The 224316-nt window shown below is 61.4% G+C and carries 211 protein-coding genes and 1 CRISPR repeat array (2 of these 212 running past the window's edge); of the genes, 110 read left to right on the top strand and 101 right to left on the bottom strand.

Translation table 11 applies throughout. The features are described 5' to 3' along the window. The 5 genes in view from B9Z31_RS03480 to B9Z31_RS03460 are tightly spaced (at most 34 nt apart) and all read left to right on the top strand, a layout consistent with a single transcriptional unit that may run on beyond the window. Positions 1-640: the 3' portion of a chalcone isomerase family protein gene (locus B9Z31_RS03480; protein WP_233200687.1), read on the top strand. It extends 11 nt beyond the left edge of the window; only the last 640 of its 651 coding nucleotides appear in the window; the start codon falls outside the window, past its left edge; its stop codon occupies positions 638-640. Further along, positions 637-1971, top strand: a complete 1335-nt coding sequence (locus B9Z31_RS03475; RefSeq protein WP_100118166.1) for an MFS transporter — start codon at positions 637-639, stop codon at positions 1969-1971. Before B9Z31_RS03480 ends, B9Z31_RS03475 begins: the two co-directional genes overlap by 4 nt. 34 nt (positions 1972-2005) lie before the next feature. Next, positions 2006-2599, top strand: a complete 594-nt coding sequence (locus B9Z31_RS03470) for a DUF3833 domain-containing protein (RefSeq protein WP_100118165.1) — start codon at positions 2006-2008, stop codon at positions 2597-2599. 5 nt (positions 2600-2604) lie between these two features. Next, positions 2605-3375: an SDR family oxidoreductase gene (locus tag B9Z31_RS03465; protein WP_100118164.1), complete on the top strand. Its 771-nt coding sequence runs from the start codon at positions 2605-2607 to the stop codon at positions 3373-3375. A gap of 20 nt (positions 3376-3395) precedes the next feature. Beyond that, entirely contained in the window at positions 3396-3830 is a 435-nt protein-coding gene (locus B9Z31_RS03460) for a nuclear transport factor 2 family protein (RefSeq protein WP_100118163.1), read from the top strand. Between the two features lie 23 nt (positions 3831-3853). Here B9Z31_RS03460 and B9Z31_RS03455 read toward each other — a convergent pair whose 3' ends face one another. Beyond that, positions 3854-4468 (bottom strand): glutathione S-transferase N-terminal domain-containing protein, encoded by a 615-nt coding sequence (locus B9Z31_RS03455; protein ID WP_100118162.1) that lies wholly within the window; start codon positions 4466-4468, stop codon positions 3854-3856. Between the two features lie 123 nt (positions 4469-4591). On the opposite strand from B9Z31_RS03455, the gene purB reads away from it, so the two are divergent. Then, entirely contained in the window at positions 4592-5992 is a 1401-nt protein-coding gene (gene purB, locus B9Z31_RS03450) for an adenylosuccinate lyase (protein WP_100118161.1), read from the top strand. Positions 5993-6074: 82 nt separating this feature from the next. Continuing rightward, positions 6075-6635 (top strand): YaeQ family protein, encoded by a 561-nt coding sequence (locus tag B9Z31_RS03445; protein WP_100118160.1) that lies wholly within the window; start codon positions 6075-6077, stop codon positions 6633-6635. A gap of 4 nt (positions 6636-6639) precedes the next feature. Here B9Z31_RS03445 and B9Z31_RS03440 read toward each other — a convergent pair whose 3' ends face one another. Both B9Z31_RS03440 and B9Z31_RS03435 read right to left on the bottom strand, forming a co-directional pair. Then, entirely contained in the window at positions 6640-7107 is a 468-nt protein-coding gene (locus B9Z31_RS03440) for a DUF3717 domain-containing protein (protein WP_100118159.1), read from the bottom strand. Between the two features lie 49 nt (positions 7108-7156). Next, entirely contained in the window at positions 7157-8698 is a 1542-nt protein-coding gene (locus B9Z31_RS03435) for a M48 family metalloprotease (protein ID WP_100118158.1), read from the bottom strand. A 98-nt stretch (positions 8699-8796) separates the two neighbouring features. Here B9Z31_RS03435 and moaC point away from each other — a divergent pair, with 98 nt between their 5' ends. Then, a complete protein-coding gene (gene moaC / locus B9Z31_RS03430) occupies positions 8797-9288 on the top strand; it encodes a cyclic pyranopterin monophosphate synthase MoaC (protein WP_100118157.1) in 492 nt (163 codons plus the stop codon). A 342-nt stretch (positions 9289-9630) separates the two neighbouring features. After that, positions 9631-10167, top strand: a complete 537-nt coding sequence (locus B9Z31_RS03425; protein ID WP_100118156.1) for a porin family protein — start codon at positions 9631-9633, stop codon at positions 10165-10167. A gap of 204 nt (positions 10168-10371) precedes the next feature. Here B9Z31_RS03425 and B9Z31_RS03420 read toward each other — a convergent pair whose 3' ends face one another. The 5 genes from B9Z31_RS03420 to sucC form a co-directional block, all read right to left on the bottom strand. Then, positions 10372-11856: a PglL family O-oligosaccharyltransferase gene (locus B9Z31_RS03420; RefSeq protein WP_100118155.1), complete on the bottom strand. Its 1485-nt coding sequence runs from the start codon at positions 11854-11856 to the stop codon at positions 10372-10374. 60 nt (positions 11857-11916) lie between these two features. Next, positions 11917-12399, bottom strand: a complete 483-nt coding sequence (locus B9Z31_RS03415; protein WP_100118154.1) for a pilin — start codon at positions 12397-12399, stop codon at positions 11917-11919. A 66-nt stretch (positions 12400-12465) separates the two neighbouring features. Further along, complete coding sequence (locus B9Z31_RS03410; protein WP_100118153.1) at positions 12466-13182, bottom strand: TerC family protein; 717 nt, start codon at positions 13180-13182, stop codon at positions 12466-12468. A 149-nt stretch (positions 13183-13331) separates the two neighbouring features. After that, entirely contained in the window at positions 13332-14228 is an 897-nt protein-coding gene (gene sucD, locus B9Z31_RS03405) for a succinate--CoA ligase subunit alpha (RefSeq protein WP_100118152.1), read from the bottom strand. A 53-nt stretch (positions 14229-14281) separates the two neighbouring features. Next, a complete protein-coding gene (gene sucC, locus B9Z31_RS03400) occupies positions 14282-15442 on the bottom strand; it encodes an ADP-forming succinate--CoA ligase subunit beta (RefSeq protein ID WP_100118151.1) in 1161 nt (386 codons plus the stop codon). 174 nt (positions 15443-15616) lie between these two features. Between sucC and argC the strand changes: the two genes are divergently transcribed. Continuing rightward, complete coding sequence (gene argC / locus B9Z31_RS03395; RefSeq protein WP_100118150.1) at positions 15617-16540, top strand: N-acetyl-gamma-glutamyl-phosphate reductase; 924 nt, start codon at positions 15617-15619, stop codon at positions 16538-16540. A gap of 529 nt (positions 16541-17069) precedes the next feature. Here argC and recX read toward each other — a convergent pair. Both recX and recA read right to left on the bottom strand, forming a co-directional pair. Then, positions 17070-17528 (bottom strand): recombination regulator RecX, encoded by a 459-nt coding sequence (gene recX / locus B9Z31_RS03390; RefSeq protein WP_100118149.1) that lies wholly within the window; start codon positions 17526-17528, stop codon positions 17070-17072. A 24-nt stretch (positions 17529-17552) separates the two neighbouring features. Continuing rightward, positions 17553-18590: a recombinase RecA gene (gene recA / locus B9Z31_RS03385; protein ID WP_090044113.1), complete on the bottom strand. Its 1038-nt coding sequence runs from the start codon at positions 18588-18590 to the stop codon at positions 17553-17555. Between the two features lie 144 nt (positions 18591-18734). Here recA and B9Z31_RS03380 point away from each other — a divergent pair, with 144 nt between their 5' ends. The 3 genes from B9Z31_RS03380 (at position 18735) to B9Z31_RS03370 (ending at position 21527) form a co-directional block, all read left to right on the top strand. Beyond that, a complete protein-coding gene (locus B9Z31_RS03380) occupies positions 18735-19235 on the top strand; it encodes a MarR family winged helix-turn-helix transcriptional regulator (RefSeq protein ID WP_100118148.1) in 501 nt (166 codons plus the stop codon). 103 nt (positions 19236-19338) lie between these two features. After that, positions 19339-20013, top strand: coding sequence for a response regulator transcription factor (locus tag B9Z31_RS03375; RefSeq protein ID WP_100118147.1), 675 nt, complete (start codon positions 19339-19341; stop codon positions 20011-20013). Positions 20014-20063: 50 nt separating this feature from the next. Beyond that, positions 20064-21527 carry a sensor histidine kinase gene (locus B9Z31_RS03370; protein ID WP_233200685.1) on the top strand — a complete coding sequence of 488 codons (1464 nt, stop codon included), beginning with the start codon at positions 20064-20066 and terminating at the stop codon, positions 21525-21527. 6 nt (positions 21528-21533) lie between these two features. Here the strand turns inward: B9Z31_RS03370 and B9Z31_RS03365 are convergent, their stop codons facing one another. The 4 genes from B9Z31_RS03365 to B9Z31_RS03350 all read right to left on the bottom strand — a co-directional run bounded on the left by B9Z31_RS03365 (position 21534) and on the right by B9Z31_RS03350 (position 23992). Further along, positions 21534-22193, bottom strand: a complete 660-nt coding sequence (locus B9Z31_RS03365) for a glutathione S-transferase family protein (protein WP_100118146.1) — start codon at positions 22191-22193, stop codon at positions 21534-21536. Positions 22194-22218: 25 nt separating this feature from the next. Continuing rightward, positions 22219-22419 (bottom strand): hypothetical protein, encoded by a 201-nt coding sequence (locus tag B9Z31_RS03360; protein WP_100118145.1) that lies wholly within the window; start codon positions 22417-22419, stop codon positions 22219-22221. Then, entirely contained in the window at positions 22416-23195 is a 780-nt protein-coding gene (locus tag B9Z31_RS03355) for a biotin--[acetyl-CoA-carboxylase] ligase (protein WP_100118343.1), read from the bottom strand. The genes B9Z31_RS03360 and B9Z31_RS03355 overlap by 4 nt, the downstream gene beginning before the upstream one ends. 146 nt (positions 23196-23341) lie before the next feature. Further along, a complete protein-coding gene (locus B9Z31_RS03350) occupies positions 23342-23992 on the bottom strand; it encodes an SET domain-containing protein (protein ID WP_100118144.1) in 651 nt (216 codons plus the stop codon). A gap of 95 nt (positions 23993-24087) precedes the next feature. Between B9Z31_RS03350 and B9Z31_RS03345 the strand changes: the two genes are divergently transcribed. Continuing rightward, positions 24088-27018 (top strand): DNA topoisomerase III, encoded by a 2931-nt coding sequence (locus B9Z31_RS03345; RefSeq protein ID WP_100118143.1) that lies wholly within the window; start codon positions 24088-24090, stop codon positions 27016-27018. Between the two features lie 63 nt (positions 27019-27081). Here B9Z31_RS03345 and B9Z31_RS03340 read toward each other — a convergent pair whose 3' ends face one another. Beyond that, positions 27082-28971 carry an acyl-CoA synthetase gene (locus B9Z31_RS03340; protein WP_100118142.1) on the bottom strand — a complete coding sequence of 630 codons (1890 nt, stop codon included), beginning with the start codon at positions 28969-28971 and terminating at the stop codon, positions 27082-27084. Between the two features lie 108 nt (positions 28972-29079). Here B9Z31_RS03340 and B9Z31_RS03335 point away from each other — a divergent pair, with 108 nt between their 5' ends. After that, complete coding sequence (locus B9Z31_RS03335) at positions 29080-29973, top strand: NAD(P)-dependent oxidoreductase (RefSeq protein ID WP_100118141.1); 894 nt, start codon at positions 29080-29082, stop codon at positions 29971-29973. 73 nt (positions 29974-30046) lie between these two features. On the opposite strand, the gene gap (B9Z31_RS03330) is transcribed toward B9Z31_RS03335, so the two are convergent. Beyond that, on the bottom strand, positions 30047-31048 hold the full coding sequence (gap, locus tag B9Z31_RS03330; RefSeq protein ID WP_100118140.1) for a type I glyceraldehyde-3-phosphate dehydrogenase: 1002 nt from the start codon (positions 31046-31048) through the stop codon (positions 30047-30049). 323 nt (positions 31049-31371) lie between these two features. Next, a complete protein-coding gene (locus tag B9Z31_RS03325; RefSeq protein ID WP_100118139.1) occupies positions 31372-32523 on the bottom strand; it encodes an alkane 1-monooxygenase in 1152 nt (383 codons plus the stop codon). A gap of 178 nt (positions 32524-32701) precedes the next feature. On the opposite strand from B9Z31_RS03325, the gene B9Z31_RS03320 reads away from it, so the two are divergent. Continuing rightward, complete coding sequence (locus B9Z31_RS03320; protein ID WP_100118138.1) at positions 32702-34303, top strand: GMC family oxidoreductase; 1602 nt, start codon at positions 32702-32704, stop codon at positions 34301-34303. 273 nt (positions 34304-34576) lie between these two features. Here the strand turns inward: B9Z31_RS03320 and gap (B9Z31_RS03315) are convergent, their stop codons facing one another. The 3 genes from gap (B9Z31_RS03315) to B9Z31_RS03305 form a co-directional block, all read right to left on the bottom strand. Beyond that, entirely contained in the window at positions 34577-35584 is a 1008-nt protein-coding gene (gene gap / locus B9Z31_RS03315; RefSeq protein WP_100118137.1) for a type I glyceraldehyde-3-phosphate dehydrogenase, read from the bottom strand. Between the two features lie 178 nt (positions 35585-35762). Beyond that, positions 35763-37814, bottom strand: a complete 2052-nt coding sequence (gene tkt / locus B9Z31_RS03310) for a transketolase (RefSeq protein ID WP_100118136.1) — start codon at positions 37812-37814, stop codon at positions 35763-35765. Between the two features lie 108 nt (positions 37815-37922). After that, on the bottom strand, positions 37923-39017 hold the full coding sequence (locus B9Z31_RS03305) for an aromatic ring-hydroxylating dioxygenase subunit alpha (protein WP_100118135.1): 1095 nt from the start codon (positions 39015-39017) through the stop codon (positions 37923-37925). 153 nt (positions 39018-39170) lie between these two features. Here B9Z31_RS03305 and B9Z31_RS03300 point away from each other — a divergent pair, with 153 nt between their 5' ends. The 6 genes from B9Z31_RS03300 (at position 39171) to B9Z31_RS03275 (ending at position 45515) form a co-directional block, all read left to right on the top strand. Further along, positions 39171-39884: a nucleotidyltransferase family protein gene (locus B9Z31_RS03300; protein ID WP_100118134.1), complete on the top strand. Its 714-nt coding sequence runs from the start codon at positions 39171-39173 to the stop codon at positions 39882-39884. A gap of 104 nt (positions 39885-39988) precedes the next feature. Then, the gene (locus tag B9Z31_RS03295) at positions 39989-41377 is read left to right on the top strand and encodes an aminopeptidase P N-terminal domain-containing protein (protein WP_100118342.1); all 1389 of its coding nucleotides are present in this window, start codon (positions 39989-39991) and stop codon (positions 41375-41377) included. A 7-nt stretch (positions 41378-41384) separates the two neighbouring features. Further along, on the top strand, positions 41385-41990 hold the full coding sequence (locus B9Z31_RS03290) for an MOSC domain-containing protein (protein ID WP_100118133.1): 606 nt from the start codon (positions 41385-41387) through the stop codon (positions 41988-41990). 199 nt (positions 41991-42189) lie between these two features. Further along, positions 42190-44493, top strand: coding sequence for an NADP-dependent malic enzyme (locus B9Z31_RS03285; protein WP_100118132.1), 2304 nt, complete (start codon positions 42190-42192; stop codon positions 44491-44493). 154 nt (positions 44494-44647) lie between these two features. Continuing rightward, positions 44648-45061, top strand: coding sequence for a ribonuclease domain-containing protein (locus tag B9Z31_RS03280; protein ID WP_100118131.1), 414 nt, complete (start codon positions 44648-44650; stop codon positions 45059-45061). A gap of 28 nt (positions 45062-45089) precedes the next feature. Then, complete coding sequence (locus B9Z31_RS03275; protein WP_100118130.1) at positions 45090-45515, top strand: barstar family protein; 426 nt, start codon at positions 45090-45092, stop codon at positions 45513-45515. A 280-nt stretch (positions 45516-45795) separates the two neighbouring features. Here the strand turns inward: B9Z31_RS03275 and rsmA are convergent, their stop codons facing one another. From rsmA to B9Z31_RS03260, 3 genes are read right to left on the bottom strand one after another with little or no spacing between them, the layout of a single operon-like run. Then, the gene (gene rsmA / locus B9Z31_RS03270) at positions 45796-46581 is read right to left on the bottom strand and encodes a 16S rRNA (adenine(1518)-N(6)/adenine(1519)-N(6))-dimethyltransferase RsmA (protein ID WP_100118129.1); all 786 of its coding nucleotides are present in this window, start codon (positions 46579-46581) and stop codon (positions 45796-45798) included. Continuing rightward, a complete protein-coding gene (locus B9Z31_RS03265) occupies positions 46578-47933 on the bottom strand; it encodes a peptidylprolyl isomerase (protein ID WP_100118128.1) in 1356 nt (451 codons plus the stop codon). The genes rsmA and B9Z31_RS03265 overlap by 4 nt, the downstream gene beginning before the upstream one ends. Next, entirely contained in the window at positions 47926-50340 is a 2415-nt protein-coding gene (locus B9Z31_RS03260) for an LPS-assembly protein LptD (protein WP_233200679.1), read from the bottom strand. The genes B9Z31_RS03265 and B9Z31_RS03260 overlap by 8 nt, the downstream gene beginning before the upstream one ends. A 107-nt stretch (positions 50341-50447) precedes the next feature. Between B9Z31_RS03260 and B9Z31_RS03255 the strand changes: the two genes are divergently transcribed. From B9Z31_RS03255 to B9Z31_RS03245, 3 genes are all read left to right on the top strand, one after another. Continuing rightward, on the top strand, positions 50448-51581 hold the full coding sequence (locus B9Z31_RS03255; protein ID WP_100118127.1) for an aminoglycoside phosphotransferase family protein: 1134 nt from the start codon (positions 50448-50450) through the stop codon (positions 51579-51581). 7 nt (positions 51582-51588) lie between these two features. Then, complete coding sequence (locus B9Z31_RS03250) at positions 51589-52290, top strand: 16S rRNA (uracil(1498)-N(3))-methyltransferase (protein WP_100118126.1); 702 nt, start codon at positions 51589-51591, stop codon at positions 52288-52290. 187 nt (positions 52291-52477) lie between these two features. Further along, on the top strand, positions 52478-53656 hold the full coding sequence (locus B9Z31_RS03245; RefSeq protein WP_100118125.1) for an MFS transporter: 1179 nt from the start codon (positions 52478-52480) through the stop codon (positions 53654-53656). Here B9Z31_RS03245 and B9Z31_RS03240 read toward each other — a convergent pair. Both B9Z31_RS03240 and B9Z31_RS03235 read right to left on the bottom strand, forming a co-directional pair. Next, positions 53622-54488, bottom strand: a complete 867-nt coding sequence (locus B9Z31_RS03240; RefSeq protein WP_100118124.1) for an alpha/beta hydrolase — start codon at positions 54486-54488, stop codon at positions 53622-53624. The genes B9Z31_RS03245 and B9Z31_RS03240 overlap by 35 nt on opposite strands. Next, positions 54488-55969 carry a M20 family metallopeptidase gene (locus tag B9Z31_RS03235; protein ID WP_100118123.1) on the bottom strand — a complete coding sequence of 494 codons (1482 nt, stop codon included), beginning with the start codon at positions 55967-55969 and terminating at the stop codon, positions 54488-54490. The genes B9Z31_RS03240 and B9Z31_RS03235 overlap by 1 nt, the downstream gene beginning before the upstream one ends. A gap of 156 nt (positions 55970-56125) precedes the next feature. Here B9Z31_RS03235 and B9Z31_RS03230 point away from each other — a divergent pair, with 156 nt between their 5' ends. The 4 genes from B9Z31_RS03230 to B9Z31_RS03215 all read left to right on the top strand — a co-directional run bounded on the left by B9Z31_RS03230 (position 56126) and on the right by B9Z31_RS03215 (position 60646). After that, positions 56126-56806: an NTP transferase domain-containing protein gene (locus tag B9Z31_RS03230; protein ID WP_233200677.1), complete on the top strand. Its 681-nt coding sequence runs from the start codon at positions 56126-56128 to the stop codon at positions 56804-56806. A 14-nt stretch (positions 56807-56820) separates the two neighbouring features. Further along, on the top strand, positions 56821-57825 hold the full coding sequence (locus B9Z31_RS03225) for an XdhC family protein (RefSeq protein ID WP_100118121.1): 1005 nt from the start codon (positions 56821-56823) through the stop codon (positions 57823-57825). Positions 57826-57998: 173 nt separating this feature from the next. Beyond that, complete coding sequence (locus tag B9Z31_RS03220) at positions 57999-58472, top strand: (2Fe-2S)-binding protein (protein WP_100118120.1); 474 nt, start codon at positions 57999-58001, stop codon at positions 58470-58472. After that, on the top strand, positions 58469-60646 hold the full coding sequence (locus tag B9Z31_RS03215; RefSeq protein ID WP_100118119.1) for a xanthine dehydrogenase family protein molybdopterin-binding subunit: 2178 nt from the start codon (positions 58469-58471) through the stop codon (positions 60644-60646). The genes B9Z31_RS03220 and B9Z31_RS03215 overlap by 4 nt, the downstream gene beginning before the upstream one ends. Before the next feature lie 52 nt (positions 60647-60698). Here B9Z31_RS03215 and B9Z31_RS03210 read toward each other — a convergent pair whose 3' ends face one another. From B9Z31_RS03210 to B9Z31_RS03180, 7 genes are all read right to left on the bottom strand, one after another. Then, positions 60699-61442: a sulfite exporter TauE/SafE family protein gene (locus tag B9Z31_RS03210; RefSeq protein ID WP_233200675.1), complete on the bottom strand. Its 744-nt coding sequence runs from the start codon at positions 61440-61442 to the stop codon at positions 60699-60701. A gap of 29 nt (positions 61443-61471) precedes the next feature. Beyond that, complete coding sequence (otnI, locus tag B9Z31_RS03205) at positions 61472-62305, bottom strand: 2-oxo-tetronate isomerase (RefSeq protein ID WP_100118118.1); 834 nt, start codon at positions 62303-62305, stop codon at positions 61472-61474. Between the two features lie 16 nt (positions 62306-62321). After that, on the bottom strand, positions 62322-62987 hold the full coding sequence (locus B9Z31_RS03200; protein WP_100118117.1) for an aldolase: 666 nt from the start codon (positions 62985-62987) through the stop codon (positions 62322-62324). Beyond that, positions 62984-64255: a 3-oxo-tetronate kinase gene (gene otnK / locus B9Z31_RS03195; RefSeq protein WP_100118339.1), complete on the bottom strand. Its 1272-nt coding sequence runs from the start codon at positions 64253-64255 to the stop codon at positions 62984-62986. Before otnK ends, B9Z31_RS03200 begins: the two co-directional genes overlap by 4 nt. A gap of 84 nt (positions 64256-64339) precedes the next feature. Beyond that, positions 64340-65242: an L-threonate dehydrogenase gene (ltnD, locus tag B9Z31_RS03190; RefSeq protein WP_199174423.1), complete on the bottom strand. Its 903-nt coding sequence runs from the start codon at positions 65240-65242 to the stop codon at positions 64340-64342. 10 nt (positions 65243-65252) lie between these two features. Next, a complete protein-coding gene (locus tag B9Z31_RS03185; RefSeq protein ID WP_100118116.1) occupies positions 65253-66227 on the bottom strand; it encodes a tripartite tricarboxylate transporter substrate binding protein in 975 nt (324 codons plus the stop codon). Between the two features lie 133 nt (positions 66228-66360). After that, positions 66361-66678 carry an NIPSNAP family protein gene (locus B9Z31_RS03180; protein ID WP_100118115.1) on the bottom strand — a complete coding sequence of 106 codons (318 nt, stop codon included), beginning with the start codon at positions 66676-66678 and terminating at the stop codon, positions 66361-66363. Between the two features lie 142 nt (positions 66679-66820). Here B9Z31_RS03180 and argE point away from each other — a divergent pair, with 142 nt between their 5' ends. Both argE and B9Z31_RS03170 read left to right on the top strand, forming a co-directional pair. Next, positions 66821-68053: an acetylornithine deacetylase gene (argE, locus tag B9Z31_RS03175; RefSeq protein ID WP_100118114.1), complete on the top strand. Its 1233-nt coding sequence runs from the start codon at positions 66821-66823 to the stop codon at positions 68051-68053. Positions 68054-68102: 49 nt separating this feature from the next. Further along, positions 68103-69071, top strand: a complete 969-nt coding sequence (locus tag B9Z31_RS03170; RefSeq protein WP_100118113.1) for a tripartite tricarboxylate transporter substrate binding protein — start codon at positions 68103-68105, stop codon at positions 69069-69071. 24 nt (positions 69072-69095) lie between these two features. Here B9Z31_RS03170 and B9Z31_RS03165 read toward each other — a convergent pair whose 3' ends face one another. Then, complete coding sequence (locus tag B9Z31_RS03165) at positions 69096-69896, bottom strand: dioxygenase (protein ID WP_100118112.1); 801 nt, start codon at positions 69894-69896, stop codon at positions 69096-69098. Positions 69897-69912: 16 nt separating this feature from the next. Next, on the bottom strand, positions 69913-70797 hold the full coding sequence (locus B9Z31_RS03160; protein ID WP_100118111.1) for an NAD(P)-dependent oxidoreductase: 885 nt from the start codon (positions 70795-70797) through the stop codon (positions 69913-69915). 154 nt (positions 70798-70951) lie between these two features. Here B9Z31_RS03160 and B9Z31_RS03155 point away from each other — a divergent pair, with 154 nt between their 5' ends. Continuing rightward, positions 70952-72388: an NAD-dependent succinate-semialdehyde dehydrogenase gene (locus tag B9Z31_RS03155; RefSeq protein WP_100118110.1), complete on the top strand. Its 1437-nt coding sequence runs from the start codon at positions 70952-70954 to the stop codon at positions 72386-72388. Positions 72389-72633: 245 nt separating this feature from the next. Here the strand turns inward: B9Z31_RS03155 and B9Z31_RS03150 are convergent, their stop codons facing one another. Beyond that, a complete protein-coding gene (locus tag B9Z31_RS03150; RefSeq protein WP_100118109.1) occupies positions 72634-73602 on the bottom strand; it encodes an oxygenase MpaB family protein in 969 nt (322 codons plus the stop codon). A gap of 183 nt (positions 73603-73785) precedes the next feature. Between B9Z31_RS03150 and B9Z31_RS03145 the strand changes: the two genes are divergently transcribed. Next, positions 73786-74403, top strand: a complete 618-nt coding sequence (locus B9Z31_RS03145; protein WP_100118108.1) for a hypothetical protein — start codon at positions 73786-73788, stop codon at positions 74401-74403. Between the two features lie 51 nt (positions 74404-74454). Here the strand turns inward: B9Z31_RS03145 and B9Z31_RS03140 are convergent, their stop codons facing one another. Together B9Z31_RS03140 and B9Z31_RS03135 are read right to left on the bottom strand one after the other, a co-directional pair. After that, complete coding sequence (locus B9Z31_RS03140; RefSeq protein WP_233200673.1) at positions 74455-75006, bottom strand: lipocalin family protein; 552 nt, start codon at positions 75004-75006, stop codon at positions 74455-74457. Next, positions 75003-75797, bottom strand: a complete 795-nt coding sequence (locus B9Z31_RS03135) for an SDR family oxidoreductase (RefSeq protein ID WP_100118107.1) — start codon at positions 75795-75797, stop codon at positions 75003-75005. The genes B9Z31_RS03140 and B9Z31_RS03135 overlap by 4 nt, the downstream gene beginning before the upstream one ends. 70 nt (positions 75798-75867) lie before the next feature. Here B9Z31_RS03135 and B9Z31_RS03130 point away from each other — a divergent pair, with 70 nt between their 5' ends. Then, positions 75868-76740 carry an oxaloacetate decarboxylase gene (locus tag B9Z31_RS03130; protein WP_100118106.1) on the top strand — a complete coding sequence of 291 codons (873 nt, stop codon included), beginning with the start codon at positions 75868-75870 and terminating at the stop codon, positions 76738-76740. 28 nt (positions 76741-76768) lie between these two features. After that, positions 76769-77788 (top strand): Bug family tripartite tricarboxylate transporter substrate binding protein, encoded by a 1020-nt coding sequence (locus tag B9Z31_RS03125; protein ID WP_369804627.1) that lies wholly within the window; start codon positions 76769-76771, stop codon positions 77786-77788. A gap of 15 nt (positions 77789-77803) precedes the next feature. On the opposite strand, the gene B9Z31_RS03120 is transcribed toward B9Z31_RS03125, so the two are convergent. Next, a complete protein-coding gene (locus B9Z31_RS03120) occupies positions 77804-78577 on the bottom strand; it encodes a FadR/GntR family transcriptional regulator (RefSeq protein WP_100118104.1) in 774 nt (257 codons plus the stop codon). Between the two features lie 191 nt (positions 78578-78768). Here B9Z31_RS03120 and B9Z31_RS03115 point away from each other — a divergent pair, with 191 nt between their 5' ends. Both B9Z31_RS03115 and B9Z31_RS03110 read left to right on the top strand, forming a co-directional pair. Further along, positions 78769-80469 (top strand): FAD-dependent oxidoreductase, encoded by a 1701-nt coding sequence (locus B9Z31_RS03115; protein ID WP_100118103.1) that lies wholly within the window; start codon positions 78769-78771, stop codon positions 80467-80469. An 18-nt stretch (positions 80470-80487) separates the two neighbouring features. Next, positions 80488-80718 carry a DUF2783 domain-containing protein gene (locus B9Z31_RS03110; protein ID WP_100118102.1) on the top strand — a complete coding sequence of 77 codons (231 nt, stop codon included), beginning with the start codon at positions 80488-80490 and terminating at the stop codon, positions 80716-80718. A gap of 34 nt (positions 80719-80752) precedes the next feature. On the opposite strand, the gene B9Z31_RS03105 is transcribed toward B9Z31_RS03110, so the two are convergent. The 4 genes from B9Z31_RS03105 to B9Z31_RS03090 all read right to left on the bottom strand — a co-directional run bounded on the left by B9Z31_RS03105 (position 80753) and on the right by B9Z31_RS03090 (position 84389). Then, positions 80753-81952: a Bcr/CflA family efflux MFS transporter gene (locus tag B9Z31_RS03105; RefSeq protein WP_100118101.1), complete on the bottom strand. Its 1200-nt coding sequence runs from the start codon at positions 81950-81952 to the stop codon at positions 80753-80755. A 1-nt stretch (position 81953) separates the two neighbouring features. Then, entirely contained in the window at positions 81954-82538 is a 585-nt protein-coding gene (gene metW / locus B9Z31_RS03100) for a methionine biosynthesis protein MetW (RefSeq protein WP_100118100.1), read from the bottom strand. Further along, positions 82535-83692, bottom strand: a complete 1158-nt coding sequence (locus tag B9Z31_RS03095; RefSeq protein ID WP_100118099.1) for a homoserine O-acetyltransferase — start codon at positions 83690-83692, stop codon at positions 82535-82537. Before B9Z31_RS03095 ends, metW begins: the two co-directional genes overlap by 4 nt. 133 nt (positions 83693-83825) lie before the next feature. After that, positions 83826-84389 (bottom strand): TMEM165/GDT1 family protein, encoded by a 564-nt coding sequence (locus B9Z31_RS03090; protein WP_100118098.1) that lies wholly within the window; start codon positions 84387-84389, stop codon positions 83826-83828. A 184-nt stretch (positions 84390-84573) separates the two neighbouring features. Between B9Z31_RS03090 and B9Z31_RS03085 the strand changes: the two genes are divergently transcribed. Next, complete coding sequence (locus B9Z31_RS03085) at positions 84574-85776, top strand: ammonium transporter (RefSeq protein ID WP_100118337.1); 1203 nt, start codon at positions 84574-84576, stop codon at positions 85774-85776. 230 nt (positions 85777-86006) lie between these two features. Then, a complete protein-coding gene (locus tag B9Z31_RS03080; RefSeq protein WP_100118097.1) occupies positions 86007-86615 on the top strand; it encodes an RNA-binding protein in 609 nt (202 codons plus the stop codon). Positions 86616-86709: 94 nt separating this feature from the next. On the opposite strand, the gene lptC is transcribed toward B9Z31_RS03080, so the two are convergent. The 3 genes from lptC to B9Z31_RS03065 are packed head-to-tail and all read right to left on the bottom strand — an operon-like array spanning position 86710 to position 88863. Continuing rightward, the gene (gene lptC, locus B9Z31_RS03075) at positions 86710-87309 is read right to left on the bottom strand and encodes an LPS export ABC transporter periplasmic protein LptC (protein ID WP_100118096.1); all 600 of its coding nucleotides are present in this window, start codon (positions 87307-87309) and stop codon (positions 86710-86712) included. Further along, positions 87306-87884 carry an HAD family hydrolase gene (locus B9Z31_RS03070; protein WP_100118095.1) on the bottom strand — a complete coding sequence of 193 codons (579 nt, stop codon included), beginning with the start codon at positions 87882-87884 and terminating at the stop codon, positions 87306-87308. The genes lptC and B9Z31_RS03070 overlap by 4 nt, the downstream gene beginning before the upstream one ends. Before the next feature lies 1 nt (position 87885). Continuing rightward, a complete protein-coding gene (locus B9Z31_RS03065) occupies positions 87886-88863 on the bottom strand; it encodes an SIS domain-containing protein (RefSeq protein WP_100118094.1) in 978 nt (325 codons plus the stop codon). A gap of 100 nt (positions 88864-88963) precedes the next feature. On the opposite strand from B9Z31_RS03065, the gene B9Z31_RS03060 reads away from it, so the two are divergent. The 3 genes from B9Z31_RS03060 to B9Z31_RS03050 all read left to right on the top strand — a co-directional run bounded on the left by B9Z31_RS03060 (position 88964) and on the right by B9Z31_RS03050 (position 92229). After that, positions 88964-90949, top strand: a complete 1986-nt coding sequence (locus tag B9Z31_RS03060; protein WP_100118093.1) for a monovalent cation:proton antiporter family protein — start codon at positions 88964-88966, stop codon at positions 90947-90949. Between the two features lie 4 nt (positions 90950-90953). After that, positions 90954-91508, top strand: a complete 555-nt coding sequence (locus B9Z31_RS03055; RefSeq protein WP_100118092.1) for an adenine phosphoribosyltransferase — start codon at positions 90954-90956, stop codon at positions 91506-91508. A gap of 205 nt (positions 91509-91713) precedes the next feature. Further along, on the top strand, positions 91714-92229 hold the full coding sequence (locus tag B9Z31_RS03050) for a 2,4'-dihydroxyacetophenone dioxygenase family protein (protein WP_100118091.1): 516 nt from the start codon (positions 91714-91716) through the stop codon (positions 92227-92229). Between the two features lie 78 nt (positions 92230-92307). Here B9Z31_RS03050 and B9Z31_RS03045 read toward each other — a convergent pair whose 3' ends face one another. The 12 genes from B9Z31_RS03045 to rpmH all read right to left on the bottom strand — a co-directional run bounded on the left by B9Z31_RS03045 (position 92308) and on the right by rpmH (position 103108). Further along, complete coding sequence (locus B9Z31_RS03045) at positions 92308-93267, bottom strand: branched-chain amino acid ABC transporter permease (protein ID WP_100118090.1); 960 nt, start codon at positions 93265-93267, stop codon at positions 92308-92310. A gap of 4 nt (positions 93268-93271) precedes the next feature. After that, positions 93272-94159, bottom strand: coding sequence for a branched-chain amino acid ABC transporter permease (locus B9Z31_RS03040; protein ID WP_199174432.1), 888 nt, complete (start codon positions 94157-94159; stop codon positions 93272-93274). A 30-nt stretch (positions 94160-94189) separates the two neighbouring features. Continuing rightward, on the bottom strand, positions 94190-95404 hold the full coding sequence (locus B9Z31_RS03035; RefSeq protein ID WP_100118088.1) for an ABC transporter substrate-binding protein: 1215 nt from the start codon (positions 95402-95404) through the stop codon (positions 94190-94192). Between the two features lie 24 nt (positions 95405-95428). Continuing rightward, positions 95429-96139, bottom strand: coding sequence for an ABC transporter ATP-binding protein (locus B9Z31_RS03030; protein ID WP_100118087.1), 711 nt, complete (start codon positions 96137-96139; stop codon positions 95429-95431). Then, a complete protein-coding gene (locus B9Z31_RS03025) occupies positions 96132-96908 on the bottom strand; it encodes an ABC transporter ATP-binding protein (RefSeq protein ID WP_100118086.1) in 777 nt (258 codons plus the stop codon). Before B9Z31_RS03025 ends, B9Z31_RS03030 begins: the two co-directional genes overlap by 8 nt. Positions 96909-97118: 210 nt before the next feature. After that, positions 97119-97901, bottom strand: a complete 783-nt coding sequence (locus B9Z31_RS03020) for an SDR family NAD(P)-dependent oxidoreductase (protein ID WP_100118085.1) — start codon at positions 97899-97901, stop codon at positions 97119-97121. Positions 97902-97919: 18 nt separating this feature from the next. Further along, the gene (locus B9Z31_RS03015) at positions 97920-98900 is read right to left on the bottom strand and encodes a fatty acid desaturase family protein (protein WP_100118084.1); all 981 of its coding nucleotides are present in this window, start codon (positions 98898-98900) and stop codon (positions 97920-97922) included. 109 nt (positions 98901-99009) lie between these two features. Continuing rightward, positions 99010-100422 (bottom strand): tRNA uridine-5-carboxymethylaminomethyl(34) synthesis GTPase MnmE, encoded by a 1413-nt coding sequence (gene mnmE / locus B9Z31_RS03010; RefSeq protein ID WP_100118336.1) that lies wholly within the window; start codon positions 100420-100422, stop codon positions 99010-99012. 80 nt (positions 100423-100502) lie between these two features. After that, positions 100503-102191, bottom strand: a complete 1689-nt coding sequence (gene yidC / locus B9Z31_RS03005; protein ID WP_100118083.1) for a membrane protein insertase YidC — start codon at positions 102189-102191, stop codon at positions 100503-100505. Further along, on the bottom strand, positions 102188-102460 hold the full coding sequence (gene yidD / locus B9Z31_RS03000) for a membrane protein insertion efficiency factor YidD (RefSeq protein ID WP_199174431.1): 273 nt from the start codon (positions 102458-102460) through the stop codon (positions 102188-102190). The genes yidC and yidD overlap by 4 nt, the downstream gene beginning before the upstream one ends. Beyond that, positions 102460-102906: a ribonuclease P protein component gene (locus B9Z31_RS02995; RefSeq protein WP_100118335.1), complete on the bottom strand. Its 447-nt coding sequence runs from the start codon at positions 102904-102906 to the stop codon at positions 102460-102462. Before B9Z31_RS02995 ends, yidD begins: the two co-directional genes overlap by 1 nt. 67 nt (positions 102907-102973) lie before the next feature. After that, entirely contained in the window at positions 102974-103108 is a 135-nt protein-coding gene (gene rpmH, locus B9Z31_RS02990; protein WP_005798102.1) for a 50S ribosomal protein L34, read from the bottom strand. 239 nt (positions 103109-103347) lie between these two features. Between rpmH and dnaA the strand changes: the two genes are divergently transcribed. From dnaA to B9Z31_RS02965, 4 genes are all read left to right on the top strand, one after another. Next, on the top strand, positions 103348-104748 hold the full coding sequence (dnaA, locus tag B9Z31_RS02980; RefSeq protein WP_199174422.1) for a chromosomal replication initiator protein DnaA: 1401 nt from the start codon (positions 103348-103350) through the stop codon (positions 104746-104748). 284 nt (positions 104749-105032) lie between these two features. After that, a complete protein-coding gene (gene dnaN, locus B9Z31_RS02975) occupies positions 105033-106142 on the top strand; it encodes a DNA polymerase III subunit beta (protein WP_100118079.1) in 1110 nt (369 codons plus the stop codon). A gap of 84 nt (positions 106143-106226) precedes the next feature. Beyond that, complete coding sequence (gene gyrB / locus B9Z31_RS02970) at positions 106227-108830, top strand: DNA topoisomerase (ATP-hydrolyzing) subunit B (RefSeq protein WP_100118078.1); 2604 nt, start codon at positions 106227-106229, stop codon at positions 108828-108830. Positions 108831-108975: 145 nt separating this feature from the next. Then, a complete protein-coding gene (locus B9Z31_RS02965; RefSeq protein WP_100118077.1) occupies positions 108976-109737 on the top strand; it encodes a DUF3800 domain-containing protein in 762 nt (253 codons plus the stop codon). A gap of 174 nt (positions 109738-109911) precedes the next feature. Here B9Z31_RS02965 and B9Z31_RS02960 read toward each other — a convergent pair whose 3' ends face one another. The 3 genes from B9Z31_RS02960 to B9Z31_RS02950 form a co-directional block, all read right to left on the bottom strand. Beyond that, positions 109912-113790, bottom strand: coding sequence for a DUF3427 domain-containing protein (locus tag B9Z31_RS02960; protein WP_100118076.1), 3879 nt, complete (start codon positions 113788-113790; stop codon positions 109912-109914). Between the two features lie 91 nt (positions 113791-113881). Next, the gene (locus tag B9Z31_RS02955; protein ID WP_100118075.1) at positions 113882-114658 is read right to left on the bottom strand and encodes an HNH endonuclease; all 777 of its coding nucleotides are present in this window, start codon (positions 114656-114658) and stop codon (positions 113882-113884) included. 25 nt (positions 114659-114683) lie between these two features. Further along, the gene (locus B9Z31_RS02950) at positions 114684-115106 is read right to left on the bottom strand and encodes a hypothetical protein (RefSeq protein WP_100118074.1); all 423 of its coding nucleotides are present in this window, start codon (positions 115104-115106) and stop codon (positions 114684-114686) included. A 163-nt stretch (positions 115107-115269) separates the two neighbouring features. Here B9Z31_RS02950 and B9Z31_RS02945 point away from each other — a divergent pair, with 163 nt between their 5' ends. Then, complete coding sequence (locus tag B9Z31_RS02945) at positions 115270-115524, top strand: hypothetical protein (RefSeq protein WP_199174421.1); 255 nt, start codon at positions 115270-115272, stop codon at positions 115522-115524. Here B9Z31_RS02945 and B9Z31_RS02940 read toward each other — a convergent pair. From B9Z31_RS02940 to B9Z31_RS02925, 4 genes are read right to left on the bottom strand one after another with little or no spacing between them, the layout of a single operon-like run. Next, positions 115499-115795: a PIN domain-containing protein gene (locus B9Z31_RS02940; RefSeq protein WP_100118073.1), complete on the bottom strand. Its 297-nt coding sequence runs from the start codon at positions 115793-115795 to the stop codon at positions 115499-115501. The two genes, B9Z31_RS02945 and B9Z31_RS02940, sit on opposite strands and share 26 nt — an antisense overlap. Further along, entirely contained in the window at positions 115792-116031 is a 240-nt protein-coding gene (locus tag B9Z31_RS02935) for an Arc family DNA-binding protein (protein WP_100118072.1), read from the bottom strand. The genes B9Z31_RS02940 and B9Z31_RS02935 overlap by 4 nt, the downstream gene beginning before the upstream one ends. Positions 116032-116087: 56 nt before the next feature. Further along, positions 116088-116759: a metallophosphoesterase gene (locus B9Z31_RS02930; protein WP_100118071.1), complete on the bottom strand. Its 672-nt coding sequence runs from the start codon at positions 116757-116759 to the stop codon at positions 116088-116090. A gap of 7 nt (positions 116760-116766) precedes the next feature. Then, a complete protein-coding gene (locus tag B9Z31_RS02925; protein ID WP_100118070.1) occupies positions 116767-117912 on the bottom strand; it encodes a Fic family protein in 1146 nt (381 codons plus the stop codon). Between the two features lie 120 nt (positions 117913-118032). Here B9Z31_RS02925 and B9Z31_RS02920 point away from each other — a divergent pair, with 120 nt between their 5' ends. Further along, a complete protein-coding gene (locus B9Z31_RS02920) occupies positions 118033-118644 on the top strand; it encodes a PolC-type DNA polymerase III (RefSeq protein WP_199174420.1) in 612 nt (203 codons plus the stop codon). An 8-nt stretch (positions 118645-118652) separates the two neighbouring features. On the opposite strand, the gene B9Z31_RS02915 is transcribed toward B9Z31_RS02920, so the two are convergent. Next, complete coding sequence (locus B9Z31_RS02915; protein WP_100118068.1) at positions 118653-119120, bottom strand: Lrp/AsnC family transcriptional regulator; 468 nt, start codon at positions 119118-119120, stop codon at positions 118653-118655. A 102-nt stretch (positions 119121-119222) separates the two neighbouring features. Here B9Z31_RS02915 and mdeB point away from each other — a divergent pair, with 102 nt between their 5' ends. After that, positions 119223-121832, top strand: coding sequence for an alpha-ketoglutarate dehydrogenase (gene mdeB, locus B9Z31_RS02910; RefSeq protein WP_100118067.1), 2610 nt, complete (start codon positions 119223-119225; stop codon positions 121830-121832). A 26-nt stretch (positions 121833-121858) separates the two neighbouring features. Here mdeB and B9Z31_RS02905 read toward each other — a convergent pair whose 3' ends face one another. Further along, positions 121859-122458, bottom strand: a complete 600-nt coding sequence (locus B9Z31_RS02905) for a hypothetical protein (RefSeq protein WP_100118066.1) — start codon at positions 122456-122458, stop codon at positions 121859-121861. Positions 122459-122625: 167 nt separating this feature from the next. Between B9Z31_RS02905 and phaP the strand changes: the two genes are divergently transcribed. The 3 genes from phaP to B9Z31_RS02890 all read left to right on the top strand — a co-directional run bounded on the left by phaP (position 122626) and on the right by B9Z31_RS02890 (position 125330). Continuing rightward, positions 122626-123183: a TIGR01841 family phasin gene (gene phaP, locus B9Z31_RS02900; RefSeq protein WP_100118334.1), complete on the top strand. Its 558-nt coding sequence runs from the start codon at positions 122626-122628 to the stop codon at positions 123181-123183. 88 nt (positions 123184-123271) lie between these two features. Beyond that, the gene (locus B9Z31_RS02895; protein WP_100118065.1) at positions 123272-124060 is read left to right on the top strand and encodes an enoyl-CoA hydratase/isomerase family protein; all 789 of its coding nucleotides are present in this window, start codon (positions 123272-123274) and stop codon (positions 124058-124060) included. Positions 124061-124106: 46 nt separating this feature from the next. Continuing rightward, positions 124107-125330: a hypothetical protein gene (locus tag B9Z31_RS02890; RefSeq protein ID WP_143473806.1), complete on the top strand. Its 1224-nt coding sequence runs from the start codon at positions 124107-124109 to the stop codon at positions 125328-125330. 28 nt (positions 125331-125358) lie between these two features. Here B9Z31_RS02890 and B9Z31_RS02885 read toward each other — a convergent pair whose 3' ends face one another. From B9Z31_RS02885 to nthA, 4 genes are read right to left on the bottom strand one after another with little or no spacing between them, the layout of a single operon-like run. Further along, complete coding sequence (locus B9Z31_RS02885; RefSeq protein WP_100118063.1) at positions 125359-126201, bottom strand: DMT family transporter; 843 nt, start codon at positions 126199-126201, stop codon at positions 125359-125361. Between the two features lie 17 nt (positions 126202-126218). Further along, positions 126219-126611: a nitrile hydratase accessory protein gene (locus B9Z31_RS02880; protein ID WP_233200671.1), complete on the bottom strand. Its 393-nt coding sequence runs from the start codon at positions 126609-126611 to the stop codon at positions 126219-126221. Continuing rightward, positions 126608-127297 (bottom strand): nitrile hydratase subunit beta, encoded by a 690-nt coding sequence (gene nthB, locus B9Z31_RS02875; RefSeq protein ID WP_100118062.1) that lies wholly within the window; start codon positions 127295-127297, stop codon positions 126608-126610. Before nthB ends, B9Z31_RS02880 begins: the two co-directional genes overlap by 4 nt. Beyond that, entirely contained in the window at positions 127294-127965 is a 672-nt protein-coding gene (gene nthA, locus B9Z31_RS02870) for a nitrile hydratase subunit alpha (RefSeq protein ID WP_100118061.1), read from the bottom strand. Before nthA ends, nthB begins: the two co-directional genes overlap by 4 nt. 198 nt (positions 127966-128163) lie before the next feature. Here nthA and yajC point away from each other — a divergent pair, with 198 nt between their 5' ends. From yajC to secF, 3 genes are read left to right on the top strand one after another with little or no spacing between them, the layout of a single operon-like run. Further along, entirely contained in the window at positions 128164-128496 is a 333-nt protein-coding gene (yajC, locus tag B9Z31_RS02865; RefSeq protein ID WP_100118060.1) for a preprotein translocase subunit YajC, read from the top strand. Between the two features lie 45 nt (positions 128497-128541). Next, on the top strand, positions 128542-130422 hold the full coding sequence (gene secD / locus B9Z31_RS02860; RefSeq protein WP_100118059.1) for a protein translocase subunit SecD: 1881 nt from the start codon (positions 128542-128544) through the stop codon (positions 130420-130422). A 12-nt stretch (positions 130423-130434) separates the two neighbouring features. Next, entirely contained in the window at positions 130435-131385 is a 951-nt protein-coding gene (gene secF, locus B9Z31_RS02855; RefSeq protein ID WP_100118058.1) for a protein translocase subunit SecF, read from the top strand. A 304-nt stretch (positions 131386-131689) separates the two neighbouring features. Here the strand turns inward: secF and dprA are convergent, their stop codons facing one another. Both dprA and B9Z31_RS02840 read right to left on the bottom strand, forming a co-directional pair. Further along, positions 131690-132847 carry a DNA-processing protein DprA gene (gene dprA / locus B9Z31_RS02845; RefSeq protein ID WP_100118056.1) on the bottom strand — a complete coding sequence of 386 codons (1158 nt, stop codon included), beginning with the start codon at positions 132845-132847 and terminating at the stop codon, positions 131690-131692. Between the two features lie 106 nt (positions 132848-132953). Next, complete coding sequence (locus tag B9Z31_RS02840; RefSeq protein WP_100118055.1) at positions 132954-133682, bottom strand: phosphatase PAP2 family protein; 729 nt, start codon at positions 133680-133682, stop codon at positions 132954-132956. A 219-nt stretch (positions 133683-133901) separates the two neighbouring features. Here B9Z31_RS02840 and B9Z31_RS02835 point away from each other — a divergent pair, with 219 nt between their 5' ends. From B9Z31_RS02835 to B9Z31_RS02810, 6 genes are all read left to right on the top strand, one after another. Continuing rightward, a complete protein-coding gene (locus B9Z31_RS02835; RefSeq protein ID WP_233200669.1) occupies positions 133902-135554 on the top strand; it encodes a phosphoethanolamine transferase in 1653 nt (550 codons plus the stop codon). Between the two features lie 91 nt (positions 135555-135645). Next, positions 135646-136152 (top strand): peptide deformylase, encoded by a 507-nt coding sequence (def, locus tag B9Z31_RS02830; RefSeq protein WP_100118054.1) that lies wholly within the window; start codon positions 135646-135648, stop codon positions 136150-136152. Between the two features lie 5 nt (positions 136153-136157). Then, entirely contained in the window at positions 136158-137132 is a 975-nt protein-coding gene (gene fmt, locus B9Z31_RS02825) for a methionyl-tRNA formyltransferase (protein ID WP_100118053.1), read from the top strand. Further along, a complete protein-coding gene (locus tag B9Z31_RS02820; protein WP_100118052.1) occupies positions 137132-137863 on the top strand; it encodes an AzlC family ABC transporter permease in 732 nt (243 codons plus the stop codon). The genes fmt and B9Z31_RS02820 overlap by 1 nt, the downstream gene beginning before the upstream one ends. After that, complete coding sequence (locus B9Z31_RS02815; protein WP_100118051.1) at positions 137860-138195, top strand: AzlD domain-containing protein; 336 nt, start codon at positions 137860-137862, stop codon at positions 138193-138195. The genes B9Z31_RS02820 and B9Z31_RS02815 overlap by 4 nt, the downstream gene beginning before the upstream one ends. Positions 138196-138498: 303 nt before the next feature. After that, entirely contained in the window at positions 138499-139692 is a 1194-nt protein-coding gene (locus B9Z31_RS02810; RefSeq protein WP_100118050.1) for a phosphoglycerate kinase, read from the top strand. 155 nt (positions 139693-139847) lie between these two features. On the opposite strand, the gene B9Z31_RS02805 is transcribed toward B9Z31_RS02810, so the two are convergent. Beyond that, complete coding sequence (locus B9Z31_RS02805; RefSeq protein WP_100118049.1) at positions 139848-140963, bottom strand: fatty acid desaturase; 1116 nt, start codon at positions 140961-140963, stop codon at positions 139848-139850. Between the two features lie 232 nt (positions 140964-141195). Here B9Z31_RS02805 and pyk point away from each other — a divergent pair, with 232 nt between their 5' ends. The 4 genes from pyk to B9Z31_RS02785 all read left to right on the top strand — a co-directional run bounded on the left by pyk (position 141196) and on the right by B9Z31_RS02785 (position 145541). After that, positions 141196-142629, top strand: coding sequence for a pyruvate kinase (gene pyk / locus B9Z31_RS02800; protein WP_100118048.1), 1434 nt, complete (start codon positions 141196-141198; stop codon positions 142627-142629). A 225-nt stretch (positions 142630-142854) separates the two neighbouring features. Further along, the gene (fba, locus tag B9Z31_RS02795) at positions 142855-143919 is read left to right on the top strand and encodes a class II fructose-bisphosphate aldolase (protein WP_100118047.1); all 1065 of its coding nucleotides are present in this window, start codon (positions 142855-142857) and stop codon (positions 143917-143919) included. A gap of 76 nt (positions 143920-143995) precedes the next feature. Then, positions 143996-144904, top strand: a complete 909-nt coding sequence (locus B9Z31_RS02790) for a phosphoribosylaminoimidazolesuccinocarboxamide synthase (RefSeq protein ID WP_100118331.1) — start codon at positions 143996-143998, stop codon at positions 144902-144904. Positions 144905-145019: 115 nt separating this feature from the next. Then, the gene (locus B9Z31_RS02785) at positions 145020-145541 is read left to right on the top strand and encodes a DUF962 domain-containing protein (RefSeq protein ID WP_100118046.1); all 522 of its coding nucleotides are present in this window, start codon (positions 145020-145022) and stop codon (positions 145539-145541) included. Positions 145542-145628: 87 nt separating this feature from the next. Here the strand turns inward: B9Z31_RS02785 and trxA are convergent, their stop codons facing one another. After that, positions 145629-146582, bottom strand: a complete 954-nt coding sequence (gene trxA, locus B9Z31_RS02780; RefSeq protein ID WP_100118045.1) for a thioredoxin — start codon at positions 146580-146582, stop codon at positions 145629-145631. A gap of 81 nt (positions 146583-146663) precedes the next feature. Here trxA and purE point away from each other — a divergent pair, with 81 nt between their 5' ends. Genes purE through B9Z31_RS02765 form a run of 3 tightly spaced genes read left to right on the top strand, consistent with a single transcriptional unit; the run spans position 146664 to position 149376 of the window. Further along, positions 146664-147164, top strand: coding sequence for a 5-(carboxyamino)imidazole ribonucleotide mutase (gene purE / locus B9Z31_RS02775; protein ID WP_100118044.1), 501 nt, complete (start codon positions 146664-146666; stop codon positions 147162-147164). After that, complete coding sequence (locus B9Z31_RS02770; protein ID WP_100118043.1) at positions 147161-148351, top strand: 5-(carboxyamino)imidazole ribonucleotide synthase; 1191 nt, start codon at positions 147161-147163, stop codon at positions 148349-148351. Before purE ends, B9Z31_RS02770 begins: the two co-directional genes overlap by 4 nt. A gap of 8 nt (positions 148352-148359) precedes the next feature. After that, complete coding sequence (locus B9Z31_RS02765) at positions 148360-149376, top strand: L-threonylcarbamoyladenylate synthase (protein WP_100118042.1); 1017 nt, start codon at positions 148360-148362, stop codon at positions 149374-149376. A gap of 57 nt (positions 149377-149433) precedes the next feature. Here B9Z31_RS02765 and B9Z31_RS02760 read toward each other — a convergent pair whose 3' ends face one another. From B9Z31_RS02760 to dacB, 4 genes are all read right to left on the bottom strand, one after another. Beyond that, positions 149434-150102 carry an OmpW family protein gene (locus B9Z31_RS02760; RefSeq protein ID WP_100118041.1) on the bottom strand — a complete coding sequence of 223 codons (669 nt, stop codon included), beginning with the start codon at positions 150100-150102 and terminating at the stop codon, positions 149434-149436. Positions 150103-150127: 25 nt separating this feature from the next. Further along, the gene (locus B9Z31_RS02755; protein WP_158235650.1) at positions 150128-151447 is read right to left on the bottom strand and encodes an SGNH/GDSL hydrolase family protein; all 1320 of its coding nucleotides are present in this window, start codon (positions 151445-151447) and stop codon (positions 150128-150130) included. Positions 151448-151597: 150 nt separating this feature from the next. Beyond that, complete coding sequence (locus B9Z31_RS02750) at positions 151598-151852, bottom strand: SemiSWEET transporter (protein WP_100118329.1); 255 nt, start codon at positions 151850-151852, stop codon at positions 151598-151600. After that, entirely contained in the window at positions 151849-153459 is a 1611-nt protein-coding gene (gene dacB, locus B9Z31_RS02745) for a D-alanyl-D-alanine carboxypeptidase/D-alanyl-D-alanine-endopeptidase (RefSeq protein ID WP_233200667.1), read from the bottom strand. Before dacB ends, B9Z31_RS02750 begins: the two co-directional genes overlap by 4 nt. A gap of 78 nt (positions 153460-153537) precedes the next feature. On the opposite strand from dacB, the gene B9Z31_RS02740 reads away from it, so the two are divergent. The 6 genes from B9Z31_RS02740 to B9Z31_RS02715 all read left to right on the top strand — a co-directional run bounded on the left by B9Z31_RS02740 (position 153538) and on the right by B9Z31_RS02715 (position 158984). Continuing rightward, positions 153538-154506: a DMT family transporter gene (locus tag B9Z31_RS02740; RefSeq protein ID WP_100118328.1), complete on the top strand. Its 969-nt coding sequence runs from the start codon at positions 153538-153540 to the stop codon at positions 154504-154506. Continuing rightward, entirely contained in the window at positions 154503-155288 is a 786-nt protein-coding gene (gene tsaB, locus B9Z31_RS02735; RefSeq protein WP_100118039.1) for a tRNA (adenosine(37)-N6)-threonylcarbamoyltransferase complex dimerization subunit type 1 TsaB, read from the top strand. The genes B9Z31_RS02740 and tsaB overlap by 4 nt, the downstream gene beginning before the upstream one ends. Further along, positions 155285-155794, top strand: coding sequence for a ribosomal protein S18-alanine N-acetyltransferase (gene rimI / locus B9Z31_RS02730; RefSeq protein ID WP_143473805.1), 510 nt, complete (start codon positions 155285-155287; stop codon positions 155792-155794). The genes tsaB and rimI overlap by 4 nt, the downstream gene beginning before the upstream one ends. Positions 155795-155802: 8 nt before the next feature. Then, positions 155803-156669: a uracil-DNA glycosylase gene (locus B9Z31_RS02725; RefSeq protein ID WP_100118038.1), complete on the top strand. Its 867-nt coding sequence runs from the start codon at positions 155803-155805 to the stop codon at positions 156667-156669. A gap of 80 nt (positions 156670-156749) precedes the next feature. Further along, positions 156750-157658 (top strand): DMT family transporter, encoded by a 909-nt coding sequence (locus tag B9Z31_RS02720; protein WP_100118326.1) that lies wholly within the window; start codon positions 156750-156752, stop codon positions 157656-157658. 6 nt (positions 157659-157664) lie between these two features. Beyond that, positions 157665-158984 carry an amidase gene (locus B9Z31_RS02715; protein ID WP_100118037.1) on the top strand — a complete coding sequence of 440 codons (1320 nt, stop codon included), beginning with the start codon at positions 157665-157667 and terminating at the stop codon, positions 158982-158984. Here the strand turns inward: B9Z31_RS02715 and B9Z31_RS02710 are convergent. From B9Z31_RS02710 to B9Z31_RS02665, 10 genes are all read right to left on the bottom strand, one after another. Next, a complete protein-coding gene (locus B9Z31_RS02710; protein ID WP_100118036.1) occupies positions 158930-160351 on the bottom strand; it encodes an MmgE/PrpD family protein in 1422 nt (473 codons plus the stop codon). The two genes, B9Z31_RS02715 and B9Z31_RS02710, sit on opposite strands and share 55 nt — an antisense overlap. After that, a complete protein-coding gene (locus tag B9Z31_RS02705; protein ID WP_233200665.1) occupies positions 160351-161151 on the bottom strand; it encodes an enoyl-CoA hydratase/isomerase family protein in 801 nt (266 codons plus the stop codon). The genes B9Z31_RS02710 and B9Z31_RS02705 overlap by 1 nt, the downstream gene beginning before the upstream one ends. A 14-nt stretch (positions 161152-161165) precedes the next feature. After that, on the bottom strand, positions 161166-162323 hold the full coding sequence (locus B9Z31_RS02700; RefSeq protein ID WP_100118034.1) for an acyl-CoA dehydrogenase family protein: 1158 nt from the start codon (positions 162321-162323) through the stop codon (positions 161166-161168). A gap of 7 nt (positions 162324-162330) precedes the next feature. Continuing rightward, positions 162331-163107: a short-chain dehydrogenase/reductase gene (locus B9Z31_RS02695; protein ID WP_100118325.1), complete on the bottom strand. Its 777-nt coding sequence runs from the start codon at positions 163105-163107 to the stop codon at positions 162331-162333. A gap of 80 nt (positions 163108-163187) precedes the next feature. Beyond that, positions 163188-164072, bottom strand: coding sequence for a polysaccharide deacetylase family protein (locus tag B9Z31_RS02690; protein ID WP_100118033.1), 885 nt, complete (start codon positions 164070-164072; stop codon positions 163188-163190). A gap of 1 nt (position 164073) precedes the next feature. After that, a complete protein-coding gene (locus B9Z31_RS02685; RefSeq protein WP_100118032.1) occupies positions 164074-164823 on the bottom strand; it encodes an ABC transporter ATP-binding protein in 750 nt (249 codons plus the stop codon). A 7-nt stretch (positions 164824-164830) separates the two neighbouring features. After that, entirely contained in the window at positions 164831-165592 is a 762-nt protein-coding gene (locus B9Z31_RS02680; protein ID WP_233200658.1) for an ABC transporter permease, read from the bottom strand. Between the two features lie 60 nt (positions 165593-165652). Next, a complete protein-coding gene (locus B9Z31_RS02675; RefSeq protein ID WP_100118030.1) occupies positions 165653-166630 on the bottom strand; it encodes an ABC transporter substrate-binding protein in 978 nt (325 codons plus the stop codon). A 22-nt stretch (positions 166631-166652) separates the two neighbouring features. Continuing rightward, on the bottom strand, positions 166653-167429 hold the full coding sequence (locus B9Z31_RS02670) for an enoyl-CoA hydratase (protein WP_100118029.1): 777 nt from the start codon (positions 167427-167429) through the stop codon (positions 166653-166655). Next, complete coding sequence (locus B9Z31_RS02665; protein WP_100118028.1) at positions 167426-168622, bottom strand: CaiB/BaiF CoA-transferase family protein; 1197 nt, start codon at positions 168620-168622, stop codon at positions 167426-167428. The genes B9Z31_RS02670 and B9Z31_RS02665 overlap by 4 nt, the downstream gene beginning before the upstream one ends. A gap of 117 nt (positions 168623-168739) precedes the next feature. Between B9Z31_RS02665 and B9Z31_RS02660 the strand changes: the two genes are divergently transcribed. Together B9Z31_RS02660 and pyrF are read left to right on the top strand one after the other, a co-directional pair. Next, positions 168740-169405 (top strand): GntR family transcriptional regulator, encoded by a 666-nt coding sequence (locus B9Z31_RS02660; protein WP_100118027.1) that lies wholly within the window; start codon positions 168740-168742, stop codon positions 169403-169405. Positions 169406-169442: 37 nt separating this feature from the next. Then, entirely contained in the window at positions 169443-170288 is an 846-nt protein-coding gene (gene pyrF, locus B9Z31_RS02655; protein WP_199174419.1) for an orotidine-5'-phosphate decarboxylase, read from the top strand. 2 nt (positions 170289-170290) lie between these two features. Here the strand turns inward: pyrF and B9Z31_RS02650 are convergent, their stop codons facing one another. Next, positions 170291-170590: a BrnA antitoxin family protein gene (locus tag B9Z31_RS02650; protein ID WP_100118026.1), complete on the bottom strand. Its 300-nt coding sequence runs from the start codon at positions 170588-170590 to the stop codon at positions 170291-170293. After that, a complete protein-coding gene (locus B9Z31_RS02645) occupies positions 170550-170849 on the bottom strand; it encodes a BrnT family toxin (protein ID WP_100118025.1) in 300 nt (99 codons plus the stop codon). Before B9Z31_RS02645 ends, B9Z31_RS02650 begins: the two co-directional genes overlap by 41 nt. 112 nt (positions 170850-170961) lie before the next feature. Between B9Z31_RS02645 and B9Z31_RS15710 the strand changes: the two genes are divergently transcribed. The 7 genes from B9Z31_RS15710 (at position 170962) to cas6f (ending at position 179977) form a co-directional block, all read left to right on the top strand. Further along, positions 170962-171108: a hypothetical protein gene (locus tag B9Z31_RS15710; protein ID WP_369804624.1), complete on the top strand. Its 147-nt coding sequence runs from the start codon at positions 170962-170964 to the stop codon at positions 171106-171108. 65 nt (positions 171109-171173) lie between these two features. Further along, complete coding sequence (gene cas1f, locus B9Z31_RS02640) at positions 171174-172169, top strand: type I-F CRISPR-associated endonuclease Cas1f (protein WP_233200657.1); 996 nt, start codon at positions 171174-171176, stop codon at positions 172167-172169. Next, a complete protein-coding gene (gene cas3f, locus B9Z31_RS02635; RefSeq protein WP_100118023.1) occupies positions 172166-175651 on the top strand; it encodes a type I-F CRISPR-associated helicase Cas3f in 3486 nt (1161 codons plus the stop codon). The genes cas1f and cas3f overlap by 4 nt, the downstream gene beginning before the upstream one ends. Positions 175652-175664: 13 nt before the next feature. Further along, complete coding sequence (gene csy1, locus B9Z31_RS02630; RefSeq protein ID WP_158235648.1) at positions 175665-177179, top strand: type I-F CRISPR-associated protein Csy1; 1515 nt, start codon at positions 175665-175667, stop codon at positions 177177-177179. Further along, on the top strand, positions 177172-178269 hold the full coding sequence (gene csy2, locus B9Z31_RS02625; protein ID WP_100118021.1) for a type I-F CRISPR-associated protein Csy2: 1098 nt from the start codon (positions 177172-177174) through the stop codon (positions 178267-178269). Before csy1 ends, csy2 begins: the two co-directional genes overlap by 8 nt. Before the next feature lie 20 nt (positions 178270-178289). Next, positions 178290-179399 (top strand): type I-F CRISPR-associated protein Csy3, encoded by a 1110-nt coding sequence (gene csy3 / locus B9Z31_RS02620; protein WP_100118020.1) that lies wholly within the window; start codon positions 178290-178292, stop codon positions 179397-179399. A gap of 5 nt (positions 179400-179404) precedes the next feature. Continuing rightward, on the top strand, positions 179405-179977 hold the full coding sequence (gene cas6f / locus B9Z31_RS02615) for a type I-F CRISPR-associated endoribonuclease Cas6/Csy4 (protein ID WP_100118019.1): 573 nt from the start codon (positions 179405-179407) through the stop codon (positions 179975-179977). Between the two features lie 129 nt (positions 179978-180106). Continuing rightward, a CRISPR array of direct repeats spans positions 180107-182897; the repeat unit is 28 nt; unit sequence GTTCACTGCCGTGTAGGCAGCTCAGAAA. A gap of 16 nt (positions 182898-182913) precedes the next feature. Here cas6f and B9Z31_RS02610 read toward each other — a convergent pair. Continuing rightward, the gene (locus B9Z31_RS02610; RefSeq protein ID WP_100118018.1) at positions 182914-184104 is read right to left on the bottom strand and encodes an acyl-CoA dehydrogenase family protein; all 1191 of its coding nucleotides are present in this window, start codon (positions 184102-184104) and stop codon (positions 182914-182916) included. Between the two features lie 164 nt (positions 184105-184268). On the opposite strand from B9Z31_RS02610, the gene B9Z31_RS02605 reads away from it, so the two are divergent. After that, positions 184269-184889, top strand: a complete 621-nt coding sequence (locus tag B9Z31_RS02605) for a glutathione S-transferase family protein (RefSeq protein ID WP_100118017.1) — start codon at positions 184269-184271, stop codon at positions 184887-184889. 466 nt (positions 184890-185355) lie between these two features. Here B9Z31_RS02605 and B9Z31_RS02600 read toward each other — a convergent pair whose 3' ends face one another. Next, positions 185356-186978, bottom strand: coding sequence for a long-chain-fatty-acid--CoA ligase (locus B9Z31_RS02600; protein WP_100118323.1), 1623 nt, complete (start codon positions 186976-186978; stop codon positions 185356-185358). A gap of 136 nt (positions 186979-187114) precedes the next feature. Then, positions 187115-188290: a serine hydrolase gene (locus B9Z31_RS02595; RefSeq protein WP_100118016.1), complete on the bottom strand. Its 1176-nt coding sequence runs from the start codon at positions 188288-188290 to the stop codon at positions 187115-187117. Between the two features lie 142 nt (positions 188291-188432). Between B9Z31_RS02595 and B9Z31_RS02590 the strand changes: the two genes are divergently transcribed. Next, positions 188433-188552: a MerR family DNA-binding transcriptional regulator gene (locus tag B9Z31_RS02590; protein ID WP_233200656.1), complete on the top strand. Its 120-nt coding sequence runs from the start codon at positions 188433-188435 to the stop codon at positions 188550-188552. A 1-nt stretch (position 188553) separates the two neighbouring features. Further along, positions 188554-188964 carry a PaaI family thioesterase gene (locus tag B9Z31_RS02585; protein WP_100118015.1) on the top strand — a complete coding sequence of 137 codons (411 nt, stop codon included), beginning with the start codon at positions 188554-188556 and terminating at the stop codon, positions 188962-188964. A 24-nt stretch (positions 188965-188988) separates the two neighbouring features. Here B9Z31_RS02585 and B9Z31_RS02580 read toward each other — a convergent pair whose 3' ends face one another. Both B9Z31_RS02580 and uvrA read right to left on the bottom strand, forming a co-directional pair. Continuing rightward, the gene (locus B9Z31_RS02580; RefSeq protein WP_100118014.1) at positions 188989-189387 is read right to left on the bottom strand and encodes a glutaredoxin; all 399 of its coding nucleotides are present in this window, start codon (positions 189385-189387) and stop codon (positions 188989-188991) included. A gap of 107 nt (positions 189388-189494) precedes the next feature. After that, the gene (gene uvrA, locus B9Z31_RS02575) at positions 189495-192437 is read right to left on the bottom strand and encodes an excinuclease ABC subunit UvrA (RefSeq protein WP_233200654.1); all 2943 of its coding nucleotides are present in this window, start codon (positions 192435-192437) and stop codon (positions 189495-189497) included. 163 nt (positions 192438-192600) lie between these two features. Between uvrA and B9Z31_RS02570 the strand changes: the two genes are divergently transcribed. The 3 genes from B9Z31_RS02570 to B9Z31_RS02560 all read left to right on the top strand — a co-directional run bounded on the left by B9Z31_RS02570 (position 192601) and on the right by B9Z31_RS02560 (position 195787). Then, the gene (locus tag B9Z31_RS02570; protein WP_100118322.1) at positions 192601-193788 is read left to right on the top strand and encodes an MFS transporter; all 1188 of its coding nucleotides are present in this window, start codon (positions 192601-192603) and stop codon (positions 193786-193788) included. 80 nt (positions 193789-193868) lie between these two features. Beyond that, positions 193869-194369 carry a single-stranded DNA-binding protein gene (ssb, locus tag B9Z31_RS02565; RefSeq protein ID WP_100118012.1) on the top strand — a complete coding sequence of 167 codons (501 nt, stop codon included), beginning with the start codon at positions 193869-193871 and terminating at the stop codon, positions 194367-194369. 83 nt (positions 194370-194452) lie between these two features. Next, entirely contained in the window at positions 194453-195787 is a 1335-nt protein-coding gene (locus B9Z31_RS02560) for a DUF3422 family protein (protein WP_100118011.1), read from the top strand. 2 nt (positions 195788-195789) lie between these two features. Here the strand turns inward: B9Z31_RS02560 and mnmA are convergent, their stop codons facing one another. Next, the gene (gene mnmA, locus B9Z31_RS02555) at positions 195790-196962 is read right to left on the bottom strand and encodes a tRNA 2-thiouridine(34) synthase MnmA (protein WP_100118010.1); all 1173 of its coding nucleotides are present in this window, start codon (positions 196960-196962) and stop codon (positions 195790-195792) included. Between the two features lie 74 nt (positions 196963-197036). Here mnmA and B9Z31_RS02550 point away from each other — a divergent pair, with 74 nt between their 5' ends. Then, positions 197037-197765 carry a transglycosylase SLT domain-containing protein gene (locus B9Z31_RS02550; protein ID WP_100118009.1) on the top strand — a complete coding sequence of 243 codons (729 nt, stop codon included), beginning with the start codon at positions 197037-197039 and terminating at the stop codon, positions 197763-197765. A gap of 15 nt (positions 197766-197780) precedes the next feature. On the opposite strand, the gene B9Z31_RS02545 is transcribed toward B9Z31_RS02550, so the two are convergent. Both B9Z31_RS02545 and B9Z31_RS02540 read right to left on the bottom strand, forming a co-directional pair. Beyond that, on the bottom strand, positions 197781-198539 hold the full coding sequence (locus B9Z31_RS02545; protein ID WP_100118008.1) for a sulfite exporter TauE/SafE family protein: 759 nt from the start codon (positions 198537-198539) through the stop codon (positions 197781-197783). Further along, on the bottom strand, positions 198536-199030 hold the full coding sequence (locus tag B9Z31_RS02540; protein WP_100118007.1) for an NUDIX hydrolase: 495 nt from the start codon (positions 199028-199030) through the stop codon (positions 198536-198538). The genes B9Z31_RS02545 and B9Z31_RS02540 overlap by 4 nt, the downstream gene beginning before the upstream one ends. A gap of 215 nt (positions 199031-199245) precedes the next feature. Here B9Z31_RS02540 and B9Z31_RS02535 point away from each other — a divergent pair, with 215 nt between their 5' ends. From B9Z31_RS02535 to B9Z31_RS02520, 4 genes are all read left to right on the top strand, one after another. Next, positions 199246-200847 carry a Re/Si-specific NAD(P)(+) transhydrogenase subunit alpha gene (locus tag B9Z31_RS02535; protein ID WP_100118006.1) on the top strand — a complete coding sequence of 534 codons (1602 nt, stop codon included), beginning with the start codon at positions 199246-199248 and terminating at the stop codon, positions 200845-200847. A gap of 53 nt (positions 200848-200900) precedes the next feature. Further along, entirely contained in the window at positions 200901-202319 is a 1419-nt protein-coding gene (gene pntB, locus B9Z31_RS02530) for a Re/Si-specific NAD(P)(+) transhydrogenase subunit beta (RefSeq protein ID WP_100118005.1), read from the top strand. Between the two features lie 131 nt (positions 202320-202450). Further along, the gene (locus B9Z31_RS02525; protein ID WP_100118004.1) at positions 202451-204133 is read left to right on the top strand and encodes a long-chain-fatty-acid--CoA ligase; all 1683 of its coding nucleotides are present in this window, start codon (positions 202451-202453) and stop codon (positions 204131-204133) included. Between the two features lie 107 nt (positions 204134-204240). Next, positions 204241-205002: a 5'-methylthioadenosine/adenosylhomocysteine nucleosidase gene (locus tag B9Z31_RS02520; protein ID WP_100118003.1), complete on the top strand. Its 762-nt coding sequence runs from the start codon at positions 204241-204243 to the stop codon at positions 205000-205002. Between the two features lie 7 nt (positions 205003-205009). On the opposite strand, the gene corA is transcribed toward B9Z31_RS02520, so the two are convergent. Beyond that, the gene (gene corA / locus B9Z31_RS02515; RefSeq protein WP_100118002.1) at positions 205010-205996 is read right to left on the bottom strand and encodes a magnesium/cobalt transporter CorA; all 987 of its coding nucleotides are present in this window, start codon (positions 205994-205996) and stop codon (positions 205010-205012) included. Positions 205997-206251: 255 nt separating this feature from the next. Here corA and B9Z31_RS02510 point away from each other — a divergent pair, with 255 nt between their 5' ends. The 4 genes from B9Z31_RS02510 (at position 206252) to hprK (ending at position 209608) form a co-directional block, all read left to right on the top strand. Then, positions 206252-207469 (top strand): MFS transporter, encoded by a 1218-nt coding sequence (locus B9Z31_RS02510; protein ID WP_100118001.1) that lies wholly within the window; start codon positions 206252-206254, stop codon positions 207467-207469. 208 nt (positions 207470-207677) lie between these two features. Continuing rightward, positions 207678-208007: a ribosome hibernation-promoting factor, HPF/YfiA family gene (gene hpf / locus B9Z31_RS02505; protein ID WP_100118000.1), complete on the top strand. Its 330-nt coding sequence runs from the start codon at positions 207678-207680 to the stop codon at positions 208005-208007. A gap of 167 nt (positions 208008-208174) precedes the next feature. Next, positions 208175-208642 carry a PTS sugar transporter subunit IIA gene (locus B9Z31_RS02500; RefSeq protein ID WP_100117999.1) on the top strand — a complete coding sequence of 156 codons (468 nt, stop codon included), beginning with the start codon at positions 208175-208177 and terminating at the stop codon, positions 208640-208642. A gap of 24 nt (positions 208643-208666) precedes the next feature. Then, the gene (gene hprK, locus B9Z31_RS02495) at positions 208667-209608 is read left to right on the top strand and encodes an HPr(Ser) kinase/phosphatase (protein WP_100117998.1); all 942 of its coding nucleotides are present in this window, start codon (positions 208667-208669) and stop codon (positions 209606-209608) included. A gap of 12 nt (positions 209609-209620) precedes the next feature. On the opposite strand, the gene fur is transcribed toward hprK, so the two are convergent. Continuing rightward, positions 209621-210049: a ferric iron uptake transcriptional regulator gene (fur, locus tag B9Z31_RS02490; protein WP_100117997.1), complete on the bottom strand. Its 429-nt coding sequence runs from the start codon at positions 210047-210049 to the stop codon at positions 209621-209623. An 85-nt stretch (positions 210050-210134) separates the two neighbouring features. On the opposite strand from fur, the gene B9Z31_RS02485 reads away from it, so the two are divergent. From B9Z31_RS02485 to B9Z31_RS02440, 10 genes are all read left to right on the top strand, one after another. Further along, the gene (locus tag B9Z31_RS02485) at positions 210135-210674 is read left to right on the top strand and encodes an outer membrane protein assembly factor BamE (protein WP_100118321.1); all 540 of its coding nucleotides are present in this window, start codon (positions 210135-210137) and stop codon (positions 210672-210674) included. 57 nt (positions 210675-210731) lie between these two features. Then, entirely contained in the window at positions 210732-211547 is an 816-nt protein-coding gene (gene dapB / locus B9Z31_RS02480; RefSeq protein ID WP_100117996.1) for a 4-hydroxy-tetrahydrodipicolinate reductase, read from the top strand. A 10-nt stretch (positions 211548-211557) separates the two neighbouring features. Then, positions 211558-212202 carry a MotA/TolQ/ExbB proton channel family protein gene (locus B9Z31_RS02475; RefSeq protein ID WP_100117995.1) on the top strand — a complete coding sequence of 215 codons (645 nt, stop codon included), beginning with the start codon at positions 211558-211560 and terminating at the stop codon, positions 212200-212202. A gap of 3 nt (positions 212203-212205) precedes the next feature. Next, positions 212206-212634: a biopolymer transporter ExbD gene (locus B9Z31_RS02470; protein WP_100117994.1), complete on the top strand. Its 429-nt coding sequence runs from the start codon at positions 212206-212208 to the stop codon at positions 212632-212634. A 257-nt stretch (positions 212635-212891) separates the two neighbouring features. Then, a complete protein-coding gene (gene leuS, locus B9Z31_RS02465) occupies positions 212892-215687 on the top strand; it encodes a leucine--tRNA ligase (protein WP_100117993.1) in 2796 nt (931 codons plus the stop codon). Positions 215688-215694: 7 nt separating this feature from the next. Continuing rightward, complete coding sequence (gene lptE, locus B9Z31_RS02460; RefSeq protein ID WP_100117992.1) at positions 215695-216234, top strand: LPS assembly lipoprotein LptE; 540 nt, start codon at positions 215695-215697, stop codon at positions 216232-216234. A gap of 22 nt (positions 216235-216256) precedes the next feature. Next, complete coding sequence (gene holA / locus B9Z31_RS02455) at positions 216257-217309, top strand: DNA polymerase III subunit delta (protein ID WP_100117991.1); 1053 nt, start codon at positions 216257-216259, stop codon at positions 217307-217309. Positions 217310-217442: 133 nt separating this feature from the next. Next, complete coding sequence (locus B9Z31_RS02450) at positions 217443-218726, top strand: glutamate-5-semialdehyde dehydrogenase (RefSeq protein WP_100117990.1); 1284 nt, start codon at positions 217443-217445, stop codon at positions 218724-218726. 114 nt (positions 218727-218840) lie between these two features. Further along, a complete protein-coding gene (gene gshA / locus B9Z31_RS02445) occupies positions 218841-220136 on the top strand; it encodes a glutamate--cysteine ligase (RefSeq protein ID WP_100117989.1) in 1296 nt (431 codons plus the stop codon). 112 nt (positions 220137-220248) lie between these two features. Further along, positions 220249-222117: a potassium transporter Kup gene (locus tag B9Z31_RS02440; protein WP_199174418.1), complete on the top strand. Its 1869-nt coding sequence runs from the start codon at positions 220249-220251 to the stop codon at positions 222115-222117. Between the two features lie 31 nt (positions 222118-222148). Here B9Z31_RS02440 and asd read toward each other — a convergent pair whose 3' ends face one another. Continuing rightward, complete coding sequence (gene asd / locus B9Z31_RS02435; RefSeq protein WP_100118319.1) at positions 222149-223006, bottom strand: archaetidylserine decarboxylase; 858 nt, start codon at positions 223004-223006, stop codon at positions 222149-222151. A gap of 369 nt (positions 223007-223375) precedes the next feature. Between asd and B9Z31_RS02430 the strand changes: the two genes are divergently transcribed. Beyond that, positions 223376-224305 carry an ATP-binding cassette domain-containing protein gene (locus tag B9Z31_RS02430; RefSeq protein WP_100117988.1) on the top strand — a complete coding sequence of 310 codons (930 nt, stop codon included), beginning with the start codon at positions 223376-223378 and terminating at the stop codon, positions 224303-224305. Between the two features lie 3 nt (positions 224306-224308). Next, positions 224309-224316: the 5' portion of an ABC transporter permease gene (locus B9Z31_RS02425; protein ID WP_100117987.1), read on the top strand. The gene runs 799 nt beyond the window's last position; 8 of the gene's 807 nt are visible here — the first part of the coding sequence; its start codon is at positions 224309-224311; its stop codon lies beyond the right edge, outside the window.

Below are 224316 nucleotides of genomic sequence, written 5' to 3'. Positions count from 1 at the left end.
TCTGAAAACGATGCAAGCCATGCGCAGCCGGCCGTTTGCGCACCCAGCCTCTTGTGTGGCGCTCATCGTCAGTGCTTGGCTGGTGCTCGCTCTTTTCAGCCCTGCACAAGCGCAGACGCAGACGCAGACGCAGACCCAGGCTGGGGGTCACCCTCTTACCGCGCAGTTCAGTCGACCCGAAGTGGCGGCGCTCAAGGGCGTCGTGCCCACCCCGCCCGTGCGCTTGCGGGTCTGGGGTTTTGAGGTGTATGACGCCCGACTCTGGACGCCGGTTGGCTTTCGCTACGGGCAAGCGGTTCAGTTCCCCTTCGCGCTGGAGTTGCAGTACCTGCGCAAGCTCGAAGGCGCTGCGATTGCCAGCCGCTCGATCGACGAAATGCGGCGTGTGGGCAGCCTCAGCGAGGCGCAAGTGCAAAACTGGCAATCAGCCATGCGAGACCTGTTCCCCAATGTGTCTGCAGGCGAGCGCATCACCGGCGTGAACCTGCCAGGCATAGGTGCCGAGTTTTGGGTCAACGGCCAGCGCGCAGGGGCCATCCAGGATGTGGCCTTTGCGCGCTTGTTTTTTGGCATCTGGCTGGACGAGCGCACCTCCGAGCCGCAAATGCGCGCCCAGCTCTTGCAAGGCTTGCAGCCATGAGCGCTGTGACCCCAGACGTCGGCAGCACCACCGCACCCAGCCCTGCCTTCGCGTCGTATGGCTTGCTGGGTTTGCCGCTGGCCTTTGTGGCGCTGCCTGTCTATGTGCATTTGCCCAATGTGTATGCCCAGCAGTACGGTGTGCCCTTGGCCGCACTGGGGGGGGTGTTGCTGATCAGCCGAACCGTCGACGCGGTGGTGGATCCGTGGCTGGGGCGTTGGGGCGACCGCCTCTACCGTCACTCCTGGCAGGCTGTGTGGCTGGCGGCGGTGTTGTTGGCGCTGGCCGTGGCGCTGGGTTTTGCGGCCTTGTTTTTTCCGCCGGCCACAGCCTTGTCCGCTGCGGGCTTGTGGGTGTGGGTGGGCGCCGCGCTCACACTCAGCCACTTGGCCTACAGCGGCTTGGGCATCTTGCACCAGGCCTGGGCGGCGCGGCAGGGCGGTGGCGCCCTGGTGCAAAGTCGCTGGGTCGCTTGGCGTGAGGGCTTTGCGCTGGTGGGCGTGTTGTTGGCATCGGCTTTGCCTGCGCTGTGGGGTTGGCCACTGACCACGGGGCTGCTGGTGGCGATGCTGGCGCTGGGCCTGTTCACTTGGCAGCGCCTTGCACGCCGCGCCTTGACATCTGCTGTGACGGTGCCGCAAAGCCATGCCCAAGATGGCAGCCTTTGGCAGCCTTGGCAGCACGCTGGTTTTCGCCGCCTTCTGATGGTGTTCATGCTCAACGGCCTGGCCAGCGCCGTGCCCGCCACCTTGGTGCTGTTTTTTGTGCAAGACCTTTTGCAAGCGCCCAAGGCCATGGAGCCCTTGTTTTTGGGTTTGTACTTTGCCGCCGGGGCCCTGTCGTTTCCACTGTGGTTGAAGGTGATTGACCGCATGGGTCTGCTGCGCACTTGGGCCACAGGCATGGCTTTGTCGGTGCTGGCCTTTGTGAGCGTGGTCACACTGGGCGCGGGCGACACCACAGGATTTTTGTGGGTGTGCGCCTTGTCGGGCATGGCGCTGGGCGCGGATTTGACCGTGCCCAGCGCCCTGCTCAACCAATTGATTGACCGCTGTGGTGAGCGTGGCCGCACAGACGGCGCTTTCATGGGCTGGTGGAATCTGGCGACCAAGCTCAATCTGGCCTTGGCGGCCGGACTGTCCCTGCCCTTGCTGGGACTGTGGGGCTACGCACCGGGTCAGCAGGGCGCCGATGCCGTGCTGGCTTTGAGTCTGGCTTATGGCTTGCTGCCCTGCGTGCTCAAGCTTCTGGCCGGATGGGCTTTGTACGCCGGCCTGATGCGCCGCCCCGATTTGATGGCGGGCCCCGCCACGGCCCACCCCTCAGCTTGAAGCCGTTTTGAACCCCCACAAGGAAAGCCCCACCATGCGCCAGCCAACCCGCCTCATCCACCGCCGCACCGCTTTGACCCGATTGGCCGTGTTGCCCGTGGCAGCGGCCACACCTTTTCTGGCCAGTTGCGCGGGGCCCCAGGTGCAAAGCTACGCACAAGAAAAACCGCTCTTGGATTTGCGCACCTACTTCAACGGCACCCTCGATGCTTGGGGTGTTTTCACGGACCGCAGCGGCCAAGTGGTCAAACGCTTCACCGTGGTGATGGATTGCAGCTGGAATGGCGATGCAGGCGTGCTGGACGAAGCCTTTGTGTACTCGGACGGTACGAAGCAGCGCCGCATCTGGAAACTCCAGGCCGGAGCGAACGGCAGCTACACGGGCCGCGCCGACGACGTGGTGGGCGAGGCCAGGGGCCAAGTCAGCGGCAACGCATTCCGCTGGGGCTACACAATGGCCTTGCCGGTGGATGGCCGGGTTTGGCACGTTGACTTTGACGACTGGATGTACCTGATGGACGAGCGCGTCATGCTCAACAAGGCCACCATGAGCAAATGGGGCGTGAAGTTGGGCGAGGTCACCTTGTCCTTCACACGCCGCACGCCTTTGACGGCCAAGCCAGGTTGAGCCGCATGAGCTTGAACCCGCAGATCTCCGATTGGCATGGCCGCCGCGTTTGGCTGGTGGGCGCATCGACCGGCATTGGCCTGGCCTGTGCGCAGGCACTGCGTGCGGCAGGCGCCCAGGTGGTGGTCTCGGCCCGCAACCCGCAAGGCGTGCTCGACTGGGCCGCGCAAGATGCTGGCGTGCAGTGGCGCGTGCTCGATGTGTGCGACGCCCCCCAAGTGCAGGCCACGGCCCGGGCCCTGCTGGCCGAAGGCCCGCTCGACATGGTGGTCTATGCCGCAGGTTATTACCAAGCCCAACGCGCCCACGCGATGGATCTGGCGCAGATGCTGCAGCACGACAAAGTCAACTATCAAGGCGCGCTGCAGGTCATCGATGCGGTGCTGCCCGACATGCTCGCGCGAGGTCGCGGCCACATCACGTTGGTCAGCAGTGTGGCGGGCTGGCGCGGTTTGCCCAATGGCCTGGCCTATGGCCCGACCAAGGCCGCGCTCACCCACTTGGCCGAAACGCTTTATGTGGACTTGCAGGACCGGGGCATCGGCGTGAGCGTGGTCAACCCTGGCTTTGTGGCCACGCCGCTGACCGCACAAAACCAGTTCACCATGCCCGCCCTGATCAGCCCCGAAGAGGCCGCGCGCGAAATGCTCAAGGGCTGGGCCCAGGGCCAGTTTGACATCCATTTCCCCAAGCGCTTCACGCTTTGGCTCAAGCTGTTGCGCGTGCTGCCGTACCGCATCTACTTCCCCTTGGTGCGCTGGTTCACAGGCTTGTAAGCCTGCAATGAAAGCCGATCATGGACACACGACAAGCCACACAAAATCTGGCCACGTTTTTTGAGACCCTGTCGCCGCAAAGCGTGGCGCAGTTGCGCACGGTCTATGACGCGCAAGCCACGTTCAAGGACCCGTTCAACGAAGTGCAGGGCCTGCCTGAGATCGAACGCATTTTTCGGCACATGTACGTGGCGCTGGAGCAACCGCACTTTGTCGTGACCGCGCAGGTGGTGGACGGCGCCCAAGCCTTCTTGACTTGGGAGTTCCGCTTTCGCTTCAAGCGTTTTGACACCACCACCCTGCAAGCGGTGCGCGGCGCCAGCCATGTGGTGTTCAACGCACAGGGCTTGGTGACGATGCACCGTGACTATTGGGATGCGGCGGAAGAGCTCTACGAGAAACTGCCGGTGTTGGGTGGCGTGATGCGTTGGCTGAAAAAACGCGCCAACACCTGATTGCGCGCAAGCGCTGCCCAATGTCAGCTGGGCAAGCTGTCCACGAAGCTTGGGCGCTGCGCCAATTTGTCGTACAGCTTGTGCAGATTCGGATGCGGCGTGCGCCAGTCGATGTGCGGGAAGCGGAAGTCCAGGTAACCCACAGCGCAGCCCACCGCGATGTCCGACAGCGTCAGGTGGATGCCCGAGCAAAAGGGTTTTTCCCCCAGGCCGTGGCTCATGGCACGCAGGGCGTGTTGGATTTTGTCCAGCTGACGGTCGATCCAGGCTTGGCTGCGCTGGCTGTCTTGGCGCTCGGTCCAGACCGCCTCCATGCGGGCCAACAAAGCCGCATCCAGCAGGCCGTCTGCCAAGGCTTCCCAGGTTTTGACTTCGGCGCGTTCACGGCCAGCGGTAGGAATCAGTTTGCCCACGGGTGACAAGGTGTCCAGGTACTCCACGATCACGCGCGAATCGAACACCGCTTCACCCCCCTCCATGACCAAGCAAGGCACCTTGCCCAAGGGGTTGGTGGCGTGAATGCTGGTCTGTGCGGACCACACATCTTCGGTGACAAACTGGTAGTCCAGTTTTTTCTCGGCCATGACGATGCGCACCTTGCGAACATAGGGACTGGTGACGGAGCCGATGAGTTTCATAGAGGGTGCGGGTAATGCCGTTGAACGATGGCCGATTCTAGGTGAAACACCGTGCCAATTTCTGGTCCTATCGCCATTTGACGGGGCGCCGAACGCGAAGGTGGTGGGAATTACAATCAAAGCATGAATTTCACCCCCATTGCCGCTCTGTCCCCGCTGGATGGCCGTTACGCCAGCAAACTCAATGCCTTGCGCCCGCTCATGAGCGAGCAAGGTTATATGCACCGCCGTGTGCAGGTGGAAATCGCTTGGTTCATCGCTTTGTCCGATGCGGGTTTTGACGAGTTCAAGCCACTGACGCCTGGCGCACGCAGTTACTTGACCGGTTTGGTGAAGCACTTTTCGGAAGCGGATGCCTTGGCCATCAAAGAGTTCGAGAAAACCACCAACCACGACGTCAAGGCGGTGGAGTACTGGATCAAATCCAAATTCAAGGACCGGCCAGAGCTCGAAAAAGCCGCGGAGTTTGTCCACTTTGCATGCACCAGTGAAGACATCAACAACACCAGCCACGCCTTGCAACTCAAGGGGGCCCGAGCGCAGGTGATCTTGCCGGGGCTCGACGGCCTGATCGGCAAATTGCGCGAGATGGCGCACCAATTCGCCGAGGTGCCCATGCTCAGCCGCACACACGGGCAGACGGCCAGCCCCACCACCGTCGGCAAGGAGATGGCCAATGTGGTGATGCGCCTGAACAGCTGCCGCAGCAAAATTGCGGCGGTGCAGCTGATGGGCAAGATGAACGGCGCTGTGGGCAATTACAACGCCCACTTTTCGGCCTGGCCAGACTTTGACTGGGAAGCCTTCGCTCGCCAAGTGGTCGAGACGCCTGAGATCAGCGACACGCAGTCCACCCACTGGGGCTTGGGCCTCACGTTCCAGCCTTACAGCATCCAGATCGAGCCGCACGACTACATGGCCGAGTTGTTTGACGCGGTGGCGCGCACCAACACCATCTTGATTGATTTGTCGCGCGACATTTGGGGCTATGTGAGCTTGGGCTATTTCAAGCAGCGCTTGAAGGCCGGCGAGATCGGTTCGTCCACCATGCCGCACAAGGTCAACCCGATCGACTTTGAAAACGCCGAAGGCAACTTGGGCCTGGCCAATGCCGTGCTCAAACACCTGAGTGAAAAGCTGCCCATCAGCCGTTGGCAGCGGGACCTGACCGACTCCACCGTGCTGCGCAACATGGGCGTGGGCCTGGGCTATACCGCGCTGGCCTATGCCTCGCTCATGACCGGTTTGAACAAACTGGAGCTGAACGAAGAAGCACTGGCGCAGGACCTGGATGCCGCTTGGGAAGTACTGGCCGAGCCGATCCAGACCGTCATGCGCCGCTATGGCGTGCAAGGCGCATACGAAAAGCTCAAAGAAGTGACCCGCGGCAAGAGCGTCACGGCGGCGGATCTGCATGGCCTGATTCAGGCCTTGGAGATCCCACAAGCCGACAAAGACCGCCTGCTGGCCATGACGCCGGGCAGCTACATCGGCAAAGCCGCCGAGTTGGCCCGTCGCGTCTGACGCATCTCTTGTTGGAGGCCGCCCCTGCGGCCGAATTTGCCAGACGCATTCGCGCGCAGGGGCGCGCTCCCACAAAGAAACCATGGCCCTCAAATCCACCATCTACAAAGCCAACCTGTCGATCGCTGACATCGATCACAGCTATTACGAAGACCACCAGCTCACGCTCGCGCGCCACCCCAGCGAGACCGACGAGCGCATGATGATCCGCCTGCTGGCGCTGGCCATCAATGCCTACAAGTTGCAGGCCGTGTGCAACGGGGACGGCAAACTCGCTTTTGGGGCCGGTTTGTCAGACCCGGATGACCCGGATTGCAGCCTGCGCGATTTCACGGGCCAAACGCGGATGTGGATCGAAGTCGGCCAGCCCGAAGACAAGCCCATCATGAAAGCCTGTCAAAAAGCCGATGAAGTCTTGCTGTACTGCTTCAACCATGCGGCCGAAGTGTGGTGGAAGGGCATCGAGACCAAACTCACGCGTTTGGACAAGCTGCAGGTCTGGCGTGTCCCGACCGAAGGCTCACAAGAGCTGGCCCAACTGGCCGAACGCAGCATGCAACTGCAAGCCACCGTTCAAGAAGGCAGCGTGACCTTCAGCAGCGACAAGGGCAGCGTGCACATCGAGCTGATTCGCTGGAAGTGACTTTTTAATCGGCGGGTTTGAGGTCGAGCGCGGTTTGCGCCTCGGCCGCCGCGCGCGCCCAGTGGCGATCTTCGGCGGCGCGTTCCGCGTATTTGTTGAAGCGCCACGACGTGCCGTCGGCAGTGATGCGTTGCCAGATGCCACGCTTCTCGCCGGGCGTCATTTCGATCCACAACTGCACCTCTTCAAAGCTGCGCCCGCAGCCCTTGCACACCTCATCGCCTTGGCTGGTGGAGCAAATGGCGATGCAAGGCGTATCGGGCGTGCTGGCGTACCAGTCCTGCCAAGCTTCGGCCGCCGCCAAGGGCAAGGTGAACTCGTCCGCCAAGTCCTGTTTGTGATAAACCATCAAGGCATACACCTCGGCCAGTGCCCGCAACTCGCGCGGCAGTGTCACCCCATCGGGCGAGGGGTTCTTGGTGCGCCAATGGTTGATGGCGGCTTCGATGTCGGTGATGTGGATGCCGGCCATGTTCTGTCTCCAATCGGAGCGCGATCATAGCGCCATCCCGCATGCAAATTCAACGCTCAGTTTGGATCGCCCTGATTTGGGCTTGAGCCTGTCGCAAGCGCGTATCCACAATCGATGCCTCGATGTGGTCACCTGCTTGAAGTCGGTTGTTCCGTGCCCAATCTTGCGCCGCACGAAATCGGTCCACCGCACCTGGCCAGTCCATGCGGGCCATTTGGGCTTCGCCTTCGGCGCGCAGCGATGACAGTGCTTGGCCCTGCAAGTTCAGCATGCTGGCCAATGTGTTCCAAGCTTGTGCATCGTTCGGCGCTTGGGTGACCCATTCGCGCAGTTGAAGCGTGATGGCGGCCCGCTCAGGGCGCGGTGGCAATCGCAGCAAGGCCTGTGCCGCGATCATCAACTCAGGTCGCTTGAAAGGTTTGCTGCTGGCCGCATCCAAGGTTTGAAGGGCGGATGCAAAGCGTTCTTGCCGGATGGCCAGTTCTGCTTGCAGCAAGGTGACCAAGCGATGGGCTTGCGGGTTTGCGGCCGCCAAGGGCACCAGACTTTGCAAAGCGCTTTCGGCAGCGCGCCCCTCTCTGAGCTGCAAATGCGCCAATGTGGCGGCATAAAGTGCGCCCGCTTTTTGGGCGGGTGTGGCTTGTGCTGATGCGGCTTTGCTGTCTTGAGTCCAAGCTTTCAAAGCTTCCACGTCATTTTGTGACATCACCTTGGCCCGGGCGCTCAGCATCGCTTGCACCATGTCGCTGGGGGGGCTCTTGACCGGCCCGGTCAGCTGCAAACGCGCCTGCATGTCGGCGATGCGCTCGGTGGTCAAAGGGTGGCTGCGAAGGTAGGGGTACGCGCCGTTGTCATTCACGCCAGCCGACTGCTGCAGTTTGTTGAACATGCCGACAAAGCCTTGCGGGTCATAGCCGGCCTCGCTCAGCACGCCAAAACCCACCCGGTCGGCTTCACGCTCCATGTCGCGCGAGTAGCTGAGCTGAGACTGAATCGCCGCTGCTTGGCCCCCCACGATCAGGCCTTGAGCGGCTTGAGGATTTTTGCTCACCGCAATCGCCCCCAAAATCATCGAGCCGATCACCCAAGGCGTCATTTTGGACTGCTCATCCATGGAGCGGGCGATGTGGCGTTGCGTGACGTGGCTCAATTCGTGCGCCAAGACCGAAGCCAGTTCGGCGTCCGAGCTGACCACGGCGATCAGCCCCAAATGCACGCCCAGATAGCCGCCAGGCAAAGCAAACGCGTTCACCGACCGGTCGCGCCCGAGCAAGATGCGCCAAGCAAAACGCTCTTGCAATTCGGGCGACAACTCACCCCGTGCAGCAGCGGCTTTGACCAAGGGCGTCCACAGGCGCTGGATGTACTCGTCCAAAACAGGGTCTTCCAGATAGTCCGGATCGCGGTAAAGTTCGCGGGCAATCCGGTCGCCCAATTGGCGCTCGGCCCCCAGCGAAATCCCCTCGCCATTGCCCAAAGAGGGCAAGTTGTTGTTTTGCGCCCAGGCCGGCGGCATGGCCAAAGCGCCGACCAGCAAGGCCGAGAGCCAACGGGAAGAACGAAAGAAAGGTTTCAAGGTCTTGGTGGTCATGAATCAAGAGAGAGCAGGCGCCGTCATTTCCCCGGGTGTTCCCCGTATGATGCGCCATTCTGATCCACCCTTTGTAACTGGTTTTTACCCACTCAGCCATGACCCAGTCGACCGATGCCTTGACCCACTTTGACGCCCAAGGCCAAGCCCACATGGTGGATGTAGGCAGCAAGTCCAGCACCCGCCGCATCGCGGTCGCCACGGGGCGCATCGAGATGCTGCCCGCCACGCTGGCGCTGGTCACTTCAGGCACCGCCAAAAAAGGCGATGTGCTGGCCATTGCCCGCATCGCCGGCATCATGGGCGCCAAGAAAACCAGCGAGCTGATCCCCTTGTGCCACCCGATTGGCCTGACCCGTGTGGCGGTCGAGTTTGAAGTGCTGCCCGCGGACAACGCGATCGTCTGCACCGCCACCGCCGAAACCATCGGCCAGACGGGCGTCGAGATGGAAGCCCTGACCGCGGTGAATGTCGCCTTGCTCACCATTTACGACATGTGCAAAGCCGTGGACCGCGGCATGACCATGAACGGCGTGACCTTGCTGGAAAAGCATGGGGGCAAGTCGGGGAGTTTTGTGGCGGGGAAGTAAACGCTAACAAATCAATGATGGTGCCTCTCTCAGATTGAGGTTTTGTCCCATTTCTGTCCCACGCATGGGCAGGCATGGCGTCTGAGACAGCATGGATCTGCTTGGCCGTCACGGGTCGGGCGAAAAGGCCAAGTGCCCAGGGAATGCCCGCTTTGTCTGGGAGAAAAGCGGTCGATGTTCCCCGTCATCTCAGCGGGCGGCTTGCTAACCGGTTGAGAAAGCATTGATTCCCAAAACGTTCTTGTTGGTCAAACAGGCTCTTTTATTGACCCGATGTAAGTATTTATATTTATAAATGTGCAATACAATGTGCTCCTTTTTCATTTTTTAAAGGAGCTTTGTATGAAAAAGTTTGCAATCACCGCAGCCATTGCTTTGGCCTCTGTTGCTGCGCAAGCACAGATTTACGGCGAAGTGGGCTACACCACCACAAGGGCCAAAATTACCGGCGACGGTGAAGTCGGCAAGGCCTCACCTTCGGCATTGCGCGGCTTCCTTGGCTATGAACTCAACCCCAATTTGGCAGTGGAGGGCATGGCTGCTTTTGGAATGAGCGACGCGACGGTCAAAGTTGATGGGGTCGCAACGGAAGCAAAACTCGAAATTGACAATGCTGTGGGCCTGTACCTGAAGCCCAAGGTGAAGCTCAATGACGATGTTGAGATGTTTGGTCGTGTTGGTTTTGCGCGTGTCAAAGGAACCCTCTCTGTTCCTGGCCTAGGGTCTGAGACTTACAGAGACAGCGGTTTTTCTTATGGTGCAGGCTTGAGTTATGCGATCAACCCAAGCACCTCATTGAATGCCGACTACATGCATTATTTCAGCAAGGACGGTATCAAGGTGAACGGCTTCACAGTCGGCGTTGGGTTCAAGTTCTAAGCACCGCGTCTTTCACCATAAAAAACCACCTGCGTGAACTGCACCCCAAAAGTTGGACACCAATCCAACCTTTGGGGTGTTTTTCATGGCCCGCTGGAGTCCAACACCCATGCTGCCCGCTCAGAGACATCAACCGGCTCTGCTTGGGTGCGGTGAATCTTTGGTTGGATGCTGGTGCTGGTGGCGCACGGTGACGCACCCACCTCAGAGCTTGTGACCGGGCAGTGGCTCTGAAGGAAAAGCCGCTTGCCACCGGGCGGCATGCAAGTCCACCAAATCTTGCCGGCCCAGCCTGTGGGCACTCAAAATCAGCTGGCGCACCACTTTGGCCTCGGGCGAGTAGTGCAGCATCTCCTGGCTGGTGGCCAGCACCCATGCGGCATTTTCTGGTGTGATGGGGGTGGTGGTCAGTTCGGCAAAGGTGCCCGCACGCTTGAAAAACCAACTGCTGCGGGACACCGCCCATGGATCGTCACGCCACACCGCCCAGCGTTGCGTGGCGGGCATGTAAATTTGGCGTGCACGGGCGTAATCTGCCGCCACCATGCAAGCGATCAGCAACACCAGACCACCCAACAGTTGAAGACCCCGTGAGGCTTCAGCCCCGATGCCTTTGTCTGGCCGCAGCAGCAGCCAGCCGCACAGAAAAACGGCCATCTGGAACGGCCCATACCAAAGCGGAAACTCCAGCAGGCTGTGCAAACCGATCACGGCCAGTACCGCCCATGCCAATTGCTGGGTGGGCTTGGTGCAGGCCCACGGTTTGGACTTGGCGACTGCGGCCAGCAAAACCCAAGCCAAAAGGACCGTGAACGGGACGCCCAGCGTGACCGCCAGGTGCAAGGGCAAGTTGTGGGCGTTGCCCAAAATGTCACAGAACCTGTTCTCGGGACTGCCGTCATAGGCGGTGATGTAGTGCGCGTATTTGAGTTCACCCCAGCCCCAACCCGCCCAGGGTTTTTGGGCGATCAGCTCCAGCACGTTGGCCCAGAGCACGCGCCGGCTGCCGCAGCCTTCGTTGTGGCCCATCCGCGTCACCGCGTCGACGACAGCCTGCCCAGACACCCAACTCAGGCACCAAGGCAGTAGCCAGTTGGCCAGCAAATAGATCGCCAAGGCCCCCAAGCCCAAACGGGCCGACAGCCTGTGGGTTGGAAGCCGAGCGCGGAATGACCAAAACACGACCAAACCACAAACCAGCAGCATGTGCAGCAATCCGGTGCGCGAGGACGTGGCGGCATTGCCCACAGCCAAAAGGGCCAACATCCACAGCGCGTGCCTGGTTCTGAGCCCATGCGCTTGCCACCACAGCACCGCCAAGATGCCGATGGCCAGCAAGGTGGCCAGCTGGTTGCGCTGGCGCAAGTTGGCGTTCGCCTCACCCAGAGCCGCGACATGCAACCAGGGGCTAAAACCCTCGGCCGCCCCAAAGTATTGGACGAGCCCCATGGCGCTGCTCACCAAGGCCGCGATGGCCCAGGCCCGGGCGATGTCGATGGTTTGCAGGCTTTGCCCAAGGACCCACAGCAATCCAATGCAAGCCCAGCTGACGAGCAGGGGCACCGTATTGGCTTGCGGCCCGGGCGACCACGGCGCCACCCATGGCAGCACCAGCAGCAGCCCCCACAGCAGGCTTTGCAGCAGCGAGGGCTTTTGGCGTGCGGTGCGCTGTGCGGGGCGACTCAGCATGCGGGCATCACCATGAAAAACGCCCTGGTTTGAGCAGGGCGTTGGACAGGCGGAACAAGATCAGGACGCTTTGCACGAAGCGGGCAGGTACTTCACGGGCAAACCATTGCTGCTGGCTGGCCCGCAGCGCCAGCCCGAAATGGTTTTGCCGCCATCGGTGCTGCCGTTGACGGGGGTGTCACCCGTTTGCAGCGGGGTCAGCGCAATGGCGTTGGCCGAAGCACTGGTGCTGCCACGCAGTGCACTGTGCTGGCCCACCACCGTGATCACACCGTTGCCGTTGACCGCCACACTGGCCACGTACTTGCTGGCCTGGCTGTCGCAGACGGTGGGCAAAGCGGCAGACACATTGGCATCGGCCGACGAGCTGATGGCCTCGTTGACGGCTGTTTTGCAACCATTGGCGGCCAAAAGCATTTCAGACACTTTGGCCCGGATGGCGTAATCCTGGTAAGCGGGCAAAGCCAATGCACCCAGGATGCCGATGACCGCGATCACGATCATCAGCTCGATCAGTGTCAAACCTTGTTGATTTTTTGTCATGGATTGGTTTCCTTTCGCAGGGCATTCGATGGTAAATCATTCACCCACCAAATGCCTACTTTAGGATCAAACGGCGGCGTCTTCGGCGTTGGACGTGCGGCGGGCCATGATCACTTTACCCAGGGCCAGCACCAGCAACGCACCCGCAATGCCCAAGCCGTAGCCCCAAGCTTTGTCTTGTGGCAGGTAAGCCACCAGACCCGGGTCGGTCTGGATCATGGTGCCGGCAATCCAGCCCAGCAGCATGCCGCCGGCGGTGATGATGATCGGGAAACGGTCCATGAGTTTGAGCACCAGCTGGCTGCCCCAGACGATGATCGGGATGCTGACCAGAAGGCCGAAGATGACCAAAGGCATTTGGTGGTCGGCGTTGCCCGAGGTCTGAGCGGCACCGGCGATGGCGATCACGTTGTCCACACTCATCACCAAGTCGGCAATGATCACGGTTTTGACCGCGCCCCAGAGTTTGTCGCTGCCCTGGATGTTGCTGTGGTCGTCGTCTTCATCGGGGGTGAGCAGTTTCACACCAATCCAGATGAGCAACAACGCCCCGACAAACTTGAGGAAGGGAATCGCCAACAGGGTGAGCGCGAAAAAGATCAGGATGACGCGCAAGACGATGGCGCCGGCGGTGCCCCACATGATGCCTTTGGTGCGTTGGTGGTCAGGCAACTGGCGGCAAGCCAGCGCGATCACCACAGCGTTGTCGCCACCCAGCAGGATGTCGATCATGATGATCTGCCCGACGGCAAACCAAAAAGTAGGGGTCAGAAATTCTTCCACAGTGTTCCTTAGTCGCCGACGCGGGTTCGGCGAAACATGAGTTCAAAAAACGAAAAGCCGGATTGTCCTGTAGGACATCCGGCTTGGCTATTGTGGCAAACCACAGCCTTGTTCAGGGGACGGGCTTTATGCCCGAGGGTTAACCCTGATTATTTCAGCTGGGCCTTGAGCAATTTGCCCAACTCAGAGGGGTTGCGTGTGACGATGAAGCCGCACTCTTCCATGATGGCCAGTTTGGCATCGGCCGTATCGGCGCCGCCAGAGATCAAGGCACCGGCATGACCCATGCGCTTGCCGGGAGGGGCAGTCACACCGGCGATGAAGCCCACAATCGGCTTCTTCATGTTGGCCTTGCACCATTGCGCCGCTTCGGCTTCGTCTGGACCCCCGATTTCACCGATCATGATCACGGCGTCGGTGTCTGGATCGTCGTTGAAAGCCTTCATCACGTCGATGTGCTTCAAACCGTTGATCGGGTCGCCACCGATACCGACGGCGCTGGACTGGCCCAAACCGACTTCGGTCAACATCGCCACGGCTTCATAGGTCAAAGTGCCCGAACGGGACACCACGCCGATGCGGCCTTTGCGGTGGATGTGACCGGGCATGATGCCGATCTTGATTTCGTCAGGGGTGATCAGGCCGGGGCAGTTGGGGCCCAGCAGCAAAGTGCGCTTGCCGCCAGCCGCTTCTTTGGCCTTCATTTTGTTGCGCACTTCGAGCATGTCGCGCACTGGAATGCCTTCGGTGATGCAAATGGCCAGGTCCAGGTCGGCTTCCACCGCTTCCCAGATCGCCGCCGCAGCACCTGCGGGTGGCACGTAAATCACAGACACGGTGGCGCCCGTTTGGGTGGCGGCTTCCTTGACGGTGGAATAAATCGGGATGTTGAAGATGGACTCGCCCGCCTTCTTGGGGTTCACACCCGCGACGAAGCAGTTTTTGCCGTTCGCGTATTCCTGGCACTTCTCAGTGTGGAATTGACCGGTTTTGCCGGTGATGCCTTGCGTGATGACTTTGGTGTCTTTGTTGATGTAGATGGACATGTTTGTTCCTAATCAGTTGCTGACGGCAGCGTGGGCGCCGTCCTGCAAAGTCATTACTTAACGGCTGCGACGATGGCGGTCGCGGCTTCGGCCATGGTGTCGGCGGAGATGATGGGCAGACCGGAATCGGCCAGCATCTTCTTGCCCAGCTCGTCGTTGGTGCCCTTCATGCGCACCACCAATGGCACGGACAGGTTCACGGCCTTGCAAGCGGTGATCACGCCGCTGGCGATGGTGTCGCACTTCATGATGCCGCCGAAGATGTTGACCAAAATGCCTTTGACATTCTTGTTGGCCAGCATGATCTTGAAGGCTTCGGTGACTTTCTCGGCGGTCGCGCCGCCGCCCACGTCCAGGAAGTTGGCAGGCTCACCGCCGAACAGCTTGATGGTGTCCATGGTGGCCATGGCCAAGCCCGCGCCGTTGACCAGGCAACCGATGTTGCCGTCCAGGCTGATGTAGGCCAGGTCAAATTTAGAAGCTTCCACTTCGGCCGGATCTTCCTCGTCCAGATCGCGGTAGGCCACGATTTCGGGGTGACGGAATAAAGCGTTGGCGTCGAAGTTGAACTTCGCGTCCAAGGCCATCACTTGGCCTTTGCTGTCGCGGTTCAGTGGGTTGATTTCCACCAACGAAGCGTCGGTTTCCATGTAGCACTGGTACAGCTTCTTGAAGATGTCCACAGCTTGGGCGGTGGAGTCTGCAGGCATGCCGATGGCGTCAGAGATCTTCTTGGCTTGCGCATCGCCCAAACCGGTCAGGGGGTCGATGAACTCGGTGATGATTTTCTCGGGGGTGGAATGGGCCACTTCCTCGATGTCCATACCGCCTTCGCTCGAAGCGATGAAGGCGATCTTTTGGGTGGCGCGGTCGGTGACCACAGACACGTAATACTCTTTGTGGATGTCGGCGCCGTCTTCGATGTACAGACGACGGACTTTTTGGCCTTCGGGGCCAGTTTGGTGGGTCTTGAGCTGCATGCCCAGGATTTCGCCAGCAATGCGCTTAACGTCGTCGATGGTTTTGGCCACTTTCACGCCGCCGCCTTTGCCACGGCCACCGGCGTGGATTTGGGCTTTCACCACCCACACAGGGCCGCCCAGTTTTTGTGCGGCTTCGACAGCCTCTTGAACGGTGAATGCCGGAATGCCACGGGGAACTGGCACACCGAATTGACGCAAGATTTCCTTGCCTTGGTACTCGTGAATCTTCATGAGGTCTTCTCTCAGAGGGTAGTTGATTGACCGGTCCGCTGGGGTGATTCATCCGCCAGTAGGCTCTGGACACTGCAGCCTGCGACTGTATCATGCTGCAATGCACCAATCCTGATCCTTGCGTCTTACATTGACTTGACGCTGAGAACCTGAATCATTGAGGAAGTAATACCCATGGCCAAAATATTCATCGATGGCGAAGCCGGCACCACAGGTTTGCAAATCCGTGAGCGTTTGGCGTTGATGCCCCAGGTCGAGGTGCTCAGCATCGACCCGGCCCGCCGCAAAGACCCCGAAGCCAAACGCGAGTTGATGGCCGCCGCCGATTTGGTGGTGCTGTGCCTGCACGACGATGCCGCCATCGAATCCGTGGCCATGATCGACAGCTTGCCCGGGCGCAAGCCCCGCATCGTGGATGCCTCCACCGCCCACCGTTGCCACCCGGACTGGGTGTTTGGCTTTCCAGAACTGGCCGCAGACCAGTTGGCTGCAGTGCGCCAAGCCCAGCGCGTGGCCAATCCCGGCTGTTACGCCACGGGCGCCATCTCGATCTTGCGCCCATTGGTGGATGCGGGCCTGATGCCGCGGGACTTTGCGGTCTGTTTGCCTTCTGTGAGTGGTTACTCCGGTGGCGGCCGAACCATGATCGAGGATTACGAATCCGGCAAAGCCCCCCTGTATGAAGCCTATGCTCTGGGCCTCAAGCACAAACACATTCCCGAAATCATGCGCTACACCGGGCTGACCTGCCGCCCTTTGTTTGTGCCAGCCGTGGGCAATTTCCGCCAAGGCATGCTGGTGCAGTTGCCTTTGCATCTGGACACATTGCCCGGCAAACCCACAGGTGCCGATCTGCACGCAGCTTTGCAGGCGCATTACGCCGCCAGCCAAGAAGCGGGTGGCTGGGTCCGTGTGTTGCCCGCCACGGCGGACGCCAAGCTCGACGCCACCGCCTTGAACGACACCAACCAGCTTGAAATCCGGGTGTTCGCCAACGAAGAGGCCCGCCAAGCGGTGGTGATCGCCCGTCTGGACAACTTGGGCAAAGGCGCCAGTGGCGCGGCGGTGCAAAACATCGGCTTGATGCTGGGCTTGTAAACCACTCTCCCAGAGTGTTCTTGGCGCCTGCCCCTGTGGCGCCAGCCCCTGACCCGTGGGAGCAAGCCCCCGCCCCGTAGGAGCGAGCCCCTGCTCGCGAATGCAGATGACCCGTTGAACCCGCCATTCGGCCGCAGGGGCGGCCTCCCACGAAATTCCTGCATTGCCGGTTCGGGCTGCTCTGCGTGGGAGCGAGCCCCTGCTCGCGAATGAGGACACCGCTGAACCCACCATTCGGCCGCAGGGGCGGCCTCCCACGAAATTCCTGCATTGCCGGTTCGGGCGCTCTGCGTGGGAGCGAGCCCCTGCTCGCGAATGAGGGCACCGCTGAACCCGCCATTCGGCCGCAGGGGCGGCCTCCCACGAAATTCCTGCATTGCCGGTTCGGGCTGCTCTGCGTGGGAGCGAGCCCCTGCTCGCGAAGGAGGGCACACCGCTGAACCCGCCATTCGGCCGCAGGGGCGGCCTCCCACAAGCCCGTCATTCGGCCGCAGTGGCGGCCTCCCACAAGGGCGCAAGATCTTCGGGCTCAAATGTCTTCGTCTGCGCCTTGCACGATCTTGCGCACCACCTCGGCGTTGAAGCCGCGGGTCAATAAGAACCGGATTTGTTTGGCCCGCTCGTTCGGGTCAGTGGCTGGGCGCCCAAACTTTTTGCGCCAGACGCCCAGTGCGCGGTCCAGTTCGGTCTCTCGCAAACCCGCCATGGCGGCGGCCACGGCCTCACCCGACAAACCCTTTGCGGCCAGCTCTTGCTTGACGCGTGCCGCGCCCAGTTTGCCTGCGCGGCGGTGCACCACCGATTCAATCGCTCGCCCGTCGTTGATGAAGTCCCGCGCCTGCAATTCGTCGAGTGCTTTGGCCAGCTCGCCGGGCACTTCCTCGTGCGGGGCCAGTTTGCGTTCCAGCTCCGTGCGCGAGTGTTCACGCTGGCTCAAGAGGCGCAGAGCGCGCCCCTTGAGCGAGGGTTGAAAGCCAGGCTTGTTCAAGCGAGGTCTCTGGGCACCGGCCTGTTATTCGCCTTTGGGCTCGGCAATCGCCGATTCCAGCAGGCGGATGCCCAGCGATTCGCGCACCTTGTTTTCGATTTCGCGGGCCAGGGCGGGGTTTTCGCGCAGAAATTCGCGCGCGTTGTCACGGCCTTGGCCGATCTTCTCGCCCTGGTAGGCGTACCAAGCACCCGATTTGTCGACGATCTTGGCGGTCACGCCCATGTCGATGACCTCGCCTTCGCGGCTGATGCCCTCGCCAAACAGGATGTCGAACTCGGCCGTTTTGAAGGGCGGGGCCACTTTGTTCTTGACCACTTTGACTTTGGTTTCGTTACCGATCGCGTCGTCGCCCTTCTTGATGGTGCCGGTGCGGCGGATGTCCAAGCGGACCGAGGCGTAGAACTTGAGGGCATTGCCACCGGTGGTGGTTTCGGGGCTGCCGAACATGACGCCGATCTTCATGCGGATCTGGTTGATGAAGATGACGGTGCAGTTGGTTTTCTTGATGGTGGCGGTCAGCTTGCGCAGCGCCTGGCTCATCAAACGCGCTTGCAGGCCGGGCAGGCTGTCGCCCATGTCGCCTTCGATTTCGGCCTTTGGGGTCAAGGCGGCCACCGAGTCGATGACCACCAGGTCCACCGCGCCAGAGCGCACCAGGCTGTCCACGATCTCCAGCGCTTGCTCGCCGGTGTCGGGCTGGCTGACCAGCAGTTCTTGCAGGTTGACGCCCAGGTTTTGGGCGTATTGCACGTCCAGCGCATGCTCGGCGTCCACAAAGGCGCAGGTGCCGCCCAGGCGCTGCATCTCGGAGATGACTTGCAGGGTCAGGGTGGTTTTGCCAGAAGACTCAGGGCCGTAGATTTCGATCACACGGCCGCGGGGCAGGCCGCCCACGCCCAAAGCGATGTCCAGGCCCAAAGAGCCGGTGGACACCACCTGGATGTCGGCGATGACTTCGCCTTCGCCCAGACGCATGATGGTGCCTTTGCCGAATTGTTTTTCAATCTGGGCCAGGGCGGCTTGCAGGGCTTTGGACTTTTCGCTGTTGTCGTCGCTCATGGGAATCTCCTTGAATATCAATGGGTTGGGGCACCGGGCTCAGCGCCGATGCGCTGTTTACTGGATGCGTGAACAGTACTGTAAACGACCTGTACAAACCTGTAAACGGTATTTTTGGTCAGTTTGCCTTATCATTACCGGACCATGTCACACCTCCCTTTGACACCCCCCGAAAGCGCTGACATGCGCGATGACCGCTGGCGGCAAACCCATTTGGGGCGTTTGCTGGGCCACGCGATGCGCCGCTTTGACGAGCGGGTGCTGCACCTGATGGCCGGCAACGAGGGCGTGCCCTTGGCCTTGGCCAATCTGGCCTCGCGTGACCAGATCAGCGCCGCGCATGTGCACATCACGCGGCATTTGGGCCTGCAAGGCTCCCGCTTGACCGATTTGGCCCGGGCTGCCGGCATGAGCAAGCAGGCCATGGGTGATTTGGTGGACCAATGCGCCGCGTGGGGCTTGGTGCAACGCGAACCTGACCCCTTGGATGCCCGGGCTCGGCGCGTGGTGTTCACGCCCGTTGGCTTGGCTTGGCTGCAAGCGTTCAAGGACGCGGTGGCCCAGGCCGAGGCCGAGTTCCGCGAAGCGGTGGGCAAAGAGGTGGCCACGGTGGTGGCTTTGGGCCTGGAAGCCTACGCCCATTGATGCGAACACCGCGCACAAGGGGCGGCAAGACACCAACCTGACACTAAAATCAAACCGCAGAGCCCGCAAGCCCGGGCCGCCGCCACAACCAAAGGAGACAGACATGCGCATTCTGATAGCCGAAGACGACCAGGTGCTTGCCGATGGTTTGTTGCGCACCTTGCGCAGCGCGGGTGCGGCGGTAGACCATGTGGCCAGTGGCAGCGAGGCCGACGCTGCGCTGATGACCAACAACGAATTTGACCTGCTGATCCTGGATTTGGGTTTGCCCAAAATGCACGGGCTGGAAGTGCTCAAGCGCTTGCGCTCGCGTGGTTCGGTGTTGCCCGTTTTGATCCTGACCGCGGCTGACAGCGTGGAAGAGCGCGTCAAAGGGCTGGATTACGGCGCCGACGATTACATGGCCAAGCCCTTCAGCTTGCAAGAGCTCGAAGCCCGCGTGCGCGCCCTCACCCGCCGCGGCATGGGCGGTGCCACCTCGCAAATCAAGCATGGCCCGCTCATTTACGACCAATCGGGCCGCGTGGCCACCATCGACGGCAAGATGGTCGAGTTGTCGGCCCGCGAGTTGGGCCTGCTCGAAGTGTTGTTGCAACGCGCAGGGCGCTTGGTCAGCAAAGACCAGCTGGTTGAGCGTCTGTGCGAATGGGGCGAAGAAGTCAGCAACAACGCGATCGAGGTGTACATCGACCGTTTGCGCAAGAAGATCGAAAAAGGCCCGATCCGCATCGCCACCGTGCGTGGATTGGGTTATTGCCTTGAAAAAATCCCGGGCTGAACGCGGTCTGATTTGATTTCCACATTCGCAGCCACCAGGACCCTCACGCCATGAAGTCACGCGGCTGGGGTGTGCGACTGTTCAAGCGTGAGCAGCGCTCCTTGTTCGGCGAAATCCTGGATTGGATGCTCACGCCTTTGCTTTTGTTGTGGCCGATCAGCTTGGCCCTGACTTGGTTGGTGGCGCAGGGCTTGGCCAACAAACCCTTTGACCGTGCCTTGGTCTACAACGTGCAAGCCTTGGCGCAACAGGTCAAGCTGGGGCCTGACAAACGCGTGCAGTTCAACTTGCCGCAACCGGCCAGCGAGCTGCTGCGTGCCGACGAGACCGACCTGGTCTATTACCAAGTGCAGGGTGGCGCCAAAGAGCATCTGAGCGGTGAACGCGATTTGCCCATGCCCCCGAGCGATCAGGACAAGGGCAGCAGTTACGAAGTGCACATTCGCGACGACGAAATGCGCGGCTTGGAAGTGCGCGTGGCCTACACCTGGATCCGCCTGGACGCCGATGGCAAAAATCCGGCTTTGGTGCAGGTGGCCGAAACGCGTGAAAAGCGCTCTGTGCTGGCCGCCGAGATCATCAAGGGCGTGATGCTGCCCCAGTTCGCCCTGTTGCCCTTGGCGGTGCTGTTGGTGTGGCTGGCGCTGGTGCGCGGCATCAAACCCTTGTCGCAGCTGGAGGAGCGCATCCGCGCCCGCAAACCCGACGACCTGAGCCCACTGGACGACAAAGCCGTGCCCATGGAGGTGGCCCCCTTGGTGGTCTCGGTGAACGATTTGCTCGAGCGCTTGAAAGACTCCATCGTCACGCAAAAACGTTTCTTGGCCGATGCCGCGCACCAGCTCAAGACCCCTTTGGCCGGTTTGCGCATGCAGGCCGATCTGGCGCAGCGTTCGGGTTCGAGCGAAGAGGATTTGAAGAAGTCCTTGAAGCAGATCGGTCGCGCCAGCGTTCAGGCCACCCACACCGTGAACCAGTTGTTGTCATTGGCACGCGCCGAAGGCGGTGGCGTGCACCCCTCGCAACAAAGCTGTGACGTGGTCACACTGGCCAGCGATGTCTTGCAGGACTGTTTGCCCGGCGCCATGGACAAAGGGCTGGACCTGGGCTACGAAGGCGTGGACCCGGGCACGCCGGGCGCACAGGTGATGGGCAACCCCACCTTGCTCAAAGAAATGCTGCGCAACCTGGTTGAGAACGCGGTCAATTACACCCCCAGCACGCCCGAGCGCCAAGGCGTGGTCACGGTGCGTGTCTTGGTCGACCCCTACAGCAAAGCCTTGGTCATGCAGGTCGAAGACAACGGACTCGGCATTCCGCTGGCTGAGCGTGACCTGGTGTTTCAGCCCTTTTACCGGGCGCTGGGCACCAACGTGGACGGATCGGGTCTGGGCCTGCCCATCGTGAAGGAAATTGCACAGCAGCACGGGGCTTCCATCACCGTGGAGGCATCACACCCCGGGCACAACCCGCCGGGTGCATGCTTCACGCTGCGCTTCAGTCCTTTGGCTTGAAACGGCTCAAGCGGGCTTGCCCATGTTCAGTTGCAGACGCTCGCGCTCGATCACCCGAGCGACGGCAGGCTCGGCCGCCACTTTTTGCACAAAGGCCCACAGCGTGGGGTGTTCTTCGGGCGCAATGCCGGCGATCGTGCCCCACCGCGTGAGTGTCAGGCTGTAGGCGTCGAGCGGGCCGAACCGTTCACCGCTGAGCCAGGCTTGGCCTTGGCTTGCGGCCTTGTCCACCAGCGCTTGCAACTCGCCCAACATGCCGCGAAACAGTTGGATGTTGTAGGGCTTGAGCGAGGCTTGCACCTCGGGCAGGTCCGAGAACTTTTGCGGCATGAAAATGTGTGTGAAAGTGGGGTGGACCGTGTTGTTCATCCAAGCCAAGGTGGACAGGGCTTGGGCGCGCGCCAGCGGCTCGGTGGGCAGGAAACCCATTTCAGGGAACACCTGGTCCAGGTGCAGCACGATGGCCAAGATTTGCGTGATGGCTTGGCCCTTGCTCACCAGCACGGGCACCTGGCCGCGCGGGTTGATGGCTTTGTAGTCATCGCTGTTTTGCTCACCTTTGTGCAGCTTGACCATGCTCGGCTCAAACTCGGCGCCGCTCATCTCCAGCAAGGCATGGGGCACAAAAGAGCAGGCGCCCGGGGAAAAATAAAGTTTCAAGGTCATGGTCCATCTCGGTTTTCAGTGGAAATTAAGGGGTCTCGGCGGCCAAGCGTTTTGCCACAGCTTCAGGGCTTTCGATGGTCAAGGCTTCGGGGCGAACCTGTTGGCCCAGCCGCTCAGGCTCGCGCGCGGTGTGGGGGCCAAAGCCCCAGCGTGCAAAAGCGTCCCACTGCCAAGCCAGTGTGGCGGCATTCAACACCAACAAAACAGCGATCACAAAACGGCTCATGGCTTGGGGTCCGAAACAGGAAAGGGGCGCACGCTGATCTCGGCGCTGTGGATCTCTTGCACGCCGGCATCGGTCAGCAAGCGCAAGGCGCCCGTGGGGCCGACGCCCAGCGCCTCACCCACTTGGCCATCGCTGGTGTGAACCCGGCGGCCCTGGAGCGCGTCACGCGATCCAAACCGCCCTTGCAGCGGGGCAAAGCCTTCGCGCTCGAAGGTGAGCAGCGTCTGGATGAGCGGGAAAGCCACGCGCGCCAAACAGGCGGGCGCGGTCAAGTCGGGTAGAAGCTCGCTCAAGGCCGCAGGCGCCGTGTTCAGACCGTCGGCGCCGCGTGGGCGGATGTTCAGCCCCACGCCCACCACCACTTGGCTGCGCCCAGCCATGCTGGCCGCTTCCACCAAAATACCGCCGATTTTGCGGTCCTCGAACCACAAATCGTTGGGCCATTTCAGCTGCACACCCGGGTGCAGGCTCTCCGCCAAGCTCAAGCCCACGGCCAAAGACAAGCCGGACCAGTCCTGGGGCGCGAGGGACAAGCTGAGTGAGAAGGTGAGCGAGTCGCCCGGCTGGCTTTGCCAGACACGTCCCATCCGGCCTCTGCCCTGGGTTTGACGCTCGGCCACCAGCAAGGTCGCTTCATGTTGGCCTGCGCGCGCACGGCGCATCAACTCGCTGTTGCTCGAATCGATCTCGGGCAGCACTTCGACCGTGAAGTCGGGCAACAGGGGGAAGACCTGTTCCCAAATGGCTTCGGCGGGCCAAGGTGTGGGCGTGATCATGCTTGGTCGAGGGTGCGCTGCTGGGGTGTTGTGGGCGCGTGCCCCGGCTCGCGAAGGTTGGCGCATCTCAAACGCCCGCAAAGCTTTGAGCGCATTCGGCCGCAGGGGCGGCCTCCTACAGAGTCAATGCGGCGGGCCGGCATGGCTCAGCGCTTTTTGCTGGGCTTGTCTGCCTTGGCAGGCTTTACAGGCTTTACAGGCTTAGCTGGCTTTGCAGGCTTTGCAGGCTTGGCCTTCGATTTGGCCTTGTCTGCCGAGGCGGTCTTTTTTTGTTTGGGAATGGGGGGGGTGTCTGCGCGGTCTTTGGGCGAGAGCAAAGTGCCGCGGCAGTTCTTGGCACCGCACCAGCAGGGGTATTCGGCCTTGAGCTTCTTGGTGTAGGGCTCGTCGATGATCAGACCGTAGTCGTAGTTCAGCTCTTCGCCCGCTTTGATGTTGCGGATCGCTTTGATGAAGATGCGGTCATTGTCTTCGTCGGCTTCGCAATTGGGCTTGCAGCTGTGGTTGATCCAGCGCGAGGAGTTGCCGCCAAACAGCGCGTCAATCACACGGTCTTCGTTCACATGGAAGTAAAAGGTGTGGTTCGGGTCTTGGGGGTCGTGGGGGTGGCGGTCTTGCGCTTCGTCCCAGCTGATGACCTCGCCCACGTACTCGATCAGGGTTTCGCCTTTGGCGATGTCCTGCAGCGCGAAGACGCCTTTGCCATGCACACCCGAGCGGCGCACCTGAATGCGTTTGCCTGAAGCAGCAGGTTTGTCGGTGGAGCGGCTGGGGGATGAAACAAGGGTTTTGGCCACGGCGTCAAAAATTTGTTATGGTGAATTCATGTGGGCGCGTGCGTGAGCGCGTGCCCGGGCGCGTGCGCACACGCGAGACAACGGATTGTAATGACATGAAGACATTGGTAATTGCAGAGAAGCCTTCGGTGGCTCAAGACATCGTCAAAGCCTTGACGCCCACATCGGGCAAGTTCGAGAAGCACGACGACCACTTTGAGAACGACACCTACGTCGTGACCAGCGCTGTGGGCCACCTGGTGGAGATCCAGGCCCCCGAGCAGTACGACGTGAAACGCGGCAAGTGGAGCTTTGCCAACTTGCCCGTGATCCCGCCCCACTTTGATTTGAAACCGGTGGACAAAACCAAGAGCCGCCTGTCTGCGGTGGTCAAGCAGGCCAAGCGCAAGGACGTGAACGCCCTCATCAACGCTTGTGACGCGGGGCGCGAGGGGGAATTGATCTTCCGCCTGATCGAGCAGTACGCGGGCGGCGTCAAGACCTTGGACAAGCCTGTGCAGCGCCTGTGGCTGCAGTCGATGACGCCCCAAGCCATCCGTGACGGTTTTGACAACCTGCGCAGCAACAGCCAGATGCAGGGCCTGGCCGACGCCGCTCGCAGCCGGTCTGAAGCCGATTGGCTGGTGGGCATCAACGGCACCCGCGCCATGACCGCGTTCAACTCGCGCGACGGCGGCTTCTTTTTGACCACCGTGGGCCGCGTGCAAACCCCCACGCTGGCCGTGGTGGTGGAGCGCGAAGAGCAGATTCGCAAATTTGTGAGCCGTGACTACTGGGAAATCCACGCCGAGTTCGGCGCGGCCGCGGGCACCTACCCGGGCAAATGGTTCGACCCGAAGTGGAAGAAAGAAGAAGACGCTGAGAAAAAAGCCGACCGCCAATGGACCGCCGCCCAGGCGCAGGCCATTGTGGAGGCGGTGCGCGGTAAAACAGCCAGCGTGACCGAGGAGGCCACGCCCACCACGCAAGCCAGCCCGGGCCTGTTTGACCTGACCAGCCTGCAGCGCGAGGCCAACGGCAAGTTTGGCTTTTCGGCCAAGACCACGCTGGCGCTGGCCCAAAGCCTGTACGAACGCCACAAGGCCCTGACCTACCCGCGTACCGACTCGCGCCACCTGCCCGAAGACTATGTGCCCGTGGCCAAACAGACCTTCGAGATGCTGGCCGACAGCGGCATGAAGCACTTGGCCCCACACGCCCTCACCGCGCTCAACAACAACTACGTGCGCAAAATCCCGCGCGTGTTCGACAACAAAAAGGTCTCGGACCACTTCGCCATCATCCCCACGCTGCAAGCGCCCAGCGGCCTGTCGGAGGCCGAGCAAAAGCTGTATGACCTGGTGGTGCGCCGTTTCATGGCGGTGTTCTTCCCCAGCGCCGAATACCAAGTCACCACCCGCATCAGCGTGGCCGCAGGCCACAGCTTCAAGACGGTGGGCAAAGTGCTGGTCAAACCCGGCTGGTTGGCCATCTACGGCAAAGAAGCGGCTGACGAGGTGGAAGACGCCAAAGACGGTGACAAGGGCCAGAACCTGGTGCCGGTGCAGCCCGGTGAACAGGTCGGTGTGGATTCGGTCGAGGTCAAGGGCCTGAAAACCCGCCCACCGGCGCGCTATTCAGAAGCCACGCTGCTGGGGGCCATGGAAGGCGCGGGCAAGATGGTCGACGACGACGAACTGCGCGAAGCCATGCAAGAAAAAGGCTTGGGCACACCGGCCACACGCGCCGCCACCATCGAAGGCTTGATCAACGAAAAGTACATGCTGCGCGAAGGCCGCGAGATGATCCCGACGGCCAAAGCCTTCCAGCTCATGACGCTGCTGCGTGGCCTGCAGGTCGAAGAACTCTCCAAGCCCGAGCTGACAGGGGAGTGGGAGTACAAGCTGGCACAAATGGAGCAAGGCAAATTGAGCCGCGCCACCTTCATGGCCGAGATCGCGGCCATGACCGAGCACATCGTCAAAAAAGCCAAAGAGTACGACCGCGACACCGTGCCCGGTGACTACGCCACCGTCACCACGCCCTGCCCCACTTGTGGTGGCGTGGTGAAAGAAAACTACCGCAGGTACACCTGCACGGGTGCCGATGGCGCCAGCGAAGGCTGCGGGTTCTCGTTTGGCAAGACGCCTGCAGGGCGCACCTTCGAGCCTGCCGAAGTCGAGCAGTTCATGCGGGACAAGAAGATTGGGCCCTTGGACGGTTTCCGTTCCAAAGCAGGATGGCCATTTGTGGCCGAGATGGCGCTCAAATACAACGAAGAAGAAAAGAACTGGAAGCTCGAGTTCGACTTCGGCGACGACAAGAAGAACGAAGAGAGTGGCGAGATCGTCGAGTTCAGTGACGAAGCCCTGGGTGCTTGCCCCAAGTGCGGCAGCCCGGTGCACGAGCACGGCAGCAACTATGTCTGCAGCAAAGCCGTGCCCACGAACGCGCAACCCACGCCCAGCTGCGACTTCAAGAGCGGCAAGATCATCTTGCAGCAAGTGGTGGAGCGCGAGCAGCTGACCAAGCTGCTGGCGACCGGCAAGACCGATTTGCTCGACAAATTCATCAGCAACCGCACCCGCCGAAGCTTCAAGGCCATGCTGGCCTGGAACCCCGAAGAGGGCAAGGTGACGTTTGAGTTTGAGCAGCGCGAAGGTGGCAAGAAGTACCCGCCCCGCAAGACGGCGGCCAAGAAGACGCCGTTTGGCAAAGTGGCGGTGAAGAAAGCCGCAGCCAAAACCACGGCGGCCAAAACCCCCGCAGCCAAAAAAGCCGCCAAGACGGCGGCGCCCAAGGCCCCGCGCAAAGCCGCAGTGGGCACCTTGAAGCCCAGCAGCGCATTGGCCGCCGTGATCGGGGACGGCACCTATGCCCGCACCGAGGTGGTCAAAAAGATCTGGGACTACATCAAGGCCAACAACTTGCAGGACCCGGCAGACAAGCGCTCGATCAAGGCCGACGGCAAACTGCAGGCGGTGTTTGGCAAGGACAGCGCCACCATGTTCGAGTTGGCGGGGATCATTGGCAAGCACCTGAGCTGAGTCTGCAGCGGCCGCCCTGAAAAATGCCACGCCAGCCGTGGCATGTTTTGGGGGCTTCAGCCCTCACGGCGTGTGCAGCACCAGTTTGACCGGCAGTGCGGCCAGCAGGGGCTGAAGGCTTGCCCAAACAGCAGCTGGCGTGGCGCGGGCATCGACCTCGACGGGCGCATCGCCTGCCGCCTGCACGCTCGGCCATTGCGCAGCAGGCGTTTGCAAGGGCTTGAGCACTTGCTCGATCAGGCCTTGCACCACCGCAGCCGTGGCCAGGGTGCGCAATTCGGGTTTGTAAATCTTCCCGACGTTGGTCACGGGCATGCGTTCAAGGAGGGTGAGGCTCTTGGGCTTGGCAGGGCCTTCGTCCACACGCTCGGCGGTGAAGGCCAGCAACTCGGCTTCGCTCACCTGGGCGCCGGCCTTGAGCGTGGCAAATGCCACGGGCAGTTCACCCGCATAGGCATCTGGCGCACCCACGGCGGCGCACAAGTCCACGGCGGGGTGGGCGCCCAACGCGTCTTCGATCACCTTGGGGTCGATGTTGTGCCCGCCACGGATGATCAAGTCTTTGGCGCGGCCCGACAGGTGCAATCGACCTTGTTCGTCGATGAAGCCCACATCGCCGGTGATGAGCCAGCCCTCTGGCGTGAAGCTGCGGGCGGTTTCTTTTGCGTCCAGGTAGCCCGAGAACAAGTTGGGGCCTTTGTAGAGCACCATGCCTTTGCCGCCGGTGGGCAGGTCTTGCCCGGTGGCTTGGTCGTCGCTGCTCAAGGCCACGGTGCGCACCTGCGCATGCGGCAGCGGCCAGCCCACGCAGCCTGCCGGGGCGCTCAGGCCAGGCGGGGACACGGTGCTCAAGCCAGCAGTCTCGGTCATGCCCAAGCTTTCGTTGATCTGCAGGCCAAAGGTGTGTTCAAAGCGCTGCGCCAATTCGGGCGGCAGCGGCGCCGCCCCCGTGCGCACCGAGCGCAGGCGTGAGATGTCCGCGCCATCGAGCGGCACCCCCGCCAAAGCGGCCAGCACCGTGGGCACGCCCGACATCAGCGTGCAGCGGTGGTGCTCGGCCAGTCGCCAGTAGTTGTGCACCACCTCGCGGTTGCGAAACAGGCTGGGCGTGGGAATGATGACGTGCATGCCGATGGCCAGTGAACACAGTGCGCCGGGCAGCACACCCGCCACATGGAACAGTGGGTAGCCGTTGATCGTCACATCGCTCGCGCGAAAGCCCTGCATCGTGGCATTGGCCCACGCGGTGAAGACTTGTGCGCCGTGGCTGTGCCTGGCCAGCTTGGGCGCACCGGTGGTGCCGCCGGTGTGGAAGTAAGCGGCGATGTCGCTTGGCTGGAAGACCCGCCCGCTCAGCAGGTGGTCGCTGACTTGTTGCTGGCGCAGGGCCTGAAAGTCTTGTGTGCCAGCCGGCAGATCGGGTGCCAAGGGGGCGCCCTGCGGGTGAACCAGCAACACGGTTTTCAAGTCGGGCAATTGGGCTTGCAGTCGCAGCGCTTTGTCGCGCATGCGGCTGTCATCGTCCACGCCGTGGGCGATCAGCACTTTGGCGTGACTGGCGCGCAGCAGAGACAGCAGTTTGTCTTCGCTCAGCAAAGGGTTGAGCGGCTGCACAATGCCCGCCGCCTCGCCACCCCACAGGGCCAGGTGGTAGGCCAGTCCGCCGGGCAGCAAGATGGCCACCACATCGCCTGCGTGTATGCCCAGGCCGTGCAGCAAATTGGCCGTCTGGTGAAGGCCTTGCAGCAGGTCACGGTAAGTCCAGGTGGTGGAAGGGCCGCCCGGCTGCCCGGTGTCCAAAAAAGTCAGTGCGGGGTGGTCTGCATGGGCTTGAGCGCTGGCGGCAATCAGCGCGTAGGTGCTGGCCCAAGGCATGCTTTGTGCCAAGGGGGTGGCTTCGATGCGCCGGATGTCGGCCAGGGACGAGACAGGGGATGAGGTGGTCAGGTGCATGCGCGATGGTAGTCAGACATTGGCGCCGCGAAGGCTGCCCAGGCGACACCTTGGGCCTGAAATTTCTCCCAAAATCCACTTCTTATCCACCACACACCAGAGACTCACATGCAACACATCGGATTTGTCGGCGCTTCGGGTTTGATGGGCCATGGCATGGCCAAGAACATCCGGGCCAAGGGGTTTGACTTGTCGATTTCGGTGCACCAACGCACTGCGCCCGTGCAAGACCTGTTGGCCGCAGGCGCCCGCCAGGTGGGCAGTTATGCCGATTTGGCCGCCTGTGATGCGGTGCTCATCTGCGTGACCGGCTCACCCCAGGTCGAGGCGGTGGTGGCCGGGCCAGGCGGTTTGCTGTCCAAGGCGTGCGCGGGCCTGGTCGTCATTGACACCTCCACCAGCGAGCCCGAATCCACCCGCCGCCTGGCCGCCTTGTGCGCCGCGCAAGGTGTGGTGTATGTGGACGCGCCGCTCACGCGCACGCCCATCGAGGCCGAGGCGGGCAAGCTCAATTCGATGGTGGGCGCGACGCCCGAGGTGTTTGCCCGCATCGAGCCGGTGATTCGCGCTTACAGCGAAAACGTGTTCCATGTGGGCGAGATGGGCTCGGGCCACGTCGTCAAGCTGCTCAACAACTTTGTGGCGCAGGCCATTTGCACGGCCACGGCCGAAGCCTTTGCTGTGGGGGCCAAGGCCGGCGTGGACCTGGACAAATTGGTGCAGGTCATCTCGGCAGGCGGGGTCAACTCAGGCCTGTTCCAGCTGATGTCCAAAACCCTGCAGGGTGACTATGGCGCGATGAAGTTTGAGTTGAACAACGCGGCCAAGGATTTGCGTTATTACTCGCACTTGACCGAGAGTGTGAAGGTGCCTTCCATCATTGGCACCAGCGTGCACCAGGCCCTGAACACGGCCGTGGCTTTGGGCTATGGCAGCGAGATGGTGCCTTCGTTGGTCAAGGCACAGGCCCAGCTCAACCAAGTCAAGATCGTCAAGAACTGAGGCCCCGGGTGGCTAGGCGGGGGACGGTGAAACCCTGCCCTTTTCGCTCGCACGAACGCGCAGGGCTCAGGCCTTAGGCCTTGCCCACCACCCGCGCCATCTCCACGCACTTGTTCGAGTAGCCCCACTCGTTGTCGTACCAGGCCATCACCTTGATGAAGGTGCTGTCCAGGGCCATGCCGGCTTCGGCGTCGAACACGCTGGTACAGACCTCGCCCCGGAAATCGGTCGACACCACCTTGGCCTCGGTGTAGCCCAACACGCCCTTTAAGGCCCCAAGGCTTTGGGCCTTCATTTCGGCGCAGATTTCCGCATACGTGGCTGGGCGGCTGAGCTCGGCCGTCAAATCCACCAGCGACACATCGCTGGTGGGCACACGCACCGCCACGCCCGTCAATCGGCCCTTGATCTCGGGAATCACCACGCCCACCGCCTTGGCCGCGCCGGTGCTGCTGGGGATGATGTTTTCCAGAATGCCGCGCCCGCCGCGCCAGTCTTTGTTGCTCGGGCCATCCACGGTTTTTTGGGTGGCGGTGGTGGCGTGCACGGTGGTCATCAGGCCGCGTTGGATGCCCCATTTGTCGTTCAGCACTTTGGTGATGGGGGCCAGTGCATTGGTGGTGCAGCTGGCGTTGCTGATGATCGCTTGGCCGGCGTAGGACGCATGGTTCACGCCGAAAACAAACATGGGCGTGTCGTCTTTGGAGGGGGCCGACATCACCACTTTCCTGGCGCCCGCGCTCAGGTGTTGGCCTGCGCTGTCCTTGTCCAGAAACAAGCCCGTGGCTTCGATCACCACGTCGGCGCCCACCTCGTTCCACTTGAGCTGGGATGGGTCGCGCTCTTGGGTGAGGCGGATGCGTTGGCCATTCACGATCAAGGTGGAGCCCTCCACGGCCAGCGTGCCTTGAAAACGGCCATGCACGCTGTCGTACTCCAGCATGTAGGCCAGGTATTCGGGCTCCAGCAGGTCGTTGATGCCCACGATCTGCACATCCTGGAAATTTTGCACGGCGGCACGCAGAACCATGCGTCCGATGCGGCCAAAGCCGTTGATGCCGATCTTGGTGGTCATGGGGGTCTCACTTTCATAGAGGTGTGTGCCCAAGTCGACTCAGACTTGATGCACCCAACATGTAACCATCGTATGCCAAATATTGAAACTTTGTTACATCTCGCGGGTGATCTGCTCGATTGTTCTGGTTTTGTAACCGGATGGTGCTTGCGTGTGCAGGCGGACAGACGGGGCGCGCGCGCGTGGGAAAAATGGGTGGGTGAATCAGGTGCACAGGGTTCACACCTCGGCATCTTCCCCCTTTTTGAAAGCGCTCACCATGACACGCGAACCCAAAACACCCGTTGCCGCCCCAGCTGCGCGTGCCCAAGGTGCGGCAGGGCTCAGTGCCCTGTCTCCAGGCGGTTTTTCCGAGCCGACGCTTGCAGGTTGACCAAACCCAAGTCGCCGCCATAGTGGGCCATGACGCGGTGGTCCATCCAAGCGAACCACAGGGGCGGCAGATAAGCCACCGTGATCATCGTGGCATAGCCTGCGGGCAGTTGCGGCGCGGCGGCAAAATGCCGCAGCGCCTGATAACGCCGACTGGGGTGTGCGTGGTGGTCCGAATGCCTTTGCAGCTGGTAGAGCAACAAGTTGCCCACCAGGTGGTTGCTGTTCCATGAGTGCTCGGGCTCGCAACGCACATAGCGGCCAGACGCGTCACGCTGGCGCAGCAAACCGTAGTGCTCCACATAGTTCACCACCTCCAGCATCGAGGCCGCATACACGGCCTGCAACAGCAAAAAGGGCAAGGCCATCGAGCCTAGCCATGCCACCAGCGTGCCAAACAAGAGCAGGGTCAGGCCCCAGGCTTGCAGGTTGTGGTTTTGCCCATGCCAAACGCTGAGGCCCAGTTTGTTCAGGCGCTCTTGTTCCAGCGCCCAAGCCGATTGCAGGCTGCCCCACACCGAGCGCGGCAAGAAGGCCCAAAAGCTTTCACCCATGCGTGCGCTGGCCGGGTCTTCTGGGGTGGCCACGCGTTTGTGGTGTCCCCGGTTGTGCTCTACAAAAAAGTGGCCATACGCACTGGGGGCCAACGCGATCTTGGACAGCCACCGGTCCAAGGCTTCTTTTTTGTGACCCAGCTCATGCGCGGTGCCAATGCCAATGCCGTTGATGGCCCCCACGGTCAACACCAAGGCGACATAGCCCATCCAGGGCAAGGGCTGCGTGGCCGCAATCCAGGCGCCCAACACGGTGCCGATCCATTGCACGGGCACATAGGCCCACACCATGACGCGGTAAAACAGATCGCCTTCGAGCTGCGCCACCGCCGACTCGGGTGGGTTGCTGAAGTCTTCGCCCAACACGCGGTCGAGCAGTGGCAACAAGACATGGATCACGAGCGGGGCCAGCAGCATGCACCACCATGGGCCCGTCCAGACGAAAGCCAGCAAGGAGGCCGTGAAGGCCAGCGGGATCGAAGGGCTCAGCAGCCACCACCAACGCTTGTCTTGCCATTCTTCTTGGAGGTCGAGCGTGGGATGGCTCATGGAGGGGTCCTGTTGAGATGATGCGTGCGAGAAATAGGCATGACAGTCCACCGGGCGTGTCCCCGAATGTCCAGCCATTGTGAGGGTTTGGCCACCGCCATGTTTGACGCCTGCAAGACAGGCCGTCGCAGCCCCCAGCCCTTACATTGGTTCCACAAAACTTTGGGTGGAACAAGCCATGGAATTTGATCACGTGATTGTGGGCGGCGGCTCGGCCGGTTGTGTGCTGGCAGCCCGTTTGAGCGAAGACCCTGCCGTGCAGGTGGCCCTGATCGAGGCTGGGCCGCCCGATACCAGCGCCTTGATCCATTGCCCCGCGGGCATTGCGCTCATGGCCCGCACCGAAATCGTCTCGCAAGGGCTGAACACCGTGCCGCAACCCGGCTTGAATGGCCGCATCGGTTTCCAGCCGCGTGGCCGCACTTTGGGCGGCTCCAGCTCGACCAATGCGATGGCCTACATCCGGGGCCAAGCCGTGGATTACGACACCTGGGCCGACATGGGTTGCGCGGGGTGGTCATGGTCCGAGGTGTTGCCCTACTTTCTCAAGGCCGAGCACAACGAGCGCATCCACAACGCGTGGCATGGCCAAAACGGCCCCTTGAACGTGGCCGACCTGCAAAGCCCCAATGCGTTTTCCAAACGCTTTGTCGAGGCGGGCGTGCAAGCGGGTTTGGCGCACACCACCGACTTCAATGGCCCCACCCAAGAAGGCGTGGGTTTGTACCAAGTCACGCAAAAAGCGGGCGAACGGTTCAGCGCCGCCAAGGCCTACCTCACGCCCAACTTGGGCCGACCTAACTTGCACGTCATGACCGGGGTCACCGTGGACCGCATTGGCCTGGTGGATGGCGTGGCGCGGCAAGTGCACACCCTGCAGGGTGGCCAGGCGAAGACCTTGACGGCTCGGCGCGGCATCATTTTGAGTGCAGGCGCTTTCCATTCGCCCGCCATCCTCATGCGTTCGGGCATTGGGCCTGCTGCGCATTTGCAAAGCCTGGGCATTGAGGTGCTGCGGGACTTGCCGGGCGTGGGCGACAACCTGCACGACCACCCTGACGCGGTGCTGGTGGCCGATGCGCCGGGGCAGACCGATTTGATCGGCGTGTCACCCCAAGGCATGTGGCACACCTTGCAGGCCCTGTGGGCCTGGCGGCAGCACCGCACCGGGCGCTTGACCACCAACTTTGCCGAAGGCGGCGCGTTTTACAAAAGCCGACCTGATGAGGCGCACCCGGACATTCAGCTGCACTTTGTGGTCGCCAAACTGGTGGACCATGGCCGCCAACTGACGCTGGGGCACGGTTACTCTTTGCATGTGTGTTTGCTGCAACCGGACAGCCGAGGCCGCGTGCAACTGGCCGACCGTAACCCGAACAGCGCGCCACTGATTGACCCGCAGTTTTTGAGCGACCCACGCGACGTGCAGCGCTTGCGCGACGGCGTGCGCCAGGCCCAGCGCATTCTGGCGCAGCCCGCTTTGGCCGGGTATGGCAAGGAGTGGGCAGCGTCTGCCGATGCCCGCACCGACGAACAACTCGACCACTGGATTCGCCAAAACGCCGACACGGTCTACCACCCGGTGGGCACCTGCCGCATGGGGCAAGACGGCATGGCGGTGGTGGATGCGCAACTGCGCGTGCACGGCGTACCCGGCTTGCGCGTGGTCGATGCCTCGGTCATGCCGCGCATCGTCAGCGGCAACACCAACGCGCCGACGATCATGATCGCGGAGAAGGCGGCGGATGACATCCGGGCCGCTGCGCGCACGGCGGTTTAGAGGCCCTCTGAATTTTGGCCGAGGCCGCCCTTGCGGCCGAATGTTCGCGCTCTGCTGGGTTTTTTCGCGAGCAGGGGCTCGCTCCCACATCTTTTTGTAGGAGGCCGCCCCTGCGGCCGAATGTTCGCGCTCTGCTTGGTTTTTTCGCGAGCAGGGGCTCGCTCCTACAGGGAACCATTGCCCATGAAAAAAGCGCCCGAAGGCGCTTTGAGTCCTGGCGGGGCATTGGCCACTGCGTCGGCCACAGGCACCTGCCACCCCATCAGACGAAGATCACTTCTTCTTGGCCACCACCCGCACCATCTCCAGGCACTGCTTGGCGTAACCCCATTCGTTGTCGTACCAGGCCACGATCTTGACGAAGCTCTTGTCCAGCGCAATGCCGGCGGTCGCGTCGAACACGCTGGCGCAGGGCTCGCCGCGGAAGTCGGTGGAGACCACTTTCTCGTCGGTGTAGCCCAGCACGCCTTTCAGGGCGCCTTCGCTTTGCGCTTTCATCTCGGCGCAGATGTCGGCGTAGCTGGCATCGCTGCTCAGCTCCACGGTCAGGTCAATGACCGACACGTCCGAGGTCGGCACACGGAAGGCCATGCCGGTGATCTTGCCCTTGATCTCGGGGATCACCACGCCCACGGCCTTGGCCGCGCCCGTGCTGCTGGGGATGATGTTTTCCAAGATGCCGCGTCCGCCGCGCCAGTCTTTGCGCGACGAGCCGTCCACGGTCATCTGGCTGGCGGTGGCGGCGTGCACGGTGGTCATCAGGCCGCGCTTGATGCCCCATTTGTCGTTGAGCACCTTGACCACGGGGGCCAGGCAGTTGGTGGTGCAGCTGGCATTCGACACGATGGCTTCGCCCGCATATTTTTTGTGGTTCACGCCATAGACGAACATGGGGATGCTGTCTTTGGACGGGGCTGAAATCACGACCTTCTTGGCGCCTGCGGCCAGGTGCATCTGGCTGGTGGGCTCGGTCAGGTAGTGGCCGGTGCATTCGAGCACGGTGTGCACGCCCATCTCACCCCAGCGCAGGTTGTGTGCGTCGCGCTCGTGAGAAAGTTTGATTTTCTTGCCGTTGACAATCAGCGTGTCTTCGGTGAAGTCCACCGTGCCATCAAAGCGGCCGTGCACGCTGTCGTACTTGAGCATGTAGGCCAGGTAGTCGGCGGGCTTGGGGTCGTTGATGCCGACGATCTGGATGTCGTCGTAGCCGTGCTTGAGTGCGGCGCGCAGAGCCAGACGGCCGATGCGGCCAAATCCGTTGATACCCAGCTTGATGGTCATGGTGAGAGCCTCAGGAGATAAGTTACTAAACCGTTACGTAACCGGATTGGAAACCAAGACCCTTTCAGAATCCTGATCCCCGGACCTGGCCTCAGCGCCTGGTGGGCGAGGAAGGGGTCCGGCCCGTCAGTGGCCGTTCTGGCACGCCACACCCCGTGAGGGGCGGCGTGGCCAAGGATCAGGCCTTGAGCAGTGCGGCGTGGACCGTGTCGGCCACGTTTTCGGCGGTGAAGCCGAAGTGTTTGAAGAGCACAGGGGCTGGGGCCGACTCGCCATAGGTGTCGATGCCGACCACGGCAGCGCAGCCGTATTTCCACCAGCCGTCGGTGGAGCCCATCTCGACCGCCACGCGGGGCAGGCCTTGGGGCAGCACGCTTTGTTTGTACTCGACGCTCTGGCGGTCAAACACATTGGTGCTGGGCATGGAGACCACGCGCACACCGATCTTGCGCTCGGCCAGCAGCTTTTGGGCGGCCAAGGCCAGTTGCACTTCGGAGCCGGTGGCGATGATCACGCCGTGGGTCTTTTGGATGCCCACTTCGCTGGGCTCGGCCAGCACATAGGCGCCGCGGCTGATGTCGCCCAGGTCCGCCTTGGGGGCGTAGGCCAGGTTCTGGCGGCTGAGCAGCAGGGCCGAAGGACGGTTCGCGTTTTGCAGGGCCACGGCCCAGGCCACGGTGGTTTCGGCCGTGTCGGCGGGGCGCCACACATCGAGACCGGGGATCAGGCGCAGGCTCGCGGCGTGCTCGATGGACTGGTGGGTTGGGCCGTCTTCGCCCAAGCCAATGGAGTCGTGGGTGAAGACGTGGATCACGCGCTGCTTCATGAGCGCCGCCATGCGGATGGCGTTGCGTGAGTAGTCCGAGAAGGTCAGGAAGGTGCCGCCATAGGGGATGTAGCCCCCATGCAGGGCCACGCCGTTCATGATGGCGGCCATGCCGAATTCGCGCACGCCGTAGTTGATGTGGCGGCCGATGCGGGAGGCCCCTTCGGTAGCCGAGCCGTCTTCGGTCTTGACCACGTCGCCGGCCAGGTCCACGCGGAAGGCGGGGGTGCTCTTGGTGTTGGTCAGGTTGGAGCCGGTCAAGTCGGCCGAGCCGCCCAGCATTTCGGGCAGGGCCGCGGTGAAGGCTTCCAGCGCCAGCTGGCTGGCCTTGCGGCTGGCCACGGTCTCGCCCTTGGTGTGGGCGGCGACCACGGCGTCAAACGCCACTTGGTTGAAGTTTTTGGGCAACTCGCCCTTCATGCGGCGCACGAATTCTTTGGCTTGTGCGGGGAATGCGGCTTTGTAAGCGGCAAAGGCGGTGTTCCAGGCGGCTTCGCGGGCTTTGCCAGCGACTTTCGCGTCCCAGTCGGCATAGACGTCTTTGGGGATCTTGAAGGGCTCGGCCGTCCAGCCCAGGGCTTCGCGGGTCAGCTTGATTTCTTCAGCGCCCAGAGGCTCGCCGTGGGCCTTGGAGGTGCCCGCACGGTTGGGCGAGCCCTTGCCGATGGCGGTTTTGCAGACGATCAGGGTGGGCTTGTCGGCGCTGTGCTTGGCGGCAGCGATGGCCTTGGACACGGCCGCAGCGTCGTGGCCGTCCACGGCGTCGATCACATTCCAGCCGCAGGCGGCAAAGCGCTGGGGCGTGTTGTCGATGAACCAGGGGGCGACTTTGCCGTCGATCGAGATGCCGTTGTCGTCGTACAGGGCGATCAGCTTGTTCAGCTTCCAGGCGCCGGCCAGGGCCACGGCTTCGTGGCTGATGCCCTCCATCAGGCAGCCGTCACCCAGGAACACATAGGTGTGGTGGTTGACGATGGTGTGGCCCGATTGGTTGAACTCGGCGGCCAGCATTTTTTCGGCCAGGGCCATGCCCACGGCGTTGGTGATGCCTTGCCCCAAGGGGCCGGTGGTGGTTTCCACGCCGGGGGTCACGCCCACTTCGGGGTGGCCTGCGGTTTTGCTGTGCAGGGTGCGGAAATTCTTCAGCTCCTCAATGGGCAGCTTGTAGCCCGTCAGGTGCAGCACCGAATAAATCAGCATGGAGCCGTGACCGTTGGACAGCACAAAACGGTCGCGGTTGGCCCAGTGGGGGTTGCCGGGGTTGTGTTGCAGGTGATCGCCCCACAGCGCCACGGCCATGTCGGCCATGCCCATGGGGGCGCCGGGGTGACCGGAGTTGGCTTGTTGAACGGCGTCCATTGCGAGGGCGCGGATGGCGTTCGCCATGTGGTGTGTATTGGCCATGGGGGGCAACTCCGGTGATGAGGTCGGGAAAACCCGTGATTTTAGCGGTTGTCCGCTGGGGCCTGAGCCACTGGGATGGCGCCGGGATGGCGAAGAACAAAGCCCGCTTCAGTCCGGTGCTTCCTGGCGCTGCCGAGCCAGCACATAACGGCGCATGGCCACCGCCGGGGCATCGGCCGCCACTGAAAATTCGTACAAATCTTCGGCAGGGGTGCTGGCCAAGGCCTGCTCTTGCAGCGCCAAGCCGTCCACATCTTCTTGAAAAGCCACAAACAATTGCGCGTGCATGAACCGTGTGGTCTCGGGGTCGTCCAAAGCGAAATCGCGCCCGTGCACGATGAAGTAGTGGGTGCTGGTGGCCGTCTCTGGGGTGGGCATGTGGGCGGTGCGGATGCGGAACTGCGGACGATCGTTTTCGGGCAGGTGGCAATCGTAGAAAGTCACCGACACCTCGTGCAACCCCAGGCTGCGAAATTCGGAGCGCACGATGCGCGCAGCCTGGCCCTGTCCGGTCAAGCCTGTGGGAATGGCCCACACCGGGGGCAAGGTGGTGGGCACCACGTTGCGCAGCAAGGCGAATTGGCCATCGCCGATGACGCTTTCAAAGGCCGCTTTGGCGTAATCGGGCGTGCCAAAGCTTTTGGCGTGCAAAAAACTCAGGTGTGTCAGGTCCAGCAGGTTTTCGTGCAGGCGCACATAACTGCCTTGCAGGCTCAAATAGCCTTGTGAGCGCTCCCACTCGGCGCTTTCCATCCAGTCCTGTGGCGGCAGTTTGGACAGGTCGGCAAGCTCTGCCTCGCCCATCCAAATCCAGACCACGGCCCCGCGTTCGTGGGTGCGGTAGGACCGGATGCCCACGTTTTTCGGGCAGTTGGCTTGCGAGGGCACTTCGATGCAGTCGCCTTCGGCGTTGAAGCGCAGGCCGTGGTAGCCGCACACGATGGTGTCCTGGGTCAATGTGCCTGCCGACAGCGGCATCGAGCGGTGCGGGCAGCGGTCTTCCAGCGCCACCACCTGCCCCGCGCGGGTTCTGTAAAAGACCAGTCGGCGCCCCAGCAGGGTGCGGGCCAACAGTTGTTCCTTGATGTCGTCGGCAAAGGCGGCCACGTACCAGTCGTTCATGACAAAAGGCGTGTGCCGGTCGGCCATGCGATGGGCGGCGTTTTGTGCGGCGGCAATGACGGCGGGCAGGGGGCGTGTCATGGGACTCTGTCGGGTAGAAGTGCAGGTAACAGTGTAGACCGGTCGCTTGGGTTGGCGCTGTCTCGTGAGCGCCTGAAAGCATGGCAACATCCCGCCATGTCGATTTCAAACGCTCCGACCCCGTCCACGCTCCTGACGGCTCAGGCCCAAGCCATGGTTCTCGCTGCCGGACGCGGCGAGCGCATGCGCCCCCTGACCGACACCACCCCCAAACCCCTGCTCACCGTGCGCGGTCAGCCCCTCATGCAGTGGCCCATGCAGGCCTTGGCGCGGGGCGGTTTTAGCCATCAATTGGTCAACACCGCTTGGTTGGGCGAGCAAATTCCCGCGCACTTTGGCGACCGCCCCACCTGGCCCGGCTTGCCCGAAGTGCACATCGCTTATTCGAACGAAGGCCAGGACTTTGGCCATGCGCTGGAAACCGCAGGCGGCATTGTGCGCGCCCTGCCCCGCCTGGCCGAGGTGTTTTGGGTGGTGGCTGGCGATGTGTTCGCACCCGATTTCGTGTTCACGGCCCAGGCATTTCAGCGTTTTGTCGCCAGCCCCGCCTTGGCCCACCTGTGGCTGGTGCCCAACCCGGCGCACAACCTGGGCGGCGACTTTGGCTTGTCGGCCGAAGGCCGGGTGCTGAACCTGCCCAAAGGGGCCACAGGTCGCGACCACACCTTCAGCACCATCGCGCTTTACAAAAAAGCCTTTTTTGCCGACGGCGGTGTGCCTGCGGGCAACCCCCAGGGCACCGCGCTGGCGCTGGCCCCCTTGTTGCGCGCGGCCATCGACCGGGGGCAGGTGACGGGCGAGGTGTATGCGGGCAACTGGACCGATGTGGGCACCCCCGAGCGACTGGCGCAGCTCAACCAAGGCTAACTTCTTCCAAGATGCCGTTTTTCGTAGGAGCGAGCCCCTGCTCGCGAATGGGTCTCGCGCCCCACACGCACTCGGCCGCAGTGGCGGCCTCCTACAATGTTCAAATGACCTCGAACCCCCTCTATGCCCAACGCCGTGCTCGCCTCGCTGCCCAATTGGGCGCAGGCGGTATCGCCATCATCCCCACCGCGCCCGAGCGGCCGCGCAACCGCGACAGCGATTACCTGTACCGGCACGACAGTTACTTCTATTACCTGACCGGGTTCACCGAGCCGCATGCCAGTTTGGTGATCACCGCCGAGGGCGAGTGCACCTTGTTTTGCCAAGCCAAAGACCTGGAGCGCGAAATCTGGGACGGCATTCGTTTGGGGCCAGAGGCCGCGCCCGCCGCATTGGGCGTGAGCCGGGCCTTGCCCATCGCTGAGATGGCCACGCGGATGCCCCAACTGCTGGAAAACCGCAGCACCGTTTGGTACCCCTTTGCCATCCACACGGGGCTGGAGAGTTCGGTGAACGGCTGGCTGCAGTCGGTGCGGGCCCGTGTGCGCTATGGCGCTTTGTGCCCCGAGCAGCAGCGCGACCTGTGCAGCCTGCTCGACGAGATGCGCCTGGTGAAAGACCCGCACGAGCAGGACACCATGCGCCGCGCCAGCGCCATCAGTGCCCGTGCCCACATCCGTGCCATGCAGCGCAGCGCCGCCATGCTGCGTGCGGGCCAAGAGGTGCGTGAATACCACCTGGACGCCGAGCTGCTGCACGAGTTCCGCCAAAACGGTTCTCAGTACCCGGCTTACGGCTCCATCGTGGCCGGCGGCGCCAATGCCTGCGTGCTGCACTACCGCGCCGACACGGCTTTGATCCAAAACGGCGACCTGGTGCTGATCGACGCGGGTTGCGAGCTGGACGGGTACGCCAGCGACATCACCCGCACCTTTCCAGCCAACGGCACATTCACCGGGCCACAACGCGCTTTGTACGACCTGGTGCTGGCTTCGCAAGACGCTGCGGTGGCGGCCACCAAGGCAGGCGCCCGCTTTGTCGATCCGCACGAGGCCACGGTGGCCGTGCTGGCGCAGGGCTTGCTCGACGTCGGGTTGCTCGACAAAAACAAGGTGGGCCACGCGCAAGACGTGATCGCCAACCGCAGCTATTTCCAGTTCTACATGCACCGCACCGGCCACTGGTTGGGCATGGACGTGCACGACTGCGGCAGCTATGTGGAGCCCTCGCAGGTGGGCCAGGTCAGTGAGCGCCAAGACCCGCTGAGCGGCGAACTCATCAAGGACCGCCCGAGCCGCATCCTGCAACCGGGCATGGTCTTGACGATCGAGCCGGGCTTGTATGTGCGCCCGGCTCCCGGCGTGCCCGAAAAATTCCACAACATCGGCATCCGCATCGAAGACGACGCCATCGTGACCGCCACGGGTTGCGAGCTGATCACGCGCGGTGTGCCGGTCAAGGCCGACGAGATCGAAGCTTTGATGCGGGGCTGAAGGGCCCATGCCGTTCCATGCGCAGCCCGCTCTCTCGGGTCAGCTGATCTCCATCCAGACCGGTCAAGTTCGCCCCCTCATGGTGGGCGGGCGCAAGGCGGTGTCGGCCATTGGCAAAACGGCGGTTGCTGGCCCCATCGAGGTCGGCGTTTTGGGCCTCGCGGGTGACGAGCAAGCCGACTTGTCGGTCCACGGGGGTCTGAGCAAAGCGGTGTATGCCTTGCCTTCGGAGCACCTGCCTTGGTGGCAAGCACAGCGCCAGCTGCATGGCGCGACGATGTTTGATGAGCCCTTGGCGCCGGGTTATTTGGGCGAAAACCTGAGCTTGCAAGGCCTGCTTGAGCAAGACCTGTTCATTGGTGACCGCCTCGATTTTGGTGACGTCGTCTTGCGTGTGACCCAAGCGCGCGAGCCCTGCGGCAAGTTCAATGCCGTCATGGCTTACGCCTTGGCCGCCAAAGACATGGTGCAAAGCGGGCGCTGCGGTTTTTATTTGGCGGTCGAAAAAACCGGCTTTTTGCAAGCCGGGGCCCGATGCCACGTTCTGCCAGGGGCGCGTTCAACCCGTGTGACCGAGGCCTTGCAGCACAAAGCCTGGAAGCATTTGCGCTGAATGGCCAGATTTGTGTCCAAAAGTCAAAAGCCAACTCACTTGAGAAGGGTATGACCCGGGCTACTGGACTTGAATCCGGGGTCTACAATGAAAATATTGACCGACTGTCGCCCTGAGCGTAGACAAATGATTGCCTTTCGCCCTTGTTTGCTGAACCCCGGCAATCCTGACAGCACATCCCTACAACGGAGCCAAAACAATGACCGACAAGGTTAAAGCCGAAGAAAAACGCGCCCAGTTGCGCAAAGCCGCACTGGAATACCACCAGTTCCCTACGCCCGGCAAAATCGCCATCGCCCCCACCAAACAGCTGGTCAACCAGCACGACTTGGCGCTGGCTTATTCGCCCGGCGTGGCTGCGCCTTGCGAAGAAATCGTCAAAGACCCGGCCAACGCTTTCAAGTACACCAGCCGGGGCAACCTGGTGGGTGTGGTCACCAATGGCACGGCGGTGCTGGGCCTGGGCGACATCGGCCCGCTGGCCAGCAAGCCGGTCATGGAAGGCAAGGGCGTGCTGTTCAAGAAGTTTTCGGGCATCGACGTGTTCGACATCGAAATCAACGAAAAAGACCCGGACAAACTGGTCGAGATCATTGCCTCGCTCGAACCCACCTTTGGCGGCATCAACCTCGAAGACATCAAGGCCCCGGATTGCTTCTACATCGAGCGCAAGCTGCGCGAGCGGATGAAGATCCCGGTCTTCCACGACGACCAGCATGGCACCGCCATCGTGGTGGGCGCGGCCATCTTGAACGGTCTGAAAATCGTGGGCAAAGACCCTAAGAAAATCAAGCTGGTGACATCGGGCGCGGGTGCCGCGGCCCTGGCTTGCTTGGGGCTGCTGGTCAAGCTGGGCATCCCGCGTGAAAACATCTGGGTCACCGACCTGGCGGGTGTGGTCTACGAAGGCCGCACCGAGTTGATGGACGAAGACAAGATCCAGTTTGTGCAAAAAACCGAGCACCGGACCCTGCGCGAAGTGATTGCCGGCGCCGATGTGTTTCTGGGCTTGTCGGCCGGGGGCGTCCTCAAGCAAGACATGGTGCAGTCCATGGGCCCCAAGCCCCTGATCTTTGCACTGGCCAACCCCAACCCCGAAATCAACCCCGAAGACGTCAAAGCGGTGCGCGATGACGCCATCATGGCCACGGGCCGCACCGATTACCCCAACCAGGTCAACAACGTCCTGTGCTTCCCCTACATCTTCCGGGGCGCTTTGGATTGCGGCGCGACCACCATCACGCTGGAGATGGAGATCGCAGCCGTTCACGCGATCGCGGAGTTGGCCCAGGCCGAGCAAAGCGAAGTGGTGGCGGCCGCCTATGTCGGGGAGCCTCTGGCTTTTGGCCCCGAATACCTGATTCCCAAGCCGTTTGACCCGCGCCTGATGATGAAAATCGCGCCCGCTGTGGCCCAGGCCGCAGCGCAAAGCGGCGTGGCTTCGCGCCCCATCACCGACTTGGACGCTTACCGTGAGCGCCTGCAAGGCTTTGTGTACGCCTCGGGCACCATGATGAAGCCGATCTTCACGGCGGCCAAACGCGCCTTGAAAAAGCGCATCGCCTACAGCGAAGGCGAAGAAGAACGCGTGTTGCGCGCGTCCCAAATCGTGGTGGACGAAGGCATTGCCCGCCCGACCTTGATTGGCCGCCCAGCCGTCATCGCCGAGCGCATCGAAAAATTCGGCCTGCGTCTGAGAGAAGAGCTGGATTACGACATCGTGAACGTGGAAGATGACCACCGTTACCGCGATTTCTGGCAAACCTACCACCGCCTGACCGAGCGCAAAGGCGTCACCGAGCAGATCGCCAAGATCGAGATGCGTCGCCGTTTGTCGCTCATTGGCGCCATGTTGCTGCACAAAGGCGATGTGGATGGCATGATTTGTGGCACTTGGGGCTCCAACCCCATGCACTTGAACTACATCGACCAGGTGGTGGGCAAGCGAGTCGGCGTCAACACCTTTGCGTGCATGAACGGCCTGATGCTCCCCGGTCGCCAAGTTTTCATGGTGGACACCCACGTCAATTACGACCCCACAGCCGCGCAATTGGCCGAGTTCACCGTCATGGCCGCCGAAGAAATGCGCCGTTTCGGTATTCAGCCCAAAGCGGCGCTGTTGTCGCACTCCAACTTTGGCTCGTCCAACGAACCCAGCGCCATCAAAATGCGCGATGTGTTGGCCCTGCTGCGTCACAACGCGCCTTGGCTGGAAGTGGATGGCGAAATGCACGGCGATGTGGCCTTGGACACGGCCGCGCGCCAGGCCCTCATGCCCAACTCCAGCCTGATCGGCGACGCGAATTTGCTGGTTTTGCCAAATATTGATGCGGCCAACATTGCCTACAACCTGCTCAAGACCGCGGCCGGTGGCAACATCGCTGTGGGGCCGGTTTTGCTGGGTGCAGCCAAACCCGTGCACATCTTGACGCCCAGCACCACGGTGCGCCGGATCGTGAACATGACGGCACTCACCGTGGCCGATGCCAATGCGGCGCGGTAAGGCTTAAAGCCAGAGCGGGCGCTCACTTAAATCGCGAGTGTCCTGACAAGTCCTGCTTGTTTATTGGGCAATCGCTTGCTTTTTGAGCGCGATTGCCTCACACTAGCGCCTTCGAGTTTTCGGGTTAACCCGGAGGCTTCTGAAAGGTGTTTTCATGAAGGTGGCACGACCCATGGCCGCCCCTCAGCGCTGGATAACGGTGTTTTTGGGGTTGTTCTTATCAATTTGCACGCTTGCCGTGCAAGCCCGTCCAGCCGCCGACGCACAAGACTCACCCACGGTGTGGGTGTCAGACTTGCCGCGGGAAGGCCAAGAAACGTACCGACTCATCCATCAAGGAGGTCCTTTTCCTTACGAAAAGGACGGGACAGTTTTTGGCAACCGTGAGCGACTGCTGCCCCGAGCGATGCGGGGGTTTTACCGTGAATACACCGTCAGAACGCCGGGTCTCAAGCATCGCGGAGCGCGGCGCATCGTTTGTGGTGGCCAAGCCCCTCGAAAGCCGGAAGCCTGTTACTACACGAGCGACCATTACGCGAGTTTTCGCACGATTGTCGTCAAGCCTTGATTGTTGATTTTAGAGAAAGACCACGAAGATGGACATGCCGATTCGTCACGACCAAGAGGCGCCCCTGAAGGGCGTGCGGTCCAACATCGTGCAGTCGATTCGCGCCTACCGCGTGAGCGATTTGCAAGAAGCCGCCCAAGGGCTGGGCCACCACTTTTTGTACGCCAACCTGGCCGAAGCCCAGAGCAAACAAGATGTGCTGGACCTCATTGGTGCGCAATTCACGCTGCCTTCGCACTTTGGCAAGAACTTTGATGCCTTGTACGACTGCATGACCGACCCTTTGCACAAGTCCGGCCCACAGCCTGGCTTCATCGTGGTGCTGGAGCAAATTCCCGCGCACGTTAAATTTGACAAGGAAGCCCGCGAGCAATTGCTGGACATCTTCCGTGACACCGCCGATTACTGGGGAGACAGGAAGATACCCTTCCGATGCTTCTATTCTTTTCTGTAGCCCGTTCTGCGCAAAACAGCCAAGCAGGACGGGCGATTGAGGCACAAACAAGCGAGGACGCCGTGATGGCCGAATCGATCGAAGAAGGCGAAAAAATGCCCACCGACAAATTGGTGGACGTCTCGCCTTTGGCGCTGCGCATGAGCAGCCCATTCAACGCAGGGTACTGGCTCGCCGCAGCCTGATCTCTGCCAGCCCGCGCATGCGGCAGCCATGAAAAAGCCCGTCTTTGACGGGCTTTTTCGTTGGCGCGGCCTTGGAGCCGGGAGTGCCTTGCCGTTTAAACGGCCTGTGCCAAAGCCACGAATTCGGCGACAGGCACTTCTTCGGCGCGGCGCTGCAGGTCAAACGTGCCGGCAAAGCCTTTTTCATCCAGCCATTTGCCCAAGGTGTTGCGCAAAATCTTACGGCGTTGGCTGAAGGCCACCTGCACCAGGGTTTCCAGCGTTTTGACGTGGACATCTGGGGGCTGGGCCAAGGGCACCATGCGCACCACCGCGCTGTCTACGCGCGGCGGCGGGTCAAAACTCTCGGGTGGCACGAACAGCACATTGGCCATGTCGTAACGCCATTGCAGCATCACGGACAGGCGGCTGTAATCGGAGGTGGCCGGCTGGGCCACCATGCGGTCGATGACTTCTTTTTGCAGCATGAAATGCTGGTCTTCGATCCGATCAACATGCGCCAGCAAGTGGAACAAGATGGGGGTGGAGATGTTGTAGGGCAGGTTGCCGACGACACGGATTTTGCGCGCAGCAGGGGCCGAAGCGGGCTGGCTGGCCAACATGGCCTGGGCCAAGGCGCTGAAGTCCACCTTCAGCACATCCGACTCCACCACCGACAGGTGGGGGTGTTCGCGCAGGCGCACGGCCAAATCGCGGTCCAACTCGATCACCGTCAGGTGGCCCAAACGCTCGACCAAGGGCTGGGTCAAGGCGGCCAGACCCGGGCCGATTTCGACCATGGGCTGTCCTGCTTCGGGGTTGATGGCGTCCACGATGGCATCGATGATGCCGCCGTCGGTCAAGAAATGTTGACCGAACCGTTTGCGGGCGATGTGTTTCATTGAGGGGGCTCGCGCATCTCCACGTAAGCACGCCCGCGGATGTCTTCCACCCAGGCGGCGTAGGCTTCGTCGAGCTTTTTCTCGCGCAGGGCGCTGCGGGCCAATGTGCGTTGTTCTTGATCGCTCATGGGGGCATTGCGGCGATCGGTCACTTCGATCAGGTGCACACCGAAGCGGGAGACCAAGGGTTCAGCGATTTGGCCGGGGCGCAGGCGGTTCATGACTTGTTCAAACTCGGGCACAAACATGCCGGGGTTGGCCCATCCCAGGTCGCCACCTTGCTCGGCGCTGCCGTCTTGTGACATCGCTCGGGCCAGCGCCGCAAAATCGGACTTTCCGGACACCAGGGCTTGGCGGATTTCGCTCAACTTGGCCACGGCCTGGGCTTGTGACAGTTGTGCCGATGGGCGCAACAAAATGTGGCGGGCACGGGTTTGGTTCACCAGCAAGGTGGTGACTTGGCGACGCTCCAGCACTTTGAGGATGTGAAAACCAGCGGCAGAGCGCACGGGGGCCGACACTTCGCCCGCCTTGAGAAGGCGTGTGGCCTCTGTGAACAGTTCCGGGTAGCGGTCGGCAGGGCGCAAGCCCATCTCGCCGCCGTTGGCACCCCGGTCGGGGGTTTGAGAAAAGGCCTTGGCCAGTTCGGCGAAGTTCTCGCCAGCTTGAGCGCGACGGGCCACATCGGCAGCGCGTTCACCCAAGGCTTGGAGGGCGGACGCGGTGCTGTTGTCGGGCACCGCAATGAGCACCATGCCCAAATTCAATTGGGCGGGCACCTGGGCGGCTTGGGCCTTGATCTGCTCGCTCAAAAACTGTTCTACGTCCAGGTCACTCACGCGGACACGGCCTTCGACCTCGCGTTCACGCAAGCGGGCGAGGAGCAGTTGGGTGCGCAACTGCTCGCGAAAAGTACCGACCGACATGCCCTCTTGGGCCAAGCGCTTGTGCATGTCTTCGCGGGACAACTGGTTGCTGCTGGCCACGTTCAATTCGGCCTGATCGATCGCTTCGGTTTCAATCTTGATCCCTGCTTCTTTGGCCTGCTGAAGTTGCGCTTTTTCATTGATGAGCTGCTCGACCGCGGCACGGGTCAGTTCGGAGGCTTCGGGTGTGTTGTCACCGCGGGCAGCGGCATCATTGGCCAAGCGTTGGCGCATCACCTGCACCTCGCGGTTGGTGATGGGCTCTGAATTCACCACCGCCACAATGAAATCGGCTTGGCGAATAGGCGTGACCGCCGCGGTGCTGGCGCTGGCTTGCGCCATGGCCACGTTCACACAGAGCAAGCCCATGCTGGCGCACAGTGTTGTCCAAAGAATCGAGCGAACAGGAAAAAACGATTTATTCATAGTGCTGGAACCGGCTGGGTTGAACCGTGCTGTCGCGCAGGTATTGGTAGCGTGGAATGTTGTCACTGAGGCTCTTCAAGGGGCTCACGCCGACGCGTGCGAAGCCAATGAACTCCAGTTGAAAAAGGATGCGACTGGTGGCGCTGGCGGTGTTGTTGACGGCGAGGTTGGAAAAGTTGGTTTGGAGCCGTTCAAAAGCAATCCGGCCCAGCCAGCAGCCTGCATCGTATTCCAGGCCGACCAGGGTGTCCACGAGGCTGCGCTCTCTCAGGCTGTAGTTGAGCCGACCGACCGAGTACCAGCGGTCTGGCCCCAGGCCTTGGCCGGGTGTGCGCGACCAAGCGTTTTCAGTTTTCCGGTCTGTGGCGCCCACCAGGTCACTCAAGGGCCATTGCCAGCCCACTTCTACAAACTCAGACTTGGGCGTCGCTTGGTTGTTGGCGCGGTAAGCCGCATTGATCACGCGGTAAGCGCTGTGGCTGTAGCGTCCCTGCAAGGTGGTCCGGGCGATGTCATGGGTTTGGTTGTTGGCCTGCACGGTGGCATCGAGCGACCAGCGGTCGTCCCAGCGGGTGCCTGCGCCGAACAAAATGTCGCTCAAACCGGCCTTGGCTGCGGGCGGGTTGTTTTGAAGTCCGACCAGCTGGTCTGAAAAGCGGATGCGCTGTGCCACACCGACCCGAAGCATCTCTGCACCGTTGTTGGCGTCAAAAAAGCGGCTGCTCACACCGAGGGTCAAAGCGTCGTTGTCGGCCAGTCGGTCATGGCCCACATAGGTGTTTTCGCTGTAGATGGTCGACAGGTTGAAGTCGGTGGCACCGCTGTCATAAAGGGGCAGCATGCTTTGGTCTTTGTAAGGCGTGCGGGCGTAAAAGGCCCGAGGCTCCAGGGTTTGCAGCACGTCGCGCCCGAACCAGCGGGTTTCGCGTTCAAACACCAGTCCGGAGTCTAGGCTGAAAGTGGGCAAGACCCGGTTCACCGACGTGGCGCCGTTGTCGAGTGCCCGGTCCATCTGGTAACGCGTGGCGTGCAGTTGCAGTTTGGGGGTCATGAACCCCCAAGGGCGAATCCAGGGCCGGCTGACTTGGGCTTGCACAAAACTGCGCTCGCCATTGCGCGGCAGCGTCCCGGCGTTGACCAAACTGGCCACGCGCGAGTAATCGGCTTCGAAGCGGGTGGTGTCGCCCACCACCGACCAATCGAGTCCATCGGCATTCCACTGGCCATAGCGCATGGTGATTTGTGGGGCTCGGTCATAAGGCGGGGCCGCGTCTTGCAAGTTTTGCCAGCGCTGCACTTGGGCGCTCATGCTGAAGTCATCTCGCCCCCAAGTCAGCACACCTGTGGAGGGCAGGATGCGTTGCGTCAACACCGAACCCGAGCGCGGGAAATCGCGCCAGTAGTTGTTGTCGCTGACGCGGTTCAGGGTCAGGCCAAGACCGATGCGCCCGACGCTGTCCAAGCCTGTGTCCAAGTCGCCGCTGTGCTGACTGGACAAACCCCAGCGACGCTCATTGCGCAACTTGTCAGAGGGCATCAAGTTCAGGCGCAGCTGGCCGCTGTAGTCGCGCTCTTTGTAGCGGAACTCGGTGTCGGCGGCCACGCCGCGCTGGCTCATGACGTGTGTGGTCACCGTCGCATCCCGGTTGGGGGCGATGTCAAAGTAATAGGGCTGTGCCAGCTCCAGGCCATTGACCGTGTCCACACTCAGCAAAGGCGGCAAAAACCCCGACTTGCGCTCGTTGGTCAAGGGCAAGCTGATGGTGGGCGCGGCAAAGATGGGCACATCCTGAAAGCGCAACTGAACGCCCTGCGCGAGGATGCTCGACTCTTCTTCGTCAATGGTCAGCTGCGTGGCCTTGAGCAGCCACTCGGGCAACCAATCGGGGCCAGGGGTTCTGCGGCAAGTGGTGTACTTGGCTTGGCGAACGATGGCCCGCTGGTTGTCCACAAACTCCACTTCGCTGGCTTGACCGTATCCCCCACTGGCATACAGCTCGAATTGCGGGCTGTCAAAGCGCCCTTGGAAGCTGTCCACTTGGAGTTTCAGCTGTGGACCTGAAAAAACACTGTTGGGGGTGCTGATGCGCACTTGGCCTTTGGCGTCCACCACGTCTTGTGTTTGGTCGTAGTCCAAGCGATCGGCGCTCAAAGCCAAGCCGGGTCGTCGGATGCTGGTTTCGCCCTGCACCACCAGATCCATGTCGGGACGTGCGGTGATTTGCGCGCCCTTGACAAACAAGGCCCCTTCGGAGCGCTGGCGCTCTGAGACCGCTTCCTCCAGCATCGGGCTGGCGCGCAGGGGCAATGACGTGGGCTGGGCCGAAGATGCACCGATGCTCCAAGCCAACAGCCAAGCCATCACCCGGAGGGCGTGGCCATGCACCGTGCAACGGTGGATCGACAAACAGAGCAATGCGTGATGAGAGGCCACAAAACAGGGTAAGTTACAAAAGAGTCAGCCTGTCCCCCGCCCAAGGCGGCCACAACAGGCTTTGTAGAATGGGATTATCCATGAGCCACCCTTCCTCCCCCCCCATTTCCCCGTCGACTTCTTTGTCTGGACCTTCGTCGGGACCTCTTGCCGCTGTGCCTTGGGCTGACCCCATAAGACAAGGCTTGTTCACGGCTTGGATGGTCAGCCTGGCCAAGGCCCACGGACTGTTGCCTGAAACCTTGCGGATTGCCTCGGCCGATGCCAGCTTTCGCCGCTACCTGCGGGTCGACACGATGCAGGGCGAAAGCCGCATCGTCATGGACGCGCCACCCGACAAAGAGAACTCGGCGCCCTTCGTCCGCATTGCCGCCTTGATGAAAGACGCGGGCCTGAATGCCCCCAAGGTGCTCGATTGGCACGAGGCCCACGGCTTCATGTTGCTGAGCGATCTGGGCGACGCCACCATGATGTCGGCCATTGACCCCGAGCGCCCTCAGGCCAACCATGGTCTGTACATGCAAGCGGTGGACACGCTGGTGCAGTGGCAACTGGCGTCGCGTCCAGGGGTGCTGCCGCCCTATGACGCCGCTTTGCTGAACCGCGAACTGAGCCTGTTCCCAGACTGGTATTTGGCCCAGCACCGCAGCGTGCAGCTGCAAGGTGCGCAGCGCGAGGTGTTGGACAAGGCCTTCGCCCTGATCGTGCAGCGCAATCTGGCCGCCCCCAGCGTGTACGTTCACCGTGACTTCATGCCGCGCAATTTGATGATGCCCTTGGGGGCGAATCCACAGCTGGGCGTGCTGGATTTCCAGGACGCGGTTCACGGCCCGGTCACCTACGATGTGGCCAGCTTGATGCGCGATGCGTTTTTGACCTGGGATGAAGACTTTGTCCTCGACATCACCATCCGCTATTGGGAAAAAGCCCGCAAGGTGGGTTTGATGGATTTTGAAGATTGGCACAGCGACTTTGGCGCCTTCTACCGCGCCGTCGAGTGGATGGGCTTGCAGCGCCACTTGAAAGTGGCCGGTATCTTTGCACGCCTGACCTTGCGCGACGGCAAGCCCAAGTATTTGGCCGATGCGCCGCGCTTCATCCACTACATCCGCAAAGCGTGTGACCGTTACCGCGAGCTGGGCCCGCTGCTCAAGGTGATCGACGAGATCGAAGGCACGACCCCACAGGTCGGTTTTGCCTACGGCCGCATGTAAGCCGGCCATGCCCCGCTTTCATTGTCCTTCCCCTCTTCAGACAGGTCTGTCGCTCAGCCTGCCTGCTGGCGCAGCCCGCCATGTGCAGGTGCTGCGTCTGCAGCCGGGCGATGTGATCACTTTGTTCAACGGCGAAGGCGGCGAGTTTGACGCCACCGTCACCCGCATGGGCCGCAGTGATGTGGACGTGGAAGTCGGCGAATACCGCCCGCTCGAACGCGAGGCTGCCCGCCCAGTGCACCTGTTGGCCGGCATCACCGCCAACGAGCGCATGGACTGGTTGGTTGAAAAAGCCACCGAGCTGGGCGTGGCCAGCATCACCCCCTTGGTGGCCGAGCGCAGTGTGCTCAAGCTCAAAGGCGAACGCGCCGAGAAAAAATTGGCGCATTGGCAAGGCGTGGCGGTGGCTGCCGCCGAGCAGTGCGGTCGCAACCGTGTGCCCACGGTGCATGCGGCGGTCACGCTCAAAGAGTGGTTGACGCGGGCCGACGCCGGGGAGCGCTGGGTCTTGTCTTTGTCAGAAGGCACGCAAGCCCTGTCTGCCATGACGGGCCATGCCCCTGTCACGGTGCTCAGCGGTCCCGAAGGCGGCCTCAGCCCCAGCGAAGAAGCCATGGCCTTGGCCGCCGGGTTTGCGCCCGTCACATTGGGCCCGCGCGTTCTGCGGGCTGAAACGGCGCCCTTGGCGGTGTTGGCCATCTGTGCCTGAAGCCTGCGGGCGATGGGGGCTGGTCTGCGAGGCGCCATCGCGACGAGGGCGTCGCTGCCACAGGGGAATGCGGCTTTTTTTAGGCGCCCCGCCCGCGGGGCGACGGGTGGTGGGCCACCAAGCTGGGTCGCGGCCAGTGCGCCCAAGCGACAGAGATTCATAAGTGACTGGCGATACACTGCCCTGCATGAACGCTAACCTGATCCTCCTCACGCTCTGCCAGGGCCTTTTCTTCACCAACAACGTCACCTTCATCGCCATCAACGGCTTGGTGGGTTTGTCCATGGCCCCTTTGGGCTGGATGGCGACTTTGCCCGTCATGGGTTATGTGGTGGGGGGTGCGCTGTCCACCGGCTTGGTGGCCAAGAGCCAGTCGCGCTGGGGGCGCAAGGTGTCGTTTCAGCTGGGTTTGGGCGTGGCCTTGTTTTCGGCGCTGCTGGCCGCCTATGCCGCCTGGAGCCACAACTTCTGGTTGTTGGTCGCGGCCACGGTCATTGCGGGCTACTACAGCGCCAACGGCCAGTTGTACCGTTTTGCCGCCGCCGAGTTGGCGGCGGACGGTTTCAAGGAGAAAGCGGTTTCGCTGGTGCTGGCGGGTGGTTTGATCGGCGCCATCGTGGGCCCCAACTTGGCCTCGCGCACCCGCACTTTGTACGAGGTGCCGTTTTTGGGCGCCTACATGGCGCTCGGCGTGGTGGCGATTTTGGCCATGGTGTGCATGAACTTCATCCGCTTTCCAGCGGTGCCCGCCAAAAAGCCCGGCGACAGCGTGGGCCGGCCACTGTCCGAGATCATGCGCCAGCCTGTGTTCATCGTGGCAGCGGCCGCTGCGGCTTTGAGTTATGGCGTGATGAACCTGCTCATGGCCGCCACCCCATTGGCCATGCAGGTGTGTGGCTTCAGTTTTGACGATGCGGCGCTGGTGCTGGAGTGGCACGTGATCGGCATGTTTGCGCCGGGCTTTTTCACAGGCCACTTGATCAAAAAGTTCGGCACATTGCAGATCATGGCGGTGGGCGTGATCATCAACTTCGCCTGCATCGCCATCGCCTTGTCGGGCGTGGAATTGCACCAGTTCCTGGTGTCATTGTTCCTGCTGGGCTTGGGCTGGAACTTCTTGTTCACCGGCAGCACCACGCTGGCCATGAAGGCCTGGACGCCCGCTGAAAAAGACCGGGGTCAGGCGGCGATCAACTTCTTTGTGTTCGCCACCATGGCGGTGACCTCGTTCGCATCAGGCGCTTTGGTGACCACGCAAGGCTGGACCTGGCTCAACATCGGTTCGATTTTCCCCGTGGCCTTGACCGGGGTGGCGCTGGTGTGGATGGTGGTCAAACAGAAAAGCGTGCCAGCAGCCAGCGCTTGAGCGCGGTGAACACCTGAGCGCGGTAGAGGTCGTTGAAGATCTCGTGGTACATGGCTTCAAAACATTGGGCCTGCACCACCGCCTGCGGCGCGGCATTCACAAAGTCGGAGGTCGCCTGCGCATTCACCAGCTTGTCCTGGCCGGCGTAGAGCAGCAAAGTGGGTACCTCCCACTTGGCCGCATCGTGCAAGGTCTTCTCGCCGTTGTCCAAAATCCACGCGGCCAAGCCTGCTGAAATGCGCCGATGCACCAGTGCATCGGCTTTGTAGGCCTTCACCACGTCGGGGTCGCGCGACACGAAGTCAGCTTTCAGGCCGTTGTCCACCCGCAGGTGGGGCAGCACGCGGGGCACGGTGGCCAACAGCATTTTTTGAAACAAGTTGGGGAATGCACCCAATGCCGGAGAAGACAGCACCGCTGCATCCACCGGCCGCAGCTGCTCGGCCAGCGTGCGGGCCACCACCAAGCCTCCCATGCTGTGCCCCAGCAGGGTGAGCGGTGTGCCCTGTAGGCCTGGGCGCTGCCGCGTGTCGTCGATCACCCGGCACAAATCGGCCTGCAAACTGCCGGGCTGCAGCAGGTCACCGCGCGGACCGCCCGACTGGCCGTGGCCTTGCTGGTCGTAGGCCCGCACCGCAAAACCCCACTGGTGCAAATGCGCGGCCACCTCGCCATAGCGCCCGGCGTGTTCGCCCAAGCCGTGCACCACAATCACCGTGCCCAAGGGTTTGCTGGCCGGCATGAGCCAGTCGTACACGGCCAGCGGCCCCGCCTCCCCCTGCAAGCCTGAAACTTGGGGGCGTGGCAAGGAGGGGCGCGCGATGACGTTCATCAAGGCATCCGCGCCATGACTTCGGCCACCGCCGCCGTCAGCTTCTTGGCGTAGGGCACATGCAAAAACTCGTTGGGGCCGTGCGCGTTGCTCTTGGGCCCAAGCACGCCGCAGACCATCATTTGTGCTTTGGGGAAACCGGCACTGAGCATGTTCATGAGCGGAATGGTGCCGCCTTGGCCGATGTAGCCCACGCCTGCACCAAAGTGCGCTTGGCTGGAGGCGTTGAGGGCTTGCTCGAACCAGGGCAAGGTGTCGGGCGCGTTCCAGCCTGTGGCGCCGCCCCCGCTTTCGAAGGTGACTTGGGCTTGGTAAGGCGCGTTGTCTTCGAGCAGGGCTTTCATCTCGGCCACGGCTTGCGCGGCGTCCACCAGCGGCGGCAGGCGCAGGCTCAGTTTGAAGGCGGTGTAGGGCCTGAGCACATTTCCCGCGTCTTTCAGCGCCGGAAATCCGTCTGCCCCGGTCACGCTCAGCGTGGGTGTCCAGGTGCGGTTGAGCAAGGCTTGGGTCGGGTCGGTGGTGGTGGGCAAGGCAAAGCTGGTGGAACCGCCGCAGTCGTAGTGCGCCCAAGGAAAGCGCTTGTACACCTCGTCACCCAAGATGGCGGCGGTGGCCTGCGCTTGCGCCAAACGCTCGGCCGGCACTTCGCAATGGAAGCTCGCGGGCAGCAAACGCCCTGTGGCACTGTCTTCGAGGCGGTCGAGCACCTGGCGCATGATGCGAAAGCTCGACGGCACCAGGCCCGAGGCGTCGCCCGAGTGGATGCCCTCGGTCAGCACCTGCACCTTGAGCGTGCCGCTGGCCATGCCGCGCAGGCTGGTGGTGAGCCACAGCTGGTCGTAGTTGCCCGCGCCGCTGTCCAGGCAAATCACCAGGCCTACATCGCCCATGCGGGTGCGCAGCGCGTCCACATAAGGCAGCAGGTCATACGAGCCGGACTCTTCGCAGGTCTCGATCAGGCCGACGATGCGCGGGTGGGGCGTCTTTTGATTCTTGAGCGCCTGCACCGCCGCGATGCTGGCGTAGACCGCATAACCGTCGTCTGCACCGCCCCGGCCATAGAGCTTGCCGTCTTCATACACCGGGGTCCAGGGGCCGAGGTCATTGCGCCAACCGTTGAACTCGGGTTGTTTGTCCAAGTGCCCATACATCAGCACCGTTTGGCCCGAACCCTCGCTGGCCGCGCGGGTAGCGGCCACTTCAAAGAACATGACCGGTGTGCGACCGGGCAGCTGGATGATCTCGAGCGTGAGGCCTTCCACCTTTTGCGCCTCGACCCATTGGGCGGCGCGGCGCAGCACCGACTCGATGTGGCCGTGCGCGGCCCAGTCGGCGTCAAATGCGGGCGACTTGGCCGGGATCTCGATGTAATTTTTCAGCTCGGGCACGATGGTGTTGTCCCAAGCCTGGGTGACGTCGTTCAGGGCACGTACGCTGTCAAGCAGCTGGCCGGGCATTTCGCGGTGCAGGGGGGCGTTCATGTGGGGGCTCCTCGGGGGCGGCTCAAAAGAAAAACACTTTAGCGCGTTTGAGATGGGCCGGCCACGGCGGGCATTCACAGAGGTGACGCCAAGGCGGCAGCCCGCGCGCAGGACCTCGGCACAATGGCCCATCCCTCACTTTCAGAGAGTGCCCGATTGAGCGCGACGCCGAATGTTCAGCCCACACCCGGTTCAGCACTGCGCATGGGCGGCTTGGTGCTGGCCGCGGGCGCGGGCAGCCGCATGGGCCACCGCCCCAAATGCCTGCTGCAGCTGAACGGGCTGAGCCTGCTGGAGCGCCAATTGCAGGCCCTGTCCCTGGCGGGCGTGAGGCCCATCCAGGTGGTGCTGGGGCACCACGCAGAGCGCATCTTGCAAGAAGGGGTGTTGGCCCGCTGGTCGGCCCATCCGGTGCGCAACCCTCAGCCCGATGACGGCCATGTCAGCTCCTTGCGCATCGGCTTGAAGGCCTTGCCGGCGGGGCTGGATGCGGTGGTGGTGGCTCTGGCCGACCAACCCTTGATCGATGTGCATGCGGTGCAAGCCTTGCTGGCCGCATTTGCCCAACGCCCGCGCGGCACGCAGATGCTGCAGCCGAGCGTACAAGGCTTGCCCGGCAACCCGGTGGTGTTTTCTGGCTTGGTGATGGCGCACATTCTCGCGGGCGAGGCGCACATGGGTGCCCGCCAATGGCAGCGGGCCCACCCCGAAGGCGTGTACCACTGGGAAACACCCGATGGTCATTACCGCTTGGATGTTGACAATGAAGCAGACCGCCAGGCTGTGGCCCAGTTGACAGGGCAAAGCTTGATCTGGCCACACGATTTGGACCCCTGAAAAAAGAGACCCCCATGAACAGCATCGACATCGACGTGATCCGCACCGCACTGGACTGGCAAAGCCGGGGCCACCGCGTGGTCATGGGCACGGTGGTGCGCACCTGGGGTTCGGCCCCCCGCCCACCGGGCTCGCTCATGGTCATCCGGGACGACGGCCAAGTGGCGGGGTCGGTCTCGGGGGGGTGTATCGAAGACGACCTGATCCGCCGCGTGGCCGCTGGCGAGTTGGCCCTGCGCCTGCCCGACACCACCACCTATGGCCAGACCGCAGAAGAGGTGCGCCGCTTTGGTTTGCCCTGCGGCGGCACGGTGCAGGTGGTGCTGGAGCCGCTCTCGGCCCAGTCGCAGCTGCGCGAGTTGCTGGTGCTGATCGAGCAACACCAACGCGTGGAGCGCCGCATGTGCATGGCGACTGGCATGGTGCGCATGGGGGCAGCCACCGAAGGCGACAAGCTGCAATTTGATGGTCAAAGCTTGACCACGGTGCACGGCCCCCGCTTGCGCTTGCTCATCATTGGCGGTGGCCAGTTGTCGCGTTATTTGGCCGCCATGGCCGTGATGCTGGACTACCAGGTCACGGTGTGCGAGCCGCGTGCTGAGTACCACGAGGGCTGGGAGGCCATGGCGGGCGTGAACTTGTCGACGCAGATGCCTGACGACCTGGTGCTGGCCATGGGCTTGGACCACAACAGCGCGGTGGTGGCGGTGACGCACGACCCCAAGTTGGACGATATGGCCTTGATGGAGGCACTGCGCACCCCTGCTTTTTATGTGGGTGCCTTGGGCTCGCGCCACAACAATGCACAACGCCGCAAACGCCTGCTTGACTTTGACGTGTCTGAGCGTGAAGCCGCTCAGCTGCGCGGCCCGGTGGGCCTGAATCTGGGCGCACTCACGCCCCCAGAAATCGCCATGAGCATCGTGGCCGAGATGACCGCCATGCGCCGGGGCGTGGACTTGAGTCAGGCGCTCAGCAGCTGGGAAGGCTCCAAAACCGTGTGTGCTGTGTCGGTTTGATTCGGGGTTTCCCCGAAGTTGAGCCTTGTGCGACAGCCCCTCGGGCTGGGTCACTTTATGTTCTTCGTTTGAGATTTGAAGCACGGTGACATGAGCCCTTCGCCGTTGCCAACCGTTTGCAGTTTGGTGGGGTGCAACCCCTTTCATCAGTCAGCGTTCAACAGTAGAAACGCATGGTTCGATTCAAAGTCAATGGCGAGGCCGTCTCGGTCGATGCCACGCCGGAGACCCCATTGCTGTGGGTCATCCGCGAAAAGCTCAACCTCACCGGTACCAAGTTCGGTTGCGGCATTGCCCAGTGCGGCGCCTGCACCGTGCACCTCAACGGCGAGCCTGTGCGCTCTTGCGCCCTGCCCGTGTCGGCCGTCGACGGCAAGAACATCACCACCGTGGAGGGTCTGATGAAGACGCCCACCGGTCAGGCTTTGCAAGCCGGTTGGGTCAAAGCCCAAGCGCCTCAATGCGGCTACTGCCAGTCGGGCCAGCTCATGACCGCGGCCAAGGTGATCAGCGTGGTCAAGAAAGACCTGAGCCGCACCGAAATTCTGGAAGCCATGAGCGGCAACATTTGCCGCTGCGGCACCTACAACCAGATTGCCAGCGCCGTCTCGCACGCCCAGAAAACCCTCAAAGGAGGCAAGGCATGAAAACGATGAACACCCCTCTGACACCGAGCGTCTCTCGCCGCTCCTTCATCCTTGGCTCGGGCGGTTTGGCTTTGGGCCTGTCCTTTGGCCTGACGCAAACCGAATTGGCGCTGGCCCAGGCACCTGCTGCAGGCGGCTTTGGCCCCAACAGCTGGATCAACATTGGCTTGGACGGCGTGGTGACTTTGATGTCGCCCGCTGCGGAAATGGGCCAAGGCACCATGACCGCCATGCCCATGCTGCTGGCCGAAGAGATGGATCTGGACTGGAGCCAGGTGCGAGTGGTGCAGTCGCCCAGCGACCCCAAGCGCTTTGGCAACCCCCGTTTTGGTGGCGGCATGACCACCGGCGCATCCCGCACGGTGCAAGGCTACTACGAGCCGCTGCGCTTGGCAGGTGCCCAAGCCCGCTTGGTGATGGTGAACGCTGCGGCGCAAGCCATGGGCGTGCCCGCTGCCGAGCTGCGCACCGAAGCGAGCCGCGTGATCCACAGCGGTGGCCGCGCCATGACCTACGCCGACATCGCCAAAGTGGCGGTGGCGCCGGCTGAGTTGCCCAAGGTCGACAAAAGCATGCTCAAGCCGATGGCGCAGTTCCGCCTGATCGGCAAAGACATTCCGCGCGTGGACGTGCCCGCCAAGTCGAGCGGTCAGGCGCTCTACGGCATTGACCAGCGTTTGCCCGGCATGCTGTGGGCCTCGGTGCTGCGTGCGCCGGTGCAAGGCGAGACGCCTGAGAGCGTGGACGACAGCGCCGCCCGTGCGGTGGCGGGGGTCAAGAACGTGGTGCGTTTGCCCTACGGCGTGGCCGTGGTCGCCGACTCGTTCTACACCGCCAAAATGGCGCGCGACAAACTCAAGGTCGTCTGGAGTCAAAAATCCAAGGCCCGTGTTCAATACACCGACCAAATGCGTGTGGAATACACCAAGCGCGCAGAAGACCTGATCGACAAAGGCATCCCCTTCATTGCACACGGTGACGCGGCCAAACAGTTGGCCGGTGCCACGCGCACCTTCAGCGCCACCTACACCAGCGAAATGGTCAGCCACATTTGCCTGGAGCCCATGAACTGCACGGCGCGGGTCGACGGCGACAAGATCGAAGTCTGGGCACCCGCCCAATCGGCCTCGTTTGTGACGGGCACAGTGGCGGGCGCAGCCGGCTTCAAGCCAGAGAACATCAAAGTCAACATCACTTTGCTGGGCGGTGGTTTTGGTCGCCGTGTGGAAGCCGACTATTCGGCCGATGCGGCTTTGGTGGCCAAGGCCATGCCAGGCACGCCGATTCAGGTGATCTGGACCCGCGAAGACGACATGGTCCACGACAAGTACCGCCCCATGACCGGGCAGCATTTGGTGGCCGGTGTGGACGCACAAGGCAAGATCGTGGGCTTGTTGCACCGCGTGGTGTCCGAGGGCATTTACGCCCGCGTGGTGCCGCCAGCCTTCAAAGCCTCGGGTGGCAAAGACGCGCCCGTGATGGAAGGCACCGAAATCACCTACGACATTCCCGATCACAGCGTGCAGTTCATGATCGAAGAGCGCGGTATCCAGGCGGGCTTTTGGCGTGCCGTGGGCCCGGGCTACACCAAGTTCGCGATCGAGACCTTGATCGACGAAGTCGCCCGTGGCGTGAAGGCCGACCCTCTGGCTTACCGCATGGACCTGCTCAAGAAAAACCCACGTGGACAGGCGGTGCTCAAAGCCGTGGCCGACATGTCGCAGTGGGGCAAGGCCAAGTTGCCCAAAGGCCACGCGCTGGGCCTGGCGTTTTCGGATGCCTGGAACACTTTCTGCGGCATGGTGGTGCAGGTCTCCATCGTCAACGGCCGACCCAAGGTGCACAAGGTCTGGTCTGCGGTGGATTGCGGCCATGCATTGCAACCCCAAAACGTGCAGGCGCAAATCGAAGGCTCGGTGATCTTTGGTTTGTCAGCCGCCTTGCACGAGCACATGGACTTCCGCGCTGGCGAGCCCCAGCAAACCAACCTGAACAAGTACCAGGTGCTGCGTGCCCACGAAGCGCCCGAAGTGTTTGTGAAGGTGATGCCCACCGACAACCACCCCGGCGGCATTGGCGAAGTGGGCTTGCCCCCCTTGGCACCGGCCATTGCCAACGCGATCGCGTCGATCAATGGCAAACGCTTGCGGGCCTTGCCACTGCCCATGGTTTGAGCGCGCACGACCCCAGGCCAAGGGCAAGATGCCTTGGCCTTGGGGCCGGGTTTCAAGCGCGAAGGACGTCGACGATCAATTTGATGGAGATGGCCAACAAGCCCAGTTGGACCCATTTGAAGAACCAGTCGTCGGCGATTTTGCGGGTCAGGTAAGCACCCACCACCGTGCCCACCAGGGCAAACGGGATCAACACCAAGGCACCGGTCAGTTCCGTGGCGCCGTAGGGCTGCAGCTGGTGGTAGGGCCCCAGCTTGGCCAGGTTGATGACCGCAAAGAACAAAGTCGATGTGCCGGCAAACACCAGCTTCGGCAATTGTTGGGGCAGCAGGTACACCTGAAACGGGGGGCCACCCGCATGCGAGATGAAGCTGGTAAAGCCGGACAAACTGCCCCACAGCAGCCCCTTTTTCCAGCTGGCTGGGCGAGGAGTTTGTGCGGTGTGGCGCTTGCGCCAGGCGTTGAGCACAAAGCCCACGCCCATGAGGCCGATCATCATTTTCACGGCCGTGTCAGACACCAAGGATGCGGTCAGCCAGCCCACCAACACACCGCCCACGCCAGCGGGTACGAGAATTTTGAGGTTGATGGCGCTGAAGTTTTTGCGGTACAGCCACAGCCCCACCAAGTCAGAGATGATGTAAATCGGCAGCAGCATCACCACCGCTTTGACCGGGGACATGAACAAAGACAAGATGGGCACAGACAGCATGCCCACCGTGGGCAAACCCCCCTTGGACAAGCCCACCATGGCTGCCGCCAATCCAGCCCACATCAGGTAGTGAAGGTCATCCATCACAGCTCAAGTCAGGCCACACGCCTGAGTCACAAATAAGAACGCACCCAGTCCAGGCCGCGTGATGTGCCCCCTGAGGACGCATCGGCCGGGTTGTACTCGCAGCCGATCCAGCCCTGCCAGCCGCACTCGGCCGACACCTTGTCGATGAGCTGGAAGATGTGCGTCCAGTTCACTTCGCCTGTGCCAGGTTCGTGGCGGTGTGGCACCTCGGCGATTTGAAAATGGCCAACCTGGCCCGTCGGCAGGTACTGGGCGATCTTGGCGCTCAAGTCGCCTTCCACAATCTGGCAGTGGAACAGGTCCATTTGGACTTTGACATTGGACGCCCCCACGGCTTGCACGATGCGGTGCGCGTGGTCTTGGCGGTTCAGGTGAAAGCCCGGCACGCTGCGCGTGTTGATGGGCTCGACCAGCACGTCACGTCCAGCTTTCGCGGCTTCGGCCGCGGCCCATTTTAAGTTGCTCACCAAGGTGGCGTCTGCGCCCTCTGCGCTGGCGCCTTCGGCGCGCAGGCCCACCATGGCGTGGATGCGTGGGCAGTTCAGTGCCTCGGCATAGACCAGTGCTTGTGCAAAACCGGTTCGGAATTCGGCTTCGCGTCCGGGCACGCTGGCGGTGCCTCGGCTGCCGCTTTCCCAGGCCTGGGTAAAGCTGGCACTGTCGGTGCCACCCGAGGGCGTGTTGAACAGCACTTGCTGCAAGCCGTTGTTTTTCAGCCGTGCGGCCAGCTCTTGGGCTGGAAAGGCGTACGGAAACAAATACTCCACCGCCTTGAAACCGTCTTGAGCCGCCGCTTCAAAGCGGTCCAGAAACGGCAGGTCGGGGTACATCATCGACAGGTTGGCAGCAAAACGGGGCATGGTGTTCTTTCGTGGTTTACCAACGGGCACCAAAGGTCTGGCGCAGCTCGTCCAGGTCGGTGGCCCGCAAAGGCGGGGTGTGGGGTTGCAGCAGCATGAGCCGTGCAGTCTCTTCAAGTTCTTCCAGCGTGGCCATGGCGGCGGCGGGGGTGTCGTGCCACACATTGGGCCCCAAGCGCGGCAGCATCACCGCGCGGATGGGCGTGCCTTGCGCGGCGTGGTGGCGGATCAGATCGGCCACTTCTTTGGCGGCATCGGGGCTGCCTGGGCGGTGGTAGCGCACCAAAGGCACATGGCCCACCTTCATCACAAAGTAGGGCGTGATGGGCGGCAGCATTTCAGGCCCGTGGGCGTTCAGGCTGAGCGCCACACAGTGTGTGCTGTGGGTGTGGATCACGCAGCGGGTGTCCGCATCGTGTTCGCAGGCGGCGGCGTAAATCTGGCGGTGCAGGGCGATGGTCTTGCTGCCTTTGTCGCCGCTCACTTGCTGGCCTTGCAGGTCCAGCTTGGCCAGCCGCGCCGGGTCCAGAAAACCCAGGCACGCGTCGGTGGGTGTGATGAGAAAGCCGTCATCGAGGCGCACGCTGATGTTGCCTGCCGTCGCGTGCACGAGGCCGCGCTCGAACAGGCTTCGGCCCACGCGGCAGATCTCATCGCGGGCTTGGGATTCGGTGAGGTTCATGCCAGCACTGTAAAGGCTTTGGTGAAAAAGTCTTCGGTGCCGAAGTTGCCCGACTTGAGCGTGATGTGCACACCCCCGTGGTCGCCGGGTGCATGGCACCACGGCACGCCCGGGTCGATCTGCGGGCCGATCTGCAGCTGCGCGATGCCCAGGGCCTGCACGCAGGCACCCGAGGTTTCGCCACCCGCGACCACCAGCTGCTGCACACCCAGGCCCACCAGGCCATGCGCCACCGCCGCCAGCGCGTGCTCGACCAAAGCACCCGCTTCGGCCACACCCAGCTGCGCCTGCACGGCTTTGACAGCCTCGGGCTCAGCGGTGGAATACACCAGCACGGGGCCGTCTTTCAAAAGCGGCGCAGCCCAGGCCAGCACCTGCTGCACCACGGCGTCACTTTGGCCGCGCATCAGGCTGGCGGGGGCGATGGCCAGCGCGGGTCGGCCCGTGGCTTTGAAGTGCGCCACCTGCGCGTTGGTGGCCAAAGAGCAGCTGCCCGACACCACGGCTTGCAAACCGGTGGCTGCGGGCAAGTGGCTGGCCTGCTCAGAAGGCTTCAGGCCAAAGTTGGCGGGCAGGCCAATGGCCACGCCCGAACCGGCGGTGACCAGCGGCATGCCTTTCAAGGCAGGCCCGAGCCGGTGCAGGTCCTCGTTGCTGGTCGCGTCCACCACGGCCACGCCCACGCCTTCGGCGCGCAGTGTGGCAATGCGTTCGCGGATGGCCGCTTCGCCTTGCGCCACGGTTTTGTAGTCGATCAAGCCCACCTTGCGCTTCGTTTGCGCCTGCATGACACGCACCAAATTCGCGTCGGTCATCGGTGTGAGCGGGTGGTTTTGCATGCCCGACTCGTTGAGCAGCACGTTGCCGGCGAACAGGTAACCCTTGAACACGGTGCGTCCGTTGTCCGGAAAGGCCGGGGTGGCGATGGTGAAATCCGTGCCCAGCGCGTCCATCAGCGCCTCGGTCACCGGGCCGATGTTGCCCTCGGGCGTGCTGTCAAAGGTCGAGCAGTATTTGAAATAGATCTGCTGTGCACCTTGCGCCTGCAGCCACTTCAAAGCGTCAAGCGATTGCGCAATGGCTTCGGCCGCCGAAATGGTGCGCGACTTGAGCGCCACCACCACGGCATGAACATCGGCGGCCAGCGGAGATGTGGGCACACCGATGGTCTGCACCACCCGCATGCCCGAGCGCACCAGGTTGTTGGCCAGGTCCGTGGCGCCCGTGAAGTCGTCGGCAATGCAGCCCAGTTTCAATGTTTTGGTCATGGTTGGCTTGTGTTGGGGTTTTGTTGTGGGAGCGCGCCCCTGCGCGCGAAGGCTTTCGGCCGCAGGGGCGGCCTCCCACAAGCTTCAGGAACCTTTGGGACCAGGCAACTCAATGCCCGGAAAAATCTTGATGACCGCGCTGTCGTCTTCCTTGGCAAAGCCGGCGGTGCTCGCCTGCATGAACATCTGGTGCGCGGTGGAAGACAGCGGCAGTGGGAACTTGCTGGCCCGCGCCACGTCGAGCACGATGCCCAAATCCTTCACAAAAATGTCCACCGCCGAGAGCGGTGTGTAGTCCGCCGCCAGCACATGGGCCATGCGGTTTTCAAACATCCAGCTGTTGCCCGCGCTGTTGGTGATGACTTCGTACAAAGCGGCGGCGTCCACGCCTTCGCGCAGGCCCAGCGCCATGGCTTCGGCGGCGGCAGCGATGTGCACGCCCGCCAGCAACTGGTTGATGATCTTGACCTTGCTGCCTGCGCCCGCGCTGTCACCCAGTTTGTAGACCTTGGCGGCCATGGCGTTCAAGAAGGGCTCGGCCAAGGCATAAGCCTCGGGCTTGCCGGCTGTCATCATGGTCATCTGGCCACTGGCGGCTTTGGCCGCACCGCCCGAGATGGGCGCGTCCACGTAGCGCAGGCCCAGGGCTTGGAGCCGTGCTTCGAGCGCGACCGACCAGTTGGGGTCCACGGTGGAGCACATCACGAACACGCTGCCCGGCTTCATGCTCGCTGCACAGCCCGGCGTGGTGCCATCGCCAAAGAGCACGCTCTCGGTCTGCGCGGCGTTCACCACCACCGACACGACCACATCGCTCGCCGCACCCAAGGCGGCGAGCGTCTCGTGCGCCGTACCGCCTTCTTGGGCGAAGGCAGCGGCCACTTCGCGGCGCACATCAAACACCTGCACCGTGTGCCCCGCGCGGCGCAAAGACTGCGCCATGCCTGAGCCCATCGCCCCCAAACCAATCAGTCCAACGGTTGTCATGTTCGTGCTCTCAATCCAGGTTGATCTTGGCGTAGGCCGCCACTTTTTTCCATTGCGCCATGTCGGCCTGCATGAAGCTGGCCATGCCTTGGGCGTTCACCCAGGTGGGTTCGGCCCCGGCCTTTTGGATGGCGGCCTGAACTTCGGGCTGCTTGGCCACGCGCTCCAAGGCCTGCTCCAGCTTTTGTGCCACCGGTGCAGGCAAGCCCGCAGGCGCGGCCAAGCCAAACCAGGCAAACACTTGGTAACCCTTGATGCCGGCTTCTTCCATGGTGGGCACACTGGGCAGGGCGCTGCTGCGCTGCGGAGTGGTCACGGCCAAGGCCTTGAGCTTGCCGCCGTTGATCAGGCCCAGCGCTGAGGGCAGGTTGTCAAACATCATGCTGACCTCGTCGGCCATCACGGCCGTCAGGCCTGCGGCGGCGCCGCGGTAAGGGATGTGCGTGACAAAACTGCCGGACAGGCTTTTGTAGAGTTCGGCGCTCAGGTGCAAGGACGTGCCCTGCCCGTTGGACGCATAGTTGAGTTGGCCAGGCTTGGCTTGGATGCGGGCGCTCAAATCGGCCACGCTCTGGATGCCTGAGGCCGGGTTGACCACCAGCACATTGGGCACGCGGCCGAGCAGACCCACCGGCACGATGTGCTCAGGCTTGTAGGGCAGCTTGGTGTACAGCGCCGGGCTGATGGTCAGCGGTGGTGACGCCATCAAGAGGGTGTAGCCATCGGCGCTGGCGCGGGCTGCTTCGGCGGCGCCCAAATTGCCCCCGGCACCGGGCTTGTTGTCAATGACGATGGCTTGCCCCAACTCTTGTGCCAACTTGGGCGCCACCAAACGGGCCATGTTGTCGATCAGGCCACCGGGTGGGAAGGGCACCACCAATTTGATGGGGCGTGCCGGCCAAGCTTGGGCCCCAGCGGTGGTGGCCAGCAGGGGCGACAGGGCGAGCACAGCGGCGGCGGCCGCGGTCCATTTTCTGCGTTGCATGGGGAATTCCTGAAAAATTAATCAGGTCATCATACAAATTTTGAATCGCCTTGGCATCAGGGTGATCACGGGGGGCGAGCGGATGCCCGTGGAAGATGGCGACCGGATGCCGTGAGGCAGGCTTCAGCAGCGCTCAGGGCTGAGGCCCCCAAGGCGCCGAGAGCATGAGCTTGTTGTTTTGCTCGCGCATCAGTGGGCGGATCTTGGCGGCAAAGGCCAGGAACTCGGGATCGGCAAACACCCCCGCCCAAAAGGCACGGCGGTCGGCGTCGTCGTCGAACTTCCAGACATGGATCAGCTCGTTGATCGCCCCCACATCGCCCGTGAAGTAGCCCACCAATTTGGGCGGGTGTTTGGCCAGGGCTGGCCAGCCTTCGTTGGTGTAGTGCGAGATGACTTCGGACATTTTTCCGACGATCACGGCGTAGGTGCGCAGCTCGTAAATGGCCATGGGATCTCCAACAGAGGTTAAAAACGACGGTTTACTTTAGGGTCACACGCCCTGTTGACCTGTCGGCAAGGTGACGTCTTGATGCAACCGGCCCTGTAAGATCAAAAAACGCCCGCCATGGGCATTTTTGATGGAATCTGCCATGAACGCTCCAATCTCCCCCGCTGCGCTGGCCCCTGTTGCGGCCGCTGTCCAAGCCGCAGATCTGGCCGCCCTGCCCCTGATTGAAAAATGGATCGCCTTTGCCACTGTCTCCCGCGACAGCAACCTGGCCTTGCTCGACTGGACCGAGGCCTACCTGAACGGTCTGGGCATCGTCTGCAGCCGCACCTACGACGACAGCGGCCAAAAGGCCAACCTCTGGGCCACACTGCCCGCACACGATGGCGAAACCAAAGTGGGCGGCCTGGTGCTGTCGGGCCACACCGACGTGGTGCCGGTGGACGGCCAGCCTTGGGACACCGACCCGTTCAAGGTTGAGATCGTGGGCGACAAGATGTACGGCCGCGGCGTGACCGACATGAAGAGTTTTGGGGCCACTTGTTTGATGATGGTGCCCGAGTTGCTCAAAAGAAAACTCAAGCGCCCGATCCACTTGGCCTTCAGTTACGACGAAGAGGTCGGCTGCATTGGCGTGCGCCGCATGATCGCGGACATGCAGGCCCAAGGATTCAAGCCGGCGGGTTGCATTGTGGGCGAGCCCACCGGCATGCAGGTGGTGATCGCGCACAAGGGCAAGCATTCGTACAAAACCACCGTGCACGGTTTTGAGGCGCACTCGTCCCTCACGCCGCTGGGCGTGAACGCGGTCGAGATCGCTTGCGAGTTTGTTGCAAACCTGAAAAGCATGCACCGCGAACTGGTGCAAAACGGCCCGTTTGACCCGATTTACGACGTGCCCCACACCACGGTGCACACGGGCGTGATCGCAGGCGGCACGGCGCTCAACATCATCCCGCGCCAGTGCGAGGTGACCTGGGAAATCCGCCACCACCACATGAACACGCCCGAAGACCTGTTTGCGCGGGCCAAGGCCTTTGGCGAGAGCCTGGTGCCCGCCATGCAGGCGGTGGCGCCGGGCACGGGCATCACCCACGAACTCAAATCGGTGCTGCCCGGTTTTGCCACAGCGGCCGACAGTGAGATCGCGCAGCTGTGTTTTGACTGTGCAGACGTCGACCCGGCCAGCGGTGCGGGCAAGGTGTCTTTTGGCACCGAAGCCGCGCTGTTTCACCAAGCCGGTGTGCCCACCATCGTGTGCGGCCCCGGCCACATCGCACAGGCACACCAGCCCAACGAATGGGTCACGCTGGAGCAGCTGGCCTGGTGCGAACGCTTCATGCGCCGCTTGGCCGACCGGGTCTGCGTGGCCTGACCGTGGCGTGATTTACTCAATGGTTTGAACCCTTCACAAGGAAACTCTCATGATGCAAAGGCGTGACATTTTGACGGCCAGTTTGGGCACAGCTTTGCTGTCGGCCATGGGCCTGGCGCAAGCGCAATCCACCAAAACGGTGCGCATCGTGGTGCCTTTTGCAGCCGGGGGCGTGCAAGACACACTCGCCCGTGCGCTGTCACAAGAAATGGCAGCCGCCTTGGGCCAAACGGTCATTGTGGAAAACCGTGCGGGGGCCGGCGGCACCGTGGGAACCGGCTATGTCGCGCGTGCTGAGGCCGATGGCACGGTGATGGTGGCGGCTGCGGCCAGCCACAACATCGCCGGATCGCTTTACACCAAGCTTGCGTACGACCCGCAAAAGGATTTCACACCTTTGGCCCACATCGGTAGCGCGAGCTATGTGCTGATGGTGCACCCCGATGTGCCCGCCAAAAACGCGGCCGAATTCATCCGCTACGCCAAGGCCAACCCCGGCAAGATGAACTACGCCAGCGCTGGTGTGGGCAGTGCCACCCATTTGGCCATGGCCTATTTCACGGGTCTGTCGGGCACGGACGTGGTGCACATCCCGCTGAAGGCCACGGGCGAAGCCATCAACGAGGTGCTCTCAGGCCGTGCGCAAGCGGTGATCGCAGCCAGCATTGGCGCGCTCTCTTTTGCCAAAGACAGCCGCGTGCGCTTGCTGGGCGTGACCTCGCCCAAGCGCAGCAAATACCTGCCTGACTTGCCCACGATTGCCGAAAGCGGCTTGCCCGGCTACCAGTTCGATTCGTGGTTCGGTTTTCTCGGCCCGGCGGGCGTGCCGCCAGAACAGGCCAACCGCATCCATGGGGCTGTGAGCAAGTTGCTCAAGGATCCCGCGATCTTGGAGCGCCTGGACAAACAAGGCATCGAGCCGCGTGACCTGAGCAACGCCGACTTTGCCAAATTGCTGGCCGCCGACTATGTGCGCATGGCGCAGGTGGTCAAGGCCTCGGGCGCGAAGATCGACTGAGGCCGTGCGTTTGGCTTGCAGGGCTCAGTGAAAGGTGTAGCCGTCCATGGCAATGACGTCGTCACTGATGCCCCGAAAAAAAGCGCTGGCTTGGGCCTTCTGCCCGGCAGCACCGATGGCGCTGAACAAGGGCAACAGGTGCTCGTCGGTGGGGTGGGCGCGTTCGCTGGCAGCTTCAGACCGGTAGGCCATCAAGCCGCTTGTATCGTGCGCCACCATGTGGCGGTGAACCCAGTCGGCAAATTCCTGAACATAGTCTGGGGCACGGCCGCCTTGGCGGCGCAAGACCATCAGATCACGCAAGTTGTGCGTGATGTTGCCCGAGGCGATGAGCAAGACCCCTTGATCGGCCAAAGAGGACAGGGCTTGCCCCACCCGCAAAGCATGTGCAGGGCCAAGGTGGCTTTGCACCGAGACAGGGACCACCGGCACGTTGGCCAAGGGGAACATCTGGCGCAGCGGAATCCAAGCACCATGGTCCAAACCGCGGTGCGCATCTTGCGCCACAGGCAGGCCGGCGTTTTGCAAGGCGCTGACCACCTGCGCAGCCACTTCAGGGCTGCCCTGGGCGGGGTATTGCATGTTGTACAAGCGGGGGTCAAAACCGCCAAAGTCGTGGATGGTCTCGGGTTGTCTGGCAAAACCCACCGTCGGGACGGCGGTTTCCCAATGGGGGCTGATCACCACAATGGCTCGGGGCGTGCCCAGTTGCGGCACCAACGCGCTCATGGCCGCTCCCGCAGCGCCCGGGTTCAGGGCGAACATGGGTGAGCCATGGGGCACAAACAAGACAGGGTGCAAGGCAGGCCGGTGGTTGGTGGTCATGTTGGTGGGAAGGGTCTCAGGCACTTTGGGTGGACAGGTACTGCACGATTTCTGGCAGCAACGTTTGGGGGTCTTGCTCTTGGCAGGCCTGTGCCACCGTCGCGTGCAGCGCCTTGGCCACCGTGTCGTGGGCGCCGGTTTCTCGGGCCATGTCGCCGTAATAGCCCAGGTCTTTCAGGGTGTTGCCCATTGAAAAACGCAGTCCCGTGCTGTCGCCGCGCAGCAGATAGGGTTTGAGGCGTTCGAGTGCGGCACCCCAGCCGCCGCCTTTTTCCAAAACTTCCACAAACACCGCGTCGTCGATGCCCGAGCGGCGTGCGCATGCTGCGGCTTCTGCCAGCAGGGTGACCGAGCCCAATGAGACAAAGTTGTGCAACAGTTTCATGCGGTGGCCTGCACCGACCGCGCCTGCATGCACGATGTTTTCGGCAAAAGTGGACAACAGGGGACGGCAAAATTCGAGGTCTGTGGCATCGCCCCCCACCAACAAATTCAGCCGGCCTTGCATGGCCTCATTGGGGGTTCGGGTCATGGCCGCATCCATGAAGCGCACGCCCCGCTGCGCCAATTGTTCGGCCACCTGCACGGTGGACTCGGGCATGCTGGTGGAGCAGTCGATCACGGTCATGCCCTCGCGCAGACCGGCCAGCAAACCACTGTCGCCGGCCAAGATGGCTTCGACCTGCGCCGAACCGTTGACACACAAGATCACCACATCGCTGGCCTGTGCCACGGCTTGGGCCGTGTTGGCCGTGCGTGCGCCAGAGGCCATCAAAGCGTCCAGCGCTTGGTTGCCCGGATGCACCATGGCGGTCAGGGCGTAGCCCTTTTTGACAATGTTGGTGGCGATGCCCAGGCCCATAAGGCCCAGGCCGATCATGCCGATGCGCAGGCTTTGCATGTCTGTTCCTGAAAGTTGAAAGGGTTGGTGTGCTGAAAGTGAACAGCACCCAGTGTAAAGACTCGCGGATGTGCTGTGGTGCACCATTTGAGCGCCGGGTGGCGGGTGTCTCGGTGTTGACGCGGCTTCCTGGGTTTCGCGCCACAATGACGGCATGACCTACCCCCATACCCAACTCTTCATCAATGGCGAATGGCGCGACGCCGAAGGCGGCCGCACTCTGCCCGTGTTCAACCCTTCTACGGGCACCGAAATCGGTCGCTTGGCCCATGCGGGCATCGCGGATCTGGAGCTTGCCGCGCAAGCGGCGCAAAAAGGTTTTGAAATCTGGCGCGACACCCCGGTCAACGAACGCAGCGCCATCATGCGCAAAGCCGCGGCCCTGATGCGCGAACGCGCCCCTCAAATCGCCGAACTCCTCACCCAAGAACAGGGCAAGCCCTTGGGCGAAGCCAAGGTGGAGGCCATGTCGGCCGCCGACATCATCGAGTGGTTTGCCGAAGAAGGCCGCCGCGTCTATGGCCGCATCGTGCCGCCGCGCAACGTGAATGTGCAGCAGCAAGTGCTGAAGTTGCCCGTGGGCCCCGTGGCGGCTTTCACGCCCTGGAATTTCCCCATCAACCAAGCCGTGCGCAAAATGTCTGCCGCCTTGGCCACCGGATGCTCGATCATCGTCAAGGCCCCGGAAGAAACCCCTGCGGCCCCAGCCGAATTGATCCGCGCTTTCCACGATGCGGGTGTGCCGCCTGGCGTGATCGGTTTGGTCTATGGCACGCCTGCCGAGATCTCCAACTACCTGATCGCGCACCCCCTGATCCGCAAAATCACCTTCACCGGTTCGACCCCCGTGGGCAAGCAACTGGCCGCCTTGGCTGGCCAGCACATGAAGCGGGTGACGATGGAGCTGGGTGGCCATGCGCCGGTCATCTTGGCCGAAGACGCCGACATCGGCCTGGCCCTGAAGACCGCAGGGGCTGCCAAGTTCCGCAACGCAGGACAGGTGTGCATCTCGCCCACCCGCTTTTTGGTGCACCACCAAATTGCCGACGAATTTGCGCAGCGCTTTGCCGAACAAGCGCAGGCGCTGAAGGTCGGTGACGGTTTGACTGCCGGCACGCAAATGGGGCCGCTGGCCAACGAGCGCCGCTTGGCGGCCATGCAGGCCATCGTGCAAGACGCGCGCGCCAAAGGTGCCAAGGTCCTCACCGGCGGTGAGCGCATCGGCACGCAAGGCAATTTCTTCGCGCCCACCGTGCTCTCGCATGTGCCGCTGGACGCCGACGTGGTGGTCAATGAACCGTTTGGCCCGATCGCTGCGATCCGCAGTTTCGACAAGATCGAAGACGCCATCGCCGAGGCCAACCGCTTGCCTTTTGGTTTGGCGGGCTATGCCTTCACCAACTCGATGCGCACAATGCACCAGCTCAACCAACGCCTGGACGTGGGCATGTTGTGGGTCAACCAACCCGCCGCGCCATGGCCGGAGTTGCCGTTTGGTGGCATGAAGGATTCGGGCTACGGCTCTGAAGGCGGCCCTGAAGCGCTGGAGGCTTACCTGAACACCAAGACGGTGTCGATCTTCCACGCCTGAGTGCCAAAGCTGCGCGTCTGGGCGTGACAGCGCACAGACGCGTCAAGCGCAACCGCCGATGATGGGCCGATGGACAACCACCGGAGCCCGTCATGACCCTACACAAAATGTGTCAGTGTGGCGTCGCCCGCCTGCTGGCGATCACCGCCACAGATTGGGCGCAAGCACCGGTGGCATTTTCGATCGGCGCTGCGGCTGACAGGGCGACCCTGCCCCCCAGTGAGCGGCCTGTGCCACTGAGCTGTTCAGTGTTCGAGGTCCGCTCCCGCGGTCTGGCCTTGGGCTGTCATGCGCTGCAAGGCCCGCGCTGCAACGCCCGTGTCGGCAAAAGCCCAAGCGAGTGAGGCGCCCACGCTTTGCAAGGCCGTGCGCACAGCGGTTTGCTCCAAAGCGCATGCACGCTCTCGCCCCAGCATGTCCAGCGCCCACTCAGGCAGTTGGTGAAAAGCGGCGCGCACGATCAGGCTGACCAAGGGGCGGTCCAGCGGCCCACAGGGGTAGTTTTCAATCAGGTGCAAGGTCTCGCGCGTGCGCTCATCCACCCGCAGCTCAGACCGGTATTCCTGCAATTGCGTCAGGGCCTGGTGCCGTGTCTGCGGCAGGTCTCGGGCCCCCAGCAGTTGGCCCACTTGTGCCATTTCTGAAAAGTACAGGTCTTGCCGCGCTGACCCCAAGGGCTGCAAAGACAAGTCTTGGTAGGCGCGCAAAAAACTGCTTGTCTCGCCCAGGTGCACCCAACGGATCAGCGCGGGGTCATTGGCCACGTAGGGCGTGCCGTCGGGCAGGGTGCCGCGAATGCGTGCATGGATGTGGTTGACCCGCTCAATCGTTTGCAGGGCGGCAGCCGTTCCGCCATAGGTGGTGGTGGCCACAAACAAGGCGGTGCGCCCCAGCCGAGATTGGAGCTGGGTGCGAAAACTGGAGTGGTCCCAGACCGCAGCCAAAGCCCGAGGGTGCAGGGCTTGCAGCATGAGTGAGGACAGGCCGCCGGTCATCATCGCCACAAAGTGCGCGTGGACTTGCCAAGCGGCCGAGTCCGGTCCGAACAGGCCCGGGTCGCCTGCGGGCTGCAGAAAGTCACGCGCATCGCCGGTGGCCCCCGTCATGGCCCGGACCCGCTCACCCAGCTGGGTTTTGAGCCGCGTCGCAAGCTGCGCTTGGATCGGCTCCAGCCATGCTGGGCAGGGCGGTAAAAAGGATGAAGGCGTGAGCATGGGACGAGCAGTTGAAGTGGTCAGCAGTTTGAAGCAGCGCTCGCCCGTTTGCAGGGACGCTGCCAATAGACGTCTGGTCCCCTGGGTTTTGGGTGATGACCTTTCGGCTTGTGGGTTTATTGCCCGTCGCAGGGCCAGCCGGGGGGTGGATGACCGAACATCGAGGATCAATGGGAGGACCTGATGGCTTGGCTGGACTTTTTGAAAAACGGCAATGAACTGAGTGAGCTTTTGATCGAGGGCCAAAACCCCTACGGCGCGCAATTGCTCAAGCAAAGCGATGTGGACCAGCTGCGCGATCACCTCCAGCCTGGCGAGCGCGTGTTGGCTTATGTGCTGGGCCGTGTGGTTTTGGCGGGCCGGGGTTTGTGGTTGTTGACCGATCAAAACTTGCTGATTTCAGAAAACGACAGCGGCACCTTGGTGCATCACTTGGCACTGAAGGACATCACCGAGGCCCAGTGCGTCAAGGGCAAATATGGCTACACCTTGCGCGTGACCGCTGCAGGCCAGCAGCGCAGTGTGTACGGCGCCTCAAGCCACTTGGCCGCGGTGTTCTACCGTGCCTTGGGCCAAAAAGCCCCGTGCACCCCTGTCTTGAAACCCACCGACCTGGACGCCGACGACGTGGCCGAAGTGGTGCACCATTTTTCTGACGCGGCGCTGCGTTTGCAACCCGTGGCGATGGTCAACGCGGATGTGCGCACCCTGATCGCCCAGCTGGCACACGACGCCGTCCACCAAGGCTGGCTGCAGTCCAGCGAAGCGCAATCGGTGCGCGTGGCCGAAACAGCGCACTGACCTTCAAGTTATTTGACCCTTGTGGGCGCTCACCCGGGTGAGCGAAGGCTCTCAGGGCTTGCTGGCTTGCAGGCGCTGGGTGTCAAACCCCAGCTTGTCCAGCTTGCCCAGCAGGGCTTGGTAAGTGCTTGCAGGCATTTGCGGCGCGCGCGACAAGATCCACAAGTACTCGCGCTGGGGTTCGCTCACCACCACCCATTGGTAGTCCGGGTCCAGCTCGATGATCCAGTAATCGCCCCAGACCAGCGGGATGAACGACAGCCACTCGGGCGCAAAGCGCACCTTGAGCTGGGGCGAGGCCGCACCGCCGATTTGCCGGGCTGCGCCCAAGGCCTCGCGCCATTCGCCCGTGTCGGTTTTGCAGCGGTTGAGCACCTGCAGCTGGCCATTGGCTTGCAGCGCGTAAGTGGCTTGTGTGCTGCTGGCGCATGACTTCTGAAACCAGTTGGGGTATTTGGCGATCTCATGCCAAGTGCCCATGTAGCGCGGCACATCGAGCGACGGCACGGTTTTCAGCGGTGCCCGTTCGGCCAGCGCAGGGCTCAGGGCTGTGCAGCAAACCAGCACCAGCCACAGCCCGCCAGCGAACCAGCGGTGCCTCAAACAACAATCGGGGACATCGCCCCGTCCATGCTCATGCAAATGCCGGTGACGTAACTCGCTTTGGACGACGCCAAAAACAGCACGGCATGCGCGATTTCTTCGGGTTCGGCCATGCGGCCCAACGGGATTTTGGCCACGGCTTGCGCCATGGCTTCTTCGGTGTCGATGCCTTTGAGGCGCGCATCGGCCGCCATGCCCTCTTGCAAACGGTCGGTCAGGGTCAGCCCTGGGTTGATGGCATTGACGCGAATGCCTTGCGCGCCATAAGCCGCAGCCAAGCCAGCGCTCACAAGCATCAGCGCGGCATTGGCAGCCCCCCCGGGCAGATGGATGGGGCTGGCCACTTTGCCGCCATTGCCCACCACGTTGACCACCGCACCCGCGCCTCGCGCGGCCATGCGCTGGATGGTGGGTGTGATCATGTGCACATAGGTGAAGTATTTGGCCTGCATGGCATCGGCAAAGGCTTCGGGCGTGAGCTCTGGGGCCGGTGTCCGTTTGGCCGCGCCTGCTGAATTGACCAGCACATGGACGGGGCCGAAAGCGGTTTCGGCCGAATCCAGGGCGCGCAAGGCCGCTGCCGCATCGCGCAAATTGGCCGCCACGGTGTGGATGCGATCGGCGGAAAAAGTGGCTTGCAGTGTTTGCCGTGCCGCGTCCAGGTTGGCGGCCTCGCGGGAAACGAGGGTCACTTTGGCGCCTTCTTCCAAAAAGGCCTGGGCGCAAGCCAAGCCAATGCCTTTGCTGCCGCCGGTGATCAAAACATGCTTGTCGCGCAGGTGCAAGTCCATGGTGTTCTCTTCTGCTGAAATGTTGAAATTGGATTTCGCAATTTAAACACTCTTCATTCACCTTTGCCTTATGACGACCAAAACCTCTGCTTTGCGTGCGCGATTGAACCAACCCGGACTGGTGGTGGCTCCGGGCGTGTTTGACATGGTGTCACTGCGCCTGGCCGACAGCTTTGGCTTTGATGCCCTGTACATGACGGGCTACGGCACGGTGGCTTCGCACATGGGTTTGCCCGACGCGGGCCTGGCCACGTACAGCGACATGCTTGGCCGCGTCACGGCCATGGCGGGCATGGCCCGCACACCGCTCATCGCCGATGCTGACACCGGCTACGGCGGCCTGCTCAACATGCGCCACACCATCCGGGGCTACGAGGCTGCAGGCGCTTGCGCCATCCAGTTGGAAGACCAGGAGTTCCCCAAAAAATGTGGTCACACGCCAGGTCGCCGCGTCATTCCCATGGCCGACATGGTGCGCAAGATCCAGGTGGCGGTGGATTCGCGCGCATCCAAAGACTTCTTGATCATCGCCCGCACCGACGCCCGCACCACGCTGGGCCTGGATGAAGCACTGCGCCGGGCCGAGGCCTATGCCAAAGCAGGGGCCGATATTTTGTTTGTCGAGTCGCCCGAGTCCGAAGAAGAAATGCGCCGCATTGGCCAAAGCTTTGATGCGCCCTTGGTGGCCAATATGGTTGAAAAAGGCCGCACCCCGGTGCTGACCCGCCCTGAGCTGGAGGCGCTGGGTTACAAGATCGCCATCTTCCCCGTGACGGCTTTGCTCGCTGGCGTTCAGGCCATGACGCAGGTGTACCAACAGTTCAAGGACACCGGCTCATCGGCCAAGGGCAGCACACCTTTGTACGACTTTGCCGACCTGACCCAACTCATGGGTTTTGAAGACGTGTGGGCCTTTGAAAAACGCTACGCCGAGACCGAGTGATTTCCCCTGAAACCCTTTGGAGACAAACATGCCCATGAAAACCACCACACCCCGCCGCCAATGGCTCCAAACCACGCTGCGCACCGCTTTGATGGCCGCCGCTTGCGGTGGTTTGGCGCTCGGCGCCAGCACGGCCTTGGCGCAAGCGGCTTACCCTGCCAAGCCCATTCGCCTGGTGGTGCCTTTTGCCACCGGTGGCGTGACCGACACCAGTGGCCGGCTCATCGCCGAGCAGCTGTCCAAGCGTTTGGGCCAGCAGGTGATTGTGGACAACAAGCCGGGGGCTTCGGGCAACATCGGCACGCAAATGGTGGCCGGGGCTGAGCCCGATGGCTACACCTTGCTCTTGGGCTTTGATGGCACTTTGGTCATCAACCCGCACGTCTTCCCCAAGGTAGGTTTTGACACCGCCAAGGACTTTGCACCGATCGGCAAAATTGGCGACGCGATTTTGATCCTGGTCTCTCACCCCGGCGTCCCAGCCAAGACCTTGCAACAGGTGATCGCCCTGTCCAAAACCCAGTCGGGTGGATTGTCATACGGCACATCCGGCACGGGCGGCACACCGCACATTGCGGGTGAACTGCTCAAGCAGCGCACCGGTGCCAACCTCACGCACATCCCCTACAAGGGCGGCGGTCAGGCCATGATCGATGTGATGGGCGGCAACATACCGCTGGTCTACACCGCGGTGGCGGGCGCCATACAGCACGTCAAGTCGGGCAAGCTGCATGCGGTGGCCGTCTCGAGTGCGCAGCGTGCGCCGTCCATGCCCGATGTGCCCACCTTCATCGAAGCGGGCGTGTCCGATTTCGACATCAACTCTTGGGTGGGTTTGCTCGCCCCGGCCAAAACGCCCCGGGCGATTGTGGACAAACTCAACGCCGAGCTGAACGCGGTGTTGAACGACCCGGCTGTGCGCGAGCGCTTGAACACCTTGGGCATCGCCGCCAGCCCAGGCGGCCCAGAACGCTTTGGTCGCGACATGGCGCGTGACCTGTCGCGCTACGCGGCGGTGGTCAAGGCGGCCAACATCAAGGCGGAGTGATTCAGGCCGGATGTCCTAAGCCCTCAGCCCTTTGACCAGGGGCTGCGCCAGGCGTTCGCCTTCTTGTGACCAGAAGGCGGGGTCTGCACTGCGGATGCGGGAGATGGCGTTGCCCATGTGGGTGGCCGCGGCCTGCCGTGCTGCGCCCGCATCGCCGGCTTTGACGGCGTGCAAGATGGCCTGGTGCTCGGTTTGGACTTCCGCCGCAAAGTCCATGCGCCGGGCTTCGTTGGCCCGGGTCACTTGCGTCGCCCCATGCAAAAACTGGCCCAAATATTCCAGGGTCTGAATCAAAAAAGGGTTGCACGTGGCGTCGGCAATGGCGCGGTGAAACTTCACGTCTTCGGCCACCCCATCGCCGCCCGATTGCACGGCGGCATCCAAAGCATGAACCGCTCTTTCGATGGCATCGAGATCGCTTTGGCTGCGCCGCTCGGCGGCCAAGGCGGCCACCTCGGCCTCCAAAGCTCTGCGCACTTCCACCATCTGAATCACCGCTTCTTGCGAGGCCGCGTGGCGGGCTTCAAAGTTGAGCGGCGCAAAAGGCAATTTCTGACTGACAAACACACCGCTGCCCTGGCGTGAGTCGACCAAGCCCAATGATTTGAGTCGGGAGACGGCTTCGCGCACCACCGTGCGGCTGACTTCGAATTGCTCCACCAAGCGCGCTTCTGTGGGCAGTTTGTCGCCGGGCAGCAGCCGCCCCTGTTTGATTTCGGTGGCCAGCTGTTCAGCCACTTGGTCGGACAGGCGAGCGCCGCTGGTGACGGGTGTGAAGTTCTGGGTCATGTGCTTGTCATACAAAAGACAAGTCTGGAGGATAGCGCGGCTTCTTCACCGCTGCTGTCAACTGGGTTCAGGGCAGGCGGTTTCGGTCAAAGACCGTCGGCCTGATAATTACGGATAGGTAAACTGATTTATCTATAGTAAATTACCGCCTGTCGCACCGACAGGTGCTTTTTCGAGGCCGGAGACCACGCATGGGTGCTTACATCAACCCGATCTATCCCTACAAGTCGCCTGCTGACTTGATGTCCACCCCGCCACAGCGCAAGCCTTTGATCGTCATTGGCGCGGGGCCGGTGGGCCTGGCCGCGGCCATCGACGCCCGCTTGCAGGGCTTGGAGGTGCTGGTGCTGGACGACGACAAGACGGTGTCGGTCGGCTCGCGCGCGGTGTGTTACGCCAAGCGTTCGCTGGAAATCCTGGACCGTTTGGGCATTGCCGACCAAGCCTGCAACATGGGCGTGAGCTGGAACATTGGCCGCACCTTTCTCGAAGAGGACGAGGTGTACCAATTCAATCTGGTGCCGGACGCGGGCCACAAGCGCCCCGGCATGATCAACCTGCAGCAGTACCACGTGGAGGAAATGCTGATCGCGCGCGCCCTCGAACTCGGTGCCGACATCCGCTGGCAGCACAAAGTGACCGCCGTCACGCGCGAGGCCGACCATGCCACCCTCACGGTGGAAACACCCGACGGCACCTTTGACATCCAGGCCGACTGGCTGGTGGTGGCGGATGGCGCGCGCAGTCCCGTTCGCCGCCACCTGGGTCTGGACATCGAAGGCCGAGTGTTCCAAGACCGCTTTTTGATCGCCGATGTGATCATGAAGGCCGACTACCCCGCCGAGCGCTGGTTCTGGTTCGACCCGCCCTTTCACCCCAACCAGAGTGTGCTCTTGCACAAGCAGAGCAACAACGTCTGGCGCATCGACTTCCAGCTCGGCTGGGACGCGGACCCCGAGGAAGAAAAGAAGCCCGAAAAAGTCATCCCGCGCCTGCAGGCCATGTTGGGCGACGAGCGGCCGTTTGAGCTGGAGTGGGTCAGCATCTACACCTTCCAGTGCCGCCGCATGACCGACTTTCGCCATGGACGCGTGCTGTTTGTGGGCGACGCGGCGCACCAGGTCTCACCCTTTGGCGCACGCGGGGCCAACTCGGGCTTTCAGGATGCGGACGATCTGATGTGGAAGCTGGGCTTGGTGATCAAGGGCCAGGCCAGCGAGAAGTTGCTCGACACCTACGCACACGATCGCCAGTTTGCGGCCGACGAGAACATCATGAACTCGACCCGCTCGACCGACTTCATCACACCCAAAAGCCGCACCAGCAAGACCTTTCGCAACCAGGTGCTGGCGCTGGCCAAGCATTACCCGTTTGCGCGCAAGCTGGTCAATTCGGGCCGCTTGTCCATGCCGTCCTTCTTGACCGAATCGGTGCTCAACACGCCCGACGCCGAGCCTTTCGAAGGCCAGATGGTGCCCGGCGCACCCATGGACGATGCGCCCGTGCAAGTGAAGGGGCAAGACGCCTGGTTGCTCGACCACGTGGGCAAGGGCTTTCAGGTGCTGTGGTTTGTGGATGCCCCCCCTTCGCCCGAAGTGATGGCGCAACTCACGGATCTTTCCTCTGCCTGTGGGCGCGCCCCCCTGCGCGCGAATGTCCAGCCTGTCCAAGTCAGCCCCCTCATCGTCACACCCACTCCCCTGAACATCCCTGGCATGACCTCCCTCGTGGACACCCAAGGTCTGGTGGCCAAGCGCTATGACGCGCGCCCCGGCACCGCCTACCTTTTGCGCCCAGACCAGCATGTGCTGGCCCGCTGGCGCCAGCTGGACATCGCCCAGCTCCAAGCCGCCCTGGCCCGCGCCCTTGGCAGCCACATCGGCCAAGCCTGAAACGCAGCAAGGACTGACATGACCACCCCCCTCAACACAGACCCCCACTTCCATGAAGCCGGCCGCCGCTTTTTCCGCGACTTCTCTCCCGGCGATGAGTTTTATGAGCACCTGATTGACGCCCACCAAGGCCTGAGCGACGAAGACAGCGAGGCGCTCAACGCCCGCTTGATCTTGCTGCTGGCCAACCACATTGGGGATTTGAAGGTGCTGCGCGAGGCGCTGGAAAAGGCCCGGGCCAGCGCTTGAAGGCGTGCAGCATGGCCGCTGTGCGGCCGTGCACTCAGCGCCTGCGCAGGAAGAACTGCGCAGTCGCGCCGGTCAGGGCAAAGGCCAGCATCATCCAGCCCAGATTGACCGCGCCTTCGTGCGGCACCAGGCCCACCAGATAGCCGCCTGTGGCGCCCGTGAGTTGCTGCATCAGGCCCGCCACCGCAGCGGCCGACCCGGCCAGTGCGGGCACCACCCCCACAGTGCCTGCCAGCGCAGGCGGGTTCAGCAGGCCGTGGCCCAAGCCCAGCAAGAGCAGCGGCAAGGCCACCGCCAGCGCCGTCTGCACACCGCCCAAGCCCAGTGCCAGCATCAGCACCAGCCCGCCCAGCGTCAGAGCTTGGCCCCAGGCCATCACCCGAGACTCGCCCGCCTGCGCAATCAGCCGTGAGGTCATGAAATTGCCCAGGATGTAAGACACGGGTACGGCCATGATGAACCAGCCAATGCCGTCGGGGCCGATGCCGTAGCCCTTGAGCACGATGGGTGCCCCGGCCAGGAAGGCATAGAAGGTGGCCGTGGTTGCGGCGAGGATGGCGACATACAGCAAAAAGCGCGGCTCGCGCAGCAGACGGGCATACGCGCTCAGCATGGCCCGCAGCCAGTGGCCACCTGCGGGTGTGGCTTGCGCCCCACGGGGCAAGCCCAGCCAGGCCGCCACCAAAAGCAGCGCCGCCAACACCGCCAACAGCACGAAGTTGGTTTGCCAGCCCCAGCGCACATGGATCTGACCGCCGATGAGTGTGGCCAGCGGTGGGCACATGCCCAGCGCCATGCCGATGTACGCCATGACCCGTGTGCGTTGCGGCCCACTGAACAGGTCTTGCACCATGGAGCGACCGACCACCATGCTGGCCGCACTGCCTGCGCCTTGCAACACGCGGGCAAGGGTCAGCGTCGCCATGTCGCTGGCCAAAGCCGCCATGACAGAAGCCAGCCCCGCCACCACCAGGCCCAGCATCAAGAGGGGTCGGCGCCCGTGCCGGTCGGACAGAGGGCCGTAGACCAGTTGCAAGGCGCCGTAGGCCACCACATAGCCGCTGAACGTCAGCTGCACATCGGCTTGGGGCGTGCTGAAAATGGCCCCCCACTCTTGCATGGAAGGCAGGCACAAGGTCATGGCCAAAAGGCCAAAGGAAATTTGCGCGAGCACATTGGCGATCAGCCAAGGGCTGTGGGGGCCAGTGCCCTGGGTGCCGGGCGCTGCAGCCATGTCAGCGGCGTTGCAGTTTGTAAACGGCCGTACCGGCCATCAGGTTGGGCAAGGTGCGCACTTCCTGGCCGTTTTGCAGGCCAAAAGCGTCCACCACCTGCAAATTGTTTTTGTGCGCCAGATCGCCAAAGTCGGCATAGGTGCCCACGCGGATGTTGGGCGTGTTGTACCACTGGTAAGGCAAGCGTTTGGTCACGGGCATGCGGCCTTGCAGGACACTCAGGCGGTTGAACCAATGTGCAAAATTGGGAAAGGCCACGATGCCCACGCGACCCACACGCACGGTCTCGCGCAGCATGGTCTCGGCGTTGCGCAGGTGTTGCAGCGTGTCGATTTGCAACACCACGTCGAACGTTTGGTCGGCAAACAGGCTCAGCCCTTCGTCCAGGTTCAGCTGGATCACATTCACGCCGCGTTGGACGCAGGCGTGCACATTGGCATCGTCCAGTTCAACGCCGTAACCGGTGCAGCCCCTGTGTTGTTGCAAGTAGGCCAGCAAAGCCCCATCGCCGCAGCCCAAGTCCAGCACACGCGCGCCTTGCGGCACCAAGCGGGCAATCGCTTGCATGATCAGGGGGTCGCTCATGCTTGAACTCCCTCGTTCAATGCGGTGGCCATGTTGTCAAAGTAGGAGCGCACCACGTTCAGGTAACGTGCATCGTCGAGCAAGAAGGCGTCGTGACCGTGTGGCGCGTCGATTTCGGCGTAGCTCACGTCGCGGCGGTTGTCCAGCAGGGCCTTGACCATCTCGCGGCTGCGTGCCGGCGAGAAGCGCCAGTCGGTGCTGAAGCTGACCAGCAAAAATTGGCAGCTGGCACGCGACAAGGCCTTGGACAGGTCACCGCCAAAGGCGCGGGCCGGATCAAAATAATCGAGCGCCCGCGTGATCAGCAAATAGGTGTTCGCGTCAAAGTACTCGCTGAACTTGTCGCCCTGGTAGCGCAGGTAGCTTTCAATCTGGAACTCCACCTCTTGGGTGGAATATTTGTAGCCCGTGGCGTTGTTCGTGACGGCCTGGCGCAATTCGCGGCCAAACTTTTCGTTCATCACGTCATCGCTCAAATACGTGATGTGTCCAATCATGCGGGCGATGCGCAAGCCGCGCTTGGGCACCACACCCTGCGCGTAAAAATGGCCGTTGTGAAAGTCCGGGTCGGTCACGATGGCGCGGCGGGCCACCTCGTTGAAGGCGATGTTTTCGGCGTTCAGGTTGGGGGCGCTGGCCACCACCACCGCGTGCTTCACGCGCTCGGGGTATTGCAGCGTCCAGCTCAGCGCCTGCATGCCGCCAAGGCTGCCGCCCATCACGGCGGCCAGTTGCTCGATGCCTAAAGCGTCCAGCAGCCGGGCTTGGGCGTTGACCCAGTCTTCCACCGTCACGACCGGAAAGTCCGCGCCGTACACGCGCCCGGTGTCGGGGTTCACATGCATGGGGCCCGTCGAGCCAAAGCACGACCCGAGGTTGTTCACGCCGATCACAAAAAAGCGGTCGGTGTCGAGCGACTTGCCCGGGCCGATCATGTTGTCCCACCAGCCCGTGTTGTGGGGCTGGTCTGCGTACACGCCCGCCACATGGTGCGAAGCGTTGAGTGCGTGGCAAATCAAGACGGCGTTGGATTTGTCGGCGTTGAGCGTGCCGTAGGTTTCGTAGCTCAGCGAATAGCCGCGGATGGACGCACCGCTTTGCAAAGGCAAAGGGGCTTCAAAGGTCATCGACTGTGGCGTGGCGATCAAACTCATGGCGAAAATGAAAAAACCCGGTGACGCTCAAGAAGCGATACCGGGTTGGGCTCTGCCTCTTTAGCTGCATTTTGGAATGCCGAGCATTCCTGCGCCCGCAAGCTGGAGCAAATCGGCGCCATGAAAGTATAAATCAGCCCCAGCCGATCAAGGCTGCGCTGCCCAACAGGGCAAAAATACCCGCCGACACCCAGTGGACAATGCGCAGCGGCACGCGCCGGGTGATGGCGTCGCCGAGCCACACCACGGGGGCGTTGGCCAGCATCATGCCCAGCGTGGTGCCTGCCACCACCATGAGCCACGCGTTGTATTGGGCGGCCAGCATGATGGTGGCGATTTGGGTTTTATCCCCCATTTCGGCCAAAAAGAAGGCCACCACCGTCGTCAGGAAAACGCCCATGCGGGGGGCTTTGTCGCCCTCATCGTCGTCCAGTTTGTCGGGAATCAGCATCCACACCGCCATGGCGATGAAGGATGCGCCCAGCACCCAGCGCAGCACGTCCGGTCCCATGACCGTCGTGATCCAGCTGCCCACCGCACCCGCCAAGCCGTGGTTCGCCAAAGTGGCCACCAAAATCCCCAGCACGATGGGCCAAGGCTTGCGAAAACGAGCCGCCAGCACCAGCGACAACAGCTGGGTTTTGTCGCCCATTTCGGCCAAGGCCACGATGCCGGTAGAGACGAGGAAGGCTTCCATAAGGTGTGTGTGCGGTGTGCCGCGGCATTCAAAAAACCCATCTTACGCGAGTGATCTTGGGCCCCAAGGCCCCAGGAGCTTAGCATGCATCAATTTGGGCTTGTTTCTTGCTTTGGTTTGGTGCGCCAAAGGCTGCAATGGCCTTTATGCACCAATTTAAATCAAAACTCCTGAAGAGATGGTCATGGAAGCACTGAAACAGGGCGCGGATGCGCTATTCATATTGTTGGGCGGGATCATGGTCTTGGCCATGCACGCTGGTTTTGCGTTCTTGGAGTTGGGCACCGTCCGCAAAAAGAACCAGGTCAATGCCTTGGTGAAGATCTTGGTCGACTTCTCGGTGTCCACGGTCGTCTATTTTGTGGTCGGTTACAGCGTGGCCTATGGCACCACATTTTTTGTCGGCGCCGAGCAACTCGCTGCCAAAAACGGTTACGACTTGGTCAAGTTCTTTTTCTTGCTGACCTTTGCGGCGGCCATTCCGGCCATCATTTCGGGCGGCATTGCCGAGCGTGCCAAGTTTTGGCCCCAACTCATTGCCACCGCGGTGATCGTTGGCTTTGTTTACCCCTTCTTTGAGGGCATCGCTTGGAACCAGCACTTTGGCGTGCAGGCCTGGATCAAGGCGGTCACGGGCGATGAGTTCCATGATTTCGCCGGCTCGGTGGTGGTGCACGCCATGGGCGGCTGGATTGCTTTGCCTGCTGTGGTGCTTTTGGGTGCGCGTTACAACCGTTACCGCAAAGACGGTCAGGTGTCGGCACACCCCCCTTCCAGCATCCCGTTTTTGGCCTTGGGTTCGTGGATTTTGATCGTGGGCTGGTTTGGCTTCAACGTGATGAGTGCGCAAACACTCGACAAAATTTCCGGCTTGGTGGCGGTCAACTCCTTGATGGCCATGGTGGGCGGCACGCTGGTCGCATTGTTGATGGGCAAAAATGACCCCGGTTTTGTGCACAACGGTCCTTTGGCCGGTTTGGTGGCCGTGTGTGCGGGATCGGACTTGATGCACCCATTTGGTGCGCTGGTGGTGGGTGCGGTGGCCGGCGGTTTGTTCGTGGTCATGTTCACCCTGACGCAAAACAAGTGGAAGATCGATGACGTTTTGGGCGTTTGGCCCTTGCACGGTGTTTGTGGTGCTTGGGGCGGCATTGCCGCAGGCATTTTTGGCACGAGCAGTTTGGGCGGTTTGGGCGGCGTTAATTTGTCAGCCCAGCTGATCGGAACGGCCATGGGTGTCGCTTGGGCCTTGTTGGGTGGTGTGGTGATTTATGGCCTCCTCAAAATGACCCTGGGTTTGAAACTCAGCCAAGAAGAAGAATATGACGGTGCAGATTTGAGCATTCACAAAATCAGTGCCACACCGGACCGCGAAGTGAGTTGGTAAAACAACACATCGCCCTGCCAAGCCCTGTTTTCAGAGGGTGTAAGGGGGTTTCCCTCTTGCATTTTGCTGGGTTTTTTCTCTCATAATCCGGATACTTCCTGGTGGCAAACTAGGAAGTTCTGTTTGCGGTGACCCCATCAGTTTCGCTTTTCATGAGATGTTTTCAGGTCTATCGAATGCGTTGTCGGAGCCCCATCGCTTTTATATCTGTGTTTTGAGGAGTCCCTTTCATGGGCAATAAACTTTACGTCGGCAACCTGCCTTATTCGGTTCGTGACAGCGATCTGGAACAAGCCTTCAGTGAATTCGGTGTTGTCACCAGCGCCAAAGTCATGATGGAACGTGACACCGGTCGGTCCAAGGGCTTTGGCTTTGTGGAAATGGGCAGCGATGCTGAAGCGCAAGCTGCGATCAATGGCATGAATGGCCAGCCTTTGGGTGGCCGCAATGCGGTGGTGAACGAAGCCCGCCCCATGGAAGCACGTCCTCCACGCTCGGGTGGCGGTGGTTTTGGTGGCGGTGGCGGTGGCTACGGTGGCGGCCGTCGTGAAGGCGGTGGCGGCGGTTATGGCGGCGGCGGTGGTGGCTACGGCGGCGGTCGCGAAGGCGGCGGCGGTTACGGTGCGCCGCGTGAAGGTGGTGGTGGTTATGGTGGCGGCCGCGAAGGCGGTGGCGGCTACGGCGGCGGCCGTGAAGGCGGCGGTGGCTACGGCGGCCGTCGTGAGGGCGGCGGCGAAGGCGGTGGCGGCGGTTTCCGCAGCCCCTACGGTGCCGGTCCCCGCGGCGGTGGACGCCGTGAAGGCGGCGGTGGTGGTTACGGTGGTGACAACAACTACTGATGCATGACCCCAGCCGCTCTCACGAGCGGCCTTTGGCCAAAAAGCAAAGCCCTGGTTTCAGGGCTTTGTCGTTTCTGGAGCGGACGGGTCCTTCTCAGGGCTTGCTTGTTTTGGGCATCACGCTGCCCTTCACGCGCCCTTGCAAGAGGTATTCGCCGCTGTGGCTGTTGAAGTTCATGCTGTCGGCCGTGAAGACGTCGCGACCACGGATGATGCGCACGGGATCGTCGGACACCACCTTGTCTTCATCTGGCAAGGCGACCAAGCGTTCGCCATGCAGTTCGATTTGGGGGCGCGTGTCCCTTGCATATTGGATGGCTTGTGCGCGACCGAGCAAGGTGATCTGTGTGCCATCGTCGCTGGCAATGCCTTGCTGGGCTTGCGCATCCATGCGGTCATTTTTTTCATTTTGAGAAAAAATGCGGATTTTTTCGATGTGCAGCGCATCTGTGGCGGGGAAATGTTGGGCACTTTCTCCGGAAACTTCCCGCGTCATTTGGCCATCTTTGTTGAATGACTTGACGGAAAACTGGCTGAGTCGGTAATCGGGATCCTGCCGTACCGGCTTGTTGGCCAGGGTGCTGCTCAGGGACGGCACGCTGCGCACCAACCACCAACTCCCAGAGGCCAGCAAAGCCAACACGATCAAGGGCATGTAAACGCTCAATGCATCCAGGAGACGGCGCAGTTTCATGCAGACGGTCCTGTGTGGGCGCTCACGCCAACCTGGGCCAACAGTGTCGCGTAATGGCCGCTGGCCACCAAAAGCAAGTCACACAAAGCCCGAGCGGCACCTTCGCCACCGCGTTCGGCGGTGATGTGGTGGGCCACCGCCTTGGCTTGTGCGTGGGCATTGGAGGGCGCGCAAGCCAAGGCGGCCCGTTGCATGACGGGCAAATCGGGCCAGTCATCGCCCATGGCCGCGGCTTGAGACCATTGGAGCCCCAGGGTTTGCAAAAATGCCTCGGCAGCGGGGCACTTGTCTTCGGTGCCAAAACGCGCGTGGGTGATGCCCAGGGCTTTCAAGCGCAAGCGCAGTGCGGGCGTGTCGCGCCCGGTGATCACCACCGGGGTGATGCCCACTTGCTGCAGCAATTTCAGGCCTTGACCGTCCAGCGCGTGGAAACGCTTGAGCGTCTCGCCCGATTCGGAAAAGTACAGACCGCCGTCGGTGAGCACGCCATCGACATCGAAAAACACCACGCGGATGCCTTGCGCTTGCAAGAGCAACTCGGGTGGGTAGTTCAAGGCGGGGACCAGTGTTTGCATCTCAGATCACCTTGGCCCGCATGAGGTCGTTGGTGTTGAGGGCGCCGCACAGCCGCCCGTCATCGTCCAGCACCAAAATGCTGGTGATGCGGCGCTGCTCCATCATCTCGGCGGCCTCGACGGCCAATGCGCCCGCTCGGATCGTGTGCGGCTTGGTGTGCATCACATCGCAGGCTTTCAGCTCGCGCAGGTCCGTGCCTTTTTCAATCAGGCGGCGCAAGTCGCCATCCGTGAAGATGCCCAACACGCGCCCATCGGTATCGGTGACAGAGGTCGCCCCCAGCCCTTTGTGGCTCATCTCCCGCATGAGCGCGGTGAAGGCAGCGTCGGGGCCGACCTGGGGCACCGCATCGCCTTGGCGCATCACGTCGGCCACATGCGTGAGCAGCCTGCGTCCCAAAGCGCCACCGGGGTGGGAGCGGGCAAAGTCTTCGGGTTTGAAGCCACGGGCATCCAGGAGCGCCACGGCCAAAGCATCACCCATGGCCAGTTGCACGGTGGTGCTGGCGGTCGGCGCCAGGTTCAGGGGACAGGCCTCTTTGTCGACAGAGCAGTCGAGCACGATGTCGGCGTGGCGCGCCAGTGAGGAAGTCAGCCCGCCGGTCATGGCCAGCAGGGGCACGCCCAAGCGCTTGAGGACCGGCAAAATCGCCACCAGCTCGTCGCTCTCGCCACTGTTCGAGATGGCCAGAACCACGTCGATGGCCTGGATCATGCCCAGATCGCCATGGCTGGCTTCTCCGGGGTGGACAAACATGGCTGGGGTTCCGGTCGAGGCCAGTGTGGCGGCAATCTTGTGGCCAATGTGGCCACTCTTGCCCATGCCGGTGACCACCACCCGGCCTTGAATGCCCAGCACCAAGCTGACCGCATCGACAAAGCGATCGTCCAAACGGATTTTCGCTTGCAGCAAAGCGGCCGCTTCGATGTCCAGGGTCTCGCGTGCGAGCTGAAGGGTGTGGGCGGAATTGACAGGCATGGGGCCATTTTATCGGGCGCTCATGTGGGTGTTGCGCACATGCCCTGACAAGATGCCGTGTAGAGCGCCAGCCGTCACATGCGCTTGTTAACATCAACACATGGGCGCTTTGGAATTGACCTTGTTGTATTTGTTGGCCGCCGTGCTGGGCGTGGTCGGCTGCCGCATGCTCAAGTTGCCGCCCATGTTGGGTTATTTGGCCGTGGGCGTGGTGATTGGCCCCAATGCGCTGGCCCTCGCACAAAACTCTGAGGGCGTGAAGCATCTGGCCGAGTTCGGCGTGGTCTTTTTGATGTTCGTGATCGGGCTGGAGTTCAACCTGCCCAAGTTGCGCTCGATGCGCAAACATGTGTTTGGTCTGGGTTTGCTGCAGGTGTTGCTGACCTTGCTCATCGTGACCGTGTTTTCGCTGTTTGTGGCCACGCTGGCCCCATCGCTGTGGAAAATGGAATGGCAAACCGCCTTGGCACTGTCGAGTGCCATGGCCATGAGCAGCACGGCGATCGTCATCAAGCTGGTCGCCGACCGGCTGGAGCTGGAGTCCGAGCACGGCAAGCGCGTGGTCGGTGTGTTGCTGTTCCAAGACTTGGCGGTGGTGCCGCTGATTGTGATGATCCCGGCCTTGAGTGCCCCGGCTGAAGAGATGATTCCCGCCTTGCTCTTGGCAGCGGCCAAGGCCACGGTGCTGATCACTGTGCTGATGACGGGCGGCCAAAGGGTCATGCGTTGGTGGCTGACTTTGGTGGCGCGACGCAAAAGCGAAGAGCTGTTTGTGCTGAATTTGCTGTTGGTCACGCTGGGCTTGGCCTGGATCACTGAATTGGCCGGCCTGAGCTTGGCGCTGGGCGCCTTTGTCGCGGGCATGCTGATTTCAGAGACCGAATACAAGCACCAGGTGGAGCTGGACATCCGGCCTTTCCACGATGTGTTGTTGGGCCTGTTTTTCATCACCATTGGCATGCTGCTGGACTGGCATATTGTGGTGGACCGCTGGCCTCTGGTGCTGTTGCTCACCACCTTGCCGGTGCTCTTCAAGTTGGTGTTGGTGGCCGCCCTGGCCAAAATGACGGGGGCCAGCAACGGGGTGGCTCTGCGCACGGGTTTGTACTTGGCGCAAGCGGGAGAATTTGGCTTCGTTTTGCTCACCCTGGGAGCGCAAAGCCACATCATTCCGCCCACCTTGCTCAACCCTGTTCTGGCCAGCATGGTGCTGTCCATGATGGCCACGCCCTTCATCATCATGCACAGCGACCGCATCGTGCTCAAGGTGGTGGCCAGCGAGTGGTTGCAACAGTCCTTGCAGATGACCACCATCGCCCGCAAATCGATCAACACCAGCAAGCACGTCATCATTTGCGGCTATGGGCGTTGCGGCCAGAACCTGGCGCGCATGCTCGAAAAAGAAAACATCCCCTATATGGCGCTTGACCTGGACCCGGACCGGGTGCGCCAAGCTGCTGCGGCAGGGGACTCCGTCGTGTATGGCGACGCTGCACGCCTGCAGTCACTGATGGCCGCAGGTCTGGCCCGCGCCAGTGCGGTGGTGATCACCTACCTGGATGTGCCCGCGGCCATGAAGGTGCTGGACCACACCCACAGCCATGCACCGCAAGTGCCGGTGATCGTGCGCACGCAAGACGACCTGGATCTGGAAAAACTGCAGCTCGCGGGGGCGACCGAAGTGGTGCCCGAAGCGATCGAGGGCTCGCTCATGCTGGCCAGCCATGCGCTGGCGCTGGTGGGCGTGCCCATGCGCCGCGTCATCCGCATCGTGCAAGAGCAGCGGGATGCCCGCTACAACTTGTTGCGCGGCTACTTCCATGGCGCGGACGACGACACCTTGGACGAAATAGACCACGAGCGCCTGACCACTGTGGGCTTGCCTTTGGCTTCGCCCTGGTTGGGCAAGCGGATCCAAGACCTGGCTTTTCATGCCATGGGCGTGCGTGTGGTGAACCTGCGCCGCGCCAATGGCCAGTCAGAAAAGGTCAGCGAAGACACCGAATTGTTCTCTGGCGACACGCTGGTGCTCTCGGGTAAATCCGAAACCTTGGCCATTGCCGAAGAAAAACTCTTGCGAGGTTAATGCGATGGACGAACTGAACGTCAACGACTATTTGAAAAGCCACATCCGCACCGTGCCCGACTGGCCTGAGCCAGGCGTTCAGTTCCGAGACATCACGCCGCTGTTGCAAGACCCGCGCGTCTTTCGCGTGCTGATCGATGCGTTTGTCCACCGCTACATGCACCCGGCCTTGCGCCCCGATGTGGTGGCGGGCCTTGACGCGCGGGGGTTCATTTTGGGCTCGGTCGTGGCCTACGAGCTCGGGCTGGGTTTTGTGCCCATTCGGAAAAAAGGCAAGCTGCCCTTCACCACGGTGGAAGAAACCTACGCGCTGGAATATGGCAGTGCCACGGTGGAGTTGCACACCGATGCCGTTCAACCTGGCCAGCGTGTGCTGCTGGTGGACGACCTGATCGCCACGGGCGGCACCATGATGGCGGGCAAGAAGCTGCTCGAAAAACTCGGGGCCACCGTGATCGAGGGCGCGGCCATTGTCGACTTGCCCGAGCTAGGGGGCTCGCAGCGCTTGCGAGACGCCGGCTTGCAGCTGTTCACCTTGGTGGCCTACGACGGCCACTGAGGGAGTCAGCAACGCCGGTGCTGCCCCGCCAGTCCCAGGCAGCGGCAAAAATGTCAAACGCCAGAACCTGGACGCAGTCGGGGCAGGTGTGAGCTGTGCGCATGGCTTCATGGTTCCACGCAGCGCCAGAGCGGCTGTCACCCAAAGAGCAGACACGCGGAACTCTTGGCGCTAAGGTGGCGAACAGTTGAATGGAGAGACACCGATGAGCGACGCTGACGACCGCCAGCCTTATGCCAAACCACAACCTTGGGGCATGGCCCCTGACATGGTGGTGCACGATGTGCAGACCGAAGACGAACGCCTGTGGGCGCCTGTCGCGCCAGGCATCTGGTCACGTCCCTTGCACCTGAATGTGACGGGCGGTTTTTATGTGCACCTGCTCAAAGTGAAGCGTTCGGGTTTGCTGCAGCGCCACCGGCATTCCGGCATGGTGCATGCGCATGTGCTGCGCGGCAAATGGTTGTATCTGGAACACGACTGGGTGGCCGAAGAAGGCAGTTATGTGTTCGAACCCCCGGGCGAAACCCACACACTGGTGGTACCCGACGATTGCCAGGACATGGTCACGATGTTCACCGTGCATGGCGCGCTGATGTATGTGGACACCCAAGGCAACGCGACAGGTTATGACGACGTCTTCACCCGCATCGAGAAATACCGTGCTCACTTTGAGGCCGTGGGCTTGGGGGCCGATTACGTCAAAACCTTCATGCGTTGAAGCCAGATGCCAGACCATAAAAAACCGCCTCCAGGGGCGATTTTTTATGGGAGCCTCGCACCCAAGTGAGGTCCGAGATCAAAGCGGTTTCTTGATCCAGTTGGCAATTTCGCCAATGATGCCGCGGCGGAAAGCCAGCACGCAGATCACAAAGATCACACCCTGGATGATGGTGACCCATGCGCCAAACTGGGCCAGGTAGTTTTGCATGCTCACGATCACGGCAGCGCCCAACACGGGCCCAAACAAAGTGCCCAAACCGCCCAGCAGGGTCATCAGCACCACCTCACCCGACATGGACCAATGCACATCGGTCAGCGAGGCCAACTGGAACACCAGCGATTTGGTGGCGCCAGCCGTGCCCGCCAAGGCGCCGGAGATCACAAAAGCGATCAGCTTGAACATGTCGGTGTCATAGCCCAGCGAGATCGCACGGTCCTGGTTTTCGCGGATGGCCTTGAGAATCTGGCCAAAAGGCGAATAAATGATGCGCCAAATCAGTGCAAAACCGGACAAGAAGATGGCCAGCACAAACACATACATGGCCGAGTTTTCGGACAAATCGAACACGCCAAACAACTTGCCACGCGGCACCGACTGGATGCCGTCCTCACCCCCTGTAAAAGGCGTTTGCAGGTAGAAGAAGAACACCATCTGAGAAAACGCCAAGGTGATCATGGCGAAGTAAATGCCTTGCCGACGAATGGCCAGCATGCCCGTGACCAAGGCCAGCAGCCCAGAGCAGGCGGTGGCAAACAACACCGCCAGTTCGGGGTTCCAACCCCAGACTTTGGCGGCGTGTGCCGCCGCATAGCCGGCGGTGCCCAAAAACATGGCGTGGCCAAAAGACAGAAGGCCACCAAAACCGATCAGCAAATTGAAGGCGCATGCAAACAGGGCAAAGCACATGACCTTCATCAGAAAGATCGGATAAACCCAAATCGGGGCGATGACCAGCACCAGCACCATGATGGTGAAAGCCACCCACTGGTGGGTGAATGACTGGGTCTTGTAGGAGGGCGTCGAGACTGTGGTCATGGTCTTATTTCTGGGTGCCGAACAATCCGGCAGGCTTGATCAAGAGAACAATGGTCATGATGATGAAAATCACCGTGCTGGATGCTTCGGGGTAGAACACCTTGGTCAGGCCTTCAATCAGGCCCAGACCAAAACCCGTCAGGATGGCGCCCATGATGGAGCCCATGCCGCCAATCACGACCACGGCAAACACCACGATGATGATGTCGGCGCCCATGGTGGGGTTGACCTGGTAAATGGGCGCAGCCATGACCCCTGCAAAAGCGGCCAGACCGACGCCGAAGCCATAGGTCAGGGTGATCATGCGCGGCACGTTGATGCCAAATGCCTGCACCAAGCTGGGGTTTTCTGTGGCCGCGCGCAGATAAGCGCCCAGTTTGGTCCGCTCGATGACGTACCAGGTGGTCAAGCACACCACCAGCGACGCCACAATGACCCAGGCCCGGTACTTGGGCAGGAACATGAAGCCGGTGTTGAAGGCACCTTTGAAGACTTCGGGCACCGGATAAGGCATGCCCGAAGAGCCGAATTCGTGGCGGAACAAACCCTGGATGATCAGGGCCAGACCGAAGGTGAGCAGCAGGCCATACAGATGGTCCAGCTTGTACAGCTGTTTGAGCATGGTGCGCTCAATCAGCATGCCGGTGGCCCCCACCACCACAGGGGTCACAACGAGCGCAACCCAGTAATTGATGCCGAGTTTGGTCAAACCCAGATAGGCCACGAAGGCGCCCAGCATGTACTGGGCGCCGTGCGTGAAGTTGATGATGTTCAGCAAGCCGAAAATCACGGCCAGGCCCAGCGAAAGCAATGCGTAAAAAGAGCCGTTGATCAGCCCGATCAGCAATTGCCCAAACAGGGCTTGCGAAGGTATGCCAAAGATTTCCATGATGATTCGACTTGCTTGAACAAAGTGGTTTGATTACTTCTTGACCAATGGGCAATCGCTCTCGGCCAATGGGCGGAAGGCCTCGTTGGCAGGGATGGTGGCCACCAGCTTGTAGTAGTCGTATGGGCCTTTGGATTCAGCCGGCTTCTTGACCTGGAACAGGTAAGCGGGGTGGATCTTGCGGCCGTCTGGGCGCACGCTGCCTTTGCCGAACAAGGGGTCGTCCGTGGGCAACTCTTTCATCTTGGCGGCGACTTTGGTGCCGTCATCGGTTTTGGCAGCGTCCACGGCCTTCAGGTAGTGGATGACGCTGGAGTAAACGCCCGCTTGCACCATCGAGGGGTACTTGCCGCCTTGCAGCGCTGCGAAACGCTTGCTGAATGCGCGGGTGTTGTCGTTCAGGTCCCAGTAGAAGGTCTCGGTCAACATCAGGCCTTGCGCAATGTTCAGACCCAGCGAGTGCACGTCGGGCAAGAAGACCAACAGGCCCGCCAGGTTTTGGCCGCCTTTGGTGATGCCGAACTCGGCCGCTTGCTTGATCGAGTTGGTGGTGTCACCGCCCGCGTTGGCCAAACCAATGATCTTGGCTTTGGACGCTTGTGCTTGCAGCAAGAAAGAAGAGAAGTCTTGTGTGGGGAATGGGGTGCGCACTTTGCCCACCACTTTGCCGCCGTTCTTGACCACCACGGCTTCGGTGTCGCGCTCCAGGGCGTGACCGAAAGCGTAGTCAGCGGTCAAGAAGAACCAGGTGTCACCACCGCTTTTGACGATGGCTTTGCCGGTGCCGTTGGCCAGCATCCAGGTGTCATAGGCCCAGTGGATGGTGTTGGCGTTGCAAGCCTTGCCCGACAGGTCGGCTGTGGCCGAGCCAGAGTTCACATGCAGTTTGCCTTTGTCGCTGGCAATTTTGGCCACGGCCAAACCCACCGAAGACGTGGGCACGTCGGCGATCATGTCGACTTTGTCGGTGTCAAACCACTGGCGCGCCACGTTGGAGCCGACGTCGGGTTTGTTCTGGTGGTCAGCACCGACGATTTCCACTTTGAGCGTGCTCTTGGTGGCTTTCATGTAGTCTTCAACGGCCATCTTGGCGGCCGTCACCGAGCCTGGGCCCGTGATGTCGGAGTAAAGACCCGACATGTCGTTGAGCACGCCGATCTTGACGATGCCGTCAGAGATTTGGGCTTGCGCACCGCCAGCGAAGGCGCAGGCGGCCATAGTGGCCAGGGAAAGAAGTTTGCGTTTCATCGTTTTGTCTCCAGTTAGAAAAAATCAGACACCCAAATACTCGTTCAACATGCCCATCTTGGAGGAGAGCTCTTGTGAGGTGAAGCTCTCGACCATCTGACCATGTTCCATCACGTAAAACCGATCCGCCAAGGGGGCGGCAAACCGGAAGTTCTGCTCCACCATGATGATGGTGAAGCCCTTGGCTTTGAGGGCCGTGATCATGCGGGCCAGGGCCTGCACAATGACGGGCGCCAAGCCTTCTGAAATTTCGTCGAGCAGCAAAAACCGAGCACCCGTGCGCAAGATCCGGCCCACCGCGAGCATTTGCTGCTCGCCGCCCGACAGGCGCGTGCCCGGGCTGTTGCGGCGCTCGAGCAAGTTGGGGAACATGTCGTAGATTTCTTCCACCGACATGCCGTTGGGGGCAATCACGGGCGGCAGCAACAGGTTTTCTTCGCAAGTCAATGCCGAGAAGATGCCGCGCTCTTCAGGGCAGTAACCGATGCCGAGTTTGGCGATCTGGTGGGGCGCCCAATTCACGGTTTCTTGGCCGTTGATGGTGATGGAGCCCGTGCGCTTGCCCACCAAGCCCAAAATAGATTTGACGGTGGTGGTGCGACCAGCGCCGTTGCGTCCCAACAGTGTCACCACCTCGCCTTCGTTCACCGTCAGGTTCACCCCGTGCAGGATGTGCGACTCGCCGTACCAGGCTTGCAGATTGCTGATGCGCAGCATTTCTTTGGGCTCAGCCATGGGCACCCTCCAGCTGGTTGTCCGTCGTGCCCATGTAGGCTTCGAGCACTTGCGGGTTCTGCGACACCACGGCGTAAGGGCCTTCGGCAATCACTTGTCCACGTTGCAACACGCTGATGGTGTCGGCAATTTTGGAGACCACGTTCATATTGTGTTCCACCATCAAGATGGTGCGGTTGGCACCCACTTTTTTGATCAGCTGTGTCACGCGGTCCACGTCTTCATGGCCCATGCCCTGCGTGGGCTCGTCCAGCAGCATCAACTCGGGCTCCATGGCCAAGGTGGTGGCGATCTCCAATGCGCGTTTGCGGCCATAAGGCAACTCGACCGCGGTCAGATCGGCCATGCCGCCCAGGTCCACCTGGTCCAGCAAGGCCATGGCTTTGTCGTTGAGCTCGTTCAGGCTGCGTTCAGAGCGCCAGAAATGCATCGATGTGCCCGTGGCCCGTTGCAAACCGATGCGCACGTTTTCCATCACCGTGAGGTTGGGGAAGGTGGCTGAAATTTGGAAGGACCGCACAATGCCGCGCCGTGCCACCTGCGAGGGTTTTTCGGGGGTGATGTCGTGGCCGTTGAACAAGATTTGCCCCTTGGTCGGGATCAAAAACTTGGTCAAGAGGTTGAACACCGTGGTTTTGCCTGCGCCATTGGGGCCGATCAAGGCGTGTATTTGACCGCGCTTGACACGCAGATCAACACCGTTGACCGCCACAAAACCCTTGAACTCCTTGATGAGCCCTCGGGTTTCGAGAATGATTTCGTCAGCCATTGAGTTTTTTACCTGGACAACAAAGAACAAAGAACAGGCGGATTCTGTGGCGAGGAAAAAATACCGAGTACATGGTTATCCCGATGTGCTGTCTCGTGCGCGACGAATTCGTCGCGTTTCGCTCTCAGAGGTCAGCTTCTTGTAGGGACCAGAAGATTGGCAGGCGTGTGAAAAGCCCTGGTTGGAGGCAGGGAATCGGACGCTTTGTTCTCAATACATCACCATGCCGCCGTCGACATGAATGCTTTGACCGGTCATGCCACTCGATTCCGCCGATCCCAGGTACACCGCCAAACCCGCAATTTCGCTGGGGTTCAGGATGCGGCCCAGAGGCACTCGCGCCAAAGCGGCTTTGACCAGTTCCTCCCCCGTCATGCCCGAGCTGTGGGCCACCTGCGCTTTGAGTTCCTCGACCATGTCGGTCTGGATGAAGCCGGGGCAGATGGCATTCACTGTCACGTTGTGGGGGCTCGCCTCCAGGGCGACGCAACGCGTCAGGCCCACCACGGCGTGTTTGCTCACGTTGTAAGCGCTTTGGTTTCGCGACCCCCATTTGCCAGCAGTCGATGCCATGTTGACGATGCGCCCGTGTCGCCGTGCCTGCATGCCCGGCAGCACCGCTTGCATGAAATGCATCACACCAAACAGGTTCACGTCCAGCATGTCCTGGAAGTCCTGTGGCGCATAGTCAAGAAAGGACTTGGCCCGGTAAACACCCGCGTTGTTCACCAACACATCCACCCGGCCAAAGCGTTGTTCGACTTGCGCCACCGCGCCAAAGCACGCCTCGCGATTGGTCACGTTCAGGCCCAGCGTCATGACGCGCTCTGCAGGCAAGCCCAGCGATGCCTGGACTTCGTTCAGGCGGGCCATGTCGGTGGCGATCAAGCACAAGCTGGCGCCCTCTGCCGCATAAGCTTCGGCGATGGCGCGGCCGATGCCGCGGCTGGCACCGGTGACGATGGCCACTTGTTGGCTGAGGCGGTTGGCCATGTGCAATCCTTGGATGAATCAGATGAGTGCCGCGCCCTGGCGCTGGCGCTTCGGTGTGCCGTGCTCGCTGTCGCCGCTGTTGGGTTTGGACACCGCTTTGCGCAGCACCTGCCCATACCCTTGCGCCAGCTCCATGCGCGGTTTGAAACCTTGCGCCAGCAGCAGCCTGTGCGCGGCGGGCAACTTCCAGCAGGGCGTGAACACAAAGAGGTGGTGCTCCAAGTGGTAATTGACCCAGTACGGGGCCAGCACCATGCGCATGCCCCAGTTCGTCAAGGTGGTGCGCGTGTTGCGCAGTCGGTCGTTGTTGTCCCCCACCACCGCATGTTCAGCGATGTTGCGGATGCGGCTGATCACTTGGTACCAGGTCAGCAAAGGCAGCAACCACAAAGCAAAATAAGCCCACCAGACGCCGGCCGCTGCGGTGACAGCGAAGACGCCCAAATTGGTGAGCAAGAAGTACTTTTCTGCCGCCCACAGCTTTTTCAGGCGCAGCCAGCGGCTGGGGCTGTCGCCCATCTCCATGCGGAAAATTTCCAAGCGGCGCTGGTAGCCGGTGATGCCCAAAATATCGCGCCGCATCTTGCGCCAAAAACTTTGAACTGTGATGGGGAAGGGGGCCGACAAAATCAGGTCGGGGTCTTCGGCTTGTTGCGTGTGGCGGTGGTGGCTCAGGTGGTAGGGGCGGTAAAGCGAGAGGCTCGCGCCCACAGGCCAGCCGCACAAAAACGCACCCAGCGTGTCATTGAGCCGGGTGTTTCTGAACAAGGCGCGGTGCGCTGCGTCGTGCATCAAAATGGCCAAGCCCAGTTGCCGCCCACCAATGACCACCACGGCGGCGATGAAGCTCAAGGGGTTGGGCCATGCGATGAAAAACGCCATGGCCAAGGCGATCACGCCCCAAGCGTGCAGCACCAAATACGCGCCCATCCAGTCCGAGCGCTCGCGCAGATACGCGTCTTGCTCGGGGCTCAGGCTGGGCTGTGTGTCGGGGGTCATGGCAAAGCGGTTCGGTATAAGACCGATCTTGTGCCTTTGGCCCTTGATGCATAGTCACAGGCGTGACCTTTTGGGGGCTTTCCCTGAGGCCTCGCGCCATGCGGCGGGCTCACTTGCCGATGCAAAAGCTCGAAAAAATCACGCCCAGCAAATCGTCGGCGCTGAACTCGCCCGTGATCTCGTTCAGGGCGTTTTGGCCCAGGCGAAGCTCTTCGGCCAGCAGGTCCAGGTTTTGCGCTTGGGCGGCCAGGTGGGCGTCGGCCATTTCCAAATGCTCGCGCACGCGGTGCAGGGCTTGCACATGGCGCTCGCGGGCCATGAACAGCCCTTCGCTGGCTTGTTGCCAACCGGCTTGTTGCAGCAGTTGCTGGCGCAGGGCTTGCAGGCCTTCGCCGGTTCGGGCCGAGAGCGTCAGGCCAGGGCGCTCTGGCAAGGCATGGGCTGCGTCGGCCTTGTTCCACACATCGAGCACGGCCACGCTGGCCGGCAAGCGGCTTTTCAGCGCCGTGGCAATGTCCGCGTCGGCCGAGTCGTAACCGGGCAAGCCCACGCGCGTGAGGTCGTGCAAAAACAGCACGGCATCGGCGTTTTCTATTTGCCCCCAGGCGCGGGCAATGCCGATTTGCTCCACCTCGTCCACGCCCTCGCCTTCGCGCAGCCCGGCGGTGTCGATCACATGCAGCGGCACGCCTTCAATCTGAATGGTTTGCTGCACCACGTCGCGCGTGGTCCCTGCAATCGGCGTGACGATGGCCAGCTCGGCCCCGGCCAATGCGTTGAGCAGCGAGCTCTTGCCCGCATTGGGCTGGCCCGCGATCACCACCTTGATGCCCTCGCGCAGCAATGCGCCTTGCCGGGCTTTGCCCAGCACCGTCAGCAGTGCCGTTTGCAGGCGCGTCAATTGCCCCTGCGCATCGGCCTTTTGCAGAAAGTCGATTTCTTCTTCCGGGAAGTCCAGCGTGGCCTCGACCAACATGCGCAGGTGAATCAGGGCATCGCGCAGCACATGGATTTCTTTGGAGAAATCACCCGCCAAGGACCGGCTGGCACTGCGGGCTGCAGCCTCGGTGCTGGCGTCGATCAGGTCGGCAATCGCTTCGGCTTGCGCCAGATCGATTTTGTCGTTCAGAAAAGCACGTTCAGAAAACTCACCCGGCTGCGCCACGCGCAAACCGGCCAATCGGGGCAGGCCTGTGGCCGGGTCCAATTCGGCCGCCGCCTGCAGGCAACGCGCCACCAGCAGTTGCAACACCACCGGTCCACCGTGCGCTTGCAACTCCAGCACGTCCTCGCCGGTGAAGGAGTGCGGCGCGACAAAGTGCAGCGCCAGGCCGTGGTCAATGGGGCTGCCGTCCGCGTCGGCAAAAGGCAGGTAGGTGGCTTCGCGTGGTTTGAGTGGCCGAGCGCACAGCGCCTGAATCAGCGACGACAGTTGGCGGCCCGACACCCGCACGATGCCCACGGCTCCGCGACCGGGCGCGGTGGCGATGGCGACGATGGGCTCTTGGTGTCTGGCAAGCATGGCGGTCTTGGTGATCTTGGTGATCTTGGGCAGGGTGAAGCAAAAAAAGGCCGCTTGCGCGGCCCTTTGCTTGGGGGTTCTTACTTGAACTTGGGCAAGTTGAACTGCGGCGGTACGCCCATGCGGGTGTTGATCATCCACTGCTGGGCGATCGACAAGATGTTGTTCGTGATCCAGTACAGCACCAAGCCGGCTGGGAAGAAGAAGAACATCACCGAGAACACCAAGGGCATGATCCACATCAGCTTGGCTTGCATCGGGTCTGGTGGCGCGGGGTTGAGCGCGGTCTGCAGCAAGGTGGTCAAGGTCATGACCAAGGGCAAGATGAAGAACGGATCGGGCGCAGAAAGATCGTTGATCCACAAGATCCAAGGCGCATTGCGCATCTCGACGCTGGACAGCAGCACCCAGTACAAAGCGATGAACACGGGAATTTGCACCATGATCGGGAAGCAGCCACCCATGGGGTTGACCTTTTCTTCGCGGTAAATGCGCATCATCTCCTGCTGCATTTTTTGCGGATCGTTTTTCAGGCGCTCGCGCATTTCCATGATCTTGGGGTTGATGGCCTTCATCTTGGCCATGCTGGCGTAGGCCTTCGCATTGAGCCAGTAAAAAGCAATCTTGAGCAAGAGCACCAGCGCCACGATGGACCAGCCCCAGTTTTGAATGAAGCTGAACAACTTGTCCAGCAACCAGTACAAAGGCTTGGACAGCATGGCCAACCAGCCGTAGTCCTTCACCAAATCCAGGCCAGGCGCCAAGGCTTCCAGCACTTTTTCTTCTTGGGGGCCGCTGAACAACTGTGTGCTCACACTCTTGGATTGGCCAGGCGCCACATCGGCCAAGGGGGTGATCATGCCCACGGCATACAGGTTGGTGTCGACCTTGCGCACGAAGTTTTCACGCGCAATGCCGTCCGCCAGCAGCCAGGCTGTCGCAAAGTAGTGCTGCACCATGGCCACATAACCATTGGGCGATGACTTGTCGATTTCGGCTTTGTTCTTTTCGATGTCGCTGAACTCCACCTTGTGGTACTTCTTGGCTTCGGTATACACAGCCGGGCCGGTGAAGGTCGAATAGAACGAGGATTCGCCCGCAGGCTTGTTGCCGTCGCGCACCAATTGCAAATACAGCTGAGGCGACACGTTGGTGGTGCCAGAGTTGACCACCTCGTGCTTCACGCCGATGGCATAGCTGCCACGCTGCAGGGTGTAGGTCTTGATCAGCTTCACGCCATTTTGCGCATCGGACTCGAAGCGCAGCGTCAATTCGTTTTGGCCTTCTTTCAAGCTGCGTTCGCCGCTGAACTTCATGGGCGATTTGTGCGTCGGGAAGTCACCGCCGATCAGGCCGGTTTGGGCCACATACACGCGGCTGCTGCTCTGGTCAAGAAAGACAAATGGCTTGGTGCTGTCGACAAAGTCGGCATGCTTGGTGAACTCTGTGCGCACCAACGAGCCGCCTTCGGTGTCAAAGCTGAGCTTGAGGACATCGGTGGCCACGTCGATTTTTTCGCGGGGTGCCGCGGTGACCGCGGGCACAGACGAGGGCACTTGGCCAGGCGTGGCGGCCACCGCAGCAGGCGCAGCTGTGGGCAGGGCGTTGGCGCCGGCAGCCTGTGCGCCAGGCGCTTTGGCCGGCGCAGCCACTTCCGGTTTCGGAAAGAAAGTGGCCTTGTTGCCGTTGTGAAGCTGCCATTGGTCCCACAGCAGGACCATGGAAAAACCAAAAATCACCCAAAGGATGGTGCGGCGAATATCGTTCATGGGGTCTTCTTTGAAGAAGTAGGGGAAAACAAAGCAGAAAACAAGCGAGGCGCTTGCGAGGGAACAGGGTCATGACCACCGGTGCACCAAGGACCGCAACGCACCAAACGGTGAACCGTGAGGTAAGCGCCTTGGGCGGCGCCATGTTTTTCGAGCGCTTGCAAGGCATAGGCCGAACAAGTGGGCTCGAAACGGCAGGACGACCCTAACCAGGGGCTCAGCAGCAGGCGGTAAGCGCGCACCACACCCATCAAGAAACGCTGCATGATCATGCGCGAGCCTCTGGTGTTGGGGGGCGAGTGGCCCGCTCGAACAATTGCTCAAGCTCTTGGCGGACTGCCAGCTTCAGGTGCTCAGACGTTGCACTGATGAATTGTTGGCGGTCAAACGTGGTGCGCAAGCGAACCACATGGGCGGCCACAGGCAAGCGATCGCCAAAGCGCTCGCTCACGTTGTAGATCTGGCGTTTGATGGCGTTGCGCGTCACGGCCCGCCGTGCCCAGCGTTTGGGCACCATGGCGCCCAGCCAAACGTCAAACAAGCCAAAAAGGGCCTGCTCCTGTGAAGGTGCAGGCCCAACTTGTTCAGCAGGTGCCAAGGGGGTGTCTGCGGGTTGGGTCAATGTCAGGCGATGCAGCGCAAAGTGCGCTGTGCGCGAGACTGTTCCACCCGCCAGGGCGGCCTGAAACTGTGGGCGTGTTTTCAAACGCTGCACGATGGCCAAACCCTGAGATCAACCGGCTGCCGTGGCAACAGGCCACAGCCACACGGTTGAAAAGGCATTAGACAGCCAGACGCTTGCGGCCTTTGGCGCGACGTGCATTGATCACAGCGCGACCGCCACGGGTTTTCATGCGAACCAGAAAGCCGTGTGTACGGGCGCGACGTGTCTTGGATGGTTGGTAGGTGCGTTTCATAACTCTTCCTTTGTGCCCAATGCCATGAATCAGCTTTGGGCGAAACCCAAGATTATCGCAAACTTTCGGGCCCCCGGCAAATAAAGTCTCATTTGCTTTTCGGGTGTTCCCTGATCCCGGCCAGAGCCGATGTGGTTTATGATGGACTTCAGAACCCGCATCGGCATGTGGATAAGCTCTTGATAAGCCTCATTTCTCTGCCATTTTTCTCTCAACTGTCCACAAAAAACAAATACAACATGTCCGAGGGACTCACCCCAGAATTTCCGATGGATGCCGGCCAAGCTTTGTGGCAGGCTTGTGTGGACGAGCTGTCCCGCGAGCTGCCCGAGCAGCAGTTCAACACCTGGATCAAACCGCTCACCGCGCAAATGTCGGAAGACCAATTGCGCATGACTTTGTTTGTGGCCAACCGGTTCAAACTCGACTGGATTCGCGCGCAGTATGCGGGTCGTTTGGCGGCTTTGCTGGAAAGCCTGCAAGGCCATCCTGTTCAAATAGAGTTAGCGATCACTCCGCGTGACGTCGGCATCAGGCCTACAAGGCAGTCGACACCGTCCTCGATGGAAAACGGCCCTGAGCCGATCGATTTGCCCGAAGAGCCGGCGGCCAACACCTTCCGCAGCCGACTCAATACCGCGCTGACTTTTGACAACTTGGTCGAAGGCACCGCCAACCGCATGGCGCGTGCGGCGGCCATGCACGTGTCGGGCTCACCGGGCCACCTGTACAACCCCTTGTTCATCTATGGCGGTGTGGGTTTGGGCAAGACCCACCTGATGCACGCCATCGGCAACAAACTGCTGGCCGACCGCCCCGAAGCCAAAGTTTTGTACATCCACGCCGAACAGTTTGTGTCGGATGTGGTTAAAGCCTACCAACGCAAGACTTTTGACGAGTTCAAGCACCATTACCACTCGCTCGATCTGCTGCTGATCGACGATGTGCAGTTCTTCGCCAACAAAGACCGCACGCAAGAAGAATTCTTCAACGCCTTCGAGGCTTTGCTGGCCAAAAAATCGCACATTGTGATGACCAGTGACACCTACCCCAAGGGCCTGGCCGACATCCACGAGCGGCTGGTTTCGCGCTTTGATTCGGGCCTGACGGTGGCCATGGAGCCGCCCGAGCTGGAAATGCGCGTGGCGATCCTGATCAACAAAGCCATCAGCGAAGGCAGTGAAATGCCCGAGGAAGTGGCGTTTTTCGTGGCCAAAAACGTGCGCTCCAACGTGCGCGAGCTCGAAGGCGCGTTGCGCAAAATCCTGGCCTATTCGCGTTTCAACCAGAAGGAAATCTCCATCCAGCTGGCCCGCGATGCCTTGCGAGATTTGCTGTCGATTCAAAACCGCCAGATCAGCGTCGAAAACATCCAGAAAACCGTGGCCGACTATTACAAGATCAAGGTCGCCGACATGTACAGCAAGAAGCGCCCGGCCAGCATTGCCCGCCCGCGCCAAATCGCCATGTACCTGGCCAAGGAAATGACCCAAAAGAGCCTGCCCGAGATTGGCGAGCTGTTTGGTGGGCGTGACCACACCACGGTGCTGCACGCCGTGCGCAAAATCAATGCCGAGCGCCAGCAAATGACCGAGTTGAACCAGCAGCTGCACGTGCTGGAACAAACCCTCAAGGGATGATGACCCGCCGTTTCCCCCCTTGTAGGAGGCTGCCCCTGCAGCCGAATGCTGGCGCCGGGGCCGTGCGGTCATTCGCGAGCGGGGGCTCGCTCCCACAAAGCCTTTCGCCGTATTCGCGAGCGGGGGGCTTGCGCCCACAAAGCCACTGCCTATCCCCGGCAAAAGAATGCCCAATCGGGGGTTTTGGGCGAAAAAACAGCCGAAAAACGGCGAAAATGTATTCTGTTTGCATCCATCAGCCCATCTTGGGCTGACGCCTGAAAAGAACCACCAAAGGTAGACAAATGATCGTCCTGAAGGCCACCCAAGACAAATTGCTGTCGGTCCTGCAATCCGTGTCCGGCATCGTCGAGCGCCGCCACACGCTGCCCGTGCTGGCCAACGTGCTGATCCGCAAAACCGGACACGCCGTGCAGCTGACCACCAGTGACCTCGAAATCCAGATCCGCACCACCGCCGAGATGGACGGCGACCCGGGCGACTTCACCACCACTGTGGGCGCTCGCAAACTCATCGACATCCTGCGCACCATGCCCGCTGACCAGACCGTCAGCCTCGAATCTTCGCAAGCCAAGCTGATTCTGAAGGGCGGCAAGTCCAAGTTCACCTTGCAGACTTTGCCCGCAGAAGACTTCCCACTGGTGCAAGAAGCCGCCAGCTTCGGCCCCGTGTTCAGCGTGCCGCAAAAAACCCTCAAACAATTGCTGGGGCAAGTCTCGTTTGCCATGGCCGTGCACGACATCCGTTACTACCTCAACGGCATCTTGTTTGTGGCCGAAGGCAACCGCCTGAGCCTGGTCGCCACCGACGGCCACCGCCTGGCTTTCACCGCCGCCACGCTCGACGTGGAAGTGCCCACCAAACAAGAAGTCATCTTGCCGCGCAAGACCGTGCTCGAGTTGCAGCGCTTGCTGTCGGACGCCGACGGCGCGATCGAGATGCAGTTCGCCAACAACCAAGCCAAGTTCAGCTTTGATGGCATGGAATTCGTGACCAAGCTGGTCGAGGGCAAATTCCCCGACTACAACCGCGTCATCCCCAAAGGCCACAGCAACAACCTGACCCTGGGCCGCCAAGCCCTGCTGTCATGCTTGCAGCGCACGGCCATCCTGACAAGCGACAAGTTCAAAGGTGTTCGCCTGAACCTCGACCCTGGCAGCCTGCGCGTGGCCTCGACCAACGCGGAACAAGAAGAAGCCGTGGACGAACTTGACATCGACTACGGTGGCGACAGCATCGAAATCGGCTTCAACGTCACCTACATCATCGACGTGCTCAGCAACATGGGCCAAGACATGGTCCGCATCGATCTGGCCGACGCCAACAGCTCGGCGCTGATCACGATCCCCGAGAACGACAACTTCAAATATGTGGTGATGCCGATGCGCATTTAAGGCGAAAGCTCACAAGGCCCACCCCTCTCGAAACCCGCGATCCCTCGCGGGTTTCGGCCATTCAAGCGACAGAGAAAATTGAACATGACCGACGAAATCAACCCCAGCGAAGACGCTTTCACCACCGTACAACCCAAGATCGACGCCAACCAAGCGGGCGCATCCGAAGGCTACGGCGAAGGCTCCATCCAGATTCTGGAAGGCCTGGAGGCCGTGCGCAAACGCCCCGGCATGTACATCGGCGACACCTCTGACGGCACGGGCCTGCACCACCTGGTGTTCGAGGTCGTGGACAACTCGATTGACGAAGCGCTGGCTGGGCACTGCGACGACATCGTCGTCACCATCCACAGTGACAACTCGATTTCCGTGACCGACAACGGCCGCGGCATCCCCACGGGCGTGAAGATGGACGACAAGCACGAGCCCAAGCGCAGTGCCTCCGAAATCGCTTTGACCGAATTGCACGCAGGCGGCAAGTTCAACCAAAACAGCTACAAGGTCTCTGGGGGTTTGCACGGCGTGGGCGTGTCTTGCGTGAACGCCCTGAGCAAGTGGCTGCGCCTGACGGTGCGCCGCGAAGGCAAAGTCCACCAGATCGACTTTGCCAAAGGCTTTGTGCAAAACCGCATGCTCGAAACCGTGGACGGCGTCGAAATTTCGCCCATGCGCGTTACGGGTGCCACCGACAAGCGCGGCACCGAAGTGCACTTCCTGCCCGACGTGGAAATTTTCACGCAAAACACCGACTTCCATTACGACATCCTGGCCAAGCGTTTGCGCGAGTTGTCCTTCCTCAACAACGGCGTGCGCATTCGCCTCAAAGACGAGCGCAGCGGCAAGGAAGACGACTTCTCCGGCGCGGGTGGCGTCAAAGGCTTTGTGGACTTTATCAACGCCAACAAGAAAGTGTTGCACCCCAACGCCTTCCACGCCATGGGCGAGCGCCCGGCCGACAGCTACGGTGGCATCCCCGGCACCAGCATCGGTGTGGAAGTGGCCATGCAGTGGAACGATGGCTACAACGAGAGCGTGCTGTGCTTCACCAACAACATCCCGCAGCGTGACGGTGGCACCCACCTCACGGGCTTGCGCGCGGCGATGACCCGTGTCATCAGCAAGTACATCGAGAAAAACGAGATCGCCAAAAAGCAAAAAGTCGAAGTCAGTGGCGACGACATGCGCGAAGGCCTGTGCTGCGTGCTGAGTGTCAAAGTGCCCGAGCCCAAGTTCTCCAGCCAGACCAAAGACAAGCTGGTGTCGAGCGAAGTGCGTGCCCCGGTGGAAGACATCGTGGCCAAAGCCCTGACCGACTTTTTGGAAGAGCGCCCGAACGACGCCAAGATCATCTGCGGCAAGATTGTGGAAGCCGCCCGTGCCCGCGAAGCCGCCCGCAAAGCCCGCGAAATGACACGCCGCAAAGGCGTGCTCGACGGCATGGGCCTGCCCGGCAAACTGGCCGACTGCCAAGAAAAAGACCCGGCCCTGTGCGAAATCTACATCGTCGAGGGTGACTCCGCCGGCGGCTCGGCCAAGCAAGGCCGCGACCGTAAATTCCAGGCCATCTTGCCCCTGCGCGGCAAGATCCTGAACGTCGAAAAAGCCCGCTACGAAAAGCTGCTGACCAGCAACGAAATTGTCACACTGATTACCGCCTTGGGCACCGGCATCGGCAAAGCCACCGCCGAATCCGGCAAGAGCGGCACCGATGACTTCAACGTCGACAAACTGCGCTACCACCGCATCATCATCATGACCGACGCCGACGTGGACGGCGCGCACATCCGCACCCTTTTGCTCACCTTCTTCTACCGCCAGATGCCCGACTTGGTCGAGCGTGGCCACATCTACATTGCCCAGCCGCCGCTCTACAAAGTCAAGGCCGGCAAAGAAGAGCTGTACCTCAAAGACGGCCCGGCGCTCGACGGCTTCTTGTTGCGCATCGCGCTCAAAGACGCCAGCATCAGCACGGGCGGCGCTGCGCCGCAAGTGCTGACGGGCGAGACGCTGGAAGCACTGGCCCGCAAGCACCAAGTGGCCGAACACGTGATTGCACGCCTGTCCAACTTCATGGACGCCGAAGCCCTGCGTGCCATGGCCGACGGCGTGTCGCTCAACCTGGACGGCATGGAACAAGCCGCTGCATGCGCCCCCGCGCTGCAAGCCAAGCTGCGCGAACTCAACACCACCGGCATCCCCGCCGAAGTGACGGCCGAGTTTGACGTGCGCACCGACAAACCGATTCTGCGCATCAGCCGCCGCCACCACGGCAACATCAAGAGCAGCATCATCACGCAAGACTTTGTGCACGGCGCGGACTACGGCGCTCTGGCCGAAGCGGCCGAGACTTTCCGCGGCCTGCTCAGCGATGGTGCCAAAGCCACACGCGGCGAAGGCGAGCGCCAGAAAGAAGAAAAAGTGGGCGACTTCCGCCAAGCCATGCATTGGCTCATCAGCGAAGCCGAACGCACCACCAGCCGCCAGCGCTACAAAGGCTTGGGCGAGATGAACCCCGCCCAGCTGTGGGAAACCACCATGGACCCCACCGTGCGCCGCCTGCTGCGCGTGCAAATCGACGACGCCATCGAAGCCGACCGCGTCTTCACCATGCTCATGGGTGACGAGGTGGAGCCACGCCGCCACTTCATCGAAAGCAACGCGCTGCGGGCGGGGAACATTGATATCTAAGACTTATTGCATCCGAATCCGGAAATTTGAAAAAAACTGATAGGAATCAAGTGCTTGCAATCACACCGCTGAAGTAGACACCATCAAGGGCCTTAGAGTCCGGTGCGCTTCGGCCATCTCATCTAGCCTGGGGAGGCTTTGAACCATGTATTTGATGTATGTGGATGAAAGTGGTGATATTGGCCTCACTGGCTCGCCAACGCGCTATTTCGTATTGACGGGCCTTGTTCTGCATGAACTTCGATGGCGCCAAACTCTGGATGAGCTGATTGCCTTTCGCAGAGAGCAAAAAACCGATTTCGGTCTCAAGCTGCGAGAAGAGATCCATGCAAGCCCCATGCTTTCCAAACCAGGTGGTTTGGTGCGTATCCCCAAGCATCAGCGGCTTGAAATACTCCGCCGCTATGCAGACAAGCTTGCCAGCATGCCCGATCTGAGCCTCATTTGTGTAGTGGTCGATAAAGCAAACAAACCAGCCAACTACGATGTTTTTGAGTCTGCATGGAAAGCGTTGATCCAGCGGTTTGAAAATACGCTGGCGCACAGAAATTTTCCGGGGCCGAGAAATCCGGACGATATGGGCATGCTTTTCCCGGACCGATCGGATGAAAAGAAACTCAACGCTCTGCTCCGACGCATGCGAGCGTTCAATCCTGTACCCAGTCAGCAATCGTCAGGTTATCGCAACCTGCAAATCAGAACCATCATCGAAGACCCGAACTACCGGGACTCCAGCCACTCGTATTTCATTCAATCGGTGGATGTCACGGCCTTTTTGCTCTATCAACATTTGGCACCATCGGCCTATATGAAAAAGAAATCCGGTCAGAATTATTTTGGTCGTCTAGCACCCATTGTGTGTAAACACGCATCGCCCAGAGACCCATTGCATATCGTACGGCTATAAAAAAAGGGGCCCTTTCGGGCCCCGGTGGAATCCTAATGACCAGACGGGCCGGGGTTCAGATCCGATATCGATCATACCCTCCGGATACCATCTTGGCAATACAGGGTGCTTGAGCAGAGGTGAGCTCCCCGCCAGCAATTGTCATAGAGCTGGGTGGCTTAGGTGAAGGCTTGTTCAATCAAGAGGGCTTGAGCCCACCGCCGCATCCAGCCCAAACACAATGCTCATGGGCCTGCTGCCCTGGTGCGACTGGTAGCGCACCCGGCCGTGGTACGTGAACGGTGCGGCCTTGCCGACAGCCAGCTTGGTGTCGCGCACAAAAAGGTGGATGCCGATGCCTAAAGCGGCGTGGCGGATGATTTCGTCGCCGCGTTTGCTGGTCGGGTCGGTGGCGTTCTGGCTTTGCCAGTGAAAGTGCGTGTCATCGATCCAATGGTCCATGTACTTGTGCTCGTCAGCCCGGCCTTGTTTATTGAGCGTGACCAGCAGGATGTGCGCCTTTTTCTGGGCCAGCACCACATGGCCGACATTCCAATTGCCGGGGTTGAAGGCTTCGCCAAACAGCGCCGGAATGTCTTCGCGCATGAAAGACTCACCGAGCGCCAGATCCAGTGGATCGATGATGTTGCGAAGGCGAGCGAGCGTGCGCATGTCGTCGGTGGCCGTCAGGTCTTCGTAGTCCGGGTTGTTGGCTTTCAGAATGTATTGGCCATCGCGGCCCTTGGTGACCACCCGCAGCAGGTATTGGTTGTCGCCGCTGTCATCTTGCCGCTCGATGGCCACGACGTTGCCCGTGATCGAGCCTGCACGACTGGGCGTGATCAACTCCAGCAACAAATAGTCACCGTCCAACACCGGGTTTTTGCCACCGTTCATCGAGTTGCCTGATGCGCGGGCAATGAAATGGCGACTGGGGTCCAGCGTGCCATAAGCAAGCGGCAAAGCCCTGTGCTCTTCGGCGTCAGCCCGTCCGGTTTTGAAATGGCCGCACGCGATTTTGAGGTTGGGGAAATACGGCAACTCCACCGTCTCGCGCCGCTTGACTGGGAAGGGAATCACATTGCTGGCGGATTCCACAGCCACCCTGCGCACCTCGTAAGCGGCCAGTCTGTAATCGACCAGTTCTTGCAGCATGTCTGCAAGTGTTGCTGCGTCTGATTCGGCAACGGATTGTTTGAGCCCAAAGCAGTCATCGCGCACCTCAAACGGCACCGATGCCGGGTTTTTGAGGTTGCCGCCCGTCCAGGCTTTGATGGGGTTGTCCAGCCAATACCGCGCCCATGCGGCCTCGGTGCCCGGGATGGTGAGCATCTTGGCATCGAGGTCAGACAACAAAGGGCGACGGCGGTCGAGCACCGCACGCGAATGCGCGGCCAATGCGCCCAGCGCAACAGGCTGGCGCAGGCCACCCAGTTCCAGCCAAGCCTCTAGCGTGACGGCCTTGAAGCTTTTGGTCATGGCTGTGGTTTCGACTTCGCGCAAGACCATTTGGAAACGCTCGGCAACGACGGTCTCGTCCGCAGACAAATCCCCCATGCTTTGGACCAGTGCAAACCAATGGCCTTCACGCCGACGCATGTCTTGCATGCTGCTGCCCGAGTGATAAAACTCGGTGAGGGTCGGCCTGCGGCCCAGCACGACCCGAAGCGCCTCGTAATCTTTTTGCGTTCCGGCGCCATCGAGCGATTTCAAAAACTCGATGATCGACAAGTCGTAATTGACGTAACAACCGTTTGGCAGTTCCAGTGCGTTCTTCTCTGCCTTGCGCCCAAACTCCGCCAGGGCTTTATAGGTTGCACCCACACCAAACAAGGCTTGTGGTTTACCCAAAAAGGCTTGGTGATTGCCAATGAAGTCCAGCACCACCAACTGCTGCTTGCCTTCGTGCCGCCGAAGGCCTCGGCCCAGCTGCTGCAAAAACAAAATTTTGGATTCGGTGGGCCGGAGCATCAGCACCGTGTCAATGCTGGGCAAGTCCACGCCCTCATTGAACAAGTCCACCGAGAACAAAACTTGCAAACTACCGTCTTCCAGTTTTTCGAGCGCCTGTGCACGCCCCAGCACAGAGCCCGAATACACTGCAGCGGCCGATACGCCAGCCCGCGTGAAATGCTCAGCCATGAAATCGGCATGCCGGGTGGACACACAAAACGCCAGCGTGCGCCGCTGGGCCTTGGCACGCCACAGCGTCAGGGCATGCCGTGCACGCGCCAACGTGGCCAACTTGTTCGACAGTTCTTCAGGATCAAAGCGTCCATTGCGCCAAGGTACTTCCTTGTAATCGACCGATTCGTCATGAACGCCGTAGTAGTGAAATGGGGCCAACAAGCCGCTGGTGATGCCCGCAAACAGGTTGCAGCCGAAGACCAAGTTGTCGTCGCACAAAGTCAAGATGTCTGACTGGTCCGTGCGGTCGGGTGTGGCCGTTAAGCCCAACAAAAACGAGGGCGCAAAGTGCGCCAACAAGCGCTTGTAGGTGGCAGCTGCTGCGTGGTGGAATTCGTCGACTACGATGTAATCAAAGTGCTGCGGTGCAAAGCGCTCCAAGTGCGCCGCCTTGCCCAGCGTTTGCACCGATGCGCACAACACGTCCACATCGCCATCGCGGCTGCGCCCGGTGTAGTAACCCACGCGTTTGCCGGGCAAGATGCGGATGAAGGTGGCCGCCGCTTGGCTCAAAATTTCTTCGCGATGCGCCACAAACAAAATGCGCCGAGCCCCCATGCGCACCGCATCAAAAGCGGCCAGCCATGTCTTGCCAAGACCTGTTGCTAAGACCACCAAGCCACGCCGATAACCTCTGTCCCGCGTGTCCGCCAACGCGGCCAGGGCTTCTTGCTGAATATCGTTGGGCAGTGGTGGCGCTTCTTGTTCGTGGCTGCCGGGTGCCACCGAACGTGTGGGCGGCAAGCGCCGCTGTTCATAGGCCTCGATCCAGCTGTCGGTCAAGGCCATGGTTTTGGGGTGCGCAAAGAGTTCTTCAAAACGTTCGCGTGCTTCCAGATAACCGGCGTCCTGCGGAAACACCACACGGTAGTTCCACTCCAGCCCATCGCGCAGGGCTTTGCTGCTGATGTTGCTGGACCCAATGAAGGCGGTGCCAGACGCCAACTGCCCGGCTTCAAAGCGGGCGAACACATAGGCCTTGAGGTGAAAGCTGTCTTGGTTTTGCGTGGCGTACACGCGCACCTCAGCACCGCTTTCTTGCAGCAAGAGCAGCAAGCGCAAAGCCTCTGGGTCGGTGATGTCCAAGTAGTCGCTGGTCAACACCCGAACGCGATGGGTGTCACCTGCTTGTGCCATGCCTTGCAAATCGGGCAGCAGCAAACGCAGCCCCGAAGTCTTGACAAAGGACACCGCCAAATCGGCTTGGTTGGAACGCGCAAAAGCGGCTGACAGGTGCGGCAAAAAATGATCGTCACCCCCTGTGACAAGCCGTTTGTCAGGACCTGTTGAGCGGTGGGCCAAAGCATTGGTCCAGCTTTCAGTGCGGTCGGGCCGTTGGTCTTGGGTTTGCCAAAACTCCATGCGCAGCAACTCGGGCATGGCACCTAGCCACGCACGCACGGTGTCCTCGTCGGCATCGGTAAACCGTCGCCCGTCGTGTTCACGCTCGCCGCTGCCAAGCTTGTAGCTCACATAAATGCGTCCACCTGCTTTCAGCGCCCCCCACAATTTGGACAACACACCCGGCATGTCCAAAAGCGGCACATGCAGCAAACTGGCGCAGCACCAGATCGCATCGTATTGGGCGACCTCGTCCACATCCTCAAAGCGCCGTACATCCACCACAAAGCCACAATGCTCACTGGCCCGCTTGGCCAGTTCAATAGACGCATCAAAAGCGCTGACGCTGAAACCCCGGTCAGCAAATGCACGCGCATCACGCCCCGAGCCGCAACCGGCATCCAAGATGCTTGCACCCGGAGCAAGACCGTCAAGAAAGCGCTCGTAAATGGGACCCATGTCCACCCGCAAAGTTGAACTGAAAAATTGCTCGGCGCGGTCGTTGTAATAGCCAACGGTGGCTGATAAATCAATCTTTACGGTCATGGGGTGGGCAATCTCGCTTGGCTTATAAATATTGCTATTGATTGTCCCTGCTTTTTGAGCACCTATTTACAGACTAGCCCAAGCTGGCCATTTACAAAAACCCAAACCGCCTCGCATGCGCCTCCAAAAACGCAGGCGCAGGCCGAAAGCGTTCCGGCAGTCGAATCGCTTGCCCTTCGCATTGCGCCAAACTGCTTTGTGCAAACGGATCCAACTCGGCGTGACGCAGCGCTTCGCCCACGCGGATGGTGAAGTCCGGCAACACCGTGATCAGCCCTTGGTCATAGGCCCGGTCGTGCAGGGCCGACAGGCACAGGCCGTTGCTGGGGTTGAGGCGGTTGTGGGTGTCTACGCTCCACGGCACGATGTGGCTGGCCACCAGCAGCTTGGGCACGCGCAGGCCGCTCATGCAGCAAGTGGCGTTGTAGCTGGCCAAGATGGCGCGGCGAAACCGGGCTTGGTTGACGCGTACCTGCACGATGGCCGTGATGGTTTTGCCTTCAGCAATCTCGGGCACTTCGTCCAGCACGTCCACAAAGGGCGGCAGGCCGTTTTGTTCGGCATAGTGGCCAAAGGACGTGGCAGCCTCGGTCACCACAAGATCGTTCGCCGCCAAAAACTCGTTCCAAATTTGTTGGTCCAGTTTGGAGGCGTTGCCCATGCCGCGTCGGCCACTGGCCACAATTTGAGGGTCGAGGCTGGCCAAATTGACCAGCTTCATGGCCACAGCGCTGGCGGTGCGTCCAATCCACTGCGACAACTGCACGATGCGTGCTTGATTGCGGTGTAGCTGGCCAAACGGCAGTTGCAGGTAAATGTGAAATGCCGCCAATGTTTCGTTACGCGTCCAGTTGGTGGATCGTGGCATGTGTTGTTCTCCCTGACGGCAGATGTTAGCTGTCCTCGTCCCACGGGATCGGTTTGGCTTGCCTGCGCAAATCGTTGGGGCGGGTGTTTTGCCGGAAGGTGTCGGGTGGCCTGAAGCATTCTTCAGGCGAGACCCAATACACCGTCCAGTCGCCATACAGCTTGCCGTCAAAGCACAAGAGGTCGCCGTCGAGTTTCAGTTCCAAAAAGGTGTCGTTGCTGCCGGTGAGCATGTGAGCATCGCTCAGGCTGGTGAACTCGACATTCATGCTGCAAGCGTAGGTGGTGTGAACGTGTTTGAGCGGGCCAAGGGCGGGGCCATCAAAACCCCAGCCGATCATCGCTTCATGAGGCGAATCGCGGCCATGGAACAAGCCCAAATACATGCCGGGTTTTTGGGGCCGTATGCCGTAAACGAGTGCATTGCCGGGTTGCTTGCTATTGGGCATATCGCCTCCTTGTTGCAAAGGCGCTCAGCTTACGAATTGGGCTGGGCTTTGTGAACCAGGGCTTTGCCTGGGGGCGGTGAGTTGTTGAGGCTCTGATTCAGAATGCGTCCTGCACACCCTCGTTGGCACAATAAGCCCTACCTGTTCCAAAAAGGAGTCCAGCATGGCCACTGGAAATTTAGTGCTAACGGATCATGCAGCTTCGCTGGTGGAGCAATGCGAATCCGGGGACGCTGACCGGTTTGCGGTTTTGCGAAAAGCTGCCCAAGAGGGCATTGCCGATATCGACGCTGGGCGTTTCAAGACTTTTGAATCCAAGCAAGGCTTGCGCGAGCACCTGCAGGGCATTGCAGCCAGCGCTTTAAAGCCCTATAAGCGCAGCTTGTGGGCGCTCAGTGTTGAACCGTCCAAGGATTGATCACGGTCAGCCCCGCCGCCTCAAAGGGACTGGCGTCTCGCGTGGCCACCATGAAGCCATGTCGCTTCGCGGTGGCGGCGATGTAGCCGTCCGCGGTCGAGATGGCGATGCCCTGGTTGCGGGCTGTCGTAAGGATGTCTGCATAGGCCTGCGATGCGCTGGCGTCAAAAGGCAGGATTCGTGGCTCTAGGCCAAGGTGCAGGGTTTCTTTTCTTTCGCCCACTGGGGGCTTCAGCGACTCAGAGATGACGCTGGTTTCGAACAGGATCATTCAAATACGATGGGTTTTGCCGGTGTCTTGTCGCGTTCAGTGACCAAGTCAAAGCCGCCAGCTTGTTGGCCAATTTCGGCCAGCAGAGATCCCAGTTGGATACGGCCTTCCGGGCGGGCAGCTTGCTCCAGAATGGCGCGCACTTCGGCTTCTGTGCTGCGCCCGGCCAATGCGGCACGCACGCGCAGTGCCCTGAGGGTTTCTTCGGGCAAGTTGCGGATGGTGATGGACGACATGGCCAGGTCTCCTTGGGCAAGGTGTGAATGATATGAAAATCAAAATTTCATATCAATCAATCCACCACCATCAGCCCCCTCAGCCCCACCCCAAAGCTCTGAAAACCTTGCGCGTCCCAGTGGGCGCTGCTGTCGATGCAGTCGTGTTGGTGGCCGTGCACCGTCATGCGCACGCCCATGCGGCGGGCCAGGGTGTCCAGCGCTTTGAAGCCATGTTCGTGGTAGCCGGGCGCCTCGTGGGTGATGAGGATGTCGGCTTGCAGCGTGGCCAGTTGTTCCAGCTCGTCCGGGTAGATGGTGGACCAGTGCTTGAGCTGCACGCCGCCTTGCCAGCGGTCTTGGCGCGGGGTGACGCGGGCGTGGTCTTCGCGGTGGCGAAACTTGGGCGCTTGCGGGTCTTTGGGGTACCACACCGCCCCGCGAAACACACCGCCCAGTCCGGCGATGCGCGTGCCGCAGGGCAGCGTGACGACGCGGCCGTGCAGGCTGCGCGCCATCACCTCGTCGTGCCAGACGTTGGCAAAGTTGTCTGCATGGTCGGTGTCGTGGTTGCCGTGGATGAACCAGACGCGATCCCAAATCGCTTGCAGCTCGGAGTGCAGCGGCCGGGCCGGCTCCAGATCGCCCAGCAAGATCACGGCGCGGGCGCGGGTTTGCAAGGCGGCATCGATGATGTGCTGCCACTGGCCGTGCGGGTCGCCGCAGAAGAGGATGGGGGCGGGGTGCATGGGGTGATCAATCGCTCAGCAATTCCACATAGGCTTGGTAGCTGTAATGGCGGTTCTTTTTTTGCCCAGTCTGCTCGACCACGATGCCGAGCTTTTCCAGTGTTTTGACCGCTGCATTGGCTGTAGGGAACGTGGTTCCCAGTCTTTCGCAGACTTGATCGATGGAAAAAATGGGCATCAGTGGCAAGAGTTCAAACAGACGAAGACTCGCTGGCGTGATGCGGGGCTCTTGGAGCAGTCGACGTCGGTCGGTGTTGATCAGGCTGGCCAATGCGACGATCCCACGCTCAGCGGTGTCTGCTGCGCGGGCAACACCTTCCAGGAAAAAAGCCACCCAGCCTTCCCAGTCACCATCCGTGCGGACTGCAGAAAGTCGTCGGTAGTATTCGGTTTGATGCTGCTTCAGGTAGGCGCTCACGTAGACCAAGGGCTCTGACAACAAGCCCCATTGCTCCATGAGTGCGGCAATCAGCAATCGCCCAATGCGTCCGTTGCCATCCAAAAAGGGGTGAATGGTTTCAAACTGAACGTGCACAAGCCCAATGCGCACCAGAGGCGGCAGGGTGGGCCGAGTGTCGTGAATGAAGCGTTCAAGATCGGCCAGCAGTGCGGGTACTTGCGTGGGCGGCGGGGGGACAAATACAGCTTTGCCGGGCCGTGTGCCGCCGATCCAGTTTTGAGACTGGCGCAATTCGCCCGGTTGGCGACCTGAGCCACGGGCGCCATCCATGAGCAGGCGGTGAGCTTGCCGCATCAGGCGCACGCTCATGGGCAGGCCGTTGGGGTCCCGCAATGTTTGTTCTGTCCAGCGAAAGGCACGCAGGTAATTGGTGACCTCCTCCACATCGTCTGTGTTGCTGACGACCAGCCCCGCCTCTTTGTCAAACAGGTCGACCAGTGTCGCCTGGGTCCCCTCAATCTGGGATGTGAGCAGGGCCTCTTTGCGGATGGCGCTGTAGAGTAACCAGTCGATCGAAGGTACCAAGCCTGCCACCCCTGCCAGACGGGCCAATGCCAGTTCAGCCGCGCGGTTGAGTTCGGCATAGCAAGAAGCGTCCAGTTCGGGCTCTGCAGGTGGCAGCGCATGGGGCACAAAAGCGCGCACGCTCTCGCCGAGAGTGGTTGAGGTGACGTAAGTACCGGTGACGCGCATGGCCAGATATTAAAGATTGCTTGAATACAGGTGCATCATATTAAAGACTTCTTTAATATGATGCAAGCCTGTGAAAGCGGGTTTTAATCTGAGACCCGTTTTTGTATCGGCCAACTGACCATGACCCCCATCGCCATCATCGACTTTGAAACCACGGGCATCTCGCCCAATATGGGCGACCGCGCCACCGAGGTGGCCATCGTCATGCTCGAGGGCGGGCAGGTGGTGGACCGCTACCAAAGCCTGATGAACGCCGGGGTGCGGGTGAACAGTTTCATCACCCAACTGACGGGCATCACCAACGAGATGGTGCAGGCCTCACCGCCTGCCGAGCAGGTGATGCGCGAGGCGGCCCGCTTTGTGGGCGGGCGCCCCATGGTGGCGCACAACGCGGCTTTTGACAAAAAGTTCTGGCAGGCCGAGCTGGCGCGTTGCGGAGAAGATGGCTCGCACCCTTTTGCCTGCACGGTCCTGCTGTCGCGCCGCCTGTACCCGCAAGCGCCCAACCACAAGCTGGGCACGCTGGCCGCGCTGCACCATTTGCCCGCGTCAGGCCGCGCCCACCGCGCCCTGGCCGATGCCGAGATGGCCGCGCATTTGCTGGCGCAGATGCAGCACGACCTGAAAACCCGCTACGGCTGCCAGCAGCCCGACCACGCTTTGCTCATGGGCCTGCAACGCACCAGCCGCCACATGGTGGGGCCGTATTTGAAGCAGCGGGCGCAGGGCTGAAAGTGCATTCACCCCAAACCCAGCGGCAGCGCCGTTTTGTAGCGCACCTGCTTGAGCGCAAAGCTGGAGCGGATTTTTTCCACGCCCGGAATCGGTGAGAGCTGCTCCAAGATGAAGCGCTCCAGCGCCGCCATGTCGCGCACCGCCACGCGCAGCAGGTAGTCGCTGTCGCCGGTCATCAAATAGCACTCCATCACTTCGTCGTGCCGCGCGATGTGCGCTTCAAAGTCGGCCAGGGTGGCCTTGCTTTGGGTCTTGAGGCTGATGGAGATGAACACCGTCAGGCCCAGTCCCAGCGCCGCTGCACTGGCCAGCGCCACATAGCGCTGGATCACGCCGCCCGACTCCAGCGCTTTCACGCGGGCCAGGCACGGCGAGGGCGACAGGCCAATGCGTTTGGCCAGCGTCACGTTGGACAGCGAGCCGTCGCGCTGCAGTTCGTCGAGTATCTTCAAATCCACGTTGTCCAGAACCATGTGCTGAATTCCTAATATTTACGGCATATTGTGCTTTAAATCATGGCTAAAGAGGCGTCAATACGCAGCACATGCGCCGCATGCCTCTGTAAAGTGAAGCGCATGAACGCACCCATCGAACCCCATTTGCAAGCGATGTTGAACGCCCACGACATCGACCCCGAAGAAACCGCCGAGTGGCGCGAGGCTTTGCTGGCCCTGATCGGCACCCAAGGCCCCGAGCGTGCGCGCCAGATTTTGGACGAGCTGACCGTCGTGGCGCGCCAGCAGCGCACGGGCTGGCAGCCCGAGCTGAACACGCCTTACATGAATACCATCGCCGTGGATGAACAGCCCGTGTTCCCCGGCGACTTGGCCACCGAAGAGCGCTTGGTGGCCATCATGCGTTGGAACGCGCTGGCCATGGTGGTGCGCGCCAACCAGGCCTATGGCGAGTTGGGTGGACACATCGCCAGTTACGCCAGCGTGGCCGATCTGTTCGAGACCGGCTTCCACCATTTCTTTCACGCCCGCACCGCGCAGCACCAGGGCGATTTGGTGTTCTTCCAGCCGCACAGCGCGCCCGGCGTGTACGCCCGCGCTTTTTTGGAAGGGCGCCTGAGCGAGGCGGACCTGATGCACTACCGGCAGGAGATCACCGCGCCGGGCAGCGGCGCACGCGGTTTGTCGAGTTACCCGCACCCTTGGCTGATGCCCGACTTTTGGCAGTTCCCCACAGGCTCCATGGGCCTGGGGCCGATCAGCTCGATCTACCACGCGCGCTTCATGCGCTACCTGACGCACCGCCAGCTGCAAGACTGCAGCGCCCGCAAGGTGTGGGGCGTGTTTGGCGATGGTGAGATGGACGAGCCCGAGAGCATGAGCGCGCTGACCTTGGCCGCGCGCGAAAAACTCGACAACCTGGTGTGGGTGGTCAACTGCAATTTGCAGCGCCTAGACGGCCCCGTGCGCGGCAACGGCCGCATCATCGACGAGCTGGAAAAGCTGTTTGCGGGTGCGGGCTGGAACGTGATCAAGCTGGTCTGGGGCAGCGACTGGGATGGCCTGCTGGCACGCGACACCTCGGGCGCTTTGCTGCGGGCATTTGCCAACACGGTGGACGGCCAGATGCAGACCTTTGCCGCCAAAGACGGGCGCTACAACCGCGACAACTTCTTTGGCCAGAACGAAGCGCTGGCGCGGCTGGCGCAGGGCATGACCGACGAGCAGATCGACCGGCTCAAGCGCGGGGGCCACGACATCGTCAAAATCCACGCGGCGTATGCCGCCGCCGCCGCGCACCGCGGCCAGCCCACGGTGATCTTGGCGCACACCAAAAAAGGCTTTGGCATGGGCAGCGCGGGCCAGGGCAAGATGACCACGCACAGCCAAAAAAAGTTCGACGAGCAGGACCTGATTGACTACCGCAACCGCTTTGATTTGCCGCTGAGCGATGAGCAGGCCAAGGGCTTGGCCTTTTACAAACCCGCCGACGACAGCGCCGAGATGCGCTACCTGCGCGAACACCGCGCCCGCTTGGGCGGCAGCTTGCCCAAGCGCGAGACCGTGTGCGACCGCTTGCCCGTGCCCGCTGTGAGCACCTACGGGCAGTTTGCGCTGCAGGCCGACGGCAAAGAGATGAGCACCACCATGGCCTTTGTGCGCATGCTGGGCAACCTGCTCAAAGACCGCACCTTGGGCCCGCGCATCGTGCCTATCGTGGCCGACGAGGCGCGCACCTTCGGCATGGCCAATCTGTTCAAGCAGGTGGGCATTTACAGCAGCGTGGGCCAGCGCTACGCACCCGAAGACATCGGCTCGGTGCTGAGCTACCGCGAAGCCACCGACGGCCAGATTCTGGAAGAAGGCATCAGCGAAGCGGGCGCCATCGCCAGCTGGACGGCCGCGGCCACCAGCTACAGCGTGCACGGCCTGGCCATGCTGCCTTTCTACATTTATTACTCGATGTTCGGCTTTCAGCGCGTGGGCGACGCCATCTGGGCCGCCGCCGACCAGCGGGCCCGGGGCTTTTTGCTCGGTGCCACATCGGGCCGCACCACCTTGGGCGGCGAGGGCCTGCAACACCAAGACGGCAGCAGCCACCTGGTGGCGGCCACCATCCCCAACTGCAAGGCCTACGACCCGGCGTTTGCGGGCGAGTTGGCGGTGATTGTGGACGCGGGCATGCGCGAGATGGTCGAGCAGCAAGCCGACGTGTTTTATTACGTCACCCTGATGAACGAGAACTACGCCCAGCCCGACTTGCCTGCGGGCGTGGCGGGCGATGTGTTGCGCGGGGGCTATCGCTTTGGCGTTTATGGCCCAAGCGATGCGGCGCAGCGCGTGACCTTGCTGGGTTCAGGCGCGATCTTGACCGAGGTGATCCAAGCCGCGCAGCAACTGGCCGCGCAAGGCGTGGGTGTGGAGGTGCTGAGCATCACCAGCTGGAGTGAGCTGGCGCGAGACGGCATGGCGCAAGAAGCCAGGGGAAGTGTGGGTGCCGGACATCTGGCGCAACTGCTGGCCAGCACAAAGGGCCCCGTCATCGCCGCCACCGATTACGTGCGCGCCGTGCCCGAGAGCGTTCGCGCCTTCGTCCCCGAAGGCCGCCGCTACCGCACCCTGGGCACCGACGGCTTTGGCCGCAGCGACACGCGGGCTGCGCTGCGCCACTTTTTTGCGGTGGACGCGGACAGCATCGCGCAGGCCGCGCTGCAATCTCTGCGGGGCTGAGGGGTGAGCTTGGGTGCGTGCAGGCCTCAGCCCTGCACCACTTCCCAATAAGCCTCTCGGGTTTCGGGGCTGACCGCATCGAGCGCTTGCTCGTAGCGCGTCTGGTGCTGGGCCAGCATGCGGGCCGAGGCGATGGTTTTGGATTTGCAAAACCAGTGGCAGCTGTGCTGCATCAAAAACATCTCGCCCATCATCTGGAATGAGCGCTCTTTGGGGGGCAGCCCATGCAGGTTGTTCACCGCGCGCTCAATGCCTTGCGCGTGCACCGCCAGCAGGCGGCGCATGTCGAATGTGAATCGGGGCGAGAGCTGGTCAATATAGGGCATCGCCAGCTTGAAGCCCCGCGTGGGTGGGGCGCTGAGTTTGGCAAATTCCCGCGCCAGGTTTTGGAACTCGTGGGCCAGTTGCTTTTCGGCCTGCTCTTGCAGTTCCAAGATCTGCTGTTGCCGCTCGGGGTCGGATTCACCCAGCGCCCGCATGTAGGCACTGGTCAGTTGTTCCATGCGTTTCCCTATCTGGTAGGGACGCAATTGCTCGGCCAACAGGGCGGTGCGCTGGCGCTGGCCCCGGGTGTTGAGCCAGTGGATGCCCGTGGCCAATAAAAACAGCAGACTGAGAAATTCCATAAATCCAGTGGGTCTTGGCCGAGATGGCCTTTGCGGCAAGTGTAGTGAGTTGGTGCCCTCGGTCCCAATTGGAGAGTTGACTCTAAAGTGCGGGTTTTCCCTTGCTTGTGGTCCGGCATGCTGTTCAAATTGCTGCATTGCAACAAAACCTCTCCAAGGAACACACCATGAACTTCAACGCTGACCAATTCGCCGCCACCCAAAAAGCCAACCTGTCCGCAGCTGCTGACCTGTCGCAAACCGCATTTGCCGGTTTCGAGCGTCTGGTTGAGCTGAACATGGCCGCTGGCAAAGCCGCTGTGGGCGAGTCTTTCGCCAACATGCAAGCCCTGATGGGTGCCAAGTCCCCTCAAGACCTGATGGCTGTGCAAGCCGCGTTGGTGCAGCCTGCCTTCGAAAAGTCGGTGTCTTACGGCCGTCACTTGGCTGACATCGCCAACAGCACCAGCGCCGTGTTCACCAAAGCTGCCGAAGGCAAAATGGCCGAGTCCGAGCAAGCGGTCAAAAGCTTGGTCGAAAACAGCCTGAAAAACGCACCAGCAGGTTCTGACGCTGCTGTGGCCGTGATCAAAACAGCTTTCGAAGCAGGCCAAACAGCCGCTGAGACCCTGAAAAAAGTGGCCAAGCAAGCTGCTGAGACCGCCGAGTCCAACCTCAAAGCCGCGACCGCCCAAGCCGAAGCTTCGGTGAAGTCCGCCATGTCCAAGGCCAAAGCCAAGGCCTGAGCTTCGCCGCCATGAGCCGGTCCCGAACGGGACCAGCTTTCTACAATCAGGGTGTCTTCGGGCACCCTTTTTGTTTTGGATTCCACACATGTCATCTGTCTTGGCGCAAGCCTCAGCCCCTGTTTTGCAGATCGAAGGCGGCGTGGCCACGGTCACCCTGAACCGCCCCGCCCAGCGCAACCGCCTGGAAAACGGCGACCTCAAGACCTTGCTGGCGCACTTTGAAACCATCGAGCACCACCCGGATGTGCGCGTGCTGGTGCTGACCGCCAACACGGCGGGCCAGCCCAAGCCTGTTTTTTGTGCGGGCTACGACATCGGCGGGTTTGACGAACCGGGCCATGGCGCCACTTTCTTTGAAGAAATCCCCAATACCTTGGCCCAGCTGCGCCCGGTGACTCTGTGCGCCTTGAACGGCAGCGTGTACGGCGGCGCCACCGATGTGGTGTTGGCCTGCGACCTGCGCATCGGTCTGCAAGGCATCGAGTGGCGCATGCCCGCCACGGCGCTGGGCTTGCATTACTACCCCAGTGGTTTGCAGCGTTATGTGAGTCGCTTTGGTTTGGCGGCGGCCAAACGGGCGTTTTTAACGGCGCGGCCCTTCACGGCCCAGCAACTCGATGCACTGGGCTTGTTCGAGGCCCTGGTGGGGCCAGAGGAATGGGCGCAGACGCAGCACGCCTTGTTGCAAGACATCCTGGCTTTGGCGCCCTTGGCCGTGCAAGACACCAAAAAATCATTGAACGAGATCGCGGCCGGCGCCATGGACGAAAACCGACTGCGCGAGCGCGAACACCTGAGCAGCCGCAGCGCCGACTTTGCGGAAGGGCGTGCGGCGTTTGCAGAGCGGCGTGCGCCCGTTTTTGTGGGACGTTGAGCGGGGGCCATCAAGAATCTGCATTTCGAGCCGATTCATCTCTGTCATGCATACACATTCCACTTTCCGCTGCACTCCGAAAGCCTTGGGCTGGGCCATCCTGTTGTCGGTTGGCCTGGTTTTTGGGGGGTGGGCGCAGGCAGGGCAATACCGTTTGTTGGCCGAGAAGTCCAATGCGGTGGTGGTGGCGGCGCGGGTGCAAAACGCCGAGCAGCATTGCAATCTGGAGATTTCAATCCAGGGCCAAGCCACTTTGGAGCGCGAGGTGCGCGCCCCTCACTTTGAGGCCCGCATCGACGTCACACCTCTGGATGTGGAGTCCGTCACCGTCACTTGGCGCGGCAAGTCCAAGCGCGTCAACGATGACATTGTCAATGCCTGCCCGACCCAGGGCCGCACGCAGTTTCAGGTGGTGGACGACAACGTGGCCTTGCGGGCCGCGTGGCTCAGTGGTTTTGCCGCCATGGGGCCGGCCAAGGCCGAGTGCGTGCGCACGGCGCTGCAAATGGACCGGGTACGCTACGAGTGGTTTGACGTGAATGCCCAAGAATCCAGCCCCGAGGATTGGAAAATCCAGCGGGCCATGGGGCAGTGCGATGCCTTCTTGGCGCAGAAAAAAGCGTGGGGCGAGCAAAACCCCACCAGTTTCCCGTGTGTGCTGTCGGGCGTGAAAACCCGCTGTGAGGGCTTTTACACCGTGACGGAAAACGGCAAAACCCGGCCCATCACGGCCGAAGCCGCCATTCGCCGCCAGCTGGACAATCAGCCGTGGGGCACGGGCGTGAGGGAAACCTCTGGGGCCAAAGTGGCGCGCCAAAAACAGGAGCAAGCCCTCAAGGACCAGCAATTGGCCCAAGAGCAAGCCAAGCTGAAGGCGGAGTTAGAGGCCAGAGAGCGCGAAGAGCAATTGGCCAAAGAAGCCATTGCCGCCCAAGCCCGCGAGCGCAAAGCCAAAGCCGAGGCCGACCACGCCAGGCGCTTGCAGGAATTGGAACGCCGGGAACAAGAGCGCCTGGAAAAGCGCAGCTGGTTGCTCAAGCAGCTGGAAAAACTCAAGAGCGACCCCAAGGCGGATGGGAAGTCAGATGAGAAAGCCGATGCGAAAGGTGATGCCAAGTCAGATGGCAAGTCCGAAGCCAAGCCCGAGGTGAAGGCAGAAGTGAAGTCAGAGGCCAAGCCAGAAGTGAAGGCCGAGGCCAAGGCCGAAGAAGCCAAGCCGCCGCCACCCGCTGCCCCCGAGGCCAAACCGCCAGAGCCCAAAGCCAAATAAGGGCCGCCGCGCACCAAGCGGCGCCGGCCTAAGCCGAGCCGGAATTGGAACGCCCCGCCGACCAGGCGGTGCCCATGGATGCGGCCATCACCATGGCAATGGCCAGCCCCTGAAAAAGCGTCAAGTTTTCGGCCAACACCCACCAACCGGCCAAGGCACCCACGGCCGGCTCCAGGCTGAGCAAAATGCTGAAGGTGTTTTGGGGCAAGTGCTTGAGCGCGAACATCTCGAGTGCATAAGGCACGGCACTCGACAACAGCGCCACGGCCAGACCTGCGGCCAGCCATTGCGGGTCGAGCAAGGTGCTGCCTGCGTGTGCAATGCCAATGGGGGCCACCACCAAGGCGGCGGCCAGCATGCCCAGCGGGGTGGCCATGCTGCCGTAGCGCTTGGCCACGCGGTGACCAAACACGATGTACAGCGCCCAGCAAACGCCCGCTGCCAAGGCGAAAGCCATGCCGCGCGGGTCGAGTGCCGCAGCGGCGTCTGCGCCAGGCAAAGGCAAGAGCAAGCCCAGGCCCAAAGCGGCCATGGCCACCCACAGCCAGTCACTGGCTTTTTTCGAAGTCCACACCGCCACCGCCAGCGGCCCGGTGAACTCGATGGCGATCGCCACGCCAAAGGGGATGGTTTTGATGGCGCTGTAAAACAGCAAGTTCATGATGCCCAGCGTCACGCCATACAAGCCCAGCGGCAGCGCATCGGCCCACGTCCAGCGGCGACGCCAGGGGCGAAACACCGCCATCAGCATCACGGTGGCAAAGACCAGACGGTAAGCGGTGGTGCCCTCAGGCCCCAAGGCGGGGAACAGGCTTTTGGCAAAAGAGGTGCCGATCGCCAAAGAAATCAAGCTGCTGACCAAGGCCAACATGGCCCACAAACGCAGGTTCAAACGGAGCCTCTTTCTGTGACTTCCAGCACGATGGGCTGGCCGTGCGGGGTGCGCTCGGCAGCGTCGGCCCAGGCGTGTTCCAGCGCGTGGATTTGCTCGGGGGTGCCCAGTTGGCGTGCGATCACCAATTGCTCCAGCGCGTTGAGCCAGTGGGTGTAGTACAGGCTGCCATCGTCGGCTTCGCCGCGCGTTTGGCCCGCACGGATTTCGCGCGTCAGGGCATCGGCCCACTGCGGCCAGGTGAAGACGCCTTTGTCGTGCAGCTGCAAAGTCATGGCAAAGGCGTGTGCCTGCCACGGTTCTTCAAAAACGGCACCGTTGTTGGCCGTGGGGGGCATGGGGAAGCCGTTGCCACAGGCCTTTGCCAAGTCGTTCAGGGTGGGGGTCATGCGGGCACCGTCTCCAGGACTGCTTCCAAATAAGAATCCCAGGCGTCCACGCTCACTTGGTGCCCGGCTTCGGCTTGCGGGCCCCACAGCTCGGCGGCGTCAAACACCACGGTGTAGAGGTGCTCGGCCGTGCCATCAAAAGGCGGCAGCATTTGGCTCACATGCCGGTCGGGCAACACGTGGCTGCCGTGGTGCAGCACCACGGTGCCGACGTGCCCCCGCACATAGCGCGGCAGCCGGGTGTGGCCTTGGGGGTTCAGGTTCAGGGCCCGCACGCGTTGACCTGCGGCAAAGCGTGGCGCTTGCGTGCTGGGCCGGTTGGCCGGGCTGCCTTTGGCCAGCGCCGCGTCGACCTCAGCGGCTTTGAGCACCCGCACGCCAGGCAAGGGCGGCGTGAGGGCTTGGCCTTGGGCCAGTTCCTCGGCGGTGATCAGGCCGCGCTCGATCAACAGCTTTTGCAGGGCCTGGGTCCAGATGGCGTAGTAAGGGCCTCGCACATAGTCCAGAGGGGGCAGGGATTCGCGGGCCGAGCGGGCCAGGTCGATGTTCCACAGGCCACTGGCGCCCATGGCCACGGTCACGCCCAGCGCCCGGCGCTCCCACGCGCCATGAAACAGCGGCTCGTTGGCCTCGATCTGAACCGGGCCGTAGCCTTGCAGGCCACCCATGTCGTGCACGCCGTTCATGGGGCCACCTGGGGTGTCAAGGGGGGATTCAAGGGCAGACCGGTGCCAATCATGGCGTCGCGGGTGACCAGCTGGGCCAGTTGTTCTTCGCTCCAGCCCTCGGTGCCTGCGGGGCGCTCAGGCAGCACCAGGTAACGCACTTCGGCGGTGGAGTCCCACACGCGGATGTTTTGCCCTTCGGGCAAGGTGACGCCGAAATCGGCCAGCACGGCACGCGGCTCGATCACGGCGCGCGAGCGGTAGGCGGCGCTTTTGTACCAAACCGGGGGCAGGCCCAACACGGGCCAGGGGTAGCAGCTGCACAGGGTGCAGACCACCATGTTGTGCGTGTCGGGGGTGTTGGGCACAGCCACCATGTGCTCGCCTTGGCGACCGGTGAAGTCCATCGAGGCGATGGCGGCGGTGGCGTCTCGCAGAAGCCAGTCCCGAAAAGTCGGGTCAGCCCAAGCGCGTGCCACCACTTTGGCGCCGTTGTGGGGCCCGACATGCACCTCGTAGGTCTCGATGATGCGGTCCACGGCGGCGGGGTCCAGATACCCTTTCTGTGTCAGCAAGGTTTCCAGCGCCCGCACACGCAGGTCCATTTCGCCCAAAGTGCTGTGCGCATGGTCGTGGTGGTGGTGCTCAGGGTCATGAGCAGGGTGCACGGCTGAATCGTCGGGGTGCATGGCGTGTCCTGATGGGGTGGTTCAAGGCCTGCGGGCCCAGGTTTTGAGCGTGGGGTCGCGGCCTGTTGTGGGCGTCAACCTCACTGGAAAAGGGCTTTCAAAAGAGATCATAGCGCCGCATACAATGGCGGCTTCGTTCGCGTGGCACAGAGTTTGTGCGCCGATAAGTCCAGATTTATCCCCCTTTGTGGAGTTTTCATGTTCATTTCTTCCGCTTTTGCCCAAACTGCTCCTGCCGCTGCTGCGGGTGGCGACATGCAGTCCACCCTGATGAGCATGCTGCCTTTGTTGCTGATGTTTGCGGTGTTGTACTTCGTGATGATTCGTCCCCAGATGAAAAAGCAGAAAGAGCACCGCGCCATGATCGACGCCTTGGCCAAGGGCGACGAAGTCGTGACTGCCGGCGGTTTCTTGGGCAAAGTCAGCAAGTTGGGTGAGGCCTATGTCGGCGTGGAATTGGCCACGGGTGTGGAAGTGCAAATGCAGCGCAGCGCTGTGGTGCAAGTGTTGCCCAAAGGCACCATCAAGTAAGTTGTCGCTTCTTCACCCTGTACGTCACCCTGCACGCGAGTCACTATGAACCGTTACCCGGTATGGAAGTACGCGATCCTCGTGATCGCCATGTTGCTGGGGGTGGTTTACACCCTGCCCAACTTTTTTGGTGAAGCCCCTGCGGTGCAGGTGTCTTCGAGCAAGGCGACCATCAAGGTGGACACTTCGACACTGCAAAAGGTCGAGGACGCACTCAAAACCGCTGCGGTGACTGCCCAAACGGTATCGCTGGAGGGCGGCTCGATCCGGGCCCGCTTTCAAAGCACCGACGAGCAGCTGAAAGCCAAAGATGCCATCCAGAAGGCGCTGACGCCCGAAGGTGCAGACCCACAGTTTGTGGTGGCACTCAATTTGGTGTCGCGTTCACCGGCTTGGTTGACCGCATTGCACGCCTCGCCCATGTATTTGGGTTTGGACCTGCGCGGTGGCGTGCACTTCATGCTGCAAGTGGACATGCAAGCGGCGTTGACGCAAAAGGTGGAGTCCATCACGGGTGACCTGCGCAGCTTGCTGCGCGAGAAAGATGTGCGCCATGGCGGCATCAGCCGCAATGGCCAAAGCATCGAGATTCGTCTGCGCGATGCCAAACAGCTCGAAGCCGCCAAACGCGTGTTGTCTGAGCAGTTTGCCGACTTGCAATCGCAAGAAGCCGCCGATGGCAGCGAGTTCCGCCTGACCGCCAGCATCAAACCCGAAGCCGCACGCAAAGTGCAAGAGCAGGCTTTGAAGCAAAACATCACCACGCTGCACAACCGGATCAACGAGCTGGGCGTGGCCGAGCCGGTGATCCAGCAGCAGGGTCTGGACCGCATCGTGGTGCAGTTGCCCGGCGTGCAGGACACGGCCAAGGCCAAAGACATTTTGGGCCGCACCGCCACCCTGGAAGTGCGCATGGTCGACGAGAGCACCGAAGCGCGTGCCGCAGAGCAAGCGGGCGGCATCGTGCCTTTTGGCGCTGAGCGTTATTTGGAGCGCGATGGCCGCCCCTTGATCGTCAAGAAACAGGTGGTGCTCACGGGCGACAACCTGACCGACGCCCAGCCGGGTTTTGACGGCCAGACGCAGGAGCCCGTGGTCAACCTGACGCTCGACGCCAAGGGCGCCCGCATCTTCAAGGATGTGACGCGCGACAACGTGGGCAAGCGCATGGCCATCATCTTGTTCGAAAAGGGCAAGGGCGAAGTCGTGACCGCCCCCGTGATCCGCGCCGAAATTGGCGGGGGACGCGTGCAGATTTCGGGCCGCATGACCACGGCCGAGGCCAACGACACCGCGCTGCTGCTGCGTGCGGGCTCGCTGGCCGCGCCGATGGAGATCATCGAAGAGCGCACCATCGGCCCGAGCCTGGGTGCGGAGAACATTGCCAAAGGTTTCAACAGCGTGACCTGGGGTTTCCTGGTGATCGTGGCCTTCATGGCCATTTACTACGCTGTGTTCGGTTTGTTCTCCGGCATCGCGCTGGGCGTGAACCTGTTGTTCTTGGTGGCGATTTTGTCGATGCTGCAGGCCACCCTGACGCTGCCCGGCATGGCCGCGATGGCGCTGGCGCTGGGCATGGCGATTGACTCGAACGTGCTGATCAACGAGCGTGTGCGTGAAGAGCTGCGCAACGGGGTCAGCCCACAGGCGGCGATCCACGCCGGCTACGACCGCGCTTGGGCCACGATTTTTGACTCCAACATCACGACGCTGATCGCGGGCGTGGCCTTGCTGGCTTTTGGCTCCGGCCCGGTGCGCGGCTTTGCTGTGGTGCACTGCATCGGTATTTTGACCAGCATGTTCTCGGCGGTCTTCTTCTCGCGTGGGCTGGTCAACCTCTGGTACGGCGGCAAGAAAAAACTCAAATCGGTATCGATCGGCACGGTGTGGCGGCCTGAGGCTGGCACTGCGGTGAAAGCCGACTAAGGGGAAAAGACCATGGAATTGTTCAAAATCAGAAAAGACATTCCGTTCATGAAGCACGCGTTGGTCTTCAACGTGATTTCCTTCGTGACGTTTGCTTTGGCGGTCTTTTTCCTGTTCAGCCGTGGCCTGCACCTGTCGGTGGAGTTCACGGGCGGCACCTTGATGGAGGTGAGCTACAGCCAGCCCGCCGACCTGCAAAAGGTGCGCGGCACGGTCGCCACCTTGGGCTTTTCAGAAGTGCAGGTGCAAAACTTTGGCTCTGCGCGCGACGTGATGATCCGATTGCCCGCGCAAAAAGGCGTGAGCTCGGCCCAGCAAAGCGAGAAAGTCTTGTCGGCGCTCAAAGCGGGTGACCCCGATGTCACGCTGCGCCGCACCGAGTTTGTGGGCCCGCAAGTGGGTGACGAGCTGGCGGAAGATGGCCTCAAAGCATTGGCCTTTGTGGTGGTCGGCATCATGGTTTATTTGGCGATCCGCTTTGAGTGGAAGTTCGCCGTCTCGGCCATCATCGCCAACTTGCACGACGTGATCATCATCTTGGGCTTCTTTGCCTATTTCCAGTGGGAGTTTTCACTCGCGGTGCTGGCCGCGGTGCTGGCCGTGCTGGGTTACTCGGTCAACGAGTCGGTGGTGATTTTTGACCGAATCCGCGAGAACTTCCGCCGCTACCGCAAGATGAACACCGTCGAGATCATCGACAACGCGATCACGTCCACCATCAGCCGCACCATCATCACCCACGGCTCGACCCAGATCATGGTCTTGTCCATGCTGCTGTTCGGTGGCGAGACCCTGCACTACTTCGCCATGGCGCTGACCATCGGCATTTTGTTTGGCATTTACTCGTCGGTCTTCGTGGCGGCGGCCATTGCCATGTGGTTGGGCTTGCAACGCGAAGACCTGATCAAACCGCTCAAGAAAGACATCGATCCGAACGACGAGAATTCGGGCGCGGTCGTCTGAGCGACCTGGATACAAAAAAGGGCCACGTGTGGCCCTTTTTTGCGTTTGATGCCACCCTCTTTGCGGCAGGCCGCCCCTGCGGCCGAATGGTGGTGCTCCACGCTTGTTTGATCGCGAGCAGGGGCTTGCTCCCACAAAACAGGGGCAGGCACCAGGCTCAGATGTTGTGGGAGGCTGCCCCTGCAGCCGAAGAGTGGTTCGGTGTTGGTGCGGGAAGGGGCGTGAGCGCTGCGCTTGCATTCGCGAGCAGGGGCTCGCTCCCACAGCAGCAGTGGGGGTGCATGTCCGGACTGAGGCCTGCTGCCTATGCGCAAACCAGCCGCTGAAACAGCCCTCCGGGCAGGCGCGCCACTTGACCCAGCAATTCCAGCTCCAGCAATTGGGCTTGCAGCCCGGCTGTGGGCAGTCCGCAGCGCGCTTGCAGAGCGTCCAGACTCACCGGGTCATGGCCGAGCGCGCTCAGCAAGGCGTCTTCTGGCAGCTCTTCGGTGGTCGGCGTGAGCGCCAGCGGTGCCTGCGTCACACGGCCGGGCCCCTGCAACTCCTCCAGAACGTCTTGCGCCGACTCGACCAGCTTGGCGCCTTGCTTGATGAGCAGGTGACAGCCCTTGGACTGGGTGGCATGGATCGAGCCGGGGATGGCCATGACGTCGCGGCCTTGCTCCAAGGCTTGTTTGGCCGTGATGAGCGAGCCCGACTGCAAAGCCGCTTCGACCACCAAGGTGGCTTGCGACAAACCCGATATCAAGCGGTTGCGGCGCGGAAAGTTGGGCGCCAGGGGCGGTGTGCCCAAGGGGTATTCGCTCAGGAGCACCCCCTGCTGGGCAATCTGGCGCGCCAGATCGCGGTGCTGGCGGGGATAGACCCGGTCCAGGCCTGTGCCCACCACGGCGATGGTGGGCAGCGCCCCGCCCCATCCGGGGGCCGCCGCCCCCAGCAGGGCCCCTTCATGGGCGGCACCGTCAACACCCAGCGCCAAACCCGAGACGATGGTCAGACCGCTCGCGGCCAAGCTGCGTGCGAATTCGCGGGCATTGAGGAGGCCTTGGGGTGTGGGGTTGCGGCTGCCCACCATGGCCACGCTTTGCCCGACGTCCAGCTGGCGCAGCGCGCCGACTTGCCCCAAGGCATAGAGCATCAGCGGCGGGTCTGGAATTTCCAGCAAGGCGGCGGGGTAGTCGGGGTCACCCAAAGTGATCAGGGCGCGGGCCATGCCCGGCTCGGTGGACGCCTGCAGCCAGCGCCAAGTGTCCTCGCTCAATTCGCGCCAGCCTGCCGGGGCTTCACACAGCGCTTGGGCTTGCAGGGCCGAGACGACTTGGCCCAAGGCGCTTTCGGTTTGCGCAAAGATGGCGCTGGGTTGCCCCCAGGCGGCCAGCAAGCGACGCGCTGTTTCGGGCCCCACGCCGGGGCTCAGTGCCAGGCGCAACCAAGCCGCCACCTCTTCGGATGTGTTCACCATCGCTGTCTCCCTGTGCAGCCTTTGAGGCTGTCTGTGGCCGCATTGTGGGCCAAACGGGAGGCCTTGCCTAGCGCTGGCGTGCGTGCAAAAAATTCAGGCCGTGGCCTTAAGGTGCAAGGGCCGCACGCCGCTTGACGAACCATCCAAAGACGAAATGGTTGGCCAAAGCCACGCCCCAGCAGATGAAGCCTGTCCACAGGGTGTGACTGGGGAAGTGGGCGCCTCTGAGTGTCTGGGTCAGGCCCAGCAAGAAACCCATGCCCAATACAAGGCCCAAAATGCGCAGCCCCGTTTTGCGTTGGGCTGTCGCATCGGACACCAGCCAAGGCAATGCCACTGCAAGAAAGGCGAATGCTGACGACACATGACCGCCGGGGAAGCACCGGCCCGAGCCCCCATCGGCCAAGCCCCAAAGCCAGTGAGAGACATGGGCCGCCGGGCCGCCGAAGGCTTGCAACTCCCAGGGGCAGCTGGTCAGACTGAAGCTTTTGAGGGTGCTGATGGTGATCAGGCTCAGCGTGATGCCCACCACGATTTCCGAACGTTGCCAGCGCGTCAATTGGCGGAGCAGGCTTTGCGGCCACCAGACCATGACCATCAGGCCCAGATACACCACGATCGCCAATTGTTTGGCGCGCGTGTGCAAAACGGTTTCCAGCCACCAGTTGTCACGAAGTTTGAAGCCTTGGCTGTCGGCAATGACCTGCATCAGGCCCATGTCGAGACCCGAAGCATCCCAAGCGAACAAGCCCATCAGCGTGACCCAAGTGATCAGCCCTAAACGGCGGGTTGGCGACAAATCGCTGGGCGGGGCATACCGGGGTGCTGGGCTCATGAAAGAAAAATCAATTGGACAAAAGGGTCGGGTGTTGGGGCCAGCGCTGCCAAGTGGGTGGCAAGCCACAGCGCGGCGTCAACGCAACAGTGCTGACTGTAAGCGTGTTTGATCACCTCTTCTCAGACGGGTTGAAGTCCGCATTTGCGCGGGGCTTCAGCGCCTGCTCATCTGCCCTGTCTAGAATCGAGCCCATTTGCATCTCGAGGCACCCACGTCATGAACCTTCTTACACCGCGCACAGCCTGGCACCCCACGCGCTTGCTGGCGGTCCTGGTTGTGTGGCTGGCGACGGTCGGCAATTTGCCATTTTGGATGGCGATCTGGCAATTGCCCGAAACCCAGGGCATGCGTGCGCTGAGCACCATGGGCAGCTTGTGGCTGATCTTGTTGGCTTTGCTGGGTTGGTTCCTGAGTTTATGGGTCTGGCCCCGGTGGCTCAAGCCTGCAGGTTTGGCGATGCTGGTCACGGTGACGTCCAGCAGCTACTTCATGCTGACCTACGGTGTGGTCATCGATTCCAGCATGCTGGCCAATGTGGTCCAAACCGATGTGCGTGAAGTGCGCGATTTGCTCTCGTGGCCGATGTTGGCGGCGCTCATGCTGGGGGTGGTTTTGCCGGGGGTGTGGCTTTGGCGTCAACCCATCCGCTCGGTGCCCGCCCGGTCATTGATCGGCCGGCAACTGGGTGTGGGCTTGGTGGCATTTTTGGTGGCCTTGGGTGTGTTTTGGATGTCGTTCCAAGACATTGCTTCCCTCACCCGCAGCCACAAGCAACTGCGCTACATGATCAACCCGTTCAACAGCCTGTACGCGGTGACCTTGTTGACGGTGGGCCAAGCCGCGCAAGCCACCAAGCCTTTGCGGGCCATCGGCGAAGACGCCAAATTGCTCAAGGTGCCGACCAGCGAGGCCACCGCGCCCTTGGTGGTTTTGATTTTGGGTGAGACCGCCCGCGCCGCCAATTTTGGCCTGGGCGGCTACGCCAGAGACACCACGCCGCAGCTGCGCCAACTGCAGGCGCAGGGTGACTTGGTCTATTTCTCGGACGTCAAGTCGTGCGGCACCAGCACCCAGGCCTCGGTGCCATGCATGTTTTCACATCTGGGCAAAACAGCTTACGAGAGCAGCAAAGACCGCTACGAGAGCGTGTTGGATGTGCTGCAGCGTGCCGGCATGGCGGTGCTGTGGCTGGACAACCAGTCGGGCTGCAAAGGGGTGTGCGACCGGGTGCCGAATGTGGTCACCACGGCGCTGAAGGTGCCTGAGTATTGCGCCAGCGGCGAATGCCTCGACGAGGTCATGCTGCACGAGTTGCCCAAGCAACTGGCGGCCTTGGACCCTGCCAAACGGGCCCAAGGCACGGTGGTGGTGATGCACCAGATGGGCAGCCACGGCCCGGCGTATTACAAGCGCTCGCCCAAGGGGATGAAGACCTTCCAGCCCGAATGCAGCAGCCATGCCCTGCAAAATTGCCCACCCGAGCAGATCGTCAATGCGTACGACAACTCGATCGTCTACACCGACCACTTCATTGCCAAAACGGTGAAGTGGCTGCAAACCCAGTCGCGCCCCACCGCGCTCATCTACCTGTCCGATCATGGGGAGTCCTTGGGCGAGAAGGGCCTGTACCTGCATGGCATGCCCTACAGCTTGGCCCCCAAAGAGCAGACCCATGTGCCCATGCTGGTGTGGTTGTCCAAACCTCTGCAAAGGGAACGCCATTGGGGCATGAATTGCTTGCAAGCGCAAAGTGCCAAGCCCCTGTCGCACGACCACCTCTTTCACTCGCTGCTGGGCTTGGCGCAGGTCAGCACCCAGCTGACCAAGCCGGCGTTGAACCTCTTTTCGGCCTGTGCTGACGGGCGCTGAAGCTCAACCCAGAGCCTGTGCGCCCGGCTGGCGGCAGGCGCTTGAGAAATTGGGGACAATACGGCTCTGAATTCATCTTTGTTTTGACGCCATGGCCCTGCTCCCTATTCTTTGCTACCCCGATCCTCGCCTGCACAAGGTGGCCAAACCTGTGCAAGCGGTGGATGCCCGCGTGCACGCTTTGATCGACGACATGCTGGAGACCATGTACGAGGCCAGCGGCATTGGTTTGGCGGCCACGCAGATCGATGTGCATGAGCGCCTGGTGGTGATCGATACCTCGGAAGAACGCAACCAGCCCTTGGTGCTGATCAACCCCGAAATCACCTGGATGAACGAGGAACGCGTCAAGGGCGAAGAGGGTTGCCTGTCGGTACCCGGCATTTACGATGGGGTGGCGCGGGCCACGCAAGTCAAGGTCACCGCCTTGGACCGTGACGGGAAAAGCCGCCAGATTGACGCTGAAGGCATGTTGGCCATTTGCATTCAACACGAACTGGACCACCTCATGGGCAAGGTGTTTGTGGAGTACCTCTCCCCGCTCAAGCAAGGTCGAATCAAGACCAAACTGATCAAAGCCCAAAAAGCCGAGCGCTGAACCGGATGCGCTTGATTTTTGCGGGCACGCCCGAATTTGCCCAAACGGCCCTTGTGGCCCTGCATGCGGCCGGTCACGAGATCGTGCTGGTGCTGACCCAACCCGATCGGCCCGCCGGGCGCGGCATGAAGTTGCAGCCCTCCCCCGTCAAACAGTGGGCTTTGGACCATGCCGTGCCCGTGGCCCAGCCACGCAGCCTGCGGCTGGAGGGCAAGTACCCCGAAGACGCCGCAGCCGCCCGCCAGACCCTGCTGGACGCCAAGGCGGACGCCATGATCGTGGCCGCCTACGGCTTGATCCTGCCGCAGTGGGTGCTGGACTTGCCGCCTCGGGGCTGCCTGAACATCCACGCTTCATTGTTGCCGCGCTGGCGGGGTGCGGCGCCGATTCACCGCGCCATTGAGGCGGGCGACACGCAAACCGGCATCACCATCATGCAAATGGATGCGGGCCTGGACACGGGTGACATGCTGCTGGTCCTGCCTTGCCGCATCGCGCCCCATGACACCACGGCCGTGCTGCACGAGCGCTTGGCCGATCTGGGAGGGCAAGCCATCGTGCAGGCACTGGCCAGTTTGGACCAGCTGCCCCGCCAGCCCCAGCCCTTGGAGGGCGTGAACTACGCCCACAAGATCGACAAAGCCGAAGCGGCCCTCGACTGGGCCTTGAGCGCCGAGGTGCTGGCGCGGCGCATCCGGGCGTTTGACCCGTTTCCGGGCATGACCGTGCCGCTGGCCACCGCCTCGGGTGTGGAAACCCTCAAGCTGTGGCAAGCCGTGGCCGAAGCGGCCGAGAAGACCGCCGCAGAGACGGTCCAGCCGGGCACCGTGCTCAGCGCCGATGCCTCTGGCGTGCGCGTGGCCTGCGGTGAGGGCCAGCTGTGCTTGACGCAGTTGCAGCGCCCCGGCGGCAAGCGCCTGGGTGCGGCCGACTTTTTGCGCGGTTGCCCCTTGCAGCCGGGCCAACGCCTGGTGGCTTGATGTTTTTCCGGCCCACGCTCTACCGCCGCGCCGAGTTCTGGCAAGGCCTGCGCGACCTGGCCCCGCAAGCGCCCGGCGTGGCGGCCTGGGGCCTGATGACCGGGGTGGCCATGGTCAAGTCGGGCATGAGCGTGTTCGAGGCCGTGGCCATGACCTTGCTGGTGTTCGCGGGCAGCTCGCAGCTGGCGGCCATTCCACTGTTGGTGGCCGGGGCGCCAGCTTGGGTGATTTTGGCGACCGGTTTTTGTGTGAACCTGCGCTTTGTGGTCTTCAGCCTGCACTTGCGGCCGTATCTGATGCATTTGCCGCGCTGGCAGCGCATGTGCCACGGCTACTTCACCGCCGACATCAGTTATGTGCTGTTCACACGGCATTACCCGCACCCCGGTGTCAGCGACAGCGAGCGCACAGGGCAAGAGGCCTATTTGGCGGGCAACTACTTCTTGAACTGGACCAGCTGGATCGTGGCCAGTTTGCTGGGCATCGGCTTGGCCCATTTGATCCCGCCCGAATGGGGTTTGGGTTTTGCAGGCATCTTGTGTTTGCTCGGTATCCAGTGTTCGCTGGCCAGCTCGCGCATGCGCATTTTGTCCGCGGCGGTGGCGGGCGCAGCCGCTGTTGCCGCCTACCATTTGCCGCTCAAGCTCAACATCGTGGTGGCGATTGCGGTGGCGGTGATCTTGTGCCTGACGGTCGAGAAAATCCGGCCTGTACCGCAGGGGGCGTCATGAACGGCACCGATTTGTGGTCTTTGGGCGTGATCGTTGGCTTGGCCGTGGTCACGGTGGTGGCGCGCAGCTTCTTTTTCATCTCCAGCCAGTCCTGGCAACTGCCGCATTGGGCCCAGCGGGGTTTGCAGTACGCACCCATTGCCGCCCTGTCGGCCGTGGTCATTCCGGAAATCATCACCGTGCAGGGTGAACTGGTCAGCACATGGCAAGACGCCCGCCTGTATGCGGCCGCCGTGGGGGTAGCGGCTTACTTTTGGCGGCGCGACGTGCTGGTCACCATCCTCGCGGGCATGGCGGTGTACCTGCCTTTGCACCTCGGCTGGGGCTGGTAAGCCGGCCAGCGGCCTACAAAGTCAGGGTCCGGCCATTTGGTCAGGGTTCTGCCTTGTAGTCATAGCCAGGCCTTGTAGTCATAGCCAGGCCTTGTCTCTGTAGGAGCGAGCCCCTGCTCGCGAATGTGTGCTGTGCCCTTTCAAACATTCGGCTGCAGGGGCAGCCTCCTACAAAGTCAGGATCCGGCCATTTGGTCAGGGCCCGGCCATTTAGTCAGAGTCCTGCCTTGTGGCCATGGTCCTGCCTTGTAGCCACTGCTTTTAAAATCAAGCCCATTTCCCCGATACAGGACAAGTCCCTCCATGAACGTCATCCGTTTTTCTGATCTGTGCGCCAGCGGCAAAGCTGCGGGCCAACGTGTTTTCATCCGTGCCGACCTGAACGTACCGCAAGCCGATGACGGCAGCATCACCGAAGACACCCGCATCCGCGCCAGCGTGCCTTGCATTCAGATGGCGCTGGCGGCCGGAGCCGCTGTCATGGTGACCAGCCACCTGGGCCGCCCCACCGAGGGCGAGTTCAAGCCCGAAGACTCGCTCGCCCCTGTGGCCAAGCGCTTGGGTGAGTTGCTCGGCCGTGATGTGCCGCTGATCGCCAACTGGGTGGACGGCGTGACCGTCGCCCCTGGCCAAGTGGTGCTGCTCGAGAACTGCCGCGTCAACCAAGGCGAGAAAAAGAACAACGAAGCGCTGGCCCGCCAAATGGCCCAGCTGTGCGACATCTATGTGAACGACGCTTTTGGCACCGCCCACCGCGCCGAAGGCACCACCTACGGCATCGCCCAGTTCGCGCCCATCGCTTGCGCCGGCCCTTTGCTGGCCGCCGAGATCGACGCCATTGGCAAGGCCTTGGCCAACCCGAAGCGCCCGCTGGCGGCCATCGTGGCGGGCAGCAAAGTGTCCACCAAGCTGACCATCTTGAAGAGCCTGTCGCAAAACGTGGACCAGCTCATTGTGGGCGGCGGCATCGCCAACACCTTCATGCTGGCGGCGGGCCTGAAGATCGGCAAGAGCTTGGCCGAGGCCGACTTGGTGGACGAGGCCAAAGCCGTGATCGAAGCTATGAAGGCGCGTGGCGCCGAAGTGCCGATCCCGACCGATGTGGTGGTGGCCAAGACCTTTGCAGTCGACGCCGTGGCCACGGTGAAGAAAGCCACCGAGGTGGCGGACGACGACATGATTTTGGACATCGGGCCTGAGACCGCCGCCAAACTGGCCGCGCAGCTCAAGCAAGCCGGCACCATTGTGTGGAACGGCCCGGTCGGAGTGTTCGAGTTTGCCGCCTTCGAAAACGGCACCAAGGTGATCGCCCAGGCGATCGCCGAGTCCAGCGCCTTCAGCATCGCGGGCGGTGGCGACACGCTGGCCGCGATTGCCAAATACGGCATTGAAAAGCAGGTGGGCTACATCTCGACGGGCGGCGGTGCGTTCCTAGAGATCTTGGAAGGCAAGACTTTGCCTGCTTTTGAGATTCTGGCCAAACGCGCAGCTGTCTAACCGTGTTCCCACTTCTTGTGGGAGCGAGCCCCTGCTCGCGAATGCCAGCCGGGGCCACAGCATGTAATCGGCCGCAGGGGCAGCCTCACACAAACGATCGCCCAACAAAAAACCCCGCATCGCGGGGTTTTTTGTTGTTGGATGCGAAGGCCTGATCAGGCTTGGGCCGAAGTGGGCAAATTACCGCGCACCGGGCTGGTCATATTGCCCTTGAAGTCGGTCCAGCATTCGCGGCTGAAGTCGTACATCTTGCAGTTCTTGGCGGTTTCAAAGTACCACTTCCACGAGAAGGCTTGCACGATGATGCGGCCGGGCAGCATTTCTTCAAGCTTGGTTTGTGCCTGCTTCAAACGGTACAAGGGGATGCTCATGTCCACGTGGTGAGCGGTGTGCTCCATGATGTGGTGCATCATGCCGCCGATGTTGAAGGGGAAGGTCAGGTGCACGGTGGTCGACACGAAGGGCGCGGCCTTGGTCCAGGCGGCTTTGTTGTCGTGCCAGGACACTTTCACGTGCGTGTGGTGCACATAAACCACGAAGCCGATCATGCTGTTCCAGAAGAAGAAGGGCACGGCAAAACCCAGCAACAGCGACAGCCAAACCGACTGACCGGTGTAGACCGCCGCAGCGGCGATGGTGGCGATCCAGAACGCGCCAAACAGGGTGACCAAGAGGCTGTCCTTGAAAAAGATCGGGCGGCGCGTGGGCATGTGGGTTTTGTTGGGGAAGAACTCGCGCTTCCACCAGATCTCGATCATGTAATACAGGCCGGGCGCCCAGCCACTGCGGTACGCGCGCTCCAGCCACTTTTGCATGGGGCTCAAGGCTTCAAATTCGGCCGCCGTCAGCGGCGTCCAGACAAAGTCCACGCCTTTGAGGTTGGTATACCCGTGGTGCACCACGTTGTGGCCGGTGTCCCACAAGCTGTAAGGCGTGAGCGATGGCAAAAACGCGATGCGGCCCAGCACTTTGTTCAGTTCGCGGTGGGGTGTCAGGCTTTGGTGACAAGCGTCATGGCCAATGATGAACAGGCGCCCGATCACAAAGCCGGCGGCCAGGGCGCAAAGCAGTTTGGCCCACATCGCGTCCAGGGCGACCGTGCCTGTGATCAAGGCGAAAAACAAAGCGTAATCCAGCACCAAGAGAGCGAAAGCCCGAACCGTGCTGCGCCCGGAAAGGGGAATCAGCCACTCGCGCAAGGTTTTGCGGTGCGGCAGGGGCTGGTCCAAGCCAATGGGTTGTTCGGTGGTCGTGGTGGGTAGGGCAGTCATGGCGCTTGAGATTTGACAAACTGGTCCCGAGTTTAGTCGCCCTGCCCCCGCGCTGGGCTGACAAGGATCAATGAGGGTCGGCTTGGCAGGGGATTCGGTGCGCCCTCCCTTGCCTTGGGGGGCGTGGGGCCCGGCCCATTGGGGTTTCCCATCAGGGGAAGGGGCAGGAAAGAACCCGGCCTGTAACCGATTCCGTGTGAGAATTGAAATCAAATTACATGGAGAGCATTGAATGTCCCGTCGCGCTACCAAGATTGTTGCCACCTTAGGCCCTGCTTCCAGCGATCCCGCACTGCTCGAAGCCATGATTCGGGCTGGTGTGAACGTGGTTCGGCTCAATTTCAGCCACGGCAAGGCGCAAGACCACGTGGACCGCGCCGCGCTGGTGCGTGAGGCTTCTCACCGTGCGGGCCGCGAAGTGGCCATCATGGCCGACCTGCAGGGCCCCAAAATCCGCGTGGGCAAGTTCGCTGAGGGCAAGGTCATGCTCGAGCCGGGGGCTCCCTTTGTGCTGGATGCTTCTCGCACCGAGCCGGGTGATCTGCAGGGCGTGGGCCTGGATTACAAAGAATTGCCCCGTGACGTCAAAGCTGGCGATGTCTTGCTGCTCAACGACGGACTGATCGTGCTGACCGTGAATGCGGTCAAGGGCGAGCAGGTGCACACCACCGTCAAGCTCGGTGGCGAGCTGTCCAACAACAAGGGCATCAACAAACAAGGTGGCGGCCTCACCGCGCCCGCGCTGACCGCCAAGGACATGGACGACATCAAAACCGCCATGAGCCTGCGCGCCGACTACGTGGCCGTGAGCTTCCCCAAAAACGCCACCGACATGGAAATGGCCCGCCAACTGTGCAATGTGGCGGGCGCCGAATACGGCCACAAGCCAGGGCTGATTGCCAAAATAGAACGCGCTGAAGCCATTCCTCACCTGGAAAGCATCCTGTTGGCCAGCGACGGCATCATGGTCGCCCGGGGCGATTTGGCGGTGGAAGTGGGCAATGCGGCCGTTCCAGCGCTGCAAAAACGCATGATCAAGCTGGCCAAGGTGCACGACAAAGTCGTCATCACCGCCACCCAGATGATGGAAAGCATGATCACCAACCCCGTGCCTACCCGCGCCGAGGTGTCCGATGTGGCCAACGCGGTGCTGGACGGCACCGACGCCGTGATGCTGAGCGCCGAAACGGCCGCAGGCAAATTCCCGCTGGAGACGGTGGAAGAGATGGCCAAGATCTGTTTGGCTGCAGAAGGTGCGGAGGACCTGGAAATCGATGCCGATTTCAAAGGCCAGACCTTCAGCCGCATTGACCAGTCCATCGCCATGGGCGCTTTGTTCACCGCCAGCCATCTGGGCGCGAAGGCCATTGTGGCCATGACCGAGTCGGGCTCGACCGCCTTGTGGATGAGCCGTCGCCGGGTGCACATCCCGATCTATGCCCTGACCACCAAGCTGTCGTCACAGCGCAAGATGGCCTTGTTCCGCAACGTCAGCCCTTTGCTGATGGACACCAGCGCGGACCGCGACACGGCCTTGGCCGAGGCTGAAACCCACCTGAAAAAGCGTGGCATTGTGAGTTCGGGCGACGTGTACGCCATCACCTGCGGCGAGCCCATGGGCTCGCCCGGCGGCACCAACATGCTGAAAATTTGCAAGGTGGCTTGACCCTGGCCCTGTAGGCGGCCGCCCCTGCGGCCGAATGCCCTCCCTTGTGGGAGGCCGCCCCTGCGGCCGAATGCATTCGCGCGCGGGGGCGCGCTCCCACCCAGTCTCTGTACCGGCTCCCACCCAGTCTCTGTACCCAACAGCCGAGGCCATTAAAATCCTCCACAGTTACAGGCCGGGTACAAACTCGGGCCGCAAGCATTTTTAACTTTTGGGGAATTTCACATGGCACTCGTTTCAATGCGCGAGCTGCTGGACCATGCCGCCGTCAACGGCTACGGCATTCCAGCTTTCAACGTCAACAACCTGGAGCAAGTCCAGGCCGTCATGACCGCTGCCGACGAAGTCGGTGCGCCGGTGATTCTGCAAGCCAGCGCGGGTGCACGCAAGTACGCGGGCGAGCCTTTCATCAAACACCTGATCCAGGCCGCCACCGAGCAGTGGCCCCACATTCCGTTGGTCATGCACCAAGACCACGGCCAAAGTCCGGCGGTTTGCCAAGGCGCGATCGATTTGGGCTTTTCTTCGGTGATGATGGACGGCTCTTTGCTCGAAGACGGCAAGACCCCGGCCGAGTTCGCCTACAACGTCGATGTGACCCGCCGTGTGGTGGACATGGCCCACAAGATGGGCGTGTCGGTCGAGGGTGAACTGGGTTGCCTGGGCAACCTGGAAACCGGCGAGGCGGGCGAGGAAGACGGCATCGGCGCCGAAGGCAAGCTCGATCACAGCCAGATGCTGACCGACCCCGAAGAGGCCGCCCAGTTTGTCAAAGCCACCGGCCTGGATGCTTTGGCCATCGCGATTGGCACCAGCCATGGCGCCTACAAGTTCAGCCGCAAGCCCACGGGCGACATTTTGGCGATTTACCGCGTCAAGGAAATCCACCAACGCATCCCCAATACCCATTTGGTGATGCATGGTTCCTCCAGCGTGCCGCAAGAGCTGCTGGCCATGATCAACCAATACGGCGGCAAGATGAAGGAAACCTACGGCGTGCCGGTCGAGGAAATCCAAGAAGCCATCAAGCACGGCGTGCGCAAGATCAACATCGACACCGACATCCGTTTGGCCATGACCGCAGCTTGCCGCAAGTTCTTGTTTGAGAACCCCGACAAGTTCGACGCCCGCGAGTGGCTCAAGCCCGCCCGCGAAGCGGCCAAGCAGCTGTGCAAGCAGCGTTACCTGGAGTTCGGCTGCGAAGGCCAAGCGTCCAAGATCAAGGGTGAGACGCTGCAGGTGGTGGCGGCCCGTTATGCACGGGGCGAACTGGCACAAGTGGTGAACTGAGCCTGCGATAATCGACCCGAATGGCCCGTTGACTGTTCAACGGGCCTTTTTCTTTTTTGCTGGACTGTTTTTTGCCATGACTTCTGCGCTTCACACCTCGGCCCTGACTTCCTTGCCCCTGCTGGCCCGAGGCAAGGTGCGCGACAACTACGCGGTGGGCGACGACCGCATCTTGATGGTCGCGTCTGACCGCATCAGCGCGTTCGACGTGATCATGGGCGAGCCCATCCCTGGCAAAGGCGTGCTGCTCACGCAAATGGCGCTGTTTTGGTTCGACCAGCTCGGTCCCAAGGGCCTGAACATCTGCCCGATCCACCTGACGGGCGAGGCCCCCGAGAGCGTGGTGAGCGCTCAAGAGGTGCCACAGGTCACAGGCCGCTCCATGCTGGTCAAGCGCTTGAAACCTATCCCGGTCGAGGCGGTGGTGCGCGGTTATTTGGCCGGCAGCGGCTGGAAGGAATACCAAGACAACCAAGCCGTGTGCGGTGTGAAGCTGCCCGCGGGCCTGAAAAACGCCAGCCGCTTGCCCGAGCCCATCTACACGCCCGCGGCCAAAGCGGCGGTGGGTGAGCACGATGAAAACATCACCTTCGAGCAAACTGTGGCCATGATCGGGGCCGACCTGGCCACCCGCATCCGCGACATCAGCATCCAGCTCTACCAAGCCGCGCGTGACATCGCGGCCACCAAGGGCATCATCATTGCCGACACCAAGTTCGAGTTCGGCCTGGACGCGGACGGCACCCTGGTGCTGATGGACGAGGTGCTCACACCCGATTCCTCGCGCTATTGGCCAGCCGACAGTTATGCAGAGGGCGCCAACCCGCCCAGTTACGACAAGCAGTTTTTGCGCGACTGGCTGGAAACGGCCCAGATCAATGGCCAGCCTTGGGGCAAAACCCCGCCTGCGCCGCGCTTGCCCCGTGAGGTGATCGAGAACACGGCTGCCAAATACGAAGAGGCCATGACCCGGCTGATGGCCTGACGGGAAAACACCCTTGACCCGGCCGCGTGCCGCGCCACAATGGGGGCCGTGCCGTGCTGACCACTGGCTCCTTCAGGCGCTGTGGGCGATGTAGGCGCCAGAACGAGAGGATCGAATGACGCTTTTCCGCCCCGCGACCGCCTTGATGGTGCAGTACGCGCATTACCACCGCGATCGCCGCAACATCGCCACCCACCTGGTGGGCATCCCCCTGATTTTCCTGTCCATTGGCGTCTTGATGCTGGGCCCGGCATGGGCTGTGGCGGGCCAGACGCTGACGCTGGCCTGGGCCATGTGGGCGCTGACCAGCCTTTGGTACCTGAGCCGGGGCGATGTGTTGCTGGGCGTGGCCACATCGCTGGTCAATGGCCTGCTGATCGCGGCCGCCCACGAAGTGCCGCCCTTGGCGCAAGCCCTGGGTTTGGCGGTTTGGCAGGCGGGCTTGGCCTTGTTTTTCATCGGCTGGGTCATCCAGTTCATCGGCCACTACTTCGAGGGCCGCAAACCCGCTTTTGTGGACGATCTGGTGGGCTTGTTGGTGGGGCCGATGTTTGTGGTGGGCGAGGTGCTCATGTGGGCCGGTTTGCTGCGGCGCATGCACAGGGACATCGAACGCCAGGCCGGGGCCACCCGCTGAGCGAGGCGACGGCGCCATCGCCAAAAAGCCCGGCCCATCTGCATCGCGGCAGCTGAACCGGGCTTGGGGTGGGGGCCTGGCGGGTGCTCAGTTGAGCATCATGCTCAGCTTGCGCCGGTAGCTGGAAATCATGGCCATGTGCGGGTCTTCCTGCATGGCGGCTTTGCCCATGAGCTCGATGCCGCCCGCAGATTTGCCGCTCGCGTCTTGCGTTTTGGGTTTCGGAGGGGTCATCAGCTCCAGCAGCGCGACAAAGGTTTTGCGCGGTGCTTCGTCACCCCACTTTTTGTCGCGCATGATGATTTCCAGCAATTCGTCCAGGGCCGCTTCCCACTGACCGATGGCGATCAGCAAGCGGCTTTTGGCAAAACGGGCATCGAAATCACGTTTGTTCTGGGCGATCAAGGCGTCAAACTGGTCCAAGTCCCATTCGCCGCGTGGGTCGGTGGTCACAAATTCCAAGGCCTTGAGCCATTGGGTTTGCGCCTCAAAACGCAATGGCACCGGGATGCGCCCCATGGCCGGGGCCAGCAAGGCCGAGGCTTCGGCCAATTCACCCAGCCCGATCAAGAGTTTGACCAGGTCAAAACGCGCATCGTCGTTGCCGGGGTCGGTGGCCAAGGCTTGTTCCAAAGCGGCACGCGCACTGTCGGCGTCACCGGCTTGCAGGTGCTCTTGCGCTTCTTGGGCGGCGGCTTGGGCTTGCAGTTCGCCTTCGGGGGGCAGGTGTTTGTCCAGGAACTGCTTGACTTGGCCCTCGGGCAAGGCCCCCATGAAACCGTCCACCGGCTGGCCATTTTTGAGCAAAACGCAGGTGGGCAGGCTTTTGATGCCAAAGGCCCCGGCCAATTGCTGTTCTTCGTCGGCGTTGATCTTGACCAGTTTGAAGCGACCTTCGTAGGCGAGTTCTACTTTTTCGAGCACCGGGCCCAGCGATTTGCAAGGGCCGCACCAAGCGGCCCAAAAGTCCACCAGCACGGGCGTGGTCATGGAGGCTGCGATGACCTCGGCTTCAAAGTTTTGTATCGTGACGTCCATCATGGCGGGCAGTGTTCCGGGTTGTGTTCCAGACCCCAAGCGGGTGAAACCTTAAAATTCAACATTGATCACGAAAAGCACCCAATGACTCAAGCGCTCATCGGCGTCGTCATGGGTTCCAGCTCCGACTGGGACACCATGCAGCACGCAGTCCAGATTCTCCAACAGTTTGGCATCCCTCACGATGCCCGCGTGGTTTCTGCCCACAGAATGCCGGACGATCTGTTCACCTATGCCGAAACCGCGGCAGCGCGTGGTTTGCAGGCCATCATCGCGGGCGCGGGCGGCGCGGCCCACTTGCCCGGCATGCTGGCGGCCAAAACGGTGGTGCCGGTGCTCGGTGTGCCGGTGCAGACCAAGGCCTTGTCGGGGGTGGATTCACTGCACAGCATCGTGCAAATGCCCAAGGGCGTCCCCGTGGCCACCTTTGCGATTGGCGCCGCGGGCGCGGCCAACGCGGCCTTGTTTGCGGTGGCCATGCTGGCCAACCACGACGCCGCGCTGCGTCAGAAGCTGGACGCCTTCCGCGCCGAGCAGACCGCTGCTGCACGCGCCATGACCTTGCCACCCGTGGGTGCCGCATGAGCCGCGCTGTTCTCCCGGGGTCCATGGTCAATGGCCAGATGGCCACGCTCGGCGTGATGGGCGGCGGCCAGTTGGGCCGCATGTTCGTGCACGCAGCGCAGGCCATGGGTTACTTCACCGTCGTGCTCGACCCTGATGTGGCCAGCCCGGCGGGACGGGTCAGCCACCACCACATCCAGGCCGATTACCTGGACGAGCAGGGTTTGGCGCAGTTGATGCAACGCTGCGCAGCCATCACCACCGAATTTGAAAACGTGCCCGCACCCGCCTTGGTGACCTTGGGCGCCCACCGCCCTGTGGCGCCGGCCTCCGAGTCGGTCGCCATTGCGCAAGACCGTGCGGCCGAGAAAGCCCATTTTGTGCACTGCGGCGTGCCCGTGGCCCCGCATGCGGTCATCGCGACGGCCGAGCAACTGGCCGCAGTGGGTGACGATTTGCTGCCCGGCATTTTGAAGACCGCCCGCATGGGCTACGACGGCAAGGGCCAAATCCGCGTCAAAACCCGTGAAGAACTGGCCGCCGCTTGGGCGGAGTTGAAGGGCTTGCCCTGCGTGCTCGAAAAAATGCTGCCGCTGCAAGCCGAGTGCTCGGTCATCGTGGCGCGTGGCGCCGACGGGCAGATGGTGAATTTCCCGGTGCAGCTGAACCTGCACCGCGACGGCATCTTGGCCGTGACCAGCGTCTACGAAGGCGCCGTGCCCACCCATGTGGCCGAGCAGGCCGTGGCGGCGACCCGCGCCATTGCCGAAGGCCTGAACTACGTGGGCGTGCTGTGCGTGGAGTTTTTCCTGCTCGAAGGCGACCAACTGGTCGTCAATGAGATGGCGCCTCGCCCACACAACAGCGGGCACTACACCCTGAACGCTTGCGACCAGTCGCAGTTTGAGTTGCAAGTACGCACCCTGGCTGGGCTGCCGCTCACGCAGCCGCGCCAGCATTCGAGCGCCATCATGCTCAACCTGCTGGGCGATCTGTGGCCCGAAGTCACGCCCGCAGGCAAAGGCCCCACCAGCCCCGCCTGGGCTCAGGTGCTGGCGCTGCCGGGCACGCATTTGCATTTGTACGGCAAGTTGTCGGCACGCCCCGGCCGCAAGATGGGCCACCTGAACATCACCGGGGCCACGCCCGAGGCGGTGCGGGCCACGGCCTTGCAGGCGGCCGCCTTGCTCGGCATGCCCGCCTTTTAAAGACCGCCATGATCCTGACAGCCTCAGAAGCGGCCATCGCGCAGGCTGCTCACGCCTTGCGTGACGGTCTGTTGGTCGGCCTGCCCACCGAGACGGTGTACGGATTGGCCGCCAACGCGACCGACGACGCGGCGGTGGCGCAAATTTTTGTGGCCAAGGGCCGCCCGGCCGACCACCCACTCATCGTGCATGTGGCGAGTGTGGACCAGGTGTCTTTTTTTGCGTCGCAAGTGCCCGCGTTTGCGCAAGCCCTGATGGCCGCTTTTTGGCCCGGCCCACTCACCTTGATCCTGCCCCGCCAAAGCGGCGTGGCCAGTGCTTCGGCCGGTGGGCAAGACTCCATCGGTCTGCGGTGCCCCTCGCACCCCGTGGCGCAAGCGGTGTTGCAAGCCTGTCTGCCGCTGGGGGTGCTGGGCGTTTCGGCCCCCAGCGCCAACCGCTTTGGCCGCGTCAGCCCGACCACTGCTGCGCATGTGCAGTCCGAGTTGGGCCCTGACTTGTTGGTTGTGGACGGTGGCGACTGCGCTGTGGGCATCGAGTCCACCATCATCGATTGCACCCGTGGCGAGCCGGTTTTGCTGCGCCCCGGACACATCACACGGCCGCAAATTGAAGCGGCTTGCGGCCGCGCTGTTTTGGACAAAGATGCGCCGCAAGAGCTGTTGGGCCAATCCGCCCCACGCGCCTCTGGCACGCTGGCGTCGCATTACGCGCCGCGCGCCAAGGTGCGGTTGATGACGGCAGCTGACATCGCCCACAAATTGCAAGCCCTGGGGCCGCACGCCAACAACTTGGGTGTGTGGTCGGCCGAACCACCTGCGAGCGAGCAGGCCATGGGTTCAGGCCTGGGCGCGGGGGTGTTGTGGCGCCCTCAAGCCAACAGGGCCGAGCAAGCCGCGCACGACCTGTTCAGCGTGCTGCGCGACTTGGACGCCCGAGGTGTGACGCAGATTTGGGTGCAACTGCCGCCCGACACGCCCGAATGGGAGGGCGTGCGGGACAGGTTGCAGCGGGCTGCGGCTTGAAACGCCGCTGTGCAACACCCCTGAGCGCGGGTGTTTCACCGGCCCACAGACGGGCGATCAAAAACGCATGCCGATACCCAGACTGAAAGAAATAGGGTCCAGGGTGGTATCGATCGTTTGCCCAGTAGAGAACGATGTGCGGTTCTTCAGCAGCGTTTTGCTCAATGACGTGTCGAGCACCCATTTTTCATTCAGGACATAGGTGAAGCCTATTTGAGGCGTCAGTGCTAATTTGGACTCCACATGCAAGGAGGTGGGCGACCCTCCTGGGTTGGTGGTGGCGGTCAGGGCGCTGGAGCCTTTCTCATCGAAAAAATACGCGTAGGTGATCCCCAGGCCCAGATAGGGCCTGAATGTGGAATTGGCTTGGTTGAACCTGTATTGCCCAAAGACCGTGAACGGTAAGGCTTTGACGCTGCCCAATTGACCGGCGCCCGCCAAGGCACCCGCCCCGTAGAGCTTGTGCGTGAAAGGAAGTGCCACCGGAATGTCGAAAGACATGTTGTCGGTGTACATGTAAGTGATGCCGCCACTGAACTGGGTGTCTTTGCCGACGTCCGTTTGGGTGTTCGTAAAACTGGGGGCTGACATCACACCACTGGTCACTTGGGGGGAAATTTGGGTGACCCCAAAGCGAACCAGTCGGGTGCCGGCAGATTGCGCATGGACCTGCCAATGCGCGACAAGCAAGACCGCTGCGGCAATGATTTTCAAACGTGTATTCATGATGGGTTCTCCGTGCGGTACAGGGTTACAGCCAGCCGGCCAAGATCAATTCTTTGGTGACCAGCTGGGCCAGCAGTTTGTGCCCGTAGGGTGTGGGGTGCACGCCGTCTGCAAACAGGTAACGCGAGGTGTTGCCGGCAATCAGGTTGCTGGGTTTGCAAACCAATGAGCTGCCATCGTTATTGCCTGCCGTGGCCAGGGGGTTAACGCCGTAGTTGAGGTTGCAGGCCGTGTCGGTGACGTTGCTCAAGCCAAACTGGGATGGGGTGGCCACCTGACGCTGGTTCTCGGTGAAGACATCGACAAACAGCACGCCCGACAAACCAGCCAACTCCGAACGCAGTTTGGCATTGAATGCCTGGGTCATGGCCAGTATCAGTTGGCGGGTCGCGCTGTCTTGGCCCAGGCCATAAGGGGTCAGGCTCACATCGGGCAGGTTGGAGACCACGATTTTGGTAGCGCCGCTGGTGCGCATGCCTTTGACGCTGTCGGAGAGTTCCACGGCCGCGTCCATCATGGCCGAGACGGCTTGGGGCCCGCCGGTGTTGGCGACATAACTTGCGGCTGCCGCCAAGCCTGCTGTGTTGGCGGCGGCCACCTTGGGCAAATAATAGGCAGACGATCCGACCTGGGTGTTGCCAGCGGCAGCGGCGGCACCGAGGCCTGCCGCGACGATGGTGTTGGTGGTGTTGCCCGGGTTGGCCGCTTCGGTGACCATGGCCACAGCAATGGCTGTGCCTGCTGTGCTCGGGTTGCTTGCATCCACGGCCAAAGAGCCCGCCAGGCTGCTCACAAAAGTCGCTGCACCCGCCTGGGTGGCTGCCGCTGCCAAGATGCCCGCTTGGGCAAAGAGTTCATTGGCGCCGCCCTGCACCGTCACCAACTCGGAGCCCGTGAAGCGGCCATTGCTTCTGCTGTTCAGGTAGTTGGTCACCTGCATCACCACCGGCTCGGTCAACGCCCCGTTGCCGCCGTTATAGCCGGTGCCAACGGGGTTGGTGATGCGGGAGCCGCCCTGGGCGTAATTGGTGCATCCCGCCACCGTGGTGACAGAGACGCCAAACCCACCGGTGCGGGCAGCGCAGGACGGGGTGCCGACCACGGCCGCCGCCACCAACTGCGCCCAGGTGTAGCTGGGGGTGGGGTCAGAACCCACGCCGCCAGTGATGCCGTTCACCGTGAACATCCCGCCGCCCAAAGCGGCAATGCTCCCCACTTTGTAAGCGCCCGGATCGCTCAAACTGTCGCCAAAGGAAACGACCGAAGCGTAAGACACCTTGGGTGTTTGACTGGCCTCGTTTTGACCGCCACACCCGGTCAGACCGAGGACCAACGAAGCGATCAAGCTTGTTGTGAGTAGCCATTTATTTTTTTGCCGCATCTGTCGTCTCCAAGATAAAAAAAGAACACCTGTTCTTTTTTGCATCCTATAAGTGAAGGATCAGACTGGCTCTTGGGGTATACACCGATGTTTTTGGCGATTTCAATAAAAAATTCACCGATAACGCAGCTTCATCACCAAAATCATCAGCGCCAGGCTGGTGGTGATGCTGTTGGCGATGATGATGGGCCAGGCCATCAGCAAAATGCCGTAGACCAGCCACAGTGCCACGCCCAAGGTGAAGAGGCTGTACATGCTCAGAGAAATGCCGCTCACGTCTCGGCTGCGGAAGGTGTGCCAGGCTTGGGGCACAAAGCTGACCGTGGTCAGGATGGCGGCCAAAGAGCCGACCCAGTCGATCAAGTTCATGGTGTGTTGGCGTTGGGCGATCGGGTGTCGCGCACGGTCCATTCAAGGAGTTGGTCCAGAGCCCCTCGGGCTTGTTGGGCGTTGGGGTGGTTCAAGACGGCCACCACGGTGTAGCGTTGCCCGCTTTGCCCTTGCACATAGCCCGCAACCGAGGCCACGTCGCGCAACGAGCCGGTTTTGAGCCAGGCGTTCCCGATGACCGGAGACAGTGGGTTGCGGTCTTTGAGCCGGGCGGTGGTGCCATCCACACCTGCCAGCGAGAGGGAGTTGACAAAGTGCTTGGCGTGCGGGCCTGCGTGGGCGGCTTGCAGCAGGGCGGTCAAAGCACTGGCGTTGCTGCGTTCGTGGCGCGAGAGGCCCGATCCGTTGTCCATCACGGGCTCATCCTGACCGGCAAACCCGTTGCGCCACCACTGCGACAAGCGCACGCGAGAGGCTTCGAAGCGGCCGGGCGCACCCAGCGCGCTCGACAGCGTCAGGTAAAGCTGTTGGGCCATCACGTTGTTGGAGAACTTGTTGATGTCTTGGATGATGTCGGACAGCGGCAAGGACGGCGCTTCCAGCAGCAGCTTGGCCGATGCCGGACGCGTGCCGTAACGAACCTGCCCGGTGAGTTGTCCGCCTGCGCCCAGCCACAGGGCGCGAATGACACGCGGCGCATAGTGCTCCGGATCGGGATACGCCACAGGCCACTCTCTTTCGCCGCAGCGAGAGGGGTAGCTGCCGGCAAAGCGCACCTGCAAGGGCTGGCTGAAGTCGGCTTGCAGCTGACGTCGCCAGTCGGTGCAAGGGGCACCCGTCATGGGCAATTGGCTGGGCACGGTCAATCCCGCCAAGGGCGGTTCAAAGCGCACTTGCACTTGCCCGCTCGCGGCTTCGGGGGTGAATTTGAAGACCACGGCCTTGAAGTTCAGCAGCAAGCCGTCGGGCGACACGTTGTAGGGCCGAAGGGGCTCGTCGTCAAAGGGTTCGCTGCGTTCGCGCACATCAAACACACTGCGGTCGAGCACGATGTCGCCGCGCACCTCGCGCACGCCCGCTGCCTGCACTTGGACCATGAGGTCTTGCAAGCGCTCGACGACCCATTTGGGGTCGCCACTGCCACGCACGATCAGGTTGCCCTGCAGCACGCCGTCACGCAAAGACCCGTCGGTTTCAATGCGGTTGCGCCAGACATGCTCAGGGCCCAGCAGGCTGAGCCCCGCATAGGTGGTGAACAGCTTCATGACCGAAGCGGGGTTCATGCTGGCATGGGCTTGGTGCGACAAGTGGCGGGCTTCGGTGCTCGAGCGCTCACTGTTGGGCAAGGGCGTGATGAGCACACTCAAGGCCGAGGGTGGCACTTGGGCTTGTTGCAGGGTTTGCAGCACGTGCCGCGGCAGTTTGCCCGGCGCCAAGGGGTTGGCCGGCTTTTTGTTTGCAGTCTCTTGGGCGATGGCCGGCCCAGCCAGAGCCATGCCCATGCTCAGTGCCACGGCCACGGCCAGGGGCAGCCCCAGCCACCTGCTCAGCGCCATGCTGGACTGGGGGCGGTGCCGCAACCGCAGCCGCCAAAAGGCCGGGACAAAGGACTCAGAGCGTGGGCGCAAAGTGCGTGGGAACAACATCGTTCAAGTCTAACGGGGGTGGATGGCGTTTGTGCCTGCGCGCGCGAAAGAGGGCAGCGGCCCCGTATGATTCAGCCCATGCGATTTTCTTCAAAAACCGTGGGCCTGGCTTCTGCGGTCATCACGGTGTTCATCTGGACCGGTTTCATTGTCATTGCGCGTGCTTCGGCCTCTCGGGGCTTGCTGCCTTTGGACATTGCGCTCGCCCGCATTTTGGGGGCCAGTGCTGTCTTGCTGCCCTGGGCCTGGTGGATGATGCGTCCAGCCCGTCAAGCGGGCCAAGTGGTGGGTTCTTTGGGGGGGCTGTCGCCCTTGCCCTTGGGGCCCACCTTGCAGGCGGGTGTGTTGGGCGGTTTGCTCTACGCCGTCTTGGCCTACAACGGTTTCTTTTTTGCCCCGGCTTCCCATGCCTCGGTCTTGTTGCCCGGCAGTCTGCCCCTTTGGACCACGTTGCTGGCTTGGCTGGTCTTGCGCGAAAAAGTGTCGTCGGCCCGCGCGGTGGGGCTGGGCTTGATTGTGCTGGGGGATGTGTTGGTGGGCGGGGCCAGTTTGCTCTTGGCCTTTGAGGGGGGAGAGGTCTGGAAAGGTGATTTGATGTTCATGACGGCCGCTTGCTGCTGGGCCGGCTACAGCGTCACGGTGCGTCGCCATGGCCTGGATGCGGTACGCGCCACCATGGCCATCACCGCGTTTGCTTTCGTGACTTTTGTCCCGGTTTACTTGACTCTGGTGGGGCTGGGCGCAGTGCCCAGCCATTGGATGCAGGTGCCTTGGACCGAAATCGTGTTCCAAGCGGTGTTTCAAGGCGTGGGCTCTGTGGTCATTTCGGGCATCACTTTCACGCAAATGGTGCGCCATTTCGGCCCGGTGCGCTCGACCATGATCACGGCGCTGGTGCCGGGCTTATCGGCCTTGGGTGCGGTCTGGTTTCTGGGCGAGCCCTTGCACTGGCATTTGCTGGCGGGGCTGGCGCTGGTGACCGGCGGCATTTTGTTTGGCGTGCGCCAGGCCCCAAAGCCCGCGACCCTTGCTGAGGTCAAGCCATGACCACTGCCACGCCGCAGCGTTGGCTGGCTTTTGACACCAGCACCGATGTGCTGTCTTTGGCGGTGGCCCGCGGCGACCAAGTCTGGACGCAGACCTTGCCGGGGGGGGCACAAGCCTCCAGTGGTTTGATTCCGGCGGTGCTGGCCATGCTGGCCGAGGCCGACATGCCGCTGGCCTCGCTGGACGCCATCGTGTTTGGCCGGGGGCCGGGCTCGTTCACGGGCTTGCGCACCGCGTGTGCCGTGGCGCAGGGCCTGGCCTTTGGTGCGGATTTGCCCGTCTTGCCGGTGGACACTTTGTTGGCGGTGGCCGAAGAGGCGCGTTGGGCGCAAGTGCAAGCCGGGGCCATCGCCAGCGATGCCGAGCTCACCGTGCTGGCGCTGCTGGACGCCCGCATGGACGAGGTGTACAGCGCCGCTTACCGCTGGCAGCCCGTGCCGGGCGCGGTCCACGGGCTTTGGCAAGAAGCCGCGCCCTTGCAGGTGGGTGCCCCCGAAAAAATCCATGGGCCCCAAGACCTTGCGGTGCTGCAGGCGGGCAACGCCTTTGCCGCCTATGGCGAACGACTGCCCCAGCCGGTGTCCGCACACTTGCGCTGTGAGGCCTTGCCCACGGCCGCCGCCTTGCTGCGCTTGGCGCCGGCCTTGTGGGCGCAAGGCCTGGCGGTGCCGGCCGAGCAGGCCATGCCGCTGTACATCCGCGACAAGGTGGCCAACACCACCGCCGAGCGCGAGGCCATGAAAGCCAAGACCGCCTTGGACAAGGCCGCCGCGCAGCCATGAGCCCGTCCATCCCGCCTGCTTGCGCTGACGGTGGCGCCCAGCCCTCGGAGGCCACGCGCAACCGTGTCACGCTGGCCCCCATGACGCAGGACGACCTGGACGCGGTGATGGCCATCGAGCAAACCGCCTACAGCCACCCCTGGACGCGTGGCAACTTTCGCGACTCCCTCAACCCCCTGTTTGATGCCCAATGCCTGTGGCTGGATGGCGAACTGCTGGGCTACTTTCTGGCCATGCGCGGCTTTGAAGAAATGCATTTGCTCAACATCACGGTGGCGCCTGCGCACCAAGGACAAGGCTGGGGCCACATGATGCTGGACGCCTTGTCGCTGATGTCGCGCCATGAAGGCGCGCAGTGGTTGTGGCTCGAGGTGCGCCAAAGCAATCTGCGGGCACTGAAGGTCTACGAGCGCTATGGCTTCAAGCAGATCAGTGTCCGCAAGGATTACTATCCTGCTGGCCGCCAGCAGCGAGAGCATGCGGTGGTGATGAGTTTGAAACTGTGAGCCACAACATGAGCGACCCGACACGATTCGACCTGGACGACCGCCAACGCGCCATGCTGGCCGAAATGGGCGTGCGCGTGTGGTGGCCCCAGCGCCCCGCCGACGAACAGCTGCAGGCTCAAGCACAGACCCCAACTCAGGCGCTTGCCGCTGCACCCGATTTGGCCCTGCCAGCATCGCAGCCCATGGCGTTGGCCCCCGCCGCGCCCCCTGTGACTAGGCCTGCGGCCCCAGCCCCCAAGCCTGCTGTGGCCCCCATGCCGGTGACCGAAGTGCGGGTGGGCCAGCCCTTGGCCGAGGGCGTGGACCAGATGGATTGGGCGGCCTTGCAAACCACGGTGGCCACTTGCCAGGCCTGTGATTTGTGCGCGAACCGCCAGCAGGCCGTGTTCGGTGTGGGCGATGTGCAAGCCGATTGGTTGGTCATTGGTGACCCGCAGGTCGAAGCCGAAGGCCAGCATGGCGAGCCGTTTGTCGGCCCTGCCAAGCGCTTGCTGGACAACATGCTCATGGCCGTCGGTTTGAGCCGCGAGGCCAAAGGCGAAGGGGCGGTCTACGTCACCAGCAGCCTCAAGTGCCGCCTGCCCGGCAGCCGCAACCCCAGCCCGCAAGAGCTGGCCACATGCGCGCCGTATTTGGCGCGGCAGGTGGCCCTGGTCCAACCCAAAGTCATTGTGGTGATGGGGCGGTTTTCGATTCAAGCGGTGCTGCAATCGAGCGAGCCGCTGGGCAAATTGCGCGGCCAAATTCACAGCTACCAAGGCGTGCCCGTGGTGGCGACCTACCACCCCGATTCGCTGCTGCGCAACCTGCCCGACAAGGCCAAGGCCTGGGCGGACTTGGTGCTGGCGCTCAAGACAGTGCGCGGCACCTAAGCCCAGCACGCTGACCGCAGGCGAGGGACTTGTCCCCGTCTGGTCAGCGAAGGCCATGGGCCTGCGCTACCATGGCCTGCATGACCTTGAGCCGACAACAAATCACGCTGCTGATCACGCTGACTTTGGTCTGGGGCTTCAATTGGCCCATGCTCAAGTTGGGTGTGAACCATTACCCGCCTTTGTCCTTTCGCAGTTTGAGCATGTGGATGGGCTTGCCCTTTCTGGCGCTGGTGCTGTACGTCAAAAAAGTCCCCTTCAGCATTCCGAGAGCCGACTGGAAAGAGCTCCTCATGCTGGCCACCACCAACATGCTGGTCTGGCATGTGCTGATCATCCTGGCGGTGCAAAACCTCTCCAGTGGCCGCTCTGCCATCTTGGGTTACACCATGCCGATTTTCTCCGCCATGATCGGTGTCTTCTGGTACGGCGCTGCCCTGCGCTGGCGGGGTTGGTTGGGGGTGGGGTGTGCGGCTTTTGGGGTGGTGCTTTTGCTCTGGCATGAGTTGAGCGCCATCTCGGGCAAACCCTTGGGCGTGGTCTTGGGGCTGGTGGCGGCGGCCTTTTGGGGTTTGGGCACGCAGCAAATTCGCCACACCCGCATGCAGGCGCCCACCTTGGCCATCGTGTTTTGGATGACCTGCATGAGCAGCGTCCTCATGTCTGTTTTGGCCTTCGCGTTTGAGCGTGACCACTGGGAGCCGCCGCCTGCGATGGCTTGGGCCGCCATTGTTTACAACGCCTTTGGCGTGTTTGTGTTTGCCCAGGCCGCCTGGCTCTCGCTGGCGCGCAATTTGCCGCCGCTGGCCTCCACACTGAGTGTCATGTTCATTCCTGTCTTGGGTGTTTTCAGCGGCGCCTACGTGCTCAACGAAGCCTTGCATTGGCAAGACTGGGCCGCCGTCGTGCTGATCGTGCTGGCCATTGCATCGGTGCTGTGGCCCGCCAGCACCCCCCCTGAACCGGCCCGTCAAGCGGCCGATACCTGAGCGACCATGTACCAGGACCTGATCCATTTGAATTCCACCGACTTGCAGCATGCCTATGCGCAAGGCCACACCAACCCTGTGGACGTGACCCGAGCGCACCTGGCGCACATCGCGCAGCGCAACCCGGCACTGCAAGCCTTTGTGCATGTGTGCGAAGAACTGGCCTTGCAACAGGCCCAGGCCAGTGCCCAGCGGTGGGCCCGCGGTCAGCCGCTGGGGCCGCTCGATGGGGTGGTGATGGCCCTCAAAGACAACATCGACGTGGTCGGCATGCCTTGCACCGCGGGCACCGCAGCCTATGCGCAGCGCATGCCTGCGCGCGATGCGTCCGTTTACCAACGCCTGCGCGGTGCGGGCATGGTGCTGTTGGGCAAGCTCAACATGCACGAAGCCGCTTTGGGGGCCACCACCGACAACCCCGTGTATGGCCGCTGCATCAGCCCCTTGCGCGAGGGCTACACCCCAGGCGGCTCCAGTGGTGGCTCTGCCGCTGCCGTGGCCGACCATCTGTGCACCATCGCCATGGGCACCGACACCATGGGCTCGGTGCGCATTCCGGCGGCTTATTGCGGCGTGATGGGCATGATCCCGACGCGCACGCGCATCCCTATGGACGGCATCGTGCCCCTGAGCCCCACGCTGGATGTGGCGGGTCCATTGGCGCGCAGTGGCCATGACCTCGCGCAAACGATGGCTTGCCTGTTGGGCATCCCATGGGCACCCACTGCGCAGGCCAACGTGTGGCGTGGTTTGCGCGTGGGCATCCTGCCGCAAACGCACGAGGTGGACATGACCCCTGCGGTGCAGCAAGCCTGGCAGGCCACACAGCAGCGCCTGCAAGCCCAAGGCGCTCAGGTGCGCGCCGTGCTTTGGCCCGATTGGTCGCCTGCCCGCAACCGTTTGCACGCCTTGCTCATGAGCGAGTGGGAGGGGGCGGATTACTGGCTGAACGCCTTGGGCCCAGAACTGCCGGGTTTGAGTGCCAGCTTGCAAAAAATGCTGCATTACGGTGCCCGTTTGGCCCCGGAGAAACGGCAAGCGAGCCAGGCCGCCGTCGACGGCTTGCGTGCGCAGGCTGGGGCTTTGTTTGCAGACATGGATGTCCTGCTCTTGCCCACCACACCGCACACGGCTTTTGCCCACACCGAAGCCGCGCCGGCCAGCCAGGCCGACTGGGCATGCTTGGCCAACCTGCTGGGGGCGCCCGCTTTGTCCTTTCCTTGCCCGAGCGAGGGTTTGCCGGTGTCGTGCCAGTTGCTGGCCGCACCCGGTCAGGACGAGCGCTTGCTCGGGCTGGCCTGTGCGCTCGACACGTTCTGGGACTGAGGCCCGTCTTGCAGGCGCGCCCACAAAGGCCCCAATGCCTCGGCTTGGGGTAGCGCCCCAATCAGCCCGATGAGTTGCTCGGCCTGGTCCGCGGCCCAGCCACTGGTTTGGAGCAACTGAGCCGCTTTGGCCCTGACCCGTTCAGGGCTCAAGGGGTTCTCCGGATCGCCCAACACGTTGACCACCTCGCTGCTGTGCTGCTGGCCGTTGGCCATGTGCAGGTGCAGCCGTGCGCCAAAGCTTTGCGGATAAGCCTGGTCTTGGGCCGGTCCACAGACCACCACCACGCGGTCGCGCAGCGCGGCGCAAGCCGGGTCGGCCAGGGCCGCGGGCCCGGTGGCGTCCAGCCCGAACCCGCCGTGGCGCAGACTCCAGGCCACGCCATGCTGCAAGCTGAACTTGCCTTGCAAAGCCGTTTGGGGATGGGGCTGGTCTGCAAACGACAGTGCCACGCCATAGGTGTCGAGTCGAATGCGGGCGATCTGTTCGGGCTCCACCCCTTGGGCGTTCAGCTGCAGCGCGCACTCGATGGCCGGGTGCACATGCCGGCAGGCCGGCCAGGGCTTGAAGCTGACCTCGTGCACACGCCAAGCGCGCTCGGGTGGGGCCGCCAACAGGGCTTGCGCCCGGGCCGCATCCAAGTTGCCGGCAGTGGCCCTCAACCAGCCCAAAGGGCCTTCCAAGATGGACAAGGGGCCGGTCATGCCCGCTGCCGCCATGTCGGCGGCGACCAGGCCCGCTTGGGCGCTGTGGCCAGCGGCCATTTGCTTGGCCAGGCCCGGCTCCAGGCGGCATTGCCAGACGCCAGCCGATTGCATGCCGGCCAAGGCCAGGGCGTGTTGGGTCTGCGAGGCATCGAGCTTGAGCAAGCGTGCGCAGGCCATGGCGCTGGCAAAGACCCCCGTGGTGGCGGTGCTGTACCACTGGGTGTAATGGGCTGGCCCGCTCAGCAGCCCGAGCAAGATGGCGGTTTCGTAGCCGACCACCACCGCATCGAGCAATGCTGGTGCGCTGGCGTTTTCGCGTTGGGCCATGGCCAGCGCTGCAGGGATGACGGTGTCGCCGGGGTGCACCACGGCTTCGCGGTGCACATCGTCCATTTCGTGGCAGCTGCCGAGCGTGCCATGCCAGCGGGCGGCTTCTGCGGCGTGCAAGCCGGGGTGACCGCACACCCAAATGGGGCCGGGTGCTTGCACCTGTGCCCATCGCTGGAGCACCGCGCCCAGCTCGGTGCTTTGTCCCATGTGCGCACAGCCCAGCCAGTCGGTCAGGTGCAGTGCGGCGCGCTCACGGTCAGCCGCATGCACAGGTCTGCGCAACGTGGCCACCAGCCATTCGCTCCAGGGCGTTGGGCTGGCCGGGTTCATCACTGGCCCTTGAAGCGGGGGGGTCTTTTTTCATTGAAGGCCAGCACGCCTTCGCGCCGGTCTTCGGTGTCCACGAGCTGGTTGTAGGCCTCGATCTCAAACCGGTAAGCCGTGCGCAATTCCATCTGGCCGCCGTAGCGGATGGATTTTTTGACTTGCCGCACGGACAGCGGGGCATTGCGCGCCAGGGTTTGCGCCGTGCTCAGGGCTTGCTCCAAGAGCTGTTCTGGTGCCAAGGCTTGGTTGAGCAAGCCCCAGTCCAGCGCTTGCTGGGCGTTGAAGGCTTGGCCCGTCATGATGAGCTCTTTGGCGCGGCGCTCGCCAATGGCGCGGGGCAGGTTTTGCGTGCCGCCCATGCCGGGCATGATGCCCAGCGTGACCTCGGGCAAGGCAAAGCGTGCGCTGCTGCTGGCGTAAATGAAATCGCAGCACAGGGCCAACTCCAGACCGCCACCGTAGGCATGGCCATTGACCGCGGCAATCACAGGCAGCGGCAAATCCACCAAGGCCCAGGACACGCGTTCAAAGATTTCATGCTGGTGTGTCCATTGCGCCCGCGTCATGCCATTGCGCTCTTTCAGGTCACCGCCTGCGCAGAAAATTTTGGGACCCGCGCCGGTCAACACCACGCAGCGAACGCCTTGTGCATCGTCGGTCAGGCGCTGCCACAGGTCCAGCAACTCCTGACCCATGCGGGTGTTGATGGCGTTGCCGGCATCGGGGCGGTTGAGGGTGACCAGCAGCACGCCATCGCCGTGCATCTGCAGCTGCAAGGTGTCCCAAGATTGAGGAAGAGCCATGTGTGCACTCGCCTTCAATAGGATTTGGGCATGCCCAAAACATGCTCGCCAACATACGACAGGATGAGGTTGGTCGAGATCGGGGCCACTTGGTACAGACGGGTCTCGCGGAACTTGCGCTCGATGTCGTACTCGGCTGCAAAACCGAAGCCGCCATGGGTTTGCAGGCAGACGTTGGCCGCTTCCCACGAGGCATCGGCGGCCAGCAGTTTGGACATGTTGGCTTGGGCGCCACAGGGCTGCTGGGCATCGAACAGACGGGCCGCTTCGTAGCGCATCAGGCTGGCGGCTTCGACGTTCACAAAGGCCCGGGCGATCGGAAACTGGATGCCCTGGTTCTTGGCGATCGGGCGGTCAAACACCACGCGCTGGTTGGCATAGTCCTTGGCCTTGTCCACGAACCAGTAGCCGTCGCCAATGCATTCGGCCGCGATCAGGATGCGCTCGGCGTTCAAGCCATCGAGGATGTATTTGAGTCCCTTGCCTTCTTCGCCGATGCGGTTTTCCACCGGGATTTCCAAGTTGTCGATGAAAATTTCATTGGTCTCGTGGTTGACCATGTTGCGGATGGGCCGCACGGTGATCGATTTGCCCACGGCCTCTCGCAGGTCCACCAGAAACACCGACAAGCCTTCGGATTTTTTCTTCACTTCGGCCAAGGGCGTGGTGCGTGCCAGCAGCAGCATGTAGTCCGAGTGTTGCAGCCGCGATGTCCAGACCTTTTGGCCGTTGACAATGTAACGGTCGCCTTTGCGTTCGGCAAAGGTCTTGAGCTGGGTGGTGTCCGATCCGGTGGTGGGCTCGGTCACCGCCATCGACTGCATGCGCAACTCGCCACTGGCAATCTTGGGCAGCAGGGCTTCTTTTTGGGCCTGCGAGCCGTGGCGCACCACGCAGCCCATCACGTACATCTGGCCGTGGCAAGCACCCGAGTTGCCGCCCGCCCGGTTGATCTCTTCCATGATCACACTGGCTTCGACCAGGCTCAGGTTGGAGCCGCCGTATTCCTCAGGGATCAAGGCCGAGAGCCAGCCGGCCGAGGTCAGGGCCTGGACGAATTTTTCCGGAAAGGCGCGGGCCTCGTCGATCTCTTGCCAGTAGCGCGAGTCGAATTGGGAGACCACGCTGCGCACGCCGTCGCGCAGGGATTCAAAGTTGTTGTCTGTGTGCATGGTGTGCTCAGTTGGGTGCGTATTGTTGGCCGCCGTCGACGTGCAAGACCGTGCCGCTCAGGTAGCCGCACACGGGGGATGAGCAATGGACGGCCAGCCGGGCGATTTCATCGGGTTCGGCCAAGCGGCCAAAGGGCAATTTCTGGGTCATCTCGAGCCAGCGCGAGGCATCGCCCAGTTTGCTGGCGGCTTGCTGCTTGAGCACGCCTTCGATGCGGTCGCTGCGGGTGGGCGAGGGGTTGATGCCGAACACGCGCACACCCTTGCGCACGCTGCCTGCGCCGATGCCCTGGGTGAACGAGATCAAGGCGCCATTGGCCGCAGAGCCGCAGATGTATTCGTAGCGCGGTGCCGCCCCGGCCATGCCGATGATGTTGCAGATCACGCCTTGTCCGCGCGACTCCATGGCCCCCAGGTACAAGCGGGTGAGGTTGATGTAGCTGAACAGCTTGAGTTCCCACGACGCACGCCAGGCGTCTTCGGCGATGTCGTGGATGCTGCCGCCCGGAATGGCGCCGGCGTTGTTGACCAGGATGTCCGCAGCTGGAAACAAGTTGAACAAAGCGCGGTCCGAGCCGGCTTGCGACAAATCGATTTCCGCGATGGCCGGGGCTGGCAAGCCTTCTTTGGCAAAAGCGGCCAGAGCGGCGTCCAGGTTGCTGCGTTGGCGCGAGACCAGCACCGGCTTGGCACCTTCACGGGCGAAGTTCAGGGCAATGGCCAGGCCAATGCCTTTGGAGCCACCGGTGACGATGACTTGTTTGTGGTCGAGTTCGAGGTTCATGCAAAAGGCCTGCAAATGGGGCAAGTCAAGGGGCTTGCCCGGGTTTCAAAATCAAGACGGTGCCAGGGGGGCGCACCCCTTTAGGCCTTGGGGGCGGGCACCTGCGCGGTGTACCAGTCGGCAATCTGTCCACCGGTCATGAAGCACACCTGCGGTGACTTCATCAACAAGTCCAGCATGCGCTCAAAGCTGGCAAAGCGGTGGGGCACACCAATCAGGTGCGGGTGCAGGCCGATGGCCAGCACGCGGGGGTGCGTGGCCGCTTCGCGTTCAAACAAGGCCAGTGTGCGCGCCAGGCGTTCGTACATTTCATCGCTGCTGTGTTTTTCGATGGCGTAGACGATCGAATCGTTGATTTCCAGGTTGTAGGGCATGGCCAGCAAGGGGCCGTTGCGCGTTTGCATCCAACCGGGCACATCGTCCACCACCCAGTCAAACACATAGTCCACGCCCTGCTTTTTTAGCAACTCGGGGGTGTCGTGCGTTTCGCGCAGACCGGGGCTGAGCCAGCCTCTGGGGCGCTGGCCCGTGAAGCGCTCGATCATGTCCAGGCTGGTCGCGATCAGGGATTCTTCGGACTCGCCCTGGTTGTGGTTCAGGCTTTTTTGGTGGACCCCGTGGCCAATGAATTCCCAGCCTGCATCGTGCATGGCTTGCGCGGCTTGGGGGTAAGCGGTGATGACCCCGGCATTGAAACTGGTGGAGGCGGGCAAACCGCGGTCTTGGATGGCCCGCAGAATGCGCGGCAGACCGGCCCGCATGCCGTAGTCGGCCCAACTGAAGTTGGGCACATCGGGCACCGTCTCTTTGCCGTGCGGCGGTGTGATGATGGTGCGCGGCATGCTCGACTCGAATTGCCAGTGCTCCACGTTCACCACCAAGTGCACCATGATGGCGCCTTCAGGCGCAGCCTTCAGCGTGGGCCCATCGTTGGAGAAGCGGTAGGGAATGCGGGGGTTGGCCATGTCAGTGTCGAATGAGGTTGAGGATGTCGAGCTTGAGCGCCGCAAAGGTTTCGCTGGCGGTGTCGGCCACGGTGCGTGGGCGCGCCAGTGGCACGGTGATCTTGGTCTGGATGCGGCCGGGGCGGGCCGACATCACGTAAATCGTGCTGGCCAAAAAAATCGCTTCGTCGATGTCGTGCGTGACAAAGATGATGGTGGGCTTGAGCTTTTGCCACACCGTGAGCAGCAGCTCCTGCATGGTCAAGCGGGTTTGTGCATCCAGCGCCCCAAAGGGCTCGTCCATCAGCAACACGCGCGAACCCAGCGTCAGAATGCGGGCAATGCCGACACGCTGGCGCATGCCGCCCGACAATTGCACCGGCAGATGGTTCTTGAAGTCGCTCAGGCCCACGATCTTGATCATTTCATGGGCGCGGTCTTCGTACTCGCTGCGGGCCATGCCTTGGACCTTGGGGCCGAAGATCACGTTTTCCCAAACAGTGAGCCACGGGAACAATGCGGCTTCCTGGAAGACCACGCCCCGATCCGGGCCAGGCGCACGCACGCCTTGGCCATCGACCAGAAGCTGGCCCTGGCTGGGTTGCTCGAAGCCGGCGATCAGGTTGAGCAAAGTGGATTTGCCGCAGCCCGAAGGCCCGAGCAGTGCCACCAGGTCGCCAGGCGCCACTTGCAGGTTGATGTCTTCCAGCGCCTTGACGGGTGTGGCACCCGGGTAGGTCTTGTAAAGCTTGTCGATGGAAATGTGGGACATAGTTGTTTCAATGGCTTTGCAGCATGCGCCAGACCAAAACCTTGCTTTCGATGAAAACGATCAGGCGATCACTTAAAAATCCCATGATGCCGATCGACACCATGTCGGCCAGCACGATGTCCATGCGCCCCACGTAGTAGGCGTCCCACAGCACATAGCCCAGCCCCGACTTGACCGCCACCATCTCGGAGACGATCACGGCCGTCCACGAGATGCCCAGGCCAATGCGCAAGCCGGTGAAGATGGAGGGCATGGCGGCGGGCAGCACCACCCGATACAGCAGTTGCTTGCGGCTCGCGCCCATCATGAGTGCGGCCCGCACCAAGTTGCGCTCGACATCGCGAGCGCCTTGCGTGGTGTTGACCACAATCGCATAAAAGCCACCCAAAAAAATCAGGAAGATGGCCCCCATGTCGCGAATGCCGAACAGGGCAATCGAAAAGGGCAACCAAGCGGTGATCGGGATCGGGCGCAGACTCTGAATGAGCGGGTCAAACAGTTGTTGAACCAGACGGCTCCAGCCAATCAGCAAGCCCAAGGGCACGCCAATGAGGGCCGCCAGCACAAAACCCTGCGCCACCCGCATCGAGGAGTACTGGACGTTGGAGACCCAAGAGCCCAGGTACGGGTTCAGGCCCATGCCGGGCGAGCCAAAAATCCAGCCGTGCCAGCCTTCCAGAACCAGCATGGGGGTAGGCAGGATGCCGGCCATGTCGGGCCGGCTGCCTGCCACCTGCCAGATGAGCAGAACCAAGGCTGGCACCAACATGCCAAGCACTGTCCGACGAAGGGTATCGAGAGAAGCGTTTGCCATGTGGGTGCTGCCTGCTTACTTCTTGAGTTCAACAACCATCGAGTCGTCGTACAGGGCGGCGGCTTCTTTGGTCACTTCTTTTTGCACAATGCCTTGCTTGAAGGCGGCTTCAGCCAAGCGCGAGACCTGGTCCTTGTTCAACACGCCACCGAGCTTGATGATCTTGGCCGATTCCTTGGTCACGTTCAGGGGCAAGCCGGTGTACTTGGAATAGGCATCGGCAAACACGTCCTTGTTCTTGCTCAGGGTTTCTTCGGCCTTGAGGTAAGCCCACAGGAAGCGGCGCACCAGCTCCTTCTTCTGGGTCATGGCTTCGCCAGAGGCGGCCAACATGCCCAGCTCTGCGCCCACCGCACGCGATTGGCTGTACTCGAGCTTTTGCGAGAAGTAAGCATCGCCTTCGGCCACGGCTTGGGACTCAAAGGGCTCCCACAGCACCATGGCATCGATGTCGCCGCGCTTCATGGCTTGCACAAAGGCGGTACCGCCCCCTTGCACGTTCACGGGGGTGAACGAGTTGTAGGGAATGTTCTTCTCGATCAAGGTCATGGCCCACTGGAACCAGACTGCCGAGCCGGGGGCAATGGCAATCTTCTTGCCATTGATGTCGCCCCAGTCGTCGATCTTGGCGCCTTTGCGCACCACCAGGTATTTGGGCGAACTGCCCACGCCGGTCAGGCCGATCAGGTTTTTGCTGCCTTGGGCGGCCACGATGGCCAGGTCACCCGCGCCCACGGCCGAGACGTCGACCGAGTTGGACAGCAAGGCGGTGCGGGCATCGGCGTAGCGCACGAACTCGGCACGCTTGACCTCGATGTTCATTTTCTTGAGCTCTTCTTCGACCAAGAGCATGGGCGAGAGGTGGCCCACTTTGACGTAGCCCACGGTCAGTGTGGCTTTGTCTTTGAGGGGGGCGGGCGCTGGGCCCAGTGCCAAGGCCATGCCGGTCGAGACCGACAGTGCAAAGCCGATGAGGGAAGTCAAAAGTTTCATCTGAATACTCCTGGGTAGGTGGTTATTGGCCGGTGAACTGAGGGGAACGCTTTTGTGCGAAAGCCAGCCGGCCTTCCGCATAATCCTTGCTTTTGAAACAGGCGTCGATGGCGGTTTCTACTGACGTCATGTCTGCTTCATCTTCTGTCAGTGCCACCAAAGTTTTCTTGGCGGCCTGAATGGTCATGGGCGCATTGGCTGCGATTTCATGGGCCAAGGCGGTGCAGTGGGCAAATACATCGTTGACCACTGCAAGGACCATGCCCATGGCTTGTGCGCTGGCCGCGTCATAGACCCGGGCGGTGTAGAAAGCCTCTGCCGTGGCCTGCGGGCCCAAGTTGTTCAGGATGCTTTTCATGTTTTCGCAGTCATACCCCAAGCCCATGCGGGCTGCAGGCATGCGAAAACGCGAATGCGGCGCGGCATAGCGCAGGTCGCAACTCAAGGCCAGGCCCAGCCCACCGCCATAGCAAATGCCGCTGATGGCCGCAATCACCGGGACGCGGCAACGAAAAATGGCTTGTTGGGTCCGCTTGACCATGTCGTTGTAGTGCGCCACCGAAGCCTCTGAGTTGCGCTGCGTTTCGAACTCGCTGATGTTGGCGCCTGACACAAACGACTTCTCACCTGCGCCGCGCAGCACACACACCCGCACGTCCGTGCGGCGGTCAATCTCTTCAAAGGCGGCCAGCAAGGCCGTCCACATGGACAGGCTCATCGCGTTGTGCCGGCTGACGTCGTCGATCGTGACCTGCGCCACATGGCCTTGCACAGCCAGATCGATGCGGCCTTCGCTCATACAACACCCCGGGCGTGAAAGCCTTCAATGTCCGCGGCAGAAAAGCCCAGACCGCCCAACACCTCGTCGGTGTGCTCGCCCCAGCCGGGCGCCGGTGCCACCACCTTGGAAGGGGTGCGGCTGAGCACCACGGGTTGGGTGATGAAATGCATGTCCTTGCCAAACTGTGTGGGCAGCGTGGTGGTCACATTCAGGTGTTTGACCTGTTCGTCCTCGAACACCTGCGGCACGGTGTACACAGGACCCGCAGGCACACCCGCCTGGTTGAGCATCGAGACCCATTGGTGCACCGTCTTCTTTGGAAACTCTTGGGCGATCAACCCGTTCAGACGTTCTCTGTGCTTGACGCGCAGGGGCTCCGTCACGAATTCGGGGTCTTGGTACCACTCGGGTTTTTGCAGCACTTCGCAAAAGCGCTTCCAGTTGCCTTCACCCGATGCGCCCAAATTGAAACAGCCGTCGCTGGCCTCGAACAAGCCCATGGGCGAGCTGGTCGGGTGGTTGTTGCCCACCTGCACGGGGATGTCGTTGTCGTTCAGGTAGCGGGCCATCTGGAAATCCATCATGGCAATTTGCGAATGCAGCAAAGAGCTTTGCACCCACTGGCCTTGGCCCGAGGTCTCGCGCTCGATCAAGGCCACCAAGATGCCAATGGCGCAGTACAGCCCAGCGCTCAGATCGGCCACCGCCAATCCAGCCCGGATGGGGCCGTGCTCGGGCTCGCCCGTCACGCTCATCAACCCGCCCATGCCTTGGATGATCTGGTCAAACCCGGGCCGCCATGCATAAGGACCGTCCTGCCCAAAGCCAGAAATGCTGGCCAGGATGATGCGTGGGTTGAGGGCTTGGAGCGAGGCGTAATCCAAACCCAGGCGGTCCTTCACATCGGGCCGCCAGTTTTCCACCACCACATCCGCCTCGGCAATCATCCGTTTGAGGATGTCCATCGCCCCCTCTTTCTTGAGGTTCAGCGTCATCGAGCGCTTGTTGCGGTTGATGTTCTGAAAATCCCCCCCCTTGCGGTTGGCGGCAAACATTGCTTCGTTCGGGTCAACCCCTTCGGGTGGCTCAACGCGCACCACGTCCGCACCAAAATCGGTCAGGATGCGCACGCAATTGGGGCCCGCACGGACGCGGGACAGGTCAATGACCTTGAAGCGAGAAAGTGCAGAGGAAGCTTGAATTTTGGGCATAAATGTTGTGCTGTATGACTTTAAAAACAAAGTCACCATCCATAAATATATTTATAGGTCATATCCGTGTTCAATGCAATATGACAAAATATCGGTGTTTGCCCTTAGAAGAAGCCCATGAAAGTCAGCGATCAAATCCGTTTGCACTTGGAAGAAGCCATTTCCAAGGGTGATTTGCTGCCCGGGGATCCGATCGACGAAGGGGCTTTGTCCGAGCAATTTGGTGTCTCCAAAACCCCGATTCGTGAGGCGCTCATCCAGTTGCAGGCCCAAGGCTGGGTCAGCAACATGCCTCGGGGCGGCAGCACGGTGGCCAAGATGAATTTGCAGCAACTGCTCAGCCTGTGGGAGTTGCTGGCCGAGCTGGAGGCCGTGGCGGTCCGCTTGGCTTGCGAGCGCATGGCCGAAGAAGACCTGCGCAAGCTGTTGGCTTTGCACGAAGAAAGCCGCTTGGTGGCCGCGGACGAGGACCTGCAGGGCTGGCAAAAGCTCAACCTGGCGTTCCATGAGCTCATTTACCAAGGCACACGCAACCCGTTTTTGCGGCAAGAAGTGTTGCGCATCCGTTTTCGCACGGGCGTTTACCGCCGCCATGCCTTCGGCGCCCTGGGCCGTTTGCAGGCCTCTTTTGAGCAGCACGAGTTGATTGTTCAGGCCCTGCGCGCGCGCGATGCCGATGCGGCTGTTTTCGCCATGCGCGACCACATGCGGCCCGGGCGCGATGCCAAAAGCCTGAACGACTTCATCCTCAATTTGCCCACCGACCTGCTCGCTTCGCAGTGAAGCGCCGGTTGTGGGGCGCCGCTTAAAATCGCATCCCATGACCTTCCTCGACATGCTGCGCGCCGCCGAGCGCCAAAACGGCTCCATGCTTTGCGTGGGCCTGGACCCCGAACCCACCAAGTTCCCGGCCGCCTACAAGGGCGACGCCAACAAGATCTACGATTTTTGTGCCCGCATCGTCGATGCCACGGCCGACCTGGTCAGCAGCTTCAAACCGCAAATCGCCTACTTTGCCGCGCACCGCGCCGAAGACCAGCTCGAGCGGCTCATGGCGCACATGCGCCGGGTGGCCCCGCATGTGCCGATCATTCTGGACGCCAAGCGCGGCGACATCGGCAGCACCGCCGAGCAGTACGCCAAAGAAGCTTTCGAGCGCTACGGTGCGGATGCCGTGACCCTCTCGCCCTTCATGGGTTGGGACTCGGTGGCCCCCTATTTGAAGTACCACGGCAAAGGCGCGTTTTTGCTGTGCCGCACCTCCAACCCTGGCGGGGACGATTTGCAAAACCAGCGCCTGGCCTCGGTGGATGGCCAACCGCGCCTGTACGAACACATCGCCCAATTGGCCCAAGGCCCCTGGAACTTGAATGGCCAGCTGGGCCTGGTGGTGGGCGCGACCTACCCAGCCGAGATTGAGCGCGTGCGCGAATTGGCCCCCACCGTGCCCATGCTGATTCCCGGCGTGGGCGCACAAGGCGGCGACGCGGTCGCCACGGTCAAGGCCGGCTGGCGCGCCAACGCAGACGGCAGCAGCGCCGGCCCGGTCATCGTCAACTCATCGCGCGCCGTGCTCTACGCATCGAGCGGTGACGACTTCGAGCAAGCCGCGCGGAAAGTCGCACTGCAAACGCGCGACACCTTGGAAGCGGCCAAGGCGGCCTGATGTCAGCGTGAGCCTGGGTGCTCCGCGATGAATTGACGCAGCGCAGCGTCAATGCGCGTTTGCCAGCCATCGCCGCTGGCTTTGAAATGATCGATCACATCGGGTGAAAGTCGGATACCGACGCGGACCTTGGTCACATCGGCCTTGGGGCGACCGCGGGGCTTCAACAAAGCATCCGTGCGCCCTTTGCTGAAAATGCCGGGCAACACCTCACGCGCGGGGCGGGCTTTGGCAAAGTCTTCTCTTTTCCATGCCGGGTTATCAATGTCGGGTGTGTGCGGTTGAACTTTTGACTTGCTCATATTGCTTAACTTCTCTGTTGTTGGCTTTGCGCAGGCTGATGACATGAACTTTGTCCACTCGTGGTGTGAAGACCACGCCATGAAGTCGACCCTGAATGAGTCCTAGCACTCTGAAACGCCGTTCACCGTAATCTTTTCGCGTGTCTTCTTTGATCAGGGCTGAGTCCCACTCAAGTTCCAACACCAAAGAAAACGGCAGGCCACGCTCGATTTCATTGCGAAGACTTTTGAGCGGGTCATAGCTGATGTCTTGATACATTTATTGTGGCCACAAAATAAAATCGTGTCAAATCTCGACGAAATTTTAAAAATGAGTCAAATAGTATTTATTATTGTGTTTGATCATGTAACAAATAAATGCTTGGGGCAAATTGAATCGGGAAGGGCAAAGTCATCCTTTGACGGCACACATGCTGGATGTGGCGGCTTGCTTCTGTGCCATTACAGAGGTCGAGTCAGTGCGGCGAGCGGTCATCCGGGATGCGGCATCTAAGGCACATGGAATTGAATTTGTTTAATAAGTTATTCGTAAATAGACCATATGAAGCCATCGATAGCGTCTGGCGATCTCAAATCAATCCTGATGTCCAAGCGCGCCAACCTGTACTACCTGGAGCATTGCCGGGTGTTGGTCAACGGTGGGCGCGTGGAGTACGTGACCGACCAAGGCAAGCAATCTTTGTACTGGAACATCCCCATCGCCAACACCACCACGGTGCTGCTTGGCAGTGGCACCTCCATCACACAGGCGGCGGTACGCGAACTGGCCAAGGCGGGGGTGATGTTGGGGTTTTGCGGAGGTGGCGGTACACCCTTGTTTGCGGCCACCGAACGCAGCGTGGACGTTGAATGGTTGTCACCTCAAAGCGAGTACCGCCCCACCGAATACCTGCAGCACTGGTGCCGCTTTTGGTTTGACGATGCCCTGCGCTTGGAGGCAGCAAAGGCTTTTCAGTTGGCTCGTCTGCAAGCTCTGAAGCAACATTGGGCTCGGGCCAAACTCTGGGGTGATGCACCTGCTGCCCCAAGCCCCGACGCCCTGGCGCAGTTGGTGCACATCAGCCAAGTCGCTGTCGGGGCCGCGACCGACCAAACGGCCTTGCTCACCGAAGAAGCGCGTTTGACCAAACAGCTCTACCGCCTGGCCAGTGCTGCGGTGCGCTACGGCGAATTCACGCGTAGCAGCCGGGGCGAGAGTGTGGACGCAGCCAACCAGTTTCTAGATCATGGCAACTACTTGGCCTACGGTTTGGGGGCCACGGCAACTTGGGTGTTGGGCTTGCCGCACGGTTTTGCGGTATTGCACGGCAAAACCCGACGTGGTGGTTTGGTGTTTGACGTGGCCGATTTGGTCAAAGACGCATTGGTCTTGCCACAAGCCTTCGTCAGCGCGGCGCGGGGCGACAGCGAACAAGACTTTCGCCATGCCTGCATCGAATTGTTCACGCGGCACGAGACGCTGGATTTCATGATCGACACCCTCAAAGCCGTGGCGTTGCAGTTGGGGCAAAAAGCACAAGCAAACGCACAAGCACAAAACCAGGCCGCCAAACAAGCAAGCACAGGCGGTACGGCATGAATGTGCTCTTTGTCAGTCAGTGCGAAAAACGCGCCCTCACCGAGACGCGACGGATCTTGGATCAATTCGCAGAGCGTCGCGGTGAACGTACTTGGCAAACCACCATCACCCAAATGGGTTTGAACACCGTGCGCAAACTGCTGCGCCAAACCGCTCGCAAAAACACGGCGGTGGCCTGCCACTGGATACGCGGCCTTGACCACAGTGAATTGCTCTGGGTGGTGGGTGACAGCAAGCAATTCAACGCCGTGGGGGCTACGCCAACCAACACCACGCAGCGCAAAATCTTGCGCCAAGACGACGAGAACGATTGGCATACCGGGCATGACATTCACCTGCTCACCGTGCTGGCTGCGCTTTTGCACGATTTGGGCAAAGCCAGCGTGGCTTTTCAAAAACGCCTCACGGGCGATTTGACCGAGCGAAATCAATACCGCCATGAGTGGGTGTCGCTGCGCTTATTTCAAGCCTTTGTGGGGCAAGACAGCGATGCGCAATGGCTATCCCGTTTGGTCAATCCCACTCAGGCTGACGACGAAAGTTGGACTGCGCCAGAGCGTTTTCAGCGTGACGGTGTGGACAGTAATACCGAAGCCCCTTTTGTCGCAATGCAAAACGCACCGCTGGCGCAGGCGGTAGCTTGGCTGGTGGTTACTCATCATCGTTTGCCGCAAGAGCCAGATGACAACATCGACACCGAAGCCGCATTGGCTGACGTGCTCCAGAACGTCACCGCCTATTGGAATGAAGACTCCAGACCTCGCTCGGGCAAAGACGATGACGAAAGCGAAACCACAAACAGGCCAACTCGCAAAGCCTTGCCCGTAGAAGCTTATTGGGACATCCCCGCCAGCCACCTGCCCGTGACCACCGCGCTGTGGCGCAAGCGGGCTGCGCGGGTGGCGCAGGGTTTGCTCAAGCGTTTGGAGTTGTCCAAGCACAGCGCTTGGTTGGGCAACCCCTACCTCATGCACGTTACGCGCCTGTGCTTGATGCTGGCCGATCACCACTACTCGCGTTTGAGTTTTGATGTGAAAGATGGCAAGCCTGTTGCCATGCAAGGCCGTGTCGAAGGCCAAACCCATGCCAGCGGAAAACCCAACTTTCCGGTCTATGCCAACACCTACTTTGACAAGCTGACAAACAAAACGGTTTTCAATCAAACATTGGACGAACACCTGTTGGGCGTGGCCCAGCACGGCGGCGAAGTCACCCGCGCCTTGCCCAGTTTGCAGCGCGAATTACCCGGCCTGTGTCAACACAAGGGTTTAAAAAAACCCAGCACCGAACTGCGATTTCGATGGCAAAACAAAGCCTTTGACTTGGCTTCCAGCCTGCGCACCAATGCTCATGTGCAAGGCGCGTTCATCGTCAACTTGGCCGCCACGGGCAGCGGCAAAACCTTGGCCAACGCCCGCATCATGTACGCCTTGGCCGACCCTGCAAAGGGCATGCGCTGCGCGTTTTCCTTGGGGCTGCGCACACTCACTCTGCAAACCGGGCGGGCGTTTCAAAGCCTACTTAATTTGAGCGAAGAAGACCTTGCCATTCGGGTGGGCGGTGCCGCGCAAAAAGCCTTGTTTGAACACCAGCAACAAGAGGCTGAAAAAAGCGGTTCGGCCTCTGCGCAAGACTTGATGGACGAGGGCAGCCATGTGCTGTTTGAGGGCAACCCCGACGCCCATCCCTTGCTCAAACGTGTGCTGCACGATGCGCACAGCAAAAGCCTCATCACCGCCCCCCTGCTGGTCTGCACCATCGACCACTTGGTGCCCGCCACCGAAAGCACGCGCGGCGGTCACCAAATTGCGCCCATGCTTCGCCTCATGAGCAGCGACTTGGTGCTGGACGAGCCCGACGACTTTGACATGGCCGACCTGCCCGCGCTCACGCGCTTGGTGTTTTGGGCGGGTTTGCTGGGCTCGCGCGTGCTGCTGTCGTCTGCCACCTTGCCGCCCGACATGGTGCAGGGCCTGTTTGCTGCCTACGCCCGAGGGCGTGCGCACTTTCAAGCCAACCGGGGCGAACCCGGCCTGACCTTGAATGTGTGCTGCCTGTGGGTGGATGAATTTGATGTGCAGCACAGCGCCTGCCCCGACGCCGCCCGCTTTGCTGCTGAGCACCAGCAATTTGTGACGCAGCGCTTGGCACGCTTGAAGCGCCCCAAGCCCGAGCAAGAGCGTCCGGCCCGTTTGGCACAACTGGCCAAGTTGGACTTGAAAGAGGGGCCAAACAACCCCGAAGATTTGCCCCGCCAATTCGCCGAGCGCATTGCCCAACTGGCCTCCAAGCTGCACCAAGCCCACCACAGCCCAGACACGAAAAGCACCAAGCGTGTGAGCTTTGGCTTGGTGCGCATGGCCAACATCGAGCCTCTGGTGCAGGTGGCCCGAGCCCTTTACCAGCACCCCTGGCCCGAAGGTCTGCACGTGCACCTGTGCACTTATCACTCGCAATACCCCTTGCTCTTGCGCTCTCGCATTGAGCAGCAGTTGGACGCAGCCCTCAACCGCAAAACGCCCAATGCCGTGTTTGACTTGCCCGACATTCGCCAACGCATCAACGCCCACGCGGCGCAAGACCAGCTTTTCATTGTGCTGGGCTCGCCCGTGACCGAGGTGGGGCGCGACCACGATTACGACTGGGCCATTGTCGAACCCTCGTCCATGCGCTCGCTCATCCAACTGGCTGGGCGCGTGCGCAGACATCGGCCCTTGAAGGTGGGCGAAACCCACATCACCACGCCCAACATTCGCGTGTTTCAGTACAACTACAAGCATTGGAAACAAAGCGGCAAAGCACAGCCTTGCTTTGTAAAACCTGGGTTTGAAAACACCTGCGAGGCCTTCAAGCTGAAAACGCACGACATGGCCCAACTGATACAGCCTTTGCTGAACAAACAGGCCATGTTCACCATTGATGCAAGCCCACGTCTGCAAGCCCCCGCCGTGCTGAATGTCCAAACATTGCTGCCCGATTTGGAACACGCTCGCATGCAAGACACCATGCTGGCACGTACAAACAGCGATGCCCCGCTGAACGCCGCCACCTGCTGGCACCTGCCCCCGCACGACGCCACCCTCACAGCCACTTTGCCCCGCATGCAGCCTTTTCGCTACGACAAAAGCGACAAGCGTAAAGAGGTGGAATTTCGCCTTATGCCCAATGAAGAGGGTGATGCAGTGCAGCTTGAAAAAGTGGTGGAGACACGACAAGGATGGGGCAAAAAAACAGCGGTGTGGATCAGCGCCAACAGCGAGTGGGAACAACTTCCCGATAAGCATCTGCAAGCCGAATGCATCAGCCCCTGGTGCGCCAGCAACTACTTACAAGCCCTGAGCGATTTGGCCGAACAACTGGATATGCCAATGCAGGATTGCGCCCAAAAGTTTGGAGGCATCACCCTAAAAGAATCGAAGGACAGCAATGTGATTACGCGCTGGCAGTTCCACCACGCTTTGGGGTTTGAACGGATGAAGTAGGTATTGCATGGGTATGGATAGCCAATATTTTCGAGAGCATTTTTTAACGAAAGGGGTGAAGATGGATAAAAACAAAAGTGAAGCGTTGCAAAAAATAATTCACGAGTTTTTGCAAAAACGGCTTAACGACAAGCTGGAAAAACTGAAGGACGACGACCCCAAACGGGCTGAACTTCAGCAGCAGATACAAGCGCGGTTTCAAGCCGAAAACTGGCTAGAGAATGCCGCAAGGCGGGCGGGTCACATACAAGCCGTGACGCATACGCTCAAAGCGATTCATTCTGGTGCTAAAGGAGGAAGTAGCCTGCATGCACACCCTGCCAGTCTTAAAAAATTGCCCATAGTAGGTAGCCACTGTTTGGGGAATGAGTACACACTTGATGTGACAGGAGATGCAGGTGTTCTAGATGTTTTTGACTTTTTAAGCCGCGAGTTCGATGGACAAACCTTTCTAGAGCTTGCTGTGAATAACGACGTTGCATTGGCCACTGCACTGTCAGACGATGCCGAGCAAGCAAAACGCTGGATGCAATCCTTTGCGGCTTTGCTGGAGATTGAAGACCAACCTTCCGCGCACACATTAGCCAAGCAAATGTACTGGCCTATCTCGTCAGATGTAGAAAACGACGCTGCTTTCCATCTTCTAGAACCACTTTTTCCAAGCTCTCTGGTGCATAAAGCATACGAACTTATTCATGGTGATTTAGATGCTGCAAAGCACTACAGAAATAGCAAAAGCCCAAAGTTCAAGAACCAACAGATAGAACTTTCTGACAAGGCCAGAGCATGGCAAGCGCAAGAGAAGGGTGTGATGCACGAGTTGGCTGTAAGCAAGTACCCATTGCTTGCAGTTAAAAACATCGGTGGGCAAACCATTCGGTCGAAAGGAAATGTCAGCCGACTCAATCAAGTTCGCCAAGGCGCAAATTATTTGTTGGCCTCCGTCCCTCCGCAATGGGTTTCACAACCCTTGAAGCCCCTGCTTAACACCGAATCGATGTTCGGGCGTTATGGGCGCAGGGCGGAGGTGAAAACCGAGCTTCGGACTTTGCTGAAGTTTTTGAAGACCGACCCGCCCGCAACGCTGCCCACACGCAACCGCCGGGCCCAGCATGTGAACGCCTTGCTGCTGGAGCTTTTGCAATTCACCACGGAATTGCGCGAGTTGGAGTCGGGCTGGGTGGCGCAGCCTGAGTGCAAACTCAAACCACAGCACGCGTTTTGGCTTGACCCCGAAGGCGCATGGCAGCAAGCACACGCGCAAAACCAAACACCGCCCACGGACACGCTGAACGTGGTGAGTGAAGACTTTGCCCTGTGGTTCAACCACCAATTACAAAGCACCCCAGCAGGCAGCCTGCCCGTGGGCGACCCCGAGTACAACGTGTGGCGCAAGCTGTGCGAAGAGGCCCTGAAAGCCTATGAGCGCGGCGGCTTGGAGGAAGCCATGTGCTGGCTCGACATGCGGGCCGACGAGCTGGCCGACACCACAGCGCAAAACGCCAAGCAAGAGGTGGCCCATGTCTAAGCACCTGCTCACCCTGCCGCGCTTGCGCGTGCAAAATGCCAATTGCATCAGCAGCCCCATGACCTGGGGCTTCCCAGCCATCACCGCGTTCACCGGCTTCATGGTGGCGCTGCAACGGCGTTTGATGCAAAAAGCGGGCGAGGCCAATGCTCTTGCTGCCAGCCTGCGCTTTGAATCGGTGGGCGTGGTCTGCCACCGCTTTGAGCCGCAAGTCACGACCGGCGGCTACACGCGCAGCTTTGCCCTCACGCGCAACCCGGTGCTGCAAGACGGCGGCACAGCCGCCATCGTGGAGGAAGGGCGTGCGCATTTGGACATTTCTCTGGTCTTCACCGTGCATACAGCCCAAGGCTATGTGAGTGACGAAGACGCGCAAGCCGCCGCAGAGGCCGTGGCCGCCGAGGTGGCGGGTATGCGGCTGGCGGGGGGCAGCATCATGCCGACCTTGCAAAAGCTGCGAGCCCCCCAGCGTACACCGCGCATGGAGGTGCTCAAGGCCGAGCCTGAAGACCAGCTTAAACAGTTCAAGCAACTGCGCCGCCGCTTGCTGCCGGGCTTTGCCTTGGTCACGCGCGACGACGTGCTGCAGCAACGCCTTCAAACATTGCAAGCCGAGCATGCGGCCCAAGCCACTACGACGAGCGCCAGCGCCGCGCCCACGCTGCTGGACGCGTGGCTGGATTTGTCGCGCATCAACCACCGTGCGCAATCGGATGAAGCCACAGGTCAAGTGACTTGGAAACAAGACGCGCGCCCAGGCTGGCTGGTGCCCATGCCCGTGGGCTTTGCCACCTTAAGCAGCTACGAGACTGGCACCGTAGCCAACGCTCGCGATGCGAACACGCCCTTTCGCTTTGTCGAAAGCGTGTACTCCATCGGTCAATGGGTCAGCCCACACCGCTTGGAGATCGCCGAAGCCTTCATGTGGAAACCCGAGTACGACCCAGAACTGGGCTTGTACCGCTGCGTGAACGGCTACCGCGCACCCGATGACAAGGCCCCAAGCGCTGAGGCCGACATGGCCGCAGAGCGTGGAGACAGCGAAAACGACACCTCATCTTCCAACCCCAACCAACTTGACTTTGATTAATTTTTTAAGGAGCAAACACCATGGCAAAGAAAGCATCAAAACCCGCATGGGACATCACCCCACCTGTATTGGCTTTTGAAAGAAAGCTTGATCCATCAGATGGAATTTTTTATGCAGGGCGCTGGAATGACCGAGCAAATGAGTCACTCTGGCAAGCGATAAAAGTTACTGAAAAATCCATAAGGGGAACGATTTCGAACGATTTGCAAACGAAAGACCATGATCCGGCGGAACTGGACGCGGATATTGGTAACCCTAACTTGCAGACCGTAGATGAATCTAGACTGCCCCCAAATCTCGACACGCTGAGAGTGCAGTTCAGCATGAGGATATTGCCGGGATTCGCACATCCTTCCGCATGCAACATCCTGTCGTATGAGTCGAGACTAAAAGAGATCGTGACTGACTATATAAACAACTTCGGTTTAAAAGTCCTTGCGAGCCGCTATGCACAAAACTTGGCCAATGGCCGCTTTTTATGGCGCAACCGCATGGGCGCTGAAAACGTGGAAGTGCGTGTGGCCCACATGGTGGACGGTAAAGCCAAAGAAAGCTGGATGTTTGATGCGTTAAAAACCTCACTCTGCGACTTTTCTGGCTCAAACAATAAGGGCGGCGACGTGCAACCCTTGGCCGCTTTGATTGAAAACGGTTTGAGCGGTCAGCAACACGTGCTTTTGCACATTACCGCTTTTGTGCGCGTGGGGGTAGGGCAAGAGGTATATCCATCTCAGGAGTTGATCTTGTCTGGACAAGAGAGAACTCTTAGTGATGGAAAAAAAGCCAGAAAAGGGAAGACTTTGTACAAAGTCGCTGACACCGCTGCCTTGCATTCTCAAAAAATTGGAAATGCAATTCGAACAATTGATAACTGGTATCAGGGGGCTGATATCACTAGCCCCATTGCCGTAGAGCCTTATGGTTCTGTCACGAACAAATCTTTCGCGTATCGCAAACCAACTGAAACCAACGATGACTTCTACACGCTACTGGGTAAGTGGATGTGCGGTAAAGAACTATCAGACGAACAAAAAAATTTTGTAATCGCTGTTCTGATCCGTGGAGGTGTTTTTAGTCGAGCAAAGGGTAAAAAATCAAGCGAAAGTAATGGACAAAACGCAGAGGACTGAGCGCCATGAACCACTACATCGACATCCACCTGCGGCCAGACCCAGAGTTTCCCGCCACCGTACTGCTCAACGCCCTGTACGCCAAGCTGCATAAAGCCTTGGTGGCGCTCGCCACGCAAAGCGTCGGTGTGAGCTTTCCTGCACACACCAAAAAGCACCTGGGCAACGTGCTGCGCCTGCACGGCAGTGCGGCCGACTTGACTGCGCTGCAAGCCCAGCCGTGGCTCGGGGCCATGCGCGAACTGGTGCAAACCAGCCCTATCGCCACCGTGCCCGCCACGGCGCAGCACCGCGGCGTGCGCCGCGTACAGGTGCAAAGCAGTCCCGAGCGGGTGAAGCGCCGCTTGGTCAAACGCCTCATGCAGCGCGAGGGCATCAGCGAGGCGCAGGCGCAAGCATGCATCCACGTGCCGCTAGCGCCCAAGCTGAGCGACCCGTTCATCAACCTGCAAAGCAACAGCACAGGCGGGCAGCGCTTTCGCCTCTTCGTCCGCCACGGCCCCATTCAGACCAAGCCTGTGTCGGGCGAATTTGGTGCCTACGGTTTGAGTAGTCAAGCTACCGTGCCCTGGTTCTGACCCTTTTTTTCTGGCCCAGTTGCAAACCCTTGTAAATCAAGGACTTGCAACAGGGGTTGGAATTTGGGATTTTTTGGACATCCCTAAAAATACCCTGACGGGTCAAACACTTAGTGGCGATTGGGTGTAGTTCACTGCCGTGTAGGCAGCTCAGAAAGCGTTGACGCTGACCGCGCTCGCACTGAGCTTGTTCACTGCCGTGTAGGCAGCTCAGAAAAAATATGGGACACCGCGCAAGCCATTACCCAAGTTCACTGCCGTGTAGGCAGCTCAGAAAAATGCCGAAGTGGAAAACCACAGCTTTGAGGTGTTCACTGCCGTGTAGGCAGCTCAGAAATCGGCGTGGGTTAGGCCGCGTTTGGGGGTCATGTTCACTGCCGTGTAGGCAGCTCAGAAACAGGCGGCCGACGTCAAAACGAGAAACGACCAGTTCACTGCCGTGTAGGCAGCTCAGAAAACTGTGCGCGAGTTCAATCCCCACTATGACCCGTTCACTGCCGTGTAGGCAGCTCAGAAAAATTGCTTGGCCTCTTTGACCGCTGCGGCGCGGTTCACTGCCGTGTAGGCAGCTCAGAAATGCTCGGCCAGGGTGATGCGCTCGGCGTAGTTGTTCACTGCCGTGTAGGCAGCTCAGAAATCATAAGCACAAACGGCCCCGGCAATGGCCATGTTCACTGCCGTGTAGGCAGCTCAGAAATCGATGACCGATTGCGCCACGCTGTTGCAGATGTTCACTGCCGTGTAGGCAGCTCAGAAATTGATGTTGCCAAGACAATTCTGAACCGTGAAGTTCACTGCCGTGTAGGCAGCTCAGAAAACAACTGCCCGATGCCAACATGGCAAGACCACGTTCACTGCCGTGTAGGCAGCTCAGAAATTGATGCCGTCCGCCGTCTCAATGGCTTCTTTTGTTCACTGCCGTGTAGGCAGCTCAGAAAATCGCCCATGCATGACAGCACGTCATCCCAAAGTTCACTGCCGTGTAGGCAGCTCAGAAATCAAGTGGGCGTGGGAGATCAACGTGCCCGAGGTTCACTGCCGTGTAGGCAGCTCAGAAAAGCGTGAGGCGCGTGCCGCCCCGGCTTAAAAAGTTCACTGCCGTGTAGGCAGCTCAGAAACTGGCAAGCGCCCGCCGTGGGCGCCCGCCAGCGTTCACTGCCGTGTAGGCAGCTCAGAAAATTGACAAGCTGGAGGCACAGCGCACATGGGTGTTCACTGCCGTGTAGGCAGCTCAGAAAGAATAAGGGGCTTTGCCATCGATTTCCATAATGTTCACTGCCGTGTAGGCAGCTCAGAAAACAAAGGTCAGGCTGGCCGCCGCGCCGCTGTTGTTCACTGCCGTGTAGGCAGCTCAGAAAACTTGGGCCGGGTAGAGCGTGGCGCTGGCCACGTTCACTGCCGTGTAGGCAGCTCAGAAAGACACCGAGCCCAACGTGCTCGACACCCTGAAGTTCACTGCCGTGTAGGCAGCTCAGAAATATTCAGAATGGCTCCGGCTTGGGGCGACCCTGTTCACTGCCGTGTAGGCAGCTCAGAAATTACTCAGAATGGCTGCGGCTTGGGGCAACCCGTTCACTGCCGTGTAGGCAGCTCAGAAAATTGGCCAGTAAAGCGCCCACGTGCGCACCATGTTCACTGCCGTGTAGGCAGCTCAGAAAACCGGGCGTAATGCATTGACAAAATCCAACCCGTTCACTGCCGTGTAGGCAGCTCAGAAATTGGACTAAGGATCATTCACGAAGCGCTTGCAGTTCACTGCCGTGTAGGCAGCTCAGAAAGCAGGCGTGACAGACGAGCGTGGTGGCGAATCGTTCACTGCCGTGTAGGCAGCTCAGAAAACATAGCGCGCGTACAGCGTGTGTGTGCCTGCGGTTCACTGCCGTGTAGGCAGCTCAGAAAAAGAAGGGCTTGGTGCAGGTGTAGGGCGTGCCGTTCACTGCCGTGTAGGCAGCTCAGAAAAATTCAGCTTGACTTGGACATGACCGCACCAAGTTCACTGCCGTGTAGGCAGCTCAGAAAGCCTTGGCCCTCGCGCAAGTGATGCACTTGGGGTTCACTGCCGTGTAGGCAGCTCAGAAATACACGGGCCAAGCGGGCACCGTCCACAACCCGTTCACTGCCGTGTAGGCAGCTCAGAAATTTTGGCCGCATCCCTTGTCGGTTGGGTACTGGTTCACTGCCGTGTAGGCAGCTCAGAAAGTTTTCGGGCCACTGGCCTCAAGCCCCTCATCGTTCACTGCCGTGTAGGCAGCTCAGAAAATCCAGGCGCTGATCGTCAAAGCCAGGGATGAAGTTCACTGCCGTGTAGGCAGCTCAGAAATCAGTTAGCGAAACTCATTTGTGTCGCTTCTTGTTCACTGCCGTGTAGGCAGCTCAGAAAGCTCAGCGCGAGGTGCTGGTGCATGGACAGCGGTTCACTGCCGTGTAGGCAGCTCAGAAAATGCCCCGCAATGTTGCACCAAGTCGCAGCCAGTTCACTGCCGTGTAGGCAGCTCAGAAAAAAGGGAAGGCGCAGGAGAATCAAATGACTACGTTCACTGCCGTGTAGGCAGCTCAGAAATTGGAGGCGCTGGCAGATCAGCCAGCACCCGTGTTCACTGCCGTGTAGGCAGCTCAGAAAAAAACAACAGCGGCAAAACACCACCCAAGCCTGTTCACTGCCGTGTAGGCAGCTCGGAAAACCACCCCCATCGCACCCCTCAAGCGCTTTGAGTTCACTGCCGTGTAGGCAGCTCAGAAAAGCTTGCAGTAGCTGTCGCCGCCGTTGGCCGAGTTCACTGCCGTGTAGGCAGCTCAGAAAGCCGTGCCTGGAAGCGGCGCCAAGCTCGACGCGTTCACTGCCGTGTAGGCAGCTCAGAAATCGCAGGTGCTCAAGACCGAGGTGTTGCTGAAGTTCACTGCCGTGTAGGCAGCTCAGAGAGATGACCCGTGGGCGGCTATTTCTCCAGAGAAGCTTTAGCAGCCTGCTGCGCCTTGTAAACCAGTTTGCGCGCCATGCTCCAGCGGTGCACTTCGCTCGGGCCGTCATAAATGCGGAAGGCGCGCATGTCCATGAAGATGCGCATCACGGGGGTTTCGGTGGTCACGCCTTGACCGCCGAGAATTTGCACGCAGCGGTCCACCACGCGCCATTCGGCTTCGGAGCAAGCCACTTTGGCGCGGCTCGATTCAAAGCCGCCTTTGTGGCCTTGGTCCAGCAGCCAGGCGGTGTGCCAGATGTGCAGCCGTGCGGTGTGCAGGTCGATGTCGTTGTCGGCCAGCATGAAACCCACACCCTCGTGCTCGGCCAGTGCTTTGCCAAAGGCTTGGCGGCGGCTGGCGTAGGCCAGTGCGATGTCGTGTGCGCGCCGGGCCTGTCCCAGCCAGCGCATGCAGTGCGTCAGGCGTGCGGGTGCCAAGCGAATTTGGGCGTAGCGAAAGCCTTGGCCCACTTGGCCCAGCACATCGGTGGCGGGCACACGCAAGTTGTCGAAACGCAGCACGCCGTGGCCACCGGTGAAGCAGTTGTCCATCGCGTCCATGCTGCGCTCGAGCGTGATGCCCGCTTTGTTCATGTCGGTCAAAAACATGGTGGCCGTGCCGTCTTCCATGCGGGCCATGACGATGGCGTAATCCGCACCGTCGGCCCCGGTGATGAACCATTTGACGCCGCTGATCAGGTAGTCGTCGCCCTCTTGCACCGCGGTGGTTTGGAGCATCGACGGGTCAGCACCAGCCCCTGGGTCGGGCTCGGTCATGGCAAAGCACGAGCGCGTGAGGCCCGCCACCTGCGGGCGCAGCCAGCGCTCCTTTTGCGCGGGGGTGGCCACTTCTTCCATGAGGTGGATGTTGCCTTCGTCGGGGGCGTGGATGTTGAGCGCGGTCGGCCCCAGGTTGGAGTACCCGGCCTCTTCGAACACCACCGCCTTGGCCATGTGGCTCAGGGCCAGGCCGCCCATCGCCAAGGAGGCATGCGGCGTGAGCAAGCCCGCTGCGCGTGCGCGGGCCACCAGCTCGCGGCGCAGGTCTTCGGACGGGCCGTGCAGGCCGTGGCGCGGGTCGCCCTCGAGGGGGATCACTTGCTCGGCAATGAACTGCCGCGTGCGGTCGCGCAGGGCAGCAATGTCTGGTGGAATGTCAAAGTTCATAGGCCAGCCGTGGAAGGTCAGTGGATAAGCATCTGTGCATGCCCCGATTTGAATGGCTGCAGCACTTGCGCGCTGTCCGCCCTGTGACTGGCTGTCATGTCTGTGCCAGTCTGGGCGCGGTCCTGGTGCTAGCCTGCAGGCCTGCGCTGACCCAAGGAAACCCCATGAAGCTCTACACCGCCCACCGTGCCCCCAGCCCTCGCCGGGTGCTGATGTTCTTGGTCGAGAAAAACATCACCGGCATCGAGATGGTGAACATGGACCTTAACGGGGGGGAGCACCGTCAGCCCGAGTACCTGGCCAAAAGCCCCTTGGCCAAAGTGCCTGCGCTGGAGCTGGATGACGGCCGCGTCATCACCGAAACGCGGGCGATCTGCACCTTGCTCGAAGGCCGCTTTCCTGAACCCAACTTGATGGGGGTGGACGGTGACGAGCGGGGCTTCATCGAGATGGCCGACCGACAGGTGGAGCTGTATTTGCTGGGCGGCATCGCCAACGCGATCCGCCACAGTCATCCGGGCTTGGCGGCTTTGGAGAAGCCCCAGTTCCCCGAGTTTGGCCGCTCGCAGGCAGAAAAGGTGCGGGATGTGGCGCGGGGTTTTGACCAGCGCCTGCAAAGCCAGCCCTGGGTCGCGGGCGAGCGCTTCACGATTGCCGACATCACCGCGTTTTGCGCGTTGGAGTTTGCACGGGGCTTGATGAAGTTTGTGCCGGGTGACGAAGGCATGGATGCCTTGCAAGCCTGGCGCGACCGCATGAACGAGCGCCCCAGCGCCAAAGCCTGATCGGATGCAAGTGGCCGCGAGCCCCTGCTCGCGAAGGCTGTGGCCAGGCGCAAGCCGCACAGTGCACCGACATTCGGCCGCAGGGGCGGCCTCCCACAGAGACAGCATCCCTCAGGGGTGGCCTTCCACAGGGGTGGCCTTCCACAGGGGTGGCCTTCCACAGGGGTGGCCTTCCACAGGGGTGGCCTTCCACAGGGGTGGCCTTCCACAGGGGTGGTCTTCCACAGGGGTGGCCTTCCACAGGGGTGGTCTTTCACAGGAGTGGCCTCCCACAATGGTGGCCTTTCAAGGGCAGTGATCCAAGTGGGAGCGAGCCCCTGCTCGCGAAGGCATGTGGCCATGCGCAAGCCGCACAGTGCACCGACATTCGGCCGCAGGGGCGGCCTCCCACAGAGACAGCATCCCACAGGGGTGGCCTTCCACAGGAGTGGCCTCCCACAGGGATGGCCTCCCACAGGCAAGGCGATCAGCTGAACACGCCGCCGTATTCCTTGCGCAGGTCGTTTTTCTGAACCTTGCCGGTGCCGCCCACGGGCAGGGATTCGAGGAAGACCACATCGTCGGGCACCCACCACTTGGCCACTTGGGTGGTGAGGAAGTCGAGGATCTCTTGTTTGTCCAGCGACTGTCCCGGCTTGCGCACGATGAACAGCAGCGGGCGCTCGTCCCACTTGGGGTGCTTGACGCCAATGACGGCGGCCATGGCCACAGCGGGGTGCCCCACTGCGGCGTTTTCCAGGTCGATCGAGCTGATCCATTCGCCCCCGGTCTTGATCACGTCCTTGGTGCGGTCGCGGATTTGCATGGTGCCGCTCGCGTCGATGGTGGCGATGTCGCCCGTGGGGAACCAGCCGTCCACCAGCGCGGTTTTCTCGGCTTTGAAGTAGCGCTCCACGATCCACTGGCCGCGCACCATCAGCTCGCCTTGCGATGTGCCATCGCGCGGCAAGGTGGCGCCGTTTTCATCGACGACTTTGATCTCGATGCCTGAGACGGTTTTGCCTTGCTTGGCCACGATGGCGTGCTGCTCGGCGGCGGGCTTGAGGCGGTCGGCGCGGCTCAAGTTGCTCATGGTTGCCACGGCGGTGGTTTCGGTCATGCCCCAGCCGTGGCGCACTTCCACGCCGTAGTTGTCCATGAATTTGGCGATCAGCGCCATGGGCATGGCCGAGCCGCCCACGCAGGTGCGCTTCATGTGGGCAAAGCGCAAGTTGTTTTGCTCGACGTGTTGGATCAGGCCCATCCAGATGGTGGGCACGCCCGCGCTGATGGTGACCTGCTCACTGTCCATCAATTCGAACAGGCTGGCGCCGTCGAGCTTGGGGCCGGGCAAGACCAGCTTGGTGCCCGCGACCAGCGCCGCGTAGGGGATGCACCAGGCGTTGATGTGGAACATGGGCACCACGGGCAGAACCGTCTCTTGCGTGGAGAAGCCCAGCACATCGGGCAGGCAGGCGGTGGTGGCGTCCAGCACGATGGCGCGGTGCGTGTACAGCACGCCCTTGGGGTTGCCGGTGGTGCCCGAGGTGTAGCAAAGCGCTGCGCCGGTTTGGTCGTCCAGCTCGGGCCAGTCGAAGGTGTCGCTGTGGCCCGTGATCAGGCCCTCGTAATTCATCACATGGGCCACGCCTTCGATGGCAGGCGTGTTGGCCGCGTCGGCCAGGCAGACCCAAGCGCGGACCTTGGGGCAATGCGCGGCAATGCCTTTGACCAGTGGCGTGAAGGTCGCGTCAAACAGCACCACCTCGTCTTCGGCGTGGTTGATCACATAGATCAACTGCTGCGGGTGCAGGCGTGGGTTGCAGGTGTGCATGACCATGCCGCTGCCCGAGACGGCGTAATACGCCTCCAGGTGGCGGTGGTTGTTCCAAGCGATCGAGCCCACCGCGCTGCCCGCTTTCAGGCCCATCTGCGCCAGGGCGTTGGCCAGCTGCCGTGCGCGCTTGGCGGTCTCGGCATAGGTGGTGCGGTGCAGCGGCCCGTGCGTTTCGCGCGAGACGATTTCTTGGTCGCCGAACTGCGCAGCGCCGTGTTCGAGGATGCCCGAAATGAGCAGGGGGCGGTTCATCATGAGGCCGGATGTGGTCATATGCTTGTCTTCTCTTCGGGTGGTGATGCGGTCATTTTTAGGAGCGAGCCCCTGCGCGCGAATGGTGGCCGAAATTTTCATGCAGTCGGCCGCAGGGTGGCCTCTCACATGAATTGCTGGCCAAGCGGCCCATGGTTTACAGCAGGGCCGCGTACACCAGGTCGCGGAACAAGGGGCGATAGTAGTCTCTTTGGTTGGGCGCCTGAATCATCAGCATGGCAACCATGTCCAGGGCCGGGTCCACAAAGAAGGTGGTGCCCGCGATGCCGCCCCAGTAATAGAGGCCCACCGAGCCGGGCACAGGCGCCATGCCCAAATGGGTGCGCACCGCAAACCCGAGGCCAAAGCCGTGGCCCGGCGGCAGCAGCGTGCCATCGGCCGGGATGCGCCCCAAGTGGTCGGCGGTCATGTAGTCCACCGTGTGTGGGCCCAGCAGGCGCACACCGTTGAGCTCGCCCCGGTTGCGCAAGCACTGCAAAAAGCGACTGTAGTCCAGCATGGTGGACATGAGGCCACCGCCGCCACCTTCCATGGCGGGCACTTGTCGGGGCTCGAGCACCTTCATAGGCACGCCGCCATCGGGGTCATGCGCAAAGGGCTCGGCAATGCGGTGGTGGTGCTCTGGCGGCACGGCAAAGCCGGTCTCCACCATGCCCAGCGGGCCAAAGATTTCGGCTTGCAAGAAGGCGCCCAAGGTCTGCCCACTCACCACCTCGACCAACCTGCCCAGCACATCGGTGGCGCGGCTGTAGGCCCACATGCTGCCGGGCTGAAACTGCAAAGGCAGCGCGGCCAGAGTTTGCGAGAACTCGGCGTTGGTGCGCTCGCGCGAGGCGATCTTGACGAGGTCGTATTGCTGCTGCACGGGCGATGTGCCCAAAAATTCATAGGTCAGCCCTGCCGTGTGGCGCAGCAGGTCTTGCACCGTGGCCACTTGCTTGACGGGCTCCAGCCCCTGGGCCGTGGCCACTTGCTGGTTCGCGTACTCGGGCAACCAGCGGCTGACCGGGTCGGAGAGCAGCAATTGGCCGCGCTCGAACAGCATCATCACCGCCACCGACACGACCGGCTTGGTCATGGAATAGATGCGGAAGATGCTGTCGGTCTGCATGGGCGTGCCCGTGTTGGGGTCTTGCTGGCCCACGGCCTCCAGCAGGGCGATTTGCCCGCGCCGGGCGATCATGGCCACAGCCCCTGGCAACCTGCCGCTGGCCACTTCGCGGCGCAACACTTCCATCAGGCGCTGCGTGCGCTCGGGGCACAGGCCCACGTCTGCAGGGTGGGCACGGGGCAAAGCGGGGTGGGTGGTCATCGGGTGCTCCTGAACAAGGATGTTTTGTACACCAGCAGGGCGCAGCCGGGTATCACCTGCGGCGCAGACGCCTGCCTGGCTTGTCGCCCAGGCGTCAAAGCGATCAAGCTTCGCACTGTGCGAGCGTTGCTAGACTGAAGCCATGCGCATTTCTGAACTCTCTGCCAAGACCCAGGTGTCGGTGCACCGCTTGCGGCGGTACGAAGCGGCTGGCTTGATCGTGCGCACATCGTCCAGTTGCAAACCAAGCAAAGGAAATTGAAATGAGTCCACTCGACCTGTTGAAAAAAATCAACGCCATGGCCGAATTCAACCGCTGGTGCGGCATCGAGGTGACGGTGGCCGAGCCCGGCTTTGTGGAAATCCAAATGCCTTGGCGGCCGGAAGTCGGTCAGTATTCGGGCTTTTTGCATGCCGGCTTGATCGGCACCCTCATCGACACCGCCTGCGGCTTCGCAGCCGGCACCGTGGCGGGTCCCAATTTGTTGGCCGCCAACTTTTCAGTCAACTGCTTGCGGCCGGCAGTGGGGCAAAAGTTCATTGCCCGGGCGCGGGTGGTCAAACCAGGCAAAGCGCAGGTGTTCACCAGCTGCGACTTGTTTGCGGTGGATGCCGAGGGCGAGAAACTGGTGGCGAACGGTCAGACCTTGCTGACGGTGGTTCAAGCTGCCTGACCGGTTCAGCGCGGCCCATGGCCCTCAGGCTGCAGGCGCCGCAAACCGTTCGCGCAAATAGGCCACGATTTCGCTGGAGTCTTGCAGCCACCGGGTCTGGCCATGGGCGTCGGTGATTTGGAGGCAAGGCACTTTGCTGGCCCCACTGCCTTGCAGCAAGGCGTTGCGGTGGGTCGTGTCGTGCTGCGCATCCCGCTTGGCAATGGGCAGTGACAGGCGGCGCATTTCCTGGCGCACCTTGATGCAAAACGGGCAGGTGCTGAACTGGTAGAGCGCCAGGCTTTGGCAAGCTTGGTCGACAGCGGCTTGCTCGGCGGGTGCGCGTTGCACGCCAGCCGGTTGGGTCAGGCGTTCTTTGAGCAGCATGACGGGGCCGAGCACGATGCGCAGGGTACGGAAAAAAGCACGGATCACGGTTTTCATAGTGGCTTGAAGTTTCAAAAGTGGTTGGATGAAAAGGGGTGGGCGTCCCGCCCGCGGGGCGAGGGCGCCGCTCCCACAAAAAATAGTGCAAACATCATCGGGCCGCATCAAATGAGCAAGCGCGCCAAGTAGTGGCCCGTGAAGCTCGCTTTGTTTTGGGCCAGTTGCTCGGGCGTGCCCTCACCCAGCACGGTGCCGCCACCCGCGCCGCCTTCCGGCCCCATGTCGATCAGCCAGTCGGCGGTTTTGATCACGTCCAGGTTGTGCTCGATGATGACGATGGTGTTGCCCGCATCGCGCAGCTGGTGCAAGACTTTCAGCAGCAGATCGATGTCGGCAAAGTGCAGACCGGTGGTGGGTTCGTCCAGGATGTAGAGCGTGCGGCCCGTGTCGCGTTTGGACAATTCCAGCGCCAACTTCACGCGCTGCGCCTCGCCGCCCGAGAGGGTGGTGGCGCTTTGCCCCAGGCGAATGTAGGTCAGGCCCACATCGAGCAGGGTTTGCAGCTTGCGCGCGATGTTGGGCACGGCGCTGAAGAACTGGTGCGCGGCTTCCACCGTCATGTTCAAAATCTGCGCGATGTTTTGGCCCTTGTATTGCACCTCCAGCGTTTCGCGGTTGTAGCGCATGCCGTGGCACACGTCGCAGGGCACATACACATCGGGCAAAAAGTGCATCTCCACCTTCACCATGCCGTCGCCCTGGCAGGCTTCGCAGCGGCCCCCTCCCGATGAGGCGCTCACGTTGAAGCTGAAGCGCCCCGGGCCGTAGCCACGCTCGCGCGCAGCGGGCACCTCGGCCATCAACTCGCGGATGTGGGTGAACAAGCCGGTGTAGGTCGCGGGGTTGCTGCGCGGCGTGCGGCCAATGGGCGACTGGTCGACGTTGATGACCTTGTCAAAGTGCTCCAGCCCTTTGATCTCTTCGTGGGCGGCGGCCTCATCGTGTGCCCGGTGAATCTGGTGTGCGGCGGCGGTGTACAGCGTGTCGTTGACCAAGGTGGATTTGCCCGAACCCGACACCCCGGTCACGCAAGTGAGCAGCCCCACGGGGAACTTCACGTGCACGTTTTTCAGGTTATTGCCTGATGCCCCGATGATCTCGATGAAGTCCTTGCCCGCTTTGTGCCGCTTGGGGATCTCGATCTTTTTGCGGCCCGACATGTATTGGCCGGTGACCGAGTCGGGCGCGGCCAGGATGTCGGCGCAGGTGCCTTGCGCCATCACGCGCCCGCCGTGCACGCCCGCACCAGGCCCCATGTCGATCACGTGGTCGGCCACGCGGATCATGTCTTCGTCGTGCTCGACGACCAGCACACTGTTGCCGATGTCGCGCAGGTGCTGCAAGGTGCCGATCAGGCGGTCGTTGTCGCGCTGGTGCAGCCCGATGCTGGGCTCGTCCAGCACATACATCACGCCCGTGAGGCCCGAGCCAATCTGGCTGGCCAGGCGAATGCGTTGCGACTCGCCGCCCGACAAGGTGTCGGCGCTGCGGTCCAGACTCAAATAATTCAGGCCCACGTCGTTCAGGAACTTCAGGCGCAGGGCGATCTCGCGCACCACCTTGTCGGCGATCTCGGCCTTGGCCCCGTGCATGGTCAGGCCCTGAAAGTATTGCTGCGACTCGCCCAAGGTGATGTGGCTGATGTCGTAGATGGCGCGGGCTTGTGTGCCCTCGCCAATGCGCACATGGCGGGCTTCGCGCCGCAAGCGCGTGCCTTGGCAATCGGTGCAGGCCTGCATGTTGCGGTAACGCGCCAGGTCCTCGCGCACCACGGCCGAATCGGTCTCGCGGTAGCGCCGCGTCATGTTGGGGATGATCCCTTCAAACGGGTGTTTCTTGCTGACCTTCTTGCCCTGCGATGCGCCAGATTCCATCACGTAGCTGAACTTGATGTCTTCTTCGCCCGAGCCGAACAGCAAGACGTGTTGGTGGCTTGGCGCGAGTTTCTCGAAGGGCGTTTCGATGTCGAACTGGTAATGCTTGGCCAGGCTCTCGAGCATGCTGAAGTAAAAGCCATTGCGCCGGTCCCAGCCCTTGATGGCTCCACTGGCCAAACTGAGCGAGGGAAAAGCGACGACCCGCTCCGGGTCAAAAAACGCCATGCTGCCAATGCCGTCACAGGTGGGGCAAGCGCCCATGGGCGAGTTGAAGGAGAACAGCCTCGGCTCCAGCTCGCTGATGGAGTAGGTGCACACCGGGCAGGAGAACTTGGCGTTGAACAGGTGCTCTTTGCCCGTGTCCATCTCGAGCGCCACAGCGCGGTGCTCGGCCAGGTGCAGCGCGGCTTCAAAGCTCTCGGCCAAGCGCTGGCGCAGGGCGTCTCTTGCCTTGGCATCCTCTTCGGAGCGGATCTTGATGCGGTCCACCACCACGTCGATGTTGTGCTTTTCGGTTTTCTTGAGCGTGGGCAGGTCTTCCACCTCCACCGTCTGGCCATTGATGCGAAAGCGCACATAGCCCAGCGCCTGCATCTGCTCAAACACTTTCTCGAACTCGCCTTTTTTCTCGCGCGCAATGGGCGCGAGGATCATCAGCTTGGTGTCTTCGGGCAGGGCCAGCACGGCGTCCACCATCTGGCTCACGGTCTGCGCTTGCAGCGCCAAGTTGTGGTCGGGGCAATACGGCGTGCCTGCGCGGGCATACAAGAGGCGCAGGTAGTCGTGGATCTCGGTCACGGTGCCCACGGTGGAGCGCGGGTTGTGGCTGGTGGCTTTTTGTTCGATGGAAATCGCCGGCGACAGGCCTTCGATCAGGTCCACATCGGGCTTGTCCATCAGCTGCAAAAACTGCCGCGCATAGGCCGACAGGCTTTCCACATAGCGGCGCTGGCCTTCGGCGTACAGCGTGTCAAAAGCCAGGCTCGATTTGCCCGAGCCCGACAGCCCGGTGATCACCACCAGCTGGTTGCGCGGGATGTCGAGATCGATGTTTTTCAGGTTGTGGGTGCGCGCACCCCGCACGCTGATGTGGGTCTGCCGCAGCGCCGAGGCCAAATACCGCGCGGGTTCGGGTTCTTCGGGCAAGAGAGGGGAGTCAGCAAGTTTCACGGTGGGGCCAGATCAGCAAAACCTTTGATTATCCCTGCCAGCCTTGTTTTTGGCACCGCATGCCCGCCATCAGGGACAATCCCCGCTTGGCTTGACGCCTTTTGCAGAATTTTTGGTGGCAGATCCCGTGCATTCCCCTTCGCTTTCTTCTCACTCCTTGGACATGACGCCCACCGAGCGCCGCGCCAGTGCCTCGCTGGCGGGTATTTTTGCGCTGCGCATGCTTGGTTTGTTTCTGGTTTTGCCGGTGTTTGCCCTGGAGGCGCGGCGCTATCCAGGTGGCGAAGACCCGGTGATGCTGGGTTTGGCCATGGGCATTTACGGCTTGACGCAAGGCCTGTTGCAGCTGCCTTTCGGCATGGCGTCTGACCGTTTTGGGCGCAAGCGCGTCATCGTCTTGGGTTTGGTGGTCTTTGCACTGGGCAGCTTTTGGGCGGCCGCGGCGAACGACCTGAGCAGTTTGTTGGTGGGCCGAAGCCTTCAAGGCGCGGGGGCCGTATCGGCCGCTGTGACCGCTTTGCTGGCTGACCTGACCCGGGACGAGGTGCGCACCAAGGCCATGGCTTTGGTCGGAGGCAGCATCGGCTTGATGTTTGCATTGTCTTTGGTGGTGTCGCCCTTGCTGACGGCTTGGATCGGTTTGTCGGGCTTGTTCTGGTTGACAGGCGTGCTGGCTTTATTGGGTGTGGGCGTCGTGATTTGGGGCGCCCCTGCTGCTCCCGAGCCGGAACTGGGGCAGCACCGGGGCCGTTTGCGCGATGTGCTGGTGAACGCCGATCTGATGCGCTTGAATGTGGGGGTGTTTGTCTTGCATGCGGTGCAACTGGCCATGTGGGTGGCGGTGCCCGCCTTGTTGGTGCAAGCGGGTTTGCAGACCGCGCAGCATTGGCAGGTTTATTTGCCCGCTGTGCTGGTGTCGTTTTTGTTTTTGGGGGTGGTTTTCAGCTTGGAGCGGCGCGGCCATCTGAAACAGGTGTTTTTGCTCTCGATTGCGCTGATCTTGGTGGTGGAGGGCGGCTTGTTTTGGCAGTCGATGGGCACCACCCATTTGGGCGCGATGGCGGCTTTGTTGCTGCTCTTCTTTTGCGGTTTCAACGCGCTGGAAGCGACGCAACCGAGCCTGGCTTCGCGCATGGCACCCCGGGCTTTGCGGGGCACGGCCATGGGGGTCTACAACACACTGCAGTCTTTTGGCTTCTTTGTGGGTGGCTTGATGGGGGGCTGGTTGGTCAAGTCCTGGGGCACGCCCGCCCTGTTTCTGTGCTGCGCAGCCGCCTTGCTGGGCTGGTTGCTGGTGGCGTGGCCCATGCAAACACCGGGGCGGGTGGCCGTGGCTGCGCCGCCGGCCTGACCGCCGCAGCCACGCGTGCGGCGGGGGGCTGCCAGGGCGCCGGATTGGCCCCATAATTCGAACATCATCGAGGAGTTTTCATGGCATCCGTCAACAAAGTCATCATCGTCGGCAATCTGGGCGCCGACCCCGAAACCCGCTATTTGCCCTCGGGCGATGCCGTCACCAGCATCCGTGTGGCCACCACCGACCGTTACAAAGACAAGCAGTCCGGCGAGATGAAAGAAGCCACCGAATGGCACAGCATCAGCTTTTTTGCCAAGTTGGCCGAAATCGCCGGCCAATACCTGCGCAAAGGCAGCCAGGTGTATGTCGAGGGCAGTCTGCGCACCCGCAAGTACACCGACAAAAACGGCGTTGAGAAATACGCGACCGACATCCGCGCCGACAGCATGCAGATGCTGGGGAGCCGTCAAGGCATGGGCGGCCCCTCCGACGACGGCGGTGGTGGCGGTGGTTATGCGCCACGCCAAGCCCCTTCGCGTCCGGCCGCAGCACCCGCGCAACGCCCTGCTGCCGCGCCAGCGCCCAGACCGGCGGCCAGCAACTTTGACGACATGGACGACGACATTCCGTTCTGACCCACACGCAGGCGCTTTCCAAGCCCTTGGCTCACCCCTCAACCCGTGTCCCGCGTCACGGGTTTTTTATTGAAAAATTGGCCATGAACGAAATCACATCCCGGTTTTTGCCAAAAGAGGACGCCCAGCGTCGTGAGCTGCACAACGAGGTCCACGCCCGGCCCTCAGCCCGGGTGCGCTTGCCCGCCTTGATCGTGTATGTGGCGGTGCTCAATGAGGGCGTATCGCGCGAGCAAGAATTGGCCCATTTGCAGCTTTTGCCGGGGCACGCCGATTTGACCCTGGACCGCATGCAGGGCAATTTTTTGCGCTTGCGCTGCGACCACTACACCGTCAAGTGGGAGCGCCACACCGAATTCACCCGTTACTCCATTGTGCAAACGCTGCCAGCGCATGCGGGCTGGGGGGAGACCTTGCCCGAGCTGGCCGCGCATGTGGCGCCTGGGACCGATTGGCTGCGCGGCTTGCCCGGCCAAACCATGGCCGCGATCCACATGGGCATGCTGCAGGCCGACATCGACCAAGGGGACCTGATCCCGATTGCGCAAACCTGGTTGGGCGAAGGGGCGGTATTGGCTTCGCGCATGGGCAACACCACCGAGGGCATGCCCCACTCGTGCATCTTGACGAATTTCCGCATTGGTGCCGATGGTTTTGAGCGCATGCTGGTGCTGGCCCCAGAAGGCACGACCGAGGCGCGTGCAGGCCGCATTTCGCAGCGGGTGCTCGAAGTTGAAACCTACCGCCTGATGGCTTTGCGCGGCTTGCCTGTGGCCAAAAACCTGTCGGCCATGTTGTCGTCCGCCGAATCGCAGTTGGCCGACATCACGGGTTCGCTGGAGCGCAAGGGGCAGACCGACCAGGCGCTGCTCGATGCGCTGGTGGCTTTGGCCGCCCGCATCGAGCGGGCCACCGCCGAACACGGCTTCAGGTTTTCGGCCACACGGGCTTACGACACCTTGGTCAGCCAACGTTTGACCGAGCTGCGTGAGCGGCCGATCTCAGGCACCCAGACTTTGGGAGAGTTCATGCAGCGGCGCTTGTCACCGGCCATGGCCACGGTGCAGGCCACCGAGAAGCGGCTGGCTTCTTTGGCCGAGCGGGTCTCGCGCACCAGTGCCTTGTTACGCACCCGCGTCGACATCGCGACCGAAGCGCAAAACCAGGTGCTGCTGGAAAAACTGACCAAAGGCCAAGCTTTGCAATTGCGCTTGCAAAGCACGGTGGAAGGGCTGTCGATCGCGGCGATCTCGTATTACGTGATCAGCCTTTTGCTCTACGTGGTCAAGGCCTTGACCGCAGCTGGCATGCCCTTCCAGCCCGAAGTGGTGGTCGGTGCCTTGGTGCCGGTCGTGTTTTGGGGGGTGTGGAAGGCGGTGCAACGCATTCACAAAAAGCTGCACCAAATGGAGCCTTGAGCTCAGTCCGTGGTGCTGGGGCAGGCGCTGGCCGACTGGATCACGCCGCCACCCAGACACACTTCGCCGTCGTAGAGCACGGCGCTTTGGCCAGGGGTGACCGCCCATTGGGGATCGCTGAACGACAGCTCAAAGCCCGTTGACCCACCGGGCAGGCCGAGCCCTTGCAGGCTGCAGGGCGCATCGGTTTGTCGGTAACGCGTTTTGGCCGCATAAGCGCCAGGCGTGGGGGTCTGGCCCGCACACCAACTCACGTCGGTGGCTTGCAGTTGGGGTGACAGCAGCCAGGGGTGGTCGTGCCCTTGCACCACCCACAAGGTGTTGTGGGGGATGTCTTTGCGGGCCACAAACCAGGGCGTGTGCTCGCCCGCGCCGCGCAAGCCGCGTGCTTGCAAGGCTTTCATGTCCGCACCTTTGGCTTTGATGCCGCCAATCCCCAAGCCTTGGCGTTGCCCCAAGGTGTAGAAGCTCAGGCCCACATGTTGGCCAATGGTGCGCCCTGACGGGTCTTTGATCGGGCCGGGTTCCTTGCTGATGTAGCGGTTCAAGAACTCTCGGAAAGGCCGCTCGCCGATGAAGCAGATGCCAGTCGAGTCTTTTTTCTTGGCGTTGGGCAGACCGATTTCTTGCGCGATGCGGCGCACCTCGGTTTTGTGCAACTCGCCCACCGGGAACAGGGTTTTGGACAGCTGGGCCTGGTTCAGGCGATGCAAAAAATAGCTTTGGTCTTTGCTGGGGTCCAGTCCCTTGAGCAGCTCATGGCGGCCGGTGGCTTCATTCAGGCGCACCCGGGCGTAGTGGCCGGTGGCGATTTTTTCGGCGCCCAGGCGCATGGCGTGGTCGAGGAACGATTTGAACTTGATTTCAGCATTGCACAAGATGTCCGGGTTGGGCGTGCGTCCGGCTTGGTATTCGCGCACAAACTCGGAAAAAACCCGGTCTTTGTAATCGGCCGCAAAATTGACATGTTCGATCTCGATGCCCAGCACATCGGCCACGGCAGCGGCATCCACGAAGTCAATGTTGGAGGAGCAGTATTCGCTGTCGTCGTCGTCTTCCCAATTTTTCATGAAGATGCCGATCACCTCATGGCCTTGTTGCTTGAGCAGGTGAGCGGTGACAGCGGAATCGACGCCGCCGGACAAACCGACGACCACACGGGTGGGATGGGACATGCCCCGATTATCCCGCGATGGCGGGGATGGCCAGACAGGGGGCAAATTTATAATACCGACAGGGCTCAACATCCATGAATCAAACCTGCACCTGGTGCCAACACGGCCGAACTTTCCTGCGCGATGTCGCGCAGGGGATGTTCCTCATCACGCACAGTGGGTTGGCCATGGTGGGCTTGACATCGCTCGCTTTGGTGCTGGCCCTGTGGCTCAATCCGCATTGGCTGCATTCGGCAGAAGGGGCGGTGTTCAGTTGGCTGCGTGATCGGCAAGTTTTGCTGTCCTGGCTGCCCCAAGACACGACCGAGCGCGCCACCGCCCTGCGCCTGCAGGATTTGCCCAAGCCCCAGGTGGCGGTGGCCGAGTGGCTGGCCCGCAAGTACAAAGTGGCGCCTGAACCTGTGGCCGCTTTGGTGGCCGAGTCTTACGCTTTGTCCAAGAAAACCAAATTGGCGCCACATTTCATTTTGGCGGTGATGGCCATTGAGTCCAATTTCCACCCTTATGTGCAAAGTCAGGCGGGGGCCCAAGGCTTGATGCAAGTGGTGACCGAGATCCATGCCAAGCGCTACGAGGCTTATGGCGGGCGCCTTGCCGCCTTCGATCCGATCGCCAATGTGCGCGTGGGGGTGGCCGTGCTTGCCGATGCCATCAAGATGCGAAACGGTTCCGTGGAAGAGGGCCTCAAGTTCTATTTGGGGGGTTATGCACTGACAGAAGACGGCGGGTATGTGGCCAAAGTGTTGGCCGAGCAAGCGCAGTTGGACGCGGTGGCCGCTGGGCAAAAACCGGCTTTGCCATGACCCCTGCAGCGCGACTCAAGCGCGGTAGAAAAACACGCCGCTCATGATGAGGCCCGTGCCGATGACCAGGCCACGGACCCAGCGGGCCGGGAGCCGCTTGGCCACACGTGCACCCAACCAACCGCCTGCGGTGGCCAGCGCCATCATCCAGACGGCTTGAGGCCAGACGATGGCCCCGGCCACGGCAAAGGCCGCCACCGACAACAAGGACAGCACAAAGGAGTTGAGGTTTTTCAGTGCATTGACCGTGTTCAGCCGGCCCTCGCCCGTCAGGGTGTACAGGGCCATCAGCAAAATGCCCAAGCCGCCGTTGAAATAACCGCCATAAATGGCCACAGCCATCAGGCCGGGCAGGCGCCAGGCCGCTTGGCCCTGGCCACCCTGGCGTTTGGCCAGCCAAGGGCCTGCGGCAAACAAGGCCGTGGCCAAGAGCAGCAGCCAAGGCACCAGGCCTGCAAAGACGCGCTCTGGGGTGATCAACAACAAGCCCGCACCGATCAGGCCACCGACGGCCGCGATGGACACCTCGCTTTGCAGCAAGGCGCGGGGCAAGCTGCGCAGCTCAGAGCGGAAGCCGAGGACGCTGCCCAAATAGCCCGGGCTGACGGCCATGGCGCTGGTGGCGTTGGCCGCCAAGGGCGGGACGCCCGCAAACACCAAGGCTGGAAACGTCAGAAAGCTGCCGCCTCCGGCAATGGCATTGAGGACCCCTGCGGCAAAAGCAGCCGCTCCCGTCAGCAGCCACAGGGCTTCGGTGGGCCAAGCCGCGATCATGGGCGCAATGGCGGCAAATTGGCCACGGCCGGGTCGGTATGAATCACGGCCAGGGGAAAGCGTTGTCCAGCCAGGTGGTCTTCCATGCAACGCAAAACCAAGGGACTGCGGTGCCGATCGGCACTGGCACGCACTTCGTCGGGGGTCATCCACAGGGTGCGCACAATGCCCTCGTCCAATTTCAGGTGGGGCTGCAGCGCGCCCAGCTCACCGCAAAACGCCATGCGCACATAGGTGATGTCTTCACCCGTTGCAGGGCGTTGGAAGCGCGACAAGTAAATGCCCACTAACTCCGTGGGCTTGAAAGGGTGGGCTGTTTCTTCCAGGGCTTCACGGGCACAGCCTTCGGCCGGTGATTCGCCCGGGTCCAGATGCCCGGCCGGGTTGTTCAGGCGCAAACCTTCTTGGGTGTGCTCTTCGATCAACAGGTAGCGGCCCTCTTTTTCAATGATGGCGGCCACCGTGACATTGGGTTTCCAGCGTGTGTCCATGCACCGATTATCGGTGCTTGCCCAGGTGACCGCACCATCTTGGGGGGCGCTGCCCCATCCATTCCTGTGCGTTTGTTGTTAATATCAGGCATTACTGATATTTGACGTGTGCGCCATCTTGTGCGCTGGGTAAAGCTGGCCCACGCCTGAAAAACCTTGACATCGGTTAAGCTGGCGCATTGCTTATTTTTTGTGGATTGAGCGAGGAGACAAACATGCAAACAGGCGATCACGCCGCCACGCCTCAGCGCATTGGCGTGCCCAAAGAGATTTTTCCGGGTGAAAAACGGGTGGCCACAGTCCCCGATGCCGTCACCAAGTTGGTCAAGCTCGGCTTTGCCGTGGTGGTGGAGCAAGGTGCTGGCGATCTCGCCGACCTGTCGGATGCGGCTTTTGTGGAAGCCGGCGCGACCATTGCCCCCAACGCCGCGGCCTTGTGGCGTGACAGCGACATGGTTTTCAAAGTGCGTGCGCCCACGCCCGACGAAGTGGCGCTGATGCACGAAGGCCAGACTTTGATCGGCTTTTTGTGGCCTGCACAAAACCCCGATTTGATGCAGCAGTTGGCCGCCAAAAAAGTCACGGCCTTGTCGATTGATGCCTTGCCCCGCACATTGAGCCGCGCCCAAAAAATGGACGCGCTGACCTCGATGGCCGGCGTCAGCGGTTACCGTGCTGTCGTCGAGTCTGCCAACGCCTTCGGTCGCTTTTTCAATGGACAGATCACGGCCGCGGGCAAAGTGCCCCCCGCCAAGGTGTTCATTGCCGGCGCCGGTGTGGCGGGATTGGCTGCGATTGGTGCGGCCGCGAGCCTGGGTGCCATCGTGCGGGCCAACGACACCCGCGCAGAAGTGGCTGACCAAGTTGTGTCGCTCGGCGGTGAGTTCGTTAAAGTGGATTACGAAGAAGAAGGCTCTGGCGGCGGCGGTTACGCCAAGGTCATGAGCGAAGGCTTCCAAGCCGCTCAGCGCGAGATGTATGCCAAGCAGGCCCGCGAGGTCGACATCATCATCACCACCGCGCTCATTCCCGGCAAACCTGCGCCCAAGCTGATCACGGCGGAGATGGTGCAGAGCATGAAGCCCGGTAGCGTCATCGTGGACATGGCGGCCGAGCAAGGCGGCAACTGCGAACTGACCGAGCCGGGCAAAGCCGTGGTCAAGCACGGCGTGACCATTGTGGGTTACACCGATCTGGCTTCGCGCATGGCGCGTCAATCGTCCACGCTGTATGGCACCAACCTGTTCCGCCTGACCGAAGAGCTGTGCAAGACCAAGGATGGCGTGATCAACGTCAACATGGAAGACGACGCGATCCGGGGCCTGACGGTCATCAAGAACGGCGAAATCACTTGGCCAGCCCCGCCATTGGCAGTGGCCCCCAAGCCGGCGCCCAAGCCTGCGGCTGCCCCAGCTGCCAAGAAAGGCCACGGCCACGGCGAGCCGTCCGGCCCCATGCCCGTGGGTCAGTTGCTCATCGTCTCGGCAGTGGCCGCTGTGCTCTTGGTGTTGGTCGGTGCGTATGCGCCTGCTGCGTTCTTGTCGCACTTCACGGTGTTTGTCTTGGCCTGCTTTGTGGGTTACATGGTGGTTTGGAACGTCAAGCCCGCTTTGCACACCCCGCTCATGAGCGTGACCAATGCGATCAGCTCCATCATCGCCATCGGTGCGCTGGTGCAGATTTCGCCCATGGCCGCGGCCGGACGCCCCAACACGCTGATCGGTATCTTGGCCGCTTTGGCCCTGGTGCTCACCGCCATCAACATGTTTGGCGGCTTTGCCGTCACCCAGCGCATGTTGGCCATGTTCCGAAAATAATGACTTTGGGGACAGATCTTTAGCTCTGTCCCCAACTGATTAAAGAGACACCTATGAACTCAAGTCTTGCCACGGTCGCCTACATCGGTGCGACCATTCTCTTCATCCTCAGCCTGGGCGGTTTGTCCAACCAAGAAACTGCACGGCGTGGCAACCTCTACGGCATGATCGGCATGAGCCTGGCCGTGCTGGCCACCATCTTTGGCCCCCAAGTCACGGCCGAAGGCATCCCCATGATCGTGGGCTCCGTGCTGGTGGGCGCGCTCATTGGTCTGTACGCAGCGCGCAAAGTGCAGATGACGCAAATGCCGGAACTCGTGGCGCTCATGCACAGCATGGTCGGCATGGCCGCGGCATTGGTGGGTTACGCCACCTATGTGGACCCCGAAGCCTCCAAAAATTTGGACAGCGCAGCGCACGCCATCCATGCCGGTGAGATCTACATCGGCATCTTCATCGGTGCGGTGACCTTCTCCGGTTCGGTGGCCGCTTTTGGCAAGTTGTCGGGCCGCATCGGTGGCAGCCCCTTGCTCTTGCCTGCTCGCCATTGGCTCAACCTGGTGGGTTTGATCGCGGTGGTGTACTTTGGCCGTGAATTCATGAACGCCCACACGGTTCAAGACGGCATGGTGCCCTTGGTCATCATGACCGCCATCGCTTTGCTGTTCGGTATCCACATGGTCATGGCCATCGGCGGCGCCGACATGCCGGTGGTGGTGTCCATGCTCAACAGCTATTCAGGCTGGGCTGCAGCGGCCACGGGCTTCATGCTCTCCAACGACTTGCTGATCGTGATCGGTGCCTTGGTGGGCTCCAGCGGCGCGATCTTGTCTTACATCATGTGCAACGCCATGAACCGCAGTTTCATCAGCGTGATCGCTGGGGGCTTTGGCACCACGGCTGCGGCGCCCAAGCCCGCAGGAGAAGCCGCCGAGCCGCAAGGCGAAGTCAGCCCCATCCTGGCGGCCGAGACCGCAGAGCTGCTGCGCGACGCGAAAAACGTGATCGTGGTGCCCGGTTATGGCATGGCCGTGGCGCAAGCCCAGCACACCGTGTTTGAAATCACCAAGACACTGCGCGACAAAGGCGTGAACGTGCGCTTTGGCATCCACCCTGTGGCCGGACGCATGCCTGGCCACATGAACGTGTTGCTGGCCGAGGCCAAAGTGCCCTATGACATCGTGTTCGAGATGGACGAGCTCAACGACGACTTCCCCGAGACCGATGTGGCCATCGTGATTGGGGCCAACGACATCGTGAACCCCGCTGCGCAAGATGACCCGACCAGCCCGATCGCTGGCATGCCGGTCCTCGAAGTCTGGAAGGCACGCACCAGCATCGTGATGAAGCGCTCGATGGCCAGCGGTTATGCCGGCGTTGACAACCCCTTGTTCTACAAAGAGAACAACCGCATGCTGTTTGGCGATGCCAAGAAAATGCTGGACGAGGTGCTGCTGGCTTTGAAAGCCTAAGACCTCACGGCATCGGTAGAAACGAGGGGGTGAACGGCGTTCACCCCCTTTTTTTTTGGCGTAAACCCCGAGGCTTTGGGTGTCAGTTATCAGTCAGATCTACGGTAGACTGGCCCGCAGGAGAACCCCACATGAATGCAAATCCCATTTGGCTCAAGAGTTACCCGCAAGGCGTCCCTGCCGACATTGACCCGACCCAATACACCTCCTTGGTGGGTTTGCTCGAAGAGAGTTTTTCCAAGTTTTCAGAGCGTGCGGCTTACAGCTTCATGGGCAAGGAATTCAGCTTTGCGCAAACCGATCAGGACAGCCTGGCCATGGCGGCTTACCTGCAATCCTTGGGATTGAGCAAGGGCGATCGCGTCGCCATCATGATGCCCAACGTGCCGCAGTACCCTGTGGCAGTGGCCGCTGTTTTGCGTGCAGGTTTTGTGGTGGTCAACGTCAACCCTTTGTACACCGCGCGCGAACTGGAGCACCAGTTGAAGGACTCGGGCGCCAAGGCCATTGTGATCATCGAGAACTTTGCCGCCACGCTTGAAAAATGCATCGCCCAAACCCCTGTGCAGCATGTGGTGCTGGCGTCTATGGGTGACCGCTTGGGCCTGCTCAAGGGCAGCTTGGTCAACTATGTGGTGCGCAACGTCAAGAAGATGGTGCCCGCCTTCCATTTGCCACAAGGGGTTCGCTTCAATGAAGCGCTGAGCAAGGGGCGCCAGCAAGCGTTTCGCAAACCCGAGCTCTCAGCCGACGACATTGCTGTGCTGCAGTACACCGGTGGGACCACGGGCGTGTCCAAAGGGGCTGTGCTCTTGCACCGCAATGTGATTGCGAACGTTTTGCAGTCCGAGGCCTGGAACGAGCCGGCCATGAGACGCATGCCAGCCGGGCAGCAGCCGACTTCGGTGTGCGCTTTGCCGCTGTACCACATCTTCGCTTTCACGGTGAACATGATGCTGGGCCTGCGGATGGGCGGCAAGACCATTCTGATCCCCAACCCGCGTGATTTGCCTGCGGTCCTCAAAGAGCTGTCCAAGCACACCTTCCACAGTTTCCCAGCCGTCAACACCTTGTTCAACGGATTGGCCAACCACCCTGATTTCGGCACGGTGAATTGGTCGAACCTGCTCGTGTCTTTGGGCGGCGGCACGGCCGTCACACCCAATGTGGCCAAGCTGTGGCTGGAGAAAACGGGTTGCCCGATTTGTGAAGGCTATGGTTTGTCAGAAACCAGCCCCTCGGCCAGTTGCAACCCGACCATCAGCAAGGCATTTACCGGCACGATTGGTGTGCCGATCCCCGGTACCTTCATGAAGTTGCTGGACGATGATGGCCATGAAGTGACGACGCCGGGCATGCCTGGCGAAATCGCCATCAAAGGTCCACAGGTCATGGCCGGCTACTGGCAGCGCCCTGACGAAACCGCCAAGGTCATGACGGCCGATGGTTATTTCAAGTCGGGTGATGTGGGCACCATCGACGAGCAAGGCTTCTTCAAGATTGTGGACCGCAAAAAAGACATGATCTTGGTCAGCGGCTTCAATGTCTATCCCAATGAGGTGGAAGAGGTGGCATCGGCTTGCCCTGGCGTGCTCGAATGCGCGGCCATCGGTGTGCCAGATGAGAAAACCGGGGAGACGGTGAAGTTGGTGGTGGTCAAAAAGGACCCAGCCTTGACCGCCGAGGACATCATGGCTTACTGCCGCGAGAACATGACCGCTTACAAACAGCCGCGTGTGATCGAGTTCCGCGATGAGTTGCCCAAGACCCCTGTGGGTAAAATTTTGCGGCGTGAGCTGCGCAACAAGGCTTGACCAAGCTCTGGCGCAGGTGCGCCGGGCACCCACCAGCGGCCACACCTTGTGATGTGGCCGTTTTCAATTCCATGTCCATTTTTTAACGTCAAAGCAAGGGGCTGAGCATGGCGGTGATTGGCATCATGAGTGCCCTGCACGAAGAGCTCGCGGCTGTTCTGGCTGAGATGCCTGGTGAGCAACGCGTGACGGTGGCGGGACGCGACTTTTGGGTGGGCCAGTGGCAAGGCCATGCGGTCGTGGCGGTGCTCTCGCGCATTGGCAAAGTGGCAGCAGCCACCACCGCCACGTTGATGCTGGAGCGCTTTGGGGTGGACGCTTTGGTGTTCACTGGCGTCGCAGGCGGCTTGGGGCCGGGTGTGCGCGTGGGCGATGTGGTGGTGGCCAGTGGTTTGGTGCAGCACGACATGGATGCTTCGCCGCTCTTTCCTCGCCACGAGGTGCCCTTGTATGGCCGGGCTATTTTTGAGACGGATGCCGCGCTGTCGACGCAATTGGCCGAGGCTGCGCACGAGGTGCTGCAAGAAGCCGACCGGCATTTGGGCCCCGACACATGGGCTCGGTGGGCCTGGGGATCACCCCAAATGCACCGGGGCTTGATCGTCAGTGGCGACCGCTTTGTCTCGACCGCTACCGAAAGTCAGGCACTGCGCGAAGCATTGCCTGACGCGTTGGCGGTCGAAATGGAAGGCGCGGCAGTGGCCCAAGTGTGCTGTGACTATGGCGTGCCTTTCACGGCGGTGCGCACCATTTCGGACCGTGCTGACGACGCTGCGCACACCGATTTCAACCGCTTCATCAGCGAGGTGGCCAGCCCTTACAGCCGGGCCATCTTGGCCCATTGGTTGGCCAAGCGTTTGACCGCTTGAGTGCGCTTTACTTGAGCCAGCCGCGGCGGCGGAAATACCACATGGGCACCACCGCACTGGCCGCCATCAGGGCCAATGCGTAAGGGTAGCCCCAGGTTTGAGACAACTCGGGCATGTACTGGAAGTTCATGCCGTAGAGGCTGGCGATCAAGGTGGGCGGCAGCAAGGCCACACTGGCCACCGAGAAGATCTTGATGATTTTGTTCTGGTTGATGTTGATGAAACCGACCGTGGCGTCCATCAAGAAGTTGATTTTGTCGAACAAGAAAGCCGTGTGCGAGTCGAGCGAATCGATGTCACGCATGATCTGACGCGCGTCTTCAAACTGCTCTGCATTGAGCATTTTGGAGCGCATCATGAAGCTCAGAGCGCGGCGTGTGTCCATCACGTTGCGGCGAATGCGCCCGTTCATGTCCTCTTGCCGGGCAATCGCGCCCAGCACTTCACTGGCCATGGCGTCGGTCACGTCACCCGACAGCACCGTGTTGCCCACTTTTTCAAGTTGGTCGTAAATGCCTTCGAGCGTGTCCGCTGAATACTCGGCGTCGGCGTCAAACAGTTTCAGCAGCACTTCCTTGGCGTCTTCGATCAAGCCTGGCGCACGGCGTGCGCGCATGCGCAGCAGGCGGAACACGGGCACGTCCTCGTCGTGGATGGAGAACAACACACCTTGGCTGCGCAAGTGGGTGTTGTGCTGGTTCAAGATGAACGCGCAGCGCACCGTGCGGGGCTCGTCATCGTCGGCGATCAAAAAGTCCGAGCGGATGTGCAACTCGCCGTTGTCTTCTTCGTAAAAGCGAGCGGACTCCTCAATGTCCTCGTCCATCGCGTCTTCTGGGATGGACAGTCCAAAGTATTGTTTGATCCAGCGCTTTTCTTCAACGGTGGGCGACTCCAGGTCGACCCAGATGGGCTGGAAACGGGAGAGTTCTTCCAAGGACTCGATCTCTTCTTGAAAGAGTCGGCCGTTGACAAGGGTGAAGATGTTGAGCATGGCGAATCCGAAAAATGGCCAGTTGCCAAAAGTTCAAAGGGGCGGCGTATTGTTTTTGCAGCTTTCGAACGTTGGGCGAGGTGCTCAGCGCGTTCGAAAGCTACCGACTCGGGGTAGTTTCCACGGCAGTGTGTCTCCAGAAAAATATTGGGCGGATTATCGCACCGGATGGCTTGTTAGGGGGGCTTTGCGCGCCGCAACTTCAAAGCACAGGGCGGCAGGTGTTAGATTCAGCCAATTCATTTGCTTCGACCCATGACCCCACATTTGACCCCGCGGCGTGAGCGCTGGCTGCTCCTGACGCTGGCCGGCATCCAGTTCACCCATATTCTCGATTTCATGATCATGATGCCGCTGGGGCCGCAATTCACGGCCCTGTTTGGCATCAGCAACGCCCAGTTCGGCTTGCTGGTGTCGGCGTACACCTTGTCTGCGGGCTTTTCGGGGCTGATGGCCGCCACCTACGTTGACCGTTTCAGCCGCAAACAGTTGCTGCTGGTCATGTACAGCTTGTTTGGGCTGGCGACGCTCGCTTGCGCCTTGGCGCCCGACTACCTGTGGTTGATGGTGGCGCGTGTGGCTGCAGGCTTGTTTGGCGGTGTTTTGTCTGCCCTGTCTCAGACCATTGTGGCCGATGTGATTCCTTTTGAGCGTCGGGGCCGCGCCATGAGTGTGGTGATGACTTCGTTTTCCGTCTCCACCGTGGCGGGCGTGCCCCTTGGCCTTTTTCTGGCGGCGCATTTCAATTGGCATGCGCCCTTTGTGGGCATCGCCGTGTTGGTGGGTCTGCTGGCGCTGGGGGCTTGGCAAACCTTGCCACGGCTGGATGCGCATTTGCACCACCCCGAAAGAGTGAACGTCTGGCGCGGGATTGGTCAGGTGCTGGCCGATCCCAACCACCTCAAGGCTTTCGCCGTCTCCGGCTTGATGATGTTTGCCGCCTTCACCGTCATTCCGTACATCACCATTTACCTGCAGTCCAACGCGGGCATGCAGACGGCCGAGGTGCCGTGGATTTACCTGTGCGGCGGTGTGGCCACGCTGCTGAGCGCACGCTATTTTGGCCGTCTGACGGATCGGGTGGGCAAGGTTCAGATGTTCCAGCGCCTGGCTTTGGCCGTGACCCTGCCCTTGATGGCCACCACGCTCTCACAAGGCCTGCCCCTGTGGGGCTTGCTGGCCATCTCGACACTGTTCTTCACGCTCATGAGCGGGCGGATGATTCCTGGCATGGCGATGATTTCTTCTGCCGTCGAGCCGCGTTTGCGCGGGACGTTCATGACCTTGAACTCGGCGGTGCAGTCTGCTTCGATGGGCCTGGCCGCCTTGGTGGCGGGGCTCATCATCGGCCGAGATGCACAAGGGCAACTGACCGGGTACTGGGTGGCAGGTTTGTTGGGTGTTGCCAGCAGCTGCCTCAGCGCTTGGCTGGCCGGTCGCTTGCGCTTGCATGGTGCACCTGCAAAGGCTTGAACGGGCGCGGGTTTCGTTGGGCTTCAACCCGCACGATAGCATCAAAAACTGCATTTGGCGCCAATCGCAGCGGGTTGCTCAGGTTTAAACAAGACGCCTTGCTTTTCCCTCTTATGCGGCGCATAGTGGGGACGAACCACCCCAACGGTGGTTTCGGAGCCCTGCTTCGGCGGGGCTTTTTCACCCTGAATCCATGGAGGCGACGACTATGAATTTGATCATCAGTGGGCATCATCTCGAAGTGACCCCAGCATTGCGTCAGTACGTCACGGGGAAACTCGACCGAATCACCCGGCATTTTGACCAAGTGGTGGATGTCAAAGTGCTTTTGACCGTCGAAAAGCAAAAAGAAAAAGAAAAGCGCCAACGCGCTGAATGCAACATCCACGTCAAAGGCAGCGACTTGTTCGCTGAAAGCGCCCACGAGGATCTGTACGCGGCTGTGGACGAATTGGTGGACAAGCTGGACCGTCAGGTCGTCAAGCACAAAGACCGCATCACCGACCACCACCACAGCGCTCCCAAACGCATGATGTGACGGGCCGGCTGCCCAGTTCTGACCAGGGCCACCTTGCGTGGCCCTTTTTTTATGTGTCAAGCGCCGGCCTGTGCCTCCTCTGCGCCGATGGCCAGGGGTGCGCGAAGACAGGTTTCCGAAGGCAAAAGGGCAGCCCCTCGCGCAAGGTGCATAATCCGGCCTCGACCATGAATCGTCTCTCATCCATATTGCCTGTTGCACAAGTTCTTGTCGGGGTGGAAGCCACCAGCAAGAAACGTGCATTCGAAGAAGCCGGACTTCTCTTTGAGAACCTGCACGGTTTGTCTCGTGCTTTGGTGACGGACAGCCTGTTCGCCCGAGAGCGATTGGGTTCGACAGGATTGGGCCACGGCGTGGCCATTCCCCATGGCCGCATCAAGGGCCTCAAGGCGCCCATGGCTGCAGTCTTCCAATTGGCCCAAGCGATTGGGTTTGATGCGCCTGATGAGCAGCCGGTCAATTTGCTGATCTTTCTGTTGGTCCCCGAGGCGGCCACACAAAAACACCTGGAAATCCTGTCCGAGATCGCCGAATTGCTCAGCGACACGGTGTTGCGTGACAACATCAAGAACAGCACCGTTCAAGCCAACCTGCACCAACTGATTGCACAGTGGCAGTCTGCCCAAACCGCCTGATGAACGCAATGGGGTGATTTGGCGATGAAACCAACTGTCATCAGCGCAGACCTCTTGTTTGAGGACCACCGCCAAAATCTCAAATGGCAATGGGTGGCCGGTTTGGGGGCTTCGGAGCGCCGTTTTGACGAGGTGGCTGTCCGCGAGGCACGGTCGGGTGCCGATTTGGTGGGTTATCTCAATTACATTCACCCGTACAGGGTGCAAATTTTGGGGCCACGCGAAGTGGCCTATCTGAGCAATGCCACCGCCGAAGATTGTGCTCGGCGCATCGCCCGCATTGTCACCTTAGAGCCGCCCATGCTGGTCTTGGCCGACGGTCAAACCGCGCCAGATGCCTTGCTCTCCATGTGTGAGCGGGCCCAAATCCCGATGTTTTCGACCGAACAGTCGTCGGCTTTTGTCATCGATGTGCTGCGGGCCTACTTGTCCAAACACTTTGCCGACCGCTCGACCATGCACGGCGTGTTCATGGACATTTTGGGCATGGGCGTGTTGATCACCGGCGAGTCGGGCCTGGGCAAGAGTGAGCTGGGTCTGGAGTTGATCTCACGCGGCAACGGCTTGGTGGCCGATGATGCGGTGGACCTGTACCGCATCAACCAAACCACCATTGAAGCGCGCTGCCCTGATTTGCTGCAAAACCTGCTGGAAGTGCGCGGCATCGGTTTGCTGGACATTCGGGCCATTTTTGGAGAAACAGCCGTGCGCCGCAAGATGCGCCTGAAGCTGATCGTCCATTTGGTGCGAAAAGAGACCTTGGAGCGCGATTACGAACGCCTGCCCTCGGAGCCGCTGGTCCAGGACATCTTGGGCATTCCAGTTCGCAAAGTGGTGATTCAGGTGGTCGCGGGCCGGAACATCGCGGTGTTGGTCGAAGCCGCCGTGCGCAACACGATTTTGCAAATGCGCGGCATTGACACGTACCAAGACTTCATCGATCGGCAGCGGCGCGCCATGGAGTGAGCGCGGCAGCCCTCAACGCTGGCGGTGGGGGCAGGGGTTTTGGGTGCAGTGCGCGTAAAGGCTCAAAGCATGGTCAGCGATCACAAAACCTTTGGCCTGCGCCACGGCTTGTTGGCGTGACTCGATTTCCGGGTCATAAAACTCTTCCACCCGGCCACAATCGAGGCACACCATGTGGTCGTGGTGTTGGCCTTCGTTGAGTTCATAAACCGCTTTGCCACTTTCAAAGTGGTTGCGGCTCAAGATGCCCGCTTGTTCAAATTGCAACAGCACCCGGTACACCGTGGCCAGGCCCACGTCGGTGTTGTCCTGTAACAGGTGTCGGTAGACATCTTCCGCTGTCATGTGCCGTTGCGCACCACTTTGAAAGACGTCCAGAATTTTCAGGCGTGGCAGCGTGGCTTTCAGACCATTGTTTTTCAATTCGTCGATTTGGCGCATGGTCTCGGGCAATTGGGGGGTGGCGAACGGTGCAGACTTGAAGCTGCCGCTACAATGGGCTGATCATATCGGCCAGCCTTCAACCATGACAGCATCCCTGACTTTTTCTGCGACAGGCGCCCGCTTGGCCATGCTTTTGTGGTGTGCCAGTTTGACCGCTTGTGGCGGCCTCTCCAACTTCACCCAAGACACGTTCAAGCCCTACATCCCTGAGGTGGTGCAAGGCAACTTCGTGTCTAAAGAGCAGCGGCAAGCCATCAGCCCGGGCATGCCCCGCTCGCAGGTCAAGGACATTTTGGGCACGCCTTTGGTGACCAGCTTGTTCCATGCGGATCGCTGGGATTACGCCTTCAGCATCCGCCGTCAAGGTGTCGCCCCACAGAGCTTCCAGCTCACAGTGTTTTTCAAAAACGATGTTGTGTCTTCGGTAGACGGTGGCGACTTGCCCAGTGAGTCGGAGTTCGTTGAGCGCTTGCAGGTTCAGCGCAAAGCACCCAAAGCGACCAACTTGCAGGCCAGCGAAGAAGACTTGAAGAAATTTCCGGCCCCGAAAGCTGCAGCCCCAGTTCAGTCTGCACCCGCTTTGCCTGCCAGTTACCCCCCCTTGGAGCCTGCACCCCGCTAAGGGGTGATGCACCGGGCTTGGTGCCCGTGGGCGTGCGAACTTTTCACAAAAAACGACATGACTCAATTGAACCACTTGCCCATCACCGTGGCTGGCGCCTCTGGCCGCATGGGGCACATGCTGATCGAAGCCATTCTGGCCTCTGAGGACTGCCGATTGGCCGGTGCACTCGACATCGCTGCCAGCCCCGCCTTGGGGCAAGACGCCGCCAGCGCGCTGGGACAATCCAGCGGTGTCTTGGTCAAGTCAGATTTGCACGCGGGCCTTCAAAATGCGGCTTGCTTGATTGACTTCACCCGCCCCGAAGGCACCTTGGCCCACCTGAAGGTCTGCCGCGAGTTGGGGGTGAAGGCCGTGATCGGCACCACCGGTTTCACCGAGGCGCAAAAAGCCGAAATCGCGGCCATTGCCCAAGACATCGCCATCGTGATGGCCCCCAACATGAGCGTGGGTGTCAACGTCACGCTCAAGTTGCTGCAAATGGCCGCGCAAGCCATGGCCACGGGCTACGACATCGAAATCATTGAGGCGCACCACCGCCACAAGGTGGACGCCCCTTCGGGCACAGCCCTCAAGATGGGGGAGGTCATTGCACAGGCCATTGGACGCGACCTGAATGAGTGCGCCGTGTACGAACGCTACGGCCACACGGGCGAGCGGGACCCCTCGACCATCGGTTTCTCCACCATTCGCGGCGGCGACATCGTGGGTGATCACACGGTGCTGTTTGCCGGCATTGGTGAGCGCATCGAGGTGACCCATAAATCCTCCAGCCGATCCACATACGCCCAGGGAAGCCTGCGGGCGGTTCGCTACTTGGCGACCCAGCAGCGTGGCTTGTTTGACATGTTTGATGTGTTGAATTTGCGCTGAGACCTCCGGCATGTCACCCCACGATTTTTGGCTGCACAGTGACGCGATCAGTCGGTCCTTGGCCTTGCTCTTGTTGGTGCTGTCGGTGGGCAGTTGGGTGATCATTTTCTGGAAGTGGCGCTTGCTGGCGCGTGTAGCGCTTGACCTGCCCCGTGGCATCGCGGCATTTTGGCAAGCCCCGGCGTTCGATGATGCGCAGCAGCGCGTGAGCCAGTTTGATCGCGATGCTTGCATCACCCCCTTGTTGGCGGCGACTTTGCTGCCTGTAGGCGGTACTTTGGCCTCGGCTGGCGACCGCCATCCACAACTGACCCGGGTGTTGCGTGACGCCTTGCAGTCGGTGGTGAAACGCCTGCAGTGGGGACAGGTTTGGTTGGCCACGGCAGGCGCCATTTCTCCTTTTGTGGGTCTGTTGGGCACCGTTTGGGGGATCTTCAACGCCCTCACCGGCATGGCCGATGGCGGGCCTTTGACCATTGACAAGGTGGCCGGTCCCGTGGGGGAGGCGCTCATCATGACCGCGGCGGGTTTGGCCGTGGCAATCCCGGCGGTGTTGGGCTACAACATTCTGGGACGTCAAATCAACCACACAGAAGCGCTGCTGGAGGGCTTTGCCCATGACTTGCGCGCTTTGCTCACCGAACACCCCGCTTGAGTCATGGCCTTCGGTCGCCTGGAATCCCGCCAACCTGCTGCGCCCATGAGCGAGATCAACGTCACCCCCATGGTCGACGTGATGCTGGTGCTTTTGGTCATTTTCATCCTCACGGCGCCCTTGATGACCAGCGCCATCCGACTGGATTTGCCCCAAACCGAAGGGGCTGAGGCGGGCGCGGTCTCTCCATCGCTGACTTTGGCGGTTGACGCGCAAGGGGCCTTGTTTTTGAACGACCAAGCCATCACCCCCGAAGTCTTGCGCCTGCGCCTGGCCCAAGCGGCCCAGCGCAACCCCAACACCGAGCTGGAGCTGCGTGCTGACCAGTCGGTGCCCTACGGCCGGGTGGTCGAGGCCATGGGCTTGGCCCAAAAAGCGGGTCTGTCGCGCATGGGTTTTGTGGCGCAAACAGCCCCGGCGCTCGACCGCTGAGTTTTCATACCCGGGACCTGACTCTGTGGGAGCGAGCCCCTGCTCGCGAATGCCTCCTGTGGCTGGGCCGCCGTTCGCGAGCAGGGGCTCGCTCCCACAAGGGGATGGCTCCCACAAGGGGATGGCTCCCACAAGGGGATGGCTCCCACAAGGGGATGGCTCCCACAAGGGGATGGCTCCCACAAGGGGATGGCTCATCCTTCCCATGCTGGCCCGGGTCCAGTTTGGCCTGATCTGCCCCTCTACAATTGCAGGCTATGCAAGACAAGTACAACCACCTCGAAGTCGAACCCGCAGCGCAGTCCCGCTGGACGGCCCGCGATGCCTACCGCGTCACCGAAGACGCCAGCAAAAAGAAGTTCTACGCCTGCTCCATGCTGCCTTACCCCAGCGGCAAGCTGCACATGGGCCATGTGCGCAACTACACCATCAACGACATGCTCACGCGCAGCCTGCGCATGAAGGGCCACAACGTCCTCATGCCCATGGGCTGGGACGCCTTTGGTCTGCCCGCCGAAAATGCCGCTTTGAAGAACGGTGTGCCCCCGGCCAAATGGACGTACGAGAACATCGCGTACATGAAAAAGCAGATGCAGGCGATGGGCTTGGCCATCGACTGGTCACGCGAGGTCGCCACCTGCGATCCGACTTATTACAAGTGGAACCAGTGGCTGTTCCTGAAGATGCTGGAGAAAGGCATCGCCTACCGCAAGACCCAGGTCGTCAACTGGGACCCGGTGGACCAGACCGTGTTGGCCAACGAGCAAGTCATCGACGGCAAAGGCTGGCGCACAGGCGCTCCGGTGGAGAAGCGCGAGATTCCGGGCTATTACCTGAATATCACCGCTTATGCGCAAGAGCTTCTGGACCATGTGCAGATCGGCAACGACAAGGCCACGCTCAACGGCTGGCCCGACAAAGTGCGCCTGATGCAGGAAAACTGGATTGGCAAGAGCGAAGGCGTGCGCTTTGCCTTTCCGCACGACATCCGCGATGCCTCAGGCGCATGGATTGGCGACGGCAAGATGTACGTCTTCACCACCCGCGCCGACACCATCATGGGTGTGACCTTTTGCGCGGTGGCGGCCGAGCATCCGCTGGCGCTGCACGCTGCGGCATCGAATCCCGCGTTGGCGCCCTTCCTCGAAGAATGCAAAACCGGTGGCACGACCGAGGCCGAAATGGCCACGCAAGAAAAGAAGGGCATGCCCACGGGCCTGTTCGTCACGCACCCGATCACCGGTGCGCAGGTCGAGGTCTGGGTCGGTAACTACGTGCTCATGTCTTACGGCGATGGTGCTGTGATGGGCGTGCCTGCGCATGACGAGCGCGACTTCGCGTTTGCCTTGAAATACGCATTGCCCATCCAGCAGGTTGTCGCTGCACGAGCTCCGGCCTTGTCGTCGCCTGCGTCGGGCGCCTCAGACGCAAGCTCAACATCGTTGCCCAACGCAGGCAACGCCAAGGCCTCTGTGGTCTTCGATGCGACCGCATGGTCCGAGTGGTACGCCACCAAAGACGGCGTTTGTGTCAACTCCGGCGAACTCGATGGGTTGAGCCAAAAAGCTGCCGTCACCAAAGTGGCCGAGCTGTTGGCGGCCAAAGGCCTGGGCGAGAAAAAAACCACTTGGCGTTTGCGCGACTGGGGCGTGAGCCGCCAGCGCTATTGGGGCACACCGATCCCGATCATCCATTGCGACGAGCACGGCGCGGTGCCTGTGCCCGAAAAAGACCTGCCCGTGGTGCTGCCGCAAGACTGCATCCCGGATGGCTCGGGCAACCCGCTGCACAAGCACGAAGGCTTCCACGCGGGTGTGAGCTGCCCCGTGTGCGGCAAAGCAGCCCGCCGCGAGACCGACACCATGGACACCTTCGTGGATTCGTCCTGGTATTTCATGCGCTACTGCGACCCGACCAACACCCAGAAGATGGTGGCGGACGGTGCCGATTACTGGATGCGAGACCAGAACCATGCCACTGGCGGCAGCGGCATGGACCAGTACATCGGCGGCATCGAGCACGCCATCCTGCACCTCTTGTACGCCCGCTTCTGGACCAAGGTCATGCGCGACTTGGGTCTGGTCAAGGTGGACGAGCCCTTCAGCAAGCTGCTCACGCAGGGCATGGTGCTCAACCACATTTACTCGCGCCGCACCGCCAAGGGCGGCAAGGACTACTTCTGGCCACACGACGTGGAGCATGTGCTCGACGAGACCGGCAAGGTCATTGGCGCCAAGCTCAAGAACGCAGCCGACAGCGGTGACGGCCGCTTGCCCGTGGGCACGCCCATCGACTACGAAGGCGTGGGCACCATGTCCAAGTCCAAGAACAACGGTGTGGACCCGCAGGACCTGATCGAGCGCTACGGTGCCGACACCGCCCGCCTGTACACCATGTTCACCGCACCACCCGAAGTCACCCTGGAGTGGAACGACTCGGCCGTGGAAGGCAGTTACCGCTTCTTGCGCCGGGTCTGGAACTTTGCGTTCAAGCACCACGAACTGCTGCGCTCGGCGACCAGCCAAGACCTGAGCCAGGCCGCTTTGGGCGATGCGGCCAAAGCCCTGCGCCGCGAGATGCACCTGGTGCTCAAGCAAGTGGGTTACGACTACGAGCGCATGCAATACAACACGGTGGTGTCCGGTTGCATGAAGTTGCTCAACGCATTGGAAGACTTCAAACCCGATGGCAGCGCGGGTGATACCGCCAGCTTGTGCGAAGGGGTGTCGATTTTGACGCGCATGCTCTACCCCGCCTGCCCGCACATCACCGATGAAATTTGGCAACAACTGGGCTACGCCCAGGCCGTGGGCGAATTGCTTGATGCGCCTTGGCCCGAGGTGGACGAGTCGGCCCTGGAGCGCGACCAGATCGAGCTGATGCTGCAGATCAACGGCAAGCTGCGCGGGTCCATTCTGGTGCCGGCCACGGCCGACAAGGCTCAGATCGAGGCCACTGCCTTGGCCAGTGAAGCCTTCGTCAAGCAAGCGGCAGGCGCCGCGCCCAAAAAGGTCATCGTGGTGCCTGGCCGTTTGGTCAACATCGTGGTGTGAGCCCAGTATGCAACCCACGCGCCGATTTTTTGCGACCGTTTTGAGTCTGAGTCTGGCGACTGCAGGCTTGGTCGGTTGTGGGTTTCAATTGAGGCAATCCAACGACTTTGCGTTCAAGACCCTCTACGCCAATTTCTCCACCACCTCGCCATTGGGTGTGGAGTTGAGGCGCAATTTGCTGGGCACGGGCCGCTTGGATCTGTGGACCGACCCGAAGCAAATGGCCAAGGCCGATGCCATCCTTGACATCTTGAGCGAGGAACGCCAACAGGTGCCCGTGGGTGTGAGTGCGACTGGACAGGTGCGAGAGCTCCAACTGCGGTTGCGCGTGCGTTTTCGCTTGCGCACGCCGCAAGGCGCTGAGCTGATTGAGCCCGTCGAGATTTACCAACAGCGCGATTTGAGCTTTTCAGAGTCTGCGGCGCTCTCCAAAGAAATTGAGCAGGGCATTTTGTACCGCGACATGCAGACCGACATCGTGCAGCAAATCATGCGCCGCTTGTCTTCGGTGAGGTTGCACAGCTCGGCGCCGCTGGCCAAGCCTTGATGCCAGCGCCCTGAGCCTTACCATGCAATTGCCTCTTCCCCAATTGGCGGCGCACCTGCAAAAGGGTTTGCGCAGCCTGTATGTGTTGCAGGGTGACGAGCCCTTGCTGATCCAAGAGGCTGCCGACACCATCCGGGCGACTGCCCGTGCGCAGGGCTACACGGAGCGCAGCGTGCACACCGTGTCGGGCGCGCACTTTGACTGGAGTGAAGTGCTGGCCGCAGGGGGCTCGATGAGCCTGTTTGCCGACAAACAAATCGTGGAAGTCCGTGTGCCCTCAGGCAAACCGGGCAAAGAAGGCAGCGCTGCCATTCAGCAGTTGGCCGCATCTGCGCAAGGCAACGACACGACTTTGACGCTGTTGGTGTTGCCCCGCCTGGATGCCGCGACCCGCAAAGGGGCCTGGTTTGGTGCTTTGGAAAACTCGGGTGTTTCGATCCAGGTCGATCCGGTGGACCGAAACGCATTGCCTCAGTGGATTGCGCAGCGCTTGCAGCAGCAAGGCCAGCGAGTGGTGGCGGGTGAAGAAGGGCAACGCACGCTGCAGTTTTTTGCCGACCGTGTGGAAGGCAACTTGCTTGCGGCGCACCAGGAAATTCAAAAACTCGGCTTGCTGCACCCACCGGGAGAGCTGAGCCAAGAACAAGTCGAGTCTGCGGTGGTCAACGTGGCCCGTTACGACGTTTTCAAATTGTCCGAGGCCGTGCTCTCGGGGCAGGTGGCCCGGGTCCAGCGCATGCTGGACGGGCTGCAAGCCGAGGGGGAGGCCGCCGTGCTGGTGCATTACACCTTGGCCGAAGACATCCGTGCCCTCAAACGCGTGAAAGACGCCATCGCCAGCGGAAAACCCATGCCCATGGCCTTGCGCGAACAGCGCGTGTGGGGCCCGCGTGAGCGTTTGTTTGAGCGTGTGCTGCCCCGCATGACCGAGGCCCGTCTGAACGGCTTGCTGCAGGCGGCCCACCAAGTCGATGGCATTGTCAAAGGGCTGAAAGTGCCCGAATGGCCCACAGACGGATGGCAAGCGCTGCAACGCTTGGCGGTCCGCTTTTCGCGTTTTTGCATCGTCCGCTGAAGTTTCCCGGTGGGCGCGAGTCCCTGCTCGCGAACGGCGGTTGGAGCCACTTCGGGCATTCGGCTGCGAGGGCCGCCTCCCACAAAGAGGTCGCCGCGCAAAGAACCTTGTCTGCATCTGCGAAAATGCCTGAATGACTGAATTGAATACCGCCGAACACGTCCAGGCGCTGGGCCAACAGGCCAAAAAAGCCTCGGCACGCATGGCCAAGGCCTCTGCGGCCTCCAAAAACAAAGCTTTGCACCATTTGGCGGCCTTGTTGCGTGCCAACACCGATGCCTTGCAGCTGGACAACGCCAAAGACTTGGAACGTGCCCGCGCGTCCGGTTTGGCCGAGCCCATGGTGGACCGCCTGAAGCTCAGCCCCCAAGTGCTCGAGACGTGCGCCCAAGGCTGTGAGCAATTGGCGGCCATGCCCGATGTGATCGGCGAGATCATCGGCATGAAGCAGGTGCCCAGTGGCATCCGCGTGGGTCAGATGCGCGTGCCCATTGGCGTGTTTGGCATGATTTTCGAAAGCCGACCCAATGTGACCATTGAGGCGGCCAGCCTGTCTATCAAGAGTGGCAATGCCTGTATCTTGCGTGGCGGCTCCGAGGCGATTGAATCGAACAAGGCTTTGGCCAAATTGGTGCAGCAGGCCTTGGCCGAGAGCGGTTTGCCCGTCGATGCCGTGCAACTGGTGCAGACCACCGACCGCGCAGCGGTGGGCCAGCTCATCACCATGCCCCAGTTTGTGGATGTGGTCATTCCGCGGGGTGGCAAGGGCTTGATCGAGCGCATCAGCGCCGAAGCCAAAGTGCCGGTCATCAAGCACCTGGATGGCAATTGCCACACTTATGTGGATGAGCCTTGCGACATCGACATGGCCGTCAAAGTGGCCGACAACGCCAAGACGCAAAAGTACAGCCCCTGCAACGCCAGTGAGAGCCTGTTGGTGGCGCGCGGCGTGGCGGCAGAGTTCTTGCCCAAAATTGGCGCCATTTATGCGTCCAAGGGCGTGGAGATGCGCTGCTGCGCCAAGTCAAAAGCCATCTTGAGCCAAATTTCTGGCACCGTGCTGAAAGACGCCACCGAGCAGGACTGGTTCGAGGAATACCTCGCGCCCATCATCAGCATCAAAGTGCTTGAAGGCCTGGACGAAGCGATTGCCCACATCAACCACTACAGCAGCCACCACACCGATGCCATCCTCACCCGAGACCACATGCACGCCCAGCGCTTCTTGCGCGAGGTGGACTCGGCCAGCGTGATGGTCAACGCCAGCACCCGCTTTGCGGATGGTTTTGAGTATGGTTTGGGTGCTGAGATCGGCATCAGCACCGACAAGTTCCACGCCCGTGGCCCCGTGGGCATTGAAGGCCTGACCTCACTCAAGTACGTGGTGCTGGGTGAAGGCGAGGTGCGGGGCGGATGAGCCGGGCCGTGCGCTGCGGCACACATGCCCTTTTTTCTGGCCGGGAAGGGCTTGCATCAGCTTCTGCCGGCCCCCTATGATCAGTATGTTTTGACAGCCCTTTAAAGGTCGCCCATGGTTCCCCATCTTGTCACCGCCCTGACCGGTCCCATCAATGAGCTGGAGCAGCGCATCCTCGACTCCATGCCCGCGATCGAACGCTGGTTCCGTCTGGAGTGGATGGAGCACACACCGCCCATTTACACCTCGGTCGACATCCGCAATGCGGGCTTCAAATTGGCGCCTGTGGACACCAACCTTTACCCGGGTGGCTGGAACAACCTCACGCCTGAAATGCTGCCATTGGCCGTGCAGGCTGCGCAAGCGGCCATTGAGAAGATCTGTCCCGAGGCCAAAAACCTCTTGATCATTCCAGAGAACCACACGCGCAACACCTTCTATCTGTCGAACGTGGTGCAACTGCAGCGCGTCTTCCACATGGCGGGCTTGAATGTGCGTTTGGGATCGATCAATCCTGAGGTCAAAGAAGCCACCACCATCGAGCTGCCCAACGGGGAAAGCGTGACTTTGGAGCCGGTGGTGCGCACCCAACACCGCTTGGGCCTGAAAGACTTTGACCCCTGCACCATCTTGCTCAACAACGACTTGTCGGCCGGTGCGCCTGGCATTTTGGAAGAACTGCACGAGCAGTTCCTGCTGCCACCCCTGCACGCCGGCTGGAGCGTGCGCCGCAAAACCAAGCACTTTGAGTGCTATGAAGAGGTGACCAAACGGTTTGGCAAGCTGCTGGGCATTGACCCCTGGCTCATCAACCCGATGTTCAGCCAGTGTGGCGATGTCAATTTTGCCGAAGGCACCGGCATGGACTGCTTGCGCAGCAATGTGGATGCCTTGCTCACCAAGATCAAGCGCAAATACAAGGAATACGGGATCAACGAGAAGCCGTTTGTGGTGGTCAAGGCCGACAACGGCACCTACGGCATGGGCATCATGACCGTGCGCGACGTGTCGGACCTGGACCAGCTCAACCGCAAGACCCGCAACAAGATGAACGTCATCAAGGATGGCCAGACCGTCAACGATGTGATCATCCAGGAGGGGGTGCTGACCAACGAGCGCATCAACGACGCTGTGGCCGAGCCCGTGGTGTACATGATGGACCGCTATGTGGTGGGTGGTTTTTACCGTGTGCACGCCGAGCGCGGTGTGGACGAGAACCTCAACGCGCCAGGCGCCAGCTTTGTGCCTTTGGCCTTTGCAGACACGCCGCATCTGCCTCAGCCCGGCGTCAAGCCCGGCGCCAGTGTGCCCAACCGCTTTTACATGTATGGCGTGATTGGCCGTTTGGCCATGCTGGCGGCCAGCTACGAACTGGAAGCCACCGACCCCGAAGCCGAGGTCTACGATTAAAGTTGCTGCACTGCAACAAAATCACGGGGCGAACGGTGACACGGTGCGGTCATCGGGCGCACAATAGCGAACTTCAAGATTCAAAGCCTGACCACCGGTCGGGCCCATTTTTGTGTCATCTACCAAATCCTCTCTCGCCGCGCTGACCTTGGGCGCCATCGGCGTGGTGTACGGCGACATCGGCACCAGCGTGCTGTATGCGATGAAAGAGGTGTTTGGCTCCGGCCATGTCCCTTTCACGCCCACCAACGTCTACGGCATCCTCTCGATTTTCTTTTGGACCCTGACCACCATTGTGTCGGTCAAGTACGTGGTCTTGGTGCTGCGCGCCGACAACCATGGTGAAGGCGGCTTGGTGGCCATGTTGGCGCTCGCTTCGCAATCGGTGAAAGACCGCCCGAGAACCCGCAAGGTTTTGCTGATCGTCGGTATTTTTGGTACCTGCTTGTTTTATGGCGACGGGGTCATCACCCCCGCTATTTCGGTGTTGTCGGCCGTCGAGGGCTTGGAGATCATCTCGCCCACTTTCAAAAAGTCGGTCATCCCAATCACCTTGGTGATTCTGTTCCTGCTGTTTTGGGTGCAAAAGCGCGGCACAGCAGGCATTGGCAAATTCTTTGGGCCCATCACCCTGGTTTGGTTTCTTTCCATCGCGGTGTTGGGGGTTTCGCACATCGTGCAGCGCCCCGAAATCCTGTTGGCCATCAGCCCGCATTACGCCTTGAGCTTCATGTGGAATGAGCCAGGCACCACCTTCATCATTTTGGGTGCGGTGGTCTTGTGTGTCACGGGTGGCGAGGCGCTGTATGCCGACATGGGCCACTTTGGCAAAAAACCCATTCGCCTGGCCTGGTTCAGTGTGGTCATGCCCTGCCTGACCCTGAACTACTTTGGGCAAGGTGCCTTGCTGCTGGCCGAGCCCGCAGCGGTCAAAAACCCTTTCTACATGATGGCGCCCGAGTGGGCCTTGCTGCCTTTGGTGGGTTTGGCCACCATGGCCACGGTCATTGCGTCGCAAGCGTTGATTTCGGGGGCCTTCAGTGTGACCAAGCAGGTCATTCAGCTCGGTTATCTGCCCCGTTTGGAAGTTCAACACACCAGTGAGACCGATACTGGGCAAATCTACATGCCCTTCGTCAACTGGGGCTTGTTTGTGGCCATTGTTTTGGCCGTGGTCATGTTCAAGTCGTCGAGCAACCTCGCAGCGGCCTACGGCATTGCGGTGTGCACCGACATGCTGATCACCACGGTGCTGACCTTTTATGTGATCCGGTATGCATGGAAATTGCCTTTGGCCTTGTGCATTGGCGCGACGGGCTTTTTCTTTGTGGTCGATCTGGCGTTTTGGGCCTCCAACATGCTCAAGCTGTTGGACGGTGGTTGGTTCCCGCTGTTCATTGGTGCAGTCGTGTTCACGCTGATGCTGACTTGGCACGATGGCCGACGCTTGCTCAACGAATCCTTGCGTTCTGACGCTTTGCGTTTGCCCGATTTCTTGGAAGCCGTGTTCATTTCCCCGCCCACACGTGTCGAGGGCACGGCCGTGTTTTTGACGGCCGAGACAGGCGCAGTGCCCAATGCCTTGCTGCACAACCTCAAGCACAACAAGGTGTTGCACGAGCGTAATTTGTTTGTCACGGTGCGCAGCCACGAGGTGCCGCGGGTGGACGTCGGGCAGCGATTGGATGTGACGCCGCTGGGGCACGACTGCTGGCAAGTCATCGTCAGCTATGGTTTCAAGGACAACCCCGACTTGCCAAGCGCCTTGGCCACCATTGAAGGCGAAGGCTACAAGCTCGACCCAATGACGACCAGTTATTTCTTGTCACGAGACATCGTGATTCCCACCATTGGCGGCGGCATGGCCACTTGGCGCGAAAAACTCTTTGCCCAAATGCACCACAACGCCAGCGGCGCTGCGGCCTTTTTGAACCTGCCCACCAACGGTGTGGTGGAGCTGGGCTCGAAGATCGAAATTTGATCGGGGCCAGTTGATCGGGGTCAGACCCCGGTTAAACCAGCGAGCCCATCGCCTCGCCCATCACGATCGGGCGCGTGGGCGTCCAGTCGGTGTTGAACCGCATCACCCCTTGGGGGAAAAGCATCACCACGGTGGAGCCGAGCAAAAACCGGCCCATCTCTTCGCCCTGGGCCAGGGCGATGTTGCCCATCTCGTAGGTCCATTCGCGCACCGAACCCGGACGCGGCGGGTTGACCACCCCGTGCCACACGGTGGCCATGCTGCCCACGATGGTGGCGCCCACCAACACCATCACAAACGGGCCTTGCTCGCCTTCGAACACACAGACCACGCGCTCGTTGCGGGCAAACAGGCCAGGCACGCCGCGTGCCGTGGTCGGGTTCACCGAGAACAAGTCGCCCGGCACGTAGATCATGCGCGTCAGCCGCCCCGCGCACGGCATGTGGATGCGGTGGTAGTCGCGTGGGCTGAGGTAGAGCGTGGCGAATTCGCCGTCTTGAAACTGTGCGGCCAGCGCTGCATCACCGCCCACCAGCGCGCGCGTGCTGTAGCTGTGGCCCTTGGCTTGGAAGATTTGGTCGCCGGCAATCGGACCGCATTGGCTGATGGCGCCATCCACCGGGCTGACCCAGTGGGCCTGGGCCAGTGGTCTGGCATCGCCGCGCAAGGGGCGGGTGAAAAATTCGTTGAAGCTTTTGTAGCTGGCCGTGTCCGGGTTGGCCGCCTCCGCCATGTTCACGTTGTACCGGCGCACAAAGCGGTCGATGATGCCGGTGGTCACGCTGCCCCACTGGCTGCTCGCCACCCAGCCCGCAAAGGCGGTCAGGGCTTGTTTGGGGATCAGGTACTGCGGCAAGACCGCCAAACGGTCAGAAAAGGAGCTGGACATGTGGGGGCCGCCGGGGCGTTGCATAACAAAGGCTTGATTTTATCGGGCTGCCCATGCGGGCGAATGTGTGCAGTGGCGCAGGTGAAGATTCGCGAGCAGGGGCTCGCTCCCACAAAAAATCTGCTCTGCTCCCACCAACAGCAGCCCTGCTTCCACAAATGGCTGCACTTTTCCCTGTGGGAGGCCGCCCCTGCGGCCGAATGGGTGCAGTGGTGCAGGTGCACTTTCGCGAGCAGGGGCTCGCTCCCACAAAAAATCTGCTCTGCCCTCACAATCATCTGCGCTGTTCCCACAAATGGCTGCGCTTTTCCCTGTGGGAGGCCGCCCCTGCGGCCGAATGTGCCTGCCACAGCAGGCACAATCCGGGGCATGAACACCCCATTGCTTTCTGTGAACCACCTGGTCAAACGCTATGGCGAGGCCACAGTGGTCAATGACCTGTCTTTCCACATCGAGCCCGGAGAATGCCTGGGCGTGATCGGCCCCAACGGTGCGGGCAAAACCACCACGCTGCGCATGTGTCTGGGCTTGTCTGAGCCGGGCAGCGGCAGCATCACGTATTTTGGCGACCAACAAATGCCCCGCGATGCGCTCGCCATCAAAGCGCAGCTGGGCGTGGTCGCGCAGATGGACACGCTGGACCCGGACTTCACCGCCGAAGAAAACCTGCTGGTCTTTGGCCGTTACTTTGGGCTGCCCGACGCCACCATCCGCGAACGCATCCCGCAACTGCTGGAGTTTGGTGCGCTCAGCCACAAAGCCAAATCCAAGCCCGGTGAGCTGTCGGGTGGCATGAAGCGCCGCTTGAGCCTGGCCCGCGCCCTGATCAACCACCCGCAATTGCTGATGTTGGACGAGCCCACCACAGGTCTGGACCCGCAGGCGCGACACCTGATGTGGGAGCGCCTGCAGGTGCTCTTGCAAGAAGGCAAATCCATTTTGCTCACCACCCACTTCATGGACGAGGCCGAGCGCTTGTGCAGCCGCCTCTTGGTGTTGGACCAAGGCCGCAAGATTGCCGAAGGCAAACCCCGCGACCTGATCGCCGAGCACCTGGAGCCCGAGGTGGTGGAGGTGTTTGGCCAAGGCGCCGTGGCACTGGCGCAAGAGGCCAGCCTGAAAACTCTGGCAGGGCGGGTTGAGGTCAGCGGTGAAACCGTTTTCTTCTACACCCAAGACAGCCGCGCCTTGATGCACGCACTCGAGGCCTGGCCCACGCTGCGCACGCTGCACCGACCTTCCAATCTGGAAGACCTGTTCTTGAAATTGACCGGACGCCAGATCCGAGAGGAGGGCTGAGACATGAGTCA

Source organism: Limnohabitans sp. G3-2 (assembly GCF_002778275.1).
In the GTDB taxonomy this organism is placed as follows: domain Bacteria; phylum Pseudomonadota; class Gammaproteobacteria; order Burkholderiales; family Burkholderiaceae_C; genus Limnohabitans_A.
Note: the sequence above shows the minus strand (reverse complement) of the source record. Positions and strands in the feature narration are given on the sequence as shown.

Coding starts and splice junctions, on each gene's coding strand:
- B9Z31_RS03475 (WP_100118166.1), top strand. CDS start 637: ATGAGCGCTGTGACCCCAGACGTCGGCAGCACCACCGCACCCAGCCCT.
- B9Z31_RS03470 (WP_100118165.1), top strand. CDS start 2,006: ATGCGCCAGCCAACCCGCCTCATCCACCGCCGCACCGCTTTGACCCGA.
- B9Z31_RS03465 (WP_100118164.1), top strand. CDS start 2,605: ATGAGCTTGAACCCGCAGATCTCCGATTGGCATGGCCGCCGCGTTTGG.
- B9Z31_RS03460 (WP_100118163.1), top strand. CDS start 3,396: ATGGACACACGACAAGCCACACAAAATCTGGCCACGTTTTTTGAGACC.
- B9Z31_RS03455 (WP_100118162.1), bottom strand. CDS start 4,468: ATGAAACTCATCGGCTCCGTCACCAGTCCCTATGTTCGCAAGGTGCGC.
- purB (WP_100118161.1), top strand. CDS start 4,592: ATGAATTTCACCCCCATTGCCGCTCTGTCCCCGCTGGATGGCCGTTAC.
- B9Z31_RS03445 (WP_100118160.1), top strand. CDS start 6,075: ATGGCCCTCAAATCCACCATCTACAAAGCCAACCTGTCGATCGCTGAC.
- B9Z31_RS03440 (WP_100118159.1), bottom strand. CDS start 7,107: ATGGCCGGCATCCACATCACCGACATCGAAGCCGCCATCAACCATTGG.
- B9Z31_RS03435 (WP_100118158.1), bottom strand. CDS start 8,698: ATGACCACCAAGACCTTGAAACCTTTCTTTCGTTCTTCCCGTTGGCTC.
- moaC (WP_100118157.1), top strand. CDS start 8,797: ATGACCCAGTCGACCGATGCCTTGACCCACTTTGACGCCCAAGGCCAA.
- B9Z31_RS03425 (WP_100118156.1), top strand. CDS start 9,631: ATGAAAAAGTTTGCAATCACCGCAGCCATTGCTTTGGCCTCTGTTGCT.
- B9Z31_RS03420 (WP_100118155.1), bottom strand. CDS start 11,856: ATGCTGAGTCGCCCCGCACAGCGCACCGCACGCCAAAAGCCCTCGCTG.
- B9Z31_RS03415 (WP_100118154.1), bottom strand. CDS start 12,399: ATGACAAAAAATCAACAAGGTTTGACACTGATCGAGCTGATGATCGTG.
- sucD (WP_100118152.1), bottom strand. CDS start 14,228: ATGTCCATCTACATCAACAAAGACACCAAAGTCATCACGCAAGGCATC.
- sucC (WP_100118151.1), bottom strand. CDS start 15,442: ATGAAGATTCACGAGTACCAAGGCAAGGAAATCTTGCGTCAATTCGGT.
- argC (WP_100118150.1), top strand. CDS start 15,617: ATGGCCAAAATATTCATCGATGGCGAAGCCGGCACCACAGGTTTGCAA.
- recA (WP_090044113.1), bottom strand. CDS start 18,590: ATGAGCGACGACAACAGCGAAAAGTCCAAAGCCCTGCAAGCCGCCCTG.
- B9Z31_RS03380 (WP_100118148.1), top strand. CDS start 18,735: ATGTCACACCTCCCTTTGACACCCCCCGAAAGCGCTGACATGCGCGAT.
- B9Z31_RS03375 (WP_100118147.1), top strand. CDS start 19,339: ATGCGCATTCTGATAGCCGAAGACGACCAGGTGCTTGCCGATGGTTTG.
- B9Z31_RS03370 (WP_233200685.1), top strand. CDS start 20,064: ATGAAGTCACGCGGCTGGGGTGTGCGACTGTTCAAGCGTGAGCAGCGC.
- B9Z31_RS03365 (WP_100118146.1), bottom strand. CDS start 22,193: ATGACCTTGAAACTTTATTTTTCCCCGGGCGCCTGCTCTTTTGTGCCC.
- B9Z31_RS03360 (WP_100118145.1), bottom strand. CDS start 22,419: ATGAGCCGTTTTGTGATCGCTGTTTTGTTGGTGTTGAATGCCGCCACA.
- B9Z31_RS03355 (WP_100118343.1), bottom strand. CDS start 23,195: ATGATCACGCCCACACCTTGGCCCGCCGAAGCCATTTGGGAACAGGTC.
- B9Z31_RS03345 (WP_100118143.1), top strand. CDS start 24,088: ATGAAGACATTGGTAATTGCAGAGAAGCCTTCGGTGGCTCAAGACATC.
- B9Z31_RS03340 (WP_100118142.1), bottom strand. CDS start 28,971: ATGCACCTGACCACCTCATCCCCTGTCTCGTCCCTGGCCGACATCCGG.
- B9Z31_RS03335 (WP_100118141.1), top strand. CDS start 29,080: ATGCAACACATCGGATTTGTCGGCGCTTCGGGTTTGATGGGCCATGGC.
- gap (WP_100118140.1), bottom strand. CDS start 31,048: ATGACCACCAAGATCGGCATCAACGGCTTTGGCCGCATCGGACGCATG.
- B9Z31_RS03325 (WP_100118139.1), bottom strand. CDS start 32,523: ATGAGCCATCCCACGCTCGACCTCCAAGAAGAATGGCAAGACAAGCGT.
- B9Z31_RS03320 (WP_100118138.1), top strand. CDS start 32,702: ATGGAATTTGATCACGTGATTGTGGGCGGCGGCTCGGCCGGTTGTGTG.
- gap (WP_100118137.1), bottom strand. CDS start 35,584: ATGACCATCAAGCTGGGTATCAACGGATTTGGCCGCATCGGCCGTCTG.
- tkt (WP_100118136.1), bottom strand. CDS start 37,814: ATGGCCAATACACACCACATGGCGAACGCCATCCGCGCCCTCGCAATG.
- B9Z31_RS03305 (WP_100118135.1), bottom strand. CDS start 39,017: ATGACACGCCCCCTGCCCGCCGTCATTGCCGCCGCACAAAACGCCGCC.
- B9Z31_RS03300 (WP_100118134.1), top strand. CDS start 39,171: ATGGTTCTCGCTGCCGGACGCGGCGAGCGCATGCGCCCCCTGACCGAC.
- B9Z31_RS03295 (WP_100118342.1), top strand. CDS start 39,989: ATGACCTCGAACCCCCTCTATGCCCAACGCCGTGCTCGCCTCGCTGCC.
- B9Z31_RS03290 (WP_100118133.1), top strand. CDS start 41,385: ATGCCGTTCCATGCGCAGCCCGCTCTCTCGGGTCAGCTGATCTCCATC.
- B9Z31_RS03285 (WP_100118132.1), top strand. CDS start 42,190: ATGACCGACAAGGTTAAAGCCGAAGAAAAACGCGCCCAGTTGCGCAAA.
- B9Z31_RS03280 (WP_100118131.1), top strand. CDS start 44,648: ATGAAGGTGGCACGACCCATGGCCGCCCCTCAGCGCTGGATAACGGTG.
- B9Z31_RS03275 (WP_100118130.1), top strand. CDS start 45,090: ATGGACATGCCGATTCGTCACGACCAAGAGGCGCCCCTGAAGGGCGTG.
- rsmA (WP_100118129.1), bottom strand. CDS start 46,581: ATGAAACACATCGCCCGCAAACGGTTCGGTCAACATTTCTTGACCGAC.
- B9Z31_RS03265 (WP_100118128.1), bottom strand. CDS start 47,933: ATGAATAAATCGTTTTTTCCTGTTCGCTCGATTCTTTGGACAACACTG.
- B9Z31_RS03255 (WP_100118127.1), top strand. CDS start 50,448: ATGAGCCACCCTTCCTCCCCCCCCATTTCCCCGTCGACTTCTTTGTCT.
- B9Z31_RS03250 (WP_100118126.1), top strand. CDS start 51,589: ATGCCCCGCTTTCATTGTCCTTCCCCTCTTCAGACAGGTCTGTCGCTC.
- B9Z31_RS03245 (WP_100118125.1), top strand. CDS start 52,478: ATGAACGCTAACCTGATCCTCCTCACGCTCTGCCAGGGCCTTTTCTTC.
- B9Z31_RS03240 (WP_100118124.1), bottom strand. CDS start 54,488: ATGAACGTCATCGCGCGCCCCTCCTTGCCACGCCCCCAAGTTTCAGGC.
- B9Z31_RS03235 (WP_100118123.1), bottom strand. CDS start 55,969: ATGAACGCCCCCCTGCACCGCGAAATGCCCGGCCAGCTGCTTGACAGC.
- B9Z31_RS03225 (WP_100118121.1), top strand. CDS start 56,821: ATGAACAGCATCGACATCGACGTGATCCGCACCGCACTGGACTGGCAA.
- B9Z31_RS03220 (WP_100118120.1), top strand. CDS start 57,999: ATGGTTCGATTCAAAGTCAATGGCGAGGCCGTCTCGGTCGATGCCACG.
- B9Z31_RS03215 (WP_100118119.1), top strand. CDS start 58,469: ATGAAAACGATGAACACCCCTCTGACACCGAGCGTCTCTCGCCGCTCC.
- B9Z31_RS03210 (WP_233200675.1), bottom strand. CDS start 61,442: ATGGATGACCTTCACTACCTGATGTGGGCTGGATTGGCGGCAGCCATG.
- otnI (WP_100118118.1), bottom strand. CDS start 62,305: ATGCCCCGTTTTGCTGCCAACCTGTCGATGATGTACCCCGACCTGCCG.
- B9Z31_RS03200 (WP_100118117.1), bottom strand. CDS start 62,987: ATGAACCTCACCGAATCCCAAGCCCGCGATGAGATCTGCCGCGTGGGC.
- otnK (WP_100118339.1), bottom strand. CDS start 64,255: ATGACCAAAACATTGAAACTGGGCTGCATTGCCGACGACTTCACGGGC.
- ltnD (WP_199174423.1), bottom strand. CDS start 65,242: ATGACAACCGTTGGACTGATTGGTTTGGGGGCGATGGGCTCAGGCATG.
- B9Z31_RS03185 (WP_100118116.1), bottom strand. CDS start 66,227: ATGCAACGCAGAAAATGGACCGCGGCCGCCGCCGCTGTGCTCGCCCTG.
- B9Z31_RS03180 (WP_100118115.1), bottom strand. CDS start 66,678: ATGGCCATTTACGAGCTGCGCACCTACGCCGTGATCGTCGGAAAAATG.
- argE (WP_100118114.1), top strand. CDS start 66,821: ATGAACGCTCCAATCTCCCCCGCTGCGCTGGCCCCTGTTGCGGCCGCT.
- B9Z31_RS03170 (WP_100118113.1), top strand. CDS start 68,103: ATGATGCAAAGGCGTGACATTTTGACGGCCAGTTTGGGCACAGCTTTG.
- B9Z31_RS03165 (WP_100118112.1), bottom strand. CDS start 69,896: ATGACCACCAACCACCGGCCTGCCTTGCACCCTGTCTTGTTTGTGCCC.
- B9Z31_RS03160 (WP_100118111.1), bottom strand. CDS start 70,797: ATGCAAAGCCTGCGCATCGGCATGATCGGCCTGGGCCTTATGGGCCTG.
- B9Z31_RS03155 (WP_100118110.1), top strand. CDS start 70,952: ATGACCTACCCCCATACCCAACTCTTCATCAATGGCGAATGGCGCGAC.
- B9Z31_RS03150 (WP_100118109.1), bottom strand. CDS start 73,602: ATGCTCACGCCTTCATCCTTTTTACCGCCCTGCCCAGCATGGCTGGAG.
- B9Z31_RS03145 (WP_100118108.1), top strand. CDS start 73,786: ATGGCTTGGCTGGACTTTTTGAAAAACGGCAATGAACTGAGTGAGCTT.
- B9Z31_RS03135 (WP_100118107.1), bottom strand. CDS start 75,797: ATGGACTTGCACCTGCGCGACAAGCATGTTTTGATCACCGGCGGCAGC.
- B9Z31_RS03130 (WP_100118106.1), top strand. CDS start 75,868: ATGACGACCAAAACCTCTGCTTTGCGTGCGCGATTGAACCAACCCGGA.
- B9Z31_RS03125 (WP_369804627.1), top strand. CDS start 76,769: ATGCCCATGAAAACCACCACACCCCGCCGCCAATGGCTCCAAACCACG.
- B9Z31_RS03120 (WP_100118104.1), bottom strand. CDS start 78,577: ATGACCCAGAACTTCACACCCGTCACCAGCGGCGCTCGCCTGTCCGAC.
- B9Z31_RS03115 (WP_100118103.1), top strand. CDS start 78,769: ATGGGTGCTTACATCAACCCGATCTATCCCTACAAGTCGCCTGCTGAC.
- B9Z31_RS03110 (WP_100118102.1), top strand. CDS start 80,488: ATGACCACCCCCCTCAACACAGACCCCCACTTCCATGAAGCCGGCCGC.
- B9Z31_RS03105 (WP_100118101.1), bottom strand. CDS start 81,952: ATGGCTGCAGCGCCCGGCACCCAGGGCACTGGCCCCCACAGCCCTTGG.
- metW (WP_100118100.1), bottom strand. CDS start 82,538: ATGAGCGACCCCCTGATCATGCAAGCGATTGCCCGCTTGGTGCCGCAA.
- B9Z31_RS03095 (WP_100118099.1), bottom strand. CDS start 83,692: ATGAGTTTGATCGCCACGCCACAGTCGATGACCTTTGAAGCCCCTTTG.
- B9Z31_RS03090 (WP_100118098.1), bottom strand. CDS start 84,389: ATGGAAGCCTTCCTCGTCTCTACCGGCATCGTGGCCTTGGCCGAAATG.
- B9Z31_RS03085 (WP_100118337.1), top strand. CDS start 84,574: ATGGAAGCACTGAAACAGGGCGCGGATGCGCTATTCATATTGTTGGGC.
- B9Z31_RS03080 (WP_100118097.1), top strand. CDS start 86,007: ATGGGCAATAAACTTTACGTCGGCAACCTGCCTTATTCGGTTCGTGAC.
- lptC (WP_100118096.1), bottom strand. CDS start 87,309: ATGAAACTGCGCCGTCTCCTGGATGCATTGAGCGTTTACATGCCCTTG.
- B9Z31_RS03070 (WP_100118095.1), bottom strand. CDS start 87,884: ATGCAAACACTGGTCCCCGCCTTGAACTACCCACCCGAGTTGCTCTTG.
- B9Z31_RS03065 (WP_100118094.1), bottom strand. CDS start 88,863: ATGCCTGTCAATTCCGCCCACACCCTTCAGCTCGCACGCGAGACCCTG.
- B9Z31_RS03060 (WP_100118093.1), top strand. CDS start 88,964: ATGGGCGCTTTGGAATTGACCTTGTTGTATTTGTTGGCCGCCGTGCTG.
- B9Z31_RS03055 (WP_100118092.1), top strand. CDS start 90,954: ATGGACGAACTGAACGTCAACGACTATTTGAAAAGCCACATCCGCACC.
- B9Z31_RS03050 (WP_100118091.1), top strand. CDS start 91,714: ATGAGCGACGCTGACGACCGCCAGCCTTATGCCAAACCACAACCTTGG.
- B9Z31_RS03045 (WP_100118090.1), bottom strand. CDS start 93,267: ATGACCACAGTCTCGACGCCCTCCTACAAGACCCAGTCATTCACCCAC.
- B9Z31_RS03035 (WP_100118088.1), bottom strand. CDS start 95,404: ATGAAACGCAAACTTCTTTCCCTGGCCACTATGGCCGCCTGCGCCTTC.
- B9Z31_RS03030 (WP_100118087.1), bottom strand. CDS start 96,139: ATGGCTGAGCCCAAAGAAATGCTGCGCATCAGCAATCTGCAAGCCTGG.
- B9Z31_RS03025 (WP_100118086.1), bottom strand. CDS start 96,908: ATGGCTGACGAAATCATTCTCGAAACCCGAGGGCTCATCAAGGAGTTC.
- B9Z31_RS03020 (WP_100118085.1), bottom strand. CDS start 97,901: ATGGCCAACCGCCTCAGCCAACAAGTGGCCATCGTCACCGGTGCCAGC.
- B9Z31_RS03015 (WP_100118084.1), bottom strand. CDS start 98,900: ATGACCCCCGACACACAGCCCAGCCTGAGCCCCGAGCAAGACGCGTAT.
- mnmE (WP_100118336.1), bottom strand. CDS start 100,422: ATGCTTGCCAGACACCAAGAGCCCATCGTCGCCATCGCCACCGCGCCC.
- yidC (WP_100118083.1), bottom strand. CDS start 102,191: ATGAACGATATTCGCCGCACCATCCTTTGGGTGATTTTTGGTTTTTCC.
- rpmH (WP_005798102.1), bottom strand. CDS start 103,108: ATGAAACGCACCTACCAACCATCCAAGACACGTCGCGCCCGTACACAC.
- dnaA (WP_199174422.1), top strand. CDS start 103,348: ATGTCCGAGGGACTCACCCCAGAATTTCCGATGGATGCCGGCCAAGCT.
- dnaN (WP_100118079.1), top strand. CDS start 105,033: ATGATCGTCCTGAAGGCCACCCAAGACAAATTGCTGTCGGTCCTGCAA.
- gyrB (WP_100118078.1), top strand. CDS start 106,227: ATGACCGACGAAATCAACCCCAGCGAAGACGCTTTCACCACCGTACAA.
- B9Z31_RS02965 (WP_100118077.1), top strand. CDS start 108,976: ATGTATTTGATGTATGTGGATGAAAGTGGTGATATTGGCCTCACTGGC.
- B9Z31_RS02960 (WP_100118076.1), bottom strand. CDS start 113,790: ATGACCGTAAAGATTGATTTATCAGCCACCGTTGGCTATTACAACGAC.
- B9Z31_RS02955 (WP_100118075.1), bottom strand. CDS start 114,658: ATGCCACGATCCACCAACTGGACGCGTAACGAAACATTGGCGGCATTT.
- B9Z31_RS02950 (WP_100118074.1), bottom strand. CDS start 115,106: ATGCCCAATAGCAAGCAACCCGGCAATGCACTCGTTTACGGCATACGG.
- B9Z31_RS02945 (WP_199174421.1), top strand. CDS start 115,270: ATGGCCACTGGAAATTTAGTGCTAACGGATCATGCAGCTTCGCTGGTG.
- B9Z31_RS02940 (WP_100118073.1), bottom strand. CDS start 115,795: ATGATCCTGTTCGAAACCAGCGTCATCTCTGAGTCGCTGAAGCCCCCA.
- B9Z31_RS02935 (WP_100118072.1), bottom strand. CDS start 116,031: ATGTCGTCCATCACCATCCGCAACTTGCCCGAAGAAACCCTCAGGGCA.
- B9Z31_RS02930 (WP_100118071.1), bottom strand. CDS start 116,759: ATGCACCCCGCCCCCATCCTCTTCTGCGGCGACCCGCACGGCCAGTGG.
- B9Z31_RS02925 (WP_100118070.1), bottom strand. CDS start 117,912: ATGCGCGTCACCGGTACTTACGTCACCTCAACCACTCTCGGCGAGAGC.
- B9Z31_RS02920 (WP_199174420.1), top strand. CDS start 118,033: ATGACCCCCATCGCCATCATCGACTTTGAAACCACGGGCATCTCGCCC.
- B9Z31_RS02915 (WP_100118068.1), bottom strand. CDS start 119,120: ATGGTTCTGGACAACGTGGATTTGAAGATACTCGACGAACTGCAGCGC.
- mdeB (WP_100118067.1), top strand. CDS start 119,223: ATGAACGCACCCATCGAACCCCATTTGCAAGCGATGTTGAACGCCCAC.
- B9Z31_RS02905 (WP_100118066.1), bottom strand. CDS start 122,458: ATGGAATTTCTCAGTCTGCTGTTTTTATTGGCCACGGGCATCCACTGG.
- phaP (WP_100118334.1), top strand. CDS start 122,626: ATGAACTTCAACGCTGACCAATTCGCCGCCACCCAAAAAGCCAACCTG.
- B9Z31_RS02895 (WP_100118065.1), top strand. CDS start 123,272: ATGTCATCTGTCTTGGCGCAAGCCTCAGCCCCTGTTTTGCAGATCGAA.
- B9Z31_RS02890 (WP_143473806.1), top strand. CDS start 124,107: ATGCATACACATTCCACTTTCCGCTGCACTCCGAAAGCCTTGGGCTGG.
- B9Z31_RS02885 (WP_100118063.1), bottom strand. CDS start 126,201: ATGTTGGCCTTGGTCAGCAGCTTGATTTCTTTGGCGATCGGCACCTCT.
- B9Z31_RS02880 (WP_233200671.1), bottom strand. CDS start 126,611: ATGACCCCCACCCTGAACGACTTGGCAAAGGCCTGTGGCAACGGCTTC.
- nthB (WP_100118062.1), bottom strand. CDS start 127,297: ATGAACGGCGTGCACGACATGGGTGGCCTGCAAGGCTACGGCCCGGTT.
- nthA (WP_100118061.1), bottom strand. CDS start 127,965: ATGCACCCCGACGATTCAGCCGTGCACCCTGCTCATGACCCTGAGCAC.
- yajC (WP_100118060.1), top strand. CDS start 128,164: ATGTTCATTTCTTCCGCTTTTGCCCAAACTGCTCCTGCCGCTGCTGCG.
- secD (WP_100118059.1), top strand. CDS start 128,542: ATGAACCGTTACCCGGTATGGAAGTACGCGATCCTCGTGATCGCCATG.
- secF (WP_100118058.1), top strand. CDS start 130,435: ATGGAATTGTTCAAAATCAGAAAAGACATTCCGTTCATGAAGCACGCG.
- dprA (WP_100118056.1), bottom strand. CDS start 132,847: ATGGTGAACACATCCGAAGAGGTGGCGGCTTGGTTGCGCCTGGCACTG.
- B9Z31_RS02840 (WP_100118055.1), bottom strand. CDS start 133,682: ATGAGCCCAGCACCCCGGTATGCCCCGCCCAGCGATTTGTCGCCAACC.
- B9Z31_RS02835 (WP_233200669.1), top strand. CDS start 133,902: ATGAACCTTCTTACACCGCGCACAGCCTGGCACCCCACGCGCTTGCTG.
- def (WP_100118054.1), top strand. CDS start 135,646: ATGGCCCTGCTCCCTATTCTTTGCTACCCCGATCCTCGCCTGCACAAG.
- fmt (WP_100118053.1), top strand. CDS start 136,158: ATGCGCTTGATTTTTGCGGGCACGCCCGAATTTGCCCAAACGGCCCTT.
- B9Z31_RS02820 (WP_100118052.1), top strand. CDS start 137,132: ATGTTTTTCCGGCCCACGCTCTACCGCCGCGCCGAGTTCTGGCAAGGC.
- B9Z31_RS02815 (WP_100118051.1), top strand. CDS start 137,860: ATGAACGGCACCGATTTGTGGTCTTTGGGCGTGATCGTTGGCTTGGCC.
- B9Z31_RS02810 (WP_100118050.1), top strand. CDS start 138,499: ATGAACGTCATCCGTTTTTCTGATCTGTGCGCCAGCGGCAAAGCTGCG.
- B9Z31_RS02805 (WP_100118049.1), bottom strand. CDS start 140,963: ATGACTGCCCTACCCACCACGACCACCGAACAACCCATTGGCTTGGAC.
- pyk (WP_100118048.1), top strand. CDS start 141,196: ATGTCCCGTCGCGCTACCAAGATTGTTGCCACCTTAGGCCCTGCTTCC.
- fba (WP_100118047.1), top strand. CDS start 142,855: ATGGCACTCGTTTCAATGCGCGAGCTGCTGGACCATGCCGCCGTCAAC.
- B9Z31_RS02790 (WP_100118331.1), top strand. CDS start 143,996: ATGACTTCTGCGCTTCACACCTCGGCCCTGACTTCCTTGCCCCTGCTG.
- B9Z31_RS02785 (WP_100118046.1), top strand. CDS start 145,020: ATGACGCTTTTCCGCCCCGCGACCGCCTTGATGGTGCAGTACGCGCAT.
- trxA (WP_100118045.1), bottom strand. CDS start 146,582: ATGATGGACGTCACGATACAAAACTTTGAAGCCGAGGTCATCGCAGCC.
- purE (WP_100118044.1), top strand. CDS start 146,664: ATGACTCAAGCGCTCATCGGCGTCGTCATGGGTTCCAGCTCCGACTGG.
- B9Z31_RS02770 (WP_100118043.1), top strand. CDS start 147,161: ATGAGCCGCGCTGTTCTCCCGGGGTCCATGGTCAATGGCCAGATGGCC.
- B9Z31_RS02765 (WP_100118042.1), top strand. CDS start 148,360: ATGATCCTGACAGCCTCAGAAGCGGCCATCGCGCAGGCTGCTCACGCC.
- B9Z31_RS02760 (WP_100118041.1), bottom strand. CDS start 150,102: ATGAATACACGTTTGAAAATCATTGCCGCAGCGGTCTTGCTTGTCGCG.
- B9Z31_RS02750 (WP_100118329.1), bottom strand. CDS start 151,852: ATGAACTTGATCGACTGGGTCGGCTCTTTGGCCGCCATCCTGACCACG.
- dacB (WP_233200667.1), bottom strand. CDS start 153,459: ATGTTGTTCCCACGCACTTTGCGCCCACGCTCTGAGTCCTTTGTCCCG.
- B9Z31_RS02740 (WP_100118328.1), top strand. CDS start 153,538: ATGCGATTTTCTTCAAAAACCGTGGGCCTGGCTTCTGCGGTCATCACG.
- tsaB (WP_100118039.1), top strand. CDS start 154,503: ATGACCACTGCCACGCCGCAGCGTTGGCTGGCTTTTGACACCAGCACC.
- rimI (WP_143473805.1), top strand. CDS start 155,285: ATGAGCCCGTCCATCCCGCCTGCTTGCGCTGACGGTGGCGCCCAGCCC.
- B9Z31_RS02725 (WP_100118038.1), top strand. CDS start 155,803: ATGAGCGACCCGACACGATTCGACCTGGACGACCGCCAACGCGCCATG.
- B9Z31_RS02720 (WP_100118326.1), top strand. CDS start 156,750: ATGACCTTGAGCCGACAACAAATCACGCTGCTGATCACGCTGACTTTG.
- B9Z31_RS02715 (WP_100118037.1), top strand. CDS start 157,665: ATGTACCAGGACCTGATCCATTTGAATTCCACCGACTTGCAGCATGCC.
- B9Z31_RS02710 (WP_100118036.1), bottom strand. CDS start 160,351: ATGAACCCGGCCAGCCCAACGCCCTGGAGCGAATGGCTGGTGGCCACG.
- B9Z31_RS02705 (WP_233200665.1), bottom strand. CDS start 161,151: ATGGCTCTTCCTCAATCTTGGGACACCTTGCAGCTGCAGATGCACGGC.
- B9Z31_RS02700 (WP_100118034.1), bottom strand. CDS start 162,323: ATGCACACAGACAACAACTTTGAATCCCTGCGCGACGGCGTGCGCAGC.
- B9Z31_RS02695 (WP_100118325.1), bottom strand. CDS start 163,107: ATGAACCTCGAACTCGACCACAAACAAGTCATCGTCACCGGTGGCTCC.
- B9Z31_RS02690 (WP_100118033.1), bottom strand. CDS start 164,072: ATGGCCAACCCCCGCATTCCCTACCGCTTCTCCAACGATGGGCCCACG.
- B9Z31_RS02685 (WP_100118032.1), bottom strand. CDS start 164,823: ATGTCCCACATTTCCATCGACAAGCTTTACAAGACCTACCCGGGTGCC.
- B9Z31_RS02680 (WP_233200658.1), bottom strand. CDS start 165,592: ATGTTGGTGCCAGCCTTGGTTCTGCTCATCTGGCAGGTGGCAGGCAGC.
- B9Z31_RS02675 (WP_100118030.1), bottom strand. CDS start 166,630: ATGAAACTTTTGACTTCCCTCATCGGCTTTGCACTGTCGGTCTCGACC.
- B9Z31_RS02670 (WP_100118029.1), bottom strand. CDS start 167,429: ATGAGCGAAGGCCGCATCGATCTGGCTGTGCAAGGCCATGTGGCGCAG.
- B9Z31_RS02665 (WP_100118028.1), bottom strand. CDS start 168,622: ATGCCCAAAATTCAAGCTTCCTCTGCACTTTCTCGCTTCAAGGTCATT.
- B9Z31_RS02660 (WP_100118027.1), top strand. CDS start 168,740: ATGAAAGTCAGCGATCAAATCCGTTTGCACTTGGAAGAAGCCATTTCC.
- pyrF (WP_199174419.1), top strand. CDS start 169,443: ATGACCTTCCTCGACATGCTGCGCGCCGCCGAGCGCCAAAACGGCTCC.
- B9Z31_RS02650 (WP_100118026.1), bottom strand. CDS start 170,590: ATGAGCAAGTCAAAAGTTCAACCGCACACACCCGACATTGATAACCCG.
- B9Z31_RS02645 (WP_100118025.1), bottom strand. CDS start 170,849: ATGTATCAAGACATCAGCTATGACCCGCTCAAAAGTCTTCGCAATGAA.
- cas1f (WP_233200657.1), top strand. CDS start 171,174: ATGTCCAAGCGCGCCAACCTGTACTACCTGGAGCATTGCCGGGTGTTG.
- cas3f (WP_100118023.1), top strand. CDS start 172,166: ATGAATGTGCTCTTTGTCAGTCAGTGCGAAAAACGCGCCCTCACCGAG.
- csy1 (WP_158235648.1), top strand. CDS start 175,665: ATGGATAGCCAATATTTTCGAGAGCATTTTTTAACGAAAGGGGTGAAG.
- csy2 (WP_100118021.1), top strand. CDS start 177,172: ATGTCTAAGCACCTGCTCACCCTGCCGCGCTTGCGCGTGCAAAATGCC.
- csy3 (WP_100118020.1), top strand. CDS start 178,290: ATGGCAAAGAAAGCATCAAAACCCGCATGGGACATCACCCCACCTGTA.
- cas6f (WP_100118019.1), top strand. CDS start 179,405: ATGAACCACTACATCGACATCCACCTGCGGCCAGACCCAGAGTTTCCC.
- B9Z31_RS02610 (WP_100118018.1), bottom strand. CDS start 184,104: ATGAACTTTGACATTCCACCAGACATTGCTGCCCTGCGCGACCGCACG.
- B9Z31_RS02605 (WP_100118017.1), top strand. CDS start 184,269: ATGAAGCTCTACACCGCCCACCGTGCCCCCAGCCCTCGCCGGGTGCTG.
- B9Z31_RS02600 (WP_100118323.1), bottom strand. CDS start 186,978: ATGACCACATCCGGCCTCATGATGAACCGCCCCCTGCTCATTTCGGGC.
- B9Z31_RS02595 (WP_100118016.1), bottom strand. CDS start 188,290: ATGACCACCCACCCCGCTTTGCCCCGTGCCCACCCTGCAGACGTGGGC.
- B9Z31_RS02590 (WP_233200656.1), top strand. CDS start 188,433: ATGCGCATTTCTGAACTCTCTGCCAAGACCCAGGTGTCGGTGCACCGC.
- B9Z31_RS02585 (WP_100118015.1), top strand. CDS start 188,554: ATGAGTCCACTCGACCTGTTGAAAAAAATCAACGCCATGGCCGAATTC.
- B9Z31_RS02580 (WP_100118014.1), bottom strand. CDS start 189,387: ATGAAAACCGTGATCCGTGCTTTTTTCCGTACCCTGCGCATCGTGCTC.
- B9Z31_RS02570 (WP_100118322.1), top strand. CDS start 192,601: ATGACGCCCACCGAGCGCCGCGCCAGTGCCTCGCTGGCGGGTATTTTT.
- ssb (WP_100118012.1), top strand. CDS start 193,869: ATGGCATCCGTCAACAAAGTCATCATCGTCGGCAATCTGGGCGCCGAC.
- B9Z31_RS02560 (WP_100118011.1), top strand. CDS start 194,453: ATGAACGAAATCACATCCCGGTTTTTGCCAAAAGAGGACGCCCAGCGT.
- mnmA (WP_100118010.1), bottom strand. CDS start 196,962: ATGTCCCATCCCACCCGTGTGGTCGTCGGTTTGTCCGGCGGCGTCGAT.
- B9Z31_RS02550 (WP_100118009.1), top strand. CDS start 197,037: ATGAATCAAACCTGCACCTGGTGCCAACACGGCCGAACTTTCCTGCGC.
- B9Z31_RS02545 (WP_100118008.1), bottom strand. CDS start 198,539: ATGATCGCGGCTTGGCCCACCGAAGCCCTGTGGCTGCTGACGGGAGCG.
- B9Z31_RS02540 (WP_100118007.1), bottom strand. CDS start 199,030: ATGGACACACGCTGGAAACCCAATGTCACGGTGGCCGCCATCATTGAA.
- B9Z31_RS02535 (WP_100118006.1), top strand. CDS start 199,246: ATGCAAACAGGCGATCACGCCGCCACGCCTCAGCGCATTGGCGTGCCC.
- pntB (WP_100118005.1), top strand. CDS start 200,901: ATGAACTCAAGTCTTGCCACGGTCGCCTACATCGGTGCGACCATTCTC.
- B9Z31_RS02525 (WP_100118004.1), top strand. CDS start 202,451: ATGAATGCAAATCCCATTTGGCTCAAGAGTTACCCGCAAGGCGTCCCT.
- B9Z31_RS02520 (WP_100118003.1), top strand. CDS start 204,241: ATGGCGGTGATTGGCATCATGAGTGCCCTGCACGAAGAGCTCGCGGCT.
- corA (WP_100118002.1), bottom strand. CDS start 205,996: ATGCTCAACATCTTCACCCTTGTCAACGGCCGACTCTTTCAAGAAGAG.
- B9Z31_RS02510 (WP_100118001.1), top strand. CDS start 206,252: ATGACCCCACATTTGACCCCGCGGCGTGAGCGCTGGCTGCTCCTGACG.
- hpf (WP_100118000.1), top strand. CDS start 207,678: ATGAATTTGATCATCAGTGGGCATCATCTCGAAGTGACCCCAGCATTG.
- B9Z31_RS02500 (WP_100117999.1), top strand. CDS start 208,175: ATGAATCGTCTCTCATCCATATTGCCTGTTGCACAAGTTCTTGTCGGG.
- hprK (WP_100117998.1), top strand. CDS start 208,667: ATGAAACCAACTGTCATCAGCGCAGACCTCTTGTTTGAGGACCACCGC.
- fur (WP_100117997.1), bottom strand. CDS start 210,049: ATGCGCCAAATCGACGAATTGAAAAACAATGGTCTGAAAGCCACGCTG.
- B9Z31_RS02485 (WP_100118321.1), top strand. CDS start 210,135: ATGACAGCATCCCTGACTTTTTCTGCGACAGGCGCCCGCTTGGCCATG.
- dapB (WP_100117996.1), top strand. CDS start 210,732: ATGACTCAATTGAACCACTTGCCCATCACCGTGGCTGGCGCCTCTGGC.
- B9Z31_RS02475 (WP_100117995.1), top strand. CDS start 211,558: ATGTCACCCCACGATTTTTGGCTGCACAGTGACGCGATCAGTCGGTCC.
- B9Z31_RS02470 (WP_100117994.1), top strand. CDS start 212,206: ATGGCCTTCGGTCGCCTGGAATCCCGCCAACCTGCTGCGCCCATGAGC.
- leuS (WP_100117993.1), top strand. CDS start 212,892: ATGCAAGACAAGTACAACCACCTCGAAGTCGAACCCGCAGCGCAGTCC.
- lptE (WP_100117992.1), top strand. CDS start 215,695: ATGCAACCCACGCGCCGATTTTTTGCGACCGTTTTGAGTCTGAGTCTG.
- holA (WP_100117991.1), top strand. CDS start 216,257: ATGCAATTGCCTCTTCCCCAATTGGCGGCGCACCTGCAAAAGGGTTTG.
- B9Z31_RS02450 (WP_100117990.1), top strand. CDS start 217,443: ATGACTGAATTGAATACCGCCGAACACGTCCAGGCGCTGGGCCAACAG.
- gshA (WP_100117989.1), top strand. CDS start 218,841: ATGGTTCCCCATCTTGTCACCGCCCTGACCGGTCCCATCAATGAGCTG.
- asd (WP_100118319.1), bottom strand. CDS start 223,006: ATGTCCAGCTCCTTTTCTGACCGTTTGGCGGTCTTGCCGCAGTACCTG.
- B9Z31_RS02430 (WP_100117988.1), top strand. CDS start 223,376: ATGAACACCCCATTGCTTTCTGTGAACCACCTGGTCAAACGCTATGGC.